Annotated in this window: 216 protein-coding genes, 2 tRNA genes, 6 pseudogenes and 1 riboswitch (2 of these 225 running past the window's edge); of the genes and pseudogenes, 112 read left to right on the top strand and 112 right to left on the bottom strand. The window is 61.2% G+C overall.

The window, feature by feature from the left end; translation table 11 throughout:
- The 3 genes from U5G49_RS10625 to sufA all read left to right on the top strand — a co-directional run.
- Positions 1 to 724 carry the 3' portion of a cysteine desulfurase gene (locus tag U5G49_RS10625; RefSeq protein ID WP_018445227.1) on the top strand. 518 nt of this gene lie to the left of the window's left edge, so 724 of the gene's 1242 nt are visible here — the last part of the coding sequence; the start codon falls outside the window, past its left edge; it ends in the stop codon at positions 722 to 724.
- Positions 725 to 736: 12 nt separating this feature from the next.
- Positions 737 to 1117 carry an SUF system Fe-S cluster assembly protein gene (locus tag U5G49_RS10620; RefSeq protein WP_003559708.1) on the top strand — a complete coding sequence of 127 codons (381 nt, stop codon included), beginning with the start codon at positions 737 to 739 and terminating at the stop codon, positions 1115 to 1117.
- A 93-nt stretch (positions 1118 to 1210) separates the two neighbouring features.
- Positions 1211 to 1603, top strand: coding sequence for a Fe-S cluster assembly scaffold SufA (sufA, locus tag U5G49_RS10615; RefSeq protein WP_011652130.1), 393 nt, complete (start codon positions 1211 to 1213; stop codon positions 1601 to 1603).
- A gap of 66 nt (positions 1604 to 1669) precedes the next feature.
- On the opposite strand, the gene U5G49_RS10610 is transcribed toward sufA, so the two are convergent.
- Positions 1670 to 1975 (bottom strand): flagellar basal body rod protein FlgC, encoded by a 306-nt coding sequence (locus U5G49_RS10610; protein WP_193442345.1) that lies wholly within the window; start codon positions 1973 to 1975, stop codon positions 1670 to 1672.
- Positions 1976 to 2167: 192 nt separating this feature from the next.
- On the opposite strand from U5G49_RS10610, the gene U5G49_RS10605 reads away from it, so the two are divergent.
- A complete protein-coding gene (locus U5G49_RS10605) occupies positions 2168 to 2404 on the top strand; it encodes a hypothetical protein (RefSeq protein WP_193442343.1) in 237 nt (78 codons plus the stop codon).
- Positions 2405 to 2668: 264 nt separating this feature from the next.
- On the top strand, positions 2669 to 4954 hold the full coding sequence (locus tag U5G49_RS10600; protein ID WP_193442341.1) for an FdhF/YdeP family oxidoreductase: 2286 nt from the start codon (positions 2669 to 2671) through the stop codon (positions 4952 to 4954).
- A gap of 33 nt (positions 4955 to 4987) precedes the next feature.
- Here U5G49_RS10600 and U5G49_RS10595 read toward each other — a convergent pair whose 3' ends face one another.
- Both U5G49_RS10595 and U5G49_RS10590 read right to left on the bottom strand, forming a co-directional pair.
- Positions 4988 to 6034, bottom strand: coding sequence for a glycoside hydrolase family 25 protein (locus tag U5G49_RS10595; protein ID WP_130652466.1), 1047 nt, complete (start codon positions 6032 to 6034; stop codon positions 4988 to 4990).
- A 398-nt stretch (positions 6035 to 6432) separates the two neighbouring features.
- Positions 6433 to 7056 carry a TetR/AcrR family transcriptional regulator gene (locus U5G49_RS10590; protein WP_018242160.1) on the bottom strand — a complete coding sequence of 208 codons (624 nt, stop codon included), beginning with the start codon at positions 7054 to 7056 and terminating at the stop codon, positions 6433 to 6435.
- 95 nt (positions 7057 to 7151) lie between these two features.
- Between U5G49_RS10590 and U5G49_RS10585 the strand changes: the two genes are divergently transcribed.
- A complete protein-coding gene (locus U5G49_RS10585) occupies positions 7152 to 8120 on the top strand; it encodes an SDR family NAD(P)-dependent oxidoreductase (RefSeq protein WP_193442339.1) in 969 nt (322 codons plus the stop codon).
- A gap of 290 nt (positions 8121 to 8410) precedes the next feature.
- Here U5G49_RS10585 and gcvP read toward each other — a convergent pair whose 3' ends face one another.
- Genes gcvP through gcvT form a run of 3 tightly spaced genes read right to left on the bottom strand, consistent with a single transcriptional unit; the run spans position 8411 to position 12797 of the window.
- On the bottom strand, positions 8411 to 11275 hold the full coding sequence (gcvP, locus tag U5G49_RS10580) for an aminomethyl-transferring glycine dehydrogenase (RefSeq protein ID WP_193442337.1): 2865 nt from the start codon (positions 11273 to 11275) through the stop codon (positions 8411 to 8413).
- The gene (gene gcvH / locus U5G49_RS10575) at positions 11275 to 11637 is read right to left on the bottom strand and encodes a glycine cleavage system protein GcvH (RefSeq protein WP_017994172.1); all 363 of its coding nucleotides are present in this window, start codon (positions 11635 to 11637) and stop codon (positions 11275 to 11277) included. Before gcvH ends, gcvP begins: the two co-directional genes overlap by 1 nt.
- 23 nt (positions 11638 to 11660) lie before the next feature.
- Positions 11661 to 12797 carry a glycine cleavage system aminomethyltransferase GcvT gene (gene gcvT, locus U5G49_RS10570; protein WP_018445233.1) on the bottom strand — a complete coding sequence of 379 codons (1137 nt, stop codon included), beginning with the start codon at positions 12795 to 12797 and terminating at the stop codon, positions 11661 to 11663.
- Positions 12798 to 12953: 156 nt separating this feature from the next.
- Positions 12954 to 13046: riboswitch (glycine riboswitch) on the bottom strand.
- Between the two features lie 157 nt (positions 13047 to 13203).
- On the opposite strand from gcvT, the gene U5G49_RS10565 reads away from it, so the two are divergent.
- Complete coding sequence (locus U5G49_RS10565; RefSeq protein WP_018445234.1) at positions 13204 to 13584, top strand: hypothetical protein; 381 nt, start codon at positions 13204 to 13206, stop codon at positions 13582 to 13584.
- 73 nt (positions 13585 to 13657) lie between these two features.
- Positions 13658 to 14659, top strand: a complete 1002-nt coding sequence (locus U5G49_RS10560) for a DUF1775 domain-containing protein (protein WP_047621237.1) — start codon at positions 13658 to 13660, stop codon at positions 14657 to 14659.
- Positions 14660 to 14780: 121 nt separating this feature from the next.
- Here U5G49_RS10560 and U5G49_RS10555 read toward each other — a convergent pair whose 3' ends face one another.
- The gene (locus U5G49_RS10555) at positions 14781 to 15047 is read right to left on the bottom strand and encodes a hypothetical protein (protein ID WP_018242153.1); all 267 of its coding nucleotides are present in this window, start codon (positions 15045 to 15047) and stop codon (positions 14781 to 14783) included.
- A 122-nt stretch (positions 15048 to 15169) separates the two neighbouring features.
- Between U5G49_RS10555 and crcB the strand changes: the two genes are divergently transcribed.
- The 7 genes from crcB (at position 15170) to U5G49_RS10520 (ending at position 20777) form a co-directional block, all read left to right on the top strand.
- Complete coding sequence (crcB, locus tag U5G49_RS10550) at positions 15170 to 15547, top strand: fluoride efflux transporter CrcB (RefSeq protein ID WP_018242152.1); 378 nt, start codon at positions 15170 to 15172, stop codon at positions 15545 to 15547.
- A gap of 94 nt (positions 15548 to 15641) precedes the next feature.
- Positions 15642 to 16634, top strand: a complete 993-nt coding sequence (locus U5G49_RS10545) for an RluA family pseudouridine synthase (RefSeq protein WP_018242151.1) — start codon at positions 15642 to 15644, stop codon at positions 16632 to 16634.
- The gene (locus U5G49_RS10540; RefSeq protein WP_028733764.1) at positions 16631 to 17284 is read left to right on the top strand and encodes an HAD-IA family hydrolase; all 654 of its coding nucleotides are present in this window, start codon (positions 16631 to 16633) and stop codon (positions 17282 to 17284) included. Before U5G49_RS10545 ends, U5G49_RS10540 begins: the two co-directional genes overlap by 4 nt.
- A gap of 9 nt (positions 17285 to 17293) precedes the next feature.
- Entirely contained in the window at positions 17294 to 18079 is a 786-nt protein-coding gene (locus U5G49_RS10535; protein ID WP_028733763.1) for an ATP12 family chaperone protein, read from the top strand.
- 67 nt (positions 18080 to 18146) lie between these two features.
- Positions 18147 to 18605, top strand: a complete 459-nt coding sequence (locus U5G49_RS10530) for a calponin homology domain-containing protein (protein ID WP_028733762.1) — start codon at positions 18147 to 18149, stop codon at positions 18603 to 18605.
- 107 nt (positions 18606 to 18712) lie between these two features.
- Positions 18713 to 20245, top strand: coding sequence for an acyl-CoA carboxylase subunit beta (locus U5G49_RS10525; protein ID WP_018445240.1), 1533 nt, complete (start codon positions 18713 to 18715; stop codon positions 20243 to 20245).
- Between the two features lie 139 nt (positions 20246 to 20384).
- On the top strand, positions 20385 to 20777 hold the full coding sequence (locus U5G49_RS10520; RefSeq protein ID WP_018242146.1) for a DoxX family protein: 393 nt from the start codon (positions 20385 to 20387) through the stop codon (positions 20775 to 20777).
- Between the two features lie 42 nt (positions 20778 to 20819).
- Here the strand turns inward: U5G49_RS10520 and sugE are convergent, their stop codons facing one another.
- From sugE to U5G49_RS10480, 8 genes are all read right to left on the bottom strand, one after another.
- A complete protein-coding gene (sugE, locus tag U5G49_RS10515) occupies positions 20820 to 21134 on the bottom strand; it encodes a quaternary ammonium compound efflux SMR transporter SugE (protein WP_018072208.1) in 315 nt (104 codons plus the stop codon).
- A gap of 166 nt (positions 21135 to 21300) precedes the next feature.
- Entirely contained in the window at positions 21301 to 21768 is a 468-nt protein-coding gene (locus U5G49_RS10510; protein WP_028733761.1) for a YaiI/YqxD family protein, read from the bottom strand.
- Between the two features lie 43 nt (positions 21769 to 21811).
- Positions 21812 to 22210: a hypothetical protein gene (locus U5G49_RS10505; protein ID WP_018242144.1), complete on the bottom strand. Its 399-nt coding sequence runs from the start codon at positions 22208 to 22210 to the stop codon at positions 21812 to 21814.
- Between the two features lie 151 nt (positions 22211 to 22361).
- Positions 22362 to 23489 (bottom strand): S-(hydroxymethyl)glutathione dehydrogenase/class III alcohol dehydrogenase, encoded by a 1128-nt coding sequence (locus tag U5G49_RS10500; protein WP_193442335.1) that lies wholly within the window; start codon positions 23487 to 23489, stop codon positions 22362 to 22364.
- A gap of 100 nt (positions 23490 to 23589) precedes the next feature.
- A complete protein-coding gene (locus U5G49_RS10495) occupies positions 23590 to 25611 on the bottom strand; it encodes an acetyl-CoA carboxylase biotin carboxylase subunit (protein ID WP_193442333.1) in 2022 nt (673 codons plus the stop codon).
- A gap of 75 nt (positions 25612 to 25686) precedes the next feature.
- Positions 25687 to 26391 (bottom strand): hypothetical protein, encoded by a 705-nt coding sequence (locus U5G49_RS10490; RefSeq protein WP_028733758.1) that lies wholly within the window; start codon positions 26389 to 26391, stop codon positions 25687 to 25689.
- A 97-nt stretch (positions 26392 to 26488) separates the two neighbouring features.
- On the bottom strand, positions 26489 to 27439 hold the full coding sequence (locus U5G49_RS10485) for a DMT family transporter (protein WP_193442474.1): 951 nt from the start codon (positions 27437 to 27439) through the stop codon (positions 26489 to 26491).
- A gap of 97 nt (positions 27440 to 27536) precedes the next feature.
- Positions 27537 to 27621, bottom strand: a tRNA-Leu gene (locus U5G49_RS10480).
- A gap of 182 nt (positions 27622 to 27803) precedes the next feature.
- On the opposite strand from U5G49_RS10480, the gene lipB reads away from it, so the two are divergent.
- Together lipB and U5G49_RS10470 are read left to right on the top strand one after the other, a co-directional pair.
- Positions 27804 to 28523 carry a lipoyl(octanoyl) transferase LipB gene (lipB, locus tag U5G49_RS10475; RefSeq protein ID WP_028733757.1) on the top strand — a complete coding sequence of 240 codons (720 nt, stop codon included), beginning with the start codon at positions 27804 to 27806 and terminating at the stop codon, positions 28521 to 28523.
- Between the two features lie 301 nt (positions 28524 to 28824).
- Complete coding sequence (locus U5G49_RS10470; RefSeq protein WP_028733756.1) at positions 28825 to 29469, top strand: methyltransferase family protein; 645 nt, start codon at positions 28825 to 28827, stop codon at positions 29467 to 29469.
- A 60-nt stretch (positions 29470 to 29529) separates the two neighbouring features.
- Here the strand turns inward: U5G49_RS10470 and U5G49_RS10465 are convergent, their stop codons facing one another.
- From U5G49_RS10465 to U5G49_RS10455, 3 genes are all read right to left on the bottom strand, one after another.
- Positions 29530 to 29895, bottom strand: a complete 366-nt coding sequence (locus tag U5G49_RS10465; protein WP_018242137.1) for a hypothetical protein — start codon at positions 29893 to 29895, stop codon at positions 29530 to 29532.
- 321 nt (positions 29896 to 30216) lie between these two features.
- Complete coding sequence (locus U5G49_RS10460) at positions 30217 to 30720, bottom strand: BON domain-containing protein (RefSeq protein ID WP_193442331.1); 504 nt, start codon at positions 30718 to 30720, stop codon at positions 30217 to 30219.
- Positions 30721 to 30803: 83 nt separating this feature from the next.
- Positions 30804 to 31298: a peptide deformylase gene (locus U5G49_RS10455; RefSeq protein WP_193442329.1), complete on the bottom strand. Its 495-nt coding sequence runs from the start codon at positions 31296 to 31298 to the stop codon at positions 30804 to 30806.
- A gap of 242 nt (positions 31299 to 31540) precedes the next feature.
- Here U5G49_RS10455 and mgtE point away from each other — a divergent pair, with 242 nt between their 5' ends.
- Together mgtE and U5G49_RS10445 are read left to right on the top strand one after the other, a co-directional pair.
- Positions 31541 to 32956 carry a magnesium transporter gene (gene mgtE / locus U5G49_RS10450; protein ID WP_018242134.1) on the top strand — a complete coding sequence of 472 codons (1416 nt, stop codon included), beginning with the start codon at positions 31541 to 31543 and terminating at the stop codon, positions 32954 to 32956.
- Positions 32957 to 33019: 63 nt separating this feature from the next.
- Positions 33020 to 33412 carry a MerR family transcriptional regulator gene (locus U5G49_RS10445; RefSeq protein WP_018242133.1) on the top strand — a complete coding sequence of 131 codons (393 nt, stop codon included), beginning with the start codon at positions 33020 to 33022 and terminating at the stop codon, positions 33410 to 33412.
- Between the two features lie 24 nt (positions 33413 to 33436).
- Here the strand turns inward: U5G49_RS10445 and U5G49_RS10440 are convergent, their stop codons facing one another.
- The 3 genes from U5G49_RS10440 to rpiB form a co-directional block, all read right to left on the bottom strand.
- The gene (locus tag U5G49_RS10440) at positions 33437 to 34426 is read right to left on the bottom strand and encodes a heparan-alpha-glucosaminide N-acetyltransferase (RefSeq protein WP_193442327.1); all 990 of its coding nucleotides are present in this window, start codon (positions 34424 to 34426) and stop codon (positions 33437 to 33439) included.
- Complete coding sequence (locus tag U5G49_RS10435) at positions 34426 to 35190, bottom strand: DUF599 domain-containing protein (RefSeq protein ID WP_094230967.1); 765 nt, start codon at positions 35188 to 35190, stop codon at positions 34426 to 34428. Before U5G49_RS10435 ends, U5G49_RS10440 begins: the two co-directional genes overlap by 1 nt.
- 252 nt (positions 35191 to 35442) lie before the next feature.
- On the bottom strand, positions 35443 to 35892 hold the full coding sequence (gene rpiB, locus U5G49_RS10430) for a ribose 5-phosphate isomerase B (RefSeq protein WP_193442325.1): 450 nt from the start codon (positions 35890 to 35892) through the stop codon (positions 35443 to 35445).
- A 312-nt stretch (positions 35893 to 36204) separates the two neighbouring features.
- Between rpiB and U5G49_RS10425 the strand changes: the two genes are divergently transcribed.
- Positions 36205 to 37401 (top strand): acyltransferase family protein, encoded by a 1197-nt coding sequence (locus U5G49_RS10425; RefSeq protein WP_028733751.1) that lies wholly within the window; start codon positions 36205 to 36207, stop codon positions 37399 to 37401.
- 3 nt (positions 37402 to 37404) lie between these two features.
- Here the strand turns inward: U5G49_RS10425 and U5G49_RS10420 are convergent, their stop codons facing one another.
- Positions 37405 to 37842 carry a VOC family protein gene (locus U5G49_RS10420; protein ID WP_028733750.1) on the bottom strand — a complete coding sequence of 146 codons (438 nt, stop codon included), beginning with the start codon at positions 37840 to 37842 and terminating at the stop codon, positions 37405 to 37407.
- Between the two features lie 448 nt (positions 37843 to 38290).
- On the opposite strand from U5G49_RS10420, the gene U5G49_RS10415 reads away from it, so the two are divergent.
- Positions 38291 to 39694 carry an L-serine ammonia-lyase gene (locus tag U5G49_RS10415; protein ID WP_193442323.1) on the top strand — a complete coding sequence of 468 codons (1404 nt, stop codon included), beginning with the start codon at positions 38291 to 38293 and terminating at the stop codon, positions 39692 to 39694.
- A gap of 61 nt (positions 39695 to 39755) precedes the next feature.
- Positions 39756 to 40193 carry a DUF1489 family protein gene (locus tag U5G49_RS10410; protein WP_047622890.1) on the top strand — a complete coding sequence of 146 codons (438 nt, stop codon included), beginning with the start codon at positions 39756 to 39758 and terminating at the stop codon, positions 40191 to 40193.
- Positions 40194 to 40283: 90 nt separating this feature from the next.
- On the opposite strand, the gene U5G49_RS10405 is transcribed toward U5G49_RS10410, so the two are convergent.
- From U5G49_RS10405 to U5G49_RS10375, 7 genes are all read right to left on the bottom strand, one after another.
- On the bottom strand, positions 40284 to 40559 hold the full coding sequence (locus tag U5G49_RS10405; protein WP_003559631.1) for a hypothetical protein: 276 nt from the start codon (positions 40557 to 40559) through the stop codon (positions 40284 to 40286).
- 113 nt (positions 40560 to 40672) lie between these two features.
- Complete coding sequence (locus U5G49_RS10400) at positions 40673 to 42271, bottom strand: D-alanyl-D-alanine carboxypeptidase (RefSeq protein ID WP_168278084.1); 1599 nt, start codon at positions 42269 to 42271, stop codon at positions 40673 to 40675.
- 134 nt (positions 42272 to 42405) lie between these two features.
- Entirely contained in the window at positions 42406 to 43191 is a 786-nt protein-coding gene (locus U5G49_RS10395) for a hypothetical protein (protein WP_193442321.1), read from the bottom strand.
- Positions 43192 to 43395: 204 nt separating this feature from the next.
- The gene (locus U5G49_RS10390; protein ID WP_018242123.1) at positions 43396 to 44001 is read right to left on the bottom strand and encodes a transglutaminase-like cysteine peptidase; all 606 of its coding nucleotides are present in this window, start codon (positions 43999 to 44001) and stop codon (positions 43396 to 43398) included.
- Between the two features lie 383 nt (positions 44002 to 44384).
- Complete coding sequence (gene pip / locus U5G49_RS10385) at positions 44385 to 45350, bottom strand: prolyl aminopeptidase (protein WP_193442318.1); 966 nt, start codon at positions 45348 to 45350, stop codon at positions 44385 to 44387.
- Between the two features lie 370 nt (positions 45351 to 45720).
- Positions 45721 to 46332: a PilZ domain-containing protein gene (locus U5G49_RS10380; RefSeq protein ID WP_018072182.1), complete on the bottom strand. Its 612-nt coding sequence runs from the start codon at positions 46330 to 46332 to the stop codon at positions 45721 to 45723.
- A gap of 124 nt (positions 46333 to 46456) precedes the next feature.
- Positions 46457 to 47101, bottom strand: a complete 645-nt coding sequence (locus tag U5G49_RS10375; RefSeq protein ID WP_080764149.1) for a PAS domain-containing protein — start codon at positions 47099 to 47101, stop codon at positions 46457 to 46459.
- A 260-nt stretch (positions 47102 to 47361) separates the two neighbouring features.
- Between U5G49_RS10375 and U5G49_RS10370 the strand changes: the two genes are divergently transcribed.
- Both U5G49_RS10370 and U5G49_RS10365 read left to right on the top strand, forming a co-directional pair.
- Positions 47362 to 48153 (top strand): rhomboid family intramembrane serine protease, encoded by a 792-nt coding sequence (locus U5G49_RS10370; RefSeq protein WP_193442316.1) that lies wholly within the window; start codon positions 47362 to 47364, stop codon positions 48151 to 48153.
- Positions 48154 to 48244: 91 nt separating this feature from the next.
- Complete coding sequence (locus tag U5G49_RS10365; RefSeq protein ID WP_018242119.1) at positions 48245 to 48679, top strand: CBS domain-containing protein; 435 nt, start codon at positions 48245 to 48247, stop codon at positions 48677 to 48679.
- A gap of 69 nt (positions 48680 to 48748) precedes the next feature.
- Here the strand turns inward: U5G49_RS10365 and U5G49_RS10360 are convergent, their stop codons facing one another.
- The 3 genes from U5G49_RS10360 to folE all read right to left on the bottom strand — a co-directional run bounded on the left by U5G49_RS10360 (position 48749) and on the right by folE (position 50920).
- Positions 48749 to 49711 carry a patatin-like phospholipase family protein gene (locus tag U5G49_RS10360; RefSeq protein WP_018242118.1) on the bottom strand — a complete coding sequence of 321 codons (963 nt, stop codon included), beginning with the start codon at positions 49709 to 49711 and terminating at the stop codon, positions 48749 to 48751.
- Positions 49712 to 49827: 116 nt separating this feature from the next.
- The gene (gene hisI / locus U5G49_RS10355; protein WP_028733744.1) at positions 49828 to 50280 is read right to left on the bottom strand and encodes a phosphoribosyl-AMP cyclohydrolase; all 453 of its coding nucleotides are present in this window, start codon (positions 50278 to 50280) and stop codon (positions 49828 to 49830) included.
- A 25-nt stretch (positions 50281 to 50305) separates the two neighbouring features.
- Positions 50306 to 50920, bottom strand: a complete 615-nt coding sequence (gene folE / locus U5G49_RS10350; RefSeq protein ID WP_017960561.1) for a GTP cyclohydrolase I FolE — start codon at positions 50918 to 50920, stop codon at positions 50306 to 50308.
- A 307-nt stretch (positions 50921 to 51227) separates the two neighbouring features.
- Here folE and U5G49_RS10345 point away from each other — a divergent pair, with 307 nt between their 5' ends.
- The 4 genes from U5G49_RS10345 (at position 51228) to thrS (ending at position 54726) form a co-directional block, all read left to right on the top strand.
- A complete protein-coding gene (locus U5G49_RS10345; RefSeq protein WP_193442314.1) occupies positions 51228 to 51674 on the top strand; it encodes an iron-sulfur cluster assembly scaffold protein in 447 nt (148 codons plus the stop codon).
- A 5-nt stretch (positions 51675 to 51679) separates the two neighbouring features.
- The gene (gene yidD, locus U5G49_RS10340; RefSeq protein ID WP_018445266.1) at positions 51680 to 52093 is read left to right on the top strand and encodes a membrane protein insertion efficiency factor YidD; all 414 of its coding nucleotides are present in this window, start codon (positions 51680 to 51682) and stop codon (positions 52091 to 52093) included.
- Positions 52090 to 52617 (top strand): DUF1697 domain-containing protein, encoded by a 528-nt coding sequence (locus tag U5G49_RS10335; RefSeq protein ID WP_193442312.1) that lies wholly within the window; start codon positions 52090 to 52092, stop codon positions 52615 to 52617. Before yidD ends, U5G49_RS10335 begins: the two co-directional genes overlap by 4 nt.
- 123 nt (positions 52618 to 52740) lie before the next feature.
- The gene (gene thrS, locus U5G49_RS10330; protein ID WP_193442310.1) at positions 52741 to 54726 is read left to right on the top strand and encodes a threonine--tRNA ligase; all 1986 of its coding nucleotides are present in this window, start codon (positions 52741 to 52743) and stop codon (positions 54724 to 54726) included.
- 225 nt (positions 54727 to 54951) lie between these two features.
- On the opposite strand, the gene U5G49_RS10325 is transcribed toward thrS, so the two are convergent.
- Entirely contained in the window at positions 54952 to 56049 is a 1098-nt protein-coding gene (locus U5G49_RS10325; RefSeq protein ID WP_193442308.1) for a hypothetical protein, read from the bottom strand.
- A gap of 114 nt (positions 56050 to 56163) precedes the next feature.
- Here U5G49_RS10325 and U5G49_RS10320 point away from each other — a divergent pair, with 114 nt between their 5' ends.
- The 3 genes from U5G49_RS10320 (at position 56164) to U5G49_RS10310 (ending at position 58610) form a co-directional block, all read left to right on the top strand.
- Positions 56164 to 56748 carry a nitroreductase family protein gene (locus U5G49_RS10320; protein WP_018242111.1) on the top strand — a complete coding sequence of 195 codons (585 nt, stop codon included), beginning with the start codon at positions 56164 to 56166 and terminating at the stop codon, positions 56746 to 56748.
- Entirely contained in the window at positions 56748 to 57359 is a 612-nt protein-coding gene (locus U5G49_RS10315) for a flavin reductase family protein (protein ID WP_193442306.1), read from the top strand. Before U5G49_RS10320 ends, U5G49_RS10315 begins: the two co-directional genes overlap by 1 nt.
- A gap of 108 nt (positions 57360 to 57467) precedes the next feature.
- Positions 57468 to 58610, top strand: coding sequence for a DUF2336 domain-containing protein (locus U5G49_RS10310; RefSeq protein ID WP_026230507.1), 1143 nt, complete (start codon positions 57468 to 57470; stop codon positions 58608 to 58610).
- Here the strand turns inward: U5G49_RS10310 and U5G49_RS10305 are convergent.
- Positions 58607 to 59029, bottom strand: a complete 423-nt coding sequence (locus U5G49_RS10305; RefSeq protein WP_028733738.1) for a hypothetical protein — start codon at positions 59027 to 59029, stop codon at positions 58607 to 58609. The two genes, U5G49_RS10310 and U5G49_RS10305, sit on opposite strands and share 4 nt — an antisense overlap.
- A 129-nt stretch (positions 59030 to 59158) precedes the next feature.
- Between U5G49_RS10305 and U5G49_RS10300 the strand changes: the two genes are divergently transcribed.
- On the top strand, positions 59159 to 59617 hold the full coding sequence (locus U5G49_RS10300) for a GNAT family N-acetyltransferase (protein ID WP_193442304.1): 459 nt from the start codon (positions 59159 to 59161) through the stop codon (positions 59615 to 59617).
- Between the two features lie 20 nt (positions 59618 to 59637).
- Here the strand turns inward: U5G49_RS10300 and U5G49_RS10295 are convergent, their stop codons facing one another.
- From U5G49_RS10295 to U5G49_RS10280, 4 genes are all read right to left on the bottom strand, one after another.
- Positions 59638 to 60834 carry an AI-2E family transporter gene (locus U5G49_RS10295; protein WP_018242106.1) on the bottom strand — a complete coding sequence of 399 codons (1197 nt, stop codon included), beginning with the start codon at positions 60832 to 60834 and terminating at the stop codon, positions 59638 to 59640.
- Positions 60835 to 60950: 116 nt separating this feature from the next.
- Positions 60951 to 62084, bottom strand: coding sequence for an esterase-like activity of phytase family protein (locus tag U5G49_RS10290; RefSeq protein WP_193442302.1), 1134 nt, complete (start codon positions 62082 to 62084; stop codon positions 60951 to 60953).
- A 162-nt stretch (positions 62085 to 62246) separates the two neighbouring features.
- On the bottom strand, positions 62247 to 64346 hold the full coding sequence (gene parE / locus U5G49_RS10285) for a DNA topoisomerase IV subunit B (protein WP_193442300.1): 2100 nt from the start codon (positions 64344 to 64346) through the stop codon (positions 62247 to 62249).
- A gap of 8 nt (positions 64347 to 64354) precedes the next feature.
- On the bottom strand, positions 64355 to 64561 hold the full coding sequence (locus tag U5G49_RS10280) for a hypothetical protein (protein ID WP_193442298.1): 207 nt from the start codon (positions 64559 to 64561) through the stop codon (positions 64355 to 64357).
- A gap of 4 nt (positions 64562 to 64565) precedes the next feature.
- Between U5G49_RS10280 and U5G49_RS10275 the strand changes: the two genes are divergently transcribed.
- The 5 genes from U5G49_RS10275 (at position 64566) to U5G49_RS10255 (ending at position 69546) form a co-directional block, all read left to right on the top strand.
- The gene (locus U5G49_RS10275; RefSeq protein WP_193442296.1) at positions 64566 to 65465 is read left to right on the top strand and encodes an alpha/beta hydrolase; all 900 of its coding nucleotides are present in this window, start codon (positions 64566 to 64568) and stop codon (positions 65463 to 65465) included.
- A 226-nt stretch (positions 65466 to 65691) separates the two neighbouring features.
- Positions 65692 to 66462: a triose-phosphate isomerase gene (tpiA, locus tag U5G49_RS10270; protein WP_026230509.1), complete on the top strand. Its 771-nt coding sequence runs from the start codon at positions 65692 to 65694 to the stop codon at positions 66460 to 66462.
- Positions 66463 to 66601: 139 nt separating this feature from the next.
- Positions 66602 to 67132 carry a preprotein translocase subunit SecG gene (gene secG, locus U5G49_RS10265; protein ID WP_065277540.1) on the top strand — a complete coding sequence of 177 codons (531 nt, stop codon included), beginning with the start codon at positions 66602 to 66604 and terminating at the stop codon, positions 67130 to 67132.
- A gap of 143 nt (positions 67133 to 67275) precedes the next feature.
- Positions 67276 to 68904, top strand: coding sequence for a CTP synthase (locus U5G49_RS10260; RefSeq protein ID WP_065277541.1), 1629 nt, complete (start codon positions 67276 to 67278; stop codon positions 68902 to 68904).
- A gap of 171 nt (positions 68905 to 69075) precedes the next feature.
- Positions 69076 to 69546 carry an SRPBCC family protein gene (locus U5G49_RS10255; protein WP_193442472.1) on the top strand — a complete coding sequence of 157 codons (471 nt, stop codon included), beginning with the start codon at positions 69076 to 69078 and terminating at the stop codon, positions 69544 to 69546.
- A gap of 42 nt (positions 69547 to 69588) precedes the next feature.
- Here U5G49_RS10255 and U5G49_RS10250 read toward each other — a convergent pair whose 3' ends face one another.
- A complete protein-coding gene (locus U5G49_RS10250) occupies positions 69589 to 70677 on the bottom strand; it encodes a citrate synthase/methylcitrate synthase (RefSeq protein WP_168299437.1) in 1089 nt (362 codons plus the stop codon).
- Positions 70678 to 70761: 84 nt separating this feature from the next.
- Between U5G49_RS10250 and U5G49_RS10245 the strand changes: the two genes are divergently transcribed.
- From U5G49_RS10245 to U5G49_RS10220, 6 genes are all read left to right on the top strand, one after another.
- Positions 70762 to 71907 (top strand): citrate synthase, encoded by a 1146-nt coding sequence (locus tag U5G49_RS10245; protein ID WP_193442294.1) that lies wholly within the window; start codon positions 70762 to 70764, stop codon positions 71905 to 71907.
- Positions 71908 to 72046: 139 nt separating this feature from the next.
- Positions 72047 to 72565, top strand: coding sequence for a FecR domain-containing protein (locus U5G49_RS10240; RefSeq protein ID WP_193442292.1), 519 nt, complete (start codon positions 72047 to 72049; stop codon positions 72563 to 72565).
- Between the two features lie 5 nt (positions 72566 to 72570).
- The gene (locus U5G49_RS10235; protein WP_193442290.1) at positions 72571 to 74427 is read left to right on the top strand and encodes a CHASE2 domain-containing protein; all 1857 of its coding nucleotides are present in this window, start codon (positions 72571 to 72573) and stop codon (positions 74425 to 74427) included.
- A 99-nt stretch (positions 74428 to 74526) separates the two neighbouring features.
- Positions 74527 to 76482, top strand: coding sequence for a DEAD/DEAH box helicase (locus tag U5G49_RS10230; RefSeq protein WP_168299435.1), 1956 nt, complete (start codon positions 74527 to 74529; stop codon positions 76480 to 76482).
- A gap of 145 nt (positions 76483 to 76627) precedes the next feature.
- Positions 76628 to 77062, top strand: coding sequence for a GNAT family N-acetyltransferase (locus tag U5G49_RS10225; protein ID WP_112906570.1), 435 nt, complete (start codon positions 76628 to 76630; stop codon positions 77060 to 77062).
- A gap of 28 nt (positions 77063 to 77090) precedes the next feature.
- Positions 77091 to 77753: a class I SAM-dependent methyltransferase gene (locus U5G49_RS10220; RefSeq protein ID WP_168299434.1), complete on the top strand. Its 663-nt coding sequence runs from the start codon at positions 77091 to 77093 to the stop codon at positions 77751 to 77753.
- Positions 77754 to 77763: 10 nt separating this feature from the next.
- Here U5G49_RS10220 and U5G49_RS10215 read toward each other — a convergent pair whose 3' ends face one another.
- The 5 genes from U5G49_RS10215 to U5G49_RS10195 are packed head-to-tail and all read right to left on the bottom strand — an operon-like array spanning position 77764 to position 83222.
- Entirely contained in the window at positions 77764 to 78987 is a 1224-nt protein-coding gene (locus U5G49_RS10215) for a molybdopterin molybdotransferase MoeA (protein ID WP_193442288.1), read from the bottom strand.
- Positions 78984 to 79481: a cyclic pyranopterin monophosphate synthase MoaC gene (moaC, locus tag U5G49_RS10210; RefSeq protein ID WP_193442286.1), complete on the bottom strand. Its 498-nt coding sequence runs from the start codon at positions 79479 to 79481 to the stop codon at positions 78984 to 78986. The genes U5G49_RS10215 and moaC overlap by 4 nt, the downstream gene beginning before the upstream one ends.
- Before the next feature lies 1 nt (position 79482).
- On the bottom strand, positions 79483 to 80295 hold the full coding sequence (trpC, locus tag U5G49_RS10205; protein ID WP_193442284.1) for an indole-3-glycerol phosphate synthase TrpC: 813 nt from the start codon (positions 80293 to 80295) through the stop codon (positions 79483 to 79485).
- Positions 80296 to 80304: 9 nt separating this feature from the next.
- Positions 80305 to 81321, bottom strand: a complete 1017-nt coding sequence (gene trpD, locus U5G49_RS10200) for an anthranilate phosphoribosyltransferase (RefSeq protein ID WP_193442282.1) — start codon at positions 81319 to 81321, stop codon at positions 80305 to 80307.
- A gap of 8 nt (positions 81322 to 81329) precedes the next feature.
- Complete coding sequence (locus tag U5G49_RS10195) at positions 81330 to 83222, bottom strand: peptidylprolyl isomerase (RefSeq protein WP_130759110.1); 1893 nt, start codon at positions 83220 to 83222, stop codon at positions 81330 to 81332.
- A 219-nt stretch (positions 83223 to 83441) separates the two neighbouring features.
- Between U5G49_RS10195 and U5G49_RS10190 the strand changes: the two genes are divergently transcribed.
- Positions 83442 to 83723, top strand: a complete 282-nt coding sequence (locus U5G49_RS10190; protein ID WP_026188395.1) for a hypothetical protein — start codon at positions 83442 to 83444, stop codon at positions 83721 to 83723.
- A gap of 74 nt (positions 83724 to 83797) precedes the next feature.
- Here U5G49_RS10190 and U5G49_RS10185 read toward each other — a convergent pair whose 3' ends face one another.
- Entirely contained in the window at positions 83798 to 84052 is a 255-nt protein-coding gene (locus U5G49_RS10185; RefSeq protein ID WP_193442280.1) for a GlsB/YeaQ/YmgE family stress response membrane protein, read from the bottom strand.
- 900 nt (positions 84053 to 84952) lie between these two features.
- Here U5G49_RS10185 and U5G49_RS10180 point away from each other — a divergent pair.
- The 3 genes from U5G49_RS10180 to U5G49_RS10170 all read left to right on the top strand — a co-directional run bounded on the left by U5G49_RS10180 (position 84953) and on the right by U5G49_RS10170 (position 87432).
- Positions 84953 to 85108 carry a hypothetical protein gene (locus tag U5G49_RS10180; protein ID WP_018445292.1) on the top strand — a complete coding sequence of 52 codons (156 nt, stop codon included), beginning with the start codon at positions 84953 to 84955 and terminating at the stop codon, positions 85106 to 85108.
- Between the two features lie 517 nt (positions 85109 to 85625).
- The gene (locus U5G49_RS10175) at positions 85626 to 86507 is read left to right on the top strand and encodes a transglutaminase family protein (protein WP_028733729.1); all 882 of its coding nucleotides are present in this window, start codon (positions 85626 to 85628) and stop codon (positions 86505 to 86507) included.
- A gap of 97 nt (positions 86508 to 86604) precedes the next feature.
- Positions 86605 to 87432: a transglutaminase-like domain-containing protein gene (locus U5G49_RS10170; RefSeq protein ID WP_018242079.1), complete on the top strand. Its 828-nt coding sequence runs from the start codon at positions 86605 to 86607 to the stop codon at positions 87430 to 87432.
- 18 nt (positions 87433 to 87450) lie between these two features.
- Here the strand turns inward: U5G49_RS10170 and U5G49_RS10165 are convergent, their stop codons facing one another.
- Positions 87451 to 87672, bottom strand: coding sequence for an alkylphosphonate utilization protein (locus U5G49_RS10165; RefSeq protein ID WP_018242078.1), 222 nt, complete (start codon positions 87670 to 87672; stop codon positions 87451 to 87453).
- 575 nt (positions 87673 to 88247) lie between these two features.
- On the bottom strand, positions 88248 to 88973 hold the full coding sequence (locus U5G49_RS10160) for a 3-keto-5-aminohexanoate cleavage protein (protein WP_193442278.1): 726 nt from the start codon (positions 88971 to 88973) through the stop codon (positions 88248 to 88250).
- Between the two features lie 882 nt (positions 88974 to 89855).
- Between U5G49_RS10160 and U5G49_RS10155 the strand changes: the two genes are divergently transcribed.
- A complete protein-coding gene (locus U5G49_RS10155; protein ID WP_176707489.1) occupies positions 89856 to 90188 on the top strand; it encodes a hypothetical protein in 333 nt (110 codons plus the stop codon).
- A gap of 535 nt (positions 90189 to 90723) precedes the next feature.
- Here U5G49_RS10155 and U5G49_RS10150 read toward each other — a convergent pair.
- Positions 90724 to 90813 (bottom strand) — tRNA-Ser (locus U5G49_RS10150).
- A gap of 77 nt (positions 90814 to 90890) precedes the next feature.
- A complete protein-coding gene (locus U5G49_RS10145) occupies positions 90891 to 91037 on the bottom strand; it encodes a hypothetical protein (RefSeq protein WP_193442483.1) in 147 nt (48 codons plus the stop codon).
- Positions 91038 to 91103: 66 nt separating this feature from the next.
- Here U5G49_RS10145 and U5G49_RS10140 point away from each other — a divergent pair, with 66 nt between their 5' ends.
- Complete coding sequence (locus U5G49_RS10140) at positions 91104 to 91430, top strand: GYD domain-containing protein (protein ID WP_018242072.1); 327 nt, start codon at positions 91104 to 91106, stop codon at positions 91428 to 91430.
- A 93-nt stretch (positions 91431 to 91523) separates the two neighbouring features.
- On the opposite strand, the gene U5G49_RS10135 is transcribed toward U5G49_RS10140, so the two are convergent.
- Entirely contained in the window at positions 91524 to 91727 is a 204-nt protein-coding gene (locus U5G49_RS10135) for a hypothetical protein (RefSeq protein WP_018445297.1), read from the bottom strand.
- Between the two features lie 115 nt (positions 91728 to 91842).
- Entirely contained in the window at positions 91843 to 92352 is a 510-nt protein-coding gene (locus U5G49_RS10130) for a hypothetical protein (RefSeq protein ID WP_193442276.1), read from the bottom strand.
- Positions 92353 to 92747: 395 nt separating this feature from the next.
- Here U5G49_RS10130 and U5G49_RS10125 point away from each other — a divergent pair, with 395 nt between their 5' ends.
- From U5G49_RS10125 to U5G49_RS10110, 4 genes are all read left to right on the top strand, one after another.
- Positions 92748 to 93842, top strand: a complete 1095-nt coding sequence (locus U5G49_RS10125) for a septal ring lytic transglycosylase RlpA family protein (RefSeq protein WP_193442274.1) — start codon at positions 92748 to 92750, stop codon at positions 93840 to 93842.
- A 71-nt stretch (positions 93843 to 93913) separates the two neighbouring features.
- A complete protein-coding gene (locus U5G49_RS10120) occupies positions 93914 to 95107 on the top strand; it encodes a D-alanyl-D-alanine carboxypeptidase family protein (RefSeq protein ID WP_018242068.1) in 1194 nt (397 codons plus the stop codon).
- A gap of 133 nt (positions 95108 to 95240) precedes the next feature.
- Positions 95241 to 95921 (top strand): dTMP kinase, encoded by a 681-nt coding sequence (gene tmk, locus U5G49_RS10115; RefSeq protein ID WP_018242067.1) that lies wholly within the window; start codon positions 95241 to 95243, stop codon positions 95919 to 95921.
- 8 nt (positions 95922 to 95929) lie between these two features.
- Positions 95930 to 96955, top strand: coding sequence for a DNA polymerase III subunit delta' (locus U5G49_RS10110; RefSeq protein WP_193442272.1), 1026 nt, complete (start codon positions 95930 to 95932; stop codon positions 96953 to 96955).
- A 39-nt stretch (positions 96956 to 96994) separates the two neighbouring features.
- On the opposite strand, the gene U5G49_RS10105 is transcribed toward U5G49_RS10110, so the two are convergent.
- Positions 96995 to 97783: a sulfite exporter TauE/SafE family protein gene (locus U5G49_RS10105; RefSeq protein ID WP_018242065.1), complete on the bottom strand. Its 789-nt coding sequence runs from the start codon at positions 97781 to 97783 to the stop codon at positions 96995 to 96997.
- Between the two features lie 234 nt (positions 97784 to 98017).
- Here U5G49_RS10105 and metG point away from each other — a divergent pair, with 234 nt between their 5' ends.
- Genes metG through U5G49_RS10090 form a run of 3 tightly spaced genes read left to right on the top strand, consistent with a single transcriptional unit; the run spans position 98018 to position 101184 of the window.
- Positions 98018 to 99568: a methionine--tRNA ligase gene (gene metG, locus U5G49_RS10100; RefSeq protein WP_193442270.1), complete on the top strand. Its 1551-nt coding sequence runs from the start codon at positions 98018 to 98020 to the stop codon at positions 99566 to 99568.
- 4 nt (positions 99569 to 99572) lie between these two features.
- Positions 99573 to 100355 carry a TatD family hydrolase gene (locus U5G49_RS10095; protein ID WP_168319091.1) on the top strand — a complete coding sequence of 261 codons (783 nt, stop codon included), beginning with the start codon at positions 99573 to 99575 and terminating at the stop codon, positions 100353 to 100355.
- Positions 100356 to 100359: 4 nt separating this feature from the next.
- On the top strand, positions 100360 to 101184 hold the full coding sequence (locus U5G49_RS10090; protein WP_018242062.1) for an MBL fold metallo-hydrolase: 825 nt from the start codon (positions 100360 to 100362) through the stop codon (positions 101182 to 101184).
- A 39-nt stretch (positions 101185 to 101223) separates the two neighbouring features.
- On the opposite strand, the gene U5G49_RS10085 is transcribed toward U5G49_RS10090, so the two are convergent.
- The gene (locus tag U5G49_RS10085; protein WP_018242061.1) at positions 101224 to 101829 is read right to left on the bottom strand and encodes a TerC family protein; all 606 of its coding nucleotides are present in this window, start codon (positions 101827 to 101829) and stop codon (positions 101224 to 101226) included.
- 264 nt (positions 101830 to 102093) lie between these two features.
- Here U5G49_RS10085 and U5G49_RS10080 point away from each other — a divergent pair, with 264 nt between their 5' ends.
- Together U5G49_RS10080 and U5G49_RS10075 are read left to right on the top strand one after the other, a co-directional pair.
- Entirely contained in the window at positions 102094 to 102759 is a 666-nt protein-coding gene (locus U5G49_RS10080; protein ID WP_193442268.1) for a hypothetical protein, read from the top strand.
- 66 nt (positions 102760 to 102825) lie between these two features.
- Positions 102826 to 103203 (top strand): hypothetical protein, encoded by a 378-nt coding sequence (locus U5G49_RS10075; protein ID WP_112903127.1) that lies wholly within the window; start codon positions 102826 to 102828, stop codon positions 103201 to 103203.
- 79 nt (positions 103204 to 103282) lie between these two features.
- Here the strand turns inward: U5G49_RS10075 and U5G49_RS10070 are convergent, their stop codons facing one another.
- Positions 103283 to 104545, bottom strand: a complete 1263-nt coding sequence (locus U5G49_RS10070) for an MgtC/SapB family protein (protein WP_168319089.1) — start codon at positions 104543 to 104545, stop codon at positions 103283 to 103285.
- A gap of 287 nt (positions 104546 to 104832) precedes the next feature.
- Here U5G49_RS10070 and U5G49_RS10065 point away from each other — a divergent pair, with 287 nt between their 5' ends.
- Positions 104833 to 105654: a universal stress protein gene (locus U5G49_RS10065; protein ID WP_018445309.1), complete on the top strand. Its 822-nt coding sequence runs from the start codon at positions 104833 to 104835 to the stop codon at positions 105652 to 105654.
- Between the two features lie 147 nt (positions 105655 to 105801).
- Here the strand turns inward: U5G49_RS10065 and U5G49_RS10060 are convergent, their stop codons facing one another.
- Positions 105802 to 106326: a PAS domain-containing protein gene (locus U5G49_RS10060; protein ID WP_018242055.1), complete on the bottom strand. Its 525-nt coding sequence runs from the start codon at positions 106324 to 106326 to the stop codon at positions 105802 to 105804.
- A 367-nt stretch (positions 106327 to 106693) separates the two neighbouring features.
- On the opposite strand from U5G49_RS10060, the gene U5G49_RS10055 reads away from it, so the two are divergent.
- The 5 genes from U5G49_RS10055 (at position 106694) to U5G49_RS10035 (ending at position 111079) form a co-directional block, all read left to right on the top strand.
- On the top strand, positions 106694 to 107473 hold the full coding sequence (locus tag U5G49_RS10055; RefSeq protein ID WP_193442266.1) for a LamB/YcsF family protein: 780 nt from the start codon (positions 106694 to 106696) through the stop codon (positions 107471 to 107473).
- 105 nt (positions 107474 to 107578) lie between these two features.
- Positions 107579 to 108286, top strand: a complete 708-nt coding sequence (locus tag U5G49_RS10050) for a 5-oxoprolinase subunit B family protein (protein ID WP_193442263.1) — start codon at positions 107579 to 107581, stop codon at positions 108284 to 108286.
- On the top strand, positions 108274 to 109245 hold the full coding sequence (locus tag U5G49_RS10045; RefSeq protein WP_193442261.1) for a 5-oxoprolinase subunit C family protein: 972 nt from the start codon (positions 108274 to 108276) through the stop codon (positions 109243 to 109245). Before U5G49_RS10050 ends, U5G49_RS10045 begins: the two co-directional genes overlap by 13 nt.
- A 96-nt stretch (positions 109246 to 109341) precedes the next feature.
- On the top strand, positions 109342 to 110031 hold the full coding sequence (locus U5G49_RS10040) for a DUF599 domain-containing protein (RefSeq protein ID WP_047622886.1): 690 nt from the start codon (positions 109342 to 109344) through the stop codon (positions 110029 to 110031).
- A 166-nt stretch (positions 110032 to 110197) separates the two neighbouring features.
- Positions 110198 to 111079, top strand: a complete 882-nt coding sequence (locus tag U5G49_RS10035) for a LysR family transcriptional regulator (protein ID WP_018242049.1) — start codon at positions 110198 to 110200, stop codon at positions 111077 to 111079.
- A gap of 19 nt (positions 111080 to 111098) precedes the next feature.
- Here the strand turns inward: U5G49_RS10035 and U5G49_RS10030 are convergent, their stop codons facing one another.
- Complete coding sequence (locus tag U5G49_RS10030; RefSeq protein ID WP_018242048.1) at positions 111099 to 112052, bottom strand: alpha/beta fold hydrolase; 954 nt, start codon at positions 112050 to 112052, stop codon at positions 111099 to 111101.
- A 302-nt stretch (positions 112053 to 112354) separates the two neighbouring features.
- Here U5G49_RS10030 and U5G49_RS10025 point away from each other — a divergent pair, with 302 nt between their 5' ends.
- The 5 genes and pseudogenes from U5G49_RS10025 to U5G49_RS10005 all read left to right on the top strand — a co-directional run.
- Positions 112355 to 112798 carry a VOC family protein gene (locus U5G49_RS10025; protein WP_130759124.1) on the top strand — a complete coding sequence of 148 codons (444 nt, stop codon included), beginning with the start codon at positions 112355 to 112357 and terminating at the stop codon, positions 112796 to 112798.
- 84 nt (positions 112799 to 112882) lie between these two features.
- A complete protein-coding gene (locus U5G49_RS10020; RefSeq protein WP_130652408.1) occupies positions 112883 to 114193 on the top strand; it encodes an epoxide hydrolase family protein in 1311 nt (436 codons plus the stop codon).
- A gap of 139 nt (positions 114194 to 114332) precedes the next feature.
- Positions 114333 to 116483: a mechanosensitive ion channel domain-containing protein gene (locus U5G49_RS10015; protein WP_193442259.1), complete on the top strand. Its 2151-nt coding sequence runs from the start codon at positions 114333 to 114335 to the stop codon at positions 116481 to 116483.
- Positions 116484 to 116923: 440 nt separating this feature from the next.
- Complete coding sequence (locus tag U5G49_RS10010; RefSeq protein WP_193442257.1) at positions 116924 to 118351, top strand: ISNCY family transposase; 1428 nt, start codon at positions 116924 to 116926, stop codon at positions 118349 to 118351.
- Positions 118352 to 118608: 257 nt separating this feature from the next.
- Positions 118609 to 118848, top strand: a pseudogene (locus tag U5G49_RS10005) (helix-turn-helix domain-containing protein); the annotation flags it as partial.
- 71 nt (positions 118849 to 118919) lie between these two features.
- Here U5G49_RS10005 and U5G49_RS10000 read toward each other — a convergent pair.
- The 3 genes from U5G49_RS10000 to U5G49_RS09990 all read right to left on the bottom strand — a co-directional run bounded on the left by U5G49_RS10000 (position 118920) and on the right by U5G49_RS09990 (position 122574).
- A complete protein-coding gene (locus U5G49_RS10000) occupies positions 118920 to 119945 on the bottom strand; it encodes an ABC transporter permease (RefSeq protein WP_112903105.1) in 1026 nt (341 codons plus the stop codon).
- Between the two features lie 42 nt (positions 119946 to 119987).
- A complete protein-coding gene (locus tag U5G49_RS09995) occupies positions 119988 to 121529 on the bottom strand; it encodes a sugar ABC transporter ATP-binding protein (RefSeq protein WP_028731902.1) in 1542 nt (513 codons plus the stop codon).
- A gap of 82 nt (positions 121530 to 121611) precedes the next feature.
- Positions 121612 to 122574 (bottom strand): sugar-binding protein, encoded by a 963-nt coding sequence (locus U5G49_RS09990; protein ID WP_018242042.1) that lies wholly within the window; start codon positions 122572 to 122574, stop codon positions 121612 to 121614.
- 348 nt (positions 122575 to 122922) lie between these two features.
- Between U5G49_RS09990 and U5G49_RS09985 the strand changes: the two genes are divergently transcribed.
- On the top strand, positions 122923 to 124011 hold the full coding sequence (locus U5G49_RS09985; protein WP_028731903.1) for a LacI family DNA-binding transcriptional regulator: 1089 nt from the start codon (positions 122923 to 122925) through the stop codon (positions 124009 to 124011).
- Between the two features lie 22 nt (positions 124012 to 124033).
- On the opposite strand, the gene U5G49_RS09980 is transcribed toward U5G49_RS09985, so the two are convergent.
- The 3 genes from U5G49_RS09980 to U5G49_RS09970 all read right to left on the bottom strand — a co-directional run bounded on the left by U5G49_RS09980 (position 124034) and on the right by U5G49_RS09970 (position 130005).
- Positions 124034 to 127681, bottom strand: a complete 3648-nt coding sequence (locus U5G49_RS09980) for a hydantoinase B/oxoprolinase family protein (RefSeq protein ID WP_193442254.1) — start codon at positions 127679 to 127681, stop codon at positions 124034 to 124036.
- Positions 127682 to 127771: 90 nt separating this feature from the next.
- Positions 127772 to 129046, bottom strand: a complete 1275-nt coding sequence (locus tag U5G49_RS09975; RefSeq protein ID WP_193442252.1) for an MFS transporter — start codon at positions 129044 to 129046, stop codon at positions 127772 to 127774.
- A gap of 149 nt (positions 129047 to 129195) precedes the next feature.
- Positions 129196 to 130005 carry a putative hydro-lyase gene (locus tag U5G49_RS09970; protein ID WP_018445326.1) on the bottom strand — a complete coding sequence of 270 codons (810 nt, stop codon included), beginning with the start codon at positions 130003 to 130005 and terminating at the stop codon, positions 129196 to 129198.
- Positions 130006 to 130112: 107 nt separating this feature from the next.
- On the opposite strand from U5G49_RS09970, the gene U5G49_RS09965 reads away from it, so the two are divergent.
- The 6 genes and pseudogenes from U5G49_RS09965 (at position 130113) to U5G49_RS09940 (ending at position 138396) form a co-directional block, all read left to right on the top strand.
- Positions 130113 to 131015: a LysR family transcriptional regulator gene (locus U5G49_RS09965; RefSeq protein WP_193442250.1), complete on the top strand. Its 903-nt coding sequence runs from the start codon at positions 130113 to 130115 to the stop codon at positions 131013 to 131015.
- Positions 131016 to 131306: 291 nt separating this feature from the next.
- Positions 131307 to 133012 (top strand): annotated as a pseudogene (ilvB, locus tag U5G49_RS09960) (biosynthetic-type acetolactate synthase large subunit).
- A gap of 245 nt (positions 133013 to 133257) precedes the next feature.
- Entirely contained in the window at positions 133258 to 136500 is a 3243-nt protein-coding gene (locus U5G49_RS09955) for an adenylate/guanylate cyclase domain-containing protein (RefSeq protein ID WP_130716411.1), read from the top strand.
- Positions 136501 to 136574: 74 nt separating this feature from the next.
- Positions 136575 to 137255, top strand: a complete 681-nt coding sequence (locus U5G49_RS09950; protein WP_193442248.1) for a peroxiredoxin-like family protein — start codon at positions 136575 to 136577, stop codon at positions 137253 to 137255.
- 111 nt (positions 137256 to 137366) lie between these two features.
- Positions 137367 to 137708 carry a hypothetical protein gene (locus U5G49_RS09945; protein WP_193442246.1) on the top strand — a complete coding sequence of 114 codons (342 nt, stop codon included), beginning with the start codon at positions 137367 to 137369 and terminating at the stop codon, positions 137706 to 137708.
- 160 nt (positions 137709 to 137868) lie between these two features.
- Positions 137869 to 138396 (top strand): YidB family protein, encoded by a 528-nt coding sequence (locus U5G49_RS09940; protein ID WP_018445331.1) that lies wholly within the window; start codon positions 137869 to 137871, stop codon positions 138394 to 138396.
- Between the two features lie 28 nt (positions 138397 to 138424).
- On the opposite strand, the pseudogene U5G49_RS09935 reads toward U5G49_RS09940, so the two are convergent.
- Positions 138425 to 139932 (bottom strand): annotated as a pseudogene (locus U5G49_RS09935) (winged helix-turn-helix domain-containing tetratricopeptide repeat protein).
- A gap of 148 nt (positions 139933 to 140080) precedes the next feature.
- Between U5G49_RS09935 and U5G49_RS09930 the strand changes: the two are divergent.
- The 3 genes from U5G49_RS09930 to U5G49_RS09920 all read left to right on the top strand — a co-directional run bounded on the left by U5G49_RS09930 (position 140081) and on the right by U5G49_RS09920 (position 142531).
- A complete protein-coding gene (locus U5G49_RS09930) occupies positions 140081 to 141247 on the top strand; it encodes an MFS transporter (RefSeq protein WP_193442244.1) in 1167 nt (388 codons plus the stop codon).
- A 115-nt stretch (positions 141248 to 141362) separates the two neighbouring features.
- On the top strand, positions 141363 to 141851 hold the full coding sequence (locus U5G49_RS09925) for a MarR family winged helix-turn-helix transcriptional regulator (protein WP_193442241.1): 489 nt from the start codon (positions 141363 to 141365) through the stop codon (positions 141849 to 141851).
- Complete coding sequence (locus U5G49_RS09920; RefSeq protein ID WP_193442468.1) at positions 141851 to 142531, top strand: GNAT family N-acetyltransferase; 681 nt, start codon at positions 141851 to 141853, stop codon at positions 142529 to 142531. Before U5G49_RS09925 ends, U5G49_RS09920 begins: the two co-directional genes overlap by 1 nt.
- A 14-nt stretch (positions 142532 to 142545) precedes the next feature.
- Here the strand turns inward: U5G49_RS09920 and U5G49_RS09915 are convergent, their stop codons facing one another.
- A complete protein-coding gene (locus U5G49_RS09915; protein ID WP_193442470.1) occupies positions 142546 to 145392 on the bottom strand; it encodes a M16 family metallopeptidase in 2847 nt (948 codons plus the stop codon).
- 302 nt (positions 145393 to 145694) lie between these two features.
- On the opposite strand from U5G49_RS09915, the pseudogene U5G49_RS09910 reads away from it, so the two are divergent.
- Positions 145695 to 146584 (top strand): annotated as a pseudogene (locus U5G49_RS09910) (substrate-binding domain-containing protein).
- Between the two features lie 72 nt (positions 146585 to 146656).
- Here U5G49_RS09910 and U5G49_RS09905 read toward each other — a convergent pair.
- The 6 genes from U5G49_RS09905 to U5G49_RS09880 form a co-directional block, all read right to left on the bottom strand.
- The gene (locus U5G49_RS09905; protein ID WP_193442239.1) at positions 146657 to 147922 is read right to left on the bottom strand and encodes an ABC transporter substrate-binding protein; all 1266 of its coding nucleotides are present in this window, start codon (positions 147920 to 147922) and stop codon (positions 146657 to 146659) included.
- 26 nt (positions 147923 to 147948) lie between these two features.
- A complete protein-coding gene (locus tag U5G49_RS09900; RefSeq protein ID WP_193442237.1) occupies positions 147949 to 148785 on the bottom strand; it encodes a carbohydrate ABC transporter permease in 837 nt (278 codons plus the stop codon).
- Positions 148782 to 149705 (bottom strand): carbohydrate ABC transporter permease, encoded by a 924-nt coding sequence (locus U5G49_RS09895; RefSeq protein ID WP_193442235.1) that lies wholly within the window; start codon positions 149703 to 149705, stop codon positions 148782 to 148784. The genes U5G49_RS09900 and U5G49_RS09895 overlap by 4 nt, the downstream gene beginning before the upstream one ends.
- Positions 149698 to 150924, bottom strand: a complete 1227-nt coding sequence (locus U5G49_RS09890; RefSeq protein WP_193442233.1) for an ABC transporter ATP-binding protein — start codon at positions 150922 to 150924, stop codon at positions 149698 to 149700. The genes U5G49_RS09895 and U5G49_RS09890 overlap by 8 nt, the downstream gene beginning before the upstream one ends.
- Positions 150921 to 151751 carry a metallophosphoesterase family protein gene (locus tag U5G49_RS09885; RefSeq protein WP_113544170.1) on the bottom strand — a complete coding sequence of 277 codons (831 nt, stop codon included), beginning with the start codon at positions 151749 to 151751 and terminating at the stop codon, positions 150921 to 150923. Before U5G49_RS09885 ends, U5G49_RS09890 begins: the two co-directional genes overlap by 4 nt.
- 199 nt (positions 151752 to 151950) lie before the next feature.
- Positions 151951 to 152346, bottom strand: a complete 396-nt coding sequence (locus U5G49_RS09880) for a hypothetical protein (protein WP_193442231.1) — start codon at positions 152344 to 152346, stop codon at positions 151951 to 151953.
- Positions 152347 to 152439: 93 nt separating this feature from the next.
- Between U5G49_RS09880 and U5G49_RS09875 the strand changes: the two genes are divergently transcribed.
- On the top strand, positions 152440 to 152805 hold the full coding sequence (locus U5G49_RS09875) for a hypothetical protein (protein ID WP_130652394.1): 366 nt from the start codon (positions 152440 to 152442) through the stop codon (positions 152803 to 152805).
- 144 nt (positions 152806 to 152949) lie between these two features.
- Positions 152950 to 153138: a hypothetical protein gene (locus tag U5G49_RS09870; RefSeq protein WP_018445339.1), complete on the top strand. Its 189-nt coding sequence runs from the start codon at positions 152950 to 152952 to the stop codon at positions 153136 to 153138.
- A 19-nt stretch (positions 153139 to 153157) separates the two neighbouring features.
- Here U5G49_RS09870 and U5G49_RS09865 read toward each other — a convergent pair whose 3' ends face one another.
- Complete coding sequence (locus tag U5G49_RS09865; RefSeq protein WP_130716406.1) at positions 153158 to 155530, bottom strand: alpha-amylase family glycosyl hydrolase; 2373 nt, start codon at positions 155528 to 155530, stop codon at positions 153158 to 153160.
- Between the two features lie 261 nt (positions 155531 to 155791).
- Here U5G49_RS09865 and U5G49_RS09860 point away from each other — a divergent pair, with 261 nt between their 5' ends.
- The 7 genes and pseudogenes from U5G49_RS09860 to U5G49_RS09830 all read left to right on the top strand — a co-directional run bounded on the left by U5G49_RS09860 (position 155792) and on the right by U5G49_RS09830 (position 163048).
- Complete coding sequence (locus U5G49_RS09860) at positions 155792 to 157915, top strand: calcium-binding protein (RefSeq protein ID WP_018445341.1); 2124 nt, start codon at positions 155792 to 155794, stop codon at positions 157913 to 157915.
- A 131-nt stretch (positions 157916 to 158046) separates the two neighbouring features.
- Positions 158047 to 158349 (top strand): hypothetical protein, encoded by a 303-nt coding sequence (locus U5G49_RS09855; RefSeq protein WP_193442229.1) that lies wholly within the window; start codon positions 158047 to 158049, stop codon positions 158347 to 158349.
- A 41-nt stretch (positions 158350 to 158390) separates the two neighbouring features.
- Entirely contained in the window at positions 158391 to 158897 is a 507-nt protein-coding gene (locus U5G49_RS09850) for a winged helix-turn-helix transcriptional regulator (RefSeq protein ID WP_193442226.1), read from the top strand.
- A gap of 118 nt (positions 158898 to 159015) precedes the next feature.
- Positions 159016 to 160281, top strand: coding sequence for a beta-ketoacyl-ACP synthase II (fabF, locus tag U5G49_RS09845; RefSeq protein ID WP_193442224.1), 1266 nt, complete (start codon positions 159016 to 159018; stop codon positions 160279 to 160281).
- 82 nt (positions 160282 to 160363) lie between these two features.
- On the top strand, positions 160364 to 160792 hold the full coding sequence (locus U5G49_RS09840; protein ID WP_130652388.1) for a DUF4864 domain-containing protein: 429 nt from the start codon (positions 160364 to 160366) through the stop codon (positions 160790 to 160792).
- An 80-nt stretch (positions 160793 to 160872) separates the two neighbouring features.
- Positions 160873 to 161958 carry an acyltransferase family protein gene (locus U5G49_RS09835; protein ID WP_131703152.1) on the top strand — a complete coding sequence of 362 codons (1086 nt, stop codon included), beginning with the start codon at positions 160873 to 160875 and terminating at the stop codon, positions 161956 to 161958.
- 205 nt (positions 161959 to 162163) lie between these two features.
- A pseudogene (locus tag U5G49_RS09830) lies at positions 162164 to 163048 on the top strand (LysR family transcriptional regulator).
- Between the two features lie 49 nt (positions 163049 to 163097).
- Here U5G49_RS09830 and tgt read toward each other — a convergent pair.
- The 5 genes from tgt to coaD form a co-directional block, all read right to left on the bottom strand.
- Positions 163098 to 164228, bottom strand: a complete 1131-nt coding sequence (tgt, locus tag U5G49_RS09825; RefSeq protein WP_130716402.1) for a tRNA guanosine(34) transglycosylase Tgt — start codon at positions 164226 to 164228, stop codon at positions 163098 to 163100.
- Entirely contained in the window at positions 164229 to 165311 is a 1083-nt protein-coding gene (gene queA, locus U5G49_RS09820) for a tRNA preQ1(34) S-adenosylmethionine ribosyltransferase-isomerase QueA (RefSeq protein ID WP_130652386.1), read from the bottom strand.
- 76 nt (positions 165312 to 165387) lie between these two features.
- Positions 165388 to 165897, bottom strand: coding sequence for a peptidylprolyl isomerase (locus U5G49_RS09815; protein ID WP_003559389.1), 510 nt, complete (start codon positions 165895 to 165897; stop codon positions 165388 to 165390).
- Between the two features lie 29 nt (positions 165898 to 165926).
- Positions 165927 to 166499 (bottom strand): peptidylprolyl isomerase, encoded by a 573-nt coding sequence (locus U5G49_RS09810; protein WP_193442222.1) that lies wholly within the window; start codon positions 166497 to 166499, stop codon positions 165927 to 165929.
- Positions 166500 to 166557: 58 nt separating this feature from the next.
- Positions 166558 to 167052: a pantetheine-phosphate adenylyltransferase gene (gene coaD, locus U5G49_RS09805; protein ID WP_130652384.1), complete on the bottom strand. Its 495-nt coding sequence runs from the start codon at positions 167050 to 167052 to the stop codon at positions 166558 to 166560.
- A gap of 136 nt (positions 167053 to 167188) precedes the next feature.
- On the opposite strand from coaD, the gene U5G49_RS09800 reads away from it, so the two are divergent.
- From U5G49_RS09800 to U5G49_RS09790, 3 genes are all read left to right on the top strand, one after another.
- Positions 167189 to 167464 carry a hypothetical protein gene (locus U5G49_RS09800; protein ID WP_193442220.1) on the top strand — a complete coding sequence of 92 codons (276 nt, stop codon included), beginning with the start codon at positions 167189 to 167191 and terminating at the stop codon, positions 167462 to 167464.
- Positions 167465 to 167606: 142 nt separating this feature from the next.
- Positions 167607 to 167762 (top strand): hypothetical protein, encoded by a 156-nt coding sequence (locus U5G49_RS09795; RefSeq protein WP_003539654.1) that lies wholly within the window; start codon positions 167607 to 167609, stop codon positions 167760 to 167762.
- 36 nt (positions 167763 to 167798) lie between these two features.
- Entirely contained in the window at positions 167799 to 167933 is a 135-nt protein-coding gene (locus U5G49_RS09790) for a hypothetical protein (RefSeq protein WP_018445350.1), read from the top strand.
- A gap of 178 nt (positions 167934 to 168111) precedes the next feature.
- Here U5G49_RS09790 and gyrA read toward each other — a convergent pair whose 3' ends face one another.
- Positions 168112 to 170952, bottom strand: coding sequence for a DNA gyrase subunit A (gyrA, locus tag U5G49_RS09785; protein WP_130652383.1), 2841 nt, complete (start codon positions 170950 to 170952; stop codon positions 168112 to 168114).
- A gap of 236 nt (positions 170953 to 171188) precedes the next feature.
- Between gyrA and U5G49_RS09780 the strand changes: the two genes are divergently transcribed.
- A complete protein-coding gene (locus U5G49_RS09780; protein WP_018242015.1) occupies positions 171189 to 171836 on the top strand; it encodes a MarC family protein in 648 nt (215 codons plus the stop codon).
- A gap of 100 nt (positions 171837 to 171936) precedes the next feature.
- On the opposite strand, the gene U5G49_RS09775 is transcribed toward U5G49_RS09780, so the two are convergent.
- Complete coding sequence (locus U5G49_RS09775) at positions 171937 to 172446, bottom strand: single-stranded DNA-binding protein (protein WP_047621829.1); 510 nt, start codon at positions 172444 to 172446, stop codon at positions 171937 to 171939.
- Between the two features lie 283 nt (positions 172447 to 172729).
- On the opposite strand from U5G49_RS09775, the gene uvrA reads away from it, so the two are divergent.
- Genes uvrA through U5G49_RS09760 form a run of 3 tightly spaced genes read left to right on the top strand, consistent with a single transcriptional unit; the run spans position 172730 to position 176940 of the window.
- Positions 172730 to 175651, top strand: a complete 2922-nt coding sequence (uvrA, locus tag U5G49_RS09770) for an excinuclease ABC subunit UvrA (RefSeq protein ID WP_018242012.1) — start codon at positions 172730 to 172732, stop codon at positions 175649 to 175651.
- The gene (locus U5G49_RS09765; RefSeq protein ID WP_018242011.1) at positions 175648 to 176109 is read left to right on the top strand and encodes a GNAT family N-acetyltransferase; all 462 of its coding nucleotides are present in this window, start codon (positions 175648 to 175650) and stop codon (positions 176107 to 176109) included. The genes uvrA and U5G49_RS09765 overlap by 4 nt, the downstream gene beginning before the upstream one ends.
- Before the next feature lie 24 nt (positions 176110 to 176133).
- Positions 176134 to 176940 carry a DUF72 domain-containing protein gene (locus tag U5G49_RS09760; RefSeq protein ID WP_193442218.1) on the top strand — a complete coding sequence of 269 codons (807 nt, stop codon included), beginning with the start codon at positions 176134 to 176136 and terminating at the stop codon, positions 176938 to 176940.
- A gap of 109 nt (positions 176941 to 177049) precedes the next feature.
- Here the strand turns inward: U5G49_RS09760 and U5G49_RS09755 are convergent, their stop codons facing one another.
- Together U5G49_RS09755 and U5G49_RS09750 are read right to left on the bottom strand one after the other, a co-directional pair.
- Positions 177050 to 178069 carry a DUF808 domain-containing protein gene (locus tag U5G49_RS09755; RefSeq protein WP_018242009.1) on the bottom strand — a complete coding sequence of 340 codons (1020 nt, stop codon included), beginning with the start codon at positions 178067 to 178069 and terminating at the stop codon, positions 177050 to 177052.
- 478 nt (positions 178070 to 178547) lie between these two features.
- Positions 178548 to 180020, bottom strand: a complete 1473-nt coding sequence (locus U5G49_RS09750; protein ID WP_193442216.1) for an NAD(P)H-hydrate dehydratase — start codon at positions 180018 to 180020, stop codon at positions 178548 to 178550.
- A 343-nt stretch (positions 180021 to 180363) separates the two neighbouring features.
- Here U5G49_RS09750 and U5G49_RS09745 point away from each other — a divergent pair, with 343 nt between their 5' ends.
- The 3 genes from U5G49_RS09745 to hspQ all read left to right on the top strand — a co-directional run bounded on the left by U5G49_RS09745 (position 180364) and on the right by hspQ (position 182679).
- A complete protein-coding gene (locus tag U5G49_RS09745) occupies positions 180364 to 180702 on the top strand; it encodes a P-II family nitrogen regulator (protein ID WP_003579240.1) in 339 nt (112 codons plus the stop codon).
- 78 nt (positions 180703 to 180780) lie between these two features.
- The gene (gene glnA, locus U5G49_RS09740; RefSeq protein WP_011651961.1) at positions 180781 to 182190 is read left to right on the top strand and encodes a type I glutamate--ammonia ligase; all 1410 of its coding nucleotides are present in this window, start codon (positions 180781 to 180783) and stop codon (positions 182188 to 182190) included.
- 159 nt (positions 182191 to 182349) lie between these two features.
- Positions 182350 to 182679: a heat shock protein HspQ gene (gene hspQ, locus U5G49_RS09735; protein WP_018242006.1), complete on the top strand. Its 330-nt coding sequence runs from the start codon at positions 182350 to 182352 to the stop codon at positions 182677 to 182679.
- A gap of 113 nt (positions 182680 to 182792) precedes the next feature.
- Here the strand turns inward: hspQ and U5G49_RS09730 are convergent, their stop codons facing one another.
- Complete coding sequence (locus U5G49_RS09730; protein ID WP_017994059.1) at positions 182793 to 183455, bottom strand: invasion associated locus B family protein; 663 nt, start codon at positions 183453 to 183455, stop codon at positions 182793 to 182795.
- A 284-nt stretch (positions 183456 to 183739) separates the two neighbouring features.
- On the opposite strand from U5G49_RS09730, the gene U5G49_RS09725 reads away from it, so the two are divergent.
- Positions 183740 to 185542, top strand: coding sequence for an extracellular solute-binding protein (locus U5G49_RS09725; protein ID WP_193442214.1), 1803 nt, complete (start codon positions 183740 to 183742; stop codon positions 185540 to 185542).
- A 67-nt stretch (positions 185543 to 185609) separates the two neighbouring features.
- On the top strand, positions 185610 to 186281 hold the full coding sequence (locus tag U5G49_RS09720) for a DsbA family oxidoreductase (RefSeq protein WP_193442212.1): 672 nt from the start codon (positions 185610 to 185612) through the stop codon (positions 186279 to 186281).
- A 17-nt stretch (positions 186282 to 186298) separates the two neighbouring features.
- Here U5G49_RS09720 and U5G49_RS09715 read toward each other — a convergent pair whose 3' ends face one another.
- The 3 genes from U5G49_RS09715 to U5G49_RS09705 all read right to left on the bottom strand — a co-directional run bounded on the left by U5G49_RS09715 (position 186299) and on the right by U5G49_RS09705 (position 190660).
- The gene (locus U5G49_RS09715) at positions 186299 to 186766 is read right to left on the bottom strand and encodes an OsmC family protein (RefSeq protein ID WP_193442209.1); all 468 of its coding nucleotides are present in this window, start codon (positions 186764 to 186766) and stop codon (positions 186299 to 186301) included.
- A gap of 88 nt (positions 186767 to 186854) precedes the next feature.
- Positions 186855 to 190358 carry a transcription-repair coupling factor gene (gene mfd / locus U5G49_RS09710; protein ID WP_018242002.1) on the bottom strand — a complete coding sequence of 1168 codons (3504 nt, stop codon included), beginning with the start codon at positions 190356 to 190358 and terminating at the stop codon, positions 186855 to 186857.
- Positions 190355 to 190660, bottom strand: coding sequence for an FAD assembly factor SdhE (locus U5G49_RS09705; protein WP_018242001.1), 306 nt, complete (start codon positions 190658 to 190660; stop codon positions 190355 to 190357). The genes mfd and U5G49_RS09705 overlap by 4 nt, the downstream gene beginning before the upstream one ends.
- Before the next feature lie 92 nt (positions 190661 to 190752).
- Here U5G49_RS09705 and recG point away from each other — a divergent pair, with 92 nt between their 5' ends.
- Positions 190753 to 192858: an ATP-dependent DNA helicase RecG gene (gene recG / locus U5G49_RS09700; protein WP_193442207.1), complete on the top strand. Its 2106-nt coding sequence runs from the start codon at positions 190753 to 190755 to the stop codon at positions 192856 to 192858.
- Between the two features lie 81 nt (positions 192859 to 192939).
- Here recG and U5G49_RS09695 read toward each other — a convergent pair whose 3' ends face one another.
- From U5G49_RS09695 to pcsA, 14 genes are all read right to left on the bottom strand, one after another.
- Positions 192940 to 193647, bottom strand: coding sequence for a DUF502 domain-containing protein (locus U5G49_RS09695; RefSeq protein ID WP_018241999.1), 708 nt, complete (start codon positions 193645 to 193647; stop codon positions 192940 to 192942).
- Positions 193648 to 193782: 135 nt separating this feature from the next.
- The gene (gene glmS / locus U5G49_RS09690; RefSeq protein WP_018241998.1) at positions 193783 to 195609 is read right to left on the bottom strand and encodes a glutamine--fructose-6-phosphate transaminase (isomerizing); all 1827 of its coding nucleotides are present in this window, start codon (positions 195607 to 195609) and stop codon (positions 193783 to 193785) included.
- Between the two features lie 109 nt (positions 195610 to 195718).
- Complete coding sequence (gene glmU, locus U5G49_RS09685; RefSeq protein ID WP_193442204.1) at positions 195719 to 197080, bottom strand: bifunctional UDP-N-acetylglucosamine diphosphorylase/glucosamine-1-phosphate N-acetyltransferase GlmU; 1362 nt, start codon at positions 197078 to 197080, stop codon at positions 195719 to 195721.
- Positions 197081 to 197244: 164 nt separating this feature from the next.
- On the bottom strand, positions 197245 to 198030 hold the full coding sequence (locus tag U5G49_RS09680; protein ID WP_018241996.1) for a FadR/GntR family transcriptional regulator: 786 nt from the start codon (positions 198028 to 198030) through the stop codon (positions 197245 to 197247).
- A gap of 16 nt (positions 198031 to 198046) precedes the next feature.
- The gene (yjfF, locus tag U5G49_RS09675; RefSeq protein WP_018241995.1) at positions 198047 to 199015 is read right to left on the bottom strand and encodes a galactofuranose ABC transporter, permease protein YjfF; all 969 of its coding nucleotides are present in this window, start codon (positions 199013 to 199015) and stop codon (positions 198047 to 198049) included.
- Positions 199012 to 200025, bottom strand: a complete 1014-nt coding sequence (locus tag U5G49_RS09670; RefSeq protein ID WP_018241994.1) for an ABC transporter permease — start codon at positions 200023 to 200025, stop codon at positions 199012 to 199014. Before U5G49_RS09670 ends, yjfF begins: the two co-directional genes overlap by 4 nt.
- On the bottom strand, positions 200022 to 201545 hold the full coding sequence (gene ytfR / locus U5G49_RS09665; RefSeq protein WP_193442202.1) for a galactofuranose ABC transporter, ATP-binding protein YtfR: 1524 nt from the start codon (positions 201543 to 201545) through the stop codon (positions 200022 to 200024). Before ytfR ends, U5G49_RS09670 begins: the two co-directional genes overlap by 4 nt.
- A 230-nt stretch (positions 201546 to 201775) precedes the next feature.
- Positions 201776 to 202738, bottom strand: coding sequence for a galactofuranose ABC transporter, galactofuranose-binding protein YtfQ (gene ytfQ / locus U5G49_RS09660; protein ID WP_193442199.1), 963 nt, complete (start codon positions 202736 to 202738; stop codon positions 201776 to 201778).
- A gap of 146 nt (positions 202739 to 202884) precedes the next feature.
- Positions 202885 to 203961, bottom strand: a complete 1077-nt coding sequence (locus tag U5G49_RS09655) for a BMP family ABC transporter substrate-binding protein (protein ID WP_018241992.1) — start codon at positions 203959 to 203961, stop codon at positions 202885 to 202887.
- Positions 203962 to 204010: 49 nt separating this feature from the next.
- The gene (locus tag U5G49_RS09650) at positions 204011 to 204931 is read right to left on the bottom strand and encodes an ABC transporter permease (protein WP_018241991.1); all 921 of its coding nucleotides are present in this window, start codon (positions 204929 to 204931) and stop codon (positions 204011 to 204013) included.
- The gene (locus U5G49_RS09645) at positions 204928 to 206013 is read right to left on the bottom strand and encodes an ABC transporter permease (protein WP_027684739.1); all 1086 of its coding nucleotides are present in this window, start codon (positions 206011 to 206013) and stop codon (positions 204928 to 204930) included. Before U5G49_RS09645 ends, U5G49_RS09650 begins: the two co-directional genes overlap by 4 nt.
- Positions 206003 to 207571 carry an ABC transporter ATP-binding protein gene (locus U5G49_RS09640; protein ID WP_193442197.1) on the bottom strand — a complete coding sequence of 523 codons (1569 nt, stop codon included), beginning with the start codon at positions 207569 to 207571 and terminating at the stop codon, positions 206003 to 206005. The genes U5G49_RS09645 and U5G49_RS09640 overlap by 11 nt, the downstream gene beginning before the upstream one ends.
- Positions 207572 to 207610: 39 nt before the next feature.
- On the bottom strand, positions 207611 to 208591 hold the full coding sequence (locus U5G49_RS09635; protein ID WP_130716382.1) for a quinone oxidoreductase family protein: 981 nt from the start codon (positions 208589 to 208591) through the stop codon (positions 207611 to 207613).
- A 9-nt stretch (positions 208592 to 208600) separates the two neighbouring features.
- Positions 208601 to 209329 carry a phosphatidylcholine synthase gene (pcsA, locus tag U5G49_RS09630; protein WP_018069600.1) on the bottom strand — a complete coding sequence of 243 codons (729 nt, stop codon included), beginning with the start codon at positions 209327 to 209329 and terminating at the stop codon, positions 208601 to 208603.
- A 346-nt stretch (positions 209330 to 209675) separates the two neighbouring features.
- Between pcsA and U5G49_RS09625 the strand changes: the two genes are divergently transcribed.
- The gene (locus U5G49_RS09625; RefSeq protein WP_018241987.1) at positions 209676 to 210488 is read left to right on the top strand and encodes a ferredoxin--NADP reductase; all 813 of its coding nucleotides are present in this window, start codon (positions 209676 to 209678) and stop codon (positions 210486 to 210488) included.
- A gap of 49 nt (positions 210489 to 210537) precedes the next feature.
- Here the strand turns inward: U5G49_RS09625 and U5G49_RS09620 are convergent, their stop codons facing one another.
- From U5G49_RS09620 to U5G49_RS09590, 7 genes are all read right to left on the bottom strand, one after another.
- Entirely contained in the window at positions 210538 to 211152 is a 615-nt protein-coding gene (locus U5G49_RS09620; RefSeq protein WP_018241986.1) for a GntR family transcriptional regulator, read from the bottom strand.
- A 210-nt stretch (positions 211153 to 211362) separates the two neighbouring features.
- Positions 211363 to 211722 (bottom strand): VOC family protein, encoded by a 360-nt coding sequence (locus tag U5G49_RS09615; RefSeq protein ID WP_193442194.1) that lies wholly within the window; start codon positions 211720 to 211722, stop codon positions 211363 to 211365.
- Between the two features lie 74 nt (positions 211723 to 211796).
- The gene (locus U5G49_RS09610; protein WP_018241984.1) at positions 211797 to 212999 is read right to left on the bottom strand and encodes an ABC transporter permease; all 1203 of its coding nucleotides are present in this window, start codon (positions 212997 to 212999) and stop codon (positions 211797 to 211799) included.
- The gene (locus U5G49_RS09605; RefSeq protein ID WP_003539566.1) at positions 212989 to 213705 is read right to left on the bottom strand and encodes an ABC transporter ATP-binding protein; all 717 of its coding nucleotides are present in this window, start codon (positions 213703 to 213705) and stop codon (positions 212989 to 212991) included. Before U5G49_RS09605 ends, U5G49_RS09610 begins: the two co-directional genes overlap by 11 nt.
- 12 nt (positions 213706 to 213717) lie before the next feature.
- A complete protein-coding gene (locus U5G49_RS09600) occupies positions 213718 to 215010 on the bottom strand; it encodes an efflux RND transporter periplasmic adaptor subunit (RefSeq protein ID WP_115157545.1) in 1293 nt (430 codons plus the stop codon).
- 257 nt (positions 215011 to 215267) lie between these two features.
- Positions 215268 to 215642, bottom strand: coding sequence for a GFA family protein (locus tag U5G49_RS09595; protein WP_131703134.1), 375 nt, complete (start codon positions 215640 to 215642; stop codon positions 215268 to 215270).
- Between the two features lie 8 nt (positions 215643 to 215650).
- Positions 215651 to 215860, bottom strand: a complete 210-nt coding sequence (locus U5G49_RS09590; RefSeq protein WP_018241980.1) for a hypothetical protein — start codon at positions 215858 to 215860, stop codon at positions 215651 to 215653.
- Positions 215861 to 216239: 379 nt separating this feature from the next.
- Here U5G49_RS09590 and U5G49_RS09585 point away from each other — a divergent pair, with 379 nt between their 5' ends.
- Positions 216240 to 216419: a hypothetical protein gene (locus tag U5G49_RS09585; RefSeq protein ID WP_027684747.1), complete on the top strand. Its 180-nt coding sequence runs from the start codon at positions 216240 to 216242 to the stop codon at positions 216417 to 216419.
- Between the two features lie 153 nt (positions 216420 to 216572).
- Here the strand turns inward: U5G49_RS09585 and U5G49_RS09580 are convergent, their stop codons facing one another.
- On the bottom strand, positions 216573 to 217127 hold the full coding sequence (locus tag U5G49_RS09580; protein ID WP_131703133.1) for a cytochrome c: 555 nt from the start codon (positions 217125 to 217127) through the stop codon (positions 216573 to 216575).
- 235 nt (positions 217128 to 217362) lie between these two features.
- On the opposite strand from U5G49_RS09580, the gene U5G49_RS09575 reads away from it, so the two are divergent.
- From U5G49_RS09575 to U5G49_RS09540, 8 genes are all read left to right on the top strand, one after another.
- A complete protein-coding gene (locus tag U5G49_RS09575) occupies positions 217363 to 217866 on the top strand; it encodes a cytochrome b (RefSeq protein ID WP_183620416.1) in 504 nt (167 codons plus the stop codon).
- Positions 217867 to 218019: 153 nt separating this feature from the next.
- Positions 218020 to 218433, top strand: a complete 414-nt coding sequence (locus tag U5G49_RS09570; RefSeq protein WP_018445387.1) for a hypothetical protein — start codon at positions 218020 to 218022, stop codon at positions 218431 to 218433.
- Positions 218434 to 218526: 93 nt separating this feature from the next.
- Positions 218527 to 218754: a hypothetical protein gene (locus tag U5G49_RS09565; RefSeq protein ID WP_193442191.1), complete on the top strand. Its 228-nt coding sequence runs from the start codon at positions 218527 to 218529 to the stop codon at positions 218752 to 218754.
- Positions 218751 to 220217: a TolC family protein gene (locus tag U5G49_RS09560; RefSeq protein WP_193442189.1), complete on the top strand. Its 1467-nt coding sequence runs from the start codon at positions 218751 to 218753 to the stop codon at positions 220215 to 220217. The genes U5G49_RS09565 and U5G49_RS09560 overlap by 4 nt, the downstream gene beginning before the upstream one ends.
- Positions 220218 to 220230: 13 nt before the next feature.
- Positions 220231 to 221577 carry a multicopper oxidase family protein gene (locus U5G49_RS09555; RefSeq protein WP_130716373.1) on the top strand — a complete coding sequence of 449 codons (1347 nt, stop codon included), beginning with the start codon at positions 220231 to 220233 and terminating at the stop codon, positions 221575 to 221577.
- Positions 221578 to 221609: 32 nt separating this feature from the next.
- Complete coding sequence (locus tag U5G49_RS09550) at positions 221610 to 222089, top strand: cupredoxin domain-containing protein (RefSeq protein ID WP_130716372.1); 480 nt, start codon at positions 221610 to 221612, stop codon at positions 222087 to 222089.
- 22 nt (positions 222090 to 222111) lie between these two features.
- Entirely contained in the window at positions 222112 to 222399 is a 288-nt protein-coding gene (locus tag U5G49_RS09545) for a copper-binding protein (RefSeq protein ID WP_130716371.1), read from the top strand.
- An 82-nt stretch (positions 222400 to 222481) separates the two neighbouring features.
- Entirely contained in the window at positions 222482 to 222919 is a 438-nt protein-coding gene (locus tag U5G49_RS09540; protein WP_376766644.1) for a DUF411 domain-containing protein, read from the top strand.
- Between the two features lie 33 nt (positions 222920 to 222952).
- Here the strand turns inward: U5G49_RS09540 and U5G49_RS09535 are convergent, their stop codons facing one another.
- The 6 genes and pseudogenes from U5G49_RS09535 to U5G49_RS09510 all read right to left on the bottom strand — a co-directional run.
- Positions 222953 to 223321 (bottom strand): hypothetical protein, encoded by a 369-nt coding sequence (locus U5G49_RS09535; protein WP_130716369.1) that lies wholly within the window; start codon positions 223319 to 223321, stop codon positions 222953 to 222955.
- A 92-nt stretch (positions 223322 to 223413) separates the two neighbouring features.
- Positions 223414 to 223791 (bottom strand): annotated as a pseudogene (locus tag U5G49_RS09530) (EF-hand domain-containing protein); the annotation flags it as partial.
- 69 nt (positions 223792 to 223860) lie between these two features.
- The gene (locus U5G49_RS09525; protein WP_246288694.1) at positions 223861 to 224490 is read right to left on the bottom strand and encodes a methyltransferase family protein; all 630 of its coding nucleotides are present in this window, start codon (positions 224488 to 224490) and stop codon (positions 223861 to 223863) included.
- Between the two features lie 87 nt (positions 224491 to 224577).
- Complete coding sequence (locus tag U5G49_RS09520; protein WP_193442187.1) at positions 224578 to 225285, bottom strand: helix-turn-helix transcriptional regulator; 708 nt, start codon at positions 225283 to 225285, stop codon at positions 224578 to 224580.
- On the bottom strand, positions 225282 to 226214 hold the full coding sequence (locus U5G49_RS09515) for an NAD(P)-dependent alcohol dehydrogenase (protein WP_115157677.1): 933 nt from the start codon (positions 226212 to 226214) through the stop codon (positions 225282 to 225284). The genes U5G49_RS09520 and U5G49_RS09515 overlap by 4 nt, the downstream gene beginning before the upstream one ends.
- 342 nt (positions 226215 to 226556) lie before the next feature.
- Positions 226557 to 227240, bottom strand: partial view of an SDR family oxidoreductase gene (locus U5G49_RS09510; protein WP_193442185.1) — the 3' portion only. The gene runs 57 nt beyond the window's last position; only the last 684 of its 741 coding nucleotides appear in the window; the start codon falls outside the window, past its right edge; it ends in the stop codon at positions 226557 to 226559.

The following is a 227240-nucleotide window of genomic DNA, read 5'->3' as shown; positions in this document are numbered from 1 at the left end:
GCTCGTCGCCATCACCCATATGTCGAATGCGCTCGGCACCATCGTTCCCGTCAAGGAAGTCTGCCGGATCGCGCATGAGCGCGGCATCCCGGTGCTGATCGACGGCAGCCAGGGCGCCGTGCATCTGCCGGTCGATGTGCAGGATATCGATTGCGACTGGTACGTCATGACCGGTCACAAGCTCTACGGCCCGTCCGGCATCGGCGTGCTCTACGGCAAGAAGGAGCGGCTTTTCGAGATGCGGCCGTTCCAGGGCGGCGGCGAGATGATCTTCGAAGTTGCCGAGGATATGGTGACCTATAACGACCCGCCGCATCGTTTTGAGGCCGGCACGCCGCCGATCGTGCAGGCGATCGGGCTCGGTTATGCACTCGACTATATGGAGAAGGTTGGACGCGAGGCGATTTCGCGCCACGAGGCCGATCTTTCTGCCTATGCGGTCGAGCGGCTGAAATCGGTCAATTCGCTGCGGGTCTTCGGGACGGCGCCCGACAAGGGGAGTATCTTCTCCTTCGAGCTTGCCGGCATTCATGCCCATGACGTCTCGATGGTGATCGACCGGCAGGGTGTTGCGGTCAGGGCCGGCACGCATTGCGCCATGCCGCTCTTGAAACGCTTCGGCGTCACATCCACATGCCGTGCATCCTTCGGCATGTACAATACCCGCGCCGAGGTCGATGCCCTGGCCGATGCGCTTGAATATGCGCGCAAGTTCTTTGCTTGAGGAGTGTCCGTAATGAGCCTGGACGAAAGCGAACAGAAGATCGACGTGCGCGAAGGCATCGTGCATTCCAGCATTCCTGCCGATGAGTTGGCGCGGCTGAGCGACGACGTCATCAGCGCACTGAAGACCGTCTACGATCCGGAAATTCCAGCCGACATCTTCGAACTTGGTCTGATCTACAAGATCGACATCGAAGACGACCGGATGGTGAAGATCATGATGACGCTGACCGCCCCGGGCTGCCCGGTTGCCGGCGAGATGCCCGGCTGGGTCGAAAACGCCGTCGGCGCCGTAGAAGGCGTATCAGGCGTCGAGGTGGCCATGACCTTCGATCCGCCGTGGACGCCGGATCGCATGTCCGAAGAGGCGCAAGTCGCCGTCGGCTGGTACTGAGATCCCGCGGTATTGATCCGTTTACCTCAGGGTACTACATTTGAGTCACGATGCGCCGGATCTTGACCCCGGTTGCGGAAGGAGAATGAGCCGATGGGCTTTGCAATCATGAGCATGACGGACGGGGCTGCGGCCCGCGTCAAAGCGATCGTCGAGAATTCTGGGCCTGATGCCAAGGGCGTGCGCGTCGGCATCAAGAAGGGCGGCTGCGCCGGGATGGAATATACCATCGACCTGGTGACCGAGCCCAATGCCAAGGACGACCTGATCGAGCGCGATGGTGCCAAAGTCTGGGTCGAGCCGTCGGCAGCCCTCTATCTGCTCGGCACCGAAATGGGCTTTGAGACGACGACGCTGCGCTCCGGCTTCACCTTCACCAATCCCAACCAGACGTCGGCCTGCGGCTGCGGCGAATCCGTCGAGCTGAAGCCTGCCGATCTCGCTGCCCTTGCTGCCCAGCGCCAGGGCGAGCCGGTGCATTCCTGATAGCCGCGACTTTCAGGCTGGCGGGAAATTCTCAGCCAGCCAATTCTCGATGAAATTAGGGCGTGCTCAATCGCGCTTGATGCTCATCAGCATTTCCCACATATCGGCGCCGGTCTCGAAGACCACGGCGTTCGCCTTGTAGCTCTGCTCGGCTTCGATCAGATCGGTCAGTTCGGTGGCCGGATCGACATCGGATGCCGTCGGGCCGACGAGGGCCTGGACGCCGCCTGATACAACGGAGGTGAGGCTGGTATTCAGCCTGGCATAGCCCGGCGTGCTGCTGTTTGCGATGTTGTTGGCAATGGCGCCGACACGTGTGGTCTGCGCCCGCATTCCCGAAAGAGCAATGCTCGTAATACCCGATATGCTCATCGGCCGTTCCCCCAGAACTGGATGGTAACCTTCTAGCTGTGAGGGTTTAGGAAATGCTGAAGGCTTTGCGTTAGCAAAAGCCTTAGGTCAGGGCCTTGTGCCGTCGCCTCTGTTCAAGATCGGCACGGGACTATATCCAGGATAGGCGGCAGTGGAGCGCCTTTGCGACGATTTTCAAGTTCGATATGGTCCATGGCTATACTCCTTGGCTGGAATGAACGGATTTCGGAATGGGGCGATCTGGTTGCGCGGCTGGCAATTTTGCGTTCCTGTTCGCTGGCCTTGAAAGAACAGTCGAGCAGATTTGAAATGCAGGACATTCAATGCTGGTGTAGCTGGGCCTATACTTCTGTCCAGGTTTCAGCGGGGCCGACGAGATTGGGATGGGATGACCGGATCAACAAGATCATCCCCAATACCTATGTATAGTTTCGTTACCTGCTATCGGGACGGTAAGGTCTGGGTGTCTCTCGGAAAGACTTCCATGTGGAGACCGGCACCGCGAATGTGCCAATAGACCTCGGCATGTCCCCTCCCGCGCCGAAGTCTCGTGGATCCGATGATCCGCCAGGACCGCTCCGCCCCCTCGGAGCGGTCCGATCTTTTTTAAGAGGATGTCCGCGCCATCTATCGCATGGCATCCCTTTGCGTTGATAATAGGCGCTGACCCTCGGCGGATTTGTGGAGCAGGTGATGACCAAGAAGCGGCCGAAAGGCATCGAGAAATACACGGCCCCCGCCGGCGGCTGGGGTGCACTCAAAGCCGTTGCCGAAACCCTTGCGCGCCAGCAGGTCATTGCGCAGGGGGCTGCGACGCTGCTGAAAGCCAATCAGCCCGAGGGCTTCGATTGTCCGGGCTGCGCTTGGCCCGATCCCAAACATACGAGTTCGTTCGAGTTCTGTGAAAATGGCGCTAAAGCGATCACCTGGGAATCCACGGCGAAACGTGCCGGGCCTGACTTTTTCGCGGCGCATACGGTCGCCGAACTGTGGCAATGGAACGACCATCAGTTGGAAGACCAGGGCCGCCTGACGCACCCGCTGGTCTATGATCACGCCAGCGACCGTTACCTGCCGATCGGTTGGGAGGAAGCCTTCGCGCTGATCGGCGCGGAACTGCGCAAACTGCCCGATCCTGACATGGCTGAATTCTACACATCGGGACGCGCCTCGAACGAGGCTGCATTCCTGTTCCAGCTTTTCGTCAGGGCCTACGGCACCAACAATTTTCCCGACTGCTCGAACATGTGCCATGAGGCAACCAGCGTCGGCCTGCCACACTCGATCGGGGTCGGGAAGGGCACGGTGACCCTCGAAGATTTCGATCATGCCGATGCGATCTTCAGCTTCGGCCACAATCCTGGCACCAACCACCCGCGGATGATGACCACTCTGCATGATGCCGCGAGGCGCGGCGTCCCGATCGTGGTCTTCAATCCCCTGAAAGAACGCGCGCTCGAGAAATTTGCGGCACCGCAGAACCCGGTGGAAATGGCGACGATGTCTTCGACGCCGATCGCATCGGCTTATCATCAGCTGCGCACCGGCGGGGATCTCGCTGCCCTCAAGGGCCTGATGAAGCGGATATTCGAGCGCGACGATGCCGATATCGCGGCAGGCGGCAAAGGCTTTCTCGACCGGGAATTCATCGAAGCCCACACGATCGGACTGGAGGCTCTCAAGGCCGATATTGCAAAGACGGAGTGGACGTCGATCCTGAAGAGATCAGGACTGACGCTCGAAGCGCTCGACAGCGCCGTTGATGTCTATCTCAACGCCCGCAATGTCATCCTCTGCTATGGCATGGGCATCACCCAGCACAGCCACGGCACCGCCAATGTCCAGCAGCTTGCCAACTTCCTGATGTTGCGGGGAAATATCGGCCGCCGGGGTGCTGGTATCTGCCCGCTGCGGGGGCATTCGAACGTTCAAGGTGACCGGACCGTCGGGATCACCGAGATCCCCAACAAGGCGCTTCTCGATGGTATGGAGAAGGCCTTCAGTTTCCGCCCGCCCGAGGAGAAAGGCCATAATGCCATCGAGGCCATCGAGGCGATCATCGAAGGCCGGTCGAAGGCGCTTGTCTGTCTCGGCGGCAATCTCGCCGTCGCCATATCCGACCCGGAAGCGACGTTCGAAGGTATGCGCAAGCTCGACCTTGCGGTCCATCTCGCGACAAAACCCAATCGCTCGCATCTGCTGATCGCCCGAAACTCCATCATCCTTCCTGTCCTCGGTCGTACCGATCAAGACATTCAGAAGACGGGACCACAATCGGTGACCGTCGAGGATTCCATGTCGATGGTGCACGCCTCACGCGGCTTTCTGAAGCCGCCCGGCGACGAACTAAGGTCCGAACCGGCCATTATCGCCGGCATCGCCAAGGCAACGCTCGGCGCCAAATACGATATCGATTGGGACGGGATGGTCGCTGACTACAACCGCATTCGGGAAAAGATCGAGGTGGTCTTTCCCGATTTCCATGATTTCAACACAAGGGTCAGGAAACCCGGCGGTTTCCGGCTCACGGTGGCCGCCTCCGATCGGCAATGGCGCACGCCCTCAGGAAAAGCGCAGTTCCTCATCGCGCCTGGACTGGAGGAAGATCCGCGCCTTGCAGACGCAGACACACTGGTTCTGACAACGCTGCGCAGTCACGACCAGTACAACACGACAATCTACAGCCTTGACGACCGCTATCGAGGTGTCTTCGGCCGCCGTGATGTGATCTTCATGAACAGCGGGGATCTCTCCGCACGCGGCCTCGCCGACGGCGACAAGGTCGATATCGAGTCGGTCGCTGAAACCGGCAGCAGGGCGGTCAAAGGCTTCACCGCAGTGGCCTACGACATCCCTGTTGGCTCCATCGCCGGATATTATCCCGAGATGAACAGGGTCATCGCGCTTGGTGATTACGACCGGAGATCGGGAACGCCTGCCTACAAGGGCGTGCCGGTCAAGGTGCAGAAGTCCGCGTGAGGTCAGGCAAGCGGACTGGCCTGGCGGGCTCGGCTACCGCGACGCCACCCAGTCGTGCCAGTCGCTTTCGTTGCCGTTGAACACGTTGAGATCGATCTTGCCGTCGACGCCATCGGAAAGGCCGGAGCCGGAATACTGCCAGAAGAGCCACTTGCGGCCCGGATAAACCTTGGAGGGATGAGCGGCGACCGAGCGCAGCCAGAAGGGATAGTCGAGCAGTTGCCCCTTCAAATTGTCGCGGTAGAAGTCCGGCGCCGTGTAGATGATCGGGCGTTGGCCGTAATAGCGCTCCAGCTTGTCCATGAAGACCTGCATCTTTTCCCGGACACGTGCAGGCGAGATGCGCCTCTTGCAGCTCGATTCGCCGTTCCATTCAACGTCGATGACGGGTGGAAGAGCGTTGGCTTCCCTCGGCACGTTGCGGATGAACCAGTCGGCCTGTTCGCCGGCTGTCCGGCACCAGTAGAAGAAGTGATAGGCGCCGTGTTTCAGGCCGGCTTCCTTGGCCCGGCGCCAGTTTTTCTTGAACATCGGATCGAGGTGATCGCCGCCGTCGGTGGCCTTGATGTAGACGAAGTTCGCGCCTTGCCGCCGCAAGGTCTCCCAGTCGATCTCGCCCTGCCAGCGCGACACGTCGACTCCGTGGACGGCTAGCTTTCTCGGCGAGGTGGAGCCGAAGTTGATCGGCTTGGCATCGCGGAACCGGTGGCCGTAAATTTGTCCGCGGGTCGGCGACCTCGTGCCGACATCGGGCATTGTATTGCCGGTGGGATTGGTCGGCATCAGCAGGGCGACCGGCTTTTCCGTCGGCATCGGCATGCCGACCGGCCTGTCTGCGGGCACGAGCGCCTGCGGCTCTGGAACCTCTCCTGTCCAGCTCAACGCTTGCTGCGGCGGGCTTGTCTGGGGCGCAGGATCGCCCACGGCGGCAGCCGGTATCGGGCCGCTCGGCTGGGTGATGGCGTTGGTCGTTTCCCGCGACGGTACAGGGGTGAGCACATCTTCGGCGCCAGAACTTGCGGCGCATCCCGACAGGATCAAGGCGGCGAGGAGGATTGCTGGCACAGCCGATGGACGCATAAGAACCTGCACGCAAAACAAGGGACCGACGATGATCCATGTTGATGGAAGCCGCCTTTATGAATTGCTAACAGAGACTTGCTAAGAAAGGTTAAATTTGATCCTTGAGCGCCAAAAGCATAAAGCCCCTCCCAACCCGTGGGAGGAGCTTTGGCTAACGCTGCTATTCGGCCGCCTCGACGTAGATTTCCACCAGCGGGCAGCTGCAGATCAGGTTGCGGTCGTCGTAGACGTTGTCGACGCGGAAGCCGCCGGGCGAGAAGCAGGCCTGTTCGCGGCTATGGGGGCGATCCCAATCGCCGACGAGGTTCTTCCAGCTTCGCGGAGATCCTCCATGTCGATGTTGCCATTCTTGCGCAACTCCATCTGAGACGGCCGTGCCGGATGGTACGACAGCCTCAGCGACTGGCTTTCATGCCCGCTATCAGAATATCGATGAGTTGCCTTGCCGCATCCCGCCAGGCGGGGCCACAGCTGATGCTCGCGCCGCCCGCCAGGGCGCGCAGGATATCGAGTGGGTCCATCGCCAGACGGATTTCACCGGTGGCGACTGCGCGATCCACCAGCAGATTGACGGCACCTATGATCAAATCGGCGGAATCGGCATAGAGCTCGGAGGTGCCGCCGACCAAAGAATCCAGCACCTCGGACATGCCGTGTTTCGTCACGACATAATCCACGAACTGCACCAGCCACAGGCGAAGCGCTTCGACAGGCGGATGTGTATCGGCAAGACTTTTGGCGGCAGCGGCAAGCTGCGTCGTCTCGTTGCGGTAGATGGCGGAAACCAGTGCATCGCGCGTCGGGAAATGGCGATAGAGTGTGCCGATGCCGACGCCCGCGATGCGGGCGATTTCCTCCAGGCTGGCGCTGGAACCCTTGTCGGCAAAGACGGTCTTTGCCGTTTCCATCAGCAGAAGACGATTGCGTTCGGCATCCGCACGCGGCTTTCGGACGGTGGGTCCGTCACTTTTTTCAGCCATTTCCGAGAAGTCCCCTTGATAACCGGAGGCACCCTCCATATTTATCTGGAGGCATCCTCCTTTTATTTCATTTGAGGCCGGCGGGCAATGGTCCACCAGCCCGGAGCGGTGCGTCCATAATCAAGGAGATAATCATGAGTGGACTTTTTGGCGCGACATCAACCACCGATGAGGTGCTCGCCGGCGTCGATCTCAAGGGCAAGCGGGTTCTGGTGACGGGTGTTTCGGCCGGCCTCGGCGTGGAAACCGCGCGCGTGCTGGCAGCCCATGGAGCGCAGGTGGTGGGTACGGCACGTGATCTTGCAAAGGCGAGGGCGGCAACGGAAGTCGTGCGCGCCGGTGCGGCCAATGGCGGCAGCCTGGATATCGTCGAGCTTGATCTTGCCTCTCTGGCAAGCGTGCGCGCCTGCGCCGATGCGCTCATTGGGGATGGCCGGCCCTTCGATGTCGTCATTGCCAATGCCGGCGTGATGGCGGCTCCTTTCGGCCGCACCGCCGATGGCTTCGAAACGCAGTTCGGCACCAACCATCTCGGTCATTTCGTGCTGGTCAACCGCATCGCGCCGCTGATCAAATCGGGCGGCCGAGTGGTGATCGTCGCATCCTCGGCCCATCGCATGGCGCCCTTTAGCCTCGACGACCTCAATTTCGAGAGCAAGACCTATGAGCCCTGGGCGGCCTATGCCCAGTCGAAAACCGCAAATATCCTGTTCGCAGTGGAACTCGACCGGCGCCTCAAGGAGCGCGGCATCCGTGCAACGGCACTGCACCCCGGCGGCATCCAGACCGAACTCGACCGTCATCTCGACCCTAATATGATTGAAGGCATGATAACGCAGATCAACGCAGCACTCGCCGCCGAGGGCAAGCCGTCCTTCCAGTGGAAGACGATTCCTCAGGGTGCGGCTACCTCCGTCTGGGCAGGTTTCGTCGCCCCGGTAGACGCGGTCGGCGGCAAATATTGCGAGAATTGCCACATCTCCGAAGTGACGGATGCGGAGATCAGCCCGATTTCCGAAGGCGTGCGCACCTACGCGCTCGATCCCGAGACGGCCAGGGCATTGTGGGCCAAAAGCGAGGATATGGTCGGCGAGCGCTTCTAGGCCGTAAACCGGCACGCTTCGAGCTGATAGAGAGCAGGGGAACTGGGAAACTGGTGCCCTTGCCGAGGAGTTGAACCTGGATCAGCGGCTAACCAGACAGCTGCTCTGACGTTGAGCTACGCAGGGCGTAGCATGTTATGCCAGAGATGACGTTCGCAGGCGAACGGAGCTTCGAGAGACGGTTAGAGGCTAAGGTTAACCGCGCATCTCTATCAGAATTAGAAAAGCCCCTCCCATGATGGAAGGGGCTCGGATTGTTCGGCCCTTCGCTACAGCATCGGCCTCGACCGCTATTCCGCTGCCTCTGCGTAACTTTCCACCGGCGGGCAGGTGCAGATCAAGTTGCGGTCGCCATAGACGTTGTCGACGCGGTTGACCGGTGACCAGTATTTGTCGACGCGGAAGGCGCCGGGCGGGAAGCAGGCCTGTTCTCGGCTGTAAGGACGATCCCATTCGCCGACGAGGTCTTCCACCGTGTGCGGGGCGTTCTTCAGCGGGTTGTTCACCTTGTCCATGCGGCCATCCTCGATGGCGCGGGCTTCCTCGCGGATCGCCAGCATCGCCTCGCAGAAGCGGTCGAGTTCGGCCTTGGTCTCGCTTTCCGTCGGCTCGATCATCAGCGTGCCGGCGACCGGCCAGCTCATGGTCGGCGCGTGGAAGCCGCAGTCGATCAGGCGCTTGGCGACGTCGTCGACCGTAACGCCCGAGCTGTCGACCAGCGGACGGGTGTCGATGATGCATTCATGCGCGACGCGGCCGGCAGCCGACTTGTAGAGCACGTCATAGGCGCCCTTCAGCCGGGTGGCGATATAGTTGGCGTTGAGGATCGCCACCTTGGTCGCCTGCGTCAGGCCTTCGCCGCCCATCATCAGGCAATAGCTCCAGGAGATCGGCAGGATCGAGGCGGAGCCGAAGGCGGCGGCCGAGACCGCACCCGAACGGCCGTCGGTTTCGGGATGGCCAGGCAGGTAGGGAGCCAGATGCGCCTTGACACCGATCGGGCCCATGCCGGGTCCGCCGCCGCCATGCGGGATGCAGAAGGTCTTGTGCAGATTGAGATGCGAAACGTCGGACCCGATGTCACCGGGGCGAGACAGACCGACCATGGCATTCATGTTGGCGCCGTCGAGATAGACCTGGCCGCCATGCTCGTGCACCAGATCGCAGATCTCCTTGACGGTCTCCTCGAAGACGCCGTGCGTCGAGGGATAGGTGATCATGCAGCACGAAAGGTTTGCCGCATGCTCCTCCGCCTTGGCGCGGAAATCGTCGAGATCGATATCGCCATTTTCGCGCACCTTGACGACCACGACCTTCATGCCGACCATCTGGGCCGAGGCCGGGTTGGTGCCATGCGCAGAGGTCGGGATCAGGCAGACGTCCCGATGGCCGTCGCCATTGGCGATATGATAGTTGCGGATCGTCAGCAGGCCGGCATATTCGCCCTGCGCGCCGGAATTCGGCTGCATGGAGAAGGCGTCGTAGCCGGTGACGGCGCAGAGCTTTTCGATCAGGTCGTCGATCATCTCGCGGTAGCCGAGCGCCTGGTCGGCCGGCACGAAGGGATGGATGTCGGAAAACTCCGGCCAGGTGATCGGCAGCATTTCCGCCGTCGCATTGAGCTTCATCGTGCAGGAGCCGAGCGGGATCATCGAGCGGTCGAGCGCCAGATCCCGATCGGAGAGCCGGCGGATGTAACGCGTCATCTCGCTTTCGGCACGGTTCATGTGGAAGATCGGATGGGTGAGGTAATCGCTGGTCCTGAGCAGGCCCTTCGGCAGGCGGTAGGAGGGCTCGAAATCGGCGATCGTGAAATTGCCGCCGAAGGCCCGCCAAACGGCTTCGAGCGTCGCCGGCCGGGTGCGTTCGTCAAGGCTCATGCCGATCCCGGTTTCGCCGACCTTGCGCAGATTGACGCCTTCGGCGACGGAGGCACGCAGGATGAGACCCTGCATGTGGCCGACATCGACGGTAATTGTGTCGAAGAAGGTGTCGGGTTCGACCTTATAACCGAGCTTTTCCAGGCCCTTGGCCATCAGCACGGCCTTCTGGTGCACCTGCTGGGCGATCGCCTTGATGCCCTTCGGGCCGTGGAACACGGCGTACATGGAAGCCATGACGGCAAGCAGCACCTGAGCTGTGCAGATGTTCGACGTCGCCTTCTCACGGCGGATATGCTGTTCGCGGGTCTGCAGCGACAGGCGATAGGCGCGGTTGCCGCGGGCATCGACGGAAACGCCGACGAGGCGGCCGGGCATGGAACGCTTGATGGCATCCTTGACCGACATGTAGGCTGCATGCGGGCCGCCGTAGCCGATCGGGACACCGAAGCGCTGCGAGGAGCCGACGGCGATATCGGCACCCATTTCACCAGGCGACTTCAGCAGCGTCAGCGCCAGGATATCGGCGGCGACGATTGATATGGCGCCCGCCTGGTGCAGGCGCGCGATCAGGCCGGTAAAATCATGCACGTGACCGTGCGTGCCGGGATACTGGAAGATCGCGCCGAAGACATCGACAGGATCGAGATCGGTGAAGGGATTGCCGACGATGACGCTCCAGCCGAGCGGCTCGGCGCGGGTGCGGATGAGGGCGATGGTCTGCGGATGGCAGTCGGCATCGACGAAGAAGGCTTTTGCCTTCGACTTGGCCACACGCTCGGCGATCGCCATGCCTTCGGCGGCGGCGGTTGCCTCGTCGAGCAGCGAGGCGTTGGCGACGTCGAGGCCGGTGAGGTCGCAGATCATCGTCTGGTAGTTCAGGAGCGCTTCCAGGCGGCCCTGGCTGATCTCCGGCTGGTAAGGCGTATAGGCGGTGTACCAGGCCGGGTTTTCCAGGATGTTGCGCTGGATGACCGGCGGTGTGATCGTGCCGTAATAACCCTGGCCGATCAGCGAGACCAGCACCTTGTTCTTGTTGGCGGTCTCGCGCAGCTTGTCGAGCGCCTCGCGCTCGGTCATCGGCGCGCCCCAGACGAGCGGCGCCTTCTGGCGGATCGAGGGCGGCAGCGTCGCGTCGATCAGGCCGTCGAGGCTGTTGTAGCCGATCACCTTCAGCATGTCGGTCATCTCGGCCGGCGAGGGGCCGATATGACGGCGATTGGCGAAATCGTAGGGCTGATAGTCGGTGAACTGGAATTCTGTCGGCGTCGTCATTACGCAGTGAGCTCCTTGTAGGCCGCTTCGTCGAGCAGACCATCGGCGTCGGCAGCATTTGCAAGCTTCAGCTTGAAGAACCAGCCAGCGCCCTGAGGATCGGAATTGACCAGCGACGGATCTGCAACGATGGCCGGATTGACCTCGGTAATCTCGCCGTCAAGCGGACAATAGACGTCGGAAGCAGCCTTGACCGATTCAACGGTCGCGGCATTGCCGTTCTTGGAGAAGGTTGCGCCGACTTCCGGGAGTTCGACGAAAACCAGGTCGCCGAGCTGATCGACGGCATAAGTGGTGATGCCGACCGTCGCAACGCCGCCTTCGATCTTCAGCCATTCGTGTTCTTCGGTAAATTTCAGCATTGTTCGTCCTCTCTGGAAAAGGTTTAGCGTTTGTAGGTCGGTGTGACGAAGGGCAGGGCGCTGACGGTGGTCGGCAGATATTTGCCGCGCACCTCGGCATAGACCAGTGTGCCGGCCGCAGCATGGGAGACCGGCACGTAGCCCATGGCGACGGGGCCTTCGACGCTGGGGCCGAAGCCGCCGGAGGTGACCTCGCCGATTTCGACCTTGCCTTCGGCATCGGCATAGAGCTTGGCATGGCCGCGCACCGGCGCCTTGCCTTCCGGCTTCAGGCCGACGCGGCGGCGCGCGGCGCCGTTTTCGAGTTCGGACAGGATGCGGCCAGAGCCCGGGAAGCCGCCGGCGCGCGCGCCGTTGCCGCGCCTTGCCTTCTGCATGGCCCACTCCAGCGCCGCCTCGACCGGTGAGGTGGTCGTGTCGATATCGTTGCCGTAGAGGCAGAGGCCGGCTTCGAGGCGCAGCGAATCGCGGGCGCCAAGGCCGATCGCCTGAACGTCCGGATGTTCGAGCAACCGCATGGTGACATCCTCGGCCTTGTCGACGGGGATCGAAATCTCGAAGCCGTCCTCGCCGCTATAGCCGGAGCGTGAGACCAGACAGGAAACATCGTGCAGGCGGCAATGGCGCACGTCCATGAATTTCATCGCCGCGACGTCGGCCCAGAGCTCGGCGAGAACTTCGACCGCGCGCGGTCCCTGTAGCGCGATCAAAGCGCGATTGAGGAGCGTGATGTCGCACTGGTCGCCGATATGGGCCTGCAGATGAGCGAGATCGGCCTCCTTGCAGGAAGCGTTGACGACGATGAAAAGGTGATCGTCGAGATGAGTGATCATCAGATCATCGAGGATGCAGCCGGTATCGTCGGTGAAGAAGCCATAACGCTGGCGGCCTTCGGCAAGGCCGAGGATATCGACCGGCACCAGGCTTTCGAGCGCCAGCGCCGCATCCTCGTAGCTGCCAGATTTCGCCTTCACGATGACCTGGCCCATGTGGGAGACATCGAAGAGGCCGGCTTCGGCGCGGGTATGAAGATGCTCCTTCATGACGCCTGCGGGGTATTGCACCGGCATGTCGTAACCCGCGAACGGCACCATGCGGGCGCCGAGCGAAAGATGCAGGGCATGCAGCGGGGTTTTCTTCAGGGCAGCAGTATCGTCCAAAAGACGCCTCCGGGGTTTGCGCCTTCTCGCGAAGGCGCGGGCTCAAATCTGAAGGCGCGGCTGCGCACTTCTCTCCTGAGCCCCCTCTGTCCCTTTGCCTGAGATTGTTATCCCTTCGGCGAGCGTTTCGAGAACGCTTCTCTCCAGAGTTCCGTCTGCCCCTTGCTGGTCCTTTTGCCTGAGAGTTTCCGGGGCGGTTGCTCCTTCGGCACCGGTGGCGAAAGCACCGGCTTCTCCCAACAAGGTTGGCGCAATTATCCGGCGGGTGTAGCGCTTGGCAAGGCCAAATGTCGTGACCGGACAATTTTTTGTCGCCATATCCATGCCAAGCCCTGATCTGCGGCAAATCTGCTTTTGCATTCCGTGGGGAAACCGGCTATCGCGACATGCTGTTGAAGGGGATCTCATGCGGCAGACCGGACTGAAAGCGACGCTCTTCCTGCGCATGCTTTGCGCATTGAGCCTGCTTTTGCTTGGCCTCGCCCATCAGGCACCTCAGGCTGTCGCCTCCGAAGGCTACGATGCAGCGGCCTATGTGCTGCCTGACGGTACCTTCGCCTCGCTCTGCGTCACCGTGAAGGACACCGACGGCAAGACCGTCGCCTTCAAGCCGAATTGCGAAGCCTGTCGGCTGTCGGCCTCCGTCATTCTGCCGGCGCCGGATGCGGGCTCCTGGCTCGAGCGCAAGCTCGCCGCGCTGATCAACGCGCCGATCGAAACCTCAGCCGTTGCCAGCGTAAGCGCCGTCAGCCGGCCGAATTCCCGCGCACCTCCCGTCCTCGCCTGATCTGCTTCCGCAACCCATGATGCAGCATGCCGGTCCGCCCGAGAGAGGTCCGTGGCCGGCGAGGAGATATCCGATGAAAACTATCAAGACATTTGGCAGGACATTCGGGCTTGCCGCCGTTCTTTCCGCGACCGCCTTTGCCAGCGCCGAGGCGCATGTGACCTTCCTCGACAGAGAGGCGAAGCAAGACAGCACCATTCTTGCCACGCTGCAGGTGCCGCATGGCTGCGACGGCAAGGCGACCACGGAAGTGCGGGTCAAGCTGCCGGAAGGCTTCGTCTTCGCCAAGCCGCAGCCGAAGGCAGGCTGGGAGCTCGAGGTGATCAAAGGCGACTACCAGAAGACCTACGACAATCACGGCGACAAGGTGAAGACCGGCGCGATCGAAGTGCGCTGGAAGAACGGCAATCTCTCCGACGATTTCTACGATACCTTCGTCATCCAGGGTAAAGTGTCAGGCGTCGAGGCCGGCACCGCGCTCGCCTTTCCGGTGACGCAGATGTGCGGCGATACGGTCACGGCCTGGGATCAGGTGGCTGGGGAAGGTGGCGACGCGCATGGACTGAAAAGCCCGGCGCCGCTGTTGAAGGTCGTCGCCGGCGAAGACCATGGTCACGACCATGACGATATGGCAGGCATGGACATGTCCGGCATGGCTGGCATGGCCGCTGCCACACCGGCTGGCGAAACGGTCAAGGCCGGCGATCTCGAGATTTCCGGCGGCTTCGCCAAGGCAATGCTGCCCGGCCAGCCGGTCGGCGGCGGCTTTTTCATGGTGAAAAACAACGGCAAGACGGACGATCGCTTGCTGTCCGTGACGTCGCCTGTATCAGGCGAAGTTCAGATCCACGAGATGGAGACCAAGGACAACGTCATGCGGATGCGCCAGCTGAAGGACGGCATCGCCATCGCCGCTGGCGAGACGGTCAAGCTTGAGCCCGGCAACCTGCATCTGATGTTCCAGAAGGTGAAGACGCCGTTCAAGCAGGGAGACACCGTGCCGGTGACGCTGACCTTCGAAAGGGCCGGCAAGGTCGATCTGGTCCTGCAGGTGCTCTCCGCTCAAGGTAAGTGAGAGCAGCGATTCAAAGTGCTACAGCGTCCTTTGCGCGTCTGGAAAGACGCGCGGCGCTGTAGTTAAAAAAAGCCCGCGATAGCAATCGCAGTCGCGGGCTTTCGTTTGGAAGGCGATCGCCTCAGAAGTCTTCGTAGGATCGCAGCGCCTGTTTCAGGCCGGACTGCGGCTGGCGGTTGCCCTTCGCCATCAAGTCGAGCGCAACTTCGGTTGACTGGATGATGCTGGAGGGCTCGTCTATTTCCTCAGTGCCTTCGGCCTTCAACTGCCGGTCGGCAACGCGCCGTGCGTCGCGCGCCGCAGTGCTCGTCGCGACACGCTGCGGGATTCGGAGCGACTCGAAAGCAACAGCGGCGGTGTTGGCCGATATGGACAGGAGCTGGGTCATGCCAGTCACCGTATCGGCATGATCTTGGCGCCATCATAAGAAAATCATTGGCATTTTACAAAATGGTAAGAATTCATATGAGCTCGATTGGAATCACTTTCGCAACGCGGTAAATCCGGCTCATGATCCAGGCTCTCCTTGTCGCCTTCGGCGGCGCTATCGGTTCCGTTCTCAGATATTACGTCGGTCAGTGGACGCTACGTCTCATGGGGCCGGCCTTTCCCTGGGGAACGCTTGCCGTCAATGTTGTCGGCTGCTTCGTCATTGGCGTCTTCGCCGAGCTGATCGCGCGGAAGTTTAACGCCTCGACGGAACTGCGCCTTTTGCTGATCACCGGCTTCCTCGGTGGCTTCACCACTTTTTCGGCCTTCTCGCTGGATGCCATCTCGCTATTCGAACGCGGCGAGGCTGTTGCCGGCGGCATTTATATCGCTGCGAGCGTCGGACTATCGATGGCGGCCGTCATCGCAGGCCTTGCTGTCATGCGCGCTTTGGCCTGATCTCTTTTCCGGTTTCCGTTTTGCGTGAAAATGCTCTAAAGGCTGCGGCAAGAACGCCGGCTTGGCCTGCGCTGCAATTTCCGAAAGATTTTTTATGGCTGGCATTGAACATATCAAGGTTGAACCCGACGAAGCCGGCATGCGGCTCGATCGCTGGTTCAAGGTACACTTTCCGGGGCTCGGTTTCGGCCCGCTGCAGAAGCTGCTGCGCTCCGGCCAGGTGCGCGTCGACGGCGGGCGTGTCAAATCGGATGCGCGCGTGCAGCCCGGCCAGACGGTGCGCGTGCCGCCGCTGGATGTCGATGCCAAGCTGAAGTCAGGACCGATCGCCGGCAAGGATCTCAAGCATTCGACGGATTTCGAACTGCTGTCGCGCATGGTGCTGCATGAGGACGAAAAGGTGATCGTGCTCAACAAGCCACCCGGTCTTGCCGTGCAGGGTGGCTCCGGCGTCGCCAGGCATATCGACCAGATGCTCGAAGCCTGGACCAGCCCGAAGGGCGAGAAGCCGCGGCTCGTCCACCGTCTCGACCGCGATACGTCTGGTGTTCTCGTCATCGCCCGCACCCGCGGTGCCGCGCAGAAGCTGACGGCGGCCTTCCGCGAGCGCGATACCAAGAAGACCTACTGGGCGCTGGTCAAGGGCGTGCCACGCAAACACGAGGACAAGATCTCGACCTGGCTCGTCAAGGAGCCGACGGCTGACGGCGACCGCATGCGTATCGCCAAGCACGGCGAGGATGGAGCAGATCACGCCGTTTCCTTCTATCGTGTGCTCGAAACCGCCGCCCAGAACCTCGCCTGGCTGGAGATGGAACCCTATACTGGACGGACCCATCAGCTGCGTGTGCACGCGCTGCATATCGGCCATCCGATCATCGGCGATCCGAAATATTTCGACGACGATCCGAATTGGGATTTTCCAGGCGGCGTCCAGAAGAAGCTGCATCTGCACGCGCGTCACATCGACATCCCGCACCCCTCCGGCGGGCGCCTGCGCATCAGTGCGCCGCTGCCGTCGCATATGGTGCAGACCTGGAATCTTCTCGGCCTCGATCTCGCCAGTGCCGAAAGGGACGCCGAATGAAACTGGCGCTTTTCGATTGCGACGGCACACTGGTCGATAGCGCCGGCCTGATCCACGAAACCATGCGCAGGACCTTCGATAAGTTCGGCAGGCCGGAACCGCGCTTTGAAGACACCAAGGCCATTATCGGCCTGTCCCTCGATATTGCGATTGCCCGCATGCAGGGCAGGCAGCATGTGGAGCAGGAAGACATCGACATGACGGCGCACTACAAATCGCTGTTCTCGATCGTGCGTCAGGATCTCGATTACAAGGAGCCGCTGTTTCCCGGCATCCGCGAGATGATCGACGCGATCAGCGGGCGCGATGACCTGCTGATCGGCGCGGTGACGGGTAAATCCCGCCGCGGGCTCAAGCTCGTGATGGAGACACATGGTTTCGACGCGCATTTCATCGTCGCACGCACCGCCGACGATTGCCCCTCCAAGCCGCATCCAGCCATGGTGAGCGAATGCTGCGATGAAACCGGCATGAATGCTGCCGACACCATTGTCATCGGCGATGCGGTTTACGATATGCAGATGGCAAAGGCTGCCGGCGCCAAGGCGATCGGCGTTGCCTGGGGCTATGCCAGCGTGGATGAGCTGATCGCCAACGGCGCTGATGCGATCGCCTACCATCCGAACGAGATATTGCGTCATTTTTCTTGAGGTGAGCCCATGCGCGATCTGCTGAACGACCTTTCCGAAGGCCTGAGCCATCCCGATCCCATCCGCCGCGCGCAGATTCAGATGAAGAAGCCGCTGCCGAAGCGCTTCTATACCGGCGTCTCCGTTGCCGAACACGAGGGCGGTTTTGCGATCACGCTCGACGGCAAGATGGTGCGCACGCCGGCACGGCAGGTTCTCGCCGTGCCGACAGAGGCGCTCGCGCAGCTTGTCGCTGCCGAATGGCAGGCGCAGGGCGAGGAGATCAATCCCGTGAGCATGCCGGTAACGCGGCTCGTCAACACCGCACTCGACGGCGTTGCCGCCAACGCGCAGGCGATCTTCGAGGATATCCTGCGCTTTTCCTCCAGCGACCTCATCTGCTACCGCGCCGGGGAGCCGGAACTTCTGGTCGAACGCCAGGCCGAGCACTGGGATCCCGTGATCGACTGGGCGGCGAATGATCTCGGCGCCCGGTTCATCCTCGTCGAAGGGGTGATGCCTCAGGAGCAGCCGCGCGAGGCGACTGCCGCCTTCGCTGTCACGCTCGCGCGATATGATAGCCCGATGGCACTTGCAGCGCTCCACACGGTCACCACGCTGACCGGCTCGGCGATCCTGGCGCTCGCCTTCGCCGAGGGCCGGGTAACGACTGAGGAGGCCTGGTCGCTTGCCCATCTCGACGAGGATTGGACGATAGAGCATTGGGGCAGAGACGAGGAAGCCGAGGAGCGGCGGGCCAAGCGCTTTGCCGAGTTCAAAGCCGCAGCGGATGTTTTTTTCGCCCTAAGCGCCTGAAACATATTGCCTTCCAATGCATTATGACGAAGTCTGCGACTCCAACGGGGTGGTGCGGGATTTTGCAATGAATTGGCTGAGGTCGTGTTTTTGCCGGGCCGCACTTGTCTGTATCGCGCTTACGGCCTGCGTCGGCCTCTCGGCCACCAAGCCGGAGGCACCGGTCTATGATGTGCGCAGCGCCGTCGTTCTCTCCGGTCCGAACATGCCGGCCGAGCTGCTTTCCGGCGTCAACGACCGCGTCAACGCAGCGATCAACGCCACCGTGCGCGACACTGTGCTGCCGCGGGTGGTGCTGACAATCCGCGTGGTTTCCATCCAAAAAGGCCTCGGCTTCCAGAAGGACCGCAACGTCGCCAAGATCAGCATCGACGCGGCCTCGGTCGAGGACGGCTCGGTCATCGCCGTCAGCGCCTTCGACGTGACCAGCATTGCTGCCGATCCCAAGCTTGCCGACGAGATCCTGGCCGAGGACGTCGCGGCAAGGATACGCTCGGTTTTCTCACTCAGCGGGCGCGGGCGCTAAATAGTTAGAACATGATGTTGTCCGAAAACCGCGCTCACTTTTCGGCATCATGCTCTAGCGCATAATCCAACCGCCGGATTGCCGCCCGCAGCGGCGAGGGAGATCGCATGAAGGAAATTCTCGAGGAACTGGAACGGCGCCGCGGCATTGCCCGCCTTGGCGGCGGCGAAGCACGCATCGACGCCCAACACAAACGCGGCAAGCTGACGGCGCGCGAGCGTATCGACCTCTTCCTCGATGAGGGCTCCTTCGAGGAATTCGACATGTTTGTCGAACATCGCTCCACCGATTTCGGCATGGATAAGAGCCGGATTGCCGGCGACGGCGTCGTCACCGGCTGGGGCACGGTCAATGGCCGCACGGTGTTCGTCTTCGCCAAGGACTTCACCGTCTTCGGCGGCTCGCTATCGGAAGCGCATGCCGAGAAGATCATGAAGGTGCAGGACATGGCGCTGAAGAACCGCGCGCCGATTGTCGGTATCTATGATGCGGGCGGCGCCCGTATCCAGGAGGGCGTGGCGGCTCTCGGCGGTTATGCCGAGGTATTCCAGCGCAATGTGCTCGCCTCCGGCGTCATTCCGCAGATCTCGGTGATCATGGGTCCCTGCGCCGGCGGCGACGTTTATTCGCCTGCGATGACAGATTTCATTTTCATGGTGCGTGATACCTCCTACATGTTCGTCACCGGTCCCGATGTGGTGAAAACCGTGACCAACGAGACGGTGACGGCCGAGGAACTCGGCGGCGCCGTGGTGCATACGGTGCGCTCGTCGATTGCCGATGGCGCCTATGACAATGATGTCGAAACGCTCTTGCAGGTACGGCGGCTGATCGATTTCCTGCCGCTTTCAAATACCGCGCCACTGCCCGAGATCGAATGTTACCAGTCGGTGACAGAGATCGACACCTCGCTTGACACGCTGGTGCCGGCGAGTTCCAACAAGCCTTACGACATCAAGGAACTGATCCGGAAGGTGGCGGACGAGGGGGATTTCTTCGAGATCCAGGCGAGTTTTGCCGGAAATATCGTCTGCGGCTTCGGCCGCGTCGAAGGCTCCACCGTCGGTTTCGTCGCCAACCAGCCGATGGTGCTGGCCGGCGTGCTCGACAGTGACGCATCGCGCAAGGCGGCCCGTTTCGTGCGCTTCTGCGACTGCTTCAACATTCCGATCGTCACCTTCGTCGACGTGCCGGGTTTCCTGCCGGGTACGGCGCAGGAATATGGCGGCCTCATCAAACACGGCGCCAAGCTGCTCTTTGCCTATGCCGAGGCGACGGTGCCGAAGCTCACCGTCATCACCCGCAAGGCTTTCGGCGGCGCCTATGACGTGATGGCGTCGAAGCATCTGCGCGGTGATCTCAACTATGCCTGGCCGACGGCGCAGATCGCCGTGATGGGCGCCAAGGGCGCCGTCGAGATCATCTTCCGCAAGGATATCGCCGATCCCGAAAAGATCGCCGCTCATACGAAAATGTATGAGGACCGGTTCCTCTCGCCCTTCGTTGCCGCCGAGCGTGGTTATGTCGACGAGGTGATCATGCCGCATTCCACCCGGCGGCGGCTGGCGCGCGGGCTGAAGATGCTGCGCAACAAGGATCTCGCCAATCCCTGGAAGAAACACGACAACATCCCGCTTTAACGTTTTCCGCCGAATAAAGCTGCGCGATCGGGTGTTTACCCGCTGTCGAAAAAGTGAACGGCCGTCAGCGATCCGTGTGTTCAATCCTTGCGAGGGACAGGTTAACGCTCGGCTCTTATTGTTTTAATGGAGAGGTTTAATGTCAACTTTCGAGCGTCTTTCTGCCTATCGCCCCTATGGGCTGGCCGCTCTCAGAATCATCACTGCGCTGCTGTTCATCGAACACGGCACGATGAAGCTTTTCGCTTTCCCGGCTGCGCAGATGGCCGGCCCGCTGCCGCCGCTGATGCTTTTCGCCGCCCTTCTTGAGCTTATCGGCGGTATCCTTATTCTCGTCGGCCTGCTGACGCGCCCTGTCGCCTTCCTCCTCGCCGGTGAAATGGCCGTCGCCTATTTCATGGCGCATGCTCCGAACAGCTTCTTCCCGGCCGTCAACCAGGGCGACGCCGCGATCCTGTTCTGCTTCGTCTTCCTCTACCTGTTCTTCTCTGGTCCCGGCGCTTTTGCCGTCGATAACCGCAAGACAGCCTGAACGATAGACTGAGGGGCGTCGCGACGCCCCTCAACCTTCACATCAGGCAGTAAGCTTGAGACCGGCGATGCCGGCGACGATCAAAGTGATGCAGGCAAGACGGGAGACACTTGCCTCATCGCCAAGCAGCCAGATGCCGAGAAATACGGTGCCGACCGTGCCGATGCCGGTCCAGACCGCATAGGCGGTGCCGATCGGCAGGTGCTTCACCGCCAGGCCGAGCAGCACGATGCTCACCACCATGGATATGACGGTCAGCGCCGTCGGCAGCGGCCGCGTGAAACCATCGGTATATTTAAGGCCGATTGCCCAGCCACATTCAAAAAGACCGGCGAGAAAAAGCAGAAACCAGGCCATGCGACTCTCCTTGTTCAAGAGCGAGGCCGTCCCCGCGACAGTTGCATCCTGGAGGATGCCGCAGTCGTCTGCGATAACGTCTATATGCGTGAGGCGGCGGCGGTGTTCAAGGTCGGAATCGGCACGGCTGCCATGCCACCGTTTTCTTGCGGGCTTGGGAGCCGGATCAGGATTGCCCGCCAGCCTCGGCGGAAAGGCTCTTGGCGCGGCGGCAGAGGCGATCGAAGGTTTCGAGGAAGCGTGAACGGTCTTTCGGGCTGAAGGCGGCGTTGTAGCCCTTGCTCTCGCCGGTTTCACGCAAGTGCGCGCCAAGATCGCGCATGGCGCTCGCCATGCCGATATTGGTCTCGTTGAAGACGCGCCCTGTGGGTCCGCTGACGAAGGCGCTAGCGGCGACACAGCGTACGGCAAGCGGCACATCGGCGGTGACAACAACATCGCCCGCACCGGCGCGTTCGGCGATCCAGTTGTCGGCGGCGTCGAAGGCGTTGGAGACGATGACGTTGTGGATCATCGGATCGCGCGAGGGGCGCAGGCCGGAATTGGCAACGAAGGTGACTTCGAGGCCGTGACGTTCGGCCACCTTCAGGATTTCCGGCTTCACCGGGCAGGCATCGGCGTCGACATAGATCAAAGGCTGTTTACCTCATTCAATGCCGACGCCTGATACGCGCGGATTACTCGCGAGTCCAGATTTCGCTCGCAACCTTTTCCGAGCCGCCATAGGTCCAGACACCCTGCCAGCTGCCGTCCGGCTGCTCGAAATACATGGCGATGCCGAAATTCTCCTTGGAGACGTAGCCGACGGAGATCGCCGTATCCTCGTCGCTTGCCGGCCCCATTTCGAAACGATCGCCGCTGAATTTTGCGCCGAGACCGGTGCCGATCGACTCGTTCTTGCCGATCATCCAGTCGACGATATAGGTCTCGCCGTTGCGAAGCACCTTGACGGTGCCCTGATATTTGCTGCCGTCCTCGCTGGTGCCAGCGACCTTGTAGGAACCTGTGGGGTCCGCAAATGCAATGGCGGGCAGTAACACAAATGCACAGGCCGAAATAATAGTCCGAAAAATCATAAGGCCCCCCTTTTGGCGAAGCATGATTGCCAAGCACCGAAGCGGTAACATGAAAGGGCTTCACACTTGGTGAAGCCCTCTGCAGATCAGGCCCGTTATTTTTGGGGTATCGAGCGGTTTTACTTCAAGCCCGCAGTCTTTGTGTCATGCATTAGTAGACCACCACGCCGCGGATGCTCTTGCCCGAATGCATCAGTTCGAAGCCCTTGTTGATGTCCTCGAGCGGCATGGTGTGGGTGATCATCGGATCGATCTGGATTTTGCCCTGCATGTACCATTCGACGATCTTCGGCACGTCGGTGCGGCCGCGCGCGCCGCCGAAAGCGGTGCCCATCCAGTTGCGGCCGGTGACCAGCTGGAACGGACGGGTGGAGATTTCCTGGCCGGCACCGGCAACGCCGATGATAACCGACTTGCCCCAGCCGCGGTGGCTGGCTTCCAGGGCCTGGCGCATCACCTTGGTGTTGCCGGTGCAGTCGAAGGTGTAGTCGGCGCCGCCGATCAAGTCGCCGTTGCGTTTGGTCAGGTTGACGAGGTAGGGCACGATGTCGGCGCCGACCTCCTTCGGATTGACGAAATGCGTCATGCCGAATTTCTCGCCCCATGCCTTGCGGTCAGGGTTGATATCGACGCCGATGATCATGTCGGCACCGGCAAGTTTCAGGCCCTGGAGCACGTTGAGACCGATGCCGCCGAGACCGAAGACGATCGCCGTGGCGCCGATCTCCACCTTGGCGGTATTGATGACCGCGCCGATGCCGGTGGTGACGCCGCAGCCGATGTAGCAGATCTTGTCGAACGGCGCGTCGGGATTGACCTTGGCAAGAGCGATCTCCGGCAGCACGGTGAAGTTCGAAAAAGTCGAGCACCCCATATAATGGTGGATCTTGTCCTTGCCGATCGAAAAGCGGCTCGTTCCGTCCGGCATCAGCCCCTGGCCCTGGGTAGCGCGGATCGAGGTGCAGAGATTGGTCTTGCGGGAAAGGCAGGAATAGCACTCGCGGCATTCCGGGGTGTAGAGCGGAATGACATGGTCGCCCTTCTTGACCGAGGTGACGCCGGGACCGATATCGACGACGATGCCGGCACCCTCATGGCCGAGAATGGCCGGAAACAGGCCTTCAGGATCGGCGCCCGACAAAGTGAAATCATCGGTGTGGCAAATGCCCGTCGCCTTGACCTCGACCAGCACTTCGCCGGTCTTCGGTCCCTCCAGCTGCACGGTCATCACTTCCAGCGGTTTTCCGGCCTGAACGGCAACGGCGGCGCGAACGTCCATCTTGATATCCTTCCTGTCGATTTTTGTTGGTTCCCAGCTGATTTATCGGGCTGAGCTTGGCATGGTCGGCGAACTCGGCTCAAGCGACGGTCTTTTCCTCTCAGGCGAATTCCATGATGACGGCATCGACGGCCAGGCTTTCGCCGGCCGCGGCATTGATCTTCGAGATGACGAGATCGCGGTCGGCGCGCAGCACGTTTTCCATCTTCATCGCTTCGACGATCGCAAGCGTCTCACCGGCCTTGACCTCCTGGCCCTCGGCAACCGCGATGGCGACGACGAGGCCAGGCATCGGGCAGAGCAGGAGCTTGGAGGTATCGGGCGGCAGTTTCACCGGCATCAGCCTGTCGAGCTCGGCATGACGCGGCGAAAAGACCTTGGTAATCACTGAAAGCCCCTGCCAGTCGATACGCAACCCGTTCAGAACGGGGCGAATCTGCGCGGAGATGTCGCGACCGCCGACCTTGCCGCTCCAGACAGGACCCCCCGGTCTCCAATCGGTGACAACACTCTTGCTCTGGCCCTCTATCGCCCCCTCGATCGCGATGTCCATATCGAAGGGGATAGTGACGAGGCCGTCGAGCAATCTTGCAGCGACGTGGTTGTCGCCGATCTTGACCACCCATTCCTCGCGCAGTGCGCCCGATGCGGCGCGCAGACGATCGGCGAAACGTTCGCGGCGGTTTGTCTCGATCAGCGAGGCGGAGAGGGCGATGCCGGCAAGCACGGCTTCTTCCGCCGGGTCCGGTTTCATCGGCGCAAAACCATCGGGATATTCCTCGGCGATGAAGCCTGTGGACAGCCGGCCCTCGCGCCAGCGCGGATGTTTCATCAGCGCCGACAGGAAAGGCACATTGTGCTCGATGCCATCGACGACGAAGCCGTCGAGCGCCCGGGCCATGGCGTCGATCGCCTCGAGCCGCGTCGGCGCCCAGGTGCAGAGCTTAGCGATCATCGGATCGTAGTACATCGAGATCTCGGCACCCTCGAAGACGCCGGTATCGTTGCGGATAACGACATTGCCGGTCCTGCCTTCCGCCGGCGGGCGGTAACGCGTCAGGCGGCCGATCGAGGGCAGGAAGTTGCGGTAGGGATCTTCGGCATAGAGCCGGCTCTCGATCGCCCAGCCGTCGAGCCTGATGTCCTCCTGAGCAAAGGGAAGGGGCTCTCCGGCTGCCACCCGGATCATCTGCTCGACGAGATCGATACCGGTGACGAGTTCGGTCACCGGATGCTCGACCTGCAGGCGGGTGTTCATTTCAAGGAAATAGAAATTGCGGTCGCGGTCGACGATGAACTCGACGGTGCCGGCGCTCTGGTAATCGACGGCCTTCGCCAACGCCACCGACTGTTCACCCATGGCCTTGCGGGTGGCTTCATCGAGGAAGGGCGAGGGCGCCTCTTCCGCGACCTTCTGGTTCCGCCGCTGGATCGAGCATTCGCGCTCGCCGAGATAGACGACGTTACCATGCGCGTCGGCCAGCACCTGGATCTCGATATGGCGCGGCTCGACGACGAACTTCTCGATGAAGACGCGGTCGTCGCCGAAGGAGCTTTTTGCCTCCGAGCGGGCGCGCTCGAAGCCGTCACGCACATCAGCCTTGTTCCAGGCGATGCGCATGCCCTTGCCGCCGCCACCGGCCGACGCCTTGATCATGACAGGATAGCCGATCTCGCCAGCGATCACTTCCGCATGGGCGGCATCTTCGATGATGCCGAGATGGCCCGGCACGGTGGAGACACCGGCGGCATTGGCGAATTTCTTCGATTCGATCTTGTCGCCCATCGCCATGATGGCCTTCGGCTTCGGGCCGATGAAGACGATGCCCTGTTTTTCCAGGTCAGCGCAGAAGGAGGCGCGTTCGGAGAGGAAGCCGTAACCGGGGTGGACCGCCTCGGCACCGGTAGCCTTGCAGGCGGCGATGATCTTTTCGGCGACGAGATAACTCTCCGACGCCGCGGCCGGGCCGATATGCACAGCCTCGTCGGCCATTTCGACATGCAGCGCGTCCCGATCCGCATCCGAATAGACCGCGACGGTCAGAATCCCCATGCGGCGCGCAGTCTTGATCACGCGGCAGGCAATTTCGCCGCGATTCGCGATCAGGATTTTCTTGAACATGGAGACTCCACCCAGAAATGCATCCCGGAGTTTTACGCACAAAACACCGGAACGCACAATCAGGCTTGCGGAGCGTCAGGCGACGGCAGCTTCGGAGACAGGTTCCTCGTCGACGATGCGCAGCCAGCGGCTGCGACGCGGCTCGGCATAATCGCGCAGCTCGACGGCAGCCATGATCCCCGCCCAGTGCGGATGATTGGCGCCGGACAGCGTTGCCTGCTCGATCTGCTGGAGAACGCCGTATTCGACCGACGAGACGGGGATGATGCCGCCTTCGGCGACGCTTCTGAAGATGCGCATTGCGTAGTCGACGTCCTGGCGGGTGATGCCCCGGCGATCAATGGCGCGCGACAGCTTGTAGCCACCGATATTGTCGGTGATCGCCAGACGAAGCTGATCGAGGGCAAGCGCTCTCAACTCAACTGGGACATCGGTCGAAATCTCCATAACGTGGAGAATGAGCTCGAGCTCGAGCGCCGAGTTGACGACACCATTGGTCGTGAACATGCGCATGATCCAGGCGACGTTGATTTCATCCAGCGAGCCCTGCGGATAGGTGTAATGGACGATGAAACCGGCGAGCTGCTCCACGAAGAAAGCGTTCCAGTCGGCACATTTTTCAGGGCAGGAGTTGTTGAGCGCCAACATCGCCACGACGTCGTCGGATGTCCGGATACCCTCCGGAAAACTATGTTTGCGCAGCAGTACTATATCTTCGGCCGTCAGCCGATGCTTGCCGGCCACGACACAGGCCGGAAAAGCGAGACGAAATTCGCTCATGTTTTAACTCCAGGCTTCATCATGAAACCGGAGACAGTTTTAGCGCCTGCGAATTGACGATCCCTCAAGAAGAGGAGTTAATCTGATATTCCCGAGGTCAGGAAGATTTTAACATTTGCGCCTGCAGCCGCTCGCGCCAGATGATGAAAAGGCCTGATGCAAAGATGATGAAGATGCCGATCCATTTGGAAAAGCTCGGGAAATCGTTGAACAACGCATAGCCGAGAACGGTCGCCGAGATAATCTCGAAGTACTGGAACGGCGCAAGCAGCGACAGCGGAGCGAGGCGGAAAGCCCGGACCACGAGCATATGCGCATATCCCGAGATCGAGCCGAGGGCGAGAAGCAGGATAAGGCCGAGACCGGAGGAGGGCAGAGAGACGGCAAAATCGGCATTGCCGAAACTGTTTCCGACGAAAAGCGCAGCCGCCATGAAGATCGTTCCGCCGATGCCGGCCATCGTCTGCATGGTCAGCGGCGAATCGGCCTCGCCAATGGCGCGGTTGAGGAAGAGATAGAGCGAGAACAGAAAGGCGCAGGCGACCGGGAGCAGCGCCTTCAGCCCAAAAATCTCGTAGCTTGGCTGAATGACGATCATTGCGCCGCCGAAGCCGACGATGATCGCCATCCAGCGCCGCCAGCCGACCTTGTCGCCGAGAAACAGTGCCGACATCGCGGTCAGCATGAAGGGCTCGACGAAATAGATGGCGAAGACATCGGCGAGCGGCATGTATTTGACGGCGACGAAGAAAAGCAGGCTCGCAGCGCCATGCAGCACGCCGCGCAGCAGATTCATCCATGGCCGTTTGGCCGAAAGCGCCTTAAGCCCGAAGAGGGCGAAAAGAATCGGCAGGGTACAGGCGATCTGAAAGAAGAATCGGTAGAAGGTCACCTGGCCCGGCGACATCGCCTCGAAGGTCGCCATGTATTTGGCGATCGCATCCATGGTCGGCAGGATGAGCATGGCGCCGGACATGATGGCCATGCCCTGCAGGGAATTTTGATGGGGCTCTGACATGGCTGCTGATTCTTGCGAGGATGACGCCATCAATCACGGGAAAGCCAGGCAATCAAGCCAAGCAACCGCAAATAGCTTCGAGGTGAAATCGAAATCATCGCTTAGAGAGCGTTTCCCTGAAGGGAAATGGTGCGGTCGAGAAGACTCGAACTTCCACGGGTTGCCCCACAGCGACCTCAACGCTGCGCGTCTACCAATTCCGCCACGACCGCATCGTGGTAGGTGCCGATTTGCGTCGGCGGGGCAGCATGTAGCAAAAGCATCTGGGGTGCACAAGGGCGATATGACAGTTTTTTTGAAAACCGCTCACAGCATTTGAATTGGCCCCGAAACAGGTCCATATAGCTGTCCTGCCGCCCCTTTTTCGCAGGCATTTCGGGGAGAGCGGCAAGGAATGACCATGCTTCGCACCGATCTCGAATTCTCTATGCTTCCCCGACTCGGAACCCGGCCGGTACGCTGGCGCATCGCCGATGGCCTCGTTCCCTATGAGGAGGCGGTGGAGACGATGGAGCGCGAGGTGGCGGTGATATCAGATGGCGGCGATGAACTCGTCTGGCTCGTCGAACATCCGCCGCTCTATACTGCCGGCACCAGCGCCAATGCGAGGGACCTCGTCCAGCCGAACCGGTTTCCGGTCTTTGCGACAGGGCGTGGCGGTGAATATACCTATCATGGACCCGGCCAGCGCGTCGCCTATGTCATGCTTGATCTGAAAAGGCGGCGCCAGGACGTGCGCGCCTTCGTTGCCGCCCTTGAAGATGTCGTCATCCGCACGCTCGACATGATGAATGTCCGCGGTGAGCGACGTGAAGATCGCGTCGGCGTCTGGGTGCGCCGGCCGGAAAAGCCGTTGCTGGCCGATGGGACGATGGCCGAGGACAAGATCGCCGCTCTCGGCATAAGGCTGCGGAAATGGGTGACCTTCCACGGACTGTCGCTCAACGTCGATCCGGATCTCGATCATTTCGAAGGCATCGTGCCCTGCGGGATATCCGCCTATGGCGTGACCAGCCTCGTCGATCTTGGCTTGCCTGTGATGATGGCTGATGTCGATATCCGGCTGCGCGCCGCCTTTGAGGCGGTTTTCGGCGAAACGACCGGCGAAACCTGACTGACCACGGCGACCGGGGCAATTTGTATCAGAAAGAAAGGCTGGTTTCGGTCTTTTCTTAAGTGAAACAATGCTTCGTGGCAGATTTGGCGGTCGCGCAGCGTTGAGGTCGCTGTGGAAGAATCCGCGGAAGTTCGAGTCTTCTCGACCCACCATTTTCCTTCGGCGAAACGCTCGCCGGGCGCATTCTGCCGTCAGACTCGGCAACCGCTTCACTGTCAGAGCCAACGTTTTAACCCATAATTAGCGATTGAAAATATATACGACACTACAGCTGTGTGAATATGGAAGTCCGAGGACAATGAGAAAAAAAGCAGCGGCAAGCTGGTCATTCCTCGATGTGTATTTCGCTCTCGATATTATCGAGAAGGTTCTCATCGGCTATTTCTTCGTTGGGATAGTCATGCGTGTCCTGCCGCAGATGCAGGACAATCGGGCAATCATCGATTGCCTGCTGATCGTTTCGGAGGGAGCTGCCGCCTTCCTCATCCTGACCCGCCGGACGACGAGAAATGCGTCGCTGCGCCTCTTTGATTGGACGGTCACCGCCATCGGGACGATCTTCCCGCTGCTTGCCACGCCCTCCGCGACACAGCCGCTAGCGCCGCTCGCCTTCTGCGGGACGGCGATGGCACTCGGTTTTGTCCTGCAGATATCGGCAAAGCTGACATTGCTGCGAAGCTTCGGCCTGGTGCCGGCCAATCGCGGCGTCAAGATCGGCGGGCCTTACAAATTTGTGCGCCATCCGATGTATGCGGGTTATCTGATGACACACATCGGCTTCTTCCTGGTCCATCCGAGCCTTTGGAATTTTGCCATCTATGCGACGGCCCTGACCGCCCAATGTTTCCGCTTGTTGGCGGAGGAGCGTCTGCTCAAGCAGGATCCTGCCTACGAGGCCTTCATGGCCACGACCCGTTACCGGCTCGTTCCATTCGTATTCTAAGACGACATAAAGATGGATTGAAAAGAGAAGGGCCGGTTTCCGGCCCTTTCTTTTATCGGATCAATGCGTTGCGCGGCATGCTTCAGTGCGGGAAGCGCCGCTGTCGGCACCCTTGGTATGGGAGCCCTTCGGGCCGATCATGCTATGGCATGGGGGCAGCGGCGTGATGCTGGCCGTTGCGGTCTTGTCGACGGCAGGGGCTGCCATGGCGCTCGGTGCGAAGCCGTCGCTGTCATTGGTGTAGTCGCTGGAATAGGACGGAGCCTTGCGGCTGCTGTAGTGCACTGGGGCCGGCTTCGAGGTGGGGCTCGGCGCGAAGCCGTCGCTGTCGTTGGTGTAGTCGTCGGAATAGGTCGGCTGGGCGAAGGCAGCGCCTGCAAGGCTGACGGCGAACAGGGACGCGGCAAGGGCAAATTTGATGCGCATGGGTCTATCTCCTCAATCTGCTGTTGAATTCCACAACATAAACTAACCCTCGGCACACACGAGTTCGCGCCCCAATTCAGGCAATTTTGTGATAATATGGCGACGCAGCCGCGACCTTTTGTCCAAATGAAATCACAGTGTTGTCAACGAAATTGACCTTCGCGTGACAGAAGCCGCCTAACAAAAATAGGCGATTGGTGTCACGAATAAGACAGCTGGTGCTACAATCTTAAATTGTTAACTTTTGGTAATATTGGGAAAGATCACCGACGGCGGGCGGCAGCCCGCCTTCGGTTGGTGATCTGCGCCTTGGGCGTGAAGTCAGTCCTCGTTCGGGATATGCGCATCGACACCGGTCAGCTGCAGTTTGTTGCGGACATGACGGACGCCATCGACCGAAAGCGCGCCGAGTTCGACCTTGCGAGCGATGCCGATCGTCTCCACCGACCCTTCCAGGGTGACGACGTGACCATCTGCATGAACCTCGATGCTGTCGATGTCGACCTCAGGAATGTTTTCGAGATTGTCGTTCACCCGCGCTTCGAGATCGTCGCTTTCATCGCGGTCGATCGTATCGGCGCGCAGGGAATCCTTCAGGCGATTCTCGTTGCCGTCCTCATCCGTGCCATCGACCCGGAAGCCCTTGTTGGGATCGCTGTCGAAATTGGCTGCGGTCTCGCCATAAGGGCGGTTGGCGGGGTCGGCGCCGCTGCCGTCGGCATAGGGCCAGCCGTCGTCGAGATTGCGCTCTTCGAGGTCGCGATAATCTTCCTCCCGGGAAAGCTCAGGCTTTTCCCGGGAGGGCTTGTCACCGATTCTTGCCATTGCAGTCGCTCCTTGTTTCTTTGCTGGAAACGCCGGCAACGGCGAATGGTTCGGCATGGACGGCGATTTGTCGGCCGTGATTGTCAGCCCTGGGCCTTCTCCCATTTTTTCACGAGACGGTCGCGTTTCAGCCGTGAGAGGCGCTGTAGCCAGAAAATGCCGTCGAGCTGGTCGACCTCGTGCTGAATGCAGATGGCAAGGAAATCTTCGGCACCGTCCTCGTGCATGGCGCCCTCGGCATCCTGATAGCGGAAGCGGATCGCCCGCGGGCGCGTGACCTCGTCGGTCGCACCGGGCATGGAGACGCTGCCTTCGGTATGGCTCATCGTCTCCTTCGAAAACCAGGTGATATGAGGATTGACGTAGAGGCGCACGCCGTCGGCCTTGTCGAGTTCCAGCACGGTGACACGGTTGAAGACACCGATATGGGCGGCGGTGATACCGACGCCGGGGGCAGCGCGCATCGTCACCAGCAGGTCGTCGGCAAGCGCGGCGAGCGAGGAATCAAAGGCCGTCAACGGTGCGCAGACAGTCTTCAGGCCCGGATGTGGATAGCGCAAAATTGGACGGATGGGCATGGGGCAGGCTTCCTCTGCTTGGACGGGTGAGGAAACTATCGCCGGCCACGAGCATTGTCATCACGAAGCGCAGTTTGCCGCTTTACGACACGGGTGCTTTGGGCTAGCAGGGGCCAAGAATTCCGGCTGCGGGAGCCTCGCGCAGGATTCGCTTATCCGCTTGTTGATAATGTGTTTTCAGCCGACATTTGCGAATGCGGCGCGGCAGTCGTTGAAATTCGAACCAGATGCGAGGGCGGCAGATGACGACGACCGATGAGGAAGACCGCATCCGCAGGCGTCCCGATGACGAGGACGCTGATATCTACGACGAGGACGGCAATGTCCGCAGCGATTTCCTGGCGCTCGTCGGTGCTGCGATCGCCGATCGCGACACGCTGTTCCTGCGTCAGAACGTTGCTCGCCTGCATGAATCGGAAATAGGCGACCTGTTGGAATCGATCCAGCCGGATCAGCGCCTGGCGCTGGTGCGCCTGCTCGGCGACGATTTCGACATGACGGCGCTGACCGAGGTCGACGAGGCGATCCGCCGCGAGATCGTCGACCAGATGCCGAACGCGCAGATCGCCGCCGCGATCGGCGAGCTCGATTCGGACGACGCCGTCTACATTCTCGAGGACCTCGACAAGGAGGACCGGGAGGAAATCCTTGCCCAGCTGCCGTTTACCGAACGGGTGCGGCTGCGCCGGGCTCTCGACTATCCCGAAAGCTCGGCCGGGCGCCGCATGCAGACGGAATTCGTCGCCGTGCCGCCGTTCTGGACAGTCGGCCAGACGATCGACTACATGCGCGACGAGGAGGATCTGCCCTATTCCTTCTCGCAGATCTTCGTCATCGATCCGACCTTCAAGCTGCTCGGCGCCGTCGATCTCGACCAGATCCTGCGCACCAAGCGGCAGACGAAGATCGAGCAGATCATGCGTGAGACCAACCATCCGGTCCCAGCCGAGATGGACCAGGAGGAGGCCGCCCAGCTCTTCGAACAGTACGACCTTCTCTCGGCTGCCGTCGTCGACGAAAACGGCCGGCTGGTCGGTGTGCTGACCATCGACGATGTCGTCGACGTCATCCACGAGGAGGCAGACGAAGACATCAAGCGCCTCGGCGGCGTCGGCGACGAAGAGCTGTCGGACAATGTGCTGTCGACGGTGCGTTCGCGCTTCCTGTGGCTTTTGATCAATCTCGGCACGGCGATGCTGTCGGCAAGCGTCATCGGCCTGTTCGACGCCTCGATCGAGAAGATGATCGCGCTTGCGGTGCTGATGCCGATCGTCGCCTCGATGGGCGGCAATGCCGGCACGCAGACGATGACGGTGACGGTACGCGCGCTCGCCACCCGCGATCTCGACATCTACAATGCCGGCCGCATCATCCGCAGGGAGGCGGGCGTCGGCATCTTGAACGGCATCGTCTTTGCGACGATCATGGGCGCGATCGCCGGTACCTGGTTCCACGACTACCAGCTCGGCGGGGTGATTGCGGCGGCGATGATTATCAATCTGATAGCGGCAGCCCTTGCCGGCATCCTGCTGCCGCTGCTACTCGACAAGATGGGGGCCGACCCGGCGATCGCCTCTTCCGTCTTCGTCACAACGGTGACGGACTGTACCGGCTTCTTCGCCTTTCTCGGCATCGCCACATGGTGGTTCGGCATCTGAACCGCCAAAAATTGACTATTACGTAAAAGTCAATATTATCGTCTGTCCGACGACGGGGAACACATGCCGGTGAACAAGTTTTATAGCATAACGGAGCTGACGCGCGAATTCGGGGTCTCGACGCGCACGCTCCGCTTCTACGAGGACGAGGGACTGATCCATCCGGAGCGGCGCGGGCGCACCCGTCTGTTCCGGCAAGCCGACCGGCGGCTCATCGCCGAAATCCTCCGCGGCCGGCGCATCGGTTTCACCATCGCCGAAATCCGTGAGATCATCCAGGTCTACAAGGAGCCGCCGGGCGAACTCGGCCAGCTGAAGCTCCTGATGAAGCGCGTCGACGAGAAGCGCGACGACCTGCGCCAGAAGCGCAAGGATATCGACGACACGCTGGCGGAACTCGATGCTATCGAAGAGACCTGCCTCGGCCGCCTCGCCGAAATCGGCGTCACCACCTGATCACGCGCCGCATTGTCGGCGAATTCATTCAGCCTCGGCGCTGCATTCGGCGGCAATGGTCTGGACCCGCTCGTCGTTCTGTATATCGATCGCACCCGCCTGAAGCGGCGTGAACAGGGCTTGCGCCTGCAATTTCTCCAGCGTGCACTGGCAGAAGCTGCGGCAGAGCGCTTCGCCTTGCTGCATGACGCAAGAGGCGTTGCATTGCCTTAGGTAAGTCGCAACCGGATCCGGCGCCTGCGGTGGGACGACGAGGGACAGCCCGTAGGCGATAGCGATCAACACCGGCTGGTGGATGAGGTAAAAGGCAAGGCTGTGGCGGCCAAGCCTCGCCGGCCACCCGGAGCCGGTGCCGATGGCCGCAAGCCGGTGCAGCAGCCGGGTTCTGATGGCGATCGAGGCGATGCTCAATCCAGCGAAGAAGGGCGTTGCCCAGGGAAATAGCGGCACGTAGTCGTTGGACCGTTCCGGCATCACCGCAAGGCCGATCCAGGCGAGATATCGAGGATCGAAGAAGGATGAGCGCAGCAGGCCGGGCGGGCCGAAATTGTCGGTGATCCAGGCGGCAAAGAGCGCGAGCGTGGCGATGAGGGTGAAGGCGAGAGGCAGTCTCAAAAAAACGATGCCGATGAGCGAGAGCACCGCGATACAATGCAGGATGCCGAAATAGATCCACTCGTCCGGCATCGCGATGCGCGTGGCGATCGAGATCACCGCGGCTGCCGCGGCAATCATGCCGAAGCGCTTCCAGAAGGAGGGCCAGCGGATCTCGGGCTTACTCGACAGCACCAGGCTGATGCCGACGATGAAGAGAAAGGTCGTGGCGATCGCCCGGGCATAGATCTTCAGCCAGCCGGTCTCGGCCGTGCCCGGCGCGAGATAGCCCATGAACTCCATATCCCAGCTGAAATGGTAGCTCGCCATGGCGATCAGCGCGACGCCGCGCGCCGTATCCAATAGACCGATGCGCGGTGGCCTTGTCGCCGCATCGGTTTCCGTTGCCGGCAATGTCATCAGAGTCCCTCGGGCAAATCACGTCCGTCGCTCGACGGCATATCGCGGCGAATAGCAGAAAGGTGGAGATTTGATGGCGCGCCGGCATCCATGATCGCCAGCCGCGCCTCCGAGAAGAATTGCCGCCGCGCCAGCACGAAGATGACGATCGCCGTCGTCATCATGAAGACATAAGGGTTGATGAACCAGCCGAGATAACCAATCGACAGGAAGATCGCCCTGAGGCCCTCGTTGAAATTGCTGCCGGCAATGACATTCATGCGGATGACGCGTTCGGCGGCCCGCTCGGCGGCGATGATGTCGCGCTCGCTGTCGCGCATCATCGGGATCGAGCCGAAGAGAATAGTGCAATAGTTGAACAGCCGGTAGGACCAGCCGAACTTGAAGAAGGCATAGCCGAAAAGCGCTGCCAGCCCGCCGACCTTCATCTCGAAAACGGCATGGCCGCCATGGAAGACGAAGGGCAGGTCGGCGAAGACGGCGTCGACTTTCTCCGTCGCGCCGAGCAAAGCAAAGCAGCTGCCGATCGCGAAGATCGAGGTCGAAGCGAAGAAGGCGGTGCCGTTCTGCAGGCCGGCCATGATCTGCGTGTCGATCATCTTCAGGTCGCGGCGCAGCGAATTATAGATCCACTCCCGCCGCCGCTCGGTCATCGCATGGGTGAGGCTGGTGCGCCCGAAGAAGGTACGGCCACGCAGCAGCCAGGAATAGCCCATCCAGACCCAGGCAAAGAAGGCCAGAGCGATATAGTCCGCCGTCGTCATCAGTGATCCAGTCTCCGCATGAATGCGGCTAGTATGCCGCAAGTTGAATTTTGCCGCATGGCCGAGTTGGGCGGCTTGACGCGGGCTTTTGGCCATGCGGCAGTTCGGCATAATCGAGTCGTCGGGAAACGACGAGGCTTGGTGGATAGCCGACCGGCATCTTCTGGACCTAAATGTAGCAATGCGGTGATCCGTCAGCTTGGAGATTCGGGGCGGGACCCAAAGAAGAAGAAGAAGAAGAAAAGGACGGCGCTACCCCTCCAGCGCCTCAATCATCTCCACCCGCGTTGCATGCCGGCCGCCTTCGAACTGGGCGGTCAGGAACGCATCCACGATATCGAGCGCCAGCCCTTCGCCCACCACGCGGACGCCAATCGATAGCATGTTGGCATCGTTGTGTTGGCGGATCATGCGGGCCGAGAATGTGTCGACGCAGACGCCGCAATGGATGCCCTTTACCTTGTTCGCCGCCATCATGATGCCCTGGCCGGTGCCGCATAGAATGATGCCAAACCGGCAATCGCCGGAGGCGACGAGCCGCGCCGCCGCTTCACCGTGCTTAGGATAGTGTGTGCTCTCCGGCGTCGTCGGTCCGATATCGACCGCTATCCAGCCTTGCGCCGCGATATGACCGGCAATGGCCTGCCGGAGCTGAATGGCGGCGTGGTCGCTGGAGAGGGCGATGCGGTTGGTGGCTGTCATGGAGAAGCGGTTCCGTTTTCCAAAGCAATTTGCCGTCTTGGAGATGCACCCTAGCGCATCGGCCCGAAAATCGGAATCGATTATCGGAAAGCACGATGCGAGAGTTAGAGCGTCGCGATCTTTCAGATCCGCTTCTCGTGCTTGAGGCCTTTGTTTTACGCATGTAGCTGTCGGAAAACCGCTGCACAGTTTTGCGCGATATGCTTTAGCGTAACGCCAGTCTAGAGGTGCACGGGCAGGGCACCGCGTTAACCGCTTGTAAAGTCGTAATAGCCAATGTTCAGGACTGAAAACCTGATTCAAAAGTGACCCATGAGCCGGCCGGATTACATTCCCAGTCTCGATGGCCTGCGCGGTGTCGCTGCGCTCCTGGTCGTTGAAGCCCATATTGGCTTTATCTTTCCAATCACAGCGCCGCATCTCGTGACGCTGGGCGACGAAGCTGTCGGTTTGTTTTTTGCTCTCAGTGGCTTCCTGATGGCTCATCTCTATGGTTCACGGCCGGTGACGAGAGAAAACGTCTTGGATTTTCTTGTGAGCCGCTTTGCTCGCATCTATCCGGTTTACCTGGCGGCCGTCGTTTTCGTGGCGATGCTGTCGATCATGCAAAATCTGGATTTTGTTCAGCCTATCGTTGGCGTCACAGATTTTGTGCGTCATGTCTTTCTTCTCGGCTCGAGCGGTGTTTTCTGGTCGATACCACCCGAGATCCAATTCTATCTGCTCTTTCCTGTCCTGTGGCTTTGCCTGGCCCGACCGCACCGCTATAGCGGCGTGATTGTGGGCCTCACGGTGGTCGTCATCGTGGATGGCCTGGTTGAATTGCCAGGCCCGGGAATAATGCTCGTCTCCAAGCTTCCTTACTTTCTTTTCGGCGCAATTGCCGGGATGATGCATTCCCATTGGAATAAATGGAATCCATCTGCCCTCACAGGAATTTTAACGCTTTTCCTTCTGGCGGTGTTCTTCACTTACAGGCATGTCTCGTCGGGCTTTTCCCCTGAATTTTGGAGCCTGCAAAGTGCGGTGGCCGCGGCCGTCATTGTCGGGCTCGTCGCTCGACAGCCGCCCATCGCTGCACATGTCCTGGCAGCTGCACCAGTACGGTTTCTAGGGAAGATCAGCTTTTCACTTTACCTTTTTCATGTGCCCATAATGTTCCTGACGCGTCTGACTTTTGATGCCTTGATGCCAGAACCGGCGCTCATCGTGGTGACGCTTTTCGTTGCGGCAATCGGGGCATGGTTCATCCACGAGACGATCGAGGTTCCCGGTCGGCGGCGGCTGGTCCAGCTATGGCAGGATAATCGCCTGCGGATGGTTCCGCGCGAAACTCCGGCTGATCAAATGGACCGCGCGATCCTCAACCTGCAAGAGATCGAAAAGCGCCTGCTGCGCGGCGAAACTTCAACCATGGCCGATCAACGGCAAATCTCGACGACGCCCGAACCCGATGGTGCCGACGGCACGGTCATTCAGGATAATCGCAACGGGAAGCTTCGCGCATAGCGCTCAGCTGAGTTCTTGGGCGAGCCCGATGAGAAGCCTTTCGGGCCCGCGGATGTAGCAGAGCCGATATGTGTCTTGATAATCCACTACGTCGCCTACGAGCTGCGCGCCGCGCTTGCGGAGCCTTTCAAGCGTCTCATTGATGTCGTCTACGGTGAACATGACGCGGAGGTAGCCTAGAGCGTTCACCGGGGCATTGCGGTGATCCTCGACGACAGGCGGCGTGAGAAAGCGGGAGAGCTCGAGCCGGCTGTGGCCATCCGGCGTGCGCATCATGGCAATCTCGACATGCTGATCGCCCAGTCCGGTGACACGTCCGGCCCATTCTCCTTCGATCGTGGCCCGCCCTTCGAGCTCGAGGCCGAGTTCGCGAAAGAAATCAATCGTCACTCCGAGGTCTTCGACGACGATTCCGATGTTGTCCATCCGTTTGAGCGCCATATGTCCAATCTCCCAATCTGCAAGGTGTCGTCTCGTCTAAGAACGGACAGGTTGCTCAACCTTGCCCGGCCCCCCATCCGGGGAGCCCCCATCAACGAAGGAGTTCAACTTGCCGGGCGCTGTCCAGGCCGGCCTCCGTCAGTCCTGTTGCATCGACGTCTGTAGGACATTGGGAGCCGGTGCAGACTGTCAAGATAAGGCAACCAGTTCTTCCGCCGCATAGTCTTCATCACCCCAGCGCTTACGGCCAGATCGCGATTCCGAAAATCGGATTCGATTTTCGGAAAGGATTATGCGCAAGCTCAAAGTGCTAGCGCGTCCTATTGGAGTCGCGGCGCTCTAGTCTGCAGTCCGAATGTCGCACCGGCTCCATGCGATGTCGGTGCGCCGCACGGATTCGAAACCGGCCTCGCTTAAGCTTGCATCCTCATATTCGGAAGGCGCACCCATGTTTCTCTCGGTATTCGATGTCTTCAAGATCGGTGTCGGGCCGTCGAGCTCGCACACGATGGGTCCGATGTCGGCGGCCAACCGGTTTCTCGAGCTGATCCTGTCGAACGAATGGCCGCGCCCGTCATCGGGTGCACAGGTCACAGCGATGAAGGTCAGCCTGCACGGCTCGCTCGCCCATACCGGTATCGGCCACGGCACGGGCAGGGCTGTCATTCTCGGGCTGATGGGCGAGGCGCCCGACAGCGTCGATCCCGACAAAATGGACGGCATCGTCGACACGGTGGAGCGCACCGGCCGCATCACGCCGGAGGGCCATCCCGGCTATCAGTTCCAGCCGAAAACCGACCTGATCTTCGACAAGAAACAGCCGCTGCCGGGGCATGCCAATGGCATGGTCTTTTCCGCCTATGACAGGGACGGCCGGCTGCTCGTCAAGCGCATCTATTATTCGGTCGGCGGCGGCTTCGTCGTTACTGACACCGAGCTCGAGCAGATGCGGGCAAAGAAGAACGCGGCGGGCGGCACGCGCGTACCCTATCCCTTCTCCACCGCCAAACAGATGCTCGAGATGGCGGCGCGCTCCGGGCTGTCGATCGCGCAGATGAAGCGGGCGAATGAGGAGAGCCAGCGCAGCCAAGAGGAGCTCGATCAGGGGCTCGACCGCATCTGGGAGGCGATGCGTTCCTGCATCGAGCGCGGCCTCAAGGTCGAGGGCATCATGCCCGGCGGTCTCAACGTCAAGCGCCGCGCCCGCAGGATTCACGACAAGCTGGAAGAGGAGTGGCGCAGCAACCGCATCAACCCGCTGCTCGCCAACGACTGGCTGAGCGTCTATGCGATGGCCGTCAACGAAGAGAATGCGGCCGGCGGGCGCGTCGTCACGGCGCCGACCAACGGGGCGGCCGGCGTCATTCCGGCAACGATCCGCTATTACGAGCATTTCCACGAGGACTGGGACCAGAATGGCATCCGCGACTATCTGCTGACGGCTGCCGCCATCGGCGGCATCATCAAGCACAATGCCTCGATCTCGGGCGCCGAGGTCGGCTGTCAGGGCGAGGTGGGCTCGGCGGCGGCAATGGCTGCCGCGGGCCTTGCCGCGGTCATGGGCGGAACGCCGGAGCAGATCGAGAACGCCGCCGAAATCGCGCTCGAACATCATCTCGGCATGACCTGCGATCCGATCGCGGGCCTGGTGCAGGTACCCTGCATCGAGCGCAACGCGCTCGGCGCCGTCAAGGCCGTCACGGCAGCCTCGCTCGCGATCAAGGGCGACGGCCAGCATTTCGTGCCGCTCGACGCCTGCATCGAAACAATGCGCCAGACCGGCCATGACATGAGCGAGAAATACAAGGAAACCTCGACCGGGGGGCTCGCCGTCAACGTCGTCGAATGCTGAGTTTGTGGATGCTTGATGCTTGATGCTTGACGCTCGCTGCCAAAAGGATTTCAACGGCAGCATGGCATTGCATCTCATCAAACTCTGTGTCGGCGCCGACTCGATCGACGATCTGCGTGAATGGGTGGCGGAACGCTCACTGCGCGCCATCGCCGCCGGGCTCGAGCCGCATTCGGTGCATACGACGCGCATGGCGCCGAAACGGATGGAGGAGCTGCTGGACGGCGGCTCGCTCTACTGGGTGATCAAGGGGCAGGTGCAGGCGAGGCAGAAGCTGCTCGACATCGAGACCTTCACCGACGGCGAGGGGATTTCGCGCTGCCGCCTGATGCTCGGCCCGGAGGTCATCGAGACGGCCGTGCAGCCGAAGCGTCCGTTCCAGGGCTGGCGTTATTACACTGAGGATGACGTGCCGCGCGACCTGACAAGCCTTGGCGTCGGCATTGCCGAAATGCCCGCTGATCTTCGCCGTGAGCTTACGGACCTTGGTCTGCTCTAATTCCCGAAAATCGGAGCCGATTTCCGGAAAGGTTTATGCCCGGATTGAACATCCTCCGCGCGTCCTTTCGGACGCGCGGCGTTCTGCAGTTCAGCGCAGGCGCAACTGCACCGGCGCGCTGCCGTCCGGCGAGGTCACATGCAGATGGATGCGGGCTTCGGGCTGGGAGTAACGCCAGGCGCGGGCGCCATGGCAGAGCAACAGATTGATGAGATCCCGGGTCTTCGGAGACTTCGCCTTCGGCCGCTGCAGGCCGATCTCGGCAAGGCGCAAGGCCGCCTCGTGCAGCGGATGGAGGGATGAGCGCCCTTTAGCCGCCATGCGGCGGTCGGCTGGCACTCCTGGAAAATTCTCATTGATCGCCATTGTTTTCCCCGTACGCAATACTGATCGAGTTCAAGAAAGGTGGCCGGAAACGCAAACACCGATTCCGGCCGTCACCGATGCCGCCGGCCATCTTGCAGGCAGCATCGAATAGCTCATTGGGCGGCCGCCCAGCACTTGATGCCGGCCTTCTTCAAGGCCTTGCAGGCATTGACGGCGTCGCGCTGGTCATCGAAGCCGCCGAAGCGGGCGCGATAAAGCTGGTCACCGCCAGCAGCATAGGCGACCGCGAAGGGCTTTGCCGAGGCCAGCGCCTTGCCGCCTTTGCTCTTGGCGCTTTCCAGAAGATCCATGGCCATCTGCCGGCTCGGCGAGACGCCGACCTGCACCACCCAGCCGGCCGGACCGTTGCTGGTTGAAGCAGCACGAGTCGGGGAGGGAGTGGTCGAGGCGGTGGTGACCTCATCGACCGAAGTATCGCCCTGTTCCGGCGGCATATAGGCGGGTGCCGGCGTCGGCACGGCGACCGATGCCTGTTGCTTGAAGGTCATGGTCTTGACTTTGGTCGGCGCCGGCATCGGCGCCACCAGTGGATTGTCGGATTTCGGCTGAGCGCTCTCGGCATAGGCGACTTCGGTCTCGGCAACCTGGTAGCGCGCATCCGGCAGCGGGCCTTTGTGCGGCAGGCTGAGATCGGCAGCCGCTGCTGAAATCGGCGGCTGCGCTGCGGTGATCGTCTTTGCGACCTGCTGTTGGGCCATTTGCGGCTGAGCTTTCTGCTGGGCCTTCTGCGGCTGGACCGGGGCGGGCGTCTCGATCATCGCCGGGGCAGGGGCTGCCTGGGCGATCAGCGCCGACGATCCGCCGCGGCTCGATGCCTTCGGCAGGTAACTGGCGATCAGATTGCGCATCTGGGCATCGCGGGCAGGCGTCGAGGCGCCGCCGAGAACGACGCCGACGATCGACTTGCCGTCGACCTGCACCGAGCTCACCAGATTGAAACCGGCAGCGCGCGTGTAACCGGTCTTGATGCCGTCGACGCCGCGCACCGAACCGACCAGGCGGTTGTGACTGCGGATCGTGCGGCTGCCGAACTTGAAGGCGCGGGTGGAGAAATAGCCGTAATATTGCGGGAAATGCTGGCGAAGGGCGATGCCGAGGCGGGCCTGGTCGCGCGCCGTCGTCATCTGCGCCGTATTGGGCAGGCCGTTGGCGTTGCGATAGGTGGTGCGCGTCATGCCGAGCGCATGCGCCTTGGCGGTCATCAGCTGGGCGAAGCGATCCTCGCTGCCACCGCCCAGCATTTCGCCGAGCGCAGTTGCGGCATCATTGGCCGACAGGGTGACGAGACCGAGAATGCCCTGCTCGACGGTGATCGTGCCACCGGCGCGCACGCCGAGTTTGGTCGGCGCCTGGGCTGCCGCATGGGCGGAGAAGGGGACCGGCGTATCGAGGCGGATGCGACCCTGCTCCAACGCCTCGAAGGTCATGTATAGGGTCATCATCTTGGTCAGGGAGGCGGGGTATTGCAGCCGGTCGGCATTCTCACTGTAGAGAACGTTACCGGTCTTGGCGTCGACGACGATGCCTGCATATTTCGGATTTGCCGCTTCCGCGTCGGCATTCACCGAATCGACCAGGACGATCGTGACAGCCACCGAAAGGATCGCCAGCAGCTTTGCGAAAAAACTGCCGGATCGGGACGATGATACGGAGGAGACTGACCTTGACACTATTCCACTCTTCGCTTGCATTTCAGATATTTGGCACTTCAGATTTTGGCAGGAACCGCACACCTCCCGCCGTACAGCTCGTCTTCTAAAATTACCGGTTGGGCGTTACCAATCCGTTTATGATGAATCGTTTATTTCGCTGTCCGGAGAGCATTTTAGGGACTTGTCGCAGAACGGTTCACAAGACGCGCGTCCACAAAGGTGCGGATAGCGGCATCAATATGTTCCCAGTCGTCGAGATGGCTGCTTGAGAAACGGTAGAGAACGCTGAGATCCCTGCCGACCTTGATATCGCGCTGACAATCTCCGCCCGCAGCCTTATCTGGGGCTGAAGGCAATATGCAGCGCACGACGTAATCCTGCCCACCCTTGATGGGCGCCGTCAGCAGCACTTCATCGCCGTAACCTGCATCGGCGCGAAGACGGTGCAGCGTCAGCCCGTCCCGGAAGGACTCGGCCGGGCCTTCAAGCAGATGCGAATAGATCGGTTCCAGCCGCCCGGACATGTCGCGCGACATGGTGCTCTGGGTGATCTGCAGGAAGATCAGCCCGGAGGATTGGGCGATATCGTCGAATCGAAGGTGGTTTTCCTTGCCGTAACCCTGCATCTCAGGCCAGACGAGGTAGAGATCGACGCGCTCGGCGGCGCCTTCGTGTCTTTGACTCGGGAAGCGGATGGCATTCTCGGGGAATTTCACGGTGTCGCGGCCGATGGCCAGCTTGATTTCAACCGTGCTGTCGGTGTTGCCGGCAAGCGAGATATGCCGGCCGAACCAACGGCCGCCAATGCTGATGGCAACAGTCAGGACCGCCAGAACGGCGATCACCGCCATCGTGCGGAGGAGAAACCCCATGGAAAGAAGCGGCTGCTCGTCGGGTGCGCTGTGCGCGGCATGGCTCATGGCGGTTCTTCGGGTTTCGGTCCGCCGCAGGAAGAACATGAGCCGCCGGTGCCGATGATGAATCTCATCGTCATGATCGGACCAGCAGGGTTAATAATTCGCTAATGCGCTGATGACGTAAGGCTCAAAAGGGGGCGAGCCGTTCCCGGGACAGCGGGAACGGCTCTTGGGCACCGGTCGGGGACGGGATGCGGGGACTGACCGGGCCGCAGGCAGCAGCCGGCATTGGCCGGCAGGCTGTTCTTACTTGACGCTACCGACCGCGACAGCGCGGCCGTCCTGAAGCTTCGACCAGCGGGCCGGATCGTCGGCGGACTGGCGCTTCAGATAGGTGTATTCGGTATCCGACCACAGCAGCACCTTGTTGCGCATGTTGTCGAGGATGAAGTCGCCGTGATCGGTGCGGACCGTCAGCACGGCATGGCCTTCGCCATTCGGCTGCAGCACGACGGTGATCAGCGTGTCGGACGGCGAGAAACCGTCGTCGATCAGCATCTTGCGCTTCAGCAGGGCGTAATCCTCGCAGTCGCCGACGGTGCGCGGATAGGCCCAGCGCTCTTCGACCCCGTAGATCTGCTCATCCGTCATCGGCTGGATCGTCGAATTGACGGTGTAGTTGACCTTGAGAATTTCCTTCCAGCGATCCTCGTTGAGGATGGCCGGTCCGGCATCGCCGCCAACTTCGACACATTCCGTCGGATTCGCCTTGCAGAATTCGTAGTGTCCGATCGGCGGGCTGGCATTGCCTGCCAGTACCATGCTGGCGGGCATTGCCTGTCCCGAACCCGCCATTGCCATCATGATGGCACCGGCCAGAAGGCCGCCTTTCAGGATATTCGCAGTTGTCATTGCCGTCTCCCCGTAAGTTGAGGTGACAATGGCACAGACGTTTTTATCTCACGCAAAATTACGCAATAGAATTAAAGGCTTAGTTGATTCAAATGCCGATAAAACTTGGCTAAAAACAGATTCGAATGCGCATAAAATTTGACGCGGATTTGTCGCGAAATCGATTAAAATTGTAATCAACGCAACAAGGCTTTCGCCCGCGAAAAGGTTGCGTTGCCGCCCGCATGTTAAGGATTTTCGTTGAGCCGGGTAAATCTCAGCTGCCGGCTGGCGATCTGCGGCAACGCGCATCCGGCAGGCTATGCCGCTGGAATGGGCCGATTCGGCCGGTTCAAAAGCAGAATGTCGCTCAGATCCTCGATTCCGGCAGGAAATTATTTTTGCTAGATATCGCGAAATCGATCGGTGGCACCGACGATCGCCGCGCTGATATCGGGATTTGCGGTGGAATGGGCCGCATGCGCAAGGATGCTGAGCTCGCTTTTCGGCCAGGCGCGGGCCAGTTCCCAGGCCGTGACGAGCGGCGCCTCGATGTCGAACCGTCCCTGCAGCAGGATACCGGGGATGCCGGTGAGCCGCGCGGCGTTCTTCAAAAGCTGGGCGTCCGCCAGCCAGGCGCCATTGCTGAAGTAGTGGGTGATGATGCGGGCCCGTGTTAGCAAATAGGCCGGATCGGCCCAGCGGCGCGGCAGGCCTTGGGGATCGGCGAGCAGAATCGAGGCCGCCTCCCAATCATGCCAGTCGCGCGCCGCCTTGAGGCGCGTCTCCGGGTCCGGATCGTTGAGGAGACGATGATAGGCGGCAACCATGTCCTCATCTCGTCCCTGGCTGCCTGGGGAAACCGCCTGGCGGAAACGGTGCCATTCTTCCGGAAAGAGCGGCGCCATGCCGCGATAAAGCCAGTCGATTTCCGAGCGCCGGGTGGTCGTCACGCCTGACAGGACGACCGCGGAGACACGCTCCGGATGGGTTTCGGCATAGGCCAGCGCCAGCGTCGAACCCCAGGAATTGCCGAAAAGCAGCCAGGCCTCGATGCCGAGACAGGCCCGCAGCCGCTCGATATCGGCAACGAGATGCCAGGTGGTGTTGAGGGAGAGATCGGTTTCGGGATCGGCAGCGCTCGGCAGGCTGCGGCCACAATTGCGCTGATCGAACAGAATGATTCGGTAGGCATCGGGATCGAAATAGCGGCGCGCCGTGGTCGAACAGCCGGAGCCAGGGCCGCCATGCAACACCAGTGCCGGGCGGCCCGCCGGATTGCCGCAGGCCTCCCAGTAGATCAGGTTGCCATCGCCGGTATCGAGCAGGCCATGATCATAGGGTTCGATTTCCGGATAGAGAGCTGACATCGGTGCGCCTGGGTCGAAGCGGACCTTATCCATCATCTCGCTGACAAAGGGAAGGCGGGTGAGGACGGAGCGCTCCGGGACGCAAAATCACCGCACAATTTTGGGCGACCTCGTTGGGTGCCGATCGGTGTCGCAGCTTGTTCCACACATAATGTAGTCTACCGACTGGGTGGAACGACTTGCGACAGGAATTCACGCTGCGTTCCAAAGCCAGATTTGTAGCCGCTTGCAAAGTTGTCGCCGTGAAGTGCAGGCTTTTCAACACGACCTGACCGGGTGCGCACCGGACCTGGCAATCGCGTTCGATGGAAGTCTGTCGAGAATTGGCACCCGCCACGGAATCCGCGGCATCGCCCATTTTCAGCAGCTCTTAAAGGAATTCCCGCAGCGTCTCGCGGGACTGGATCGAGAGGAATTCGATCGCCACGCCTTCGACGAAGTGGCGCACGACGCGACCGCGCATGTTGCCGAGGCGCACGGCCGTTCCGATCGAAGGGCGCATCTCGACGTCGACGGCAGCGCCCGACAGCGAAAGGTCCATGATACGGCAGGAATAACGCGTGCCGTCCTCGAGCGTCAGTTCGGTCTTCGTGTCGCGTGGCGTCAGACGGTCGTGGCGGCGATCCTCGGGCAGGCCGAGTTCGTGCTTGTTGGCAAGCCAGGTGAGCTGGGCCGCGAGTTTCTCGCGTTTCCGGTCGGTGGCGTTGATCGACATGGTGAAGCCACGGCCATCGATCGTCTGGACATAACCTTCGACGCGGCCGAGATGGTCGATATAGGCGACGACGCGTTCGTTGGCGCGCGGCCGGCCGGGGCAGGTGACGTACATGTCGCCAGGCGACATGTCGATCACCATGCATTCGAATTCCTCGTAATTCGCAAGCATCAGCCGGCCCTGCATATTGATGGGCACGCGCTGGAAAACGCCCTGTTCAGGGCGCGGCGCAGGTCGTTGCGTCTGAGCTGGCTGGAACGAGTGCATCAAAGGGCTTCTTCATCAAAATCGCAGAGACCGATCTTTACCCACAATCCATTAACAGAAGGTTGTTTCGCCCAGTCCCGACGTAGCGGAAAACGAGTATATCCGATGTCCTAAAATGGGACCGTCAGCGAGCCTCCACGCTCAGCAGCTGCGACACCATGCGGCGCATGACCTGCCCGAAATGGATGCTTTTGCCAGCGACGATCCTGTTGATGGGGCGCAGGTCGGCCGGTGCTGGCTTGTCGAATTTTCCGGGCAGCAGGCGGCTGCGGTCGAGCGCCAGGAATTCGAGCGGTACGATCTCCAGCCAGCTCGCGGCCGCGGCCGGCGCGATCGCACCGAGCAGCCGGTCGCAGGCGCCGTCCGGCGAACGCAGCGGCATCATGATAATCTCGAAGGAGGCCTGATGACCGACGGTGCTGTAGCCGGTGGCGTTGAACAGGGCCGGCATCGCATGGTCCATGACACCCATCGCCGTGCGTTCGATGTCCGCGAGCTGACTATTTGCCCAGAGAGACGAAAAACGTTCGCCGCGCAGGTCACGCCCAAAGAGATCACAGATGCGGGTGCCGGCGAGCCGGAAACCGATATCTCCACCCTCGCGCCTCTCAAGAATAAACAAACTCTGGAGCAGGTGGGGGACGGCGGAGGGTTCGACCTGTGATTTCAGCGGCGCATCGGCAGCGCCGCGGATACGGTTCCAGTAGTCAAAAATTTCGATGGTCGTTTGCACACGCATTTCACACCAACCTGTCCCATTCCGGATCATTTTCGGGCAGTCATTGCCCGTACAGGCTCTACTATGCGGATTTCATGCCAGATCGCGGCGGTTAAGGTTAAGAAAGGGTTTCGGTTGAGATGCGGTGCCCGTCGTGACACTGTTCCGCATCGCTTCGACTTTCGAAGTTCAGCACAACCTACGGGCCGAGGTCTTTCCTGGAGCTCCCGGTACGCCGTCCGGCACTTCGGACGGCTTTTTTTTTGACAGTCGCTCCTGTATGGCTGTGGCCTCAACGAGGCGAAACACAGATGAATGAGCAGACGGCCGAGCCGCATAGGGCGCCCGAACCTCCCGAGGTCCAGCCGCCGGCACGGCCACCGCGCGAACCGGTCTTCAACCTTCCTCCGGCGCTGTTCTTCAGCCTTTGCCTGCTTGGGGTCATCTATGCGGTGCAGGAACTCCTGCTCTCCGACGATGCGCTGAACTGGCTGTTCTTCACCTTCGGCTTCGTTCCCGCCCGTTATGTGATTCCGCTGTCGCAGCAAGGGCCGGAGCTGTTCTGGACGCCCGTCACCTATTCGCTGCTGCACGGCAGCGCCCAGCATATCCTCTTTAACGCCTTCTGGCTGATGGCCTTCGGCGCGCCGGTCGTGCGCCGCATCGGGACGCTGCGTTTCGTTCTCTTCTGGGTTTTTTCCGCCGTCGCCTCCGCCGCCCTGCACGCGGTGCTGAACTGGGGGGATGTGTCACTGCTGATCGGCGCGTCGGGCGTCATCTCCGGGCTGATGGGCGCCGCCTGCCGATTCGCCTTTCCGGCCGAACGGCGGCCGATGGCGCCGGCGCATCTCAATCCCCGGCTTTCCATCGTCGGGGCGCTGAAGAGCCGCACCGTCATCATCTTCATGCTGCTCTGGCTGGTCGGCAACGCGCTGATCGCCGTCGGCATCCCGCTCGTCGGCGACAGCGACCAGGCGATTGCCTGGGATGCGCATATCGGCGGATTCGTCTTCGGCTTCTTGCTGTTTTCGCTGTTTGATCGGGCGCCGCGCCCGCCGGTGATGGAACCTGACGGAACCGAGAAGGATATGTTGCAATCCTGAGCCGGGCAGTGCACCATCAACCTATCTGCGATGGGGGGAGAAACCGCCGCGGATGCCTGTGACAAGTGTTTCACGGACATAGGAGGTTCGAATGACCAGTTCAGTCAAAGCAATCCTCGACCTGAAGGGCAGAGACGTCATCACTGCCGGGCCGAGCACTACCGTCGCCGAGGCGGCCGCCATCCTCAGCAAGAAAAAGATCGGCGCCATCGTCGTCGTCGGCATGGAGAACAGGATTTCGGGAATGTTCACCGAGCGCGATCTCGTGCATGCGATCGCCAAACACGGCAAGGAAGGCCTCGACCAGTCGCTGGCCCAGGTCATGACCGCGAAGGTCTACCGCTGCCATGAGGAGACGACCGTCAACGAGCTTATGGAGCTGATGACCAGCCGCCGTTTCCGTCACGTGCCGGTGGAAAGCAATGGCAAGCTTGCAGGCATCATTTCGATCGGCGACGTGGTGAAATCGCGCATCGCCGAAGTCGAGCGTGAGGCCGAGGAAATCAAGGCCTATATCGCCGGCTGAGGTTTTAGCCGGCCGTGCTTGACCGATGTCGTTATCGCAAAACCGCTGCAGGCTTTTAGACGGCCTGCATCAGGGGTGGCTGGCGTAGACTTCCTGCATGCGCTTGATCTCGGGGAGCCGGGCCCTGGCTTCCTCGTAGCCGCGTTCGATCGCTTCGCCAGCCCGGTGGAATTCGGAAAGGCCGATATAGCTGAGACGCGGCTGCAGCGAAATATCCGGCGGGTCGCCGGCAAGGCGGGCGCGGGCGATCCTATCCTGGATAATGTTGAAGGCCTGCACCATGACGCCGGTCATACCGAGGCGCGCATAGGGCGCCTCTTCCTGCTTCTGCACTTCCTGCGGAGAGAGGCTGGCATTGTGCCGGACGACGGCCGAGCGGCCGTAGAGATCGTAATTGAGATTGACGGCGACGACGAGCGGCTGCTCGTAGGCGCGGCAGACGGAGACGGGGACGGGATTGACCAGCGCCCCGTCGACCAGCGTGCGATGATTGCTGCGCACCGGCTCGAAAATGCCGGGCAGGGCATAGGAGGCGCGCAGCGCCGTAATCAGCGAACCATTGGCAATCCAGACCTCATGGCCGGTATTGACCTCGGCCGCGACCGCGACGAACGGCCGGTCGAGATCCTCGACGTTCAGGCCCTCGAGATGTTCCTGCATGCGCTTGGTCAGCCGCATGCCGCCGAACAGACCGCTGCCGCCGATGGTGAGGTCGAGGAGACTTGCGATACGGCGCATCGTCAGCGAGCGCGCGAAGCTTTCGAGTTCATCGAGTTTGCCGGCGAGATAGCAGCCGCCGACCAGCGCGCCGATAGAGGTGCCGGCAATCATGCCGATCTCGACTTTAGCCTCGTCGAGTGCGCGCAGCACACCGATATGGGCCCAGCCGCGGGCAGCTCCGCCGCCGAGCGCGAGCGCAATCTTGATTTTCTTTTGAGGCGCCGGAGGCGGGAGCATATCGAGCGTGGTCGACATGCCGGAACCAGAACCCTCGCCTTCAGAGCTTTGACGATGCAGACTCCAGCTCAACATGGCGCTCTCCCCTCCCAGCAGAACACGTGATTTCCGATAGTGTGCCCGATCAGTTTCCAAATGGTATATAGAAGCGGTTTCTGGCGCAATAAGGAGCAAGTACCGGGAAATTCGGGCTATTTTCCGTAGACATCCTGCGGATCGAATTGAAGCTCGTCGTCAACGATATCAAGCATCGGCTTTCCGTCCCGAAGCGTGATCGTCCGGTAGAAACAGGAGCGGCGGCCGGTGTGACAGGTGGCGTCGTGGCCGGCGACCTCGACCTTCAGCCAGATGGCGTCCTGATCGCAGTCGGTGCGGATTTCCTTCACCGTCTGGAGATTGCCGGAGGTCTCGCCCTTCTTCCAGAGCTTGCCGCGCGAACGGCTGAAATAATGCGCCGTGCCGGTCTGGATGGTCAGCGCCAATGCCTGGGCATTCATATGCGCCACCATCAGCAACTCGCCATCGCCAGCATCGGTGACGATCGCGGTGATCAGGCCGCGGTCGTCGAAACGGGGCGTGAAATCGCCGGCGTCTTCCAACGCCGACTTGTCCTCGGATGGTTGATTGAAGATCAGTTGACTCATCGCGGCCCTCCTGAGGGAGCCGGTATCAGCGGCTCCGCACCATAGTCATGAAACGGGCCTGATCGGCCGGCTCGGTCTTGAACGTTCCCGTAAACGTCGTCGTCAACGTGGTCGAGCCCTGCTTCTGAACGCCGCGCATCGCCATGCACATATGTTCGGCCTCGATCAATACGGCGACACCGCGCGGATTAAGCGTATCGTCGATTGCCCGGGCGATCTGCGCGGTCATCGTTTCTTGCGTCTGCAGGCGGCGGCCATAGATCTCAACGACACGGGCAATCTTCGACAGGCCGAGCACACGCCCGTCCGGCATGTAGGCGACGTGAGCCTTGCCGATGATCGGCACCATGTGGTGTTCGCAATGCGAGTAAAACGGAATGTCCTTGACGAGGACCATATCGTCGTAACCGGCGACCTCCTCGAAGGTGCGGCCGAGCACGTCTTCCGCCGCCATGTCGTAACCGGAAAAGAGTTCGCGGTACGATTTGACGACGCGGGCCGGCGTTTCGAGCAGGCCTTCACGCGTCGGGTCATCACCGGCCCAGCGCAGCAGAACGCGAACGGCTTCCTCCGCCTCTTGCTGGGAGGGGCGATCCGAGTCGCGGTTCGTCTGCGGAAAATTCTTTACGATGGCGTCCATGAACAATGGTCTCCTGGTCCGCACCGCGGACCCATCTGTCGGAATCGCCACTGGTCAATCCCATGCGGGAATTCATGCACCTTTGGCAGGCTCCGGGGCTTTCAGGGCAAGTTCAGCCCGTCCGGCACGGTTTCCCAATCAAACTTACACGAGGCCATTGCATTTTCATGGCCTTCGAACGACATACATATAGGAAGACGGCCATCGTATGTAAGTATCCTCAGACGACACGGTGTGTTTTTTGTTTTGATGACAATAACGCCCCCATAAAGGCCGATCCGCAGTGATTTTGGAGCGGAAATCCAGCATGGACGATATCTACAACAGCAAAATCCTCGAATTCGCCGGCAATATTCCGTTGACCGGCACGCTTGATGATGCGGATGCGACCGCCCAGGCCTATTCCAAGCTCTGCGGCTCGAAGGTGCGGATCTGGCTGAAGATGGACGGCGATACCGTGACCGGTTTTGCCCATGAGGTGAAGGCCTGCGCGCTCGGCCAGGCCTCGTCCTCGATCATGGCCCGCCATGTGGTCGGCGCCACATCGGGGGAATTGCTCCAGGCACGCCAGGACATGCTCGCCATGTTGAAGGCGGATGGAGCGGGGCCCCATGGACGCTTCGAGGACATGCGTTATCTCCAGCCGGTGCGGGACTACAAGGCGCGCCATGCTTCGACGATGCTGACCTTCGATGCGGTCGTTGACGCGATCGGGCAGATCGAGGCGAAACGGGCGGAAGTTGTCGAGGCGTAACTAACATGTGCGAGTTCTGCGCCCAGCAGGCTGACGATGAGGACGACGGTGGCGCCGCCGGATCGGACAAGCCGCGTGAAAAGGCCGCACGCACTTCCCGCAATTACACCGGTCCTTTCCGCAAAACTCCCGACCGCCTGCTCGGCATGGGTCTCATCCGCCTCTACCAGCTGACGCTGTCCGGCTTTGTCGGCAATTCCTGCCGCCATATCCCGACCTGCTCCGAATATGGCTACGAGTCGATCGCCCGCCACGGCCTCTGGGCCGGCGGCTGGATGACGCTGTTTCGCGTCGGCCGCTGCGGCCCGGGCGGCACCAGTGGCCTCGACCAGGTGCCGGAGATACTCGGCGACGGCTTCCGCTGGTGGACCCCGTGGCGCTATTTCACCCTCGGACGCAAGAGAGGGCGCGTGCCATGAGCACCTTCATCGCCCTTCTGCACAGCATTGTCCTGACGCCCGATCGCCGCGTCATCATGCAGGATTTGCGCGCCCTTGCCGAGGAGCTCGGCTATCGCGAGCCGCGCACGCTGGTTTCCACAGGCAATCTCGTCTTCGAGGCCGACGATATGCGGCCGCACGAACTCGAAGTAACCCTGGAAGAGGGCTTTGAAGAAAAGTTCGGCAAACATGTCGATATCATCGTGCGCAGCGACTGCACCTGGATGGCGCTTTGCAGCACCAATCCCTTCAAGGACGGCAACGGCGACCAGGTGATCGTCCGGGTGATGCGCCTGCCGGTCGACCCGAAGAAGGTGGAGGCGCTGAAGCCGCTGATGAGGGAGGGACAGCGCATCGCCGTCGTCGGCGGCGATCTCTGGATCGATTTCGCCGGCAAGCCGAGCCAATCCAAGCTGCTTTCGGCGCTGACGACCAAGCAGCTTGGCGTCGGTACGATGCGCAACTGGAACACCGTGCGCGGCCTCACCGAAATGATCATGTAGGCCGGCTTCGTCTTTACTCACGCAGCAAATCTGGCTATCAGGCGGCGGCGCATTCAGCTCCGCGGAGGCGCTTTCGTTTCAACCACCCGCATTCGTTGGCGGGACTGGACAAGGAGAATTTCGATGTCCCAAGCTATTTCCCTGACATTTCCCGATGGTTCCGTGCGCAGCTACGATGCTGGCGCAACCGGCCGGGATGTCGCCGAATCCATTTCCAAGTCGCTCGCCAAGAAGGCAGTCGCCGTTGCAATCGACGGCACCGTGCGCGACCTTTCCGATCCCGTGGCGACGGGCAGGATCGAGATCATCACCCGCAATGACGAGCGCGCGCTGGAACTCATCCGCCACGACGCGGCGCATGTCATGGCCGAAGCGGTGCAGGAACTCTGGCCTGGCACCCAGGTGACGATCGGTCCGGTCATTGAAAACGGCTTCTATTACGACTTCGCAAAGAACGAGCCCTTCACACTCGACGATCTGCCGAAGATCGAAAAGAAGATGAAGGAAATCATCGCCCGCAACGCCGCCTTCACCAAGCAGGTCTGGTCGCGCGAGAAGGCTAAACAGGTCTTCGCCGACAAGGGCGAGCAGTACAAGGTCGAACTCGTCGACGCGATCCCGGAAGGGCAGGATCTCAAGATCTATTATCAGGGCGACTGGTTCGACCTTTGCCGCGGCCCGCACATGGCCTCGACCGGCCAGATCGGCTCAGCCTTCAAGCTCTTGAAGGTGGCCGGTGCCTATTGGCGCGGCGACAGCAACAATCCGATGCTGAGCCGCATCTACGGCACGGCCTTCGCCGAGCAGTCGGAACTCGACAACTACCTGCATATGCTTGCCGAAGCTGAAAAGCGCGATCACCGCCGCCTCGGCCGCGAGATGGATCTCTTCCATTTCCAGGAAGAGGGTCCTGGCGTCGTCTTCTGGCACGGCAAGGGCTGGCGCGTCTTCCAGACGCTGGTCGCTTATATGCGCCGCCGGCTTGCTGGCGACTATCAGGAAGTCAATGCGCCGCAGGTGCTCGACAAATCGCTGTGGGAAACCTCCGGTCACTGGGGCTGGTACCGCGATAACATGTTCAAGGTGACGGTTGCCGGCGACGACACCGACGACGACCGCGTCTTTGCGCTGAAGCCGATGAACTGCCCCGGCCATATCCAGATCTTCAAGCACGGGCTGAAATCCTACCGCGAGCTGCCGATCCGGCTTGCCGAATTCGGCAATGTCCATCGCTACGAACCGTCGGGCGCGCTGCACGGGCTGATGCGCGTGCGCGGTTTCACGCAGGACGATGCGCATATCTTCTGCACCGACGAGCAGATGGCCGCCGAATGCCTGAAGATCAACGACCTGATCCTTTCGGTCTATAAGGATTTCGGCTTCGACGAAGTCACCATCAAACTTTCGACCCGGCCGGACAAGCGCGTCGGTTCGGACGAACTCTGGGACCGCGCCGAAAACGTGATGATGGGCGTGCTGGAGACGATCCAGCAGCAGTCGAACAACATCAAGACCGGCATTCTGCCGGGCGAGGGCGCCTTCTACGGGCCGAAGTTCGAATATACGCTGAAGGATGCGATCGGCCGCGAATGGCAGTGCGGCACGACGCAGGTCGACTTCAACCTGCCGGAACGCTTCGGCGCCTTCTATATCGACAGCAACTCCGAAAAGACGCAGCCGGTGATGATCCACCGCGCCATCTGCGGCTCGATGGAGCGCTTCCTCGGCATCCTGATCGAGAACTTCGCCGGCCACATGCCGCTTTGGGTATCGCCGCTTCAGGTGGTGGTCGCAACGATCACCTCGGAAGCCGACGCCTACGGGCTTGAAGTGGCCGAGGCGCTGCGCGAGGCCGGTCTCAACGTCGAAACCGACTTCCGCAACGAGAAGATCAACTACAAGGTCCGCGAACATTCGGTCACCAAGGTTCCTGTCATCATCGTCTGCGGCAGGAAGGAGGCCGAGGAGCGCACGGTCAATATCCGCCGCCTCGGCAGCCAGGAACAGGTTTCGATGGGGCTAGACGCCGCCGTCGAGAGCCTTGCCCTCGAAGCGACACCGCCCGACATTCGTCGCAAGGCCGAAGCAAAAAAAGCCAAGGCGGCCTGAATAGCAGGGATCCGACAGCGCCAGGCTCGGCGCTGTCGGAAATCCGGTCTGCGCTTCGCCCGAGGCCGAGCGGCGCTTCAACGAATCTCCCCATACCAATGATGAAACCTGCTGATTGTACGGCCGGGGGATTCTAAGTCGCGATAACGAGGCCGTCCTCACGATGGCGCCGCCGAAGCGCGCCTTCCAAACGTCTCGGCTGAGCCGAAACCGCGCGCGGTAAAATCAATCGAGGCTGGTGTCGTCGCCGCCCTGCGGCACGAGCTGTTCGTAGGACGGCAGCGGCGCCACCGGAGCCGGCTGGACACCCGGCGGTGTCGGTGTGCCCACAGGCACCTGCTGCACCGTGCGGGCAGCATCCGCCGGAGGCTGCGGCTGCTGGTCCTTCATCAGGACCTCGACATCGGTGTTCCTGCCGGCGACGACGGTGAAATCGCGCTGATAGATCTTGTCCTTGTTGCGGGCGACGGCGGAATATCCGCCTTCGGCGAGAACCATGGTGGGGAAGGCGCTGACGCTTTCGCCGACGCTGTCGCCGGCCGCCGTCAGGATCGACCATGCGGTATCGGCGATCGCCTCGCCACCGGCGTCGGAGACCAGCTTGAAGGTGATCTGCGCGGCGCGATGCTGGATCGTCGCTTCGGTCAGCTTGCCGGCCTCGACCTGGATGTCGGCGCGGATCACGGCGTTGACGCTGCCATATTCGGAAACGATGTGGTAGGTGCCGGCATTGAGGCGGACAACGGTATTCGGCGAGACATCGGCCATGACGAGGCCGCGCTCGCCATCGTCGCGCACTTCCGAGGAATAGATCGAGAAGCTCAACTGGTCGGGGCGGATGCGGGCATCGGTGCCGGAGACGGCATTGAGCAGCAGGCCGCCGGCATCGAGCACCATCACCTGCTTGTCGACCTCGCCTTCAGCGGGCACGGTCAGTTTTTTGGTGACGCCGGCGCGGCCGAAGGAGACGTTGACGAAATAATCGCCCGGAGCGAGCTGGAAGGCGGCGGGCCCGCCCTTGGCGCTGGCGATCAGCGGCAGCTTGCCGTCGGATCCGGCGATCGGGCTGAAGACGTACCAGGAGAGGCCTTCCTCAACCGGCGTGCCGTCCGCCGTCAGCTTGGCCTCCATCGGGACGTCGCGCAGCTTGACCCCTTCGGGCGCCGCACCGGGCGCGATGAAGGCATCGAGCTTCGGCATCTTCGGCGTCGATTCAAGCTGTTTGAATCCCTTGAAGGCATCCTGAGCGCTGGCGCCGAAGGGCGTCAGTATGATCAGGGCAATGGCAAGGCCGATGCGTGCAAAAGGCAAAATGCCAAACATCTGTTTCGTGAACCGATTGACTTCTGAAATCGCAAAGGCCACTTCAAGACCAACGCGATGGCAAATTCAAGACCCACCCTTTGCAGCAGCATAAATAATGAGAGCCTCTCCCGCATGAAATCCGATATCAAGCTGATCGACTACCTCGCCGTGCGCCGCTCCATCCCCGCTTTCCAGATGTGCGAACCGGGCCCCGAGAAGGCCGAGATCGAGGAGATCCTGCGTCTCGCCTCGCGTGTTCCCGATCACGGCAAGATCGCCCCCTGGCGGTTCATCGTCTATCGCGGAGAGCAGCGCGTGCGTCTCGGCGAGGAGCTTCTGACGCTGGCACTTCAGACAAAGCCCGAACTTTCCGAAGAGATGATCCAGGTCGAGCGCAGCCGTTTCACCCGCGCGCCCGTGGTCGTCGCCGTCGTCAGCAAGGCAGGACCGCATATCAAGATCCCGGAATGGGAGCAGCTGATGTCGGCCGGCGCGCTTTGCTTCAACGTCATTCTCGCCGCCAACGCCAATGGTTATGTCGCCAACTGGCTGACGGAGTGGTTCGCCTATGACGAGCGCGCCTATCCGCTGCTCGGCGTCGGTCCGGATGAAAAGGTGGCGGGCTTCATCCATATCGGCTCGACCACATTTCCGGCAATTGAGCGGCCGCGGCCGGAACTTGCCGATACTGTGACCTGGGTCGGCGGAGACGACTGATGTTCTACACCACCGAGAGCAATCGGCACGGGCTCGCGCATGATCCGTTCAAGGCGATCGTGTCGCCGCGCCCGATCGGCTGGATCGGCAGCAAGGGCAGGGATGGCTCGATCAATCTCGCGCCCTATTCGTTCTTCAATGCCGTTGCCGACCGGCCGAAGCTGGTGATGTTTTCTTCGGCCGGACGCAAGCACAGCCAGCGCAACGCGGCCGAGACCGGCGTCTTCACCTGCAATTTCGTCAGCCGCGATCTCGCCGAGAAGATGAATCTCTCCTCGGCGGCGCTGCCCTACGGCGACAGCGAATTCGATTTCGCCGGCTTGACGGCGAAGCCGGCCGAACTGATCGACGCGCCCTATGTCGGCGAGGCTTTCGCGGTGCTCGAATGCAAGGTCACGGAGATCATCGAGCCGAAGACGCTGTCGGGGGAACCGTCCGAAAACGTCCTGGTCTTCGGCGAAGTGGTCGGCATCCGTATCGATGAAGCGATCGTCAGGGATGGCCGCCTCGACATGTCGATCGCCCGACCTTTGGCCCGCATGGGCTACATGGATTACAGCGAAGGCAGCGAAGTTTTCGAGATGGTCCGGCCGAAGACGCAGCAAGGCTGAGCCGAACCGGCAAGGTGTCCAAAGCCTTAAGAAGCATGGTGAACCAATCTTAAACCTTTTGCCGCTACGGTCGCAGCATTGAATGGAGCGCGAGGGAATCGCGTTCAAGTGCTGGGGCGTCGCGTGATCGTAGAAGCTTTCCTTCGTTGGATCGAAACGGCCAAGACCGGTGACCGGGCCCGGGCCGCAAACGCACTCGGGCGCGCCTATCTGCAGTCCGAAATGTCTGCGGACGAGCGGGCGGCGGCCGAAATGGCGATGACCTTTCTTCTCGACGATCCGTCGCCACGTGTGCGGCTTGCGCTTGCCGAGGCGATCGCCTGGTCGCCCGATGCGCCGCGCAGCCTGATCCTTTCGCTTGCCGAAGACCAGCCCGAGGTTGCCTGCCATGCGGTGACCTGTTCGCCACTTTTGAGCGACGCTGATCTGGTCGACCTTGCCGCGCGCGGCAATGGCGCGACCCGCATGCTGATCGCGGCGAGGGCGCATGTGACGCGCCCGGTCTCCGCCGCGCTTGCGGAGGTCGGCGACGAGGAAGAACTCCTCTGCCTGCTCGAGAATGACGGCGCGGTGATCTCCAGCCTGTCGTTGAAGCGCATCGCCGAACGGCTCGGGGACTGCTGCGATATCCGCAACCTGCTTCTCGACCGAAGCGACCTTCCGGCCGATGCCCGCCAGTTGCTCACCCAGCATGTCAGCAATGCGCTGATCGGGCTGCCGCTGGTGCAGGCGGCGATCGGCCTGCAGCGGCTCCAGCGCATCAGCCGCGAGGCGACCGAGGCTGCCATTGTCTCGATCGCCGGCGATATTGCCCCGCGCGAAATCCCCGACCTCGTCCAGCATCTGCGCCTCAACGGCCGGCTGACGCCATCCTTCCTGATGCATGCGCTCTGCGCCGGCAAGGTGGACTTCTTCGCCGGCGCGATCGTCGATCTGACCGCGTGCAGCGAGCGCCGGGTGCGTTCGATCCTGGCAACCGGGCGTATGCATGCCGTGCGTGCGCTCTACGAGTCCGCCGGCCTGCCGAGGAATATCAGCGTGATCTTTGTCGAGGCGACGATGCTGTGGCGCGACGCCGCCAGAAAAGCGCCGGGCAGCGTGCTCGGCAATGTCTGCGGCCGTCTTCTCGAAAAATTCCGCCATCATGATGCGCATGGCGCGATCGGCGAACTGCTCGACCTGGTGGAAAAGCTGCATGTTAACGAGCAGCGACAATCGGCCCGCGTCTACGCGGCGCTTGCGGCCGCCTAATCAGCGAGCCGCGTCACCACCCAGGAATAGCTGGCGGATACGAAGTGCACGGGTTTGGTGAGTGTGTCCCTGACGCTTTTGCCTGAGGGCAGATGGGCGCGGACCTGCCCGGCGATGCCTTCAGCAAAACCGGCGATCCTTCCTGCCGGTTCCTCGGGCGCTGCGACAGCGACCTCGGGCGCAGCGGCAGGCACGGGCGCCGGCTTCGGCGGCTCGGCGGCGGCGATGGCTTTCGGCGCCTCGCACACCGCGATCACCGAGGGATAGTTGACATTGACATAGGTCTTCAGGCGTCGTTCGGCTTCCGCATCGCAGGCGGCAACTGTTTCCCAGCGTTTATCGACCGTCGCGACATAATTGCACTGGCTGATCGAATCGTCGCAGCCGAGAATGGTCATCGCGATCAGCACCGCTTGCATATTCTGCTTCCTTGATTATTGAGCACCTCATCGTCTTAGAGGGTGCAATTCCAACCGAATGAAGGCAACGGCATTAACTCTTCGTCATGTCGGGAAAAATTGTGCCCCGCGCCAGCAGAGGAAGTCAGCATGTCCGTGACCATCGCCCTGGAGCAACCGCGCCAGGAGGGCGTCATTCGCCTTCTCGATCTTTCCGATGCCTATGCGCAATCGCTCTATCCCGCGGAAAGCAACCACCTGGTCGACCTGTCCGTGCTGGAGAAACCTTCGGTGAGCTTCCTCGTCGCGCGCCGCGACGATGCGATCGTCGGCTGCTGCGCGCTGGTCGAGGCCGGCGACGGCACGGCGGAGATCAAGCGCATGTTCGTCGATCCCGAGGCAAGGGGGCTGAGGATCGCCAGCAGCCTGATGAATGCGCTCGAAGCAATCGCAGAAAAAAAGGGGCTGACGGCGATCCGGCTCGAAACCGGCATCTACCAACCCGAGGCGATCGCGCTCTATCGCAAATACGGATATCGGGAAATAGAGCCTTTCGGCGCCTACCTGCCGGACCCGCTCAGCCTGTTCATGGAAAAGCGGCTGGGGTAGCCCCGTCTGCGAAGGTATGTTCAGCCTTCGGCGACTCGCGGTACCGGCGGTGGGGCCGGTTCGTCGATGATGATCTGCGGCCCCGTTTCGCTCTTGTCGGCGCTGCGGGCCTCGTGGATCCATTCACGCCAGATGGCGACGATCAGCGCCATCAGCACCGGGCCGATGAAGAGCCCGAGGAAACCCATCGTTTTGACACCGCCGACGAGGCCGAAGAAGGTCGGCAGGAAGGGCAGCTTGATCGGACCGCCGACGAGTTTCGGCCGCAGCGTCTTGTCGACGATGAAGAGCTCGACCGTCCCCCAGACGAAGAGACCGATGCCGGCGACATGCGAGCCGCTCGCCAGCAGATAGATGGAGACCAGCGTGAAGGAGAGCGGCGCACCGCCCGGTATCAGCGCCATCACGCCCGTCAAAACGCCGAGCGTCACCGGCGAGGGCACGCCGGCAATCCAGTAGGCAAGGCCGAGCACAATGCCTTCGCCGATCGCGATCAACGTCATGCCCATGACGGTGGAGCTGATCGTCGCCGGCACGACGCGGGAAATGCGCTCCCAGCGGTTCGGCAGGATACGCTCGCCCAGCATGTCGATTTGCTTGGAGAAGGAGAAACCGTCGCGATAGACGAAGAATAGCGCGATCAGCATGAAGAGCAGCGTCAGCAGCAGGTGGAAGGCGCCGCCGCCGGCCGCAAGCACGGCACGATAGATGTTGCCGATATTGGCGCCGCTGACTGCCTGGATGACTTCGCCCAAGGCGCCGGGACTGCCGATATATTTTGTCCAGACTTCATCGAGGTAGGCGCCTGCCCAAGGCAGCGCGACGATCCAGTCGGGTGTCGGGGCGCCGGCGCGGTTGGCGTGGATTGCCCAGGTGACCCAGGTGCGTACTTCGCCGGTCGTATAGGTCACAGCAAGCCCGATCGGGATGACCAGGAAAGTGATGATCATGATGATGGCGATGGTCGCGGCGATCGTCGTATTGCCGCCGACGCGGGCAAGAAGCTTGCGGTAGAGCGGCCAGCTGGCAAAGCCGATGACGAGGGCTGCGAGCACCGGCACGAGGAAGCCGTAGAAGAAATAGACGCCGGCAGCGACGACCAGGACCAGCAGCCAGCGCGCCGCCGAAATGGAGGGAATCAGCGGCGTGCGCGTCTGCGCCGATGATCCGAGCCATCGCGGCTCATGATTGCTTTTCTGACGGTCGAACACACCCACGCGCGCCTCTTCTTTTTCTTGTACTCTGGTTATGGGCCATCAACCCGGCGGTTTCAAGGTCCGCACCATGAAAGCGTATACAAAGCGTCGCTATTCGACGCTCAGACCCGGGCGTCTTACTGCTGCGGGCGGCGCAGAATCTTGAAGGCGTAGAATTGCGTCTTCTGGCTGGTCGAGAAATTGTTGTCGGAGCCGAGAATGAGGACGTCGGTGCCGTCCTTGGCCTTCCCCAGCGACATGGCCTCGATATTGTCGGGAACAAGGCCGATCGCCCTCAAATCAAGGACCTGGCTCTTCCGGGCGGGAACGACACGCTGGTCGTTTTTGGCGAGGGACGCGATGGCGGATACATCGGTGGCATCAGTCAGATCCATCATCATGATCTTGATGCTGTTGCCGAAGCCCTGGGCATAACTCCGCTCGACGGCGAGCAGGCGGTGATCGTCGAGGGCAAGCATCTCCGACATGCCGTTGTCGTTGCCGCCGTCGGCCTTGGTGGCGGCCTGCGGGATCGGCGAGACCGGATAGACGTACTCGGCCTTCGGCTCGCCGGTGGCGCCGTCGTAGCGGACGATGCGCGACAGGCTGCCTGACGTCAGCGAAGGGTTCGGGCCGTCCTGATAGAGGGCGGCTTCGACACCGACGAAAACATCGCCGGAGGGCGCGACGGCGAGATCTTCGAAGGCGAGGTTGTCGCGGATACCGGTCGACTTGTCCGCGGTCGGCGCAAAGCCCTCCGGCAGCTTAAATTCGCGGACGAAGGAGCCGTCCGGCGAAGCGACACGGACGAAGGGCGCAAGCAGCGCCTTGCCGTCGCCTTCACTGCCCCAATAGATGCCGTCCTTGCCGAGGCGGATCGATTCCGGATCGACGGTCCTGGCGGCGAAGGGTGCGCCGTTCTTGTCCTTCAGCGTCACCTGCTTGACGACCGAAACGCCCTTGAGACCGGACGCGTCGACATCGACGTTGAGTTCGTAGAAGCGGGCCGGGCCTCTTTCCGAGCGGTCGTCGCTGATGGCGAGATAGTGGCCGGTGGCGGAATCGAAATCGAGGCCGGAAATGCCGCCGAATTCGACGCCGTTTTCCATGTGACCGGTGGGGATGACGAATTCACCGAGATAGGAGAGCGAAATGCCGGCGGCGCAATCACCGAAGGGGCAGGCGGTCTCGAAGGTGGCGCCGATATCGGTGGCGCTGACGGTGCTGGACAGGAGAACAAAAGCGGCAGCCGCGAGAAAACGCTTGGTCATGACAAATATCCGGCAAGGGGTTTGAAAACGGTTCGAATCGGCGCCGCCGTTCCCTCAAGGGAAAGGCGCGCCGACCGCTTCATGCGCCGGTTGTTTGACGGAGTTGTTACGGTTCTTCGTCAGTTCCGTGAAATCGTCGATGCTAAAATGCGTGGCGACGCATTAAATATCGAGGTTCTCGGCGAAGGCCGCGCGATCCTGGATGAAGCGGAAGCGGGCTTCCGGTTTGGTGCCCATCAGATCGTCGACAGCGCTGCGGGTGCCTTCGAAATCCACCTCGTCGATCAGCACCTTGAGCAGGGTGCGCTTGGACGGATCCATGGTGGTTTCCTTGAGCTGGGCGGGCATCATCTCGCCGAGACCTTTGAAACGGCTGATCTCGACCTTGGCCTTGCCCTTGAACTCCGTCTGCATCAGCTCGGCGCGATGATTGTCGTCGCGGGCATAGGCAGATTTCGACCCTTGGGTGATCTTGTAAAGCGGCGGCACGGCGAGGAAGAGATGGCCGCCACGCACCAGCTCCGGCATCTCCTGATAGAAGAAGGTGATGAGCAGCGAGGCGATATGGGCGCCGTCGACGTCGGCATCGGTCATGACGATGATGCGTTCGTAGCGCAGGTCTTCGTCGCGGTATTTCGAGCGCGTGCCGCAGCCGAGCGCCTGGATGAGATCGGCGAGCTGCTGGTTGGCGCCGAGTTTTTCGCGGCCGGCGCTGGCAACGTTGAGGATCTTTCCGCGCAGCGGCAGAATGGCCTGGTTGGCGCGGTTGCGCGCCTGCTTGGCCGAACCACCTGCCGAATCGCCCTCGACGATGAAGAGTTCGGCGCCTTCGGCGGTGTTCTGCGAGCAATCGGCGAGCTTGCCGGGCAGGCGCAGCTTGCGCACCGCCGTCTTACGGTTGACTTCCTTTTCCTTGCGGCGGCGCAGGCGCTCTTCGGCGCGCTCGATCACCCAGTCGAGCAGCTTGGCCGACTCGTTCGGATTGTCCGCAAGGTAATGGTCGAAGGGATCGCGCAGCGCGTTCTCGACGATGCGCTGGGCCTCGACAGTTGCGAGCTTGTCCTTGGTCTGGCCGACGAATTCCGGCTCACGGATGAAGACCGACAGCATGCCGACGGCCGAGATCATCACATCGTCGGTGGTGATCTGAGCGGCACGCTTGTTCTGCGTCAGTTCGGCATAGGCTTTCAGGCCCTTGGTCAGCGCGATGCGCAGCCCCGCCTCATGTGTGCCACCTTCGGGGGTCGGGATGGTGTTGCAATAGGAATGTACCTGCGGATCGCCGCCATACCAGGTGATCGCCCATTCCATCGAGCCATGGCCGCTGGTCTTCTCAGTCTTGCCGGCAAAGATCTCGCGGGTGACGGTGAACTCCTTGCCCATCGTCGCCTGGAGATAGTCCTTCAGGCCGCCGGGGAAGTGGAAGACGGCCTTGTCAGGGACCTCGGAGCCTTCGGGCAGCACGCCCGCCTCGCAGCTCCAGCGGATTTCGACGCCGCCGAAGAGATAGGCTTTCGAGCGCGCCATGCGGAAGACGCGGGCGGCATCGAACTTCATGTGATCCCCAAAGATCTGGGGGTCTGGATGGAAGCGCACCCGGGTGCCGCGGCGATTGTGGACGTCGCCCAACTCTTCGAGCCCGCCCTGCGGCAGGCCGCGGGAGAAGCGCTGGCGGTAGAGCTTGCGGTTTCGCGCTACCTCGACCTCGAGGTCGTCGGAGAGCGCGTTGACGACCGAAACGCCGACGCCGTGCAGGCCGCCCGAGGTCTCGTAGGCCTTGCCGTCGAATTTGCCGCCGGCATGCAGCTTGGTCATGATGACTTCGAGCGTCGACTTGCCCGGCACCTGCGGATGGTTCTCGACCGGGATGCCGCGGCCGTTGTCGGAGACGGTGAGATAACCCTCGAGGTCGAGATAAACCTCGATGAAATTGGCGTGTCCGGCGACCGCCTCATCCATCGCATTGTCGATGACTTCGGCAAACAGATGGTGCAGCGCCTTTTCATCGGTGCCGCCGATATACATGCCCGGGCGCATGCGCACCGGCTCGAGGCCTTCGAGGACGCGGATCGACGAGGCGCCGTAGTCATCGGAGTTCGACGCGGCGGGCGCCGGGCGCGCGGAGGCTCCGGCAGGAGGTGCTGCGGCGGCGGCGGGCGCAGCCGTCACCGGCGGCCGCTCGGTCGGAGCGGCAGGCTTCTGCGCCTCCTCGCGTTTTTCAGAGAGGGGCATTCCGGAAAAGAGGTCGTTGCTATCGTCCATGGAGCCGTTCAGATCTTCATCCTGTCTTGGGTCTGGCTGGGGCGGGCATCCGCCGCCGACCCAAAATCACCGCATTTCATGCCACGTTTGCGAATCAGGCAGATTTTGCCAGAAAGCACCTCTATACGCGACACCGCCAGTTTTGGCGGGCTTTTCCCAAATGATTTGCGTTGCCGGGCGCGGAATGGCAAGCGGCGGCAGGCTTCAGGAACCATCCGAATGCGAATGTCCACAAGTCATTGCACCATCATCACCGCAATTGCGGCGTTTTTCTTGTCTGCGGCCATGCTCTCCGCTGTTGGCCCGGCACAGGCAGCCGATGTGTTAGCGCCCTTCAAGGACGATCTGTTTTCGAAGCAGACCGTGCTGCAGACAGGCGATGACGGCGCCTTCGAGGTCATCGACTATGACGAGATGCGCGATATCAACGGCCGCGACCAGATCCCGCAAAAGCGGGTGCAGCAGAAATATGTGGCGCTCGGCATCCGCAAGGCCCAGGCGGACGAGACGCTGTCTCTCGACGGCATCAAGCTTGATGTCACCAGGGTGGGACCGGCTCAGAGTGCCGCTTTCACGGTGATTTTCATCCATGGGCGCGACGGTGACCGGCGGCTCGGCGCCAACGATTACAGCTTCGGCGGCAATTTCAACCGGCTGAAGAACCTCGTCGCCGGCAATGGCGGCGTTTATTATTCGCCGACCGTCAAAAGCTTCGACAGCAGCGGCGTTGCGGCGATCGCCGGCCTGATCCGCTATGCCAACGCGCGATCGCCCGGCCGGCCGATCGTCCTTTCCTGTGCCTCGATGGGCAGCCAGGTCTGCTGGGGCATTGCGCGCGATGGTGACAGCGTCAAACGGCTGAAGGGCATGCTGATCATGAGCGGGGTCACCGATCCGGATTTCATCAAGAGCGCCTTCTATAGGGCGAAGCTGCCGCTCTGGTTCGCCCATGGTAGCCGCGACCCGGTCTATGCCGCCTCCGACCAGCAGGCACTGTTCGAAAGCCTGCACAAAGCAAAATATCCGACGCGTTTCACGCTGTTTGAGACCGGCAATCACGGGACGCCGATCCGGATGATCGACTGGCGCAGAGTGGTGAACTGGATGCTTGCCGGCTAGCGCTTCTGACGGAAAATCGGAGACCATTTTTCGGAATAGCACGATGCATGAATGCAGAAATACTACCTTTGCGTGTCTTGAAAGACGCGCGGCGCTTGAGCGGACGATATTCGGCAGAAATATGCGCGGGATCGCAGAGATTCCCTTTACGTCAAGGGCGTGATGCTTTTCTTTGCTGCAAGCTTTTGATATTGCCCAAGGCATAAGCAGATTGTGGAAGGCCAGCATGACACCTGATGTGCGCCCGCTTGTGGCGGGAAACTGGAAAATGAATGGCATGCGTGCCTCCCTGGATCAGATCAAGGCGATCGCCGAGGGTGTTCGCCCGCCGCTGGCCGACAAGGTCCAAGCGCTGATCTGCCCGCCGGCGACGCTGCTCTACGTGGCGACGGCGCTGTGCACCGACAGCCCGTTGGCGATCGGCGCTCAGGACTGCCATCAGAATCCGTCCGGTGCACATACCGGCGACATCTCGGCCGAGATGATTGCCGATTGTTTCGGCACCTATGTCATCGTCGGTCACTCCGAGCGGCGCACCGACCATGCCGAAACCGATCATCTGGTGCGCGCCAAGGCGGAAGCGGCCTTCGCCGCAGAGCTGACGGCGATCATCTGCATCGGCGAGACGGCGGATGAACGTCGGACAGGCCAGGCGCTCGACGTCATCAAACGCCAGCTTTCCGCCTCCGTTCCCGATGGCGCGACGGCCGAAAATACCGTCATCGCCTACGAGCCGATCTGGGCGATCGGCACCGGTGTGACGCCGACATCAGGTGATGTCGAAAAGGCGCATGCCTTTATGCGGGCAGAGCTTGTGGCCCGCTTCGGCGATGAAGGCCGCAAGATGCGTCTTCTATACGGCGGCTCGGTCAAGCCGGCCAATGCCCATGAGCTGATGGGCATCGCCAATGTCGACGGCGCGCTGATCGGCGGGGCGAGCTTGAAAGCGGCCGACTTCCTCGCCATCTACCGGGCCTATGAGGCGCTGCTCGCCTGAGGCATTGTTTATTCCTGGGTTTATTCGTTTATCCCAGGGCATATTCCGGGCCGAAGGGCTTGGAATAGATGAAAGCCTCATGTAAAGAGCCGCCAGAATTCTTATTTATGTCCGTCTTCAGGCGGGCAGGACTGGACCCATGCAGACAGTATTGATTGTCATCCATCTTATGATCGTGCTCGCCCTTGTTGGCGTCGTGCTCATCCAGCGCTCTGAAGGCGGCGGCCTCGGTATCGGCGGCGGTTCGGGCTTCATGTCGGCCCGCGGCACGGCCAATGCGCTGACGCGCACCACCGCGATCCTTGCGACCCTGTTCTTCCTGACCTCGCTCGGCCTCGGCATACTGACGCGTTACGAGGGCCGTCCGAGCGATATTCTCGACCGCATTCCGGCAACAGGCGGCCAGGGCAACGGCATTCTCGATTCGCTCGGCGGCGCGCAGGCTCCGGCAAATCAGCCGGCCGGCAACGGCGTTCCGAGCAGCGGGGCAGCGACGCCCGCACCGCAGGCTCCCGCCGCTCAAGCTCCGGCAACTGCGGCTCCGGCAACTCAGGCCCCCGCGGCCACCGCACCTGCTACGACTGCCCCGGCGACGACGGCTCCGGCAACGCCCGCAACTCCGGCCGCGCCGGCACCGGCTCAGCCTTCCGGCGTCCCGACGGGACAGTAAGCCGGTCTTCGACATAAACCGCCGGCAGGCCCTAGGGTCTGCCGGTTTTCTTTTGTTCAGATTCCCACGCCACGCTCCGAAAGTTCCGGAAAAGAATTTTTGGGCTGGTGGAATCGTTTTTGAAAAGGTATCCGGTGAATCCCATGGCGCGATACGTATTCATCACTGGCGGCGTGGTTTCCTCTCTCGGAAAAGGAATTGCGGCCGCGGCTCTCGGAGCGTTGCTGCAGGCCCGTGGATATCGGGTTCGGCTTCGCAAGCTCGACCCCTATCTGAACGTGGACCCGGGCACGATGAGCCCGACCCAGCACGGCGAGGTCTTCGTCACCGACGACGGCGCGGAAACCGATCTCGATCTCGGTCACTATGAACGCTTCACGGGGCGTTCGGCGACCAAGACCGACAACATCACCACTGGCCGCATCTACAAGAACATCATCGACAAGGAACGGCGCGGCGACTATCTCGGCGCGACGGTGCAGGTCATTCCGCACGTCACCAACGAGATCAAGGATTTTGTTGTCGAGGGCAATGACGACTACGATTTCGTCATCTGCGAGATCGGCGGCACGGTCGGCGACATCGAGGCGATGCCGTTCATGGAGGCGATCCGCCAGCTCGGCAACGACCTGCCGCGCGGCACCGCCGTCTACGTCCACCTGACGCTGATGCCCTATATTCCGGCGGCCGGTGAGCTCAAGACCAAGCCGACGCAGCATTCGGTCAAGGAACTGCAGGCACTCGGCATTCATCCCGATATCCTGCTAGTGCGCGCCGACCGCGAAATTCCGGAAGCCGAACGCCGGAAGCTCTCGCTGTTCTGCAACGTTCGCCCGTCCGCCGTTATCCAGGCGCTCGACGTCGCCAACATCTATGATGTGCCGATAGCCTACCACAAGGAAGGTCTGGACGACGAAGTCCTTGCCGCCTTCGGCATCGAGCCGGCGCCGAAGCCACGGCTCGACCAGTGGGAAGAGGTCTGCAATCGCATCCGCACGCCGGAGGGCGAGGTGACGATCGCGATCGTCGGCAAATATACCGGCCTCAAGGACGCCTATAAGTCGCTGATCGAGGCTCTGCATCACGGCGGCATCGCCAATCGCGTCAAGGTCAACCTCGAATGGATCGAATCCGAGGTCTTCGAAAAGGAAGACCCGGCGCCCTATCTCGAAAAAGTGCATGGAATCCTTGTGCCCGGCGGCTTCGGTGAACGCGGTTCCGAAGGCAAGATCCACGCTGCCCGCTTTGCTCGCGAGCGCAAGGTGCCGTATTTCGGCATCTGCTTCGGCATGCAGATGGCGGTCATCGAGGCGGCGCGCAATCTCGCCGACGTGGCTGGTGCCTCCTCGACAGAATTCGGCGCGACGAAAGAACCCGTGGTCGGCCTGATGACCGAATGGGTCAAGGGCAACGAATTGCAGAAGCGCACGGCAGCCGGGGATCTCGGCGGCACGATGCGCCTCGGAGCCTACAAGGCGTCGCTGAAGAAGGGCACGAAGATCTCGGATATCTACGGTTCCACCGATATTTCCGAGCGTCACCGCCACCGCTACGAGGTCAATGTCGACTACAAGGATCGGCTCGAAAACTGCGGTCTCGTCTTCTCCGGCATGTCGCCGGACGGCGTGCTGCCGGAGACGATCGAATATCCCGACCATCCCTGGTTCATCGGCGTGCAGTACCACCCGGAACTGAAGAGCCGGCCTCTCGATCCGCATCCGCTGTTTGCGAGCTTCATCGAAGCGGCGACGGAACAAAGCCGTCTCGTCTGACGAATACCAACACCAGATCGCGCGGTTAGAGCATTTCCGTTTTCTTCGAGTAACGGAAATGCTCTATCTCTTTGTTTTCACGCAATTCCGGACGCAAAACCGCTGCGCACTTTTGCTGGAATTGCTCTGGCACGATCTGGATAACATCCGTGCTTGCGCTATCTCGCCGGCATGAACACCGGACGCAGCACCACCGTCTCACGCTTCATCGCAGCACCACGCCAGCGCATCTACCGCGCCTTCCTCGATGCAGATGCCGTCGCCACCTGGCTTCCGCCCGGTTCGATGAAGGGCATCGTCCATGCCTTCGAGGGCAGGGAAGGCGGCGCCTTCAGCATGTCGCTCGTCTATCCCGATGGCGAGACATCGCAGCCGGGCAAGAGCTCCGACAAGACCGACAGGTTCGAAGGCCACTTTGCCAAGCTCGTGCCGGACGAACGAATCGTTTGGGCCACGGCCTTCGATTCCGAGGACGAGGGCTTTTCCGGCGAGATGACCGTGACCACGATATTGTCGCCTGCAGATGGAGGCACCGATGTGACGATGGTCTGCGACAACATCCCCTCTGGAATTCGCCTCGAAGACAATGAGGAAGGTTGCCGCTCGACGCTCGACAACCTCGCGGCCTTCGTGGGCGGTTGACGGTCGCCGGCAAGGACATGGCCCTGCCGGCGAATTCATCCTCTAAGCTGCGGCCGGTAGTGGCCCGATATAGACCGAACGTGGGCGGATCAGCCGGCCGTTGAGCGCCTGTTCACGCGCGTGCGCCAGCCATCCGACAGTGCGGCCGATCGCGAAGACGCCGGTGAAGGCCTCACGGGGAAAGCCGAGCGTTTCGAGCAGCAGCGCCGTATAAAATTCGACATTGACGTCAAGCGGCCGGTTCGGTTTGCGCGCCCTCAGGATCGCCAATGCAGCGGCCTCCACGGCTTCCGCCAGCGCGCCGCGGGCGCTGTTTACCTGTCCGGTTGATATCAGCGGCTTCAGCGCGCCCTTCAGCGCATCGGCGCGCGGATCGCGGACGCGATAGATGCGGTGGCCGAAGCCCATCAGCCTTTCGCCGCGATCAAGCGCTTCGCCGAGCCACGGGTAAGCATTCTCCGCCGTTCCGATCGCATCCAGCATGTCGAGCACGGGACCGGGCGCACCGCCATGCAGCGGCCCCTTCAGGGCGCTCAGCGCCGCCAGCACGGAAGAGGTGAGGCCAGCCTGAGTCGAGGCGATGACGCGCGACGCGAAGGTCGAGGCATTGAGGCCATGGTCAGATATCGTCACGAGATAGGCATCGAGTGCCGCCGTCTGCTCCCTGGTCGGCAATTTTCCGGTCAGCATGCGCAGGATATCGGCGGCCTGCGGCAGCGAGGCGTCTGGTGCGATCGGCTGTTCACCGCGTTGCAGGCGCAAAACCGCCGGCAGAAAGACGGCAGGCGCCGCCAGAAGGTTGAGCGCGGTATCGAAATCTTCGCCGTCAGGCAGCCGGGCGATCAGCGCCCGCATCGCATCGACCGGAGGCAGGGCGAGCAAAGAGGCATCGGCGGCCTTGATGTGGTCGAACACCCCAGTTCGCGCCTGCGCCAGCCAGTCGCGCAATTCCACTTCATTGAAGCTTCGCTCCATCAACCCGTCCAGCAACAGGGCTGCGACGCCTTCATAGGTGCCGTCTGCGACCAGATGATCCAGCGCTACGCCGCGGATGATCAGTCGTCCCGCTTCGCCATCGACATCCGAGAGCTGCGTTTCGGCGGCAATGACGTCTTCCAAGCCATTTTTCATGTTGTTTTCTCCTTTACGATCGGGATGATCCAACCTAGTCTCATTGACGTCAATCTTGACGTAATTGATCAATGTGAGGCTCCAATGTCGTGGCTGACTGCCGAGGAGGCGTTGCGGGCGCTGAAGACCAAGCCGCAGACGCTCTACGCCAATGTCAGTCGCGGGCGCATCCGTGCCAAGCCCGATCCCACCGACCCGCGCCGCAGCCTCTACCAGGCTTCCGACGTACAGCGGCTTGCCGAACGCCATGCCGGCCGCCGCAAGACCGAAACGGTCGCCGCCGAGGCGATCCGCTGGGGCGATCCGGTTCTCTCCTCGGCAATTTCCACCATCATCGGCGGACGGCTTTTCTATCGCGGAAAGGATGCGGCCGATTTCGCCGAAGTCGCGACGCTGGAGCAGACGGCGGCACTGCTCTGGAACGGCGCGGAAACACTTTCCTCCGGCAGCGGGACCGGACATGCCTCTCCGTCGCTTCAGGTTGCCTTCCTGGCGCTGGCAGGGCGGGTGACCTCGGATCTGCCATCGCTCGGCCGCTCGCAGGCAGCACTCCGCCGCGAAGCAAGTGGCGTTCTCCGCACCGTCGCCGATGCGCTGGCGCCAGGTCCTTCCGACCAGCCGCTGCATTTGCGGCTTGCGGCAAGCTGGCAGCGGCCGGACGCTGCCCATTGCCTGCGTCGCGCGCTGGTGCTGCTTGCCGATCACGAACTCAACGCCTCGACCTTTGCGGCGCGGGTCACGGCATCGGCGGGTGCAGCCCTTTCGGCCGTCGTGCTGTCCGGTCTGGCGACGCTGACAGGGCCGTTGCATGGCGCGGCCTGGCAGGGCGTCGACGCCTTGATCGAGACCGCTTCCGCCCTTGGGGCGGAAAAGGCGATCCGCCGCACGCTCGCCCAGGGTAATCGCCTGTTGGCCTTCGGTCATCCGCTTTATCCCGACGGCGATGTCAGGGCTCTGGCGCTGCTTTCGCACTTTGCCTTGCCGCCGCAGTTTGCCGAGGTCCGGGAAACCGGCGAGGAGATGGTCGGCGAGAAGGTCAACGTCGATTTCGCGCTTGCCGCAATGGCCGCCGCCTTCGACCTCCCGAGGGAGGCGCCGATCATCATCTTCTCGCTTGCCCGTTCCGCCGGTTGGCTTGCACATGCGATGGAGCAGATCGACAGCGGCGAATTGATCCGGCCGCGGGCGCGTTATGCCGGACCCGTGCTTGAAACGGATAGTAGAACGTAAGAATTCCGCCGGCGATTGCGCCGGTTTACTTTTTTTGCCTAGGGAAATATTTGAATTCGTCTATCATCCCTCACATGGAAGAAGACGGTTGGCGGGCGCTTTCGAAAAGAGCTGTTCCGCATGGTCAAGGGGACTTTCCATGAATATGACGCTTCGCAGCCTGCTTGCCGCCGCACTCGCTCTCGGCCTCATTCCGCATGGGGCGGCCTTTGCGCAGTCTGCCGGGTGCACGGTATCGCGTGATGCCGGTGCCCGCCAGGTGCTCAGTTGTCCAGGCGGCGTCACGGTGACGGCGGAGGCCGGCGCCGCCTACAGCCTCGTCGACCGCAACCGCGACGGCAGCCCTGATTCGGCGTCGCTGCGGCGCAAGGCCATTCTCGTCGATGTCGACAGCAGCCAGCACGCCGGTGGTTTTCAGGTCGTGACGCCGCAGGCGATCGCTGCAGTGCGCGGTACGCAATGGGCTGTCGATGTCGCAGGCGGCAAGACCTCGGTGCTGGTCGTCAGAGGCAGTGTCGCGGTCCGCCGGCCGGCCGGCGAGGCAGTGGTGTTGTCGCCGGGCGAGGGCGTCGACGTTACCGGCGGAACAGAACCCCTCGTCGTGCGCCGCTGGCCGGCGCCACGCGCCGCCGCCCTTCTTGCCCGCCTCGGCCAATAAATCCCATGAACCATCGTCTGCTGACCGTGATCGCGCTGCTGCTCGCCGGTCTTTGGGCGGCTGCGCTCGGCTATACCCATCTCAATGCCGGAAACGGCCTTCTCGACCGGATAGAGGCCTCGCTTGCCGATATCCGCAGCGCCATCGTCGGCGCGAAAACACCGCCGCCCGTCGTCTCGATCGTTGCGATCGATGACCGCACCGCTAGGGCGCACGGTTATCCGCTCGATCGGGCGACACTTGCACGCCTTGCCGAGGCGATCATCGTGTTGAAGCCGAAGGCTTTGGCGATCGACATTCTGCTCGTCGATCCGGGGCCGGAGGCGGGTGATGCTGCGCTGACTGCTGCCCTTCGCCAGGGGCCGAGCGTAATTGCGGCCGCTGCCACTTTCGCGCAAAGCAGCCAGCGGGTCACGGATGCGGCCGGCGATCCGCTTGCCGCCATCCCTGAGGCAAACCAGCTGCTCTTGCCGCTTCCGCGCTTTGCCGAGGCAGCCGCGGTCGGTATCGTCAATGTCGCAACCGACCAGACCGGCACGCCGCGCTTCATTCCGCTGATCTCGCGTTCCGCAGACCGGCTGGATCCGGCTTTTCCGCTGCGTGTCGCGTCGGTGGCGCTCGGCGTCGACCCCACCATCGAACCCGATGCCATCATGCTCGGAAAGCTGCGTATTCCCACCGATATCGGCCAGCGCCTGCCGGTGACTTTTTATGGCGGGCATGGCAGCATCGCCACCTTCAGCGCCGCAGATGCGCTGGATGGCAAGCTTTCGGCGGATGCGATCACTGGTCGCATCGTCGTCATCGGTTCGACGGTGACTGGCGGTGGCGACGTTTTTCCGACGCCGTTCGATCCCGTCATGCCGGGCGTCGAGGTGATGTCGACCGCGATCACCCATCTCGTCACCGGCGACGGCATGGTGCGCGACCGTAGGATAAGGCTGATCGATGCCGGCATTGCCGTCGGTCTGACGCTCGTGCTCGTTTCGTTGATTGCCTGGCGCCGCAGTGCGGCAGGCTACATCATCATCGTGCTGACGCTGATCGTCTGGGCGATGATCAATCTGTCGGCTTTTGCGCATGGCTACTGGTTGAGTGCGGCACTGCCGATCGCCGCAGCGCTGCCGCCGGCGCTGATCTACGGGGCGGCCGAGCTCTGGCTCGACCGCGGCCGCGCCCGCCATTTCGCCGAGCAGAGCGCGCTCCTGCAGCGCATCGAGGCGCCCGGCCTCGGCGAGTGGCTGGCGCGCGATCCGAATTTCCTTGCTGCGCCGGTGCGCCAGAGCGCCGCCGTCATCTTCATCGATCTCTCGGGTTTCACCGGCCTCAGCGAAAATGTCGGGCCAGTGGCGGTCAGCGAGATGCTGAGCGGCTTCTTCGAACTGGTCGACGAGGAGGCGCGCGCCCATGGCGGCGCCATCACCAGCTTCATGGGCGACGGGGCGATGATCCTGTTCGGCCTACCGGAGCCGGCCGATGATGATGCCGCCCGCGCCGCTGCCTGCGCGGTCAGCCTCTGCGAGCGCACACGGGCCTGGCTTCAAGCGCATGCGGGCTTTGCCCCGAAGAAGATCGGCTTCAAGGTCGGCGCCCATTGCGGCCCGATCGTCGCCTCGCGATTAGGCACCGGCGACCGGCAACAGATCACGGCGGCGGGAGACACCATCAATGTCGGCAGCCGGCTGATGGAGGTGGCCGCCCGCCATGGTGTCGAACTGGCGCTGAGCGCCGAAATCGTCCGCGCTGCCGGCTCCGATAGTGTGCTCACGCAGTCCGGCCGCATGGAGGGACCGTTGGAAACGGCGCTGCGCGGCCGGGCAAGCCGCATCGACGTCTGGCTGTGGCGTAGCCGTACGCTTTGACAATCGCCGCGGGAGCGGCTAGGAACGGCGCAAATACCCCGCCGGCTGGCTCCGGCCATGGCGCAGCAACGCGCCTGACAGCTCCGAAAGATCGAATCCATGACAGAATTTAACGGCGTCGTCCCGGCGATCGCCAAGGCGTTGCAGAAGCGCGGTTACGCCGAACTCACCCCGGTGCAGAAGGCGATGCTCGATCCGGCGCTTGCCGCTTCCGACGCGCTGGTCTCGGCCCAGACAGGTTCCGGCAAGACCGTCGCCTTCGGCTTGGCGCTGGCGCCAACGCTGCTCGAAGGCAGGGAGCGCTTCGGCAATGCCGGCGCGCCGCTCGCCATCGTCATCGCCCCGACGCGCGAACTTGCCCTGCAGGTGAAGCGTGAGCTCGAATGGCTCTTTGAGATGACTGGCGCGGTGATCGTGAGCTGCGTCGGCGGCATGGACATCCGCAGCGAGCGCCGCTCGCTCGAACGCGGCGCCCACATCGTCGTCGGCACGCCCGGCCGGCTCTGCGACCATATCCGCCGCAGGGCGCTCGACATGTCGGAACTGAAGGCTGCCGTGCTCGACGAGGCCGACGAGATGCTCGATCTCGGCTTCCGCGAGGATCTCGAATTCATCCTGGATGCGGCACCGGACGAACGCCGGACCCTGATGTTTTCAGCAACGGTGCCGGCGGCGATCGCCAAGCTTGCCAAGAGCTACCAGCGCGATGCCGTGCGCATCAGCACCGCGGCCGAGGAAAAGCAGCATATCGACATTGAATATCGCGCGCTCATGGTGGCCCCGAGCGATCGCGAGAATGCGATCATCAACGTGCTGCGTTATTACGAGGCGACCAACGCCATCGTCTTTTGCTCGACGCGCGCTGCCGTCAATCATCTGACCGCGCGGTTCAACAACCGCAATTTCGCCGTGGTGGCGCTGTCCGGCGAGCTGACGCAGAACGAACGCAGCCATGCGCTGCAGGCGATGCGCGACGGGCGCGCCCGGGTCTGCATCGCGACCGACGTCGCCGCCCGCGGCATCGACCTGCCGGGCCTCGATCTCGTCATCCACGCCGACCTGCCGACCAATCCGGAAACGCTGCTGCACCGCAGCGGCCGTACCGGCCGGGCCGGACGCAAGGGCATCAGCGCCATGATCGTGCCGCTGAACGCACGGCGCAAGGCAGAGCGCCTGCTGGAGAATGCCGGTATTTCGGCTGCCTGGGCGCGACCGCCCTCGGCCGAGGAGGTGAGCGAACGCGACGACGAGCGGCTGCTCGCCGACCCGATCTTCAACGAAACGCCGCAGGAGGAAGAGCAGGGGCTGGTACAGCAGCTTCTTGCCAGCCACGGCGGCGAAAAGCTTGCCGCCGCCTTCCTGCGTCTTTACCGCACCAATCATTCGGCGCCGGAAGATCTCATCGAAGTTACCGTGCAGGACGAACGCAGCCGCAAGCGCCGCGACAATGCCGAGCCCTACGAGCCGGCGCAGAAGGGACCGCGCGAGGATTTCGGCGCTAGCGTCTGGTTCTCCGTCTCGGTCGGGCGCAAGCAGAATGCCGAGCCGCGCTGGCTGATCCCGATGCTCTGCCGCAACGGCAATGTAACGAAGCGCGAGATCGGCGCGATCAAGATGCAGCCTGAGGAGACCTTCGTGGAGATCGCTGCGGCGAGCGCCGAAAGCTTCCAGGCGGCGATCGGACCGAACAAGGCGCTCGAACGCGGCATCCGCGTGACCAGGCTTCCCGGCACGCCGGATTTTAGCCGGGCGCCGTCGCCGAAGCCTTATGCCGGCAAGTCATCCCGTGACGAGCGGCCGGACGATACGTTCCGCGGCGAGCGGCCGAAGAACAAGTTCGGCAAGGGTCCAGGCGGCGGATACGCCGCAGCCGACAATGCCGGCCAGGAGAGACAGGATAGCAAGCCCTGGAGCAAGAAACCGGGCAAGCCTGGCTTCGATGCCCCGAGATCCGACAAACCGAAATACGACAAGCCGAAATTCGAAGGCGCCAAATATGACGGAAAAGGCGGCGCCGGGCCGAAGGCCAAGTTTTCGAAGAAGAAGCCCGGCTGATTTTGTCGCTACAGCACCGCGCTGTAATGCTTTGAATTAATGCATAATTTTGTCCTTAAAATCGTTTCCTATTTAAGGAATTATGCAGCAACCCTTCGCCGATCCTGGCGGAGGGCTTTGGGTCGTATCCCTCAGCGAGGCAAGGATGATGGTGGAAACGGCAATCCTCAGCGTTCCGGTTTTCAGTACGCTCTGCAATGAGGCCTTCCGGCTGCGACGCGCAGTTTTCGTATATGAGCAGAAGGTTCCCGAAGCCGAGGAATTCGATGCCGACGATCTCAGCGCCCATCATCTCGTCGCTGTCACGGCGGGTGAGGTTTCCGGCACGCTGAGAGCCATTTACGCCGAGGAACATGTGAAGATCGGCCGGGTTGCGGTTGCTGGCCGATGGCGCGGCCAGGGCATTGCGGCTGATATGATCGGGCGTGCAATGGAACTGCATCGCGGCGCACGCGACAACCGCTTCTATCTCACAGCGCAGGCGGACAAGCTGCCGCTCTACGAGCGTTTTGGCTTCGTTGCCTATGGCACTGAATTCCTCGACGGTGGCATGCCGCATCTTGCCATGAAGAACTATTGAGCTTCGGTGGCGGCAGGAGCAGACGACGATGAAACGCCCGGGCATGCAGCAACCCGATCCGGTCGCCTTTATCAAAGCTAATCTGCCGATCTCACCCGTTCCGTCCATTCCCGAGATCCGGCTTCATACGGCAGGCCCCGCAAGCGGGCTCTGGCGGCTTGCAGGCCGCAGAGAAGCCGATCCGGCACCTTATTGGGCCTATCCCTGGGCCGGCGGCGCCGTGCTTGCCCGCTATCTGCTCGACCGGCCGGAAATAGTCGTGGGTCGCCGTGTCCTCGATCTCGGCGCCGGCTCGGGGCTCGTCGCTATCGCGGCGGCGAAGGCCGGCGCAGCGGCGGTGACGGCGGTCGACATCGATGCCAATGCCATTGCCGCGATCGGCCTCAACGCGGCGATCAACGGCGTGGATATCGTAGCCCGGGCCGCCGATATCATCGAGGATCCGCTACCGGAGATAGACCTCCTCGTGGTCGGCGACCTGTTCTACGATCCCACGCTCGCCTTGCGGGTGATGGCCTTCCTGCGGCGTTGCCAGGCGAGCGGCATCGAGGTGCTGATCGGCGATCCCGAACGGGCCCACCTGCCGCAGGGCGAACTCAGCCGAATCGCCACCCATATAGTTGCGGATTTCGGTGGGGGCACCGGCGGTGCCGCGCCAGCGGGCGTTTTTGCGCTCTTCGGCAACGGCTGAAAGGCTGAGATTATGCCAAGAGATCCGGCCGCAACAGCATGACCGGGCAGGGGGCTCCGGCCGGCAGTTCCGGCGCATGCGGCGGGCGGATGACAAGGCAATCGGCTGCGGCGAAGACCTTCATCATCGAGGAATCCTGCTTGCCGAAGGGCTCGGCAAGCCAGTCGCCGGCAGAGGATTTCGAAAGCTTCGCCCTGATATAGTCCTGCCGCTGGTCATTGGCGCGCAGTGTGACGGCCGCCTCCACCGTTGCCTCGCGCCGCACTGGCGGCAGGGAGGCGAGCTTGCGGATCAGCGGCTCAAGGAAAAGCAGCGAACAGACGAGGCTAGAGACCGGATTGCCGGGCAGGCCGAGCACATGCGTCTCACCGAAGCTGCCGACCATCAGCGGTTTGCCGGGGCGCATGGCGATGCGCCAGAAATCGAGCTGCATGCCGGCCTCGATCAGCGTGGCCTGCACCAGATCATGGTCGCCGACCGAAGCGCCGCCGAGCGTGACGATCACATCGACCTTGGCGTCCCGCGCCGTGCCGATCGCTGTGGTGATCTTGGCCTTGTCGTCAGGCACGATACCGAGATCGAGCACATCGGCGCCGGCTTTGCGGGCAAGGGCTGCAATACCAAACGTATTGGATGCGATGATCTGCGAAGGGCCGGGCGTGCTTCCGGGCGGCAGCAGTTCGTCGCCGGTTGCGAGGATGGCGATCAGCGGGCGCCGCAGCACCTCGACATCAGGTCGGTTCATGCCTGCAGCGACCGTCAGCCGCGAGAAATCGAGCACGGTGCCGGCCGACAACACGGCTTCGCCTTCGGCGAAATCCTGGCCGCGGGGACGCACGTGCTGGCCCTGCCGCACAGGGAAATTGGTTCTGATGCCGCCCTCGATCTTCTCCGCATCCTCCTGCAGCAGGACGCTATCAGCGCCTGGCGGAACAGGCGCGCCGGTGAAGATACGGACGGCCTCTCCCTGGCCGACACTTCCCTCGAAGCCGTGGCCGGCGGAAGATATCCCGATGACCTTCAGCACGGCGCCCGGCTCCGGCGTGTCTTCGCGGCGTAGCGCATAGCCATCCATGGCAGAGGCGTTGAAGGGCGGTTGGGTCAGGCCGGCCGTCAGCTCGACGGCCAGGACGCGGCCCTCAGCCTCGGCAAGCGGCAGCGTCTCGGACGCCGCAACGGGCTTTGCGCGAGAGAGCAAGCGGTTCAGAGCCTCGGCGACCGGAAGAAGGTTCATCTTCCCTCCGGATGACGGAAATCGCCGGATTTTCCACCGGACTTTTCTAGAAGTCTGATGCCGCCGATCTCCATTGCCTTATCGGCCGCCTTGGCCATGTCGTAGATCGTCAGACAAGCGACAGAGACGGCGGTCAGCGCCTCCATCTCGACACCGGTCTTGCCGGTCAGCTTGGCGGTGGCCGTAACGCGCAGACCGGGCAGGGCGGCATCTTCCTCGATCTCGACCGTGACCTTCGTCAGCATCAGCGGATGGCAGAGCGGGATGAGATCGGCGGTGCGTTTTGCCGCCATGATGCCGGCAAGGCGCGCCGTGCCGACCACATCGCCCTTCTTGGCATTGCCTTGCCGGATGAGAGCGAGTGTTTCCGGCGCCATCGTCACATGGCCCTCGGCAGTGGCGATGCGCACCGTCTCGGCCTTATCGGAGACATCGACCATATGCGCCTCGCCGGAGGCATCGATATGAGTGAGCCCTGGCTTTTGGCCGCTCATATCATTCGGCCGCGATGGCGGCTTCGCCAAAAAGCAACGCGCGGGTGGCGGCGGCTACGTCGTCCTTGCGCATCAGGCTCTCGCCGACGAGGAAGGTATTGATGTCGACGGCCTGCAGGCGCTTGCAATCCGCATGGGTAAAGATGCCGCTTTCGCCGACCAGCAGCCGGTCGTCCGGCACCATGGGGGCAAGCGTCTCGCTGACGCTCAGGCTGACTTCGAAGGTCCGCAGATTGCGGTTGTTGATGCCAATGAGCAGCGAGGAAAGCTTCAGGGCCCGCTCCATCTCCTCGGCGTCGTGGACCTCGACCAGCACGTCCATACCGAGGCCAAAGGCTTCGTCCTGCAGGCGTTCGGCCTCGTCGTCAGAAAGCGAAGCCATGATCAGCAGGATGCAATCGGCACCCCAGGCGCGGGCTTCATGCACCTGATAGGTCTCGAACATGAAATCCTTGCGCAGCGCCGGCAGCGTGCAGGCAGCGCGAGCGGCCGTCAGAAATTCCGGCGCGCCCTGGAAACTCGGCCTGTCGGTCAGCACCGAAAGGCAGGCGGCACCGCCGGCCTCATAGGCGCTCGCCAGCGACGGCGGATCGAAATCCGGGCGAATGAGACCCTTCGACGGGCTCGCCTTCTTGATTTCGGCGATCAGGCCGAAGCGGCCGGCATCACGCTTGGCAACGAGCGCCTTGTGGAAGCCGCGCGGGGCGGACTGATCAGCCTGCATCGCCTTCAAGTCGGCAAGCGACACCGTCGCCTTGGCGGCGGCGATCTCCTCGCGCTTGTAGAGTTCGATCTTCTTCAGGATATCGGTCATCGGCCAATCCTAGTCGATATCGTTGGAAACGGCGATGAGTTTGTCGAGAGCGAGCGCGGTAGAGCCGCTATCCAGCGATTGCGTGGCCAGCGTCATGCCGTCGCGGATCGTTGCGACCTTGCCCGCGATCACGAGCGAGGCGGCCGCATTGGCGAGCGAGATATCGCGATAGGCATTCTTGGCGCCGCCGAGCACCTCGCGAAGGGCTGCGGCATTGGCGACACCGTCGCCACCCTTGATGTCGGCGAGCACGCAAGGGCTGACGCCGAAATCGGCGGGCGAGAGCTCGAAGGTGCGGATCTTGCCGTCTTCGAGTGCCGCGACTTGTGTGATGCCGGTGGTGGTGATCTCGTCGAGGCCGTCGCCATGGACCACCCAGACGCATTCGGAGCCGAGATCGCGCATGACTTCGGCAAGCGGCACCAGCCATTGCGGCGAGAAGACGCCGAGCAGCTGGCGACGGACGCCGGCCGGGCTGGAAAGCGGCCCGAGCAGGTTGAAGATCGTGCGCGTGCCAAGCTCGACCCGGGAGGGGCCGACATGACGCATGGCAGAATGATGCAGCTGGGCGAACATGAAGCCGACGCCGGCTTCCGCGATGCAGCGGGAAATGATCTCGGGACCGACGTCGAGCTTGACGCCGAGTGCCGCCAGATTGTCGGCCGCGCCCGATTTCGAACTCAGCGCCCGGTTGCCGTGTTTGGCGACAGGAACACCGGCGCCGGCGACGATCAGCGCCGCCAGCGTCGAGATATTGTAGGTGCCGCTGGCATCACCGCCGGTGCCGACGATGTCGATCGCATCGGCCGGGGCCTCGACGGTCAGCATTTTCGAGCGCATCGCGGTGACGGCGCCGACGATCTCATCGACGGTCTCGCCGCGCACGCGCAGCGCCATCAGGAAGCCGCCGATCTGCGAGGGCGTCGCTTGGCCCGACATCAGGATGTCGAAGGCGGCTCGGGCCTCCTCACGCGTCAGCGGCTCGCGGCTTGCGGCCTTAGCCAGGAACGGCTTCAGATCGGTCATAAAGCCTCCTAGCGGACCGTCGCCTGTTCGGCGAGGGTCTGGTTGATCTGCGCGCCGTATTGCGTCTGCAACAGGTTGACCATCTGATCGAGAATATCATCGCCGGCGGCATTGGCCATGGCGGTGATCTGGGCATCGCGGTTGTTCAGCACATCGCCGGTCGGCTGCGTGTTGACCTCGGTGACCTTCAGCAGGATCTGCGTCGAGGGATCGGCGCCGACAGCACTTGCGACCGTGTCGACGGGGCCGGAGAAGGCGGCGGTGATGCCTGCCCGGCCGAGGACCGCATCATCGGTGGAGCGGGTGACGCCGCTCTTGCTCTCGACGGCGATGCCGAGCGGCGTCGCGATATCGGCAAGTGCCGTGCCCTTGGCCGCTTCGGCCTTCAATTCACCGGCCTTCTTGGCGAGCTCGGCCTTCTGCTGCTCCGCCGTCCAGTCTTCGACGGCCTTTTCGCGCACCTCGGTCACCGGGCGCTCGCGGTCCGGCGTGATTTCGCGGACGTTGAACCAGACATAGCCGTCATTACCGATCGGCAGCGGCGGCGCATCGACGCCGACCTCGGTCTTGAAGGCTTCGCCGAGCAGCTGCTGCTTGGCGGGGAGATCCTTGACCTCCTTGCCGTCCTTGTCGGCGCCGGTCATATCGACGGCGTCGACGGCCACGGCGGTGAGCTTCAGCTGGCCGGCAATATCCTCGAGCGTGGAACCGCCCGCGCGCAGGTCCTCGATGCGATCGTGAACGTTGATCACTTCCTGAGAGGCATTGGAGAGTGCCAGCTGCTTGCGGATATCCTCCTTCACCTCGTCGAAATTCTTCGTCGTTTCAGGCTTGATGTTGGTGACGCGCAGGATGACGGGGCCGAAGGAGCCATCGACGACAGGCGTCGTGCCGCCATCGCGCGAAACCGCAAAGGCCGCATCGGCAACGGCCTGGTCGGGAACCTTGTCCTTGGTGAACTCGCCGAGCAGCACGTCGCTTGCCGTCTTGCCCTGGTCGGAAACCAGTTGGTCGAAGCCGGTGCCGCTCTTCAGCGCCGTTTCGGCGGCGGCGGCGAGATCCTTGCTGGTGAAGGTCAGTTGTTCGATGGTGCGGCTTTCAGGCGTGCGATAGGTATCCTTGCTCTTGTCAAACGCTTCGTGGATCTGGTCGTCGGTGACGGTCGCCGCATCGGCGATATCGGCGGGCTGCAGCTTGAGATAAATGAGCTTGCGGTATTCCGGCGCCCGGTAGCGCTGCTTGACGCCATCGAACCATGTCGCCAGCACGTCGTCGGCAGGCGCCTTGATCGGCTCGATATTGGCGTTGGTCAGCAGCAGGTAGTCGATACTGCGGCTTTCATCGCCATAGAGTTTCAGGGCATCGACCAGCGTCTTCGGGGCCGTGAACCCGTTGGAGATGGCATCGACCACCTGGCTACGGACAGCGACCTTGCTGCGCTCCTTGATGTAATCGTCCTGGCGGATGCCGGCATTGCGAAGACGCGAGACGAAGAGCTCGCGGTCGAACTGGCCGTTGACCGCCTTGAACGCCGGATCGTCGGCAATCAGCTGGGCGAGGCGATCCTGCGACAGGCCGAGGTTCATGTCTTCGGCGAGCTGGTCAAGCGAGGCGCCTGCGACGAGCTGGGCGAGCACCTGCTGCTCGATGCCGAAGGCGCGGGCCTGCTCGGGGGTGAGGCGCGTGCCGAACTGCTGGCTGACGCTTGCCACCTGGCGCTGATAGGCGAGGTGGAATTCGTTGACGTCCACATGCTGATCGCCGACGGTCACGACCGTGGTGCTGTTGCTGCCCGTTATCAGCGACCGGGAGACGCCCCAGATGCCGAAGGACGCGACCAGCAGAAGCATCAGCAGCTTGGCGACCCAGGTCTGAGCGGCCCTTCTCAGGATATGGAACATAGAAACGCAAACCTCGCAGTATCATTGACCCGCGCGCGGGCAGACATTCGACGTTCCTTAAAACAAACCCGACAGGAAATGAAGGGTTTGTCACGCGAAAAGCTGCGCGGACCGACGGCAGCGCGGCAGCAGCTTTGCAGCGAACAAAAGATCGGCTCCGGCGGAACCTTTTTGGCCGCCATTTCGTTGAAGCGGCATCCCATGAAACAGGAGCAGACCATGGCAGAATTGAAAACCGCTTCCGCCGAATCCACCGCTGCGCGCGTCAAGGCTGACATAGCAGCAGACGATCTGTCGGCGCAGGTCGCAGCCCTTCGGAACGATCTTTCCCGGCTCACGGAAAGCGTGGTGGCGCTGGGGCAGGGGGCGAAGTCGGCGGTTACCGACGAGGCTTCGCTGATGACGGAGCAACTGCGCGACAAGGTGCGCGAAGAACCGCTCATGGCACTCGCTGTGACGGCAGGCATTGCCTATGTGTTCGGCCTGCTCAGCCGCCGTTGAACGGGAATATAGGTGAAGAAAAGCCGGACGTCATGAACGCCCGGCTTTCAATACTTCCGATGCAAAAGCTACCGTCAGCGGCGGATGACGCGCCCGACCGCGATCAAGATGCAGGCACCGACGAAACCGGTGATCAGATAACCCAGCCAACCGGCGAGCGGCTGGATGTGCAACAAACCGAGGATCCAGTTGGCGACAATCGCGCCGATGATGCCGAGCAATATGTTCATGAGCAGGCTCATGCTGCTGCGCATGGCCTTTTCCGCCAGCCATCCGGCGACACCGCCGATAATGATGGCTGCAATCCAACCCACGCCTGCGTCTTCCATGGTTATCTCCCTCCTGGCAAAACGAGTCACAGAATGCACGAAACGAAAGGAAGTTCCACTCCCAGTTACTGAGATTGCTTGCAGGTTCAGCAACTTATGTGACTCACGGCTGTAGCAAGGTGACCGGAGAGTTCAGCGCGTGGGCGGCAATCTGGAAGAGCAGGCCGGCAATGGCGAGCATTGCGAATCCGAAAGGCATGATCAGGCTTTTGCTAAACATCTTTCCTCTCCCCTTTTGCGTAAAGCATAAGCGGAAGCGGAAGGAGCGCAACTATATTGTTAACAGATAGTTAAGCCTCACAATTGATTAAACTTTAACACATTTTTGATTGTCGTAATACTTTCGGATGTCGAAACACTTCTTCTTCACGCTTCCCGTGTTTGCTGACGGATCTTCGGCGATCTATGCTCGCCAGACCTTCCGGTCTACGCCGCCTGATCAACGCCGACTGCAGACGCAATAGCACTTGGTGCTGCCATCTCTCCGGATCGCAAACTGGGTCGGCGATGGTCAAGTGATCGAGCGCCTCAAGCCCAATCCGCCGCCGGCTGGCAATCAGGTCCGGTGGACGATCAACATGAAGAAGAGGAAGGATGCTGTTGCGACCGTCGCAGCGAAGGCAATCTGGTAATCCATGTCGTTAACCCCGGTTGGATAGCTCCCGTTAACGCCGATCCGCGTCATGGAGTTCCATACCGCCAGTTCGCGCTTATCTCCTGCGGATTGATTTTGGCGAGGAGTGCATCATTTTCTCTAGAATAGGATGATTTTAGGCCTAGTCGGCCTAAAATCTGAATCCTGTTCTAAATTAAGAGTTAGAGCATGATGTCGTCCGAAAACCGCTCTCACTTTTCGGCATCATGCTCTGAATCGCCATTCAATCCGGGGGAAAACACTTGATGCCAAAAGCTGCAATCGCCATCGCCTGCATCTGCCTGCTGACACTTTCCGGTTGCGGCAATACCGCATACGGGCTGAAGAAGGATGGACAGGAAGCGAGCCACGCCATGGACAACGCGACCCATCGGGTGCTTTCCGCCGGCGCAAAGAAGTGACGCAGGCGACTGAATAAAAAAGCCCGCCTGGGGTGAGGCGGGCTTAGAATAACAGGGAGAATGGACGGATAGACTCCGCCTCAGCTAATAAAGCACTTTCTTAAACGTGTGGCTTTACGTCATTCGACGTAACCGCGACCGGCAACGATCCGATGCGCACCATGATTCAAAATTGAATCAGAGATATCCGGATCGAATCAATGATATTGGGATCAGGTCAGAAGTTGCCCCAGTTTTGAGCGCGGGCACGGGCGCGAATAATACGGTATTCGCGACCGCCATAGAGCGAGCCGATTGTCAGCAGAAGCGTCAGAACGTCCCAGATGATATGCATGTTATCCTCTTAGGTTGGACGGCCCTGCCGTCGATCGGTTGAAGATACAATAGCAATCTTTCGAATGTGCTTATATGACAAGAAATCGGGATGAGCGGGAAAGCGGGCTGGGCGCTTCCGCAGAGGAGGGGCGGCATCGCCGTCTTGGAGCAGCAAAGTGAACAGATTACCGGACGGCGGCTCATGACGATTTTCTCCGTCCGCCACATCACGTCCTATCGCTACGTCAGGGAGGTCGAATTCGGCGAGCACCGCTTGATGTTCCGACCGCGCGACAGTTTCGACCAGCGGCTGATCGAAGCGTCGTTGACGATCTATCCTGAGGAAAGTCATGTGCGCTGGATCCACGATGTTTTCGGCAATTGCGTGGCGCTCATCAATATTTCGAGGCCGGCGTCCGAGCTTCGTTTCGAAACCTGGATCACGCTCGATCATACGCCGCAGGTCGCCCTGGATCTCAAGGTCGACGACGAGGCCCTGACCTATCCATTCTCCTACGACAAGGATGAGATTGCCGATCTGACGCCGGCGATGCAGCGCCATTATCCCGATCCGAACGACGAGGTCGGACGCTGGGCGCGCCAGTTCGTGCGCGTTGGACGTCCGACGGAGACCGGGCACCTGCTGATGACGCTCTGTTATGCCATTCGGGAAAGCTTCGTCTATGCGCGGCGCCAGGAACATGGGACTCAGACGCCGGTGCAGACCTTGCAGCTTCGTTCCGGCACCTGCCGGGATTTTGCGCTGCTGATGATGGAGGCGGCACGCGTCCTCGGCCTCGCGGCGCGGTTCGTCACGGGTTATGTCTATGTTCCCGACCGGGACGGCTCCACCGTGCTCGGCGGCGGTTCGACGCATGCATGGTGCCAGATCTATCTTCCCGGCGCCGGCTGGACGGAGTTCGATCCGACCAACGGCATCGTCGGCAACCGCGATCTCATTCGTGTCGCCGTTGCCCGCGATCCGCGCCAGGCAGTCCCGTTGAGCGGCAGTTATGACGGGGATGGGAAGGATTTCGACAGCATGACGGTGCAGGTGAACGTCACCACAAGGCAATCTGGCTAGCCAGGCGGTGACAGTCCCGGTCTTGCGGGAACCGGGTAGCGCGATCAGCGTTCCCTACTCACCTCTGCCAATGCGGAGACGCGACAAGGAAGCCACCATGAAGATACGCGCCGGGTTTCATCTGGGCTACGAATGCATGCAGCCAACGCCAATGCTGCTCGTCCTCAATATCCACCCATCCCGTCGTGCCGATCTTCTCAGCGATCAGATCCTGACATTCGACCAGCCGATCGAGGCCTGGAGCTATACTGATGTGTTCGGCAATGCCTGCAGCCGGATCGTCGCCCCGCCGGGCCTGACGACAATCTCGACGGAATTCGAGATCTACGACAGCGGTCAGCCCGACATCGTTCCCGACGATGCCGTCCAGCACGCGATCAATGACCTGCCAGATGATGTGCTGGTCTTCCTGCTTGGCAGCCGCTATTGCGACACCGACAGGCTTGCCGATTTTGCCTGGGCCACATTCTCATCGACGCCGCTCGGCTGGGCGCGTGTCCAGGCGATCTGCGATTTCGTCCATGACCACATCACCTTCGATTACCTGAAGGCGGACGTTCTCCGGACCGCGCATGGCGGCTTCACCGACAAGGCGGGCGTCTGCCGCGACTTTGCCCATCTCGCCATCGCGCTTTGCCGATGCATGAATATCCCGGCCAGATATTGCACGGGCTATCTCGGCGATATCGGCGTTCCGATCGATCCCAATCCAATGGATTTCAGCGCCTGGTTTGAGGTGTTTCTCGGGGGGCACTGGCATACGGTCGATGCCCGCCACAACACGCCGCGCATCGGCCGTATCCTGATGGCGACCGGGCGTGACGCTACCGACGTCGCCATGTCGACGGCCTTCGGCCCGGCAACGCTTTCCCGCTTCGAGGTGATCACCGAGGAACTGCCGCAGGAGGCACTCAAGGACGATTGATGATGGGCGAGGGAGATCCTATGCCTTCTTCAAAAACTCGGTTTTCAGTACGAGGCCTTTGACCTGCTTGGTGTTACACTCGATCTCACCAGGATTGTCGGTCAGGCGAATGCCCTTGACCAGGGTTCCGCGCTTCAGCGTCTCCGAAGTTCCCTTAACCTTGAGGTCCTTGATCAGCGTCACGGAATCGCCGTCTTGAAGCTGAGTCCCGTTGCTGTCCTTTACAATGATGTCGGCCATGATGTCCCCGCAGTAATTCAAAGTGCTGCAGCGTCCTTTGCGCGTCTGAAAAGACGCACAGCGCTGTCGTGATCCGGACGGGAAATCATGTTGGCATGGGATAGTCAATGCGAAGGGGCCGGCCAGGCTAATCTTCAGTCCTACGCGACCCTTCTTCAATCAACTGATGCGCAGGCCTCCCGAACGCAGCCAGCGCCCTTACCGGCGGCGCTCAGCGCCCGGGGACAAATGAGCCCGGCGCTCATCCGCCGCAGCAAGCTCAGACCAAGGTCCGACCTGTCTCGGACTTCATGCCCATACTAACGCTTCGGCCGCTGCCATAGTTTTTGCGCCGGGGCGGAGTTTGCGGAGTTTTTGCTGTGACTAAGATTATTGTCGCCGGGATGATACTGGCACCGCTTATCTTCTGGGGTTCTATTGGCGTCCTCATATACTCGTATTTTTCGTGAATATTTATCAGGCGCCCCGAATTCCGAAAACCGGAAAGCTTCTATTCAGTTGTCATGGTTCTCGTTCGCGAGCAACGATCGGCCGGGATCAAGGGGACCGACGACGGCGAAAATTCGACAGTGGGATCAGTTCGATTGGCCGCGGAAGATTGCAACGGCCGCCGCGACCAATGCAGCATTGTCACTCGCAATCGTTCCATCCGGGAGGTGCTTACCATCTTCCAGGCCGATGCGGGTGGAATAGCGGCGTTCGCGCGCCGATCGGACGAAGGGCCAGACAGTCCCGTCGAAGCCGTGCAGGAGGATCGGCCGATTGACGCGGCTGCGCTCAAGCACCTCGATGATGCCATCCCTGATATCGCATGCGCGCTGCAGATCCTGTTCGTCGTCAAGCTCGATCAACAGTCGAAAGACCCGCTCATGATCTTCGAGGCTGGTGTAGCGCTCCGCATCGGCGACCGATGCCAGCCCGACTTCAATCCCGACGCCCTTCTGCCGGAGCAGCTGGATGACACCAGGCGCATCGTCTTCCGACAGGTTCACCGACGCATAATCCGGCAGAACGCGCCAGCAGCGGATGCCTTCCCGCGTTTTCTCCCGATCGCCTTCGATCCAGGCGCCTGTGGACACACCGATCAGCGTTCCCGGACAGGCGCGGCGGATCGCGCCAAGCGTGTCGTCTACGGCGGCAAGGCTCTCCTTGCCGTCGGCTCCGCGCGGATGAATGTGGAGCTCCGCGGCACCCGCCGCGACCGAAGCGGCGGCATCGCGCACCATGGCATCGATCGTCAGCGGAATGAGCGGATGGAAATCCCTCGGCCGTGCGCCGTTGATGCAAGCTTGAACGATCATAAGGGAGCCTCGCGCTTGTTGGGCCGCTTAAGACACTGGGTATACCAAAATCTGGAAAATTCGAAGAACCTTGGCGCCGCCGCTACCACGGCTGTTTCCCCTGGTATTGTTGCAGCCCCAGTGATATCAAATCAGCCGAGATAGGCGGCTGCTGGTTCTGGCCCAGGATCAAGCTGCGCGAACGCCGAGAACCTAAAGCGGCGCAAGGTTGCCGTGTCATGTCAGGACGTCTTTGCGACGCCGGCTCAGAGGACGGCCACGTGATCTCGTGGCAGCGACGTGACGTCAATCTGCCGCCCGACCCCATTCTTGAGTTAATGGCGGTCGCGTCCTGCCGCAGCCTGTACATCATCTCATCATCGACGCAAAGGTCGCCGGTCGGCCTTGGTCTTCTCTCGTTGCTGCAGCCGCAATGCGGACGTTAGTTCCCAGCCTCGCCGTTCGCGGAGAACTCGATCTCACGACTCACCAATGACAATGGTGTGGCGTTTGTGGCGGTGCTGGCGATAGCCGGCGTCTGGTTGGCGGCTCGACCTGCATGGAGACAGGTCGAGCTCCTGAAGATCCAAACGTCGAGCTAACGAGGGAGCGCCTGGCGGAGCGCTACAGGATGATTAGAGACGCAATCAAAGCATTGGAATGGGACCAGTGGGTACAGGAGCATCGATTGCATCCCGGCACGCCGGTAGACAAAGATGCTTTCGTGGAGGAGATGCTGGATACTTTTCGTAATCGAAAGAAAAGGCTTCACTTTGGTTTGTGAAAGAGGTGGCTAGACGCGGCGTTACAAGCCGCCGCGATGGCTAGATCAAGGCAGCGCCCATCCGTTCATCCTAGGTTAATGCTTATTAACCCAGGCTAGACGCCTGAAAGGATGCGCCGATGATGAAGAAACTTTTTCCCGCACTTGCAGCCGTAGTCCTGGCTGCATCTTTCGCCCTGCCGCTAAACGCCACACCGATCGTCGTGCCGAAAGCAGTGCCAATGCACGCCGCCGACATCGAGCAGGTCAAACACCGCAGCCATGGCAAAAAGCATGCGAATGGCCACTGGAAGCACCAGCGATACGCTTACCGAGACTGTCGGTATTACGGCTCATGCTACCGTCCGCGGAACTATGGCTATCCCCGAAATTATGAATACCCCCACTACGGCTATCGCGACTATTACCCCTACCAACGTAGATCAGGTGTGAGCCTATACTTTAATTTCTAGCCGTCCGCGCAGGACGACGAGAAGTACGACACGGGCATCAGGGGTCGTTATTTCGGTGCCGATCCGTCCAGTCGATCATCGGGGCGACAGCAAAACGGAAGCCCTCCCTTAGCGCTGTCAGCCTCACCCTCGGGCGGGGCTTTTTTTGCTGTCGGCGCCAGCAAAGAAAAAGGTCGGGGCGAATGCTCGCGCCGACCCTTCTTTGATTGCATCAGCACGGTGCCAGTACATCCGTGGTCACCAGCAAAAGCTATCTGATGGACTGAATCTATTCGCCTTGTAAATTTTTGCAAGGATTAGGGGGTGCCGATTTAGGGCTAGGTGAGGGAGGCTCAATACCCACGGTACGACGAGAAGTACGACTTAACACGAAGTCACCTTGTTTCTGGGCCGATCCGTCCAGTCGATCATCGGGGCGACAGCAAACGGAAGCCCGACCACTGCGCGCCGGTTCCGCTTAGATGGCATCCTATCGTTATGATAAGCGTACAATTTTTGGGCAGAGCGGAAATTATGCAGCAAATTCAATGTTGCATGGCGGAAGAGGTGGGATTCGAACCCACGGTACGGTTTCCCGCACGCCGGTTTTCAAGACCGGTTCCTTAAACCACTCGGACACTCTTCCATCTGATTGAAAAGGTGGTGAAATCAACATTTTGTTGATTTCTGCGAACCGGCTATTGCCGCCGATTTGCTACCCAATCACTCGATGGCTGGCTTTTTAGCAGCTTTGATAGCAGCGTCAACTTGCTCTGCAGCATTTGCCAGCATCTTCGCCGATCGCAGTTCCGGCGCATAAGTCTCTGCCTCTTTGCGAAACGAAACAGGCAGAGCGGCTGTTCCGTACATTGGAAATGACTCGCGTTCGCTCCGGCTTGAGCGTTTACTGTGTTGTTCTGGCGGAGGAAACAAACCATGGCCATGTATCTCACGCGCTTTAGCTACACGCCCGAGACGTGGGCGCGAATGATCGAAAACCCCGAGGATCGCCGAGAGGCGGCACGCAGTTACATCGAGTCTGTGGGCGGAAAGCTCCATGGATTCTGGTACGCCTTCGGCGAGCGTGATGGTTGGAATCTGTGGGAGGCGCCTGACAACGTATCGATGGCGGCAGTCGCGCTTGCTATCGGTGCAGGAGGCGCGCTCAGCTCCATGGAGACCACTGTCCTCCTCAGCGTCGAGGATACGATCGAAGCCTTGGAAAAGGCGAAGTCTATTCGGTATCGTCCACCGGCAGCGTAGGTGGCGGTCCACCGATGTGGAAGAAGTGTTTCGCGCGTATCACGCGTTCCCCGGCGCAAGCTCTCCGTGAATTGCGCCGGAGACATGAGAGAGCTAGCCCCCGTCGGATCCGAGGCCCTTCGGACCGTTGAGCTGGTTCATATCCTCGCAGAGAGAGCGAACCGCATCCATCGTCACGGCGAGTGCCGACATCAGGATTGCGATGTCGTTGTCTTTATCTGGTTGGGAAAGCGCGAGAGATCGGGCATGCAATTGTTGGCTGACCGTGTCGAGCTGCGTCAGGGTTTCATCGTTCATGGGATCCTCCAAAGGTCTAAACCTTCAAAGCCTGCGGCGGCCATTTCGTTCCCATACAGCCACGAAGAGTCAAATACGCGATCCGCGTTGCATCATAACCAGTCGGCGGGGTGACCTACCCATTCGGCTTGCGCAGGGGTGGAAGCCGCAGGTAGGGATTTTGGGGATCGTAGGGTCCCTTCGGTTCACCCTTGCCGGCCGTTACCAGATTGGGCACCAGCTTTCCCTTCGGCCCGAAAATATAGTCGATGCCGGCGCAGAGATGGGCGAGGGAGCGGTAGTTGAAATATTTGAACCAGTCGTCGGCAAGGAAGGCGGCTTCGTCCCACGTCTTTCCGCGGATGCGGTCATAGCCGGCCCGCTGCAGATAGGCTTCGCCTGTTCTCCTATCGACGGCGGCACCGAGGCATAGGTTGCCGGCGATCAGCGACAGCCTGAGCACCTTGAGGGTTTCGGCATCCTTGCTCGGCAAGGGTTTCAAGGTCTCCGCAAGATAAAAATTCGTCGAGGGATCATTGGTCATCGTCTTGCGCCAATAGGCGGGGAAACTCTCCGTGGCGGCGCCGACCGCCGATGGGGCTGACATCACCACCAGCAAGATCAAGCTTTTGAAAGTTCGGCCCATTCTTATGCCCCCAACCCGCGATGAGCGTGCATAGCGTCATATCGCCGGGATAGGCAAGGAGTGCCGCGCTGCCGCTCGCGAAATACGCGCAGACCGTGTTTCAATATGGAGCTTTTGGGGCATCCGGAAGCGCCCAGATGTTCACCATATGCCCCGCATCGGCACGATGATTTCGGGCCTCATTGCGGCGGCGGAAGGGTAGGCGGAAAGGGCTCGCGTTAGTGATTTATAAACCATAATCATTAGAATTGTCGCTATCGCTGCGAAATCGTTCGTAAATTTGCCATGAACTTAACAAGATTAAAGCCTCGTTAGGCGGGTGGGGATAAGGCGTTATTGGCCCAGGATGGGGCAAGGTTCCTTAACCATAACGATCTTTGAGCGGCGTGGGACATATGAAACTGGAATACGGGGCGGCGTCTTTCGCAACGACAGCACGGTGGCTGGCGATCTCGGCGATGTGTGCAACGGTTGCGGCGTGTGGCACGACGCAGGCAGTGCCGAAGAAAAAATCCCACGGCAAAGAATATTTCTCCGAATCCGAATATGGCGTGAAGGCGAGCCCGCGGGTCGCCACCGGCAACAATATCCCCAAGGGCGGCGGCCGCTACATCGTCGGCAACCCCTACGAGGTGAAGGGCAGGTGGTACTACCCGAAGGAAGACTTCGCCTATAACAAGGTCGGCGTCGCCTCCTGGTATGGTTCGGCCTTTCACGGGCGTCTAACGGCGAACGGCGAAGTCTACGACCAGATGCATCTTTCCGCCGCGCATCCGACCTTCCCGCTGCCGAGCTATGCGCGCGTCACCAATCTCGAAAGTGGCTCCTCCGTCATCGTGCGCGTCAACGATCGCGGCCCCTATCACGAAGGCCGTATCATCGACCTTTCCAACAAGACGGCCGATATGCTCGATCTGCAGCACAGCGGCACCGGCAAGGTGCGCGTGCAATATGTTGGCCGCGCCCGTATGGACGGCCACGACATGCCCTATCTGATGGCTTCCTACGTGCCGAAGGGCAGCCGTATTCCCGGCGTCAATCCGGAAGGCCAGATCGCAACCGGCGTGATGGTCGCCTCCAACAGCCGCAAGATCACCCGCGACCAGCTGCAGAGTTCGGAAGATTACGAGACGCCGGCCAACGTGCCGGTGCCGATGTCGGCAACCTCCTATGCCGGCTCGACGCCGAGCGCACGCTACAACGCAGCACCCGCTCTGGCACCGGCTGCCCATGTTCTGGTCGCGCCATCGCCGCCGTCCTTCAACAATGGCGCGCAGGCCATCGAGCAGATGGTCGTACTGCCCGAGATCGGTCCGATGCCTTATGAGCGGCCTCAGAATTCGCTGGCGCTCGGCTACCAGAACGAAGAGGTGAAGACGGTGACCGTCGATCTCGCCTTCGATGCGGTGATGGTGCGCAATGACGGGCTGACGCAGGATTCGATCCTTGCCGCAGCCAAGCGTCATCAGGCCAAATCCGCCGCGCGCTGAGCATGGCATTGCATCGGATTCTCCCTGGCTCTAACCTCTCGACATACGCCGCTCCATAAATGGAAATTGCGATGCTGAAGCCTGCGCTTCGCCTGCTTGCATGCCTGATGCCGTTTGCCACCGGCGCGTTTGCAGCCGATGGCGGTGCCGCCGGTTTCGCTACCAAGGCGGCGCAGGCCTATATGATCGAGGCTGCCACCGGCACGGTGCTTCTCGCCAAGAACGAGGACCAGGGCTTTTCGCCGGCTTCGCTCGCCAAGCTGATGACGATGGATCTCGTCTTCGAGGCGGTGACGAAGGGCCAGATCACGCTCGATACCGAATATCCCGTTTCCGAATATGCCTGGCGGACGGGCGGCGCGCCGTCGCGGACGGCAACGATGTTTGCCAGCCTCAAATCGCACGTGCGCGTCGAGGACCTGATCAAGGGCGTCGCCATCCAGGGCGCCAATGACAGCTGCATCATCCTCGCCGAAGGCATGGCCGGTAGCGAGCAGCAATTTGCCGTGTCGATGACGCGCCGGGCCCACGAGCTCGGCATGGAGAAAGCTGAGTTCGGCAATTCCACCGGCCTTCCCGACGGCAAGAGCAAGGTGACGGCGCGCGAAATGGTCACGCTTGCCGCGACCCTGCAGCAGACCTATCCGAACCTCTATCCCTATTTCGCCCAGCCGGATTTCGAGTGGAACAAGATTTTCCAGCGCAACCGCAACCCGCTGCTCGGGCTCGATCTCGGCGCCGATGGGCTGGCGACCGGCTTTACCGAAGGCGAGGGGTATTCGATCGTCGCGTCGGTTGAGCGCGACGGCCGGCGGCTGTTTCTGGCGCTTGCCGGCATCGATTCCGACAAGGAGCGGACGGAGGAGGCCAAGCGGGTGCTCGAATGGGGGCTGACGGCCTTCGAAAACCGGCAGATCTTCGCCGAGAAGGAAGTGATCGGTGCCGCCAGCGTCTATGGCGGCACGGCACGCACCGTCGATCTCGTCGCCAAGGCGCCGGTCAGCGTCTATATTCCGATCAGCAATCCCGACCGGCTGTCGGCGCGCATCATCTATCGCTGGCCGCTGACGGCGCCGGTCAAGCCGGATACCCAGGCAGGCACGCTGAGGATTTTTGCCGGCAGCCGGCTGCTCAGGGAAGTGCCGCTCTATACCGTGCAGGCGGTCGGCGAAGGCTCGCTCAGCAGCCGGGCGGTCGACGCCGTGTTGGAACTCGGCGAATCGCTGTTCTTCTCCTGGCTCTGGGATAAGTCCGCGCCCGGCTAAAAGCCCGGTCCTTTCATGCAATTTGCCGGGAAAGGTGAATATGTCGCCGCGGCAAAAGGTTTTCCTACCTGATATCTTCGGATAGATAGAAGGAGCAGGGCGCGTGCGGCGCCTGGAATGCGGGAAGTTGTCATTGTCATCCGGTACGGGATTGTTCGTTACGTTTGAAGGCGGGGAAGGCGCTGGGAAATCCACGCAGATCCGCCGCCTCGCCGAGGCGCTGAAGGGCGAAGGTCACGACGTGCTGGTGACGCGCGAACCAGGCGGATCGCCGGGCGCCGAAGCGGTGCGCCATGTGCTGTTGTCGGGGGCTGCCGAAGCCTTCGGCACGCGAATGGAGGCGATCCTCTTTGCCGCGGCCCGCAACGACCATGTCGAAGAGGTGATCCGGCCGGCCCTTGCATCAGGCAAGGTCGTGCTCTGCGACCGCTTCATGGATTCCTCCCGGGTCTACCAGGGCGTCACCGGCAATCTCGAGCCCGATTTCATCGAGACCCTGCAGCGGATCGCCATCAACGGTGTCATGCCGGATTGCACCGTGATTCTCGACATCCCCGCCAAGGTCGGGCTGGAGCGGGCGCAAAAGCGTGCTGCGGCCGATGCTCCCGATCGCTTCGAGAAGGAGCGGCTGGAAACGCACGAGAAACGGCGCGAGGCCTTTCTCGATATCGCCGCCCGCGAGCCGGAGCGCTGCCACGTGGTCAACGCCATGCAGGCGGAAGAGACGATCGGCGCCGAGATCCTGGCGATCGTCAAACAGCTACTATCGCCCGCAGGCCGTGCCCGAATGCCGGAAGCCGCACATCATGAGTGAGGCCCAGTATGAGTGAGGAAAGGCCCGGACTGCTCGACGGCGCCATCTGGCCGGGAGAAAATACCAGGCTGTTCGGCCATAAGGATGCGGAAGCCTTCCTTGCGCAGTCCTACCGGTCCGGCAAGGGCCATCACGCCATCCTGATCGAGGGGCCGGAAGGCATCGGCAAGGCGACGCTCGCCTTCCGCTTTGCCAATCACGTGCTCTCGCATCCCGATCCCGAGACAGCGCCGGAGACGATCGGCGATCCGGATCCTGCCTCTCCCGTCAGCCGGCAGATCGGCTCCGGCGCCTCGCACAATCTCCTGCACCTTGCCCGGCCGGTGGACGAAAAGACTGGCAAGGTGAAATCGGCGATAACAGTCGACGAGGTGCGCCGCGCCGGCAAATTCTTCTCGCAGACCTCCGGTACCGGCAACTGGCGGATCGTCATTATCGATCCGGCCGACGACATGAACCGCAATGCGGCCAACGCCATCCTGAAGATCCTGGAAGAACCGCCGAAGCGGGCGCTTTTCCTGGTGCTCTCGCATGCGCCGGGACGGCTGCTACCGACGATCCGCTCGCGCTGCCTGCCGCTGAAGCTGGCGCCGCTTACCGACGATGAACTCGTCGCGGCCCTTGCCCATCTCGGCATATCAGGCGAAGGCGGGGCGGTGCTTTCGGCCGCCAAGGGCAGCGTCGGTGAGGCGCTGAAACTCCTGAACTATGGCGGCGGCGAGATCATCGCCGCCTATGACGAGATGCTTTCCGCCGAGGGACCGACAGCACGCAAGGCAATGCATCGGCTGGCCGACGCGCTTTCGGGCAGGGAAAGCGACACGATTTTCGATTTCTTCGTCAGCCACGTCGGCGACGAGATCATGAACCGGGCTCGCGTGGCAGCGGGCGAAGGGCAGATCACTGCTGCGGAGCGGCTGGCGCGGCTCTATTCCGAGATCACCGAACGGCTCACCGTTTCCGATGCCTACAACCTCGACCGCAAGCAGACGATCATCAGCATTCTCGCCGATATCAAGCAGCCAGGCCTCTAAAGCGCGTCACCGCTGATACTTTTCGGCACCATGCTCTGATCAGCCGGTCAACAGCTTCAATGCGACGACAGCAAGCGTGGCGGCAAGGACGATGCGGATGGTGCGTTCGTGCAGCTTCGGCGCCAGAAGGCTTCCAATGATGATGCCGGGGATAGAGCCGATCAGCAGGGCAAGCAGCATCGGCCAGTCGATCTCGCCGATCAGCCAATAGCCCGTGCCGCCGATCAAGGTCAGCGGTACCGCATGGACGATATCGGAACCGACGATCTCGCGCACATCGAGCCGGGGATAGAGGACCAGCAGGATCGTCACACCCAGCGCGCCGGCCCCGACCGAGGTCAAGGTGACGAGTACGCCGAGAACGAACCCGAGAATGACAGTGAGGGCGAGGATGGTCGTCGGCTTTGGCGGCGTTCGATCACCGATGGCGCGGCGCGCCAATTCGAGGATCGGGCCACGGAAGACCAGCATGATCGCGGTCATGACGAGAAGCCAGCCGAGCGCGGTGGTGATGGTATTGGTCACGCCGATGCTTTTGCGATCGACGCCTGCCAGCAGCCACAGCATCAGCAGGGCGGCCGGCAGGCTGCCGGCTGCGAGGCTGCCGACGATCTTCCAGTTGACCCGCCCATGCATGCCGTGAACGGCTGTGCCCGCCGTCTTGGTGATCGCCGCATAGAGAAGATCGGTGCCGACGGCAGTGGCCGGATGAACGCCGAAGAGCAACACCAGCAGGGGCGTCATCAGCGAACCGCCGCCAACGCCTGTGATACCGACGAGGGCGCCGACACACAGACCGGAAAGCGAATAGAGCGGCTCGAATGTCAAACAAGCGCCCCTGGCTGCGCGGGGCCGCGACAAATCCGGTAGATGAAAACTGGCACTTCGTTCTTGTCCCGCCCTCTTTCCCAAGACGGGTAGATTGGGCGAGAAGCCGAGTCAAGTTCACCACGCCAGCGTCTGGGAAATCATCGACAGCTGGAAAGTTGAGGTTTCGCTCGGCGGTGACATGCGCTAAGAGCGGCTGACCATTTTTATAGAGTTAGCCGGACATTGGCCGCCATGACAGACAAGACACCCTTCTACATCACCACCGCGATTTCCTACCCTAACGGTAAGCCGCATATCGGCCATGCTTATGAGCTGATCGCGACCGATGCGATGGCGCGTTATCAGCGCCTGGATGGCAAGGATGTCTTCTTCCTGACCGGCACCGACGAACACGGCCAGAAGATGCAACAGACGGCGCGCGCCGAAGGGATCACCGCGCAGGCGCTCGCCGACCGCAACTCCGGCGAATTCCAGGCGATGGCGACGCTGCTCAACGCCTCGAATGATGATTTCATCCGCACCACGCAGGAGCGTCATCACGAAACGTCGCGGAACATCTGGAAGCTGATTGCCGACAATGGCGACATCTACAAGGACAGCTATGCCGGCTGGTATTCGGTGCGCGACGAGGCCTATTACCAGGAAAACGAGACGGAGCTGCGCGCTCACGGCGTGCGCTACGGGCCGCAGGGCACGCCTGTCGAGTGGGTGGAAGAGGCAAGCTATTTCTTCAAGCTCTCCGAATACCAGGAAAAGCTGCTTGCGCATTATGAGGCGAACCCCGACTTCATCGGTCCGGCCGAGCGCCGCAACGAGGTGATCTCCTTCGTCAAGTCGGGCCTCAAGGATCTCTCGGTCTCGCGCACGACCTTCGACTGGGGCATCAAGGTGCCGAACGATCCGGCCCACGTCATGTATGTCTGGGTCGACGCACTGACCAACTACATCACCGCAACAGGCTATATCGAGGACAGGAACGGCCCGCGGGCGAAATACTGGCCGGCCGACGTGCACATCATCGGCAAGGACATCATTCGCTTCCATGCCGTCTACTGGCCAGCCTTCCTGATGTCGGCGAAGCTGCCGCTGCCGAAGCGGGTCTTTGCCCACGGCTTTCTGCTCAACAAGGGCGAGAAGATGTCGAAGTCGCTCGGCAACGTCGTCGATCCGGTCAATCTGGTGAACCATTTCGGCCTCGACCAGGTGCGCTACTTCTTCCTGCGCGAAGTGTCATTCGGCCAGGACGGCAGCTATAGCGAAGAGGCAATCGGAACCCGCATCAACTCCGACCTCGCCAACGGCATCGGCAATCTCGCCAGCCGCTCGCTGTCGATGATCGTCAAGAATTGCGACGGCAAGATCCCGGAATGCGGGGTCCTCAGCGACGAAGACAAGGCGATGCTGGCACAGGTCGATGCGCTGCATGCCTCGACCCGCGAAGATATGGGCAAGCAGCAGATCCATCGGGCGCTCGCCTCGATCATTTCGGTCGTCTCCGAGACCGACCGCTATTTCGCCGGCCAGGCGCCGTGGGCACTGAAGAAGACCGATCCGGAGCGGATGGGCACGGTGCTCTACGTGACCGCCGAAGTCGTGCGCCAGATTGCCATCCTGCTGCAGCCCTTCATGCCGGAATCATCCGGCAAGCTGCTCGATCTTGTTGCAGCACCTGCAGACAAGCGCGATTTTGCTGCCCTCGGCGAAGCCGGCCGTCTGGTTGCCGGAACGGCGCTCGAAGCGCCGACGCCGGTCTTCCCGCGCTACGTGGCTCCGGAGGCTTGAGGCCGTGTTGATCGACACGCATTGCCATCTTGATTTCGCCGACTTCGAGGCGGAGCGGGACGAGATCGTCGCGCGCGCCCATTCGGCCGGTGTTGCGCAGATGGTGACGATCTCGACGCGGGTGCGCAAGCTCGAGACGCTGCTTGCCATCACCGAGAAATATCCCTCGGTGTTCTGCTCGGTCGGCACGCATCCGAACAATGCCGACGAAGAGCTGGATATCCAGACGGAAGAGCTGGTGCGTCTCGCCAATGCCCATGAGAAGGTGGTGGCGATCGGCGAGGCCGGTCTCGATTATTTCTACGACACGCAGAAGCCTGAGGATCAGCAGACCGGCTTTCGTCGGCATATTGCGGCGGCGCGCGAGACCCGGCTGCCGCTCGTCATCCACAGCCGCAGCGCCGACGAGGACATGGCTGACATACTGACAGAGGAAAGCGGGAAGGGGGCCTTCCCCTTTATTCTCCACTGCTTCTCCGCCGGCCCGGAGCTTGCCAAGACCGGTGTCGCACTCGGCGGCTATATTTCCTTCTCGGGCATCCTGACCTTCCCGAAGTCGGAAGAGCTGCGCGAGATCGCCAGGACGATCCCGCATGAGCGGCTGCTTGTGGAAACAGACGCGCCCTATCTCGCGCCGAAGCGCTGGCGCGGCAAGCGCAACGAGCCGTCCTACGTCGTCAACACGGCAGAGGTGCTCGCCGATACGATCGGCCTGTCCACCGAAGAGGTCGCGCGGATCACGACGGAGAACGCTTTCCGGCTGTTCTCGAAGATGCCGAGGATCTAGCGGCGTGCTCTACCGGCGGCGTTTCACCATTCTCGGCTGTTCGTCGTCACCGGGCGTGCCGCGCATCACTGGCGACTGGGGCGCCTGCAATCCCGACAATCCGAAGAACCGGCGCACGCGCGCAGCCTTCATGGTGCAGCAATTCGCACCCGATGGTGGGGTGACCACCGTCGTCATCGACACCGGGCCGGATTTCCGCGAGCAGATGATCAGGGCAGGGGCCGACCATGTCGACGCCGTACTCTACAGCCATCCGCATGCCGATCATATTCACGGCATCGACGATCTGCGCGGCTATTTTCACAATACCCGCCGCCGGGTCCCGATCTTTGCCGACCAATTTACGATGGACAGGTTGCGGGAAGCCTTCGGCTATTGCCTGGAAACGCCGCCGGGCAGCAATTATCCGCCGATCGTGCTGCCGATTGTCATCGAAAACCTCGACGAACCTCTGGAAATCCGCGGCCCCGGAGGCACGATCGCCTTCCATCCGCATATCCAGCAGCACGGCGACATCCACTCGCTCGGCTTCCGCATCGGCGATGTCGCTTATTGCAGCGATATCAGCGACTTCCCGCCGCAGACAGTCGAGAAGCTTCAAAATCTCGACATGCTGATCATCGACGCGCTGCAATATACCTACCATCCGAGCCATCTGTCGCTGGAACAATCGCTCGACTGGATAGGTCGGCTGAAGCCGAAACAGGCGATCCTCACGCATATGCACACGCCGCTCGACTACGACGTGGTGATGGCTGAGACGCCGGACCATGTGGTGCCGGCGTATGACCAGATGAGCTTCGAGACCGAGGTCAGGATCGAGACCTGAGCCGCGTTACTGCATGCCCGGTCCCAGCATGCAGGGTCACTACATGTAGGGCAGAACCTCGACGGCGCCGCGGTGGATCATGTCGAGCGAGACATAGAGGATGATCAGCAGACCGACATAGGCGATCCAGCGATGGTTGGTGAGCAACCGGGCGATCAGGTTTGCGGCAATACCCATCAGCGCGATCGACAGGCCGAGACCGATGACCAGCACGCTCGGATGTTCGCGCGCCGCACCGGCAACAGCCAGAACGTTGTCGAGCGACATCGAAACGTCGGCGATGACGATCTGGGTCGCCGCCTGGAAGAAGGTCTTTTTCGGCGCGCCTACGGCACCTGCGGCTTCGTGGTTCTCGCCATGGCCGGCGCGAAGCTCACGCCACATCTTCCAGCAGACCCAGAGCAGCAGCAAGCCGCCGGCCAGCAGCAGGCCGACGATTGCCAGCAGATAGACTGCGACGCTGGCAAAGAGAATACGCAGAACGGTCGCGGCCAGAATGCCGACGATGATCGCCTTGCGGCGTTGCGTGGCCTCGAGGCCGGCTGCGGCAAGACCGATAACTACGGCGTTGTCGCCGGCGAGAACGAGGTCGATAGCGATGACCTGCAGCAAAGCCGTCAGACCGGCTGCCGTAAACATGTCCATATGAATTATCCCCAATGCGTCAAAGCCGTGCTAGCGTCTCGACGGTTTGACGTCAACCGCTGAGGGATTTCGCGAGCGGCGCAATTTGCGACTTTGCGTATCTGATGGCAGGCGGCAACGTTATGGAACGCGCGCGACATGCGGAGTCATTCCCATGCCATTCCCTTGGAACATTCAACTCAGCCGCCGGTTCTTCAAGTCAGGACACCAGACTTCGCCAAACTTCGGATTGGCGGCTGGGCCAGACATCGAGAGGAGCGTCCCATGGGCAGCATTTACAACGATACCAACCCGGCTTTTTCAGGACCGACAGGCGGCAGCAGCCTTACGGCATTCTTCGACAGCCGGTCGGCGGCCGAATCCGCCGTCTCCCGTCTTGAAGATGCGGGCGTGCCGGTTGCGAGAATAAGGCTGATGCCTGGATATGAGGCGGACGGAAAAAATGCCGGCGCGATGAGCGACGACCGCAGCGGCTTCTTCGACGCGCTGGCAGACTTCTTTTTCCCCGACGAGGATCGTGCGGTCTACGCAGAAGGGCTGCGGCGCGGCGGCTTCCTCGTCCAGGTCAATGATATCGATGACGCGCATTATGAGACCGTCCACGATATTCTGGACGACGAGGGCAGCATCGACATGGATGAGCGGGCAGATCTCTGGTCGTTGGAGGACAGACAGCAAGGCGCATCCAATACCGGCTTTGCCGGCCAACCCTCTGGCGGCAAATCGTCGGAAGATCTCGCTGTGTCCGAGAGCGCGTTCGACGATGCGCGCCCGGTTGCAATGCGCGACACCACGCATGGAAGCGCCAAGGTGCGTGCCTATACCTTGCCCGACCCCGACACCGCGTCATCGGACGAAACCAATCGCCAATCGCAGACCCAATCGCAAGGCGGATCTCACCAGAGCCAGGGTTTCCGGCGCGACCACTGATATTATGAGGCCCGGCCGCAATGCCGGGCCTTATTGCCTCTCGCTCACCTATTCGAGGATACGTCCATGCAATCATCCATCAACCGCCACGGCCTTCCGCCAGATCCCGACGAACTGATCGCGGAAGGTGATCCGCCCTTTGCCGATGCCGCTGAGCAAACCGCGCGTGAAAAGGCCGACGAGAGCCTGAACGCTCTGCAGCATGAGATCAGGCTGTTGAATGCCCGCATAGGCATGCTGCGCGAGGATGCGGAAGCGGCGCTGAAAGCCAAGGCCACATCGGTCGATGCAAGCGCCCATGTCCAGCTCGGCGACTATCCTTGGCTGAAACTTGCCGCGGCGATCGGCGCAACCTTCATTGCGGCCAGACTGGTTCGACGTCTTCCGCTTGGCGTGCTGCTTGCGGGATTTGCCGGTCATCTCTCTGAGGCGAGACCGCGGTGACGATCGTTGATGGTGTCCCCAGGCACCGATTGGTTGGACGAACGTCATTGGAGCCGGTGATCGACATGCGAACAGGCGCTCATGTCAAAACCAAGCCGGCAATTCCGGCCAAGGTCGCGACACCACCTGCGATCGCAAAACGAACCGCATAGGCGATGGTCCCCATACTTGCTGCAAGAACGGCTTTCGCCAGAAGATTGGCGAAAGCGGCGACCGCGATGGCTCGAGCGGCCGCATCTGCAGGCACCTGGATGGATGACAGCTTCGCAACGGCAAGCGTTATCGCATCGAGATCGCCCAGTCCTGTGATGAATGAAAGGGCGATCAGCGACTGAGTTCCAAAGACGATCAAGGTCATTCGCGTCAGGACTGTCACGACGGCGAGAACGAGTGCGAAGCGCAGCACGACCATCACCTCGAGCGGGTTTCGGGGTGAAAAATCGGTGCTGTCATCCGGGCGTTGCAGCAATGCGGCGAAGCCGCCTGCTATGGCGAGGGTGGCAGCAGCCGGAGCGAGTAATGGAGCAAGCTCCCTGAAAACAGCTGGTGCAATGACGCCGCAAATCAAAAGCACGCGGGCGAGAGAAACGGCTCCCGCCAGCATTGCTCCCGCAGAGAGGAGTGGCGAGAGGGCAGGCATCTCTTTCGACTGACGGGCGAAGGAAAGCGTCAAGGCCGTCGAGGAAACGATGCCACCGCTGGTCCCGGTCAGCAGTATTCCGGCGCGGGCGCCGCTCAGCCTGATGAGGATATAACCGGCAAAGGAAACGGCTCCCACCAGGATTGTCATCATCCAAAGCTCGAAAGGATTGATTGTCTGCCAAGGATCAATCGGTTCGTTGGGAAGGATAGGGAGGATGACGATGGTCATCGTCAGCAGGATCAGAGCGGCCCTGAGTTCAAGCCAGGTCAATCGGCGAAGAAATCCATGCAACGGCTCCCGCGCTGCAAGAAGGGCCGTTATTGCCACAGCGCTTGCGGCCGTTACCGTCATATCCGCCACGACCGCACCAAAGCCGAGCGCAAAGACCGCCAGGGCGGCGATGGTGCCGGTGGCGCTGTAATCCTCTTCTTGTGCCGCCTGCATGCGGCTGAAGAGGAGTACCGTGATGCAAAAGAATATAAAGATAGATGTCGGCAGAATCGGGCCTGTCACCGGCTGCAGGAAACCGCAGAAGCCGCCAAGGAAACTTGACAGGCCATAGGTGCGGATACCGGCAACTCTTTTGCCTGGCGCAGCCTCACGATCCTGCCAGCCGCGCTCAATGCCGACAAGAATGCCGATTGCAAGCGCCAGACTGAGGCGCTGGAATGCTTCTGTCGTCACCAATGATGTCATCATCCGATGGGTCCAGGTGCGCCGGCCGATTCATCGAAGGCAGCTGCGCCGTATATGCCATTGCTGTTCATCCACAAGCTGCTCTGCGAAGTGCTGATATTCAATCGCGCATCGCACTTCATCGCTTAGCATAGATCTTTGCCGCTTCGCCCAACGAATTCCGCTTCCTTCCGGTTGAGGACGTTCATTATCACGCTCGCGCTTTCGTGGTTTCGCGACCTTGATCTTCGTCAAAGCGCGAGAGAGCCCCATATGTAATGATACCTGCAAGCATTCGGAGGACTTCAGCCATGAAAGCGCAATTCCATTTACCGCTGGCCACCTATCCAGACGCAAGCTCCTTCTCGCTCCTTCAGAATGCTGTCGATTTTTCCCTTCACCAAAAGGCCGGTTTGACGGCAAGTATACCGCTGGTCAGGATCGAACCCGTTCAGCCGCGATTTCCATCACTCCTTGACGTCGCCAACATGCGTGCGGAGGCGGAGCGCTTGAGTAAAGACAATGGAACCGTTCTCGGGCAGACGCTCCGTGATTATGCGAAAAAAGCCGAGGTCGAGGTCGAGATCCAGCCATTCGATGTGAGGCAGCCGTTTGTCGCACAAACGCTTGCCGAGCTGTCGCGCGCATATGATCTTTCCATTTTGGAAGCATCTGAGCTGATGAAGCCGCTGATCGAGAGCGTGCTGTTTGAAAGCGGTAGACCGCTCCTGCTTTTTCCCCCGGATAATTTCTCCGGCCGGATCGATGCTGTTGCCGTCGCCTGGGATGGAGGAGCCACTGTCGCGCGGACACTGGCCGGTGCCAGGTTCTTGTTGGAACGGGTTTCGCGTATCGTCCTGATTTCCATCACCGATGATAAGCAGATTGACGAGGGCAGCCGAGATCACCTTGCGACGGCGCTCCGCAAGGCTGGTCTTGCCGTCGATGTCGCCGCCGTGCAAGCGAAGGGAGACTCGCCAGCTAACGTCATTCAAGGCGCAGCCCTGGAACGCAAGGCAGATTTGCTCGTCGCCGGCGCATACGGCCATTCGAGGCTACGCGAATTCATCTTGGGAGGGGTTACACGGTCCCTGTTGACCCGCCTCGAAATGCCCACTGTCCTTTGCCACTGACTGCGGTGCGCGCGGCGCGTTGCTGATGACCGAAACATCGATCACTGCCCGGAGAAGAGCGTCCTCTGCGGGTGTCAAGTATCAAAGGCTCGCACAGACCATCGCAATCGCCAAGAATCGATGCGACAACTAGCACTTGGGAAGGAATCAATGAACCTGCGCGACGTCTGAAGGCATCGGCTTGGCAAGCTCTTTGAGAATCGCTTCAAGCGCATCGGCCGTCGCCTGCAGGCCGGATGACCGCGCGATTTTCAGTGCCGCACTGCAGTGAGCAGACAATTCGTCCTGCTGGACGTGATCATTCGTCGGAAATACGATGCCCGCATATTGCGACGGGTTTCCGTCTTCATCCCTGAAGCAGCGACCTAAGGCAGCCACGGCTACTATTTGCCCGCTTCGATCAAACACCCGATAGTCACAGCGATACGGATTTCCTGTGATCACCGATTCGGAAATCGCCTTGGCCACAGATGGCTTGTCGTCAGGGTGAATTCGGTCGAGGTATCGTATGACCGGCAGCCCTGTGAGGGTCTGTTCCGGATCAAGCCCAAAGAGGTTTGCCAGCGCCGAATCCGCATAAACCTTGTCGGTCGCCAACTCCCAGGTGAAAATCCCAGGCTCTTCGGCATCCGAAAATTCGGACGCTCCGAAAGCTCTGTCGACAAGGTTCATTCCGCATCCCCAGTCTGCGCGCCAATGCTGCCGGTCGATCACGTCACCCCGGCTCTTCAGAGAATACGACGTGCTCGACCATTTCGCCGCCGATCTTACTGCATAATTCCTCAAATCGGAATCGATTTAAGGAGTCCTCGCTTGGCAGGAACCTACGCTTGATGGGTTCGATCTGTGCCGAATGAGTGGTAAGCTTGCCACCGAAGCTCCGCGCGAAAGTCGGCCCGTGACCGCCACACAAGCTCGCCACGCGCAGCCAGCAGCGTCGTTTTCTTGACGCGTACGGCGAAGTTGTGCTCCACCTCGGCTTCGACGTTCCAGAATGCGACGAAGCTGACAAGACCGGCGCGAAGGGTTGAGGGAAATCATGACGAAAATCGATCTCAATTCTGATCTCGGGGAGGCCTTTGGACCTTGGCGCATGGGCGACGACAAGGCGATCCTTGACGTCGTCACCAGTGCGAACATCGCATGTGGCGGCCATGCCGGAGATCCGGCGACCATGGTGGAGACGCTGGCGCTCGCAAGCCAACGGGGCGTCGTCGCCGGGGCCCACCCGGGCTTTGCAGATCGCGAGGGCTTCGGACGACGCCTGATCCCCTTGAGCGTCCGGGAAGTGGAGCAGCTTGTGGCGACGCAGACAGGGGCGCTGATGGGCGCTGCGGCTCTGGCGGGCGCCCGCATCCGTTACATCAAACCGCACGGCGCACTCGCCAATTGGGCGGCCGACGAACGGCCGGTCGCTGACGCGATCATCCGTGCAACCCGAGCGGTTTCGCCGGAACTTGCCGCACTGGCGATCTCCGGGACGGAGCTGGAACATGCGGCCCGCGATGCTGGCATGACCGTCTTCAGCGAGATTTTTGCCGACCGCGGCTACCTCTCCACGGGTCGGCTCGTTCCGCGCAACTTGCCAGGAGCGATGATCGATGATCCAGCACAGGCGGCATCGAGATTGATCGGGTACCTCTCCAGCGGCCTCATGCCGACGGTCGACGGCGTTCCGATCCCTCTCGATGCGCACTCGATCTGCGTTCACGGGGACAGCCCAGGAGCGCTCGCCATGGCCGTCCACGTGCGAAGGGAATTGCAAAAGGCAGGCATCGAGGTGGCTCCATTCCTCCAACCGACACAGGAAAACAGGTGATGGCCAAAGGCTATCTTATTGCCCGGGTTACCGAGCCGGATGCCTACGGGACCTGCGCGCGAGCCGCGGATGCGGATTTCATTCTGATCGAAGGCGCCGACTGACGTGTCACAGACCCCGTTTGCAGCGTCCGGCACCGGTCCGAACTACCGTCCGGTGGGCGGCCACGCGGTGCTCGTCGAATTCGGCGCGACCATCGATAAACGGATCCACGATCGGGTCGTCAAGTTGGATGCCGCCTTGAAGGCGGCACCCTTTCAAGGATTCGTCGAAGCTGTACCGGCCTATGCCAGCATTCTCGTATGCTTCGATCCGCTCGTGGCCGATCACCGCACGACGGAGGCGGCCATTGCCGAGCGTCTGGGAGCTGAGGTTCCAGCGACGATTGGAGCGATGCGCGAAGTCGAAGTCTGCTACGATCCTGATCTTGCGCCCGACCTTGCCGCCGTCGCCGAGGCAAGCGGATTATCGCCGGAAGACGTTATATCCGCCCACCTCTCGGGCGACTACAGCGTCTTCTTGTACGGCTTCGCTCCGGGATACGCTTATCTTGCAGGCGTGCCCGAAGCCATTCAACAGCCGAGGAAGCCGGCGCCCATTCGCGGCATAGCTGCCGGAAGCGTGCTGATCGCGGGGCCGCAGTGCCTGGTGAGCACGCTCACCATGCCGACCGGCTGGTGGATCATCGGCCGCTCGCCGACGAAGATCTTCGACGCCGCGTCCGACGACCGTCCGTTCCTTTTCGACGTCGGCGACGCGGTGCGTTTCCGCCGCATATCGAGAGCCGAATTCGACGCGAGGTGCCCCGCATGAGCGAAGCCGTCCTTGCAATCGACTTCGCGGGTCCTCACGTCGCGGTCCAGGACGGAGGACGTCACGGATTGATGCGGTATGGCGTTCCGGCCTCCGGTCCGATGGACAGGACCTCGTTTGCAGCCGCCAACGCCGCCATCGGCAATCCGGCTGGTCAGCCGGCAATCGAAGTCTCCTTGGGCGGCCTGGTTCTCGACTGCCTGTCGGGGGAAGTTACATTCGCCGTCGCGGGAGGAGGCTTCATCGTAGAGCATGCCGGCGACAAGCGCGGCGCGTGGATGGTCGCCACCTTGAAGGCCGGGGAACGGCTGGCAATCCGTCCGGGACACTGGGGAAGCTGGACCTATCTGGCCTTCGCCGGTCATATCGAGGCGAAGACCTGGCTGGGCAGCATGTCGACTCACAGTCTCTCCGGCCTCGGCGGCGGGCGCCTTGCGGCCGGTCAAACGCTCACTCTCGCCGATCCGGAAGTGCGAGATGATCGAAATGGTCCGATCACATGTCCGGTCATCGCAAGACCGCGATCCGAGCTGCGTGTGGTGGTTGGTCCACAGGATCGGTTCTTCTCGAAAGAAACCTTATCGAATTTCCTATCGTCGCCCTTCCGCCTGAGCGACGCCTATGATCGCATGGGCGTACGCCTCCAAGGTCCGTCGCTTGCGCCAAGCGTCGCGTTGGACATGCCATCGGAAGCGATTGTGCGGGGCTCGGTGCAGGTGGCCGGAGACGGCGTCGCCACCATTCTGCTGGCCGACCACCAGACGACCGGAGGCTATCCCAAGATCGCAACGGTTGTGGATTCGGATCTGGACGCTTTCGTCCAACTGCGCCCACGCGACCATGTCGGTTTCCTGGCCGTGACACCCCAACAGGCGGTCGAGCACATTCGGCTTCGGGCTGCGACGATGTCCCGTTACCTCGCGGCAGTCCGCGACGGACCATGCAACGCCATTATATAGGCATGTCGATCTGAAGGGCAGGGCGGCGATAGACGCTTGGAGCTGCCGTTAGCTCGAAGTAGTGTTCAGAAAATCCAGATTCAGTTCGGGGGCACCATGGATTTTCTGAACGTCGCGGCGATCGTTTTCTTCATTCTCGTCTGGGTGGCGGTCGAGCCTTTGATGGCAGCAGGGTGGCCGAGGAGGAACGATAGCCTTTCCGTTGATATGGTGCGCGTTCGCGCGGCCTGGATGCGGGAGGTCCTGACGCGAGACAACAACTTCATCGGCGACGCCGCGATCCTGGGACACACGATCAATTCAGCATCCTTCTTCGGATCCGCCAATCTCATCGTCATCGTCGGGCTGAGCGGCGCGCTGTTCATGGAGCCGAACTATGGATCGGGTGGCCTGATTGCGATGTTTGCGGCTCAGGACCCGGCATGGTTTTTCCAGTGCAAGGTCTTGTTGGTCATGGCCACACTGCTGCGGGGACTATCCGATTTCATCTGGGCGGTCCGGCAGATCAACTACTGCCTGGCGGCGATCGGGGCGAGCCCATCCCGCGATGAAGACCGGGACATCGCCAGCTGGACGAACGCCCTGACCCTGGTTTTGAACCCTGCTCTTCGATCCTTCAGCGTTGGTGTCCGGTCCTACTACTTCACCGTCGCAGCCGCCTTCTGGTTTATCGGGCCAATCCCTTTCGTTGTGGCGACCATCCTCAGCGTCGGCGTGTTGATTTGGCGTCAATCCTGGTCGGATGCTGCAAAAGGGATCATGGCCATACGGAAGCTGCTTGACTAGAGCATGATGCCGAAAAGTGTGAGCGGTTTTCGGACGACATCATGCTCTAACTATATAATGTAGAACAGGATTCAGATTTTAGGCCGACCCGGCCTAAAATCATCTTGTTCTAAAGCCAACCCTTAAGCTGGGCTGAACAGAAGCGATATCTTACTGGCGGTGTCCGATGGATCGTCTAGAAGCGATGCGCATATTGCTGGCCGTCGTCGATGCCGGAAGCATCTCTGCCGGCAGCAGGAAGCTGAACGCGCCCTTACCCAGCGTCAGTCGCAAGGTGGCGGACCTTGAACGACATCTTGGGGCGAACCTGATCGTCCGCACCAGCCGCAATCTTCAGCTCACCGATGCCGGGCGTGACTATGTCGACGCCGCCCGAAAGATCATGGCGGATCTGGAGGAGGCCGAACGAAGGGCGTCCGGGGAATACCAGACGCCCAGAGGCGTGCTGACGATCACGATGCCGATCGAATACGGGAGCCGCTACGTGCTGCCCGTTGCTCTGAGCTTCATGGACAAATATCCCGAGGTATCGCTGAACCTGCTGTCGCTCGACCGCACGGTCGATCTCGTGTCCGAGCAGGTGGATATCGCGATCCGTCTCGGCAACCTCGCCGACAGTTCGCTCCATGCCGCCAAGGTCGGGGAATTCCGCTTGATGACCTGTGCGAGTCCTGCCTATCTCGAGCGGCATGGCATGCCGGAGCGTCCCGGCGATCTCATCGATCGCGACGGGATCATCTTCAACAAGCGGACATTCTTCTGGACCTTCGACGTCGACGGCACGCCGCTTGAGGCGGTGCCCCGCAACCGGCTGGAGGTGAATACGGCGGCGAACTGTGTTGCGGCGGCCGTCGGCGGGGCGGGGATCGCGCGGCTGTTCGATTATCAGGTTCCCGACGAGCTGGCGTCTGGCGCGCTCGTTCCCATCCTCCGCAATTTCGACGGCGCGCCGCAGCCTATTCATATCGTCTACGCCCGCCAGGGGCTTCTCGCCTTGAAGGTACGGGCTTTCGTCGACTGGGCATTGCCTCACTTGCGCGCTATCTAAAAACGAAAATAATCAAACATTATCTGAATGATGTGTTGATCTCTTCAACCGTTTGTTTCGAGTTCTGAAGATGCGGAAAGTGGCCGATACCTGAGAGGATATCGACTTTTGCACCGATTTTGCCGGCGAACTCGATGCCCATCTCCCTTGCGATGTAGATGTCCTTCTCGCCCCAGATCACCTTCACGGGCGTCTTCAGCCGGGTGAGGTTGGCCTCGAGATAATGCTGATCGCCGGTGAAATTCGCGTAGTAGTGGGCGAAGGCATCCGCTGAAGTCATCCCGTCAAGGCTCCACGAACGGGTCATGTCCCGCTGGACGTCAGCCGGCAGATCGAATTGTTCAGCGGGAGATAGGCCGCGCCTGTGCACGTTCTGGAGGATCTCGTCGCTCGTCTTGTTCATGTAGGCACGGGTCGGCGAGGCGGTCGGCTCGGCTTTAAGGTTCTGCAGGTTCTCCCACATGTAGTGCGGCCGGTCGAACGGCGCGAAGTCTCCGACGATGATCTGCCTGGCGATCGTCGGCTCGTCGAGAGCAAGCAGCAGGACGGGGAGGGCACCGATGTCAGTGGCGTAGATCACGAGCTTCGACCGATCGATGCCTGCCCGTTCGATATAGGCCTTCAACACCTGGGCGTACGCCATCGGCGCATAGGAAAACCGTTCCGAAGCCGGGCGCGACGACTGCCCGTAGCCCGGCCAATCGAAGGCATGGACGTCGTAGTCGTGAGCAAGGGTTGTCGCGATGTCGTTCCACACCGTCAGCGTTTCCGGAAACCCATGCAGCAAAAGCACCGTGCCTTTTGGCGCGGGGGCGCGGACAATCATCCTCCTCAGCGTGAGGACCTCATCGATCTCGATGAAGTCGACGGCGTCTTGCGCGGCCTCTCTGGACGCGGAAGTGAAGGCTCCAGCCGCCTGGGAAGAGAGAGTTGCTGCGGCCGATGCAGCATTTACGGTTTTGTCCTTAGACATAGGATGTCCTTTCTGAACGGCGGTCAGCCAAAGCCCAAAAGCCGGCTGTCGCCACAAATAATTGAGCACGGCGTCAGCCCGCGGTAGCCGGAGAAAGTGAGAGGAACCCTCTCGACGGCGGCACGCTGAAACCCGGCAGCCCAAGGCTGACATCTGAACGAGAGGGTGCCTCTCACTTTGGCGAGGTGCCGGCCGGCCATCGACCCGCCCAAATATCCACCAGCCGCCGATTTGAGACAGCTCGTTGGCGTTTGCGTGCGGAAGGCAGAGCGTCGGCCGCGACAATATAAGGAAGAACTGATATGAACGACATTTCCCAAAGCAGACAAGTTGCGGCCGCCCCCGACAAGGTCCGCAGCCTCCCGGGCCACGCCACTGTCGGCACGAATGATCTGGATGCCGCGTCGGTATTCTACGACAAGCTTCTGGCCGTGTTCGGGATCGGACGAGTCCTCGTCCAGCCCAACCGAGCCATCTACTACGGTCATCGCACGCTCGAATTCGGCATCATCAAGCCGTTCGATGGCCGCCCTGCCACCGTCGGCAACGGTGGAATGATTGCTTTCGAAGCTCCGTCCCGTTCAAAGGTCGACGAAGCCCATGCAACGGCATTGGCGGCGGGTGGCTCGGACGAAGGAGCGCCTGGCCCACGTGGCGAGAATGGCACGGGTCCTTACTGCGCATATTTTCGCGATCCGGAAGGCAACAAGTTTCTGATCTTTCGTTCCGGAGCTGACGAGACCTGACGTTTTCGGCATTGAAGCGGGGCAGGGCCATCGTTTCCCCTCCCGCCCCAGGAAGACCCTCGATGTCATGAAAGGACACGTGCCATGGCACTGCCGAACTCTTTGAAACACAGGGATATATCGCGACGCTCGCTGTTGTTGGGGGTTGCCGCGGCCGGCATATCCGCCGCTCTCCTCCCACGCACGTCCGCCGCTGCAGATGTCGTCGTCGCCGCATCCGGAGAGATCCGACCGTTCAAGGTTGAGGTCTCCGAGGCGGCGCTTACAGACCTCAGGCGGCGTCTCACCGAGACCCGCTGGCCCGACGGCGAAACCGTGATGGATCGTTCGCAGGGCGTCCAGCCGGACAGGCTGAAGGAACTGGTGCGTTACTGGCAGTCGTCCTATGACTGGCGGAAGGCAGAGAGCAGGCTGAACAGTTTTCCACAGTTTCTCACCAATATCGATGGACTGGACATTCATTTCATCCATGTCCGCTCCCGCCATGAAAACGCGCTGCCGCTGATCATGACCCACGGCTGGCCGGGTTCGGTCTTCGAACTGCTTGACGTCATCGGGCCGCTGACGGATCCGACGGCGCATGGCGGCAGGGCTGATGATGCCTTCCACCTGGTGATCCCGTCGATTCCAGGATTCGGTTTCTCCGGGAAACCACCAGCAACAGGTTGGAACCCCCAGCGGATAGCGGCTGCCTGGGACGTGCTGATGAAGCGGCTTGGCTATGACCGCTATGTCTCGCAAGGCGGCGACTGGGGCGCGATCATCAGCGACGCCCTGGGTCGCCAGGCGCCCGATGGGCTACTCGCGATCCACGTCAACAGGGTCGAGCGTGCGACGACTTTCCCAGCGGACGCAGCGCAGGCTCTTAAAAATGGAGGGCCGGCTCCCGATAGCCTGTCTCAGGATGAGAAGGTCGTCTTCGACGAGGCCCGGGACTTCCTCAACAACGGCTTCGGCTACGCAGCGATCATGAGCACACGGCCGGAGACGGTCGGCTACGGGATTGCGGATTCTCCAGTCGGCCTCGCCGCCTGGCTTTACGACAAGATCGCCGACTGGGTGTATACACGCGGCGATCCCGAACAGGTTCTTGGCAAGGATGCAATCCTTGACAACATCACACTGTATTGGCTGACGAACACCGGCCCTTCAAGTGGTCGGATCTATTGGGAAAACGTCATGTCGGGCGCCAAGCTCACGGCCGTCAAAGTACCGGTCGCCGTCACGGTGTTCCCCGGCGAGGTCTACAAGCCGCCAAGGCATTGGCTGTCGAAGGCTTATCCGAAGCTCATCTACTACAATCGCGCCTCCAAGGGCGGTCACTTTGCTGCCTGGGAGGAGCCGGAACTCTTCAGTCAGGAGATCAGGGAGGCCTTCAGAAGCTTGCGGTCTTAACGCCGCCTGGCCTTTGGTTCGCAGTCAGCGTCCCCGAGACCGGTTCGTCGATTGACGTTGGTCGTGCAACGCTTCACAAAGTCCGAAGTTTCGACCAATCCGGCAAAAGCGACGACACCATCGCGGGGACCACGGCCACATGCGCATCATCAACGACCGTCATCCCCTCCGCAGAGTGCGTGCATTCGTGGCGGTGGTATTTTCAACGCTTCTGCTGGCGAGCGCAAACCCCGCCTCGGCGGCTGAGCCGACCAATTCCTCGGCGCCGATCCGGGTTATTATCGAATTGCCGAATGATGATTCCGGACGAGCGCTGGTCGGCCGGATCGTTCCGGGCAATCAGGAACCGGCGCAGCCGGTGGCAGTCTCGCAAGAGGCGGCACCGACTTCGATTGCCACGTCACTACAGGATTTGCGCCAGAGGTTGCTGACACTCGTCGATGCCGTTCCGACCCTTCCCGGGCAGATCCAGTCGGCGATCCGGGTCTTCCAAACGGATGATCGTATCGAACCTGTCGGCCTGATCTTGGCGGTCATACTCTTCGTCGCAGGCGGGTTCGTTGCGCAGCGCCTTGCCTGGTGGTCAGGGCGAGGGCTGCTCCATTTTGTGCTGAACGCGCCTGCCGACACCGTTCGGCAACGGATCAAGCTCCACGCCGCCCGGCTTTCAATGGGTCTTCTCGCGTTGGTCGGTTACCTGATCGGAAGTCTCGGCGCGTTTATCCTCTTTCCATGGCCTGCCGTGTTTCGCGATATTGCGCTCATCCTGCTATCAGCCGCGCTCATGGTGCGCCTTGGCGTGCTTGTGGGCCGTATTGTCATCGCGCCAGGCGCCCGTCTGCCGCATATGCGGCTTCTGACGCTTGTCACCTCGCTTGCCTGGTTCTGGTACTACTGGCTCCTCGGAATCGTCGCAGTGCTGGCGGCTGGCTGGGCCACCATTGAAGTGATGGGGACGATCGGGGCTTCACCTATCTTGGCCGACCTCTTTACCGCAGCATGGCTTGGTGTCGTTTCAATCGCTTTTATCGTTATGATCTGGCTGCGGCACTTTCGTTCTGATGGGCCGCCTGTGAGCCGGCTGGTCTGTGTCGCCTTCAGCGCGAGCATCCTGCTATCGTGGCTGTTATGGGTATCCGGGCTCCGCGCTGCATTCTGGACGGTGATCATCATTACGCTTCTGCCGCTTACCGTTTCGGTGGCTCATGATATGATTCGTCGCATTATTCAATCCGGGGAGGGGCAGGCGGTCGAGGATCCGGCCATCGTCGGATGGTCCGTTGTCATCATGCAAACGCTGCGGAACGGTCTCATTGTGGTCGCCGCTCTCCTCATTGCCCGCGCGTGGAATGTCAATCTCAGTGACCTTGCCGCAGCCGAAACCGTGACCACGCGTTTGATCCGCGCCGGAATCCGCATCGTTATCGTGTTGCTGGTGACCGACGTTATCTGGAAGCTCGCAAGCACGTTGATCGACAGTCAGATGGCGGTGGCGTCGCGAAGCGTGCAGGAAGGGCATCAGGAAGGACCCGATGCACGCCGGCGTCAACGGTTGAATACCCTCCTGCCCATTCTTCGCAATGTACTGTTCCTGGCGATCGGAGCCGTCGGCTTCCTGATGATCCTGGATGCCGTCGGCATTCAGATCGGACCGCTGCTGGCAGGTGCTGGCGTCGTCGGCATAGCCGTCGGCTTCGGCGCCCAAACACTCGTCAAGGACATCATCTCCGGCGTCTTTTATCTGTTCGACGATGCCTTTCGCATCGGCGAATACATTCAGGCGGCGAAATATAAAGGGACGGTCGAAGGTTTCTCGCTGCGATCGATCCGCTTGCGCCACCATCGCGGTCCGGTCACCATCGTTCCCTTCGGCGAACTGGGCGCGGTGCAAAACCTCAGTCGCGACTGGGTCATCGACATCATTACGCTCACCCTGAACTATGACAGCGATCTTGAGGAGGTCCGCAAGACCATCAAGCGCATCGGCGTTGAGCTTCTGGAGGACGCTGAACTCGGGCCCAACATCATCGAGCCTTTGAAAATGCAGGGGATCGAGCAGATGGCGGACTACGGCGTGCAGATTCGGCTGAAGTTCATGACAAAACCCGGCGAACAGTTCGGCGTTCGCCGAAAGGCTCTCGCCATGCTCAAGAAGACATTCGCGGAAAAAGGCATCCAGTTTGCAACGCCGACTGTTCATGTTTCCGGCGGTCCCGCCGATGCCGCGGCTTCTGCTGCCGCAACGGAGCTGCAAAGACCATCGAAAGTCATCTCGACACTTGAGGAATAGCAACGGCGGGCGGACAGGCGCGCTTTTCGTCGAATCCCGTCAAAGCAACTCTCTGACCCGGACGTTGCGGCCAAGCGCGTCGTCCGAGACACGGGTTTCGAAAGAGTTTGTTGGCTGGGATCAGTTGTTCCATGAGGGTACTTTCGCCGGTGAACTCGTCGATGTGCTGGATCGTCAAGACGCAAATTCGAGCAGGCCGATTTTAAAAGAGTGGACCTGTGAGATGGATGACGAAGGTATGCCATTGTAATCAAATGGCATCTTTCTGTTCCATAATCTATCTTATGCGATACATGTGTGTAAGGGCTATTTAGTAATGCGACAGTTGGGCCAGTTAGAGATGCGACAGTCTCGCCTCTCGACGTTCTGGTCAATGCCAACGTTGGGAGCAAGGATGACGACCTTCAGCCTGGTCGAGACCATGAGCGGTCGGAGTCGTCATGTCCTTTATGATCACCATGTCGCAGAAAGAATTGCATCGCCTCGAAGTTATTCAGAAGATCCGTGATCAGCGCCTGAGCGTCGTCCAGGCCGCCGAGCTGCTTGGGCTCAGCCGAAGTCAGATGCACAGGCTGCTGCAGGCCTATGACCATTCCGGTGCGGCCGGCCTGGTTTCGAAGAAGCGATCGAGACCAAGCAATCGGCGCCACAGCGAGGAGTTTCGCAATGCGGCGCTGGATCTGATCCGCGAACGGTATCTGGATTTCGGTCCGACGCTGGCGCGCGAGAAGCTGATCGAACTGCATCATATTTCGGTCGCCAAGGAGACGCTGCGTCAATGGATGACCGAGGCCGGCATCTGGGTCTCGCGACGCGAGCGTAAGAAGCGGGTTTTCCAGCCGCGCGGCCGGCGCGACTGTTTCGGGGAACTCGTGCAGATCGATGGTTCGCATCACTGGTGGTTCGAGAGTCGCGGCCCCAAATGCGCTCTGCTTGTCTATATCGATGACGCCACCGGCAAGTTGCTGCATCTGCGGTTCGCTGGGTCAGAGAACACGTTCGACTATCTGCATGCGACAAAGGCTTATCTGCAGCAATGGGGCAAACCTCTGGCCTTCTACAGCGACAAGCATGGTGTCTTTCGTTCGACCCATGCGTCGGAGAAAGACCGCACGAGCGGCCTGACGCAGTTTGGCCGTGCGCTTTATGAGCTGAACATCGACATCATCTGCGCCAATACCCCGCAAGCAAAAGGCCGCGTAGAACGCGCCAACCAGACGCTGCAGGACCGGCTGGTCAAGGAATTGCGGCTTCGTGGCATCGATACGATCGAGGCGGCCAACGCTTATGCATCAGAATTCATTGCGGATTTCAATTCCCGTTTTGGCAAATCGCCACGCAATCCGAAGGATATGCATCGGCCACTGGCCGATCATGAGAACCTTGACGGCGCCATGTGCCGGAAGGAAGTCCGCACGCTGTCACAGGCCCTGACGCTGCGCTACGACAAGGTCTTGTTCATTCTCGATCCGACGGAGCGGGCCAAAGGGCTGGCGGGAAAGAAGGTCGTTGTCTGCGACTACCCGGACGGCCGCCTCGAGATCATGCACGAGAGCTTCACCCTCCCCTACAGAACCTTCGATACATTACGGTCGGTGCATCGGGCAGAGGTTGTCGAGAACAAGCGTCTCAACGACATGCTTTCCGTCGTCGCTGAGCTGCAGGCTGGGCGGGAACAGCAGCGCAGCAAGAGCGGTCCTCGCCGCACCGGCCAGACGGATCATATGTTCGGTATTCCCGATGGCAGCCAGGGCAATGGTTATCAGAAGCGCGGTCGCAAACCCGGCCGGCGGACGGATTTCATGAACGACCCGGAAGTCATTGCCAAAAGGCAAAAGGCGCTGGCGCGCATGGAGGCAGCGGAATGAATGGTGCGGACATAGTCTCAAAGCTAAAGCCGAAGGGGTCTCCCTCACCCGCCCCCGCTCCTCCCTCTCAACCCGGCCCAGCCGGTCGGATCGGCGGCTGACCGTCAGAGCCAGGACGACCTAAGTGTCGCATCTCTAACTGGCTGGCGCAGGCGCATCTCTAATCAGCTTTGACAATGTGTGTAGCCGGGTGGGTTCAAGTTTGAAGCGCGACTTGCGAAAGATGCCAATGGGTTATCGCTCGCAAGGAAAGCGCAATGAGACACACCTACTCCCATATCGACCTGGATGAACGCCGCAAGATCGCTCGCTGGCGGATGGCCGGCATCAGCTTCGAGATCATCGCTGAAAAACTTGGACGGCATCGCTCAACGATCTTTCGTGAGCTCAAGCGCAACATGTTCGTCGACAAGTTGATACCGGATCTCAACGGCTATTACTGCGTGACGGCCCATGACATGGCTTGTGAGCGTCGTGCCAAGTTGCGAAAGCTGGCTGAATGCTGCCCTCCTGAAACGGATTAATTCAACGGGGCAAGGTCACGATACTCATTGCCCCATCCACTGACCTAGTCCTGATTGGCAACCACCGGCAAACTGCTTTCGTTCGAAAGACGGCTATCGGTCTGCCGGGCGGCAGAGACAAGGCGGCGCTTTGCGCGGATCGCGTGCCATTGTTGGTCGATCAGAACGCCGATGAGGATCACGCCACCCATGACAGCGAAATTCAACGACGAAGGGATACCAAGTAGATTCACGAGATTCTGCAACTCTTGGAGCAGGACCGTCCCCAGCACGACGCCGACGATCGATCCCTCGCCGCCGCGGAGCGAAAAGCCGCCGAGTACGGCAGCGGCAATCGCGTAGAGTTCGTAGAACTGACCATGGCTCGCGGGCGAGATCGAGCGTGTGTACATGGCGAAATAAATTGCCGAAAGCGCCGTTAGCAGCCCGCAGATGACATAGGCCGACATGACCATGCGGCCGGTACGGATACCAGAATAGCGGGCCGCCTCCTCGTTCTTCCCGATTGCGTAAAGATAACGCCCGAAGACAGAGCGATGCAGCATGACCCACATGACCACGGCAATGATGACGAGTGCGATGAAAGTGTTGGGAACGCCGTAAAACCGCCCAGCGGTGAGGAATTCGAGGTCCGGGAAATTCTGGCCGAAAGCAAAGCCTGCCGTTCCGTCGGCCGTATAGAAGCGCGCTGCCCCACGATAAATCAGGAGGCCGCAGAGGGTGACGACGAAGGGCTGCAGGTTGAGCCGGGTGATCAGCCAGCCGTGGACGGCGCCTATGACCGCGCCAAGCACGAGAATGAGCGGCAGCGCCAGCATCCAGGACATATCCTGGACCGCGATGAAATCGACGAACAGCACGCCGAGAAGCGCGACGAGCGAGCCCACGGAAAGCTCGATACCGCCGGTAATGATGACAAAGGCTTGGCCAATCGACAGGATGCCGAACAGGCCGATCAGGTTGGCGGTGTTGGCCAGGTTGATCGGTAGCAGGAAGCGCGGATTGATGATGGCGACGACGATGCCGACGACGACGATCAAAAGCAGCAGTCCGAGATCTTTTTTGATCATTCGAGATCCATCCCCGATACTTATTTATATTGGCCGCAGCCGCTATTTTACCCGTTTGCCGACAGCAAGCAAAAGGACGCTTTCCTGGCTGATTTCGTCCTCTTCCAATATGCCGGCGATCTGGCCCTCGTGCATGACGGCGATGCGGTCAGAAACGCCGATCACCTCTTCCATGTCGCTGGAGATCATCAGGATCGCCACTCCGGCATCGGCAAGCGCTCGCATCAGGCCGTAGATCTCGTTCTTCGCGCCGATATCGATGCCGCGCGTCGGCTCGTCGAAGATCATCACCCTCGGGCTCATCGACAACCATTTGGCAAGCACTACCTTCTGCTGGTTGCCACCGGATAGAGTGCCGGTTCGCGTCGAAACGGAGGGCGCCTTGATACCCAGGCGAACGCGCTGCTTTTCGGCAGCCGCCCTCTCCTGCTCAGCAGAAAGCATGAAACGGCTGGAGAGCTTGGGGAGATCGGCAAGGGTTATGTTCTGGGCGATCGGGAAATCAAGAAGAATGCCGTTGCGCTTGCGATCCTCGGGCACCAGGAAAATGCCCCGAGCGACGGCGTCCCGGGCAGACCCGATCGCAATTTGCCGCCCGTCCTGAAGAATGGCTCCGCCGTAGCTCCGGTCGATGCCGAAGAGTACTTTTGCAAGCTCGGTGCGGCCCGACCCAACGAGCCCTGCAAGCCCCATGATTTCTCCATACCGGATTTCCAGATCAACGGGACGCCCGGGATAGGCCTCGGTGCGCACGCCGCTTGCCTTCAGCGCAACTGAGCCGGGCGAGCGCTGCGGTTTTGCGGTCCGGGCCGCAAGCACCCGGCCGATCATCAGCTTGACCATCTGGTCGTGGCCGATGTCTTTCTTGGCGAGCGTGCCGACGAGCGTGCCGTCGCGCAGGACTACGACGCGGTCTGCGACGCGCTCAACCTCGTGGAGGCGATGCGAGATGAAAATGACACTGATGCCATCGGCTTTCAGCGATTTGATAATGCTCAGGAGCCGCTCGGTTTCGGCCAGCGGCAGGCTGGACGTGGGTTCATCGAAGATGACGAGCCTGGCGTTGATCGACAGCGCCTTGGCGATTTCCACCATCTGCTGCTCGGCAAGGGAAAGCGCTGCCACGGGTGTGTCGGCGGAAAAATGAGCCCCTACCCGCTTCAAGAGCGGCTTCACCATGTCTCGCAGCCGATCGCGATCGACGAGCTTGAAAGGTCCCGCTCTCAGCGGTTCGCGGCCCAGGAAGATATTGGCGGCAACGTCGAGATTCTCAAAGAGATTGAGTTCCTGGTGCACGAAGGCGATGCCGGATCCGATGCTCGATTCCACAGTGAGGAAACGAAGCTCCGTGCCGTCGAGCAGGATCGTGCCTCGGTCGGGTGCGATCACGCCGCCGAGAATCTTCATCAGCGTCGATTTTCCAGCCCCGTTCTCGCCGACGAGGCCGATGACCTCTCCCGGCATGATGTCGATCGACAGGCCCTCAAGCGCAACGACGCCCGGATAGGTCTTGCCAACGCCGGAAAGCGACAGGAATGGCGTTGCAAGCGCGTCCGGTGACGGGATGTCGGAGCTGTGGTTCATCGCCTGTCCATGGCTGCCAATGGCTGTGTCGGCATGAGACGTCTTTCGCGGCAGCGGCAAGTGCCACCGCCGCGAAGGAGGATTATTTTCCAGACATAGCCTTCAGGCTGGCGGCATACTTGTCGACGTCATCCTTGCCGATGATCACCGTCGGGATGATGATCAAGCCGTTGCTGGGAACGCCTGATTTGTCGCCCTTGAGGTAGGCCGCCATCAGCTTCATGCCCTGATAGGCCCATTCGAACGGCTGCTGCACGACGGTCGCTGCGATCGTGCCTTCCTTGACGCCGCCGAGCGTGATCGGATCGTCATCGAAGCCGACGACGGTGATCTGGCCGAGTTTGCCGGCGTCGCGCAGCGCCTCATAGATGCGCGGCGTATTGTAGGAGTAGAAGCCGACCATGCAGGTGACGTCGGGGCTGGCCACCAGCGCGTCCTCGACGTTCTTCTTTGCGCGCGTCTGGTCGATATCGTCGCCGCGTACATCTGTCAGCTCGATCTTCGTGCCCTTCAAGCCGTCCTTCATGCCCTGGATGCGTTCTTTGGCATTGTCGGCGCCGAGCAGGCCGACGAAGCCGATGCACTTGCCGCCGTCCGGCATCGCCTTCTTGGCGATTTCGGCCGCTTGCAAGCCGGCGTCGATATTGGACGAGCCGATATAGGCAACGCGGTTGGTCTGCGGCGCGTCACTATCGGTCGTGAAGAGAGCAGTCTGCGAGCCGATCTTGTTCAAGCCATCCGTCTGGGTCTTGGGATCGACCGCGGAGACCATGACCCCCTTCACGCCGGCACTGACCAAGTCTTCCATAAGTCGTTGCTGAACGGCGACAGATGCCTGCTCAGGGTACTTCAGCTCCATCTGGTAGTCAGGCATCTCGCCCTGCGCCTTCTTCACGCCCGCTTCTGCGGCTTTCCAGAAGTCGGATGCGCCGTTGACGACGAATGCAAGTGTCGGTTTGTCGGCAGCATGCGATACGGCAATCGGCGCCGCGCTCAGCATCAACCCGGCGAAGAACAAGGCTGCATTGCGTTTCAGCTGTTTCATAATACACCTCCCGAGGGGCCGCGGTTGCACGGGCCCGTTTCCGATTTACGGCCGGCCGGATGCGCGCCCCCTCCTAGGGCCGTCGCAAAGCGACGAGTGGCATAGGTTCCGATCGCCCCCTGACGGTATACAAGAAATTTAATTAGTAAATAGTATTATCAATGCAGATCAAAACATTTCATCGCGCAGGGGCTAGATGGCAATTTTGTACTGGCAATGGCCAATAACTGTTAGTGTTGCTGCAATTCATGCAATTGCCAGCGCTTTCAGATAGATGCTAATATTAATTAGCCGAAACGACGATCAATCCACCCTACCCTATTATCCCGAGAGAGACAGTTTCCACGAATGCGAAAACCCAAGACCCAAAATAAGCCTGCGCGCGTGACGATGATGGACATCGCCGCGGCGGCTGGCTGCTCGCAGGCGGCCGTCTCCTTCGTCCTCAACGACACGCCCGGCACCCGTATCTCCCAGCAGACGCGCGATCGCGTATGGGAGGCGGCGCGCGCACTCGGCTACATGGAGAAGACCTATGCAACGAAGGCCTCTTATTCGGGACTAGACAACGTCATCGGCTTCGCCGTCGATCAGCTCGCCACCAGCCCGGAAGCGATCGTGGCGATCGAAGGCGCGCGACAAGCCTCCTGGAACGCCGGCAATGTCCTTTTGGTAACCCAGACGCTCAGTGATCCCGTCATGGAGCCGAAGGCAATCGAGGCGTTGACGAGCGGAGGCATATCGGCGCTCATTTATATGACGATCTATACCCGCCAGGTGGAGCTTCCTTCCTATGTCTGCAAGCTTAACATCCCGACGGTCCTGCTGAACTGTTATACGGCCGACCATGCCTTTCCCGCCGTGGTGCCGAGCGAGATCGCGGGAGGGCAGAGCTCCACCCGGCATCTGATCATGCACGGACACCATCGTATCGCGACGATCACCGGCGAAATCTGGATGCAGGCGGCACAAGACCGGCTGACGGGATATCGCCGCGCGCTGGCGACCGCCGATATACCCTTCGATCCGGAGTTGGTTATCGAGGGCGACTGGTCGGCCGGTGCTGGCTATGCCGCCACGATGAAACTGCTTGCTCTGAAAGAGCCGCCCACCGCGATCTTCTGCCAGAACGACCGCACTGCCATCGGGTGCTACGAAGCGCTCAAGGATGCAGGGCTTCGCATTCCCCAGGACATGTCGGTGGTGGGTTATGACGACGAAGAAATTTCACGACATCTCGTCCCTCCGCTGACGACCTCGGTCCTTCCACATCTTGCCATGGGGCAATGGGCGATCGAACATCTCAACCCGGAAAGTGTGCCCGGCAAGCGTTATCCCATTGCGAAGCTCGAATGCTCGCTCGTTAAGCGTCATTCGGTCGCCGCGCCGCGGGCCGAGGCACGGCAGATCCTCGATGGCGCCCATACCTCGCCATAGAACTTGGGTTCGCGCCGGCCACTCATCCGGTGGCAGGAGCCCCATAGCCGCCGCCGGTCGGGGTGACGATGGTAATCGCCTCGCCTTCATCAAGCCGCGTCTGCGCACAGCCTGGCAGCACCTCGATTTTCTGGTCGAGCCGGCGCACGAGGTTTCTGCCGGTTTCGCCCGCTTCGCCGCCGGCGAGGCCGAACGGCCTGACGGTGCGGTGCCCGGAGAGGATCGCGCAATCCATCGAGCGCCGGAAACGGATCGTGCGGCTGGTGCCGTCGCCGCCGTTCCAGTGTCCTTTGCCCCCTGAACCTTCGCGTATGTGAAAATCCTCGAGCACGACGGGAAAGCGCAGTTCGAGGATTTCCGGATCCGTCAGGCGCGAATTCGTCATATGGGACTGAACGCCGGCAACGCCTGAAAACCCCTCGCCTGCCGGAGCGCCCGAACATAGCGTTTCGTAATATTGGTGCGTCTCATTTCCGAAGGTCAGATTGTTCATCGTCCCTTGCGACGACGACAGCTTGCCGAGCGCCCCAAAGAGACAATTGGTGACGGCCTGGCTCACCTCGACGTTTCCGGCCACGACCGCTGCCGGACGGCGGGGTGCAAGCATCGACCCTTCCGGGACGATGATTTTGATCGGCCGCAGGCAGCCGGCATTCATCGGGATATGGTCTTCCACCAGGACACGGAAGACATAGAGGACCGCCGCGCGGGTGATCGGTTCCGGGGCATTGAAATTGTCCGGCTGCTGTTGCGATGTGCCGGTAAAGTCGACCGTCGCTTCGCATTTCGTGCGGTCGATGCTGATGCGGACTTTAATCTCGCATCCCTGATCCATCGGATAGGTGAATTCGGCATCGCCAAGGCGAGCGATCAAGCGGCGGACACTTTCTGCCGCATTGTCCTGCACATGGGCCATATAGGCTTCGACGACGTCGAGGCCGAACTGATCGACCATCTTTCCGAGTTCGTCGGCGCCCTTCCGGTTGGCGGCGATCTGCGCCTTGATATCCCCGATGTTCTGGCCGAGATTGCGCACCGGGTGGAGTGCTCCCGTCAGCAGTTCGGCAAGTTCAGCCTCCCGAAAACGGCCCCGGTCCAGGAGCTTGAAATTGTCGATATAGACGCCCTCTTCATCGATGGTGCGGGCGTTCGGCGTCATCGATCCCGGCGCGATGCCGCCAATGTCGGCATGATGGCCGCGGGATGCCACCCAAAACAAGATTTCATTGCCCTCGGCGTCGAAAATCGGGGTGCAGACCGTTATGTCAGGCAAATGTGTGCCACCGTTATAGGGTGCGTTGATGGCGAAGACATCGCCGGCATGGATGACCGGATTGCCGGTGATGATCGCCTCCACCGAGCGATCCATCGATCCCAGATGCACCGGGACATGCGGGGCATTGGCGACGAGCGCGCCATGACGATCGAAGATCGCGCAGGAGAAATCGAGCCGCTCCTTGATGTTGACGGACGATGCCGTGTTTTGCAGCGTGAAGCCCATCTGCTCGGCGATCGACATGAAGAGGTTGTTGAATATTTCGAGCATGACCGGATCAGCCGCCGTGCCGAGCGCCAGTGACCGCGATCTGGCGATTTTCCGTTCGAGGACAATATGATCCTTGGCTGTCAGCGTGCCTGTCCAGCCGTCTTCGATCACGATGGTCTGGTTAGGCTCGATCAGCAGGGCAGGACCTTCGACGACATTTCCGGAGGAAAGTTGCTCGCGGCGATAGACCGGCGCCGCGTGCCACCGCCCCTCAGAAAAGAAGCGCGTGCGGGTGGCGGGATCGAGACGGACATTGCTGGTGACTGCGTTTGCCTCCGGTGCCACGCTCCGGCCTCCCCCGACCGCCTCGATGGCGAGCGTCTCGACGATCATCGGTTTGTCATGATCGACAAAACCGAAGCGGGACTTGTGCGCGACTTCGAAGCTCTGTTTCAGCGCATCGACGTCAAAATGGCTTGGCGCGACGCCGGCTTCTGTCGCGGTGATCCGGGCAGCGGTGGTTTCCAATGCGGTGTCGGCACCGGCATAACGGATATGCAGCCGCAGATGAACAGTGATCTCGGAGGCATCGATGCCCTGTTCGCGGACCTCGCGGAACGCCTCTTCTGACAAGGGCTGCGCTGCCGTGACGATTGCCGGGATGCTCTCGGTATGAAGAGGCAGATCGAGCGAGGCCTGGCGCATGGCGTGGATGTCAGCAAGCCCCATGCCATAAGCGGACAGCAGGCCTGAGAATGGATGGACGAGGACTTTCGTCATCCCGAGTGCATCCGCCACCAGGCACGCATGCTGGCCGCTCGCCCCGCCGAAGGCGTTCAAGGCATAGGTGCTGACATCGTATCCCCGTGCGATCGAGATCTTCTTCACGGCTTCCGCCATATTGGCGACGGCAATCTTCAGGAAGCCGTCGGCCACCTCCTCGCCGCTGCGCCCATCGCCGATCTCCTCGGCGAGTGCGTCGAAGGCGGTCTTGACCGCAGCATAGTCGAGAGGCTGATCCTGGCTTTCACCGAAGATCGCCGGAAACATGTCGGGTATCAGCTTGCCGACCATGATATTAGCATCGGTGACGGCAAGTGGCCCATCCCTGCGGTAACCCTTGGGGCCTGGATGGGCGCCGGCAGATTCCGGGCCGACGCGGAAACGCGCGCCGTCATAGCGCAGGAGCGATCCGCCGCCGGCTGCGACCGTGTGGATCTGCATCATCGGTGCGCGCATGCGAACGCCGGCGACCTGGGTTTCGAATGTCCGTTCATATTCTCCGTCGAAATGGGCAACATCCGTGGAGGTGCCGCCCATGTCGAAGCCGATCACTTTTGCAAAACCGGCTTCCGCGCCGGTCTGCGCAAGGGCGACCACACCGCCCGCAGGTCCGGATAAAATGGCGTCCTTGCCCTGGAACAGGCTGGCGGCAGTCAATCCGCCCGACGAGGTCATGAAGGTCAACCGGGCCCCGGTCCGTTCGATATCGAGTTCTTCCGTTACCTGCGCCACATAGCGGCGCAGGATCGGCGAAAGATAGGCATCGACGACCGTCGTGTCGCCGCGACCGACGAACTTCACCAGCGGCGAAACTTCGTGGCTGACGGAAACCTGCGGAAAGCCCATCTGGCGGGCGATGGCAGCGATCGCCTGCTCATGGCTTGGATAGCGGTAAGCATGCATCAGCACGATGGCAATGGATTTGAAGCCACGTGCGGCGATCTTTTCGACGGCCTTGCGGACCTCCGCTTCGTTCAATTCCTTCTCGACTTCGCCATCGGCCAGAACGCGCTCGTCGATCTCGGCGACGATACCGTAGAGCAGTTCCGGTTTGACGACGTGCTTGGCGAAAATATCGGGCCGGGCCTGGCAGCCGATCTCCAACGCGTCGCGGAAGCCGCGCGTTGTGATGAGGGCAGTTGGCTCGCCCTTGCGCTCCAGGAGGGCATTGGTCGCAACGGTGGTTCCCATGCGCACCTCGCCGATGGCGCCGGCCGGTATCGGTTCACTCGCATCAAGGCCCATCAACGCCCTTATGCCGGCGACGGCCGCATCCCGGTAGGCGCTTGGATTTTCGGACAGCATTTTGCGGGCATGCAGGAGGCCTTCGGTGTCGCGTCCGATGACATCGGTGAACGTGCCGCCGCGATCGATCCAGAAATCCCAGTGTGATTCACTCATGACTTGACCATCCGCGCGGAAAGCACGGTCCTTGTTTCATCGATTTGGGAAAGAGGCGGATTGCAGCGCCTGCCGCAATCCGGCAAGGCGTCAGTCGGCTGCCAGTTCCTTGCCCTTGGTCTCGGGCAGGATGAAAGCGGCGACGATGACCAGCAGGTAGGCGACGACGGCGAATATGGCGATTGCCTTGCCGAGCGGCATGGTAGCCGTCGCGATGCCCACCAGCGTCGGGTTGAGGGCGGCGACGCCGCGGCCGAAATTATAGGTGAAGCCCTGCCCTGCCGCACGCGTGCGGGTCGGGAAATTCTCGGTCAGAAAGGCGCCCATTCCCGCGAAGATGCCGGAAGCGAAGAAGCCCAGGGGGAAGCCGAGAAATAGCATCAGCGTGTTGTTGATCGGCAGGTAGGTATAGATCACGACAGTGACGATCGCACCGATCGCAAACAGCATGAACTTCTTGCGGCGGCCGATGATGTCGGACAAATAGGCGCCGGTGACATAGCCGAAGAACGAGCCGATGATGATGACGGCGAGGTAGCCGCCGCTACCGATGATGCTCAAGTGCCTTTCCGTTTTGAGGAAGCTCGGCAGCCAGGTGGCGATTGCATAATAGCCGCCTTGCGCACCGGTGGTCATTAACGACAGCAGCATGGTCCGGCCGAGCATCGAGGGTGCGAAGATTTCGGTGATGCGCACGACCTCGCCGGAGGCTTTCAGCTTCTTCTGCGAGGCGGTGTAGACCTCGGGCTCCTGAATGAACCGCCGCACGATAATGGCGAGAATGGCCGGTGCCAGCCCAGCCCAGAAGAGCCCGCGCCAGGCCTCTTCCTGCGGCATCAGGCTGAACAGGACGGTGGACAGCAAAACGGCCGCACCCCAGCCGACAGACCAGGCACTCTGCACCATGCCGACCGCTTTCCCACGGTGCTTGGCTGTGATCACCTCGGCCATCAGTACCGCGCCGGCCGACCATTCGCCACCAAAACCAAGCCCCATCAGCGCACGGCATACGAGAAGCTGTTCGAAATTTTGGGCAAAGCCGCTGAGGAAGGTGAATACGGCGAACCAGATCACCGTGATCTGCAAGGTGCGTACCCGTCCGAAGCGGTCGGCGAGAATGCCGGCAAACCAGCCGCCGAGTGCGGAAGCAAGAAGCGTCACCGTGGCGATGATCCCGACATCGGTGTTGGAAATTGCAAGCGTGGCAATGATCGCCGGTATTGCGAGGCTGTAGATCTGGACATCGAACGCATCCAGCGCGTATCCGGAAAAGCACGCCCAGAATGTGCGTTTCCCCGGCTGCGTCAGTTCACCATACCAGCTTCGCGGCTCGGCACGCGTTGAGACGGCGTAATTGTCTGTCATGTCATTCCCCTTTTCGTTGTTGAGTTTGCCATGGCCCCGCGATTTTCCCAGTTCTTATTGGCGGGGCGTGATTGTCCAATCCTGTTCTAAATTAGATAGTTGGAGCATGGTGTTATCCGAAAACCGCTCATGTTTTTCGGCATCGCGCCCTAGAAAGCGATGAGGGCCGCGTTCGGCTTGTCCGTGACCAACATGCAGCCGGGCGCATGCGTGATTGCGAATTTCGGGCGGGCGGCCTCAATGACGGCTTGCGGCGTCACCCCACATGCCCAGAAGACCGGCATTTCGTCGGGCATGATGCGGGTCGGATCGCCGTAGTCCGGTTGGTCGAGGTTCTCGATGCCGATGGACGCGGGCAAGCCGATGTGAATGGGTGCGCCATGCACTGCGGGCATTCTCGAGGTGATCTGAACCGCCCGGATGGCGTCGGCTGGGGCGAGCGGCCGCATGGAGACGACCATCGGGCCGGAAAACGGTCCCGCCGGGACACATTCGATATTCGTCCGGTACATGGCGACATTGTGCCCTTCGGCGACGTGGCGAAGCCCTATGCCATTTGCGATCAGCGCCTCTTCGAACGAGAACGAACAGCCGATAGCGAAAACCACGAGGTCGTCGCTCCAGAGATCGCTGATGTCGGTCGGCTCGGCGGCCAGTTCGCCACCTTCCCAGACGCGGTATCTCGGCACATCCGTCCGGATGTCGAGATCGACGCCCAGGTCCGGAATGCGCGGCGAGCCTTTTTCGGATATGCCGACAAGCGGACATGCCTTCGGGTTGCGCACGCAAAAGCGCAGGAAATCATCCGCCAGCGCGCTCGGCAGTATGGCGAGATTGGCTTGGACGTAGCCGGGGGCGGTGCCGCTTGTTTCCTTCGTCCAGCTGCCATTCCTGGAGGCGGCCCGCATGGCGAGTGGATTGGAGAAAGCCTGCTCCTGACGGGTCGATACTATGTTCATGGAGACACCTCGTTTTCTTCGGATACAAGCATCGGCAAAAACGTGATAATTTCAAATTGTCATTTTTCATGAATATCGATAAATTCCATTTATCGGAGGAGTTGTGCATGGTGGATTTCAAGGCGCTGGAAACGGTGTTGTGGATTGCGCAGCTTGAGAGCTTCCGAGCCGCCGCCGAAAAGCTGAACACGACCCAGCCGGCCATTTCCGTTCGTGTAGCGCAGTTGGAGGAGGAACTCGGGACCCAGCTATTCGATCGGTCTAGCCGGACTTTGTCGGTCACGCCCGCCGGACGACAGGTGCTGACCTATGCCGACCGGCTGCTTCGGCTCCGGGCCGAAATGCTCCACGCAGTCGCCGACCGAACTCATCTCAGCGGTACATTCAAGCTGGGTGTGGCAGAGACGATCGTCCACACGTGGCTTCCGAACTTCCTCGAACAGGTGAGCAACACCTACCCCAAGCTTGCGCTGGAGATCGAGGTCGATATTTCGACCAATCTGCGCGAGCGGTTGATCCAGCAGAAAATCGATCTGGCGTTTCTGGTTGGGCCATTGAGCGCTCCTGCCGTCATTCAACGCCAATTGTGCCGGTTTCCGGTGAGTTTTGTCGCCAGTCCGAAGGTCAAGGCCGATCTCAAGGACGGTTCGCTAGAGGAAATCGCGCGTTGGCCCATCCTCACCTTCGCGCGCAACACCCAGCCCTTTGTGCAGGTAACCGAACTGTTTTCTGATCCCGCCCTGCCGATGCCCAGAATCTACGCGAGTTCGTCGGTCGCCACGCTGATCCGCATGGCATTGGACAGTTTGGGCATTGCTGTTATTCCGCCCGCCATCGTCGCGCTCGAACTCGCGGCCGGAAGACTGGTGGCCCTCGATATCTCCCCCAAACTGCCTGATCTTCAATTCGTCGCCGGCTGGCTCGGAACGCCTGACCGGCGCACGTTGGAGGAAGTGGTCGAAATCGCTTCGCGGGCGATAGAACGAGCAGAGTTTGCCTTTGGTCGATAGATTGCGAGCGGTTCGCCCCCTGCCCTTGCGTCGCCACTGACCGAACCACTGATCTCAAAAATTCTCAACCACAGATAAAATCTGCGCAGAGACGTCGTTGACGACGTGTAGACTTGGAGCTAGCTCTATCGGCCATGAAAATCGCAATGGTTCTCGTAGTGGTGATATCGCGCATGGGCAGGACGGTCTGATCGTCCGGCAATAGCCACCCATGCGCCGAAAACAGGTCCCTGACGGGGCCTTTTTTATGCCCCGTCGCACCTATCACTTCACTCACGACGGAACCCAGATATGACCGGCGAGAAAGCCAACTTTTCCCCCAATACCCCTTCAGATCGTCTCCTGAACGGCGGCGAGATCGTTCTGCAGGCGCTGCGCGACAACGGTGTCGAACACATTTTCGGTTACCCCGGCGCCGCGGTGCTGCCGATCTATGACGAAATCTTCCAACAGGAGGACATCAAACATTTCCTGGTGCGCCATGAGCAAGGCGCCGGACACGCAGCCGAAGGCTATGCCCGCTCGACGGGAAAGGTCGGCGTCATGCTGGTGACATCGGGACCAGGGGTCACAAATTCGGTTACGGCGCTGCAGGATGCGCTTATGGATTCCATTCCGATCGTCTGCCTCTCCGGTCAGGTGCCGACAAGCCTGATCGGCACGGACGCCTTTCAGGAATGCGATACGGTCGGCATCACCCGTCCCTGCACAAAGCACAATTTCCTGGTCCAACACATCGACGATCTGGCCAAAACGATCCATCTGGCGTTCCGGATTGCGGCGGCCGGTCGACCCGGCCCTGTTCTCGTCGACATGCCGAAGGACGTGCTCTTCGCCAGCGGGACCTACGTCTCACCTGACAAGGTATCTCCCCTGCCCAGCTACCAGCCCGCAATGCAAGGCGATCAGAACGCGATCCGGGCGGCTGTCGCATTGATGGCCGAAGCGCGACGACCTATCATCTATGCCGGCGGCGGCGTCATCAACTCGGGGCCGGAGGCGTCACGATTGTTGCGTGAGCTCGTCGACCTCACCGGCTTTCCCATAACGTCCACCATCTTGGGGCTTGGAGCCTATCCCGCCACCGGGCCGAACTGGCTGCGCGTCGCCGGACAGGGCGGCTCGCATGAAGCCAATATGGCAATCGCGATTGCGACCTGATGATCGCCATCGGCGCGCGCTTTGACGACCTTGCGACCTCGCGCATCCATGAGTTTTCGCCTCACTCGAAGAAAATCCACATCGATATCGATGCCTCGTCGATCAACAAACGCGTTCCCGTCGATATCGGCATTCAAGGCGACGCCGCGCACGTGCTGGCGGATATGCTCCATGCCTGGCGGTCACTTTCCTCTGTCCCCGACCAGAAGCGGCTGCGGGCGTGGTGGACACAGATCGACCATTGGCGAGCCCGCCATTCGTTTTCCTACGAGCGGCTGGACCATACAATCATGCAGCAACACGCCCTGGAGCGTCTGCATGCGCTGACAAAGCCACACGACCCCATCATCGCCACGGAGATCGGTCAGCAGATGTGGGTGGCGCAGTTCTTCGGGTTCGACAAACCCAATCGCTGGATTACCTCAGGGGGATTGGGGACCATGGGCTTCGGTCTTCCTGCCGCCCTGGGGGCGCAGCTCGCAAATCCCGGCCGCCTTGTCATCGACATTGCGGGCGACGCGTCGGTGCAAACGACGATGAAAGAGCTGTCGACGGCGATACAGCATCAAGCGCCGATCAAGATCTTCATCTTGAGCGACGAGCATCCGGGCATGGCGCGAGAATGGGGTCAAGTGCCGGATGGCAATGGTCGATCGCGCGCTTATTCGGCCTCGCTGCCCGATTTCACCAAGCTCGCCGAAGCCTATGGCGCCATCGGCCTTCGTTGCGAGAGCCCTCGCGAACTCGATGCCAGGATCGAGGAGATGATCAACGTGGACCGGCCGGTGCTCTTTGACTGCCGGGTTGCAAGGCTCGCCGACGCCCATCCGCAGTGACGGCGGATGATCGACACCCCAAAAGCAAGCCGTGCGATCCAGCAGCCGCCGCACGGTAAGTCCATTCGTTCGTGAACGCTCATGACGCCAAGATCGCCGTTCTCGAGCTGCCGAAGCTGTCCCCAGATCCGCCGCTTGTTTAGTGCTTGCGGGCCTGGGGCAGCAGGTTCATGCTTGTCCCCTGTCTGAGGCCTGCTGGTTGCGGCTGAAATAGCCGTACATCGGGGTTTCGTGAGATGCGTCCGATGGAGTGCAGCGGCTGCGGGTTCGATATTCAGAGCGGTTTTGCTTTCTGTCCGCGATGCGGCGCAAAGCAACCACTCTCCTGTGCTGCCTGCGGCCATCCTTGTCAGCCCGATTTTGCCTTCTGCCCCCGATGTGGTGCGTCGATACCAGGCACAGCGCAGCCCGCATCGAAGCCGAAGATCGAGGCGGTCCTGTCGAAATCGGAGGGTGACGCCGACCGGCGGCCGGTGACCGTGCTCTTTGCCGATCTCTGCGGCTTCACGACGCTGAGCGAGCAGATCGACCCTGAAGTCATGCGGGTGCTGCAGAACGAATTGTTCGAAGAGATGACCCAGGCAGTCGAAGCCTATGGCGGCTTCGTCGACAAATTCGTCGGCGATGCGCTGCTGGCGCTGTTCGGCGCGCCGGTCGCTCATGAGGATGATCCCGTCCGGGCGCTCGGTGCCGCACTTGATATGATCGGTCGGGCGACGCAGGTCGGCGAGCGCTGGCATGCACGCGCCGGTGTGCCGCTGCGTCTGCATATCGGCATCAATAGCGGCCCTGTCGTCACCGGTGGCTTCGGTGCGGTCAGTACAAAATCCTATTCCGTGACCGGCGACACGGTGAACACCGCCCAACGCCTGCAGTCCATGGCCGGCGAAAACGATATCCTCGTCGGGCCGCTGACCTATCGCCTCACCCGCCACGCCTTTGCCTTCGAGAGTCTCGGCGCGCAGGCGTTGCGCGGCAAAAGCGGAAACGTCCTTGTCCATCGGCTGACCGGGCTGTCGGAAGCGCCGCATACGGCGCGCGGGCTCGAGAGTCTCGGCCTTCAGGCACCGATGATCGGACGGGATACGGAAATGTCGCGGTTGCTGACATGCCTCGACCTTGCCTGCGGCGGCGCGGCGCAGCTTGTCCGGCTGATCGGCGAAGCGGGCATCGGCAAGTCGCGGCTGGTCAACGAATTCGTCGCAGTTGCCGGCAGTGCTGCCCGTTTCCAGGGCCTCGCCATCCGCAAAGCGACCTGCTCTCCGCTCGGCGAACAATCCTATGGCACGCTCGGCGCGGTCGTGCGCAGCGCCTACGGCATCGGCGAGCGGGATGATCTCGACAGGGCGCGGCAATTGCTGGCAACGGGGTTCCGCGCGCTCGATCTAACCCAGGATGAGGTCGAGGGACTTTTGCCGCTATTTCTACATGTCCTCGGCCTCGGCGATCCCGATGGCGCGTTGCGGTACATCGAGCCGGAGCAGTTGCGGCGGCAGATCTTCTATGCCGTCCGCACCGTCTTCGAGCGGCGGCTGGCGCAAGGTCCCCTGCTGCTTGTCATCGAGGATCTGCACTGGGCGGACGCCACCTCCCTGGAAGTGCTTCGCTTCATGATGGACCGGCTGGAGCGCAGCCGGTTAATGCTACTTGCGGTCTACCGGCCGACATCGCAGACCGACCCACTGGACTCCAATCGTGTCAGCGTCACCGTGCAGCGTCTTGCCCCACTCTTTGCGGCCGACGGGCAGAAGCTGCTTGCCGCTTTTTTTGGCGTGGATCATGGCAAGTTGCCGGTCACGATGCGCAAGCGCATCCTCGACCGCGCCGGCGGCAATCCGCTTTTCATCGAAGAAATCCTTCGGGCGTTGATCGACATGGGCACGTTGCACAATGACGGCCAGCGCTGGCATGTCGCAGCGGAAGACACGGATGTCGATATCCCGGTGAACCTGCAAGCCCTGTTGCTTGCCCGCGTCGATCGTCTGCCACAGGAGATCAGACGGCTGGCGCAAGAGGCGGCAGTGGTCGGCCCGAAGTTCGATACCGCCCTGCTCCGCACCGTCGCCACAGAGCCAGCCGCCATCGATGCTGCATTGGATCATCTCTGCGATGCCAATATCATCGAAGAATTGCGCGGGCCCGATGCCGGGCAATCGCCCGGCTATCGCTTCAGCCAGACGCTGATGCACGACGTCATCTATCACAATCTCCTGCTGCAACGGCGCATGGAGCTTCATCGACGGATCGGCCAGGTTCTGGAACGTCAATATGGCGCAGCACCCGACCGGCCCGAGCACCTGGCGCAGCTCGGCCATCACTTCAGCCTGACCACAGAAAGGGCCAAGGGGGCCACCTATCTGATGGCGGCGGGCGATCTGGCGCGCAAAACCTACGCCAATGACGATGCGATGCGCCTCTATCGTCAGGCCCTTGCCGCGCTGGCAAACGAGGCGGAGGTTACACCAGAGCAACTCGCGCTGCTGGAGCGTCTTGCCGATCTCTGCGGTCCCGCCGGTCTCCGCGACGCTGCCTTGAACCACTATCAGCGAGCGCTTGCGATCCACCGCAACAACAACCCTATCGCCGCAGCGCGGATATTGCGCAAGGTCGGCCGTTTGCATCTCGATGCAGGACGCCGCGATCAAGCGGAGACACATTTGGCCGAAGCCGAAGCGATAATCGCAACAATCGATGCGCCGGTCGAACGTGCACATGTCCTGCAGGAGCGCGGCCATCTGGCCTTCCGCATGGGGGATCAGGCCGCTGCCGCCGAGTGGGCGACGCTGGCACTGCAATCCCTGCAAACGCTGCCGATCGACGGGACGACCGAGGCCGGACGGGAGACGGCGCGAGCGATGGCGGAGGCGCTGAACACCAAGGGTGCGGCCTTTGCGCGGCTCGGACGTCGCCGCGAGGCCGTGCAGGAAGTGGAGCGCAGCCTCTCGGTCGCCGAAAAGGCCGATCTGCAAAGTGCTGCCTGTCGTGCCTATTCCAATCTCGGCGTTCTCTACACGATTGTTGATCCGGCCAACGCCATCAAGATCTGCCGGCGCGGACTGGAGCTTGCGACCCGTATCGGCGATCTCGGCTTCCAGGCGCGGCTTCTCGCCAACCTCGCAGTTGCCTGTTGCACCTTCACCGATCGCTGCGCTGCCGAGGGTGTACCGGCTGCGGAAAAGGCCGTCGAAATCGACCGGGCACTCGATCAGCGCGACCATCTCTCCGTACCGCTGATCGTGCTGGGCCAAATTCATCAGTGCCACGGGCAGCCGAAGCTAGCTCGTAAGTATTACGAGGAAGCCCTTGAGGTTGCGAAGGAAATTGATGAACCGCAACTGCTCTTTCCGTGCTATGATGGCTTGGCGACACTCAGCCTTGAGCATGACGACATGGACGAGGCGGAACGGTATTTCACCCTGGCACAGGATGTGTGCATCCGCCACAACCTCGATCCTGGCACGCTCGTCGTCCTGCCGTTTCTCGACTGACTTGCCCTCGTTTCAGTGATCGCCGGAGATCGATTAGGCAAATCGATTCAACAATATAAAGGGAGGAACGAAACATGCAGGAGAACCACGCCGGAAGACCGCTAAAGCCGGGAGATCGCGCGCCGAACGTGGTGCTGGACGCAATCACCCGCCAGGGCAAGGTCGCCATCGACGATTTTCGCGGCCAGAAACCGGTGCTCGTCGGCTTGTTCCGCGGACTGCATTGCCCGTTCTGTCGCCGGCAGATTGCCGCCATGGCCGAACTCACCGATGCCTTGCAGGAGAAAGGCATCGACAGCCTGACCGTTGTCAACACGCCGATCGACCGCGCTCGCCTCTATTTCCGCTACCATCCGCTTCCCAATCTGCTGGCGGCCTCGGATCCGGAACGGGTATCGCACAAGGCCTTCGGCCTGCCGAACCTTCAGTTCACCGAAGACGAGAATGACTGGCCGCACAAAATCAGCATGAGTGCGGTGACGTCGATGCGCATCGACATGCCGGACGAGCTTCCAGCGCCCATGGACCTGATGGCGGCGGTGGACTACCTCGACAAGGCGGACGGCTATGAATTCACCGAGGACGACAAGCAGATGATCGCCACCGGCCACGGCCAACTTGTCGGCGAATTCCTGCTCGATCGGGATGGAATCGTGCGCTGGTGTTTCACGGAAGTGGAGGAGGATGGTCGCCATATGTTCGGCGGTCCCGCCCCTCGGGAAGTGATGTCGGCAGCGTCGAATATGGCTGTTTGAAGCGAATGATCTGGGACGGCGCGGCGTGCCCGCGCCCATTCCACTTATCTTGAGGAACAAAACTCGCATGTCGATGTTGTCCTTGCGATGGCATGGCCATGGGAGGTACTCATGCGGAAATCACTTCAGTTCATACTCATCGGCTCGGCGGCCTTAATCGGGTTGACGATCTCGCCGACTATCGCGGCGGCGCAAGATTTGGAGTTGCGTGTCGGCCCCGGTGGCCTCGGCGTTTACGAACGTGATCGCGACCCTGATCGATATGACCGATATGACCGGCGCAGACCACGGGGCTGCGATCCTGACGACGCTCTCGACATCGCACGCAGCGAAGGGTTTCGCAGGGCACAGATCGTACGCATGTCTTCCCGCACTATCGTTGTGCAAGGGATGACGCGCCGTGGACCGGAACGAATGACCTTTGCAAACAGGCGAGGTTGCCCGGAAATCTGAACGCTGCGTGAGCAATGAGGTGGACGGCCGGGCCTTCGAGGCCGCAAACGAATGCGGACGGCGCGGCCTTGTTTCCAAACCGGCGCGGAACCTTTGAGCACTCAGGACATTGCGTCCTTGCGGCGCGCCGCGCTGCAGGAGCACCATAGGAGGATTCATCATGATGAGCGGTCAATTGAAGGCGCTTCTCGCCGTCCTTGCCGTTGCCGGCTACCAAAACAGAGACAAGATCGGGGAGCTCCTGCGGGGCATCCAGAACCCTCAGCAGGCGGGCGCAGGAAACCAGCAGCCCGGCGGACTTGGGGGCCTTCTTGGCGGACTGGGCGGCTCGGGTGGTCTCGGCGGCCTTCTCGGTGGGCTGACATCAGGCGGTATCGTCAGCGGTGGTCTCGGCGACCTGCTGAAGACGTTTCAGCAGAATGGTCAGGGTGACAAGGTGGAGTCGTGGATACAGCCCGGTCCGAATGCCGACATCGATGACGGCCAGCTCGCGGAAGCACTAGGTCCGGACGTTCTCAACGAGATCGCTGCCAATACCGGCCTTTCGCATCAAGAGATTCTTGGGCGACTGAAGCGCGATCTTCCCAAAGCTGTCGACGACCTGACCCCGAACGGAAAACTGCCCACCGCCGAAGAGGACTTTTTGTCTTCCGCGAGCCAATCAACTGCGCGGCCCGGCACCGTCTAGATCGAGCCGTCTTCGAGGCACGCCGGCGTCACCCCGGAAGCCCCGCCTTGCGGTAGCCGTCAACGAAATGCTCAAGCGTCCGAGCGTCGCGGAAGGGTTCCGTCGCCGCCCAGTGGCGGGTTGAAAAATGCGGGTTGGCGACGAGGAACAGTTCGGCCTCGGCGCGAGCCTCGTCGAGCCGGCCCAGTTGGGCAAGACTTGCCGCCAGGAAACGGCGTGAGCTTGTCCGATAGGTCTCGTCCCTGCGCAGCGTCTCGACGGCGGCTTCGTACTGGCCGGCGGCATATTGCGCCTGGCCGAGCGCCAGATAATACCAGCTTGCCGGAAATGGGTTCAGCCGGAAGGCCTTGGCGATATGCTCAAGGCCCTCTCCGACCCGCCCGACCAAGACCGCAATGTCGGATAGTGCCGCAAAGGTGTCGGCCTCGTTCGGGTCGAGTTCGATCGCCTTGGCGAATTCCGCATCCGCCTCGGCAAAGCTGCGCTCATAGGCAAGCAGGTATGCCAGGATCCAGCGGCAGCCGGCATCATTGGGATCGATCATTACCGCTTTGCGCGCCAGCTCCAATGCAAGGCTACGGGTGGGTTGCGTTGGTCCGCCGGAATGCACCTCTCCCATCCAGTGGTTCATGGCAAGCCAGCGATAGGCCTCGGCATAGTTGGGATCGAGGGAAATCGCGCGCGTCAGCATCAGATGCGCTTCTCGCGCCGTCTGCGGCGTATCATCCATCAGCCTGCGCGCCCGCACGCAGAGATCGTAAGCCTCGAGATTTTTGGGCCGATTGCGCGACGGCGGTGCCCGCAGCCTCCCGAGCAGCGCTTCGACGATCTTGCCAGTCACCTCGTCCTGAACGGCAAAGATATCTTCGAGGCTGCGATCGAAGCGTTCCGCCCATAGATGATCGCCACTTGCCGCATCGACCAGCTTAGCATTGACGCGCACGTGCCCTGCTACGCGTCTTGCGCTTCCCTCCAGCAGGTAGCGCACGCCGAGCTCCTCGGCGACCCCGCCTACGTCCCTCGCCTTTCCCTTATAGGCGAAGGCCGAGTTGCGGGCGATGACGAACAGGCCCGGCATCCTGGACAGGTCGGTGATCAGGTCTTCGGTCAGCCCATCCGTGAAGGATTCCTGTTCGGGATCGTTGCTGATATTCACGAAGGGCAGCACCGCGATCGATGGTTTGTCAGGCAGCGGCAAAGGTTTTCGCTTCACGCCGCCAAGTTGATTGATGGCGCCTATGAAGCGGTAGCCGAGCGCGGCACCGTGGAGATCCATTCGCCGCCGTCACCGGTCGGACCGAGCAACTTGCGCAGCTGCGCGATCTGAACGGTGAGGTTGCCTTCCTCGACCGCCCTGCCCGGCCACGCCGCATCCATCAACTCAGCCTTGCCAAGGATTTCGCCGGGCCGCCCGACGAGTGCGGCAAGCAGCATTACCCCGCGGTGGCCAACGGCAACGGGATCATCGTTCCGAAGAAGCGTTCCCGCGGCCGGATCAAGCACGAATGGTCCAAAGGCAAAACGCGATCCCTGCATGGGGCACATCTATAGTCCCTTTGGACGTTTTTGAGAACTTTTTGGGAAAGCTTAAGTACGGCACTCCCGGCCTCCTGCAGAATTCATCCTCTTTGACGTTGAGGCTTTCTCGGCCCTTCAAACCATACGGTCTGACGAGGACATCTGCATGACTGCTGAAAGCATCACATCAGCGCGCACGGATCGGATCCCATGGGCCGCCATGGCGGGCATCATCGCGACCGTCACGGTATTCGCCGTGGCACAGGGGCTGACCTATCCGCTGCTCAGCTTCATCCTGGAGCGGCAGGGAACGACATCGGGCCTGATCGGCCTGTCGGCGGCAATGACGCCGTTGGGCTTTATCCTATCCGCGCCCTTCATTCCGGCGCTGTCGCAGTGCCTGGGCGGGGCGCGGCTGGCGATCCTGTGTTCGATCCTGGCTGCCCTCACCCTGATTACGATTGCCTGGATGCAGGACATCTGGGCCTGGATGCCGCTGCGCTTCCTGCTCGGCTTCTTCGCCAATTCGCTTTACGTGATCAGCGAGACCTGGCTGATCTCGATCACGCCGGCGCCGCGCCGGGGCAGGATCATGGGCCTCTATTCATCGATCGTTTCGGGTGGCTTCGCCATCGGCCCACTGTCGCTCGGCCTCACTGGCACCGAGGGATGGCCGCCCTTCATGATCGGCATTACGGCCTTTCTTCTCTGCGGCCTGATCGTGCTTGCCGTCGCCGCGCGCCTGCCCGAGATGCCTAACGAAGGCGAAGCAACCTCGGTCGGAGGCTTCTTCGCACTGGCGCCGCTGCTGCTGTTTGCGGTTTTCACGGCCGCCGCCTTCGAGCAGATTCTGCTTTCCCTGTTCGCGGTCTATGGCGCAGCACTCGGCAGCGCCGAGGGACGCATCGCGTCGCTCATCACCTGTTTCATCGCAGGCAATGCCGCGCTGCAGATTTTGCTCGGGCGGGTCGCCGAACGGTTCGGCTCGACGCGGATGATGTTATTCTGCGTCCTGGCTTGCCTGGCCGGCTGCCTGCTGCTGCCGTCGGTCTTCACCACGTGGCTTATCTGGCCGCTGGTTTTCGTCTGGGGCGGGGTCTCGTTCGGGATCTACACCCTGTCGCTGATCCAGCTTGGCGAGCGTTTCACCGGTCAAGCCCTGATCGCCGGTAACGCGGCCTTCGCCTTGGTATGGGGCATCGGCGGCATCGTCGGCTCGCCCGCGACAGGACTGGCGATGCAACTGATCGGACATCAGGGTCTGCCATTGTCCCTTGGCTTGCCCAGCTGCGTGCTGGCGGTGTTTCTGATGGCCAGGACATGGCGGGGCTGATAGAGGCACTTGCTCGTGCTACCCTTCCCCTGGTCTCATCTGCCGACCACCTTCGAAGAATTGCAATTTAATTCATAACATGTTATATAACATCCAATGCAAATGGAGAGTCGGCATGGTCGAGGATGTAGTCCGGACGCTGGGGTTTCTCTGCATGGGCAGCCGGCTGCGGCGCATCGGAGAAAGGCTGCAGGCCGATACGCAGCAGGTCATCGACGAGGCCGGTCTCAGCATCCAGGCGGGCCAGTATCCGTTCCTTGCAGCGATCGACCGCGCCGGACCGCTGACGATCGGAGAGCTTGCGCAGGCGGTGGGCATCACCCAGCCCGGCGCAACGCGGACGACCGGCCAGCTTCTCGAACTCGGTTACGTCGACATGCAGCCGGCGCCGGACGATCAGCGTCGCAGGCTGGTCTCGCTGACCGACAAGGGACAGGAGCTCGTCGATCATTCGAAGAAGGTGATCTGGCCGCGCATCGCCGCCGCCGTTGCCGATCTCTGCGGCGATCTCGACGGGCCGATCCTCGAACAGCTCGCCGCCATCGAGGACGGGCTTGCGGCGGCGCCGCTTGCGCGCCGCAGCCCTGTCAAGGAGGAAGGATGATGAAACATATTCTCGACCGGCCGATCTGGAGCGCACTGGAGACCGCGCATGCCGACCTTGCCGAAGGCAATGAGAAGGCACGGCGATACCCGCCGTCAATCGTCCCCTTCGCGGCCTCCGCCGACGATGCGCCGGAAAGCCTCGACGCCCTGGAGGAACTGCCGGCGCCGGAGGAGAGCATGATCCTCGTCGAAGCCGGGCCGATCGCCATTCCACCGAGCCTGGCTATCGTCACAGAGGCATCGGTAGTCCAGATGGTGGCCGAGCGGCCCCATGAGAGGATTTCAGATCCCCGCATCGAGCCCCTGACGGAAACCGATGCCGCCGACATGCTGGCGCTGGCGACACTGACCAAACCCGGGCCGTTCACCCTGAGAGCCCAGAGCCTCGGCAGCTTCTGGGGGATCAGAAGCGAGGGCCGCCTGGTGGCGATGGTCGGCCAGCGGATGCGGCAGACTGGCTTTACCGAGCTTAGCGGGCTTTGCACCCATCCCGATTTCCAGGGGCGCGGCCTCGGCACCCTGCTCTTCCGTTTCATCGCCGGCGAAATCGCATCCACCGGCGACACGGCCTATCTGCATGCCTATGCGGCGAATACATCCGCCATTTCCCTCTACGAAACCCAGGGCTTCGCTCTTCGCTCGGAAATGAACATGCGCGTGGTCAAACGCCGTTCGTGAGCGGTGCTCACTACCTATCGTACCGCCGCCGGCAGCACCTCGAATTTCCAGAATTTTTCAGGGCTGAAATAGGCCGTGGCAAACGCGCGGATATCCCCGGCAGTGACCTTGCCGTAGCCACTGAGACTATCGCGTATCCGGTCTAAACGACGCGAATCCTCTTGGGCGTGGTGCAGGTATGCGATCCAATATTCGTTGCTCTGCTGCTGATGCTTCAATGTCTCGATGATGGGTTCCCGGGCGCGCGCGAGCTCGTCTTCGGAGACGTCATGCGACCGCAGATCATTGGCGGTCTCGTCGACAAGTGCATAGAAGCGCGCAACCTTTGCCGGGTCGGTCTCGACGTAGAAATATGCGTAGCCGTAGCCCGGGATTTCCCTTGACAGGTCAACGTCGCCCTGCACGGCATAGCTTGAGCCTTCTGCAATGCGAAACTGGTCGATCAGCCTGTTTTGGATAATCTGGGTGGCAATATTGGCGGTGAAGGACCGCGGCAGATCGGAGAGCAAATCGCCGATGGAAGCTCCTACCGCGGCGGCGGCGTTATCCGCCCTGCCGTTATGGGTCTGCAAGACGGGCTTCTCGGTCGTCGCCGGAAAGCGCACGTCGTCCCGATCGTTGCTCAAGGCCGCCTCCGGGCGCGGCGGTAAAGCGCCAAAGGTTTCAGCCGTCAGCCGGATTGCGTCGTCCACGGTTACGTCGCCGACGATGGTGATGTCGATCGGGCCATTGGAAACCATAGGCCGGAACAGCGTCGCGAATTCGTCTGGCTTGGCGGCGGACAACTGCGCGCGGTCGGGGAAGGTCCAGCGCGGGTCGCCGGAATGCACGAGACCTGCGAAATCGCGGCTGAAAACGCCGCCGGGCGACGCGTCATACTGATCGAGGCCGCTCAAATAGGCCTGCTGCACACGCTTGAACACCTCGGGGCGATAGGCGGGATCGGAGGTGTATGCGCTCATCAGCTGCAGCTGCGTCGCAAGATCTTCAGTCCGTGTACGACCGTCGAACCTGAAGGAACTGTCGCCGACCGAGAAGTCGACGCCGACAATGTTGGCCGTCAGCGCTTTCTGTATATCCTGGTAATCCATAGCCTTTACGCCAGACAGCACGACGGCCGGAGATGCCCAGATCGCGGCGGAACGGTCGTGCGGCAGGTCCAACCGACCGCGGCCGATATCTTCGCGCACCAGCACTTCATTGGCACGCAGCTTGGTTGGCTTGACGGTAAGCCGTACGCCGTTGGAAAAGCGCAACATGGTCAAGCCGAGATCTTCAACCGCACGACGCTCGACCACAGCGCCCGGTTCGCCGAAATGGGTGTAGGGCCAGGCCACGTCAGTTGCACCGGATGGTGCCGAGACGGCAATGGCCTTTGAAGCCTCATAGACCTGCCGAACCGTGTCGGCTCCGCCCTCAGGTGATTGGTCCGCCTGCAGCACGACCTGCGGACCGTTGCCGGAGAAAGCACGCTCCAGGGCCTGATTGACCTCATCCGCCGTGACGCCGTTCGTCATCGTCTCGAACATCGAGAGGTCTTCGGCGGGTGAGGTGAAGACTTGATCGTCATCGACGCTGCGAGCCAGCATGGAAGCAATGTCGGTGGTCATCCGCGTCGCGGCTCCGGCCGCAGCAGCTTGCAGGGCCGAGCGATATTCGCGGATTTCGCGATCGATCTCCGCCTGCGCAACGCCGAACTCCTGGATCCGGCGCTGTTCCTGGTCAATGGCAGTGAGCGCCGCCTGCCATTTGTCCGGCTCCGAATTCGCCGCGATCAGGACGACATGGGCGGAATCGAGGAGATCCTGGGAGCCGACGTCCGCACTGATGAAAGGGGCATCCGCCTTGCTGGCGATGGCGCTCACCCGACGTTTGAGCACCAGGAAACCGAGATCCTCAATAAGCCCAGCGCGGCGCTTGGCGAAGGTGTCAGGCGCGGCGTCATAGGGACGCGTCCAGGCGATCTGTATACTGGTCATGCCGCCGGGAACGACGATGACCTCGGCGCTTTCGCGTTTCGTCACAAGCGCGCCAAGATCCGCTTTTGTCGGCGCCGGACCCACGGCCTTCCAGTCGCCGAAGCGCTGCCGGATCTCGACTTCCATGGCGGCGGAGTCGATATCGCCCACCACTATCAGCGTTGCCCGATCGGGTCGGTAATTGGCCCGGTAAAAATCACGGACGAGCTCCACGGGCGCATTGCTGATGATGTCGGCTTTACCGATCGGTGCGCGCATGGTCGCGCGCTGGCCGGCGAGCAGCGAATTCATGATTCCGAGTGATGCGCGATACTGCGGCGTGTCGCGCAACCGCTCCTCCGACAGGATGACGCCGCGTTCGCGATCAAAGGCGCTGGCATTAAGGGTCAGCTCGCTCGCCGTGTCGCGCATAAGCATCAGGCCCGTCGAAATTGTGTCTGCGTCGACCTCGGGCAGATCGAGCGCATAGACGGTCTCGTCATAAGAGGTGTGGGCGTTGGTGTCCGGTCCAAAGGCCAAGCCCTTGCGCTGCAAGATACGGACCATCTCCCCTTCGGCGACATGTGTCGAACCCTTGAAGGCCATGTGCTCGAGAACATGCGCCAGGCCTTGCTGGTCGTCGTTTTCGTCGAGTGAACCCGAGCCAATGCGAAAGCGGATAGCTGCCTGTCCGGGCGGCGTGACATTGCGCATGATCGCAAACCGCATACCGTTGGCGAGCGTGCCAAAATGCACGTCGGACTCGGCTTGGATGTCGCTTTGCGTTTGCGGCCAGGGCACGGACGGGGTGTCCGCATAGGCTGGCAACGCGAAGTTTGCGACAAACGAGGCCGTCGCTAAAATCCGCCACGCCGTGGAGCATTCCATTTTTTTGTGAGACATTCTTGTCCAGGTGATGAGAATGAAGTGGGTAGATGGCGTCAACCTGACTATTCCACAGGTTGCATTCCCCAGCAACTTCCATGTGTGTGAATAAATAAGAAGTCGATAATTCTGCCTAGAACAGGATGATTTTAGGCCCGGTCGGCCTAAAATCTGAATCCTGTTCTACATTATATAGTTAGAGCATGATGTCGTCCGAAAACCGCTCACACTTTTCGGCATCATGCTCTGGGTGTCAGATCATTGTCATCGAACCCGCCTAAAGGATTGCGCCTCGATGCTGTCACCAGGAGGCGCTTTCGATGGCGACATTGGAGCAGGTCGCATTCCGGGCAGGCTGCTCGCTGGCGACCGCAAGCCGTGTCCTCAACCGCAACGGACCCGCCAGCGATTTGATGGGCTGATCCCGAGCATCACCAATCCGGTCTTTGCCTCGTCGCTGTCAAGCATCCAGAACCGCATGCTGGTGGCCGGCCACGGCGTCTTGATCGCCCAGTCGAATTACGATCCGGCGCGCGAGGCCGATGCCGTCGCCGCACTCTTGAACGACCGACCGACCGGGCTGATCCTCACTGTCTGCGATCCATCGACCAGCAAGGCACTGCTTGCGAAGCTGCCGCCCACCGTGCTGCTCAACAACCTGCCGACGGCGCAGTTTCCGGCGGCCGTTACCGCCGACAATCGCGGCGCGGGCCGCGAGATTGCGACATTCCTGATCAGCATGGGCCACAGCCGCATTCTGTTTGTCTCCGGCAATTTCGCCGCCTCCGACCGCGCCCATCTTCGCTACCGTGGTTATCTCGACGCGATGGCCGAGAACGGGCTGACACCCCTCGATGCGGTTCAGATCCCCTTTGTCAGCGGCTATGACCAGCTCGACCTTGGCGTCGCGATGAGCGCCCTTGCGCCGACGGCGATCATCGCCTCCAATGATCTCCTGGCGCTCGGCGTCATCGGTGCGCTGAAGCGCGAGGGGCTGTCGGTGCCTGGGGATGTTTCAGTCGCCGGCTTCGACGGCATCGCCATCGGCCGGCTGATCGATCCGCCGCTGACGACCATCGAAATGCCGGATGCCAGCATGGGCGCGACGGCTGCCTCGCTGCTGCTCGACATGGCGGAGAATGCCGCGCCCGCCCGCCATCTCGACGTCGCCTATACGCTTCGCCGCGGCGGCACGGTGCGCGCCATCTGACGCTTGCAAAACAGGAAGGCCGCCACAAGCTCGGCGTGGCGGCCCTGCCCTATTCCCAGTAAGTAAAGGCGATCAGCTGCGCGGCAGCATGTCCTCGACGTCAGCGGCTGCGTCGTCAAGCGCTTCCTTCGGTTCGGCCGACTGGTCGACGATGCGCGAGAGGTTGTCGACGATCGTCTGCGTGACCTTGACGCCGTTCGAGCCGGGGAAGGCATACCACGGGGTCATCACTGGCATCTGGCTGAGGCCTGCCTGGAACAGCGGGTTCTGCTTGTAGAAGTCGCCGAGATAGTCGACAGATTTCGCGGCGAGTTCGTTGTTCGGGACATAGCCGGTGCCGGGGACGACGACGGAGGCGCCGTAGGGGCCGGCAGCGAATTTGGCAAACTTCCAGGCAGCATCCTGCTTGGCGGCGTCATGCGTCAGGATGACGACGGCGTTGCCGCCGGTCGGCAGATGTCCATTCACCGGATCGATCAGCGGGATCTTTGCCGTGCGCAGATCGAACTTGTTGCCGACATTCTTGATCGTGTTGCGCAGCGCGCCGGTTGTCTGGAACTCGAAACCGACCTTGCCGGCTGCAAAAGCCTGTTCGCCGGCGGCCTTGGTGAACACAGGCATGCCGCCTTCGGTAACCAGGCGATGCAGGACCTCGACGGCCTTCTGGCCTTCCGGACCGTTGAAGGCGACCTTGCTTTCATCCTCGCTCAGCATCTTGCCGCCGGCGCCGAAGAGCAGCGCCGAAAACATCCAGTCATCGCCCTGCCAGCGGAAATCGATGCCATCGACACCATTGCCGAGCGCCTTGATCTTGCCGCCGAGCGCGATGACCTCATCCCAGGTTTTCGGCGGGTTTTCAGGGTCGCCACCGGCCGCCTTCACGAGATCGGCGTTGTAATACATGATCGGGTTCGAGGTCGCGAAAGCCAGGCCCACCTGCTTGCCCTTGACCTGGGCGAGCTTGAGGATCGTGTCGGAGAAGCCTTGCTCGGCCATGTTGCCGTCCTTCTGGACGAGCGGGCCAAGGTCGACGGCGACGTCGCGTTCGTCGAGCATGCGCAGGCGGTTGAGGCCGATGAAGGTGATATCGGGCATTTCGCTGGTGCCGACCTGGCGAAGGACCGTCTGGATGCCTTCTTCATAGGTGGCCGACGGGCTGGCGAACTGGATCTTGATATCGGGATTTTCTTCCATGAACTTCTTCGAGATCGTGTCCATCACGTCCTTGAAGAAGCCCGGCATCGGGTAATGAACCGTCAGCGTCGTCTCGGCATGCGCGGGAAGCGCGATTGCCATCGAGACGGCTGCTGCGGCGAGAAGCTGGGTGATATGTTTCATCGCTCGTTCTCCTGGGTTGAAACCGGTCAGCCTTTGAGACCGGTCATGGTGATGCCCTCGACGAAGCGCTTCTGCGCAAGCAGGAAGGCGATGACGAGGGGAAGGGTAATGATGAGGGTCGCCGCCATCAGCGCGCCGTAGTCGTCGCCGGCCTCGGCGGCGCGGAAATACATCAGGCCCAGCGGCGGGGTGGCGTAGTCCTGCTTGCTGATGACGATCAGCGGCCAGTAGAGATCGTTCCAATGGGCGACGACCGAAAAGATGGCGAAGGCGGTGACCGCCGGCCAGGCATTCGGCACGATGACGCGGGCGACAATGCCGAGTTCCGACATGCCATCGAGACGCGCGGCATGGATGAGGTCATCAGGCATGGCGCGGAAGAACTGCAGGAACATGAAGATCGCGAAGACCGAAATGGTGAAGGGCGCGACAAGGGCGGCATAGCTGTTGAGCAGCGCGGCGCGGTCGAAGGCGACATAAAGTGGCAGCGCGGTCGCATGAATCGGCACCAGCAGACCGAGCATGACAAGCACCATCATGGCGCGGGCAGCGCCGAAGCGCAGCTTCGCCATGGCGTAGGCGCAAGGGATCGCCACCAGCACCTGGAAGAAGAAGATCAGCCCGCAGACGACGACACCGTTCCACAAGAGCTGCGCCATCGGCACCCGGCTCAAGGCCTTGGTGAAATTCTCGACATAGGTCAGGTGCGCCGGGATCAGCGACAGCGACGAGGTGAAGATGTCGCTTTGGGCCTTGCCTGCCGTCGAGATCATGAAGACGTAGGGCGACAGGAAGATCATTGCGCCGAGGGAAAGCAGTGTCAGCCGGATGATTCTGCCGAGGGAAACAGCGCTCGTTATCATGTGTAATGCACCCGGCGATCGAGAACGCGGTACTGCAGGAACATCAGCACCACCAGGATCAACAGAAACACCACCGTCATCGCCGAGGCATAACCGACGCGCAGATAGACGAAGCCTTCCTGGTAGATCGTGAAGAGCAGCACTGCCGACGCCTTGTTCGGGCCGCCGTCGGTCAGCGTCTTCACCGTTTCGAAGACCTTGACTGAATTGGTGATACTGATGGTGATGACGAAAAGCGTCGTCGGCCCGAGCATCGGCCAGGTCACCAGCAAGAAGCGGTCGAGGGAGGATCTGGCCCCATCCACTTCGGCGGCCGCGTATAGCTCGCGCGGGATCGCCGTCAGTCCGGCAAGGAACAGCACCATGTTGAAGCCGGCCGATTGCCAGACGCCGATGATCGAGAGGCTGTAAAGCACCGTGCCGGAACTGCCCAGCCAGTTCGGGCCGGGAAGCCCGACAAGGGCCAGCAGTGCGTTGACCGGGCCGATTGTGGGGTGGAACATATATTGCCAGACGGTCGCCATGGCGACGATCAAGGAGGCGACCGGCAGGAAATAAGCGGTGCGGAAGAAGCTGCGCGCCTTGGTCTCGCTCTCGATCAGCATGGCAATGCCGAGACCGAGAAGGATCGAGATAGGTGCGACGATCGCGGTATAGACCGTCGTATTCCAGAGCGACTTGCGAAACGTCCGGTCAGTGATCAGGTGTGCGTAATTCTCGAAGCCGACGAAACGTAACTTGCCGTAGCCGAGTTCGAAATCAGTGAAGCCGAGCACGACGACGGCTGCGACCGGCAAAAGCACGAAGAGGAACAGCAGGGCCATCGCCGGCAGCACCAGCATCCAGGCGATGCGGGCCTCACTGCGCCGATGCGCAACGGCCGCATCGTGTGGCACGGCCATGGAGACGATGCTAGCCATGCGCCCTCTCCCGTGGGGCATCGCTTGAAGCAAGCCCGGCATCGCTGTTGGCGAGCCCGGCATCGGCGGCGCCGAGCCAGGCATCACCAGCAGCAACGCCGCCGGGCAGCCGGCTGCCGTCCTCGGCAAAGATCAGCGTACGGGCGGGCGAAAGCCGCAGCCCGACCGAATCGCCGACAACAAGGCCGGAGGCTTCCGACGGTTGAACCTTGGCGACGATAGTCTCGCCGATCGCTTCGAGCCGGCAATGGAGGATGACTTCGGAGCCCAGGAATTCGACGCGTTCGATCCGGGCGGCGAGGCCGTCATGCCGGTTTTTGGAAAGAAAGACGAATTCGGGGCGAATGGCGATCGTGACCGGCATCTTTCTGTCGGGTGCATTTTCAAGAGTCAGGCGCAGGCCGCCGCAGAGAATGACGCCGCCTTCGGCAAAGGCCGGCAGCAGGTTGATGCGCGGTTGGCCGATGAAGCGGGCGACCTCGATATGGGCGGGATCGTCATAGATGACCTCAGGGCTTGATATCTGCAGCAACTTTCCGCCCATCATCACGGCGACGCGGTCTGCCATCGACAGCGCTTCCGCCTGGTCGTGGGTGACATAGAGCGTCGGCACGCCGGCGCGGCGATGCAGGTCGACGATCTCGCCGCGGGCGTGGACACGCAGATTGGCGTCGAGGTTGGAGAGCGGCTCGTCCATCAGGAAGATGCTCGGCTGGCGCACCATGGCGCGGGCAAGCGCCACGCGCTGGCGCTGGCCGCCTGACATCTGGCCGGGCTTGCGGTCGAGCAGGTGATCGATCTTCAGTGATGTCGCCATATCCCTGACGTCGCGGGCAATCGCCGCACGGGTGGCGCGCTGGCCCGGCATCAACGACCCAATGAAGGGCAGCCGCTGCATTCTCGACAGCCGGCGCATCGCTAAGGGCACTGCAATGTTTTGTAACGCCGTCAGATGCGGATAGAGCGCGTAGGACTGAAAGACCATGGCAATGTTGCGGTCGGCGGCCGGAACGCCGGACATGTCCTGCCCGCCGATGAGGATCTCGCCGCGGTCGGCATGATCGAGGCCGGCAAGGACGCGCAGCAGCGTGCTCTTGCCGCAGCCGGAAGGGCCGACCAGCGCGATGAATTCACCGGCTCCGACATCCAGGCTGACGCCATCGAGGATCTGGTTGCCGCCGAAAGCCTTGGTGATGCCGCGAAGCGAGAGCGCGCTCATTCGACGGGTTCCCGCTGCTTCACCGCCTGGGGATAGACCTCGTGCACGACATCGTCGAGCACATATGCGGTCATGCCGGGAACGGCAACGACCGTGCTTTCAACTCTCGTATCGAATTTGTGGACGACTGCGCCGATCAGGCGTTCGCCCGGCATCTCGCGCTCCATCTTGTCGATGATGAAGGCGGCCGACGGACCCCATGTCAGCTGGGTATTGTCAAAGCGCCCCTGCCAGGCCCAGTGGAGATGGCCGCTCGCAAATAGCGCCACGTCATGAGCCGCGATCAGATCATAGAGCCGCCGGCGCTGAGCCGGGCGAACGCTCCAATATCCGGTATCGCCTTCGTCGGGGGCATCGACGAAGAGCGGCTTATGCGCGAACAGCGCCACGCGCTGGCCTCCCCTGTCTGAAAGCGCCCGGTGGAGCCATTCGAACTGAGCCTCCTCCTCGTCATCCTCATGACCGAGAAGCAATGAGTTCAATCCGATGAAGCGCCAGCCGGCCGCATCCTCCAGCCAGCGGTCGTCGCCGGCAAGGCTGCGCCAGCGGGACAGCCGCTCGGCATTGACAGGCTGGTCCGATCCCTTGAGGTGGCCGACATCGTGATTGCCGGGGACGATCAGCATCGGGATCGACACCTGGCGCATCAGATCCATCGAAAAGGTGATGTCTGCGTCTTTGTCGGCGCCGTCGACGGTGAGATCGCCGGTATGGACGATCAGGTCAGCGCCGGTCTCTTCGATCCAGGTCAGAAGCGGCGCCCAGTTGCCATTGAAATGCGGCTTGTCGGGGCTGAAATGGGTGTCGGTGATCTGAATGATTTTCATGGGCGCGTCTCCGAGACGTCGGCAGCGCGTCACCCGCGCCCCCTTCTCGTGCCCTCTCTAGAAGGCTCCCATGTCAATCACACACCTGATGTTTTCAGCTGTTTCTCAGTTTCGACATCAATCTGTCATGTAAGAAGAAGGCTGCCCGCGGAAACCGGGGCAGCCTTCGCCTGCATTTGGAATTGAGATCGCGGCGAAATCAATGCCGTGGCGCGTTGGTGGGAATGGACGACACCGTTGCCGAGACCGGGTCGCTTGCAGGAAAGCTGTCCTCGAGGCCCTCATCGAGTTCCTCTTCCAGCGTTTGCTTGTCGCCGGCCGAGCGCGCGCTCGGCTGACCGATCAAGCCCTTACTGCCTTCGTCGAAATTGCCGTTGCTCAAGGCATCGTAGCGATTGATGCTGCCGTCTGCTTCCGCGCCGGCAAATGCGGTCATCTGAACCATCATGACCTTGGCGCGGTCGACCGCCGTCGTATTGTCGAGCTCGCCGTGGGAGTTGTCGATTTTGACGGAAATCGATTCTCCTCCCTCGCCCAGGAATTCGACGGTGAAGATGTCGCCGGCCTGTGTCACTCGCGTATCGATCAGCTGCATGGAAACCTCCTGTGTTCATGCACTCAACGGCCATCCAGGTCCGGAGTTCCACGGCAACGCCATTTCCGCGCAAGGCGATGGGTCACCGAGCAAATGGGCCAGCTCGGAACAAAAAACGCTTATGCGAGTTCACAGGCAGTTCAACAGGTCGCATCCATGCCGAAATCGCCGCTATCGCCTTCGGAGAAACGCTCGTTCTCCAATATTCCAGCAGACCAGAAACTCGCTTTGATATCGAGCTATTCGGAGGCACTACGTAAGCTCGCGAGATCGACTGAGGCGGTCGGACGCGCCGATATGCTACCGAAACTGATCCAGGTGGCGGACGGACTGGACGGAATGGCAACCGCGATTGCCGAGACGGAGGCCGGAACCGAGGTGATGGCGCGTACAGCGCGGCTGATCCGGGCGACCGAGGGGATGCTGGCATCGATGTCCTCGTCATCAATCGTCCACTAATGTCAGCCCTTGCGAGGATGACGGGATCGATAAGGCGATACCCTTGCCCTTAAGCTTTATGGTTAATTTATTAATAATTCGGGGTTTATAAACGGAACCAGACGGCCTTTTCGAGTGTTGATGGTGCGCCGTGGAGGAACCCTGATGATCCTGAAAATTCTTGCCCCCAAGCTCGATGCCGATTGCCATGACACCGGCACCTGGCCCGACGGGATCTTCGCCGAAAACCGGATCGATCTGTCCGCTCGCGGCGACGGCCGTCGTCGTTCGCCGCATGAGCGCGACTACGGCAATGACAGGAAAGTCGAAAATCTGCCGCTCGGCTTCGTCTGACCGTTCCGGGCGTTGCGCGTCACAGCCTGCGAAAGACCAGAACGCCTGATGCCGGCAGCACGGCATCGAGCACTCCTGCTGTGGCTCGAATTCTTCCGCCGCCGTTGCCGACGTTCCAGCCGCCATATTTGTGAGCATCGGTATTGAAGATCTCCTCCCAGAGATCATCCCCCAGACGTTCGCTGTGCAGCCGGTAGCCGTGTTCGAAGGGAGCGTCGTTCAGCGACCCCACGACAAGGAAATCCTCGCCATCGTCCCATCGATGAAATGCGATCACGCGATTTTCGTCGTGAACCAGGGGAATGGCGATATTGCGCGAGCGAATGGCGTCCTGGTGGATGCTGAGCGCGATCAGATCGCGATAACAGCTGATCATCCCTGCCCCGTCACCATCCGCTTCGCCGAGAATATTCTCCCGGTTCTCGAGGAAATCATTGTAGCGATAGGGCTTCTGGGCGCCGATTTCCTCGCCCATGAAAAACATCGGCGTCCCAGGTGACAGCAGCGTCATCGCCGCTGCGAACCTCGATCTCGCCTCCGCCCATGCCCGGGTCTCGCCGACAACAGGCGCGAAATTGACCGCAATAACCGCGGTTCGTGCCGATCCTTCACGATTACCGCAATCGTCATGCGACTGGTTGTAGACCACCTTGGATCGCGCGCTCGTCTGCAATGCGCCGGCAAAAGACGACATGGTCAAAGCCCGCTTGTCTCCGAAACCGGCATTCTTCAATAGCTGCGCCTGTGCGCCGCCGTGATATTCGACGAGGTTGTGATGAAAATCGCCGTACCAGGTCGCATCGAAGCCGAGTCCGTCGCCGGTCAGGCTTGGTTCCGTCATCGCCGACCAATCCGAATAGTCTTCAGCCGTCAGGAAAAGCTGTGGCTTGATCAGCCGCATCGTGCGGGTCCACTGCTTGAGAAACTTGGCCCCGAAGGCGGCAGCCCGATCGGCGCGCCGGCCGTCGGCATGGAGGACCGGATATTGATGGATCGAACTCGTCTGATCCAGCCGGAAACCATCGATGTGACAGACGGAGACGAGGAATGCAGCGCTCGAGATGAAAAGCTGGCGGACGGCTTCCTCATCAAAGCGAGGCGCCCACCCCGTGGAGATATTGTCGATGTAGCCGCCTCTGGGATCGGCGTAGTCGCCGGGATTTCCCTCATACCAATAGTAGATATTGCGGGTGTGATCGTTGGAATCATAGGCCCATTGCGCCCGCTCGCCATCCGGATCGAAATGGTTGTAACAGACATCAAGGATGACAACGATGCCGCGCTGGTGGCAAACCTTGACGAACATCTTCAGGCGGTCGGTGCCGCCAGCACCCTGGTCGGCGGCAAAGAAATGCGACGTGCCGTAGCCCCAGTTGGCCCGGGTCTCGAATTCCGCGATCGGCAGCAATTCCACGGCGTTGACGCCGAGCGCTGAGAGATGCTCGACGAAGGCGATGGCATCATCAAGCGTGCCTGGCGCGGCCTTGCCGAAACCGAGGGCGCCGACGTGCAGTTCATAGATCACCAGATCCTCGAGCCGATCGGGAAGCTTTCGACCTCCGGCGAATTCGTCAGCCCAGAACGCCTCGGCGGCAAGCTCCTGCCCGGACGGAAGCACCACCCGCTTCGGGTCGCAGACGACCGAACAGCTTTGCGGTCCGTCCAATGCCGCCGGTGATCCGTGATAGGTTGCTCCATCGGGATCGAAGTCTCCGGCGCCAATCTGCATGAGGGACCAGATATCGGTGCGGTAGGCGAGCGATCCATCATCCTTGGTAACGCGGTACATGTACGGCGTGCCGACCATGCTGTCGAAATCTAAAAGGCCATCATCGTCGCCGGTTTCGGCGATCCAGAATCCGTCGACGGTTCTTCCCATTTTGATGGTTGCGACCGCTCCGGTGCCGTCATCGGCGATATAGCCGATGGCCGGATCGGCCAGGACCAGCAAGACATCCCGGGCGTTCGGCGCCCAGACCGAAAAGCGGATGCCATCGGCAGCGTCGCGCTTTTCAACCCGGTTCGCTCCCAGGCGGCCGATCCATGTCAGATAATAGGTCTGCGGCCCGATCCCCTGCTGGAGATCGAACGAGCGTTCGCGACACGACGAGGCCTCGTCGTCCAATTCGCCGGCGATCGCCCACAGGCTTGAAGCGCCGGGTCGACCCAGTTCGATCCCCCATCGAAAATGCGTGCCGATCTCGTCATCGGGAAAGGGTACCCTGATGACAAAGACATCATAGCCATCCTCGTCACGAGAGCGCTGCATAGGAACAGACGTCCAATCATTCGAGGGGTGACCTTGCTCGTCCCAACTTCCGCGGAGACGGACATTGTCGAACGCCAATAATGGCAAGCCGCTGCGAAACCGGAATTGAACATTGACGGTCATCGGATCCTCCAAAACCATGTCGGATTTCGCCAGACTCTGCCTATGGGCCGTCCCACTCGCGCATGATCAGCCGGCCGAACGAAAAAATGCAAGCGCAGATTACATAATAAATACAATCCGAATTGAGCCACATTCGCAACAATATATCATGGATAACGAGTCATCGCCGCACGACCCTCCTCGTGTATTAAATCGAATTGGCGCCAACAAATGGGGATTCACTCCCATTGCCACTTCCCTCGTAAACCGGGAGAAAAGCTTATGGCTCAAGCCGTTAGAATAAACGATATTGTTCGTTCCTTTGGAATTGATACGCATATCGACTACACCGACGGAAAATATTCCAATGTCGGAGAAGTTGTTAAGGCTCTCGATTATCTTGGCCTTGATACGGTTCGCGATCACGCCCCCAACTCCGCTTCCGATCCCAACGGCCAAACGCATCTCGGCGATGCGGCAGAGGCCGGCGTGCAATTCGTCTTCAGCGCCCAGCGGGAAGTCGACCCCGCCACCGTGGCCCAGCGGCTGCATGATTTCGTGCAGGCCCATCCCGGGTCGGTCGTCGGCATCGAAGGCCCGAACGAAGTCAACAACTGGCCGGTCAGCTATCACGGCCTGAGCGGGCAGGCAGCAGCGGTCGCCTATCAGAAGGACCTCTCAGCCGCCGTCAACGCCGATCCCTTGTTGAAAAATATCCCGGTCCTCGGCTTTACCGGATATACCGTCGCTTCCGCATCGGACTACACGACGATCCATACCTATGCGAAGGATGGCGACCAGCCGTACTCGTGGCTTTCCCGAGAAGCCGGCGTTCAGCGCGCTGCCGATCCGGGCAAGCCCCTGGCAATCACCGAGACCGGTTACCACACCTCGCTGACTGCCGACACCAATGGCGGCTGGGAGGGCGTCAGTGAAGCGACGCAGGCAAAGCTCCTGCTCAACACGCTGATGGACGGCGCGGCACTCGGATCGAAAAATACATTCATCTACGAGCTGCTGGACGCCTATTCCGATCCTCAGGGCACCAATCAGGAAAAGCATTTCGGCCTTTTTCATCTCGACTATTCGGCCAAGCCGGCTGCGACGGCGATCCATAATCTAACGGAAATCCTTGCGGACGACGGCGCTCAGAAGGCAAGTTTTAGCGCGGGGACCCTCAATTATTCGATCGACGGCATGCCGTCCTCGGCCCGCAGCCTGCTTACCGAGAAATCGGACGGAAGCTACCAGATCATCATCTGGAACGAGCCCGATATCTGGAACCAGTCCACCGACACGGCCATCCAGGCCGCGACGACAGGCGTCAAGGTCAATCTCGGCGCATCCTTCGGCTCCGTGAAGGTCTTCGACCCTCTGACCGGAACGACGGCGATCAAAAGCCTCAGCAACGTCTCGTCCCTGACGCTTGACGTCGTCGACCATCCCCTCATCATCGACATCGGAGGCGGCAGTGCCAGCACGCCGCCGGCAACCAACCATATCTATGGCGGCACCGGCAACGACATATTCACCGTGAGCAACCCCGCGCAAATCGTCGACGAAAGCCGGGGTGGCGGGACGGATACCGTCATGTCGTCGATCAGCTTCAGCCTCAAGGATACGACGCACACGATCGGAAACGTCGAGAACCTGACGCTGACCGGCACGGCCAATCTGAACGGCACGGGAAATGGCCTAGCAAACACTCTCGTCGGTAATTCCGGCAACAATATTCTCGACGGAAGTACTGGCGCGGACCATATGTCGGGGCGCGCCGGCAACGATACCTATGTGGTCGACAATGCCGGCGATTTTGCCGATGAAACAGGCGGGGCCGGCAAGGACACCGTCAAGGCTTCGACCTCGTTCAACCTGGCCGACCAGAAACACACCGCCGGAACGATCGAAAATCTCGCCTTGACCGGCACGGCCAATCTCAGCGCGACAGGCAACAACACGGCCAACGTGCTCACCGGCAACGACGGAAGCAACACGATCAATGGCGGCAAAGGCGCCGACCAGCTGACCGGCGGTCTCGGCAATGACAAGCTCTTCGGGAAAGCCGGTGCAGACACGCTCACCGGTGGCGGAGGAGGCGATACCTTCGTCTTCGATGTGAAGCCCGACAATGTCAGCGTCGACAAGATCCGGGATTTTTCCTCCGCGGCGGGCGACAAGCTGATGCTCGATCATTCGATTTTCGCCGCGCTCAGCCTATCCGGATTTTCGGATGAGAATTTCGTGCTGGGAACGAAGGCGCTGGAGGCTGATGACAAGCTGATCTACGATCAGGCGAGCGGCATTCTATCCTTTGACGCAGATGGAAGCGCAGCAGGCACGGCCATCCACGTCGCGGATCTCGATAATTCCGCAGCACTTCACTTCAAAGACATCTTGCTTGTCTGACCCGGTCGGCCCATCGCCTTTCAGGCGGCGGGCCTACAGCGTCACGGGCAGTCGCGCCTCCTCCTCTTGCCGGAGCCGAAATCCCGGCCACATTCTCCGTTGACGCCACCCGTGCAGCTCAGGAGAAGCCTTTGCCCTGGATCGCCTATATCGCCCATCTCATCGCCGCAGCATTTCTGACCAACGGCGTCCCACATTTCGTCAACGGCGTCAGTGGCAGGCCGTTCCGCATCCCATTCGCGCAAGGGGCAAAGCTTGGCTCGCCGACGGCCAATGTAGTCTGGGGCTGGGCGAATTTCCTCGTCGCCTTCCTGCTCTTTGCCAATGTCGGGCCGCTCTATATCGGCACGCCGGGCGATACGATCTTCGTGGCGGTCGGCATGCTCGTCACCGGCATTCTGCTCGCCCGCATTTTCGGGGGCGACGCCAGATAGTAACTTGCATGATGATAGTCACTGCTATAATGACAGCAGCCATGCAGCGAACAAGCTTCAGCGATTTCAAATGCCCGGCGGCGCGCGCGCTCGACAGCGTCGGCGACTGGTGGAGCATGCTGATCCTGCGTGACGCCTTCCAGGGGCTTTCGCGCTTCGACGAATTCCAGAAAAGCCTCGGCGTGGCGCCGAACATCCTGACGCGGCGGCTCAAACATCTGACGGAAAAGGGGCTGTTCGAACGGCGGCCCTACCATCAGCGCCCTGCCCGCTACGAATATCTGCTGACGGACAAGGGCCGTGATTTCTTTCCTGTTCTGATGACGCTGTTTTCCTGGGGAAGCCGGCACATCCCCGCAGTGGACCTGGCCTTTCTCTTGGGCGATGCCGCTTCCGGCAGAGAGCGCGAGACGATGCTGGTCGATGCGCGGACCGGCGAACAAATGACACCCGAAAACACCAGCCTGCTTGCAGGCCCCGCCGCCGATGATGAAGTGCACGAGCGGATCGCCCGCATGCGCGCCTGGTATCTCGGCATCGACGCCTGATGCATCATTTCATCCTCAAAATCGGAAGCGATTTGCGGATGAAATGATGCATTAATTCAAAAAGTTACAGCGTCCTTTGCGCGTCTGAAAGACGCGTGGCGCTGTCGGAGGAAAATACATGGATCGCATCGTTGTCACCGGCATGGGACTTGTCTCGCCACTCGGGACCGGCGTCGAGCCCGCCTGGAAGCGCCTTCTCGACGGCGGTTCCGGGCTGAGGGTGCTGGCGGAGGATATCGTCGGCGACCTCTCGGCCAAGGTAGGTGGTATCGTTCCCGACATCGCTGAGGATGCAGAGGCTGGCTTCGATCCGGACCGTTACATCACGCCGAAGGACCAGAAGAAGATGGACCGCTTCATCCACTTCGCCATGGCGGCGACGGAAGAAGCGGTAAAGCAGGCCGGCTGGATGCCGACCGACGAAGGCGAGCGTGAACGCACGGCAACGATCATCGCGTCGGGCGTCGGCGGCTTTCCGGCGATCGCCGAAGCGGTGCGGATCGGCGAAACGCGCGGCGTGCGGCGGCTGTCGCCCTTTACGGTGCCGTCCTTCCTCGTCAACCTTGCCGCCGGCCAGGTCAGCATCCGCTACGGCTTCAAGGGGCCGCTCGGCGCTCCGGTGACGGCGTGTGCGGCCAGCGTCCAGGCGATCGGCGATGCGGCGCGGCTGATCCGCTCCGGCGAAGCGGATGTGGCGATCTGCGGCGGTGCCGAGGCCTGCATCGACAAGGTGAGCCTCGGTGGCTTTGCCGCTGCGCGTGCGCTTTCCACCGGTTTCAACGAGACGCCGGAGCTGGCATCACGCCCCTTCGATACGGCGCGCGACGGTTTCGTCATGGGCGAAGGCGCCGGCATCCTGGTCATCGAAACACTGGAGCATGCGCTTGCCCGCGGCGCGACGCCGCTCGCTGAACTCGTCGGCTACGGCACGGCGGCGGACGCCTACCACATGACCTCAGGCCCCGAAGACGGCAACGGCGCCCTCCGGGCGATGGAGGCAGCACTCAAGCAGGCGAAGATCCCGGCTTCGGAGGTCAGGCATCTGAACGCACATGCGACCTCGACACCGGTCGGTGACAGGGGCGAGATCGCTGCGATCGGCACGGTGTTCGGCCGCAATGGCGGCATTGCCGTCAGCGCGACGAAATCGGCGACCGGCCACCTGCTTGGCGCCGCCGGCGGGCTGGAAGCGATCTTCACCATCCTTGCGCTGCGCGACCAGATCGCGCCGCCGACCCGCAACCTGGAACATGCGGATCCGGCCGCCGACGGCATCGATATCGTCGGCAAGACAGCGCGGCCGCTGGCGATGGACTACGCGATAACCAACGGTTTCGGCTTCGGCGGGGTGAATGCCAGCGCCCTCTTCCGGCGCTGGTCGTAAAGTCCGCTTTTCTTGCGCCAGAAATCGCCTACACTTCTGCCCGTCGGGGGATCGTTTCCCTGACGGAGCCGGAGATCAATCCATGCGCGCCTTCTTCGCAGTTCTCATCCTGTGTGCCGCATCCGCCCTCTCCCCCGTATCGGCCCGCGCCGAAGATCCGATCGAAACGACGCGGACGATGATCGAGGAACAGATCAAGGCCTTCCTCAAGGACGATGCCGAGACCGCCTATTCCTTCGCCGCCCCCGGCATCAAGGCGATGTATCCCGACAAGAACCTGTTCTTCGCCATGGTGAAGAAGAGCTACGAGCCGGTCTATCATCCCGGCAACTACGCCTTCGGGCGCAGCCGCTCGATCGACGACGGCGCGCTGATCTATCACGAGGTGCTGATCTCAGGCCGCGACGGCAAGGACTGGACGGCGATCTACCAGATCATGCGCCAGCCGGACGGCAGCTACAGGATCAACGGCGTGCAGATCGTGCCGGATGCGGACAGCAAGGGTATCTGACGCGCCGCGGCGCGGACTCGTCGCGCTAATAATTTCGAAATCCTCCCAGAGTAAGAAACTGCTGATGGGGGATTGTTAGGTTGAACACTAGCAGGCAGTTTTTCACAGCTCTTGAGGCCTTGCGAGGAATTGCGGCTGTTATGGTCATCTTCCGGCATACGGAAGGTGCGCTTGGCCCGCTTCCCGCAAGTGTCAGTTACCTAGCCGTCGACCTGTTCTTTCTGCTGAGCGGCGTCGTCCTGGCAAATTCATATGAGAAGCGGCTGGCAACGGGACAGATTTCGCCTGCCGGATTTCTGCTGCAGCGTGTCATTCGGCTTTATCCGCTTTATCTTCTTACGCTTCCGATTGGCCTTTTCAGCTATGCGCTTCAAAACGGCTTGGACTGCTCCACGCTGGCAGAACTTCTGCTGAAGGCGATCCTGTTCATCCCAAGCACAAATCTGGAAAGTCTCTTTCCTTTCAACGGGCCCAGCTGGTCGCTCTTCTTCGAACTCTGGGCCGGGGCGCTGTTCTCCGTACTTCTGGTACGACTGTCACTCAGAAGCTTGCTCACCATCGCCCTGGGGGCTGCGGGCATAACCTTTTACGGGGCATTGGTCGAAGGCAACCTCGATATCGGTTACCAGCCGACCTACTTCATATTTGGCTTTTCAAGAGTGCTGTTCTCGTTCTCGTTCGGGATCTGCCTCTACAGGCAATATGACATCCAGAAACCGAATACGGCCAACAACGGGAATATTATCGGCCTTCTTCTGTGTGGATGCCTGATCTTCATCACGGGCATATCGGCCAGCACGTTCTTCGGTTTCCCCTATTTTGACTTCTTGATATGTTTGGTGGTCTTTCCGGCCATTGTCTGGCTTGCGATGCGCACGAGACAGACCGGAATGGTCGAGCTGGCATTCTGTTGGTTGGGAAGGCTTTCCTATCCGATTTATATCCTACATGCGCCCATCTTCAGTCTGCTGCATTCACTGCGGCAAAAGGGCTTTGACCTTCCGGCCTCTCCGGCAGTTGGTATGGTCGTCGTAATAGCGATTTTCATTGTGGCAGGCATCGTCGCCATTTACGTCGACGAGCCTGTGCGCAAAAAGCTCAAGATGATGGTTGCGCCAAATCCGGCGTCTGCGGTCTCGGCGGTCAGCAACGCGGGAGCGAATTAGCCTACAGCGGTTCGAGGTCGCCCCTCGCCCATTCCTCTGCCGTTTCCGCCAGGAAATCGGCGAAGCGGCCTTTCGGCGATCACTTTGCGGATGACCTGCATCAGTTCCTGACAGTACCGCTTGCGATTGGCAGCCTGCAGTTTTTTCGTGCGATCTGCTTCACGAGAATTCCAGAAAAACGATGTACGGGATGATTGCGGCGCGCGTGGACAGATGGCAGGCGATGAGAGTGTTCGTGAAAGTCGCGGAAACAGAGAGCTTCGCCGCGGCCGGGCGGCAAATGCATATGAGTCCTCCAGCCGTGACGCACATCGTTTCCTCATTGGAAGCGGTTATCGAACGCGCCTCCTGACCCGCACGACCCGATCGGTGAAGCTGACGGAAGCCGGGCTAGATATTTCGGGATTGTCAGCGGCTGCTTGCTGATCTCGCCGAAGCAGACGCGGCTGCTGCGGGGGCTTACGGCAAGCCGACCGGCACGCTCACCGTCACCGCTTCGGTGATGTTTGGCACGATGTTCGTTTTGCCCGTCATGACCGAATATCTCGATCTTTACCCCGAAGTCACCGCGCGGGGTCTCTTTGTTGACCGCGTAGTGAACATCGTCGACGAGGGTATCGATGTCGCTGTCCGTATCGGACATCTAAGCGAGTCCGGTTTCACCGCGACGCATGTCGGCCAAATAAAGCGAGTCATTTGCGGATCGCCTGCTTATTTTGAGAAGTACGGCGTGCCGGCAGCGCCCAATGATCCCGCGCGCCATCAGATCGTCGCGTCCAACAGTGCATGGACATCGCTGGAATGGCGCTTTGCAGGAGAAAGAAAGGCTACCGTGCGCGTTAACCCCCGTCTCTTTTGCAACACCAACGAGGCTGCGGTCGCGGCGGCAGTCCGAAGCTGGGGTTTGACGCGCGTTCTCTCCTACCAGATTGCGCCTCAGCTCGAATCGGGGGAGTTGCAGACTGTCTTGTCCGACTACGGCGAGGAGGCTCTACCCATTCCATCCCGATGGACGGAATGCCTCAACAAAGGTCAAAAGCTTTTTGATTTTGCTGTCGGAAAATTGCGAGCCAATCCGCATTTCAGCTAGCGCAGCTCCAGTCTGCGGCAGCTTCCACAGCTTGAACCTTTCGAGCAGCCTAAACCGGTTGGAGATCACCCCTCGCCCATTCCTCCTGTGTTTCCGCCATGAAATCGGCGAAGCGGCTTTCGGCGATCGCTTTACGGATGCCCTGCATCAGTTCCTGGTAATAAGCGAGATTGTGCCAGGAGAGCAGCATGCCGCCGAGCGCTTCGTTGGAGCGGACGAGATGGTGCAGATAGGCACGCGAATAGTCGCGTGAGGCCGGGCAGTTCGACTGTTCGTCGAGCGGGCGCATATCTTCGGCATGGCGGGCATTGCGGATATTGACCTTGCCGCGGCGGGTGAAGGCCAGGCCATGACGGCCGGAGCGGGTCGGCATGACGCAGTCGAACATGTCGATGCCACGCGCAACCGATTTCAGGATATCGTCAGGCGTACCGACGCCCATGAGGTAACGCGGCTTTTCGCTGGGGAGTACCGGCAGTGTCGTCTCCAGCATCTGCAGCATGACGTCCTGCGGCTCGCCGACGGCAAGGCCACCGATCGCATATCCCTTGAGATCGAGCTGGCTCAACGCCTCGGCCGAACGGATGCGCAGTGCCGGGATATCGCCGCCCTGGACGATGCCGAACATCGCCTTCCCTGGCTGGTCGCCGAAGGCGACCCTGCAGCGCTCGGCCCAGCGCAGCGACATTTCCATGGCGCGCTCGATCTCCTTCGGCTCGGCCGGCAGCGCCACGCATTCGTCGAGCTGCATCTGGATATCGGAGCCGAGTAGCCCCTGAATTTCGATGGAGCGCTCTGGCGACATGTGATGCAGGCTGCCGTCGACATGCGACTTGAAGGTGACGCCCTGTTCGTCGAGCTTGCGCAGGCCCGACAGCGACATGACCTGGAAACCGCCAGAGTCCGTCAGGATCGGATGTTCCCAGCGAATGAGCTTATGCAGGCCGCCAAGGCGGGCGACGCGCTCGGCCGTCGGGCGCAGCATCAGGTGATAGGTATTGCCGAGAATGATGTCGGCGCCGGTCTCGCGCACCTGGTCGAGATACATGGCCTTAACAGTGCCGACAGTGCCGACCGGCATGAAGGCCGGCGTGCGGATCTCGCCGCGCGGCATAGAAATCTGGCCGAGGCGGGCGCCGGCATCGGTTTTCTTCAGGGTGAATTGGAAGGTCTCGGTCATCTAGTCTTTCCGGAAGAGAAGGCTGGCATCGCCATAGGAATAGAAGCGGTAGCCCGTCTGGATGGCGTGGTCATAGGCGGCGCGCATGGTATCGAGGCCTGAAAAGGCCGAGACCAGCATGAAGAGCGTCGAGCGCGGCAGGTGGAAATTGGTCATCAGCATGTCGACGGCCTTGAAGCGGTAGCCCGGCGTGATGAAGATGCCGGTGGCGCCACTCCAGGCGCGGATTTCGCCGCTCTCTTCCGCTGCACTTTCGATCAGACGCAGCGAGGTCGTGCCGACGCAGACGATGCGCCCGCCGTTCGCCTTGACGGCGTTCAGCCGTGCAGCCGTCGCAGCGCTGACGGTACCGCTTTCCAGATGCATCCGGTGATCGGCGGTATCATCAGCCTTGACGGGCAGGAAGGTGCCGGCGCCGACATGCAGCGTGACGAAATGGCGTTCGATGCCGGCCCTATCAAGCGCCTCGAACAGGCCAGGCGTGAAGTGCAGGCCGGCGGTGGGTGCAGCAACGGCGCCCTCCTCGCGGGCATAGATCGTCTGATAGTCCGCGCGGTCACGCTCGTCCTCGGGGCGCTTGGCGGCGATATAAGGCGGCAGCGGGATATGGCCGACGGCGGCGATCGCCTCGTCGAGCGCCGGGCCGGAGAGATCGAACAGCAGCGTCACTTCGCCGGCCTCGCCCTTCTCCTCGACGGTGGCATCGAGCGAGCCGAGGAAGCAGCTTTCGCCGGAATGGCCGAAGGAGATGCGGTCGCCCTGTTTGATGCGCTTGCCCGGCTTGGCGAAGGCCTTCCAGCGGTTGGGGCCGATGCGCATGTGCAGCGTGGCAGACACCTGCTGGCCACCGGCGCCGTCGCGATGGCGGATACCCTCGAGCTGAGCGGGAATGACCTTGGTGTCGTTGAAAACGAGCGCGTCGCCAGCCTGCAGGAAGGACGTGAGATCGCCGACGCGATAATCAGACAGGTGGCTTTCCGCATTCGGATCGACGACGAGCAGGCGCGCGCTGTCGCGTGGCTCGGCGGGCCGTAACGCAATGCGTTCATCGGGCAGATCGAAATCGAAAAGGTCTACGCGCATCAGGGCACTTTCAGGCAAAGCGAAACCCGCCCCCGCGCGGTTGACACGCAAGGGCGGGTTTCAGCAGAAATCACAATCAGACGTCGGCGGCAACCCGCATGGAGACGATCGAATCCGGATCGGAAACCGGCTCGCCGCGCTTGATCTTGTCGACGTTATCCATGCCTTCGATGACCTGACCCCAGACAGAATACTGCTTGTTCAGCCACGGCGCGTCAGTGAAGCAGATGAAGAACTGCGAATTGGCCGAGTTCGGGTTCTGCGAACGGGCCATCGAGCAGGTGCCGCGCGTATGCGTGGTCGCGGAGAATTCGGCCTTCAGATCCGGCTTCGACGAGCCGCCCATGCCGGCGCGGCCGGGATTGAAGGTTTCCGAGCCCTTCTTGCCGAATTCGACGTCGCCCGTCTGGGCCATGAAATCCTGGATGACGCGGTGGAAGACGACGCCGTCATAGGCCTTCTCGCGGGCGAGTTCCTTGATGCGGGCGACATGCTCCGGGGCGACCTGCGGCAAAAGCTGAATGACAACCTTGCCCTTGGTGGTTTCCAGAATGACGGTGTTTTCGGGATCCTTGATCTCGGCCATTATCTTTTCCTCTAGCTTTCTCTCTTAACTTACTTCTTGCCCAGGGTGACCTTGATCATCCGGTCTGGGCTTTTGACTTCGCCGTTCTGGCCTTCGCCGCGCTTGATCTTGTCGACGTTCTCCATGCCGGAGACGACCTTGCCGATGACGGTGTACTGGCCGTTCAGGAAGGAGCCGTCGGCGAACATGATGAAGAACTGCGAATTGGCCGAATTCGGATCCTGCGAGCGAGCCATGCCGACTGTGCCGCGCACGAACGGGGTCTTGGAGAATTCAGCCGGAATATCCGGCAGGTCGGAAGAGCCGGTGCCGGCAAGGCTCGCATCGAAGCCCTTTTCCATGTTGCCGTATTTGACGTCGCCGGTCTGAGCCATGAAGCCGTCAATGACGCGGTGGAAGGCGACGTTGTCATATTCGCCCTTCTTTACCAGCGCCTCGATCTGGGCGACATGCTTCGGCGCCACCTCAGGCATGAGCTGGATGACGACAGGGCCGTTCTTCAGCTGGACGGTGAGATAATGATCGGACGACTGGGCGAAGGCATCCCCCGCGAAGGAAGCGAGGTACAACACGCCGGCAAATGCGAGATAGAAGAGTTTCATATGAGCTCCATTGCGGCGGGGTCCGCCTGGTCTTTGCGCTTGCTAGTCTTTGTTCTTACTAGTTTGGGCGCTTGGATGTGAGGGCTTGCAAGACGGCGGCTGGCACGAAAGCGCTGACATCGCCGCCCATGGCGGCGATCTGGCGGACCAATGTGGCGGTAATGGGCCGCGAGGCCGTACCCGCCGGCAAAAAGATCGTCTGGAGATCGGGCGCCATCGTCCGGTTCATGCCGGCCATCTGCATTTCGTAATCGAGATCGGTACCGTCGCGAAGACCGCGGATCAACAGCGTGGCGCCATGGGTGCGAGCGGCATCGACGACCAGATTGTCGAAGGCGACGACGGTGATATCGCCGGCCTTGCCGGGCAGCGCTTGCGCCAGAGAACGGCGGATCAACTCGGCTCTCTCTTCGAAGGAGAAGAGCGGCGCCTTGCCGGGATGGATGCCGATCGCGACGATCACCTTTTCGGCAACGTTCAGCGCCTGGACCAGAACATCCACATGCCCATTGGTGATCGGGTCGAAGGACCCCGGATAGAAAGCTGTCGTCATGTGGTCCGGCCGTTGGTTTGACGCCTTTTGTCACGGATGACGCCTTCTCGCAAGTGATTTACCCAGCTCCGGCTAGAGCGCCGCGCGTCTTTTCAGACACGTAAAGGACGTTATGCGTCGGGCGGTTAAACGGCGGATGAATGGCCCGTTCAAGACCGTTTCAGACAGGATCTGCTTAACTCGGATCATCAAAGCAGCCGATGCCATTCCGGCATCCGGCGCTCCCCGAAAGACCAGGTCCATGCTGATCGTGCTCATTGCAGTTGCCGTCGTTTTCTCCCTCGCCGCCGAGATGGCCTATGGTTATTTCGCCGATCGTTACGAGATGAGCTGGGTGCGGCCAGAGCTTGCCGAACATACGGCGATCGTACGCGCCCAAGGCCGGCTGCGCGAAAACGGACTTCGAATCTGAACGCCAGATGAACGAGACATTCAAGGAGGCTTCAGATCGCCATTGGTAAACACCCCTCAACATCCGGCGGAACCATTTTCAAACGGATGCGTTCATTCAACCGACCCCATAGATGCGATTAGCGCGGCAGGAAGGACTAAAGATGCCCGGTAAGATTACGATGATTAACGTGCTCTGGATGGTAATGGTCACGGGCATGCTGACCGCAACTGTCGCTCTCTATGATCAGAAGGTCGATACGTCCAAGGTTTATGGTCCCTATGCTTCGGCCCGGACGGCCGTGCTGGGCCAGTACTGAGGGGCGAGAACGCAACTCCCCAGGAAAGGAATGCCTATGTTCACGATCTTGACAGTGCTCACCGCCCTCATCAGCGTCATGTTCATCGTGTCTGTGGCCTCGACGATTTCAGCGCTCCGGCGCGAAGGCGAAGAGGTGAAAGCTCTGAACGAAAAACATAGAGCGTTCTGACGTTCCTTCCTCTCCTCTTCCCACCCTTGAGCGGCACCCTTCCGTCGCCAGGGCTATTCAAAGCCGGATGCACCCAGCGTTCGGCTTTTTCTTTGGGCGTGATCTCAATCCGCCTCGGACTTGAGAAAAAGGGCGTCTGAAAAGAAAAGGGCGGCTCGAAGCCGCCCCGTTCATCTGATCATTCCTCGGCTGGCCCGGCCGGATCGCCATCGGCAATCGGCGCCTCGTCGCCGCCACCTTCGTCGGCAGCACCTTCCTCGATAGCAGCAGCAGTACCTTCGGCGACCTCGACGTTCTCTTCCGTCTCATCCTCCTCCGGCTCGCTGATGCGTTCGACCGAGACGACCTTTTCGTCCTTGGCCGTCGAGAAGATGGTGACGCCCTTGGTGGCGCGGCTGGCGATGCGGATACCGCCGACCGGCACGCGGATCAGCTGGCCGCCATCGGAGACCAGCATGATCTGGTCGCCGTCATCGACCGGGAAAGCCGCCACCAGTTCGCCGATCTCGCCTGTTTTCGACGTATCGGTGGCGCGGATACCCTTGCCGCCGCGGCCGGAGATGCGGAAGTCGTAGGAGGACGAACGCTTGCCGAAGCCCTTTTCGGAGACGGTCAGGACGAACTGCTCCAGCTGCTTCAGCTCTTCGTAACGCTCGTCGCTCAGCTGTCCCTCCTCGGTGACTTCCTCGCCAACCAACGCGATCTCCTCGGCCTCGCCCGTTGTCAGGCGCCTGTCGTTGGCGGCGCGCTTCAGATAGGCAGCACGCTCCCAAGGTTCGGCATTGACATGGCGCACGATAGTCATCGAGATGATCCGGTCACCGCCGGCAAGCGTGATGCCGCGCACGCCGATCGAGTTGCGGCCGGCAAAAACCCGGACATCGTCGACGGAGAAGCGGATGCACTGACCGAGCGCCGTCGTGAGCAGCACGTCATCATCTTCGGTGCAGGTCTCGACGGAAAGGATTTCGTCGCCCTCCTCCTCGAGCTTCATGGCGATCTTGCCGTTGCGGTTGACCTGGACGAAGTCCGACAGCTTGTTACGGCGAACCGTGCCGCGCGTCGTCGAGAACATGACGTCGAGATTGTCCCAGCTCGTCTCGTCCTCGGGCAATGGCAGGATCGTGGTGATGCGCTCGCCGGGTGCGAGTGGCAGCATGTTGATCAGCGCCTTGCCGCGCGAGGTCGGCGTACCGATCGGCAGGCGCCAGACCTTCTCCTTGTAGACGATGCCACGCGAGGAGAAGAACAGAACCGGCGTATGGGTATTGACGACGAATAGCCGGCTAACGAAATCTTCGTCGCGGGTGGTCATGCCGGAGCGACCTTTGCCGCCACGGCGCTGGGCGCGATAAGTGGTGAGCGGCACGCGCTTGATGTAACCGAGATGCGAGACGGTGACGACCATGTCTTCGCGGGCGATCAGATCCTCGTCGTCCATTTCAAGGCCGCCATCGACGATCTCGGTGCGGCGCGGCGTGCCGAACTCGTCCCGGACGGCGAGAAGTTCGTCCTTGACGATGGTCTGGATGCGGACGCGTGAGGAGAGAATATCGAGGTAGTCCTTGATTTCCTCGCCGATCTTGTTGAGTTCATCGCCGATTTCGTCGCGACCAAGGGCCGTCAGGCGGGCCAGGCGCAGTTCGAGGATGGCGCGCGCCTGCTCTTCCGACAGATTGTAGGTCAGGTCGTCATTGATGCGATGGCGCGGATCGTCGATCAGACGGATCAGGCTTTCGACATCTGCCGCCGGCCAGCGGCGGGTCATCAGCTCTTCGCGGGCCGACTGCGGATCGGGCGCCTGGCGGATGACGCGGATGACCTCGTCGATATTGGCGACGGCAATGGCGAGACCGACCAACACGTGGGCGCGATCACGCGCCTTGCGCAGCAGGAATTTGGTTCTCCGGCTAACAACTTCTTCGCGGAACGAGACGAAAGCGCGCAGCATGTCGAGCAGGGTCAGCTGTTCGGGCTTGCCGCCGTTCAGCGCCACCATGTTGCAGCCGAAGGACGTCTGCAGCGGCGTATAACGATAAAGCTGGTTGAGGATGACTTCGGCATTGGCATCGCGCTTCAGCTCGACGACGACGCGATAACCCTGGCGGTCGGATTCATCGCGCAGGTCGGAGATGCCCTCGATGCGCTTGTCGCGCACCAGCTCGGCCATCTTCTCGATCATCGTCGCCTTGTTCACCTGGTAGGGAATCTCGGTGATGATGATCTGCTCACGGTCACCGCGCATCGGCTCGATGGCAGCGACGCCGCGCATGATGACGGAGCCGCGGCCGGTCTCATAAGCCGAGCGGATGCCGGCACGGCCGAGGATCTTCGCACCCGTCGGGAAATCGGGGCCGGGAATGATCTGGATCAGTTCCGGCAGCTCGATTGCCGGATCGTCGATCAGCGCGATGCAGCCGTCGATGACTTCGGAGAGATTGTGCGGCGGGATATTGGTCGCCATGCCGACGGCGATGCCGCCGGCGCCGTTGACGAGCAGGTTCGGGAACTTGGCGGGCACCACGACCGGCTCGGAGAGAGTGCCGTCGTAGTTGTCGCGGAAATCGACGGTTTCCTTGTCGAGATCGTCGAGCAGCGAGTGGGCAGCCTTTTCGAGGCGGCATTCGGTATAACGTTCGGCCGCCGGCGGATCACCATCGACCGAGCCGAAATTGCCCTGACCGTCGATCAACGGCAGCCGCAGCGACCAGGGCTGCGCCATGCGGGCGAGCGCATCATAGATCGCAGAATTGCCGTGCGGATGGAATTTACCCATCACGTCACCGGTGACGCGGGCGCATTTGACGTATTTCTTGTTCCAGTCGATGCCGAGCTCGGACATGCCGTAGAGGATGCGCCGGTGCACGGGCTTGAGGCCGTCGCGCACGTCGGGCAGCGCGCGGCTGACGATGACGCTCATGGCGTAATCGAGATACGACCGCTGCATTTCCTCCATGATGGAGATGGGCTCGATGCCTGGCGGGAGCTTCCCGCCGCCGGGGGGTGTTTGCTCAGTCAAAACAGATCACGATCTCTTCTAGAATCACTTGAAGATTTATAGCGGAAAGCCTGTTCCCGCGCCAATTTCACAGCGCGTTTTGAACAGGCTTTTGCGGCTTAAAGACGGTAAAACATGCAAGTTGCGCGGCCGGACCGGACAAATCCGCCGCGGGCCGCTGCGGGATATTTGCCAAATCGGAATCCCCGCTTCACAATCATAAAAACCACGCACTCATATGGGGTTCCGGAGAGCCGATGGCAAGCGCCGACCAATTGATCAACGCCTTCACGACGCTTCTCGTCACCATCGATCCGCCGGGGCTCGCACCGATCTTTCTGGGGCTGACGACAGGCATGAGCCGCAGTGAGCGCACGCAGGTGGCGCTGCGTGGCTCGACCATCGCCTTCATCATCCTCGCCGTCTTCGCTCTGTTCGGCGCCGGCGTGCTCAGCGTGCTCGGGATTTCGATCGGCGCCTTCCGCATCGCGGGTGGTCTGCTGCTGTTCTGGATCGCCTTCGAGATGGTGTTCGAAAAGCGCCAGGACCGCAAGGAGAAGGCGACCGAGGTGGCGATCACCAAGGATCACATCGAGAATATCGCCGTCTTTCCCCTCGCCTTGCCGCTGATCGCCGGCCCGGGCGCGATCTCGGCGACGATCCTGCTTGCCGGCACGCTGGCGACATCCGTCGGAAAGGCGCAGCTGATCGGCGTCCTTGCCGCCAATCTGTTGCTGACTTTCCTCATGCTGCTCGTCGCCGAACGGCTGGACCGTTTCCTCGGCGTCACCGGCCGGGCGATCCTGACACGGCTTCTCGGCGTCATCCTCGCTGCCCTTGCCGCACAATTCGTCGTCGACGGCGCGAAATCGGCGCTCAACCTCATCAGCGCGACACCGCACTGAAAATCGCGGCATCTGCCGCGAAATCAAAGAAAAAGAGCATGACGCCATCCAAGGCATCATGCTCTCTCACCTCTTTCACAAAGCCAGCAAAGGCTATCGATCAGAACGGGATATCGTCGTCGAGATCCCGCGAGAAGTTGCCACCGCCGCCACCGCCGCGGCTCGGCGATGAGGCGGGAGCCGGGGCGCCGTAATCGTCGCCGTAATCGTTGCCGCCAGCGGCACTGCCACGGCCGCCGCTCGCGCCGCCGCCTTCACCGCGGCCGTCGAGCATCGTCAGCGTCGAACCAAACCCCTGCAGCACCACTTCCGTGCTGTAACGATCCTGGCCCTGCTGGTCCTGCCACTTGCGGGTCTGCAACTGGCCTTCGATATAGAGCTTGGCGCCCTTCTTCACATATTGCTCGACGACCTTGCAGAGGCCCTCGTTGAAGACGACGACAGTGTGCCATTCGGTCTTCTCACGGCGCTCGCCGGAATTGCGATCGCGCCAGGTCTCCGACGTCGCGATACGAAGATTGGCGATCGGCCGGCCATCCTGAGTGCGGCGGATTTCGGGGTCTGCACCGACGTTTCCAACCAGAATTACCTTATTCACGCTACCAGCCATACTTCTCACCCTGCCTGCCGCCCTGACCGGCGGCGTTTAATCGATCGGCGCACCTTAAACCATCACGGACCGCCGATGCGCATGGGCGGCATTTAATCCACATGTTTATCCATCAGACAGCCGCATGCATTCATCAGGAATTTTGTTCTTTATTTGTTCTAGTTTATCCGTATGATCCTGTCAACAGAATCGAAAACCTTGAGCCCTTGCGGATATTCAGCCTCGACTCGCCCGTCGGCATCACTAAATAAGGGCTGTCATCCAGAAAACCAAAGCAGAGACGATGAGCGAACTGAAGACGATCTCCATCCGCGGTGCGCGCGAGCATAATCTCAAGAGCATCGATCTCGATCTGCCGCGTAACAAGCTGATCGTCATGACCGGGCTGTCGGGTTCCGGCAAATCCTCGCTCGCCTTCGACACGATCTATGCCGAGGGCCAGCGGCGCTATGTCGAGAGCCTGTCGGCCTATGCCCGCCAGTTCCTCGAAATGATGCAGAAGCCGGATGTCGACCAGATCGACGGGCTGTCGCCGGCGATCTCGATCGAGCAGAAGACCACCTCGCGCAACCCGCGCTCGACGGTTGGCACCGTCACTGAGATCTACGACTACATGCGCCTGCTCTTTGCCCGCGTCGGTGTTCCCTATTCGCCGGCGACCGGCCTGCCGATCGAGAGCCAGACCGTCAGCCAGATGGTCGACCGCATCCTCGATTTCGGCGAGGGCACCCGTCTTTATATTCTCGCGCCGCTCGTGCGCGGGCGCAAGGGCGAATACAAGAAGGAACTGGCAGAGCTGATGAAGAAGGGCTTCCAGCGCGTCAAGGTCGACGGCCAGTTCTACGAGATCGCCGAGGCGCCGGTGCTCGACAAGAAATACAAGCATGACATCGACGTGGTGGTCGACCGCATCGTCGTGCGCTCGGATGTCTCAGCGCGCCTGGCGGACAGTCTCGAAACGTGCCTGAAGCTCGCCGACGGGCTGGCGGTCGCCGAATTCGCCGACAAGCCGTTGCCGCCGGAAGAGACGTCAGCCGGCGGATCCGCCAACAAGTCGCTGAACGAGACGCATGAACGCGTGCTGTTTTCGGAGAAGTTCGCCTGCCCAGTCTCTGGCTTCACCATTCCCGAGATCGAACCCAGGCTGTTCTCCTTCAACAACCCGTTCGGCGCCTGCCCGACCTGCGACGGCCTCGGCGCCCAGCAGAAGATCGATCCGGATCTGATCGTGCCCGAGCCCGAGCGGACGCTGCGCGACGGGGCGATCGCACCCTGGGCCAAGTCGACCTCGCCCTATTACAATCAGACGCTGGAAGCACTCGGCAAACATTACGGCTTCAAGCTCGGCACTCGCTGGAACGATCTTTCCGATGAGGCCAAGGACGTCATCCTCAACGGCACCAACGACAAGATCGAATTCCACTACGCCGACGGCGCCCGCTCCTATACGACCCAGAAGAATTTCGAGGGCATCATCACCAATCTCGAGCGCCGCTGGAAAGAGACCGATTCCGCCTGGGCGCGCGAAGACATCGAGCGCTTCATGTCGGCGGCCCCCTGCCCGGCCTGCAACGGCTTCCGCCTGAAGCCGGAGGCCCTGGCGGTGAAGATCGACACGCTGCATATCGGCGAAGTGACGGGTATGTCGATCCGCGTCGCCCGCGACTGGTTCGAGACACTGCCGGCAAGCTTCAATGCCAAGCAGAACGAGATCGCCGTGCGCATCCTCAAGGAGATCCGCGACCGGCTGCGCTTCCTCAACGATGTCGGACTGGAATATCTCAGCCTTTCGCGCAATTCCGGCACGCTGTCGGGCGGCGAGAGCCAGCGTATCCGGCTCGCCTCGCAGATCGGCTCCGGGCTGACGGGCGTGCTTTACGTGCTCGACGAACCGTCGATCGGCCTGCATCAGCGCGACAATGCCCGGCTGCTCGACACGCTGAAGCACCTGCGCGACATCGGCAACACCGTCATTGTCGTCGAACATGACGAGGATGCGATCTTGTCGGCCGACGACGTCGTCGATATCGGCCCGGCGGCCGGCATTCACGGCGGTCAGGTCATCGCCCATGGTACGCCGCAGGATATCATGGACAGTCCGAATTCGCTGACCGGCAAATATCTCTCCGGCGAACTCGGCGTTCCCGTTCCCGACGAGCGCCGCAAGCCGAAGAAGGGCCGCGAGATCAAGGTGGTCGGGGCGCGAGGCAACAATCTGAAGAACGTTACGGCGTCGATCCCGCTCGGTGTCTTCACGGCGGTGACCGGCGTTTCCGGCGGCGGCAAATCCACCTTCCTGATCGAGACGCTCTATAAATCGGCGGCACGCCGCGTCATGGGCGCGCGTGAAAATCCGGCCGATCACGACCGCATCGACGGCTTCGAGCATATCGACAAGGTGATCGATATCGACCAGTCGCCGATCGGCCGCACGCCGCGCTCGAACCCGGCGACCTATACTGGCGCCTTCACGCCGATCCGAGACTGGTTCGCCGGTCTGCCGGAGGCCAAGGCACGCGGCTACCAGCCGGGCCGTTTCTCCTTCAACGTCAAGGGCGGACGCTGCGAGGCCTGCCAGGGCGACGGCGTCATCAAGATCGAGATGCACTTCCTGCCCGATGTCTACGTCACCTGCGACGTCTGCCATGGCAAGCGCTATAACAGAGAGACGCTCGATGTTACCTTCAAGCAGAAGTCGATCGCCGAGGTGCTCGACATGACGGTGGAGGAAGGCGTCGATTTCTTCGCGGCAGTGCCTGCGGTGCGCGACAAGCTGCAATCGCTGAAGGATGTCGGCCTCGGTTACATCAAGGTCGGCCAACAGGCGAATACGCTCTCCGGCGGGGAAGCGCAGCGTGTCAAGCTTGCCAAGGAGCTGTCAAAACGCTCGACGGGGCGCACGCTCTACATTCTCGATGAACCGACGACCGGCCTGCATTTCCACGACGTCGCCAAATTGCTCGAAATGCTGCACGAACTGGTCAACCAGGGTAACTCGGTGGTGGTGATCGAGCACAATCTCGAAGTCATCAAGACGGCCGACTGGGTGCTCGATTTCGGCCCCGAAGGCGGCGACGGCGGCGGTGAGATCGTCGCGACCGGAACGCCGGAGGCGATCGTCAAGGAGAAGCGGTCCTATACCGGGCACTTCCTGAAGGAATTGCTGGAGCGACGGCCGGTGAAGAAGGCGGTTGCGGCGGAATGACGATGAGGCCAGCGTCGCCCGATGATCTGGAAACGATCGCGATGCTGACAACCGCCGCCTATCGGCCCTATACCGAGTTGTTCGGCGCTCCGCCGATCCCGGTGAGGGAGGATTACGCGCCGCGGATCCAACGCGGCGAGGTCTGGCTGCGCGAGATCGGCGGGCAAACGGCCGGCCTGGTGGTCGTCGAGCGGCATGCCGATCACCTGATGCTGTTCAGCATCGCGGTCTCGCCGGCCTTTCAGGGTGCCGGGCATGGAGTGGCGATGCTGCGCTGGCTGGAGGGCAAGGCGCGGGAATGGGCCGTGCCGGAGATCCGGCTCTACACCAATGCGCGGATGGAGCGGAACATCGCTCTCTACAGCGCCTTCGGGTTTCAGGAAACGGGTCGCCGGCCGAGCCCATATCGGCCAGGATGGACGCTCGTCGATATGACCAAAGAGATCGATGCGGCCTGAGCGGCTGCGAATGGGGAGGACAACATGACGAAATCCGGCACTATCCGCACCGGCATCGGCGGCTGGACCTTCGAGCCCTGGCGCGGGCATTTCTTTCCCGATGACCTGAAACAGAAGGACGAGCTGAATTACGCCAGCCGCCAGCTGAAGGTCATCGAGGTCAACGGCACCTATTACAGCACGCAAAAGCCTGCGGTCTTTGCCAAATGGGCGGCGGACGTGCCCGACGGGTTCATCTTTTCGCTGAAGGCGACACGTTTCGTCACCAATCGGCGGGTGCTTGCCGAAGCCGGTGAATCGATGGAGCGATTTCTGTCATCGGGCATCAGCGAACTCGGCGATCATCTCGGGCCGCTGCTCTGGCAGTTCGCGCCGACGAAGAGGTTCGATGCAGACGATTTCGAAGCCTTCCTGAAGCTGCTGCCGGCAAAACAGGACGGGCTGACGCTCCGCCACGTGGTCGAGGTACGGCACGATTCCTTCAAGGTGTCGGAGTTCGTGGCGCTGCTTTCGAAATACGGCGTGGCGCCGGTTTGCGCCGAACATTTCGAATATCCGATGATCGCCGACGTGACCGCCGATTTCGTCTATGCGCGGCTGCAGAAGGGCTCGGACGATATTGCGACCTGCTATCCGGAAAAGGACCTGAAGGCCTGGGCAGACCGGCTCAAGACCTGGGCCGAGGGCAAGGTTCCTGATGACCTGCCGCTGATCGATGGCGATCGCAAAGTGAAGACCGAGCCGCGCGACGTCTTCGCCTTCATGATCCATGAGGGCAAGGTCAATGCGCCGCATGGGGCAATCGCCCTGCAGCAGGCGCTAGCGAAATAGGCGAGGCTGGATAGTCACAACAGGGATCGTGACATTGTGGGTATCACATCGTCGGTCACGCATTCCATGAGGCTGGATATGACGCCTTGCTCGTCGACGGACTCTGGCTTTATTTTTTCCCGTCCGCCAGCGCCTCTTTTCGCCGGCGCGGCAGGAGCGATTTGAGGTACCGCCATATCGGCGAGACGGCGTAGCCTGTGACCGGAATTGCGATCAAGCCGACGACGATACCGACGATGCCCGCGCCTGCGGCCTCGACGATCCAGCGCAGCACTGATGCCAGAACGGGAACTGCATGCGCCGTCGCCTCGCCGGCATCATGGATCAGATGCGCAAGTCCGCTGATGCCATAGGCTTCGAGGCCATGAACGATGATGCCGCCGCCGACCCAGATCATGGCCGCCGTTCCGACGATGCCGAGCACTTTCAGAAAATAAGGCATGCCCGTGACAAGCCCCTTCCCGATCGAACGCAAGAAGGCGCCCATTGGAGATGCCGTCTGCAGACGCGCCAGCATCAGACCCAGATCATCGGCCTTCACGATAAGCGCCACGCCGCCATAGACCATGATCGTGATCCCCAGTCCAACGACGGCAAGGATGAGGGCCTGCGTGAACATGCTGCCTGACGGCACCGCAGCGAGCGTAATCGCCATGATTTCGGCCGACAGGATGAAATCCGTCTTGATTGCGCCGGCAACCTTCTCGTCTTCTAGCGATTTGGCATCGAGGCTTGTCGTCTCGAGTGCCGATTCATGGGCATGGGCTGCATGCGGCATCACCAGTTCGTAGACTTTTTCCACACCCTCGTAGCAGAGATAAAGCCCGCCGATCATCAGCAGCGGCGTGATCGCCTGCGGTGCGACAAGGCTCAGGATCAGTGCTGCCGGAAGCAGGATCAGAAGCTTGTTCTTCAGCGAGCCGAGCGTGATCTTGCCGATGATCGGCAATTCGCGTGCTGCCGAAAATCCGGTGACGTAGCGGGGTGTGACTGCCGCATCATCAATGACGACACCAGCCGCTTTCGCGCCTGCCTTGGCAGCCTGGCCGGCAATATCGTCGAGCGACGCCGCAGCCACCTTGGCCAATGCCGCGATATCATCAAGAAGGGCGATCAGGCCAATACTCATTCGAGCCTCCATCGAGAAGACAGACTTACGCAGTAAAAAACGGAAAGCCCGTCAACGAGAGGTGGAATCCTCCGCCGGGAAGATGCCACGCAAGGAGCGCGACGACAATGGCCGTTATTCAGCCGACATAGGGCTCAACCCGCCCTCGTCCAACGAAGGACGGACCTGCCCATTCCCGTTTCTGCGAAATCCGCGACAGAACACCCTGGCCGCATTTGCAATTGTAAAACAACCCAGCCTGCGCCCGGCCACACAGGTCGGGTGACGATGCGGATTGCTTCCGCGTTCGAGGTGCCGGAAGCCCGCAGCGCGCAGATCCGCCAGATGGCCGGATCCGCGGCGTCCGCGCTCCTAATCCTGGCCCATGCGGAGGCGCACGCGCATCGGCCCGAAAATCGGAATCGATTGCCGGAAAGCACGATGCGAGGATTAAAAGAGTTAGAGCGTCCTTTGCGCGTCCGAAAGGACGCACGGTGCTCTAAAGCGGCAATACACGGGCTGCAAGCTCCTCCGCCGTCAGCCCCTTGCCGGCGCGTTGACCTGCCTCGCCATGCAGCCAGACGCCGGCAGCCGCTGCCTCGAAGGCCGGCAGGCCCTGGGCGAGCAATCCGCCGATGATGCCGGCAAGCACGTCGCCGGAACCGGCGGTGGCAAGCCAGACGGGAGCGTTGGTATTGATGAGCGCCCGTCCATCAGGCGCGGCGATGACGGTATCGGCGCCTTTGTAAATTATCGCAGCATTGGCGCGGCGGGCGGCGGCCAAGGCCTTGTCCACCTTGCCGAGCCCCTCGTCGCCGCCGATATCGGGAAAGAGCCGCGCGAATTCGCCTTCGTGCGGCGTCAGCACCAGACGCGGCTCACCCCGGAAAAGATCAAACAGCTGTTGCGGATCGTCCTTGAACGAGGAGATGCCGTCGGCATCGAGCACCAGATGGCGATCGGCAAGGGCCGAGACGAAGCCGCGCGCCCTGGCGCCGATGCCGAAACCGGGGCCGAGGACGAAGGTTTGCAGCCGCTTGTCGGAGAGCCAGTCGCCGAGGTCGGCCTCGTCGTCGATGGCATGCAGCATGACGGCGGTCAGATGTGCGGCATTGGCGGCCATGGCCGCGCGGGGGGCGGCGATCGTCACCAGGCCGGCGCCGGCCTTCAGGCCCGAGATTGCCGACATGCGCGCGGCACCCGTCTTGTCGGCCGCGCCTGAGAAGACGACCAGATGACCGCGCTTGTATTTGTGGGTTTCCAGCTGCTCGGCCGGCAGCGCACGCTTCCAGGCGTCCGGCGTGTTCTCGGCGATGACACCGCCCGCCTCAGCGCGGATGATGCGGGCGGGAATGCCGATATCGAAGACCTCCAATTCACCGCAAAGCTCCCTGCCCGGCATCAGGAGATGGCCGGGCTTGCGGGTCATGAAGGTGATGGTATTGCAGGCCCGGAAGGCAGCCCCCAGCACCTTGCCGGTGCGGCCGTCGAGGCCGGAGGGCAGATCGATGGCCAGCACGGGAATAGCGGTCTCGGTGACGCGGCCGATCAGCGCGCGCACATCGGCCGGCACCTCGCGGCCAAGCCCCGCCCCGAACAGGCCATCGATGACGACGTCGCCGGTTTCGGGCCGATAGAGGTCGAGGTTTTGCCCCTGGAGCACGCAACCGGCTTGGGCACGGGCGGCATCGCCCTTCAGCCTGGAGGGATCGCCGAGGTGGAAGAGCGCCACCCTCGCCCCGCTCTCATGCAGATGACGTGCTGCGACATAGGCGTCGCCGCCATTGTTGCCGGGTCCGCAGAGTACGACGAAGCGCAACGCTCCGGGATGAAGGCGCAGAGCAGCGGCCGCGACCGCGGCGCCTGCCCTCTCCATCAGGTCGAAGGAGTCGATGCCGGATGCGGCAGCGGCCGCATCGACGGCGGCCATTTCGGCAGGCGTGAGAAGAAGGTCGGACAGATGTTTGATCATCACCCTATTCAATCAAAAAACGCCTAAAAAACAACCGCCTGAAACACCAAAGAGAAGGACGCAATTTAAGCATTTGCCTATATTTTCATCTCCTCGAGATGTGTATTCGCAGTTGCGAAAATACCTGACTTTTTCCGTTTCGGATGTGATTTTGATCGGAGACAATGTTTTTCCACCTATTCCGGCACCAAAACGACATGGAATTCCCCGCAAACGCGCCGGTTTTGGCAGAATCGACGACTTTTTTCGATAAGATGGATTTCAAACTGGCACGATATCTGCATCATATCCGGCGAGCGGGAAAATTCCTGCCATAACAAGAGAAGCGGAGAGACATTTTCTCATGAAAAAGATCGAAGCGATCATTAAGCCTTTCAAGCTGGACGAAGTGAAGGAAGCCCTTCAGGAAGTTGGCCTGCAGGGTATCACGGTCACGGAAGCCAAGGGTTTCGGCCGTCAGAAGGGCCACACGGAACTCTACCGCGGAGCTGAATACGTCGTCGATTTCCTGCCGAAGGTCAAAGTCGAGGTCGTACTGGCCGACGAGAACGCGGAGGCCGTCATCGATGCGATCCGCAAGGCGGCGCAGACCGGCCGCATCGGCGACGGAAAGATCTTCGTCTCCAATATCGAAGAGGTTATCCGCATCCGCACCGGCGAGACCGGCATTGATGCCATCTGACCACTTTGCCAATCGCGCAAAGTCCGTTACCGTCATCGCCGACCTAGACCGTCATCGCAAATCGGAGGAAACTCATTAATGGCGACCGCAAGCGAAATTCTGAAGCAGATCAAGGAGAACGACGTAAAGTTCGTCGATCTGCGTTTCACCGACCCGAAGGGCAAGCTGCAGCATGTGACGATGGACGTTGTCTGCGTCGATGAAGACATGTTCGCTGACGGCGTGATGTTCGATGGCTCCTCGATCGGCGGCTGGAAAGCCATCAACGAGTCCGACATGGTGCTGATGCCCGACACCGAAACGGTGCATATGGACCCGTTCTTCGCCCAGTCGACCATGGTCATCGTCTGCGACATCCTCGATCCGGTCTCCGGCGAGGCCTATAACCGCGATCCGCGCGGCACCGCCAAGAAGGCCGAAGCCTATCTCAAGGCATCCGGCATCGGCGATACGGTCTTCGTCGGCCCGGAAGCCGAATTCTTCGTCTTCGACGACGTCAAGTATAAGGCCGATCCTTATAACACCGGCTTCAAGCTCGATTCGACCGAACTGCCGTCGAATGACGACACTGATTACGAGACCGGCAACCTCGGCCATCGCCCGCGCGTCAAGGGCGGCTATTTCCCGGTTCCCCCTGTCGACAGCGCCCAGGACATGCGTTCAGAAATGCTGACGGTGCTCTCCGAGATGGGCGTCGTCGTCGAAAAGCATCACCATGAAGTCGCTGCCGCCCAGCACGAACTCGGCATCAAGTTCGATACGCTGGTGCGCAACGCCGACAAGATGCAGATCTACAAATATGTCGTGCACCAGGTAGCCAACGCCTATGGCAAGACGGCGACCTTCATGCCGAAGCCGATCTTCGGCGACAACGGCTCGGGCATGCACGTGCACCAGTCGATCTGGAAGGGCGGCAAGCCGACCTTTGCCGGCGACGAATATGCTGGCCTCTCCGAGAGCTGCCTGTTCTATATCGGCGGCATCATCAAGCATGCCAAGGCGATCAACGCTTTCACCAATCCGTCGACGAACTCCTACAAGCGTCTCGTCCCGGGTTACGAAGCACCTGTGCTGCTTGCCTATTCGGCCCGCAACCGTTCGGCCTCCTGCCGCATTCCGTTCGGCTCCAACCCGAAGGCCAAGCGCGTCGAAGTCCGCTTCCCGGATCCGACCGCCAACCCCTATCTCGCCTTCGCCGCCATGCTGATGGCCGGCCTCGACGGCATCAAGAACAAGATCCATCCCGGCAAGGCCATGGACAAGGATCTCTACGACCTGCCGCCGAAGGAATTGAAGAAGATCCCGACCGTCTGCGGCTCGTTGCGCGAAGCGCTCGAAAGCCTCGACAAGGACCGCAAGTTCCTGACGGCCGGCGGCGTCTTCGACGACGATCAGATCGATGCCTTCATCGAGCTGAAGATGGCCGAGGTGATGCGTTTCGAAATGACGCCGCATCCGGTCGAATACGACATGTATTATTCGGCCTGATCGGGCTCTGAACACAGAAAGTCCCGGCTCGCCGGGGCTTTCGCCTCCCAGGTCATGGACGCCACTAGGAGGATATGACGTTCATGTGACGAACTCGCGCAAAAATCTTGATTTGCGCGACACCAATCACCAAATTTGGTGATGAAAGGAAGTCGTACCATGAAAGAAAGAATAGCAAAGTTCAGTATTGGCGAAGTGGTTCGGCACAAGGTATTTCCGTTTCGCGGCGTCATCTTTGACGTTGATCCGGAGTTCGCGAATACGGAGGAGTGGTGGAATTCCATTCCGGCCGAGGTGCGCCCGAGCAGGGACCAGCCCTTCTATCACCTGCTCGCTGAAAATGACGAAAGCGAATATGTCGCCTACGTCTCCGAGCAGAACCTGATGAACGACGAAAGCGGCATGCCGCTTCGCAACCCACAGATCTACCAGATTTTCGATCAAGCCCCGTCAGGGCAGTTCAAACCCAAGATGAGCTTCGCCCACTAACTCAGTCGTGCTGATCGTTCAATCAAGGCCTCGCTTCTCCCGGCGAGGCCTTTTCTTTGCGCAACAAAAAACCCGGCGCAAAGCCAGGTTTCTGTTTAGAGATGGCGGCAGGATTACTGCGCCTTGGCTGCCTTCTGGGCGTCTTCCAGCTTCTTGCGGGCTTCCTCGGCCTTCTTCTGCATGCTGTCCTGCAGGCTGCGCTGGCTTTCGGCAAGCTTGGATTCGGAAACTGGTTCGCCGTCATACGCGCCAGTGAAGCCTTCAAGCGAAATCTTGATAGGGTTCGGAGCGCGGCGGAAGTTGATCGAGGTGAAGATCACGTCGCTGCCCTTCTTGAGGCTGGCGATCATCGCGTCGGTCAGCGGAATTTCGGCGGTGCACTTGTCTGGCAGGCAGACAGCGTAGTCGAGCTTCTGGCCCTTGCCGCCGTCGATCTGCATGATGACGCCGGGAGGAACGAGGCGTGCCGTGGGAACCGAGACCTGCAGGAGCTTGCGGTTGATCTTGCCGGAAACCGAGATCAGGCCGACGGCCGTAACGAGCTGGCCGCCATTGGCGAGGATCAGGTTCTGGACAACACAGATGTCGTTGTCTTCCTGCTTGCTGCAGGTCTTGTACCAGCCGAGCTTCGGCGCTCCTGCGGCCTGTGCCGGGGCATCGGCCGGAGCCTGCGCCGCCGCATCCTGTGCGAAGGAGGAGACCGGAGCCGAAGCGCCGAACACCACCGCCAGAACGGACAGTGCTGCCCGCATTTTCTTTTCAGACTTGAACATCATAACGAATTCCGTCTCCTGATATCCGTTCGGGGCAGCGTCTTGCCGCCCCAACCATCGGGTCGTTCGGCACTCCACCTCTTAAAAAAATAAGGCAAATGCATGACCCCGAAACTTCGGGTTCACCTGTTACATCGCAGCGTTCAAGATATCCAGCATTTCTTTGGCAATTTGAGGTGCATTTCGTCGCCATGCCAAAGAAATCGCCGCTCCGTGTTGGAATCGGTCGACCCCATGATAATCTCCGCGGTGAATCATGCCCGTTTTCACGGATCAAGGATTGCCGAATGCTCCGGATCGTCGTCCCCCTCGTCCTCTCGCTGCTGTGCGGCACCGTCGCCGCCGAGCCGCTGCATGGCATCGCGATGCATGGCGAGCCGGCTTTGCCGGCCGATTACAAGCACTTCCCTTACGTCAATCCCGACGTCAAAAAGGGCGGCAAGATCACCTATGGCGTGGTCGGCACCTTCGACAGCCTCAATCCGTTCATCCTGAAGAGCATGCGCACGACGGCGCGCGGCATGTGGGATCCGGACTACGGCAATCTCGTCTACGAATCGTTGATGCAGCGCTCCAGGGACGAGCCCTTCACGCTCTACGGCCTGCTCGCCGAAACGGTCGAATGGGACGACGACCGGAGCTTCATTCAATTCAACCTCAATCCGAAGGCGAAATGGGCCGATGGCCAGCCGCTGACGCCCGAGGATGTGATGTTCACCTTCGAGCTGATGCGCGACAAGGGCCGCGTGCCCTTCGCCAACCGCCTCAACGTCGTCGCCAAGATGGAAAAGGTCGGCGAGCGCAGTGTGCGTTTCACCTTCAACGACAAGGCCGACCGGGAGACGCCATTGATCTTCGGTCTCTTCCCGGTGCTGCCGAAACATGCGATCGACCCCGAAACCTTCGACCGTTCGTCGCTGACGCCGCCGGTCGGCTCCGGTCCCTACAAGGTGAAGACGGTGAAGCCCGGCGAGAGCATCACCTATGAGCGCGATCCGAACTACTGGGGCAAGGACATTCCCGCCAAGGTCGGCACCGACAATTACGACCAGATCACCGTCCAGTATTTCCTGCAGGATACGACGCTGTTCGAGGCCTTCAAGAAGGGCGATGTCGACATCTATCCCGACGGCAATCCGGGTCATTGGGCCAATGCCTATAATTTCCCCGCCGTCACCTCGGGGGCTGTGGTCAAGGACGTGTTCACGCCGAAACTGCCGAGCGGCATGCTCGGCTTCGTGTTCAACACGCGCCGGCCGATCTTTGCCGATCCCAAGGTGCGTGAAGGCCTGTCGCTGGCGTTCGATTTCGAATGGGCCAACAAGAACCTCTATTCCGGCGCCTACAAACGCACCCAGAGCTTCTGGCAGAATTCCGAGCTGTCAAGTTTCGGGGTTCCCGCCAATGCGGCCGAGCTTGCCCTGCTCGGGCCGATCAAGGACAAAATTGCGCCGGAGATTCTCGACGGCACCTACAAGCTGCCGGTCACCGACGGCTCCGGCCGCGACCGCAATGTGCTGAAACAGGCCGTCGAGCAACTGAAACAGGGCGGCTACACGATCCAGGGCGGCAAGATGCTCGATGCCTCCGGCCGCCAGCTCGCCTTCGAGATCATGACGCAGAATGCTGACCAGGAGAAGCTCGCTGTCGCCTATCAGCGTTCGCTGCAGACGATCGGCATCGCCGCTTCGATTCGCACGGTCGACGATTCGCAGTATCAGAGCCGGACGAACAGCTTCGACTTCGATATGATCATGAAGTCCTACACGTCCTCGCTATCGCCTGGAAACGAACAGCTCGGCCGCTGGTCTTCGGCCGCGAAGACCCGCGAGGGCAGCGACAGCTTCGCCGGCGCTGCGGATCCCGATCTCGATGCGTTGATCGATCACCTGCTCCGGGCGCGCTCGGCCGAGGATTTCACCGCGGCGGTGCGCTCCTACGACCGGCTGCTGCTGTCCAGCCATTACGTGCTGCCGCTCTATCATATGGGGCAGCAATGGGTGGCGCGCAGCAAACGCATCGGCCATCCCGATACGGTGCCGCTCTACGGCTACCAGCTGCCGCTCTGGTGGGATACGAGCGCCCAATAAGAAGCAGCCGGACCGCTCCGGCTTGAATGTCTCCCTTGGGGAGACGCACAGAATAAGGAAAATCATCATGGAGCGTATCACCATCGACGTCGTCTCGGATGTCGTCTGCCCCTGGTGCTATCTCGGCAAGGCGCGGCTGGAGCTCGCCATCGCCGAGGTGCAAGACCAAATCGGCGTCGACATCAACTGGCGGCCGTACCGGCTCAATCCCGACTATCCCAAGGAAGGCGTCGACCAGAAGAAGGCGCTGGCTGAGAAGCTCGGCGGCGAGGAGCGCGTGGCGCAGGCGCACAAGATGCTCTCCGATTACGGCCGCGAAGTCGGCATTGCCTTCGATTTCGAGGCGATCAAGATCGGCCCGAACACGCTCGATGCGCATCGGCTGATCCACTGGGCGATGATCGAAGGCCGCGAGAAGCAGGACAAAGTCGTTGCCGCACTGTTCAAGGCGAATTTCGAGGAAGGCCGCAATGTCGGCGACCATGCGGTGCTGCTCGATATCGCCGATAAGGCCGGCCTCAACCGTTCGGTCATCGCCTCGCTGCTTGCTTCCGAGGCCGATCGCGATCTGATCGTCGCCGAGATCAAGGCAGCGCAGGAGATGGGCGTCAACGGCGTGCCATTCTTCATCTTCGACCAGCAATATGCCGTCAGCGGTGCACAGACGCCTGACGTCCTGGCGAACGCGTTGCGCGATATCGCCAAGGCGAAAGCCGAGGCACGATCAGGCCTCAACTGACGTCGACGGCCCCAGCTCTAGCCTAGAACCGGAACACAACGCACCTCGGTCTTCACCGAATTGGCGATGAAGCATTCGTCGTGGGCGCGATGGTGCAGGGCTTCGAGCTCGCTTAACGAGGGCTGCTTTTCGCCGCTGAAGACGACATGCGGACGGAGCGTCACGACGGTCATGGCGAGGCGGCCGTCGGCATTCTTTTCCATGAGGCCCTCGGCGGCATCGGTGTAGCTGTCGACGCAAAAGCGCTGTTTGGCGGCGATCGACAGGAACCAGAGCATGTGGCAGCTGGAGAGCGAGGCGACGAAAGCCTCTTCGGGATCGACGGCATCCTCGGCGGAATAGGGCAGCGGAACGACATGCGCGGATGAGGATGCCTTCACCTCGATGCCGCCGTCGAAGGTCCAGCGGTGGGCACGGCTGTAGCGGTTGTCGGTGAAGGTTTCGCCGTTGCGCTGCCAGGCGATCGTTGCGCCGTATGTTCCCATCTCGATCTCCTTTTTCCATGCAATTCCCCGGCAAAATCGCTTCGCGCTTTGCCCAGCAAAACCGCGGCACAGTTTTGCTGGAATTGCTCTATTTCGCCAGTTCCGCCAGTTGCGTCATGATAACAGCTGCGCCCTGCAGGCGTTTTTCCGGCGTCGGCAGGTCGCGGGTCAGGAACAGGCTGTGATCGGGGCGGATCTTCGCCATCGTGCCCTGCTTGCCGATATAACCGACGAGGTTTGCCGGGTTGGGAAATTCCTTGTTGCGGAACTGCACGACGACGCCCTTCGGGCCGGCATCGAGCTTTTCGACATTGGCGGTGCGGCAGAGCGACTTGATGTAGACGATCTTCAGCAGATGCTGGACTTCGATCGGCATCGGGCCGAATCGGTCGATCATCTCGGCGCCGAAGCCATCGATCTCCTTGAGCTCGGTGATTTCGCCGAGACGGCGATAGAGCGCCATGCGCAGGTGCAGATCGGGCACGTAGCCTTCCGGGATCATCACCGTCGTGCCGACCGAGATCTGCGGCGACCAGCCGGTGTCGTGGATCTCGTCGACACCCTTGACCTCGGCAACCGCCTCTTCCAGCATCTGCTGGTAGAGCTCGAAACCGACCTCCTTGATGTGGCCGGACTGCTCCTCGCCGAGCAGATTGCCGGCGCCGCGGATATCGAGATCGTGGCTCGCCAGCTGGAAACCGGCGCCGAGCGTATCCAGCGACTGCAGCACCTTGAGGCGGCGTTCGGCGGTGGCCGTCAGCACCTTGTTGACCGGCAGGGTGAAGAGCGCGAAGGCGCGCACCTTCGAGCGGCCGACACGGCCGCGCAGCTGATAGAGCTGAGCAAGGCCGAACATGTCGGCGCGGTGGACGATCAGCGTATTGGCCGTGGGCACATCGAGACCGGATTCGACGATGGTGGTGGACAACAGCACGTCGTAGCGGCCTTCATAAAAGGCGTTCATGATGTCTTCGAGTTCGCCGGCCGGCATCTGGCCATGGGCGATGGCGACCTTCAGCTCCGGCACATCCGATTGCAGGAAGGCATGCACGTCCTCGAGGTCGGCAAGCCTAGGGCAGACATAGAAGCTTTGGCCGCCTCGATAATGCTCGCGCATCAACGTCTCGCGGATGACCAGGCTGTCGAAGGGCGAGATGAAGGTGCGCACCGCCATGCGGTCGACCGGCGGCGTCGTGATCAGCGACAGTTCGCGCACGCCGGTCATGGCAAGCTGCAGCGTGCGCGGGATCGGCGTTGCCGACAGCGTCAACACATGCACGTCGCTCTTCAGCTCCTTCAGCCGCTCCTTGTGCTTGACGCCGAAATGCTGCTCCTCATCGATGACGAGCAGACCGAGATTGGCGAATTTGATGCCAGCGCCGAGCAGCGCATGGGTGCCGACGACGATATCGGTCTTCCCCTCAGCCACTTCCTTCTTGGTCAACGCCAGCTCCTTGGCGCCCACAAGGCGCGAGGCCTGCTGGATGCGCACCGGCAGACCGCGGAAACGCTCGGAAAAGGTCTTGAAATGCTGGCGGGAAAGCAGCGTCGTCGGCACGACGACGGCGACCTGGGCACCGTTCATCGCCGCGACGAAGGCGGCGCGCAGCGCCACTTCGGTCTTGCCGAAACCGACGTCACCGCAGACCAGACGGTCCATCGGCCGGCCGGCGCCGAGATCGGAGCGCACCGCCTCGATGGCGTTATCCTGGTCCTCGGTCTCGTCATAGGGGAAGCGGGCGGCGAATTCGTCGTAAAGGCCTTCAGGCGTCGTCAGCATCGGCGCATGGCGCGTCAGGCGCTCGGCGGCGATTCGGATCAGCGCATCGGCCATGTCGAGCAGGCGTTTCTTGAGCTTGGCCTTGCGCATCTGCCAGGCGCCGCCACCGAGCTTGTCGAGTTGGGCTTCGGTGCCCTCGCCGCCATAGCGCGAGAGAAGATCGATGTTTTCGACCGGCAGGAAAAGCTTGGCCTCGTCGGCATATTGCAGTTCGAGGCAGGCATGCGGAGCACCAGCGGCCTCGATGGTCCTCAGCCCTATAAAGCGGCCGATGCCATGTTCGGCGTGGACGACGATCGAGCCCTCGTCGAGGCCCGCGACTTCCGAGATGAAATCGGCTGCGCGCTTGCGGCGCTTGGAGCGGCGCACCATGCGGTCGCCGAGGATGTCCTGCTCGCCGATGACGACGAGGTCGCCGGCCTCGAAGCCGGCTTCGAGACTGAGCACGGCAGCGGCCGCCTCGCCTCTCGCCAGCGAACCGACATCCTTCAGCGCCTCGATCGGCTTGACCTTTTCCAGGCCGTGCTCGTTCAGCACCTGCAGCAACCTCTCCAGCGAGCCTTCGGTCCAGGCGGTGACCAGCACTTTCGCGCCGGCGGCACGGCGATCGGCAATATGCTTGACGACGACGTCGAAGATGTTGATGCGTTCGGCATCGCCGCCGCCTTCGGCGTTCGAACGCGCCCAGCGCTGGCCCTGGCGGGCGTCGACATTGACGACCCGCCGCGCCTCACCCTCATGTTCATTGAAGGGGCTGATACGGATCGCGCCGAGCGCGTCCAGGGTTTTGACGAAAAGCTTGCTGTCGAGATAGAGCTGGCCCGGCGTCACCGGCTTGTAAGGCGTGCCCTGCGTCATCTGGCCCTTGGTCGGCTGGCCGGAATTCAGGCGGGCGTCGTAATAATCGAAAACGAGCTTGGAGCGCTCTTCTGCTGCCTCACGCACCGTATGGTCGATGACGATCCGGAAGCCGCTGAGATAATCGAAGACGGTATCGAGCTTCTCGTAGAAAAGCGGCAGCCAATGCTCCATGCCGGGGTAACGGCGGCCTTCGGAGACGGCGAGATAGAGCGCGTCGTCGCGTGTGGTCGCACCGAAGGCGGAGAGGTAATTCTTGCGGAAGCGGCTGATCGTATCCGGCGTCAGCGTCACTTCGCTCATCGGGTTGAGATCGAGGGATCGCACCTGCCCGGTCGTACGCTGGCTGGCCGGATCGAAGCTGCGGATGCTTTCCAGCGTATCGCCAAAGAAATCGAGGCGGACCGGCTCTTCGGAACCCGGCACGAAGACGTCGAGAATGCCACCGCGCACGGCATATTCACCGACCTCGCGAACGGTCGCGACCCGCTCGAAGCCATTGCGCTCCAGGCGACCGGCGAGATCGTCCATGCGCAGCTGGTTGCCGGGACGAGCCGAAAAAGTCAGGCTTTCGATGACATCCTGCGGCGCCACCTTCTGCAGCATGGCATTGGCGGTGACGAGCACGATTGCCGCGTGCGGCTTCTTGCGATGGGCGATGAGGCCGCCGAGTGCGGCAAGCCGGCGGGCCGAGGTGTCGGCACTCGGCGAGACGCGGTCATAGGGCAGACAGTCCCAGGCCGGCAGGGTGAGAACCGGAATGTCGGGGGCGACAAAGCCCAGCATCTGTTCCAGATCGGCCATGCGGTGGCCGTCGGACATGACATAGGCGACCGGCTCTCCCGTTCGGGCGAGCTCGGCGAGCAGCAGCGTCTCCAGACCTGCCGGCACATTGCCGATCGTCAGCGGCTCGGCAATGGCCGCAAGCTTCTTCGCATCGAAACCAGGGATCATTCCGGCGTCCTGAGGGGCTTGTCGAAATCGGGCTTGTAGGCGGCGATGCGGGCAAACATCGGTGTCTGGAAACGCTCAGGCACCGGCCATGTTCCCATGATCCAGCGGACGAGATCATTGTCCTCTTCCGCCATGATCGTCTCGAACTCGTCGAGTTCGGCTTCCGACAGATTCGCGACCTCGGCTTCGGCGAACTGGCCGAAGACCAGATCCATCTCGCGAATGCCGCGATGCCAGCAGCGGAAAAGGATTCTGCGGCGGCGCGGGTCAAGACCGGCACTCGTGAGCGTGACACCTGTCATGGCATTACCTTCCTGTTGATGCGCCTCTATAGACCCTGGAAAGCGGCTTGTCAGCCTTGCCAAGGCCGCATTGTTCATCGCATTTTGGCCACATGCGCCCCGCCATTCTCGATCCTCTGTTTTCCCCCATTTCGGGCCTTCCGGGCGTCGGCCCGAAGATCGCCGACCTGCTGGTCAAGCTGCTCGGGCGCGAGACGCTGGAAGATTGCCGGGTCATCGACCTGCTCTTCCACGCGCCCTTTTCGCTGATCGACCGGCGCAACCAGCCTGGAATCGCGCGCGCGCCGCAGGGCGCGATCGTGACGATCACGGCGCGCGTCGACCGGCACCAGCTGCCGCCGCGCGGCAAAAGCAACATTCCCTATCGCGTCTTCCTGCATGACGAGACCGGCGAGCTGACGCTGGTCTTCTTCCGCGGACAGGCGGCGTGGCTGGAAAAACAGCTGCCTGTTGACGCGGAGGTGACGGTCAGCGGCAAGATCGACTGGTTCAACGGCCGCGCCTCGATGGTGCATCCCGATTATATCGTCAGGGCGGACGAGACGGAGAGCCTGCCGCTGGTCGAGCCGATCTATTCGCTGACGGCGGGGCTCTCGCCGAAGACGCTGCGCAAGATCATCGACGCCGGCCTGCCGCGTTTTCCCGAGCTGCCGGAATGGATCGACCTGGCCTTGACTGAGAAACAGGGCCTGCCGTCGATCCGCGACAGTTTCCACATGCTGCACGAGCCGCGCGACCCTACCGATATCGACCCGCAGGCCCCTGCCCGGCGGCGGCTTGCCTATGACGAGTTCCTCGCCGGACAGCTGTCACTGAGCCTGGTGCGGCAGAGGCTGCGCAAGGTGGCGGGCCAGCCGGTGCATGCGACCGGCGCCATCAGCAGCAAGATCCTGAAGGCGTTGCCCTTCTCGCTCACGTCAAGCCAGAACGAGGCGATCGCCGAGGTTTTGAAGGATATGGCCGGCAACGAGCGCATGCTGCGGCTGCTGCAGGGCGATGTCGGCTCCGGCAAGACGCTGGTGGCACTGATGGCTATGGCGGCGGTGATCGAGAGCGGCGGCCAGGCCGTGCTGATGGCGCCGACCGAAATCCTGGCGCGGCAGCACCACGCGACGGTCTCGAAATTCGCCGCCGCCGCCGGACTCAGCATCGAGGTGCTGACCGGGCGCACCAAGGGACGCGAGCGGGAGGAAATCCTGGAGCGCATCGCCTCGGGTGCTGCCCAGATCATCATCGGCACGCATGCGCTGTTCCAGGACAGTGTCGCCTATGCCAATCTGATGCTTGCCGTCGTCGACGAGCAGCACCGTTTCGGCGTGCATCAGCGCCTGCGGCTGACCGCCAAGGGCCTCTCGCCGCATATGCTTGTCATGACGGCGACGCCGATCCCGCGCACGCTGGTGCTCGCCGCCTTCGGCGATATGGACGTCTCCAAGCTCACCGAAAAACCGGCCGGCCGCAGGCCGATCCAAACGATCACCGTGCCGATGGAACGGACCGGCGAAATCGTCGGCCGACTGCAAAGCGCGATCGCCGAGGGCAAGAAGGCCTATTGGATCTGCCCGCTGGTCGAGGAGTCCGAGGAGCTCGATCTGATGTCGGCCGAGGAGCGGCACGCGACGCTGGTCTCGGCACTCGGCCCGGATGTCGGCCTCATCCACGGCCGCATGAGCGGGCCGGAGAAGGACGCGGCGATGATGGCGTTCAAGAACGGCGAGACCCGGCTGCTCGTCGCCACCACCGTCGTCGAGGTCGGTGTCGACGTGCCGGATGCGACGATCATGGTGATCGAACATGCCGAACGCTTCGGCCTGGCGCAATTGCATCAGCTGCGCGGCCGCGTCGGGCGCGGCGACGAGGCCTCGACCTGCATTCTTCTCTACAAGGGACCACTCGGCGAGACCGGCCATGCCAGGCTTTCGATCATGCGGGAGACGGAGGATGGTTTCCGCATCGCCGAGGAGGACCTGAAGCTGCGCGGTGAAGGCGAATTGCTCGGCACGAGGCAATCGGGCACGCCGGGTTTCCGCATCGCCAGTCTCGAGGCGCATGCCGACCTGTTAGAGATCGCCCGCAAGGACGCCGCCTACCTCATCGAGCGGGATCCGGAACTGACCACGGAGAGGGGAACGGCGATCCGCACCCTGCTCTATCTTTTCCGCCGCGACGAGGCGATTCGGTTTCTCAGGGCTGGATAAAGCGCGCCGCTGCGCGCTTTAAGTCTTTGTTCTATGCATGTCGTTAACTCAAAACCGCTGAACACTTTTGGGCGACATGCATCAATCCGCTTTGGAAACCGCCACCGGCTTCGGCCGCGGCAAATGCTTCTGCTTGGGATCGGCCGGCTTGTGTTCGGGCGCCACAAGCCCGCCTGAAATCAGGTACTTGGCGGCGTCTTCCGGCGACATATCGAGCATGACGATCTTCTCGCGCGGCACGAAGATGAGGAAGCCGGCTGTCGGCACCGGCGTCGGCGGCAGGAAGACGGCGACCATATCCTGGCCCATGGCATTGAACTTCGAAGCGATTTCGCCCTTGGCGTCGGTGGCGATGAAGATCAGTGCCCAGAGGCCGGGACCCGGATACTCGATGAGGCCGACCTTCTTGAAGGAGTTCGCCTGTTCCTTCAGCACGGTTTCGAAAATCTGCTTCACGCTTCTGTAGATCGTGCGCACCAGCGGCATGCGTTGAACGATCGATTCGCCGAACCGGACGATGCTCTGGCCGATGAGGTTCTTGCCGAGGAAGCCGACGACGGTGATCAGGATAACGGCGGTCAGCAGACCGAAACCGGGAATGGCGAAATTGAGATAGCTTTCCGGATTCCAGCGCGCCGGAATATAGGGCCGGACCCAGCTGTCCGACCAATGGATGAAGGTCCAGGTCAGCCAGATTGTGATCGCGATCGGCGCGCAGATGATCAGCCCTGCGAGAAAATTATTCCTCAGCCGGGTCGCGACCGGCATTCTGGGGGTGTTGTCGGTCATCGTTTCCTGATGATCTCCATCTCAGTCGTGGACAGGCCGGTACGCCGGCCCTTCCCCCTTGTCCGTAGACCAAAACTGCCAGAATTCGGCGCGCCGCACAATATGTTTCGGCGCGACGGTCCCGGCCCTACAGGCTTATTCCACGGTCACGGATTTCGCCAGGTTGCGCGGCTGGTCGACATCCGTGCCCATGAAGACGGCAGTGTGATAGGCGAGCAGCTGGATCGGCAGCGAGAAGATCATCGGCGCGATAATTTCGTCGACCACAGGCAGGGTGATCGTCGCCATGGTCGGCAGTTTCGAGGCGGCCGCGCCGGCCTCGTCGGTGATGAAGATGATGCGGCCGCCGCGGGCTGCGACCTCCTGCATGTTCGAGACGGTCTTTTCGAAGAAACGGTCGTAAGGGGCGATGACGATGACAGGCATGTTCTCGTCGATCAGCGCGATCGGTCCGTGCTTCAATTCGCCGGCAGCATAACCCTCGGCATGGATATAGGAGATTTCCTTGAGCTTCAGGGCGCCTTCCATGGCGAGCGGGAAGCTGGTGCCGCGGCCGAGATAGAGCACGTCCTTGCACTTCGACAGCTCGCGCGACAGGCTTTCCATCTGCGGCTGGATAAGGTTCAGCACCCGGCTCATGATGCGCGGCATTTCGGCGAGATGGCGCACCAGCGCCCTCTCCTCGTCAGCACTCACCGTGCCGCGCGCCTTGCCGGCGCCGATTGCCAGCGCTGCCAGCACGGCAAGCTGGCAGGTGAAGGCCTTGGTCGAGGCAACGCCGATTTCGGGGCCGGCCATGATCGGGAAGACGGCGTCGGATTCGCGCGCGATCGTCGATTCGCGGACATTGACGACCGCGCCGATCTTCAACCCGTTATCGCGGCAATAGCGCAGCGATGCCAGCGTATCGGCGGTCTCGCCGGACTGCGAGATGAAGAGTGCTGCCTGCGACGGCGACAGCGGCATTTCGCGGTAGCGAAACTCGGAGGCGACGTCGATCTCAACAGGCAGGCGGGCATAACGCTCGAACCAGTATTTGCCGACGAGGCCGGCGAGATAGGCCGTGCCGCAGGCCGAGATCGCAAGTCCGGTTGACGCGTTGAAGTCGATCGCGGCGGCATTGGCGCCGATCGTGTTCTCGGCGAAATCGACATAGTGGCTGAGCGCATGGGAGATGACCTCCGGCTGCTCGTAGATTTCCTTTTCCATGAAATGGCGGTGGTTGCCCTTGTCGACGACATAGGCGGTCGCTTGCGAGATCTGGCGGGCGCGCTTGACCGGCTTGCCGGCGAAATCGAGCACTGCGACACCGTCCCGGGTGAGAACGGCGAAATCGCCGTCGACGAGATAGGTGATCTCGTTGGTGAAGGGCGAGAGCGCGATCGCGTCCGAGCCGAGGAACATCTCGCCGCGGCCATAGCCGACGGCAAGCGGCGGTCCGGAACGGGCGGCCATGATCGTGCCGGGATGAGCCTTGAGCATAACAGCCAGCGCATAGGCGCCGGTCACCCGGTTCAGCATCTTCAGCATGGCGTCGCGCGGCTCGAGGCCTTCGCGCAAATATTTCGCCAGCAGATGGGCGACCACCTCGGTGTCGGTCTGGGTTTGGAAGACCGAACCCTCCTCGGTCAATTCGTCGCGAAGCTCGGAGAAGTTCTCGATGATGCCGTTATGGACGACGGCGACGCCTTCGACGAAATGCGGATGGGCATTGGTCTCGTTGGGAACACCGTGGGTCGCCCAGCGCGTGTGGGCGATGCCGACGATGCCGGGCAGCGGTTCGCTGTCGAGGCGCTTTTCCAGATTGAACAGCTTGCCCTCGGCGCGGCGGCGATCCATCACGCCGTCATGAATGGTGGCGACACCGGCGGAATCGTAACCACGATATTCGAGACGCTTCAGCGCATCGACCAGGCGCCCAGCAACAGGCGCAGTTCCGACGATCCCCACAATGCCGCACATATAGTATCCCCATGAAGGCTTCGATGACGAGGCCAGTCCTAACGATTCCTGCTTATTTCTCAATCACCTCGGCGGTCACTTTGAATTTCCGCCGGTTACGCAAGGCCGGTCAGGCTTTCGCCTTCTTCGCCGCCTTGATGGCGAGCGCGCGTTCGCGCAGCAGCGTCGCGCGGCCGGGCTTGATCTCCTGTCGGGCTCGGCCGAGGGCCAGCGCGTCGGCCGGCACATTGACGGTGATGACACTGCCGGAGCCGATATAGGCGCCGTCGCCGATCGTCACCGGCGCGACCAGCGAGGAGTTGGAACCGATGAAGGCGTTTTCGCCGATCACCGTCTCGCTCTTGTTGACGCCGTCATAGTTGCAGGTGATCGTGCCGGCGCCAATATTGCTGCCGGCGCCGATGACGGCATCGCCGATGTAAGTCAGGTGGTTGACCTTGGCGCCCTCGCCCAGCCGGCCGTTCTTGACCTCGCAGAAATTGCCGACCTTCGCGCCGTTGGCGAGATCGGCACCTGGCCGCAGCCGGGCGAAGGGGCCGACGGTCGCACCTTGGCTGACATGGGCGCCTTCGATATGCGAGAAAGCATGAATGACGGCGCCGCTGTCGATCACCGCGCCGGGACCGAAGACGACGTTCGGCTCGATCAGCGCATCCTGGCCGATGACGGTATCGTAGGACAGAAAAACCGTTTCCGGCGCGATCATGGTGACGCCGGCCAGCATCATCTCGTGGCGGCGGCGCTCCTGCCAGAAACGCTCGATGACGGCGAGTTCGGCACGGGTGTTGCAGCCGGTCATCTCGATCTCGGGAGCATCGACCGCGGTGACGCGTCCGCCGAGCGAACGAGCGATCTCGACGAGATCGGTCAGATAAAATTCACCCTTGGCATTGGCATTGCCGATACGCGCGAGAAGATCGAGCGCCTTTCTGCCGTTGATCGCCATCAGCCCGCTGTTGCACCAGGTGACGGTGCGCTCGGCATCGGTCGCGTCCTTCTCCTCGCGGATGGCGATGAGTTCGCCGTCCTTGACGAGCAGGCGGCCGTAGCCGGTCGGGCGGTCGGTGTGGAAGCCGATGACGACGACATCGCTGCCATCGGCAAGGCCCTGGCGGGCGGCTTTGAGCGGCCCGTCGGTCTGGAGCGGCACGTCGCCATAGGTGACGAGGATATCGTCGTAACCCTTGGCGATCGCTTCGCGCGCCGCCAGCACCGCGTGGCCGGTGCCGAGGCGTTCCTTCTGCAGATAGGATTCGATGCCGACGCCGTCGATGCTTGCCGCCTTCGCCACGTCCTCGGCGTCGCGGCCGACGACAAGGGCGACGGACGAGATGCCGGCGGAGGCGACCGCCTCGACCACATGGGCGATCATTGGCCGTCCGGCGACCGGATGCAGCACCTTCGATTTCGAGGATTTCATCCGCGTGCTGTCACCGGCGGCAAGGATGACGGCAAGACAAGTGCGTTCCATGATTTGCTCCGCGAATCCGCGCCATGAGGCGGCTTTATCGCCTCATACTGCAAAATTCCCTAAATCGGAATCGATTTAAGGATAAATTATGCAGCCATTCAAAGTGCTGCAGCGTCCTTTGCGGCTCTCGAAAAGACGCGCGGCGCTATCGATAAGCAAAGCCTTCACAAAGGTGAAATTGCGGCCGAAATCGGCCCTGTGACGGCGTCGGAACCGCGGGCCACGAAGGCCTCGTGCACATGAACGCGGCCATCCAGGATGACGTCCTCCATCGCGCGGCGCGCGGCGGCGTTATCGCCGGAAACGATCGCATCGACGATGCGCATATGGGTGTCGGCGATATTGGCGAAGCCGTTTTCGGTTGGCGGCGTGCTTATGCGGAACATGCCGACGAGAGCCGCTTCGATGAGGCTGCCGAGCGTCCGCATGAAGGGATTGTGCGAGGCTTCGGCGATCGCCAGGTGAAAACGAAGGTCGGCGAGTGCGAGGCTGTCGGCTGTATGACCGGCCGCGGCCATCTCGAGCGCCAGCCCGCGCAGCATCTCGATATCCTCGGCATTCGCCCGCTCGGCGACGAGACCGGCGGCGAAGGGTTCGAAGGCGAGGCGAATATCGTAGAGCTGCAGCAGAAACTCCTCCGTCACGCCGTTGTCGAAGTGCCAGGCGATGATCTCGCTGTCGAACATGTTCCAGAGGTTCTTCTCGGTCACACGCGTGCCGACCCGCGCCTTGGCGACGACCATGCCCTTGGCGGCAAGCGTCTTCATCGTCTCACGCAAGACGGTGCGGGACACTTTGAAACGCTGCGCCAGTTCCGTATCGCCAGGCAGGATCGAGCCAACGGGATAGGTGCCGGCGACGATCGCCTTGCCAAGTTCGTCGACGACCTGGGCGTGGCTCGTCCGGGTTCTGCGCCCCGTCTTGCGTGTCTCGTCCAATTTGTAGCGCAAGCGATCCGTCTCCCCCTCAGGCGTACCTCTTGTTCAGACTGGAAACGAACAGGATGGCTTTCTGCATCAGGATGAATGCAAATAGCAGAAGGCCAATCAGGATCTTGGTCCACCAGCTCGACAGCGTACCGTCGAAGGTGATGTAGGTCTGAATGAGCCCCTGGATCAGGATACCGATCAAGGTTCCCGCCACGAATCCCGCTCCTCCGGTCAGCAGCGTCCCTCCAATGACCACCGCCGCGATGGCATCGAGTTCGACGCCGACTGCTGCAAGAGAATATCCGGCAGAGGTGTACAGCGAAAAAACGATCCCGGATAGGCCTGCAAGAAAGCCCGACAGCGCATAGATCTGGATTGTCGTGCGTCCGACCGGCACGCCCATCAGCCGCGCCGTCTGCGTGCCGCCGCCGAGTGCATAGACGTTGGTGCCGAAGCGGGTGCGCTGGGCGATGAAGATGCCGACCGCAAAGACCAGAAGCATGATGCCGCCGATCAGCGTCAGCCGCCCGCCGCCGGGGAGACGGTAATAGAGGCTCGTCAGCGTCGAATAATATTCGTGATCGATCGGAATGCTGTCGATCGAGAGCACGAAGGCCATGCCGCGTGCCAGGAACATGCCGGCAAGCGTGACGATGAAGGCCGGCATTTCCAGATAGTGGATGATCGCGCCCATGATACCGCCAAAGGCAGTCGTGATGACGAGCACGATCGCAAAGGCGAGCAGCGGATGGATCGCGGTTTTCTGCAGGATCACCGCGAGCAACACGCCGGTAAAGGCAATGACCGAGCCGATCGACAGATCGATGCCGCCCGAAATGATGACGAAGGTCATGCCGACGGCGGCGATGCCGAGAAAGGCGTTGTCGGTCAAAAGATTGCCGATGACGCGCGTCGACAGAATGTTCGGATATTGCAGCGCGCATCCAGCATAGGCGAGCACGAAGATGACGATGGTCGCAAGCAGCGGCAGGTATTTGGAGTTCATTTCGGCTGCTCCCTTCCGCCCTGCCGGCGGCTGGCGAAGATGGCGAGCGATTGCACCGCAGGCGACTGGATGACGAGGATGACGATAATGATGACGGCCTTGATGATCAGGTTGAATTCAGGCGGGAAGCCGGCGGACAGGATGCCGGTATTCACCGCCTGGATGATCATCGCGCCGATCAGCGATCCGAGAATGCTGAAGCGACCGCCGAGCAGCGAATTGCCGCCGACGACGACGGCCAGGATCGCGTCGAGTTCCAGCCATAGGCCGGCATTGTTGGCATCCGCGCCCTTGATGTCGGCTGCGACGATGATGCCCGCAATCGAGGCACAGATCCCGCTCAGCATATAGACCGCCATCAGCAGCACCGGCGTTTGAATGCCGGAGAGCGTGCTGGCGCGGCGATTGATGCCAACGGCCTCGATCAGCATGCCGAGCGCCGTGCGGCGGACAAGCAGGATGACGAGCAGGCCGACGAGAAGCCAGATGACGACAGGCATCGGTAGAAGCAGCAGCGAACCGCTGCCGAAGAAGGTCAGCCCGTCATCGTTGAAGGTCAGGATGGCGCCTTCGGTGATCAGCTGGGCGATGCCGCGGCCGGCCACCATTAGCACCAGCGTGGCGATGATCGGCTGGATATTGAGGACTGCCACCAGGAACCCGTTCCAGACGCCGCAGGCAAGCCCAATCGCAAGTGTCAGGATAATGGTGTAGGCAACTGAATTTCCTGAAACAATCGACGATGCGGCGACGGCGCCGCAGATCGCGATGACCGCACCGACGGACAGGTCGATGCCCTTGGTGGCAATGACCAGCGTCATGCCGATCGCCAGCAGCGCCACCGGCGCGCCGCGGTTCAGCACATCGATCAGGCTGCCATAGAGCCGGCCATTCTGAACAACGACATTAAAAAACTGCGGTGACGTGATGAAATTCAACAAAAGAATGACAACGAGCGCAATCAATTGCGGCGCCAGGCGATATGCCAGCGCTTTCACGGAGGACCTCATGCATCCTCCATCTTGTGTTCGGCGGCGGCAATGGCTTCGACGATGCCGGCAGCGGTGATACGCTCGCCTGTCAGTTCAGCGATATGCTGTCTGTCGCGAAGTACGATGACACGTGCACTATAGGCGACAAGCTCTTCAAGTTCCGAGGAAATCACGATCAGCGACATGCCGCCGGCACAGAGCTCTTCGATGAGCCGGATGATCTCGGCATGGGCGCCGACATCGATGCCGCGGGTCGGCTCGTCGAGGATCAGAAACTTGGGATTGGTCGCCAGCCAGCGGGCGAGGATCGCCTTCTGCTGATTGCCGCCGGAGAGCAGCCGGATAGGCTTCTCGCGATCGGTGGTGCGGATATCGAGCGCCTTGATGTAGCGGTCGGCAAGCGTATTCTGTTCGGCGCGCGAGAGCGGCCGCGTCCAGCCGCGGCGAGCCTGCAGCGCAAGTGCGATGTTCTCCCTGATCGACAGGTCGCCGATGATGCCATCGGTTTTGCGGTCCTCGGGGCAGAAGCCGAAACCCTTTGCGATCGCGGCGCGCGGACTCGAAAGCGTGACCGGCTGGCCGTCGATCGTGGCGCTGCCGCTGTCGGCATGCTCGATGCCGAAAAGCAGTTCGGCGGTTTCGGTGCGGCCGGAGCCGAGCAAGCCGGCAACACCGACCACCTCTCCGGCGCGCACCTCAAGGTCGAATGGTTTGACCTTGCCGCGTTTGCCGTAGCCTGCGAAACGATATCGGACCTCGCCTGCCGCGAGGCTGTGTTGCTTGACCGTCTCCTCGACATGCGCCAGTTCGCGACCGAGCATCATGGCGATCAGGCCCTGGCGCGGCAGATCGGCGACCTCGCGGGTGCCGACGAGCTTGCCGTTGCGCAGCACGGTAATGCGGTCGCTGATCGCATAGACCTGCTCGAGAAAATGGGTGATGAAGACGATGCCCAGGCCGCGCTTCTTGAGGTCTTCGATGATGCGGAAGAGCAGCGCCACCTCCTGATTGTCGAGACTTGCAGTGGGCTCATCGAGGATCAGCACCTTGCCTGAAAGATCAACGGCACGGGCGATGGCAACCACCTGCTGGACGGCGACGGAGAAACGGCCAAGTTCGGCGGTGACGTCGATATCGACGCCATAGCCGGCGAGCAGATCGCGTGCCTTGCGGTTCATCGAACGCACGTCGGTCATGCCGAACCGCCTTGGCTGGCGTCCGAGAAAGAGGTTTTCAGCGACGCTCAGATTGGAAAGGAGATTGACCTCCTGATAGACCGTGCCGATACCGAGCTTCTGGGCGGCGAGCGTATTGGCCGGATTGATTTCCTGGCCGTCCAGCGTCAGGCTGCCCTCGTCGCGATGATAGGCGCCGGTGATGCACTTGATCAGCGTCGACTTGCCGGCACCGTTTTCGCCCAGCAATGCGTGCACCTCGCCTCTGCGGAGCGTGAAATCGACCTTATCCAGCGCCACTGCGCCGGGAAAGAATTTCGATATTCCGGAGGCCGCGAGAACGTTCTCGAAATCGTGAATCATAAGGGTCTGTTTTCCTGATATTGACGGCAAAAGCCGCGCCGCGGCCGGACATGACGTCCCAAGGCGGCAAAGGCAGTTCCGCACCGGTCCATGACGGGCCGGTGCGGTTCTACAGCGCCGCCTGTGTCTTTCGAGACGCATAAGGACGCCGTAGCGCTTTGAATTGCTGCATGATTTTATCCCGAAATCGAGTTCCGATTTAAGGAATTATGCAGCGGTGTCACATCAGATCAGTAGCCCTGACCCTTCTTCTCTTCGTAGACCTTCATCGGTTCGTCGGCAGGCGTGTAGAGCTTCGACTCAGTCTGGATCCACTTGGCCGGAGCCTTCTTGTCCTTCAGATAGGCTTCGAGCGCATCGAAGGCCGGACCTGCCATATTCGGTGTCAGCTCGACCGTGGCATTGGCCTCGCCTACGGACATCGCCTTGAAGATATCGGGCACGGCGTCGATGGAGACGACGAGGATATCCTTGCCGGGCTTCAGGCCGGCTTCCTTGATCGCCTGGATGGCGCCGACGGCCATGTCGTCGTTATGGGCGTAGAGAGCGCAGATATCCTTGCCGCCATTCTCGGCCTTCAGGAAGCTTTCCATGACTTCCTTGCCCTTGGTGCGGGTGAAGTCACCGGTCTGGCTGCGAACGATCTTGAGGTTGTCGTGGCCGGCAAGCGCCTCTTCGAAGCCCTTCTTGCGGGCGATGGCCGGCGACGAGCCGGTGGTGCCCTGAAGTTCGACGACATTGCACTTCTTGTCGCCGACGGTCTTGACCAAGAAGTCGCCTGCGACTTTGCCTTCATGGACCAGGTCTGACGTCACCGCCGTCAGGTAGAGATCGTCGGGAGCCTTGATGGTACGGTCGAGAAGGATGACCGGAATCTTGGCTTCCTTGGCTTCCTTGAGAACGTCGTCCCAGCCGGTTTCGACGACCGGAGCAATGAGAATGGCATCGACGCCCTGAGCAATGAAGGAGCGCAAAGCCTTGATCTGGTTTTCCTGCTTCTGCTGCGCATCGGCAAACTTCAGATCGATGCCGCGCTTCTTGGCCTGCTCCTTGGTCACAGTCGTTTCAGCCGCACGCCAGCCCGATTCCGAGCCGATCTGCGAGAAGCCGACAGTGAGGCCGGCGGCCGAAGCAGAACCGAACATGCAGGCAGCCAGAATCGTGGCACTCAAAAGTGCAGTCTTCAATTTCATGATTTCCTCCCAATGCCGCATCTCGCGGCGCAGGGTCAAAAAATCATATAGTATTACTTTTGTAAATCGGAATCTTGGGATGCATTGCAGCAAAAAAAAGAGCGCCCACAGGGGCGCTCTTCGCATCTGCGAGACAGCTTGCGGGATTATTTGCCCGGCAGCTTGTCGTCGACGCCTTCGATGTAGAAGTTCATGCCGAGCAAAGTGCCGTCATCGGCCTTCTCGCCGGCCTTCAGCCAGGGCGTGCCGTCCTGCTTGTTGATCGGGCCGGTAAAGGGATGCAGCTCGCCTGATTTGATCTTGGCTTCGGTTTCCGAGGCGAGTTTCTTCACATCGTCGGGCATGTTGGTATAAGGCGCCATCGTCAAGATGCCGTCCTTCAGGCCGTCCCAGCTCTGCTCGGACTTCCAGGTGCCGTCGAGAAGCGCCTTGACGCGCTTGGAGTAGTAATTGCCCCAGGTGTCGATGATCGCAGTCAACTGGACGTTCGGGCCGGCCTTGATCATGTCCGAAGCTTGGCCGAATGCCTTGACGCCGCGTTGTTCGGCGACCTGCATCGGAGCCGTGGTGTCGGTGTGCTGGGCGAGGATATCGACGCCCTGGTCGATCAGCGCCTTGGCGGCGTCAGCTTCCTTGCCCGGATCGAACCAGGTATTGACCCAGATGACCTTCATCTTGAAGTTCGGGTTGACCGACTTGGCACCGGCTTCGAAGGCATTGATGCCCATCACCACCTCAGGGATCGGGAAGGTGGCGATATAGCCTGCCGTACCGGTTTTCGAGAGCTTGCCGGCGATGATGCCGCTGATATAGCGACCTTCATAGAAGCGCGAATTGTAAGTCGCGACGTTGTCGGCGGCCTTGAAGCCGGTCGCATGCTCGAACTTCACCTTCGGGAACTTCTTGGCGACGGCAACGGTGGCGTCCATGTAGCCGAAAGACGTGGTGAAGATCAGCGAGCAGCCGGAGCGGGCCATGCGCTCAATGGCGCGTTCAGCATCCGGGCCTTCCGGGACGCTTTCGAGGTAGGGCGTCTCGATCTTGTCACCGAATTCCTTCTCGACCTGGAGGCGGCCGTTCTCATGGGCCTGCGTCCAGCCGCCGTCGGTGCGGGTGCCGACATAGACGAAGCAGACCTTGGTCTTGTCGGCGGCCTCGGCGGCCGAGCCGATGCTCAGGACGAGGGCAGCGGTTGCTGCGAGAGCAAGTGCTAGTTTTTTCATTTTGATCCCTGTTGGTTGGAAGTTTCGAAACCCGTCTTTTTGTTGTTGCTCACCGGTCGGGCACAAAGGCCTTGCCGAGCGATGCCGGCGTATTGATCAACGTCGTGCGTCGATTATGCGAGATGATGATGAGGACCACAACCGTCGCCGCGTAGGGCAGCATCGATAGGAACTGCGAGGGAATGCCGATACCGAAGGCTTGCGCATGCAACTGAAGGATCGTCACCGCGCCGAAGAGATAACCACCAGCCAGCAGACGCCACGGCCGCCAGGAGGCGAAGACCACAAGCGCGAGTGCGATCCAGCCGCGCCCGCCCGACATGTTCTCGGTCCATTGCGGCGTATAGATCAGCGATAGCTGCGCGCCGGCAAGGCCCGAGCAGGCGCCGCCGAACATCACGGCGAGGTAGCGCATGCGGATGACATTGATGCCGAGCGCATGTGCGGAGGCGTGATTATCGCCGATGGCGCGGATCTTCAGGCCGGTGCGGCTCCTGAACAGGAACCAGTTGACGGCGATGACGAGCAGGATCGACAGGTAGAAGATCAGATCCTGCTTGAAGAGGACCGTCCCGATATAGGGAATGGCTGAAAGTACCGGGATTTCGATCGGCAGCAGCCGGATGCCGGGGGCGCCGACGAAGGCTTCGCCGAGCATGCCGGAAGCGCCGAGACCGAGGATCGTCAGCGCAAGGCCTGTTGCCACCTGATTGGCGACGAGCGTCAACGTCAGGAAGGCGAAGAGCCAGGAAAACAGCGCACCGCTGACGATGCCCCCGACAATGCCGATATAGGCCGAACCGGTGAGCTGTGCCGCAGCAAAGGCGCCGACCGCACCCATGATCATCATGCCTTCGACACCGAGATTGAGAACGCCGGAGCGCTCGGTCACCAGTTCACCGAGTGCTGCGATGACGAGCGGTGTGGAGGCGGTGATGACTGTCAGCAGAATGGCTTCGAAGATGCTCATGCCGCCCTGCCCCTTAGCCGCGACCAGACAATACGGATTTTGTAATAGATCAGCGTATCACAGGAGAGCACGAAGAAGAGCAGCAGCCCCTGGAAGACGCGGGTGACCTTGTCGGAAACGCCGAGCGAAAGCTGTGCTGCCTCGCCGCCGAGATAGGTCAACGCCAGCACCAGGCCTGATGCGATGATGCCGAGCGGATTGAGGCGGCCGAGGAAGGCAACGATGATGGCGGTGAAGCCGTAGCCCGGCGAGATCGCCGGCTGCAAATGGCCGATCGAGCCCGAGACCTCGGCTATCCCGGCAAGCCCGGCAAGAGCGCCCGAAAAGAGAAAGCTGAACCAGATCATCTTCTTGGAGGAGAAACCGGCAAAGCGCCCTGCCCGCTCCGATTGGCCGAGCACGACGATTTCGAAGCCTTTCAGCGTATAGCGCAGCATGAACCAAACGCCGATTGCGGCGACAATGGCGAAGATGAAGGCCCAATGGGCCCGGCCCGACTCTTCCCAGATCGCCGGCAGCACCGCTTCCGGTGCGAAATCGCGCGAGACTGGAAAGTTGAAGCCCTTCGGATCGCGCCAAGCGCCGCGGATCAGCCAGTCAAGGAAGAGCTGGGCGATATAGACCAGCATCAGTGACGTCAGGATCTCGTTGGTATTGAAATGCGCCTTCAGCAGCGCCGGAATGGCGGCGAAAAGCGCACCGCCGAGCGCACCAAGGATCAGCATCAGCGGCAGCACGAGCGGCGAATGCCAGTCGTAAAAGACGATCGGCAGATAGGAGCCGGTGATGGCGCCGATGGTGAATTGGCCTTCGGCGCCGATATTCCAGTTGTTCGAGCGATAACAGACGGCCAGGCCGACGGCGATCAGGATCAGGGGCGCGGCTTTGATCGCCAGCTCGTGCAGCGACCAGACCTCGAGCAGCGGCTCGATGAAGAAGGCGTCGAGTGCCTCGACCGGGTCCTTGCCGAGCATGGCGAACATGATGGCGCCGAACACCAGCGTCAGGACAAGGGCAAGCAGCGGCGAGGCGAAGGCAAAGAGCTTCGAGACGTCGGCCCGTTTTTCAAGTTCAATGCGCATGGGGCGCCTCCGGGGCGGAGCTGCTCTCGTGCAGTCCGCCCATCAGCAGTCCGATCCTTTCCCGCGTCAGTTCGCCTGCCGGAAACGGGCGGGAAAGACGGCCTTCGCAGATGACGGCAATATCGGTCGCCACTTCGAAGATCTCATCGAGATCCTGGCTGATGACGACGACGGCCGAACCGCTTCTTGCGAGATCCACGAGCGCCTGGCGGATGCGGCTTGCAGCCCCGGCATCAACGCCCCAGGTCGGCTGGTTGACCACGAGTACTGCCGGCTGGCGGTCAAGCTCGCGGCCGACGATGAACTTCTGCAGGTTGCCGCCCGATAAGGAGCCGGCGGCCGGATCATCGCCGCTCTTGCGGACATCCATCGCCTCGGAAATGCGCCTTGCGGCAGATTTCACTGCCGCATGGCGGATGATGCCGAGCAGGCCCAGGAACGCCTTGCGGTCCGACTGGCTGCGGGCAAGGACGAGATTGTCGGACAATTTCATGGCGGAGACGGCGGCGTGGCCGTGGCGCTCCTCCGGCACGAAGCCCGCGCCGAGAAGACGGCGAGCGGTAATGCCCTGATTGCCCACGTGCTTTTTGCGGATGACGATCGCCTCGGCCGAAGCAACCGGATATTCGCCGGACAGAGTGTCGAAGAGTTCACTCTGCCCATTGCCCGCGACACCGGCGATGGCGAGGATCTCGCCCGAGCGCACCGCCATCGACACATCGCGCAGCGGCATAGCGAAGGGCGTGCGGGCTGCGACGGAAAGGTTGGCAACGGCAAGCTGCACCTCGCCCTTGTCGCTGCGCTCCGGATGCGTCACGGTCGCCACCTCGCTGCCGACCATCATGCGGGCGAGCGAGGCCGGCGTTTCATGCTTGGGATCGCAGGCGCCGGTCACACGGCCATGGCGCAGCACGGTGGCGCGATCGCAGATGCGCTGCACCTCCTCCAGGCGGTGGCTGATATAAAGAACCGAACGCCCCTCGGCGCGCAGCTTGAACAGCGTCTCGAACAGCTTGTCGGCCTCCTGCGGCGTCAGCACCGAGGTCGGCTCGTCGAGGATAATGAGTTTCGGGTTCTGCAGCAGTGCGCGGACGATCTCGATGCGCTGGCGTTCGCCGACCGAGAGATCGGCGACATGGGCATGCGGATCGAGCGGCAGGCCGTAGGCGACCGACAGCGCCCTCGCCTCCTCGGCGATTTTGTCGATCGGGATAGCGTCATCGAGCGACAGGGCGATGTTTTCGGCAACCGTCAGCGCCTCGAACAGCGAGAAATGCTGGAAGACCATGCCGATGCCGAGCTTGCGGGCCTCCCCCGGCGAGGCGATCGCAACCGGCTGGCCCTGCCAGAAGATATGCCCGCCCGTCGGCTCGAGAACGCCGAACAGCATCTTCACCAGGGTGGATTTGCCTGCACCGTTTTCGCCGAGAAGCGCATGAATTTCGCCCGGCGCTATATCGAGATCGATTTCATTGCAGGCTGCAAAGCTTCCGAAGAACTTCGTCAGCTTCTGAACCGATAATAACGCACCGGAATCCGGCACATTCAATGGCGACACGTTCCCCTCATTTCTTCTGCCAACCGGTCCGTTCGGATCTCATGGAATTAGCAGCGTCGTTCCTGTTGTTTTTCTTGTTTCCAGATCCGCGTGAGCCTGCCCAACCTCACGTAACGGATAGGTTTGATTGATATTGATACGCACTTTGTTGCTTTGCACAATATCAAATAGCGCTTTCGCACTGTCGATCAGTTCCTGGCGCGCGGCGATGTAGGTGAAGAGCGTCGGCCGCGTCGCAAAGAGCGAGCCCCTCTGCGCCAGTGCCGCAAGGGTGAAATTCTCGATCGGCCCGGAGGATTGACCGAAGGAGGCAAAAAGGCCGCGCGGCTTCAGGCAATCGAGCGACTGTGGAAAAGTATCGCGGCCGATCGAATCATAGACGACATCGACGCCCTTGCCGCCGGTGATTTCGCGGACACGGCCGACGAAATCTTCGCTCTTGTAGTTGATCACATGGTCGTAGCCATGGGCGAGCGCCAGCCCGATCTTGTCTTCGGATCCCGCCGTGCCGATGACGGTGGCGCCGAGCGCCTTTGCCCATTGGCCGGCGATCAGGCCGACGCCGCCGGCAGCGGCGTGGAACAACAGGACCGTCTGCGGGCCGACCTTGAAGGTGCGGTTCAAGAGATATTCGGCGGTCATGCCCTTCAGCATCATCGCCGCTGCCGTTTCGAGTTCTATGCCGTCAGGCACAAGCACCAGATGCCGCGTCTCGATATTGCGTTCGGCGCTATAGGCGCCGTCGGCGCCGGCATAGGCGACGCGGTCGCCGACCTTGAAATCCTCGACGCCGGGGCCAACCGATGTCACGGTGCCGGCGCCCTCCTTGCCGGTGACGAAGGGCAAATGCGGGGTCTTGTAGGTGCCGTTGCGGAAATAGACGTCGATGAAATTGAGCCCGACCGCCGCCTGCCTGATCTGCACTTCGCCCGCCGAGGGTGGCGGAAGATCGATCTCGACATAGTCGAAAACCTCCGGCCCGCCCGTCCTCGAAAATGAAACCGCCTGCGTTTTGGTCATCTGCCTATCCTAAGCTTCGCGTCCAAGAGCGGGGAAGAATTGCAACACCGCGCCGATGACGTAAAGATAGATTCCGGTCACGATAAAGAGAATGAGCGCCCATTCGGGCGTGTCGAAATGCATCAGCAGCGAAAAAATCCCCAGCGCCGACCACAGGAAAAAGACGCCGAGGTTGAGCGGGCGCAGCCTTTTGACCCGGACCGGGTGGAGGAAATTGATCGGCAGGAAGGTCAGCACCACCGAGACGATGACAACAGTGAGCGCCGTCGTGGCGCTCGCATCGATGACGAACAGCGTGAAGACGATCATGTTCCAGACGACAGGGAAGCCGGAGAAGAAATACTCGTCCGTCTTCATGCCCATATCGGCATAGTAGATGGCGCTGGAGACGACGATCATGCCGGCGGCGACGAAGGACCAGGGCTCGCCGATCATGCCACTCTGATAGAGCGCGAAGGCCGGCAGAAGCACATAGGTGACGTAATCGATGATATTGTCGAGCGTATCGCCCGACCAGTTCGGCAGCACTTCCTTGACGCGCACCTTGCGGGCGATCGGCCCGTCTATGCCGTCAACCAGAAGGGCGAGGCCCAGCCACCAGAACATGTCGATGAAGCGGTGTTCGGCGGCGGCAACGACGCCGAGAAAGGCAAGGAAGGAGCCGGATGCCGTCAGGATATGGACGGAAAAGGCGCGCATCTCCGCGTAAGGAACACGCTTGTAGTTGAAAATCTTCATATTCCCCCGACCGCCCTATCGCGCTCGCCCCGGCAAGCATCTTTTTTTCGCCACCATCGCCGAACCCTGTTGCTGAATCGGGTTCGACGCCGTAGGTCTTTGTTGTCGCACCATTTTTGCCGAAAACCGGCATCCGTTTCCGGCGTGCTGCTCTAATATGCATCCTTTGCCGGGCTTCGCCAGCGGGAAATACGACATTCCCCGCCAGCCATTGAATCCTGACGATGACATGCATATTTCCCTTTAGAAGCGTCGCGTGGAATGGAATGCCTTTAATTCCGGCCCGATTTGTAATATCTCGCTCGCATCCGACTGTTCATCCGACGAAACGGGATCCGCTACCGAAATGAACGCGCCTGCAAAGACCGAAGACTTCGCCTTGTCCATCCCCGCCGGCGTCTATGCCGAGACGGTGCTCGATGTCACGCACTATACGGACCGGCTCTTCCGCTTCACGATGACCCGGCCGCAGGGCTTCCGTTTCCGTTCCGGCGAATTCGCGATGATCGGCCTGATGGTCGAGGGCAAACCGGTCTTCCGCGCCTATTCGATCGCCAGCCCCGCCTGGGCCGAAGAGCTTGAATTCTTCTCGATCAAGGTGCCGGACGGTCCGCTCACCTCACATCTGCAGGCGATCAAGCCGGGCGACCAGGTGCTGATGCGCAAGAAGCCGACGGGCACGCTGGTGCTCGACGCGCTGACGCCCGGCCGTCGTCTCTACATGTTCTCGACGGGAACGGGCATTGCGCCTTTCGCCAGCCTGATCCGCGACCCCGAGACCTATGAGAAGTTCGAGGAAGTCATCCTCACCCATACGACACGTGATGTCGCCGAGCTGAAATATGGCTTCGACCTCGTGCACGAGATTCAGAATGACGAGCTGCTGAAGGAAGTCGTCGGCGACAAGCTGCGCCACTATCCCACAGTCACGCGCGAGGATTTCGAATATCGCGGCCGCATCACCGACCTGATCTCCTCCGGCAAGCTGTTCACCGATCTCGGCGTGCCGCCGCTCGATCCGGAAATCGACCGCGGCATGATCTGCGGTTCCTCGGCGATGCTGAAGGATACCAAGGAACTGCTCGAAAAGGCCGGCCTCGATGAAGGCGCCAACAGCAAGCCCGCCGAATTCGTCATCGAGCGCGCTTTCGTCGGCTAAAGCATTTGTGACAATCAGACCTGTGGCGGCTCCGGAAACGGAGCCGTTTCTATGTCTGGCTGAGGTAATCGATCAGCACCGCCATGGCGGCGCGCGCCTCATCCGGCCTGCCTTGATGGATGGCGCGGATGACGGCGACGTGCAGCGCGATGGCGCGATCCGTGCGCTCCGGGCTTGCCTTGGAGTACCAGAGGCGACGTGAATGCGTCTGCACCGGGCCGAGTGCTGCCGTGATGAAGCCGTTCGGGCAGGCATCCTCAAGGATTTCGTCGAAAGCCTTGTCGGCGGCGAAGAAGCCGGCGAGATCGCCGGTGACGGCGCATTCCTCCATCGCGCGGGCGCAGTCGTTGAGTCGCGCGCGCTGATCGTCGCTGGCATGTTCGGCGACCAGGCTTGCCGCGATCGGCTCCAACTCACGGCGCACTTGCATGACGTTGCCGTGATCGTCCGGTGCGATTTCGGCCACCTGCAGCCCGACGCGCGGCTTGACCAGGATCAACCCCTGCCAGGCGAGCTTCTGGATCGCCTCGCGCACCGGCGTACGCCCGTGGCCGGCCATATCGATCAACTGCTTTTCGGTGACGAGCGCGCCGGGCTTCAACGCCAGCGTCACGATCAGATGCTCCAGAGCGAGATAGGCAAGATGGCTTTGTGACGTCTGCATGCGGAGATCCGTCGCCTGAAACTGATATATCACATTGTCGCACGGTCAAAAACCGAAGACAAGGCGGCACTGAATATCAGAATAGAGACAGATAGATAAAAAAGGCGAGGCTGCTGAAAACCAGCGAGGCATTGACGTCTGCGCCGCGAAGGCTCACCCGCCCCGATCTACAGGGGCATTTCGCGTCGGCTGCTTCATCAGGCCGGCAGATCACCGCTTGCGGAACGCCCGGCTGGAATCCGAGATCGAATTTTGACACGGGTCTTTTGCATTGGCGAACAAATAACCGTCAGCTTTATGGATAGGACCGAACTCCAGCCCATTCTCCGCGCATCGCCTGCAAAAGGCCTCGACATCCTCTACGTCGAAGACCAGCTTGACGATGGATTGACCGCTCCGCTGCCCCTTGGCGGCCCGGTGCAACATAATGTTCGCACCGCCGTCCTGGGCGATGAGTTCAATGATCCTGTCGCCAGGCAGGCTGGTCGCCTTGAAACCAAAGTGCTTCTCATAAAAGCGCGCCGTTTCCTCGACATTCCCAGCGTAGATCACCAGTCTGTTGAGCGGCATGATGCCAGCCTCCGATAGCGCTTGCGTTCGATTAACAGGAGTAGAGGGACATCAAGCGTTTTGCCACGGCGCATTTATTCGTGTCGCAGCGCCTCGATGGGGTTCAACTGCGCTGCCCTTCTCGCCGGGAAATAGCCGAAGATCATGCCGATCGCCGCGGAGAACAGGAAGGCGACGGCGACCATCAGGGGGCTGAAGACGAAGGGCACTTTCAGGAGCGTTACAGCGCCGAAGCCGAGGCTCAAGCCTAGCACGATTCCGGTGATGCCGCCGAACAGCGACAGTGCCACCGCTTCGACCAGGAACTGGGTGAGCACCTGGCTTTCCAGCGCGCCGATCGCCAGGCGGATGCCGATCTCGCGGGTGCGCTCGGTGACGGAGACCAGCATTATGTTCATGATGCCGATGCCGCCGACGAGCAGGCTGATCGCAGCGACGGCGCCGAGCAGGCCGGTCAGCAGCGTCGTCGTGCCGGTCATCGCTTCGGCGATCTGGGTCATGTCGTTGACGTTGAAATCGTCCTGGCGGCCGGGCACGATCTTGCGGCGCTCGCGCAGGAGATTTTCGACATCGGACTGCACCTTGGCTGTGGAGACGCCGTCGCGCGCCGAGATGATGATCTGCGGCACGTTGCTGTTGCCGCTGATGCGCCGCTGAAACACCTTGACCGGCATGATGACGACATCGTCCTGGTCGTTGCCCATGCCGGACTGACCACGCTTGGCAAGCACGCCGATGACGGGGCATGAGACCTTGCCGACGCGGATCTGCTGGCCTGTGGGGTCGGCGCTGCCGAAGAGCTGCGAGCGCACCGTCTCGCCGATGATGCAGCGCGCCTGGCCGCGTTCCTCGGCCGGCAGGAAATTGCGGCCGAGCGCCAGATTCCAGTCCTGTGCGATGAAATAGTCATTCGTGGTGCCGGAGACACTGGTCGAATGGTTCTGGCCGCCGAAAATCACGGTCGCTGTGGACTGGTTGAGCGGTGCCACGGCCCTGAGGCCGCCGATCTGGTCGCGGATAGCCGCGACGTCCTTGACGCTGAAGCGCTTGGCCTCGGAGCTCGCCCGGCCGGGGCCGAACTGGCCGGGGCGGACGAACAGCATGTTGGTGCCGAGCCGCGACAGCTCGGTCGAGACCTGTGCAGTCGTGCCGTTGCCGATCGTCACCAGCGCGATCACAGCGGCAACGCCGATGACGACACCAAGCACGGTCAGGAACGAGCGCAGCATGTTGCGGCTGATGGCCCGCAGCGCCAGCTTCAGCGTCTCAAAGAACATGATCCGCCCTCCTCCGGTGCTCGACTTCAGTCTCCAGCTTGCCGTCGACGAAACGCAGCAGCCGCTGGGCATAGGCGGCGATATCGGGCTCATGGGTGACCATGACGATGGTGATGCCCTGCTCGCGGTTCAGCCGCGTCATCAGATCCATGATCTCGACGCTGGTCTTGGTGTCGAGATTGCCGGTGGGCTCATCGGCGAGGAGCAGCGCCGGCTCGGTAACGATGGCGCGGGCGATAGCGACGCGCTGCTGCTGGCCGCCTGACAGTTCCTGTGTTTTGTGATGTTCGCGCCCGGTGAGGCCGACCAGCGCCAGGGCTTCGCGGGCCCGCTCGCGCCGCTCGCGCACCGCCATGCCGCGATAGATCAGCGGCAGCTCGACATTTTCGACGGCCGAGGTGCGCGACAGGAGGTTGAAGCCCTGGAAGACGAAGCCGAGCATGTGGCGGCGCAGCAGCGTCAGCTGGCTGCGGTCGAAGCCGCTGGTCGGAATGCCTTCGAAAATGTAGTCGCCGGCGCTCGGCACGTCGAGGCAGCCGAGAATATTCATCGCCGTCGACTTGCCGGAGCCAGACGGCCCCATGATCGCGACGAATTCATGGGCGTTGATCGCAAGGTCGACGTGGTCGAGCGCGCGGATCGCCGCCTCGCCCTCGCCGTAGATTTTCGAGACCTGTCTGAATTCGATGAGCGGCGGGCTTGCCATCCGTCTCTCCGCCTAGTTCGCACGCGTCGTGGCGTCGGTCACCAGTGCGTCGTTTTCCTTGATGTCGCCGGAGACGACCTGGGTGAACTGGCCGTCGGATGAGCCGACCTGGATGACAACAGGCGCCGGGCGACCGTTGCGCAGCACCCAGACACGGCGCTCAGCGCCCTTCAGCGCCGGGCCGGCATTGTTGTTGCGCTGGCGTGGCGGGCCGAAGATGCCGAAAATGCCGCGGCCGCGCCTTTCGGCCTGCGCCGGGGCGTAACGCAGCGCGGCGTTCGGCACCATCAGCGTATCCTTGACGGCCTCGACGGTGACGTCGGCCGTCGCCGTCATGCCGGGGCGCAGCAGCAGATCGGCATTGTCGACGGATAGAACCGCCTTATAGGTCACGACATTGTTGACCACCTCGGAAGCGAAGCGGATCTGCTCGATCTCGGCGGGAAAGGACCGGTCGGGATAGGCATCGACTGTGAATTTCGCCTTCTGGCCGACGGCGATCTGGCCGACATCGGCCTCGTCGACATCGACCTGCAGCTCCATCTTCTTCAGGTCGCCGGCGATGGTGAAAAGGATCGGCGCCGAAAGCGAGGCTGCGACCGTGGCGCCCGGATTGACGGAACGGGTGAGGATGACGCCGTCGATCGGCGATATGATCTTCGCCTTGGCGAGATTGACTTCGGCGAGCTGCAGGTCGGCCTCCGAGGCGAGGACCTCGGCCTCATTGATCTGTTTGGCGGCGACGGCGGAATCATATTTGTAGCTGGCGTCGTCGAGGCTCTGCTGGGTCGAGACGTTACTCCTGACCAGGCTCTTCAACCGCTCGAGCGATGTGCCTGCCGATTGCATATCGGCATTGGCCTTGACGACGTTCGCCTTGGCCGAATTGAGCTTGGCGCGCGAACTCTTCACATCCGCCTCGAGCTTGTTGGTATCGAGGAGAGCGAGCACTTCGCCTGATTTGACCGTGCTGTTGTAATCGACATTGACGTCGCGAACCGTGCCGGAAAGCTCGCTCGATATATCCACCTGCTCGGTCGGCTGCACGGAGCCGGTGGCAGTGACCAGCACCGTCAGGTCGCCGCGTTTTGCTGGCTGGGTGTCATAGCTCAATTCGCTTTGCCCACGACCCATGTAGAAATAAGCGGCGACTGCGGCAGCAGCGATGAGGATCAGCAGGATGATCAGGCGTCCGCGCCAGCGGCTGCGCTTGCCCTGCCGTCCCGAAGCCGCAAGGACTGCGGCGAGATTGGACGCTGCGCCTGTCTTTGCTCCGGTTTCGCTGCCGCTTACGATTTTGTTCATGTCGTCCTCAATCAGTCAGTGGCCGCTTGCGGCCTCTGCGGCGAAATAATCACAACGCAGATGAACCGGCGATTAGCACTGCCGCCGAACTGGCACGGAATTGCAGATGGGTGAAATGAAATATTGGTAAGGAAAGTCAAGTTTCGGTGCGACTGAGCATGTCGCGCAAAACTGTGCAGCGGTTTTGCGATCACGACATGCGGAAAATCAAAGATCTAAAGCGCGGCAAGCTCGATCGCGACGCGCTTTAGCGCCGGTCAGTTCGCATCCTCGGCAAATTGGGCCGCGCCGTGCAAGGGATGCAGCCATGGTTCACGCCGCTTGATCCAGACCTCATAGCTAGGCGCAAGGTCGGTCGGTGGAGTGTCTAGGGACCCCAGGCGGAGTTCCGCCTCATCTTCCCGGAGGCAGAAAAGCCTGCCGCCGCAGACGGGGCAAAAGCTGCGGCCGGCGAATGTGGCGATCTCGCCGCTGTGGGAGAAAGCCTGACGCGGCCAGACCGCGAAGAAGACGAAGGCGGAGCCGCTCGATTTGCGGCAATCGGCGCAGTGGCAGAGGCCGGTGCGAAGCGGCTCGCCTTCCACCCTGTAGGCGACCGCCCCGCAAAGGCAGCTTCCGGTTCGGATCCCCATGGCGCCCGTCAGGCGTCGAGATTGGTCGGCAGGCCCGGTGGGCGCCGCTTTGCCGCCATCAACAGGTCGAGTTCGGTGGCGGACGGGCCGAACTTCTCGTAGAGGCGCTTTGCCTCCTTGTCGTCGAGCCGATATTTCCTGGCAAATTCGCCGATGCTATAGGGGCGGCCACGCAACACTCTCCGCGCCGGGGTCGCCGTATTCGGTGCGTCGGTCATGGTTTTCTCCTTTTCGTCAGGTACCCTTTAAGCTAGAGCGACCCGTCGATTTGGAAAGAGCCCGTAAGCCGCATAGCGGCTTCCGGCATGGATGGATGCGGTTGTTTTCCTGGAACCTTTTCGTCGACATGCGTATTTTTTGATCGAGGTTGCGGGCCGCGCCAAGCGGACGCGGCGATGCTGGAGAACATCGGGGGTTTTCCGCTTTCTCCCGGTGGCCAACGCAGTGGCAGGCGAGCTCCCTACCCGCCCGGTTCGCTTCCTCATCCTGTTGTTTTCGAGCGGAGATCACGAAATATTAAAATGCGGAACGCATGCGCCGGAGCGAGGTTTTCCCATTGAGGCGACGTGGCTTCGTTCAACAACCAAGGAGAACCGCATGGCAAACCAAGGTGGATCCCATGAACAGCACGTCAAGGCTGGGCAGCAGAGTCACAAGAACGACTCCGATGCCCGCGACGCCTCAGCCGGCCGCGACGCGCAGTCCAGCGGAACCCGCGGCGGCAGCCAAGAACAGCATGTAAAGGCTGGTCAACAAAGCCACAAGAACAGCCACTAAAGCTGCTCTGATATGAATTAGGCTCGCGCGTCGGCGCGGGCTTTTCTTTGTCGAGTCACTACGACTAGGGATCGACCGCTGCCGGGAAGCCGATCTGTCCTCAATCAGTATTCGGGCGTGTTGCACGTAGACGCGTCCCGCGAGTGGCCGCCGTCATTCCATCCTGAACCGGCTGTGGCAGGTCGCGCAGGTCTGCAGCATGAGGTGGAACGTGTGTTCCGCCGGCATCGCCGATAGCTCGTGCTCGTTGCGGACGTGAGTGCCGAAAGGACCACCACCCATAGCCTCTCCGGGCTTCATGCGCATGCTGGCAGTCATCGGCCCGGGGTTCTTTTGCGCGGCGGCATCCAGCGCGACGGCGTAGTCGCGCAGGTCGTTGGCGATGCGGTCGAACCGGTCGCGCTCATTAAGAATGTTCGGTCCGGCCTTCGACTGCCGACTATCGGTCGCGGACGCGAAATGTGCAGAGAGAACGCCTCCAGACTTGTCGCGGATGGTGTCGGCCGCCCATTGGAACTCGCTGGCCTTGTAGGTCGTCGAATCCTTGAACATGCCGGAGATCGTCTTTGCCGCTGCGGCCATGGCTTTCATGTCCGCCTGCCGAATCGCGACGATGTCCTCCTCGGCGGAAACCATGGCCGCCGTCATCAGGACCGCCGCCATGAAGGCAAACAGTCCGAATTTGCTGGTGTCAGCTGTTAATCTCATCGACGAAGCCGTCTGGATTTGGTGACCATGATGCTGCACGGATATCCGATGCCGTGACCGGATATCCGTCTTTATCTGGGCAGCAAGAGGGCGGATGCGCGCCCGTCAGGCGGCGGGCGCATTCCCAGCTTCCAATCGGCGGTTGATCTGCAGCACGTAGATCTTCTTGCAACCGAGCGATGAGAAAGCATTAACTGTCGCCGGTTAGTCTGCGCCTCTCGCTCGGAGAGGATCGATGAAGAGTGGCTACTCGCTCGCCCAGATAGGACTCCACTGGCTCGTCGCCTTCATGGTGCCGGTTCAGTATCTGACCGGCGGCAGCATCGAGAGAACCCACCACGCCGTCCACATGGGTCTCACACCGTCCTATTGGGACGTCGTCCAGCACCAGCTTCACAACTATGCAGGAATGGTGATCGGCCTGCTGATGGGCGTGCGGCTAGTTCTTCGTCTCCTTCAACCGCCCGAAACCAGCGGGCCGAATTTATGGGCCGGGCGAGCCGCGAAGGCGCTTCACTACGGCTTCTACGCCGCAATCATCGGACAGGCCTGCATGGGGTTCGTCGCGAGCTATCTCTCGTTCGCCATCGCGCCGTATCACGTGATCGGGTCGAAGATTATCTTGGCGATGGTCGCGCTGCACCTCGCCGCAGCGGCCTGGCACACGCTGGTCGCCCGTGACGAGACAGTCGACCGCATGGTGTTCTCGCGCCGGAAGCAGTCATCCGAGAATTTCTAGAGTGGCCAGCGTCAGCACGACATAGCGGCCGGTCTTGGCGGCGAACACAGGAATCGTGAACGGGATGATGTTCGTGCCACATAAAGGACTCGAACATTGACGACAGGTGAGTTGCAATTGAAATCGAGCTGCTTTGCATGTAGTTCGAGGGGCATGGGCAAGATGTACCGAATCGCAATGAGCAGGCTGCTCGTGATGATGCGGCTGGTGATTATCGTATCACTGGCGGGGTACTCGCTGTCGAACGCCAGCGCCGCCATGCATGGCTCCTCGTTCCCCGAAATGGCAGCGGCCGTGTCAGAAACCGATGCCATGCAGCATCACGATGGCCATGACATGACGAAGATGGCTGTACATGACCACTCCCAAGGCGAGGCCAGCGGTGACGCCGATGGCGTATCGAAGCCCGTCAAGCAAGAGTGCTGCAAGGATTTCTGTGGCGGGCTCGGCATTATTTGTGAAGGCCAGGACGTCGGCGGACCTGTCGTAACCTCGATCCGGCAGTTCATCGACGACCGGACGACCCTTGGCGAACTGCCGACCCTCAACCGTCCCCCGAATATCTGAATAGAGACGCACCCGCTTGATCGGGTCTAGTCGGACGCTTGCCTGTTTCTGGGCGAGCGCGCCGTAGGCTATCTCCTATTCGGATATTTCAAAATGAAACCCTCGCTTTTCGTGGTGGGGCTGCCGCTTGTTGCCGGTGGCTGCGCATCCACGCTTCCTCCCGACGTGCTGGCATTTCCCACCGCGGTCATTCAGCCGTCCGCGCTTCCGCCGGCATACAGGTCGCCGATCACAGGCTACGTCGCCCGCCAGCCGGTCGATCCCAAACCCTGGCGCAGACAGAACGATCTGCAGTCTCCTATGAATGGAGATGGCTCATGATCGGCACCACAAGACTGATCGCGGCGCTGGCATTCCCGCTCGCGTTGAGCGGCTGCGTTACAGGCGCCGACTATTCCCGCAATGAGGCGGGCTTCACCTCCGTTGCCAACAAAACCGCTACGGTCACGGCGAAAGAGACCGTCTGGATCCAAAACCAGAACCAGGCCCGATCGGCGGCCGCGCAGGTTAAAGGCCTGCTTGCTCGAACGAAGCCTCTCGACGTCGAGACGGCCGTCCAGATCGCGCTGCTCAACAACAAGGGCCTCCAGGCCGCCTATGCCGATCTGGGCGACAGCGCCGCCGACGCCTGGCAGTCGACAATGTTCATCAATCCGACCGTCTCCATCGGCACGACAGGCATGGGGACGCCGGAGCTGGGGGCGTTCAAAACGATCGAAGGGATGATCACGACGAACATCCTGGCGCTCGCGACGAGGAACCGGGAGGTGGCGATCGCCGACACCCGCTTCCGCCAGGCGCAATTGATCGCGGCGGTGAAGACGCTTCAGGTCGCCGCTGATACCAGGCGCGCCTGGATTAGCGCGGTCGCGTCATGGGAGAATGTCGGGCAGCTCCAGCACGCCCAGGCGGCTGCCGACGCAGCCTCGGAACTCGCCGAGAAACTCGGCGAGACAGGCGCGATGGCCAAGGGCGCCCAGGCCCGTGAACATGTCTTTGTCGCCGAACTCGCCGGAGAAACGGCGAAGGCCCGGCTGGCGGCCCGTCTTGCCAAGGAGGAGTTGACGCGGCTGATGGGTCTCTGGGGCTCCGATCTGGACTACCGGGTCCCGAACAACCTGCCGCCGCTCCCCAAATCCGTCGTCAGACGCGACACCATCGAGGCCGAAGCCCTTAGGAACCGCATCGACCTGCAGATCGCTAAGCTCGACCTTGAGGCCACGGCCAGATCCTACGGCCTCACCGAGGCGACGCGCTATGTCAGCGACCTCGAGATCCTGACCGGTTTCGAAACGGAACGCGAAATCGAGGACGACGAGACGAAAACGAGGACCACTGCGCAAGTCGAGCTTGAGTTCGCCATCCCGATCTTCGACACCGGCAAGGCCCGGATGCGCAAGTCCGAGCTGGCCTACATGCGGGCGGCGAACCTTTTGGCTGAAAAAGCCGTCAACGTCCGCTCGGAAGCACGCTCCGCCTACGAGGCTTACCGCTCGCACTACGATATCGCGCGGCACTACCGCAACAACGTCGTGCCGCTGCGCACCAGGGTCGAGGAGGAATCCCTGCTGACCTACAACGGCATGATCTCGAACACCTTCGAGCTGCTGACGGACACCCGCGACAAGATCAACTCCACCCTGCTTTCCGTCAACGCGAAGCGAGATTTCTGGCTGGCCGAAGCCGATCTGGCGCCTGCGATCTACGGCGGCGGCGCCACGAAGGCGGCGGCAGAGACCGAGGTCGCCGCTGCTTCCGAAAGCAGCGCTGGCGGCGGTCATTGAGAAAGGACACACCATGTTCAACAGACGACAACTTTTTGGCGCCAGCGCTGCTCTCCTCACCACAGCCGCCTGGACGAAGACATCGGCAATGGGTCTGCCCGAGGCCCCGACGATGGAATCGGCTGACATGCAGCCGCCGCTCCTCCCTACCTCCGGCCCTGAATACCAGCCGGTCGTCACCCTGAACGGCTGGACCCTGCCGCACAGGATGAACAATGGCGTCAAGGAATTCCACCTCGTCGCCGAACCGGTCGAACGCGAGATGGCAGACGGCATGACCGCCTATCTGTGGGGCTACAACGGACAGTCACCGGGACCGACGATCGAGGCTGTCGAGGGAGATCGCGTCCGCATCTTCGTCACCAACAAGCTGCCCGAGCACACGACGATCCACTGGCACGGCATGATCCTGCCGTCGGGCATGGACGGCGTCGGCGGCCTGACGCAGCCGCATATTCCAGTCGGCAAGACCTACGTCTACGAGTTCGACCTCGTGAAATCCGGCACCTTCATGTACCACCCGCATTCCGATGAGATGGTGCAGATGGCCATGGGCATGATGGGTTTCTTCGTGATCCATCCGAAAGATCCCAAGTTCATGCGCGTCGACCGGGACTTCGTCTTCCTGCTCAACGCCTACGACATCGACCCCGGCTCCTACGTGCCGCGGATCATGGAGATGACCGACTTCAACATGTGGTGCTGGAACAGCCGCGTGTTCCCGGACATCAGCCCTCTTGTCGTGTCCAGGAATGACCGGGTACGCGTCCGCGTCGGCAACCTGACGATGACCAACCATCCGGTCCACATGCATGGCTACGATTTCGAAGTGACCTGCACCGACGGCGGCTGGGTGCGGCCGGAAGCGCGGTGGCCGGAGGTGAGCATCGACATCCCCGTCGGCGCGATGCGTGCCTACGAGTTCGACGCAAAGTATCTCGGCGACTGGGCGATCCACTGCCACAAATCGCACCACACGATGAACGCCATGGGTCACGACATTCCAACCTTCATCGGCGCGGACAAATCGAAGGTCGCCGAGAAGATCAGGAAGCTGCAGCCGGAATACATGCCCATGGGCACCAAGGGCATGGCCGACATGGGCGAAATGGAAATGCCCATCCCCGAGAACACCGTTCCGATGATGACCGGCTGGGGACCGCATGGTCCGATCGAAATGGGGGGCATGTTCTCGGTCGTCAAGGTCCGCGAGGGGATCTCGGCAGACGATTACTCAGATCCCGGCTGGTACGAAAACCCGCCCGGAACGCAGGCCTGGGAGTGGACCGGAGAACTTCCGGACGCGACCAAGGCCAAAGACGCGGAAACGCAAATCACGCCGAAGCCGACAAACGGCTGAGGTCCAATCTCAACATCGAAAGGGAATTACGGATGAAGAATTATCTCATGGCACTGGCCCTCGCAGCACTCGCGTCGCCAGCACTTGCCTCAGGCAACCACGCCGGCGGCCATGGCGAGAAGATGGCCATCGGAGAACCCGGCGACAAGGCCAAGGCGACGCAGACGATCCGCGTCACGATGAAGGAAACCGACGACGGGAAAATGTTGTTCACCCCCGCCGTCTTCAACGTCCGAAAAGGGCAGACGGTCAAGATCGCGATCAAGAATGCCGGAACCGTCGACCACGAATTCGTGCTCGATCAGGAAGACAAGATCCTGGAGCACAAGAAGGTCATGGAGAAGTTCCCGGAAATGGAACATGCCGACGCCAACTCCATCCGTCTTCCGGCCGGCCAATCCGGCGAGATCATATGGAAGTTCACCACCGACGGCGAGTTCAAGTTCGCCTGCCTGATCCCCGGCCACTACGAGGCCGGTATGCACGGCGACGTCACCGTCGCTGGCAAGTAACCCGCAAAAAGGAGCCACAAGCATGAAAACCGCAATGATCAAAATCGGCGTAGCCGCCCTGCTTTCCGCCAGTGCGGCCTTCGGTGCGTTCGCTGAGGAATTCACCAAGGGTATCGTCAACAAGGTCGACACAAAGGCAAAGAAGGTCACCATCAAGCATGAGGACCTGAAGAACCTCGACATGCCGGCGATGACGATGGTCTTCCGGGTCGAAGACCCGGCTCTGCTCGAAAGACTGAAGGAAGGTTCGAACATCGAGTTCGTTGCCGAACGCGTGAATGGCAAGTTGACCGTCACCGAAGTAAAATAGCGGCCCCCTGCCGCCCGGGTCGATCCGGGCGGCAGGACATCGAGGAGCGCAGACGATGCACGGAAGAAGAAGTTTCATTGCAATGGCGAGCTCTGCCCTGGTGTTCCTGAGCGGAAATGCCCGTGCCACGGCTCCGGCAAAAATGACCGTCTATAAGGACCCGAATTGCGGTTGTTGCCACGAATGGGCGAAAGCAATGGCAGAGGCAGGTTATTCCGTCGATCTCCACAACACCGACGACCTTGCCGCAGTCAAGGCACGGCTTCGCGTGCCTGCCGAAATGGAAGGATGCCACAGCGCTGTCGTCGAGGAATACTACCTTGAGGGACATGTTCCGCTCGAGGCTGTGCACCGCCTGCTCCGAGAGCGGCCGCCGGTCCGAGGGCTGGCCGTGCCGGGGATGCCGCCCGGCTCGTTGGGAATGGGTGTCGATCCGGCCGCGGTCTATGACGTCTATGCGATCCCCTCGGGAACCGGCGCGCCATACGTGTTCATGGAGGTCCGCCCCCGGAAAAGCTGACGCTCGATCGATCAAGCCACGCTGAGCTGCCGCTCAGGAAACCGGAGCGGTGCAGAGCGCCGCCCAGAGATCGTGCTTCCAGTCCGTTCCCGGCCGCGTCGACAGGTCGATCACATAGTCGGCGGAATTGATCCGCACCATGGCGGGCGCAACGCAGCGCACGCTCGCCTGGTGTCTTCCCCCGTCCCGATAGAGCACCGTCCCGTCACCGTCGAATTCCGACAACGTGATGACTACATCGAAATCAAAGGCGCGATCGCGGGCGGGACCGCCCTCTGCCAGACTGAGGCTGACCGACCGGCTGCCGCCGAACGAAGCGGTGTGGAAAATGGCGAGCTCGGACGCCGCCGCCGTCGATGCGGATTGCGCGCAAAGGATCAGACACAGAAGGACTCGGCGCATTTACCCCTCCCGTGGTCAATGCATTGCGATCCTATCATATCCTCGGCGGCTCCGCGACTATTCGCAGAGCCGAGGCTGGATCCCAGGCCCCGCTACGGCCGCATGAACGCCTGCAATTCGTCGGTCGTGACCTTGCCGTCGTTGTTCGCGTCCACGCTGTTGAATATCCGCTTGTGGATCGCCGTCACCTCCTCGAAGGACAGCGCGCCGTCTCCGTCGGCGTCGGCGACCGCGAACATGATTTTCATCATGTGTCCGCGCATCGACATCATCGGCATGCCGCCCATCATGCCGGACGGCATCGTCAAGTTCGCCCCATCACTCTGTCGGGTATCATGCCGGATCCGCCGGGCATGGCTTCCTGGCCCTGCCCCATGGTTCCGTCGTCAGCGTCGGACGGCTGGCTTGCCTGCGCCGATGTCGCAGGATGATGGGGGGTCGGCGTCGTTTGTCTGCGCGAGCGCGAGACCAGCTCTCGCAGCCTATCAGGACAGGCGCCGCCCGTCCTCGCCGAAGAGGTGCTGTTCACACAGTCACTTTCAAGGAACAATAATAGCCATGGCTAGAAAGCCGCTTTCTCGAAGGTATTCGACCAGTTCGGAAAATGGGATCATGGCGATGGTGAAGAGAGAATCTCTTGATGTCACCAGCAGCGCCCGGTTGGAAATCACCGGAGCCTGCCCCCACTCAAAGTTGGAGAAATTGGGCCAGAACAACGGTGTGCGCCGGGCGTATTCCGCATATGGCTCAGCGAAGAGGTGAGACAAATATACAGCCTCCCGCTTCGCCGTATATCTGAACACAAGATAGGCGAGCAGCGTGAAAATTGCGGTGATAAGCAGACTTCCAAACACCAGGCAGACGCCGCTGATCGTGCAGAGCGAAAAGAGATAAAGAGGGTTGCGCGTGATCGAATAGGGTCCCTGGGTCACAAGCGCGGAATTCTTTCGACCTCCAATATAGATGGTCGCCCAGATTCGTCCGATTATGCCAAAAGCGATCAACAATGTTCCAAACTGAGCGAGCAGTGTGAGAAAAAGGCTTTCAGGTCCGAAGCCCGGATGCGCGATGAGCTGGAAGGTGACAAAGGCAACGGTCAGCACCCAAAAGGCCCAAATTCGCCGCTTCTGCTTGAAGGGGCGGTCGGAGGAAGTCGTATAAGCCATCATTATTTCCGATCTCTATAAAGTCTTCGAAACGCTCTGCAGGCATGCCTGCAGAGCGAGGTTAAATTCGGGGGCCGAGGCAACAATCAGCTATCCGCAATCCCTCTGTTTGCAGGGATGCTTTTCCTGAGCGCGCCACTCCTTGACGAGTTGGCGGCGGTTTCCCGGATAGTGATCGTCCAGGAAACTGACGGTCATGACGTGGTCAGCTTGGAAAATGCGAAAGTCGCCCAGCAATTCGCACCAACCCGCGATAAATCGCTGTGAATCAATGAATCCCAGCATGATTGGCCATATGTTCCTTTCGGACACAGCCCCGCTTTGATCTGCGTGCGTGATGCGGATCTTTCGCTGCTCGCGCATCGCTCGCCTGACCTGCGCCAGATCAAGCACCGATGAACCTTTTTCAGAACGACCAACAAAGAACGTGTTGTCGTCCAAGCCCCGTCGCAGGTCAGGGGGAAGCACACCGCCGATTTTTGCGAGCGCGTTTTGAACAGCGTGCGCCAAAGCATCGTCTGTGTGCCGACTAACCCACTGCGCGCCAGCGACAAGCGCCTGGATCTCTTCTTCCGTGAAAGACAGAGGCGGCAAAAGGAAACCCGGCTGCAGTATGTAGCCGACCCCGGGCTCTCCATCGATATCCGCGCCCATGGCCTGCAGCGTCACGATGTCACGACGGATGGTCCGCAGCGAAACGCCGAGCTCGCGCGCAAGCGTCAAGCCGGCCACCGTTCCGCGGTGACGACGAAGAACTTGCATCAGGTCAAATAATCGATGGCTTCGTGACACGCTCACTCCATCGTGACGAGGGCTTTTCCGGCGAGCTTCCGTCCGGACTCAAGAGCCGTGATGAGTGGAATGGCTTCGCTGAGAGGCACGATCTCGGCGATCGGAAGGCGAAGATTTTCGTCCTTGGCGGCACGAGCGATTCTATCGAGAATCTCGGACCTCGGTGTGCACACCACAACCTTCAGTCTTCGGTTGAACATCGACCGAATGAATTTCCCTGGCGTGGGATTGAGGTCGACGAACCGGCCATTCTGACGCAAGAGCCCAAGCCCCACGGCGTCCGTCATCGTCGCAGCCGTGTCGTAGACCACATCGAAACGCTCGCGAACCGTCGACAAATCAGTTGTCCGATAGTCGAACACGGTTTGAACGCCGAGGGCCCGCGCCCGTTCCGTCGCCACAGCGCTGCAACTGCCCGAGACCTTTGCGCCCAGAATCTGCGCGATCTGCACAGCCGCTTCGCCCACCGCACCGGTACAGCCATTGATGAAGACGTGCTCGCCGGCAGTCAGCTTCGCTTTGTCGACCAGCCCGTTCCAAGCAGTGGCTCCAGGCGTCCCGAGACAAGCCGCCTCCTCAAACGAAACGGTGTCGGGCTTCTTGGCCAAGAAGCTGTCCTTGGTGACGACAGCCTCTCCCAAGGCCCCGCTCTCCTTGAACCGGGCAAGACCGAACACGGCATCGCCGATCTTGAAGCGCGTCACCCCTTCACCGACCGAAATGACCGTCCCGGAAATATCCATCCCCATTGCACGAGGAAAAGCCCTTCCCGTAACGATCTTCATCCGTCCCGCCCGCAGCTTCCAATCGATGGGATTGATCGCTGCGAACTTGATCTTGACCGCAACTTGTCCTTTACCCGGCGAAGCCAGTTCGAACTCCTCTAGCCGCATCAGATCGGGGCCGCCGTACTGGTGATATTGAATGCGTTTCATGGTGGGCCATTCTTCCTGTTTTGCTGAAGGCACGATTGTGACAGTGGCAGCCGCCGCGAGCCTGGGCAGCGCCAGCGGCCCGATGACCAGGCGACCTCCCTGCCCGCGTTTGACGGGGATGCTTGGGGATCGCATGGACATCCGCGGAGGCAATTTCCGGCGTCGCCGCGAAGTCTGATGACCATGGCTTTCCTGAATTCCGTCACGTCGATGCAGGTTAGACCACCACGGTGCCAGATTCTGGCACCATCGTTGGTGTGACGTCGTCCGCTTGGAGATCTAGCGGCCGAGCAGCGATCTTCGGGAGGGATGGCCGCGACCGGTCACTGCAATCCACAGCCATCAGGAGCGGCTGTTCATGCGCTCGAACAGGGCTTCACCCATCCGGCGTGTGTCGGCGGAGATGCCGACGAGGATCTCATCCTTATCCGCTTCAAGCTGCGCCAGCGCATCGGCAGCGAACTCTTCCGAGGAGACCATCATGCGGCTTGCGGTGCCTTCGCTGCGCGTACCACCGCCGAGAGCGGTATCGACGATCGGTGGCGCGACCTCGATCACCCGAATTGCGGTCGATTTCAACTGATGGCGCAGGCTGAGCGTAAAGGAGTGGATCGCGGCCTTCGTGGCGCAATAGACCGGCACATCGGCCATCGGCGAAAAAGCGAGGCCCGAGCTGACGTTGATGATGAACGCATGTTCTTGCTGCCGCAAGGTAGCGAGCAGCTCAGCGATCAGATGGATCGGCGCCGTAAGATTGATCGCCACTTCCTGATCAAGAGTGTCGATCGCCGGATCGGTATTGAAATCGCGCCGATGCTGAACGCCGGCGTTGTTGACGACGACGTTGAGTGCCGGATTCTCCGCCTTCAGCCATTCGACCATAGAATGGCGGCTCTCGCCGTTGGCAACGTCGCAAATGCGGGTGATCAGCGCAGGCACGTCCTCCTGTGCCTTCCGGAGCGCGGCTTCACTTCTACCGCAAATGATGACGTGATTGCCCTTTTCGGAAAGGCGCCGCGCGAGCGC

The organism is Rhizobium indigoferae, from assembly GCF_034554815.1.
Classification (GTDB): Bacteria; Pseudomonadota; Alphaproteobacteria; order Rhizobiales; family Rhizobiaceae; genus Rhizobium; species Rhizobium leguminosarum.
Note: the sequence above shows the minus strand (reverse complement) of the source record. Positions and strands in the feature narration are given on the sequence as shown.

Bases quoted from the DNA above. Each gene is read 5' to 3' on its own strand.
- U5G49_RS09985 (WP_028731903.1), top strand. From the start codon at position 122,923: ATGCGAAAACCCAAGACCCAAAATAAGCCTGCGCGCGTGACGATGATG.
- U5G49_RS09610 (WP_018241984.1), bottom strand. From the start codon at position 212,999: ATGTTCTTTGAGACGCTGAAGCTGGCGCTGCGGGCCATCAGCCGCAAC.
- U5G49_RS10360 (WP_018242118.1), bottom strand. From the start codon at position 49,711: ATGTTGAGCTGGAGTCTGCATCGTCAAAGCTCTGAAGGCGAGGGTTCT.
- U5G49_RS10040 (WP_047622886.1), top strand. From the start codon at position 109,342: ATGGATTTTCTGAACGTCGCGGCGATCGTTTTCTTCATTCTCGTCTGG.
- U5G49_RS09605 (WP_003539566.1), bottom strand. From the start codon at position 213,705: ATGGCAAGCCCGCCGCTCATCGAATTCAGACAGGTCTCGAAAATCTAC.
- U5G49_RS10425 (WP_028733751.1), top strand. From the start codon at position 36,205: ATGAGCCGGCCGGATTACATTCCCAGTCTCGATGGCCTGCGCGGTGTC.
- U5G49_RS09645 (WP_027684739.1), bottom strand. From the start codon at position 206,013: ATGCGCATTGAACTTGAAAAACGGGCCGACGTCTCGAAGCTCTTTGCC.
- hspQ (WP_018242006.1), top strand. From the start codon at position 182,350: ATGAAAGAAAGAATAGCAAAGTTCAGTATTGGCGAAGTGGTTCGGCAC.
- U5G49_RS10075 (WP_112903127.1), top strand. From the start codon at position 102,826: ATGCAATCATCCATCAACCGCCACGGCCTTCCGCCAGATCCCGACGAA.
- U5G49_RS09725 (WP_193442214.1), top strand. From the start codon at position 183,740: ATGCTCCGGATCGTCGTCCCCCTCGTCCTCTCGCTGCTGTGCGGCACC.
- U5G49_RS10060 (WP_018242055.1), bottom strand. From the start codon at position 106,326: ATGAACCTTGTCGACAGAGCTTTCGGAGCGTCCGAATTTTCGGATGCC.
- U5G49_RS10445 (WP_018242133.1), top strand. From the start codon at position 33,020: ATGCCGGTGAACAAGTTTTATAGCATAACGGAGCTGACGCGCGAATTC.
- mfd (WP_018242002.1), bottom strand. From the start codon at position 190,358: ATGATCCCTGGTTTCGATGCGAAGAAGCTTGCGGCCATTGCCGAGCCG.
- U5G49_RS10555 (WP_018242153.1), bottom strand. From the start codon at position 15,047: ATGACCCAGCTCCTGTCCATATCGGCCAACACCGCCGCTGTTGCTTTC.
- U5G49_RS10610 (WP_193442345.1), bottom strand. From the start codon at position 1,975: ATGAGCATATCGGGTATTACGAGCATTGCTCTTTCGGGAATGCGGGCG.
- U5G49_RS10305 (WP_028733738.1), bottom strand. From the start codon at position 59,029: ATGCAAGCGGTGCTGATCGCGATGACCATTCTCGGCTGCGACGATTCG.
- U5G49_RS09635 (WP_130716382.1), bottom strand. From the start codon at position 208,591: ATGACCAAAACGCAGGCGGTTTCATTTTCGAGGACGGGCGGGCCGGAG.
- U5G49_RS10365 (WP_018242119.1), top strand. From the start codon at position 48,245: ATGACCAGTTCAGTCAAAGCAATCCTCGACCTGAAGGGCAGAGACGTC.
- U5G49_RS10440 (WP_193442327.1), bottom strand. From the start codon at position 34,426: ATGACATTGCCGGCAACGGAAACCGATGCGGCGACAAGGCCACCGCGC.
- glnA (WP_011651961.1), top strand. From the start codon at position 180,781: ATGGCGACCGCAAGCGAAATTCTGAAGCAGATCAAGGAGAACGACGTA.
- uvrA (WP_018242012.1), top strand. From the start codon at position 172,730: ATGAGCGAACTGAAGACGATCTCCATCCGCGGTGCGCGCGAGCATAAT.
- U5G49_RS10395 (WP_193442321.1), bottom strand. From the start codon at position 43,191: ATGTTCTTCCTGCGGCGGACCGAAACCCGAAGAACCGCCATGAGCCAT.
- U5G49_RS10140 (WP_018242072.1), top strand. From the start codon at position 91,104: ATGGCCATGTATCTCACGCGCTTTAGCTACACGCCCGAGACGTGGGCG.
- U5G49_RS10565 (WP_018445234.1), top strand. From the start codon at position 13,204: ATGCGGCAGACCGGACTGAAAGCGACGCTCTTCCTGCGCATGCTTTGC.
- U5G49_RS10500 (WP_193442335.1), bottom strand. From the start codon at position 23,489: ATGGACGTTCGCGCCGCCGTTGCCGTTCAGGCCGGAAAACCGCTGGAA.
- U5G49_RS09545 (WP_130716371.1), top strand. From the start codon at position 222,112: ATGAAAACCGCAATGATCAAAATCGGCGTAGCCGCCCTGCTTTCCGCC.
- U5G49_RS10380 (WP_018072182.1), bottom strand. From the start codon at position 46,332: ATGCACTCGTTCCAGCCAGCTCAGACGCAACGACCTGCGCCGCGCCCT.
- ytfR (WP_193442202.1), bottom strand. From the start codon at position 201,545: ATGATTCACGATTTCGAGAACGTTCTCGCGGCCTCCGGAATATCGAAA.
- U5G49_RS10235 (WP_193442290.1), top strand. From the start codon at position 72,571: ATGAACCATCGTCTGCTGACCGTGATCGCGCTGCTGCTCGCCGGTCTT.
- U5G49_RS09625 (WP_018241987.1), top strand. From the start codon at position 209,676: ATGAACGCGCCTGCAAAGACCGAAGACTTCGCCTTGTCCATCCCCGCC.
- U5G49_RS09860 (WP_018445341.1), top strand. From the start codon at position 155,792: ATGGCTCAAGCCGTTAGAATAAACGATATTGTTCGTTCCTTTGGAATT.
- U5G49_RS09760 (WP_193442218.1), top strand. From the start codon at position 176,134: ATGACGAAATCCGGCACTATCCGCACCGGCATCGGCGGCTGGACCTTC.
- U5G49_RS09850 (WP_193442226.1), top strand. From the start codon at position 158,391: ATGCAGCGAACAAGCTTCAGCGATTTCAAATGCCCGGCGGCGCGCGCG.
- U5G49_RS10120 (WP_018242068.1), top strand. From the start codon at position 93,914: ATGCTGAAGCCTGCGCTTCGCCTGCTTGCATGCCTGATGCCGTTTGCC.
- U5G49_RS09540 (WP_376766644.1), top strand. From the start codon at position 222,482: ATGGCGAGCTCTGCCCTGGTGTTCCTGAGCGGAAATGCCCGTGCCACG.
- U5G49_RS10505 (WP_018242144.1), bottom strand. From the start codon at position 22,210: ATGATTTTTCGGACTATTATTTCGGCCTGTGCATTTGTGTTACTGCCC.
- U5G49_RS10230 (WP_168299435.1), top strand. From the start codon at position 74,527: ATGACAGAATTTAACGGCGTCGTCCCGGCGATCGCCAAGGCGTTGCAG.
- moaC (WP_193442286.1), bottom strand. From the start codon at position 79,481: ATGAGCGGCCAAAAGCCAGGGCTCACTCATATCGATGCCTCCGGCGAG.
- U5G49_RS10000 (WP_112903105.1), bottom strand. From the start codon at position 119,945: ATGATCAAAAAAGATCTCGGACTGCTGCTTTTGATCGTCGTCGTCGGC.
- U5G49_RS10135 (WP_018445297.1), bottom strand. From the start codon at position 91,727: ATGAACGATGAAACCCTGACGCAGCTCGACACGGTCAGCCAACAATTG.
- U5G49_RS10335 (WP_193442312.1), top strand. From the start codon at position 52,090: ATGAGCACCTTCATCGCCCTTCTGCACAGCATTGTCCTGACGCCCGAT.
- U5G49_RS09550 (WP_130716372.1), top strand. From the start codon at position 221,610: ATGAAGAATTATCTCATGGCACTGGCCCTCGCAGCACTCGCGTCGCCA.
- U5G49_RS09995 (WP_028731902.1), bottom strand. From the start codon at position 121,529: ATGAACCACAGCTCCGACATCCCGTCACCGGACGCGCTTGCAACGCCA.
- glmU (WP_193442204.1), bottom strand. From the start codon at position 197,080: ATGGAACGCACTTGTCTTGCCGTCATCCTTGCCGCCGGTGACAGCACG.
- U5G49_RS10455 (WP_193442329.1), bottom strand. From the start codon at position 31,298: ATGCCCATCCGTCCAATTTTGCGCTATCCACATCCGGGCCTGAAGACT.
- U5G49_RS09525 (WP_246288694.1), bottom strand. From the start codon at position 224,490: ATGATGGCTTATACGACTTCCTCCGACCGCCCCTTCAAGCAGAAGCGG.
- gcvP (WP_193442337.1), bottom strand. From the start codon at position 11,275: ATGACGACGCCGACAGAATTCCAGTTCACCGACTATCAGCCCTACGAT.
- U5G49_RS09950 (WP_193442248.1), top strand. From the start codon at position 136,575: ATGCAGGAGAACCACGCCGGAAGACCGCTAAAGCCGGGAGATCGCGCG.
- folE (WP_017960561.1), bottom strand. From the start codon at position 50,920: ATGGACGCCATCGTAAAGAATTTTCCGCAGACGAACCGCGACTCGGAT.
- U5G49_RS10030 (WP_018242048.1), bottom strand. From the start codon at position 112,052: ATGTCTAAGGACAAAACCGTAAATGCTGCATCGGCCGCAGCAACTCTC.
- U5G49_RS10485 (WP_193442474.1), bottom strand. From the start codon at position 27,439: ATGGCGTCATCCTCGCAAGAATCAGCAGCCATGTCAGAGCCCCATCAA.
- U5G49_RS10620 (WP_003559708.1), top strand. From the start codon at position 737: ATGAGCCTGGACGAAAGCGAACAGAAGATCGACGTGCGCGAAGGCATC.
- U5G49_RS09880 (WP_193442231.1), bottom strand. From the start codon at position 152,346: ATGCAGCTGATCGATACGCGAGTGACACAGGCCGGCGACATCTTCACC.
- U5G49_RS09790 (WP_018445350.1), top strand. From the start codon at position 167,799: ATGTTCACGATCTTGACAGTGCTCACCGCCCTCATCAGCGTCATGTTC.
- U5G49_RS10300 (WP_193442304.1), top strand. From the start codon at position 59,159: ATGTCCGTGACCATCGCCCTGGAGCAACCGCGCCAGGAGGGCGTCATT.
- U5G49_RS09925 (WP_193442241.1), top strand. From the start codon at position 141,363: ATGGTCGAGGATGTAGTCCGGACGCTGGGGTTTCTCTGCATGGGCAGC.
- U5G49_RS09585 (WP_027684747.1), top strand. From the start codon at position 216,240: ATGGCAAACCAAGGTGGATCCCATGAACAGCACGTCAAGGCTGGGCAG.
- U5G49_RS10320 (WP_018242111.1), top strand. From the start codon at position 56,164: ATGAAATCCGATATCAAGCTGATCGACTACCTCGCCGTGCGCCGCTCC.
- tgt (WP_130716402.1), bottom strand. From the start codon at position 164,228: ATGACCGAGACCTTCCAATTCACCCTGAAGAAAACCGATGCCGGCGCC.
- U5G49_RS09955 (WP_130716411.1), top strand. From the start codon at position 133,258: ATGGAGTGCAGCGGCTGCGGGTTCGATATTCAGAGCGGTTTTGCTTTC.
- U5G49_RS10400 (WP_168278084.1), bottom strand. From the start codon at position 42,271: ATGCAAGCGAAGAGTGGAATAGTGTCAAGGTCAGTCTCCTCCGTATCA.
- U5G49_RS09970 (WP_018445326.1), bottom strand. From the start codon at position 130,005: ATGAACATAGTATCGACCCGTCAGGAGCAGGCTTTCTCCAATCCACTC.
- U5G49_RS10545 (WP_018242151.1), top strand. From the start codon at position 15,642: ATGGCTGGCATTGAACATATCAAGGTTGAACCCGACGAAGCCGGCATG.
- U5G49_RS09920 (WP_193442468.1), top strand. From the start codon at position 141,851: ATGAAACATATTCTCGACCGGCCGATCTGGAGCGCACTGGAGACCGCG.
- recG (WP_193442207.1), top strand. From the start codon at position 190,753: ATGCGCCCCGCCATTCTCGATCCTCTGTTTTCCCCCATTTCGGGCCTT.
- U5G49_RS10240 (WP_193442292.1), top strand. From the start codon at position 72,047: ATGAATATGACGCTTCGCAGCCTGCTTGCCGCCGCACTCGCTCTCGGC.
- U5G49_RS10345 (WP_193442314.1), top strand. From the start codon at position 51,228: ATGGACGATATCTACAACAGCAAAATCCTCGAATTCGCCGGCAATATT.
- U5G49_RS09810 (WP_193442222.1), bottom strand. From the start codon at position 166,499: ATGAAACTCTTCTATCTCGCATTTGCCGGCGTGTTGTACCTCGCTTCC.
- U5G49_RS10225 (WP_112906570.1), top strand. From the start codon at position 76,628: ATGATGGTGGAAACGGCAATCCTCAGCGTTCCGGTTTTCAGTACGCTC.
- U5G49_RS09650 (WP_018241991.1), bottom strand. From the start codon at position 204,931: ATGAGCATCTTCGAAGCCATTCTGCTGACAGTCATCACCGCCTCCACA.
- U5G49_RS09900 (WP_193442237.1), bottom strand. From the start codon at position 148,785: ATGATAACGAGCGCTGTTTCCCTCGGCAGAATCATCCGGCTGACACTG.
- U5G49_RS10220 (WP_168299434.1), top strand. From the start codon at position 77,091: ATGAAACGCCCGGGCATGCAGCAACCCGATCCGGTCGCCTTTATCAAA.
- U5G49_RS10255 (WP_193442472.1), top strand. From the start codon at position 69,076: ATGAACACCGGACGCAGCACCACCGTCTCACGCTTCATCGCAGCACCA.
- hisI (WP_028733744.1), bottom strand. From the start codon at position 50,280: ATGAGTCAACTGATCTTCAATCAACCATCCGAGGACAAGTCGGCGTTG.
- U5G49_RS10155 (WP_176707489.1), top strand. From the start codon at position 89,856: ATGATGAAGAAACTTTTTCCCGCACTTGCAGCCGTAGTCCTGGCTGCA.
- U5G49_RS10470 (WP_028733756.1), top strand. From the start codon at position 28,825: ATGAGAAAAAAAGCAGCGGCAAGCTGGTCATTCCTCGATGTGTATTTC.
- U5G49_RS09945 (WP_193442246.1), top strand. From the start codon at position 137,367: ATGCGGAAATCACTTCAGTTCATACTCATCGGCTCGGCGGCCTTAATC.
- U5G49_RS10560 (WP_047621237.1), top strand. From the start codon at position 13,658: ATGAAAACTATCAAGACATTTGGCAGGACATTCGGGCTTGCCGCCGTT.
- U5G49_RS10600 (WP_193442341.1), top strand. From the start codon at position 2,669: ATGACCAAGAAGCGGCCGAAAGGCATCGAGAAATACACGGCCCCCGCC.
- U5G49_RS09895 (WP_193442235.1), bottom strand. From the start codon at position 149,705: ATGGCTAGCATCGTCTCCATGGCCGTGCCACACGATGCGGCCGTTGCG.
- yidD (WP_018445266.1), top strand. From the start codon at position 51,680: ATGTGCGAGTTCTGCGCCCAGCAGGCTGACGATGAGGACGACGGTGGC.
- U5G49_RS10070 (WP_168319089.1), bottom strand. From the start codon at position 104,545: ATGATGACATCATTGGTGACGACAGAAGCATTCCAGCGCCTCAGTCTG.
- U5G49_RS09975 (WP_193442252.1), bottom strand. From the start codon at position 129,046: ATGACAGACAATTACGCCGTCTCAACGCGTGCCGAGCCGCGAAGCTGG.
- U5G49_RS09885 (WP_113544170.1), bottom strand. From the start codon at position 151,751: ATGAAAATCATTCAGATCACCGACACCCATTTCAGCCCCGACAAGCCG.
- U5G49_RS10590 (WP_018242160.1), bottom strand. From the start codon at position 7,056: ATGGAGGGTGCCTCCGGTTATCAAGGGGACTTCTCGGAAATGGCTGAA.
- U5G49_RS10195 (WP_130759110.1), bottom strand. From the start codon at position 83,222: ATGTTCCATATCCTGAGAAGGGCCGCTCAGACCTGGGTCGCCAAGCTG.
- trpD (WP_193442282.1), bottom strand. From the start codon at position 81,321: ATGACCGATCTGAAGCCGTTCCTGGCTAAGGCCGCAAGCCGCGAGCCG.
- U5G49_RS09865 (WP_130716406.1), bottom strand. From the start codon at position 155,530: ATGACCGTCAATGTTCAATTCCGGTTTCGCAGCGGCTTGCCATTATTG.
- U5G49_RS09655 (WP_018241992.1), bottom strand. From the start codon at position 203,961: ATGAAAAAACTAGCACTTGCTCTCGCAGCAACCGCTGCCCTCGTCCTG.
- U5G49_RS09515 (WP_115157677.1), bottom strand. From the start codon at position 226,214: ATGAAACGCATTCAATATCACCAGTACGGCGGCCCCGATCTGATGCGG.
- U5G49_RS09940 (WP_018445331.1), top strand. From the start codon at position 137,869: ATGATGAGCGGTCAATTGAAGGCGCTTCTCGCCGTCCTTGCCGTTGCC.
- U5G49_RS09750 (WP_193442216.1), bottom strand. From the start codon at position 180,020: ATGATCAAACATCTGTCCGACCTTCTTCTCACGCCTGCCGAAATGGCC.
- U5G49_RS10315 (WP_193442306.1), top strand. From the start codon at position 56,748: ATGTTCTACACCACCGAGAGCAATCGGCACGGGCTCGCGCATGATCCG.
- U5G49_RS09980 (WP_193442254.1), bottom strand. From the start codon at position 127,681: ATGAGTGAATCACACTGGGATTTCTGGATCGATCGCGGCGGCACGTTC.
- U5G49_RS09965 (WP_193442250.1), top strand. From the start codon at position 130,113: ATGGTGGATTTCAAGGCGCTGGAAACGGTGTTGTGGATTGCGCAGCTT.
- U5G49_RS10540 (WP_028733764.1), top strand. From the start codon at position 16,631: ATGAAACTGGCGCTTTTCGATTGCGACGGCACACTGGTCGATAGCGCC.
- pip (WP_193442318.1), bottom strand. From the start codon at position 45,350: ATGTCAGCTCTCTATCCGGAAATCGAACCCTATGATCATGGCCTGCTC.
- U5G49_RS10495 (WP_193442333.1), bottom strand. From the start codon at position 25,611: ATGTTCAAGAAAATCCTGATCGCGAATCGCGGCGAAATTGCCTGCCGC.
- U5G49_RS10535 (WP_028733763.1), top strand. From the start codon at position 17,294: ATGCGCGATCTGCTGAACGACCTTTCCGAAGGCCTGAGCCATCCCGAT.
- fabF (WP_193442224.1), top strand. From the start codon at position 159,016: ATGGATCGCATCGTTGTCACCGGCATGGGACTTGTCTCGCCACTCGGG.
- U5G49_RS09795 (WP_003539654.1), top strand. From the start codon at position 167,607: ATGCCCGGTAAGATTACGATGATTAACGTGCTCTGGATGGTAATGGTC.
- U5G49_RS10175 (WP_028733729.1), top strand. From the start codon at position 85,626: ATGACGATTTTCTCCGTCCGCCACATCACGTCCTATCGCTACGTCAGG.
- U5G49_RS10605 (WP_193442343.1), top strand. From the start codon at position 2,168: ATGGCTATACTCCTTGGCTGGAATGAACGGATTTCGGAATGGGGCGAT.
- queA (WP_130652386.1), bottom strand. From the start codon at position 165,311: ATGCGCGTAGACCTTTTCGATTTCGATCTGCCCGATGAACGCATTGCG.
- U5G49_RS09905 (WP_193442239.1), bottom strand. From the start codon at position 147,922: ATGAAACATATCACCCAGCTTCTCGCCGCAGCAGCCGTCTCGATGGCA.
- U5G49_RS09930 (WP_193442244.1), top strand. From the start codon at position 140,081: ATGACTGCTGAAAGCATCACATCAGCGCGCACGGATCGGATCCCATGG.
- U5G49_RS09535 (WP_130716369.1), bottom strand. From the start codon at position 223,321: ATGCGCCGAGTCCTTCTGTGTCTGATCCTTTGCGCGCAATCCGCATCG.
- U5G49_RS10125 (WP_193442274.1), top strand. From the start codon at position 92,748: ATGAAACTGGAATACGGGGCGGCGTCTTTCGCAACGACAGCACGGTGG.
- U5G49_RS09620 (WP_018241986.1), bottom strand. From the start codon at position 211,152: ATGCAGACGTCACAAAGCCATCTTGCCTATCTCGCTCTGGAGCATCTG.
- U5G49_RS09695 (WP_018241999.1), bottom strand. From the start codon at position 193,647: ATGACCGACAACACCCCCAGAATGCCGGTCGCGACCCGGCTGAGGAAT.
- U5G49_RS10465 (WP_018242137.1), bottom strand. From the start codon at position 29,895: ATGCGCATCAAATTTGCCCTTGCCGCGTCCCTGTTCGCCGTCAGCCTT.
- U5G49_RS10165 (WP_018242078.1), bottom strand. From the start codon at position 87,672: ATGGCCGACATCATTGTAAAGGACAGCAACGGGACTCAGCTTCAAGAC.
- U5G49_RS09570 (WP_018445387.1), top strand. From the start codon at position 218,020: ATGGGCAAGATGTACCGAATCGCAATGAGCAGGCTGCTCGTGATGATG.
- U5G49_RS10245 (WP_193442294.1), top strand. From the start codon at position 70,762: ATGTCGTGGCTGACTGCCGAGGAGGCGTTGCGGGCGCTGAAGACCAAG.
- U5G49_RS10025 (WP_130759124.1), top strand. From the start codon at position 112,355: ATGAACGACATTTCCCAAAGCAGACAAGTTGCGGCCGCCCCCGACAAG.
- U5G49_RS09765 (WP_018242011.1), top strand. From the start codon at position 175,648: ATGACGATGAGGCCAGCGTCGCCCGATGATCTGGAAACGATCGCGATG.
- U5G49_RS09720 (WP_193442212.1), top strand. From the start codon at position 185,610: ATGGAGCGTATCACCATCGACGTCGTCTCGGATGTCGTCTGCCCCTGG.
- U5G49_RS09580 (WP_131703133.1), bottom strand. From the start codon at position 217,127: ATGAGATTAACAGCTGACACCAGCAAATTCGGACTGTTTGCCTTCATG.
- U5G49_RS09600 (WP_115157545.1), bottom strand. From the start codon at position 215,010: ATGAACAAAATCGTAAGCGGCAGCGAAACCGGAGCAAAGACAGGCGCA.
- mgtE (WP_018242134.1), top strand. From the start codon at position 31,541: ATGACGACGACCGATGAGGAAGACCGCATCCGCAGGCGTCCCGATGAC.
- U5G49_RS10145 (WP_193442483.1), bottom strand. From the start codon at position 91,037: ATGTACGGAACAGCCGCTCTGCCTGTTTCGTTTCGCAAAGAGGCAGAG.
- U5G49_RS09915 (WP_193442470.1), bottom strand. From the start codon at position 145,392: ATGTCTCACAAAAAAATGGAATGCTCCACGGCGTGGCGGATTTTAGCG.
- U5G49_RS09730 (WP_017994059.1), bottom strand. From the start codon at position 183,455: ATGATGTTCAAGTCTGAAAAGAAAATGCGGGCAGCACTGTCCGTTCTG.
- U5G49_RS10390 (WP_018242123.1), bottom strand. From the start codon at position 44,001: ATGACAACTGCGAATATCCTGAAAGGCGGCCTTCTGGCCGGTGCCATC.
- U5G49_RS09815 (WP_003559389.1), bottom strand. From the start codon at position 165,897: ATGGCCGAGATCAAGGATCCCGAAAACACCGTCATTCTGGAAACCACC.
- U5G49_RS10170 (WP_018242079.1), top strand. From the start codon at position 86,605: ATGAAGATACGCGCCGGGTTTCATCTGGGCTACGAATGCATGCAGCCA.
- U5G49_RS10035 (WP_018242049.1), top strand. From the start codon at position 110,198: ATGGATCGTCTAGAAGCGATGCGCATATTGCTGGCCGTCGTCGATGCC.
- gcvH (WP_017994172.1), bottom strand. From the start codon at position 11,637: ATGCTGAAATTTACCGAAGAACACGAATGGCTGAAGATCGAAGGCGGC.
- U5G49_RS10290 (WP_193442302.1), bottom strand. From the start codon at position 62,084: ATGACCAAGCGTTTTCTCGCGGCTGCCGCTTTTGTTCTCCTGTCCAGC.
- U5G49_RS10410 (WP_047622890.1), top strand. From the start codon at position 39,756: ATGGCATTGCATCTCATCAAACTCTGTGTCGGCGCCGACTCGATCGAC.
- U5G49_RS10260 (WP_065277541.1), top strand. From the start codon at position 67,276: ATGGCGCGATACGTATTCATCACTGGCGGCGTGGTTTCCTCTCTCGGA.
- U5G49_RS10520 (WP_018242146.1), top strand. From the start codon at position 20,385: ATGTCAACTTTCGAGCGTCTTTCTGCCTATCGCCCCTATGGGCTGGCC.
- U5G49_RS10405 (WP_003559631.1), bottom strand. From the start codon at position 40,559: ATGGCGATCAATGAGAATTTTCCAGGAGTGCCAGCCGACCGCCGCATG.
- U5G49_RS10435 (WP_094230967.1), bottom strand. From the start codon at position 35,190: ATGACGACGGCGGACTATATCGCTCTGGCCTTCTTTGCCTGGGTCTGG.
- U5G49_RS10015 (WP_193442259.1), top strand. From the start codon at position 114,333: ATGCGCATCATCAACGACCGTCATCCCCTCCGCAGAGTGCGTGCATTC.
- U5G49_RS10065 (WP_018445309.1), top strand. From the start codon at position 104,833: ATGAAAGCGCAATTCCATTTACCGCTGGCCACCTATCCAGACGCAAGC.
- U5G49_RS10055 (WP_193442266.1), top strand. From the start codon at position 106,694: ATGACGAAAATCGATCTCAATTCTGATCTCGGGGAGGCCTTTGGACCT.
- pcsA (WP_018069600.1), bottom strand. From the start codon at position 209,329: ATGAAGATTTTCAACTACAAGCGTGTTCCTTACGCGGAGATGCGCGCC.
- U5G49_RS09705 (WP_018242001.1), bottom strand. From the start codon at position 190,660: ATGACAGGTGTCACGCTCACGAGTGCCGGTCTTGACCCGCGCCGCCGC.
- U5G49_RS09670 (WP_018241994.1), bottom strand. From the start codon at position 200,025: ATGAGGTCCTCCGTGAAAGCGCTGGCATATCGCCTGGCGCCGCAATTG.
- U5G49_RS09890 (WP_193442233.1), bottom strand. From the start codon at position 150,924: ATGAGCGCGCTCTCGCTTCGCGGCATCACCAAGGCTTTCGGCGGCAAC.
- U5G49_RS10530 (WP_028733762.1), top strand. From the start codon at position 18,147: ATGAATTGGCTGAGGTCGTGTTTTTGCCGGGCCGCACTTGTCTGTATC.
- U5G49_RS09840 (WP_130652388.1), top strand. From the start codon at position 160,364: ATGCGCGCCTTCTTCGCAGTTCTCATCCTGTGTGCCGCATCCGCCCTC.
- U5G49_RS10020 (WP_130652408.1), top strand. From the start codon at position 112,883: ATGGCACTGCCGAACTCTTTGAAACACAGGGATATATCGCGACGCTCG.
- U5G49_RS09715 (WP_193442209.1), bottom strand. From the start codon at position 186,766: ATGGGAACATACGGCGCAACGATCGCCTGGCAGCGCAACGGCGAAACC.
- U5G49_RS09595 (WP_131703134.1), bottom strand. From the start codon at position 215,642: ATGGGGATCCGAACCGGAAGCTGCCTTTGCGGGGCGGTCGCCTACAGG.
- U5G49_RS10275 (WP_193442296.1), top strand. From the start codon at position 64,566: ATGCGAATGTCCACAAGTCATTGCACCATCATCACCGCAATTGCGGCG.
- U5G49_RS10010 (WP_193442257.1), top strand. From the start codon at position 116,924: ATGTCCTTTATGATCACCATGTCGCAGAAAGAATTGCATCGCCTCGAA.
- metG (WP_193442270.1), top strand. From the start codon at position 98,018: ATGACAGACAAGACACCCTTCTACATCACCACCGCGATTTCCTACCCT.
- U5G49_RS10215 (WP_193442288.1), bottom strand. From the start codon at position 78,987: ATGAACCTTCTTCCGGTCGCCGAGGCTCTGAACCGCTTGCTCTCTCGC.
- U5G49_RS09775 (WP_047621829.1), bottom strand. From the start codon at position 172,446: ATGGCTGGTAGCGTGAATAAGGTAATTCTGGTTGGAAACGTCGGTGCA.
- U5G49_RS10110 (WP_193442272.1), top strand. From the start codon at position 95,930: ATGAGTGAGGAAAGGCCCGGACTGCTCGACGGCGCCATCTGGCCGGGA.
- U5G49_RS10325 (WP_193442308.1), bottom strand. From the start codon at position 56,049: ATGTTTGGCATTTTGCCTTTTGCACGCATCGGCCTTGCCATTGCCCTG.
- U5G49_RS10250 (WP_168299437.1), bottom strand. From the start codon at position 70,677: ATGAAAAATGGCTTGGAAGACGTCATTGCCGCCGAAACGCAGCTCTCG.
- U5G49_RS10585 (WP_193442339.1), top strand. From the start codon at position 7,152: ATGAGTGGACTTTTTGGCGCGACATCAACCACCGATGAGGTGCTCGCC.
- U5G49_RS09745 (WP_003579240.1), top strand. From the start codon at position 180,364: ATGAAAAAGATCGAAGCGATCATTAAGCCTTTCAAGCTGGACGAAGTG.
- U5G49_RS09560 (WP_193442189.1), top strand. From the start codon at position 218,751: ATGATCGGCACCACAAGACTGATCGCGGCGCTGGCATTCCCGCTCGCG.
- U5G49_RS10085 (WP_018242061.1), bottom strand. From the start codon at position 101,829: ATGGACATGTTTACGGCAGCCGGTCTGACGGCTTTGCTGCAGGTCATC.
- U5G49_RS10185 (WP_193442280.1), bottom strand. From the start codon at position 84,052: ATGGAAGACGCAGGCGTGGGTTGGATTGCAGCCATCATTATCGGCGGT.
- sugE (WP_018072208.1), bottom strand. From the start codon at position 21,134: ATGGCCTGGTTTCTGCTTTTTCTCGCCGGTCTTTTTGAATGTGGCTGG.
- U5G49_RS10370 (WP_193442316.1), top strand. From the start codon at position 47,362: ATGAATGAGCAGACGGCCGAGCCGCATAGGGCGCCCGAACCTCCCGAG.
- U5G49_RS09870 (WP_018445339.1), top strand. From the start codon at position 152,950: ATGATCCTGAAAATTCTTGCCCCCAAGCTCGATGCCGATTGCCATGAC.
- U5G49_RS10160 (WP_193442278.1), bottom strand. From the start codon at position 88,973: ATGATCGTTCAAGCTTGCATCAACGGCGCACGGCCGAGGGATTTCCAT.
- sufA (WP_011652130.1), top strand. From the start codon at position 1,211: ATGGGCTTTGCAATCATGAGCATGACGGACGGGGCTGCGGCCCGCGTC.
- U5G49_RS09615 (WP_193442194.1), bottom strand. From the start codon at position 211,722: ATGCCGCTCAACAGACTGGTGATCTACGCTGGGAATGTCGAGGAAACG.
- rpiB (WP_193442325.1), bottom strand. From the start codon at position 35,892: ATGACAGCCACCAACCGCATCGCCCTCTCCAGCGACCACGCCGCCATT.
- yjfF (WP_018241995.1), bottom strand. From the start codon at position 199,015: ATGAACTCCAAATACCTGCCGCTGCTTGCGACCATCGTCATCTTCGTG.
- U5G49_RS09555 (WP_130716373.1), top strand. From the start codon at position 220,231: ATGTTCAACAGACGACAACTTTTTGGCGCCAGCGCTGCTCTCCTCACC.
- thrS (WP_193442310.1), top strand. From the start codon at position 52,741: ATGTCCCAAGCTATTTCCCTGACATTTCCCGATGGTTCCGTGCGCAGC.
- U5G49_RS09990 (WP_018242042.1), bottom strand. From the start codon at position 122,574: ATGAAACAGCTGAAACGCAATGCAGCCTTGTTCTTCGCCGGGTTGATG.
- U5G49_RS10280 (WP_193442298.1), bottom strand. From the start codon at position 64,561: ATGGTTCCTGAAGCCTGCCGCCGCTTGCCATTCCGCGCCCGGCAACGC.
- U5G49_RS10130 (WP_193442276.1), bottom strand. From the start codon at position 92,352: ATGGGCCGAACTTTCAAAAGCTTGATCTTGCTGGTGGTGATGTCAGCC.
- U5G49_RS09780 (WP_018242015.1), top strand. From the start codon at position 171,189: ATGGCAAGCGCCGACCAATTGATCAACGCCTTCACGACGCTTCTCGTC.
- U5G49_RS09755 (WP_018242009.1), bottom strand. From the start codon at position 178,069: ATGAGTATTGGCCTGATCGCCCTTCTTGATGATATCGCGGCATTGGCC.
- coaD (WP_130652384.1), bottom strand. From the start codon at position 167,052: ATGACGACAGCTTTCTATCCGGGGTCCTTCGACCCGATCACCAATGGG.
- trpC (WP_193442284.1), bottom strand. From the start codon at position 80,295: ATGACCGATATCCTGAAGAAGATCGAACTCTACAAGCGCGAGGAGATC.
- U5G49_RS10190 (WP_026188395.1), top strand. From the start codon at position 83,442: ATGGCAGAATTGAAAACCGCTTCCGCCGAATCCACCGCTGCGCGCGTC.
- U5G49_RS09875 (WP_130652394.1), top strand. From the start codon at position 152,440: ATGGGCCAGCTCGGAACAAAAAACGCTTATGCGAGTTCACAGGCAGTT.
- tpiA (WP_026230509.1), top strand. From the start codon at position 65,692: ATGACACCTGATGTGCGCCCGCTTGTGGCGGGAAACTGGAAAATGAAT.
- crcB (WP_018242152.1), top strand. From the start codon at position 15,170: ATGATCCAGGCTCTCCTTGTCGCCTTCGGCGGCGCTATCGGTTCCGTT.
- parE (WP_193442300.1), bottom strand. From the start codon at position 64,346: ATGGACGATAGCAACGACCTCTTTTCCGGAATGCCCCTCTCTGAAAAA.
- U5G49_RS09590 (WP_018241980.1), bottom strand. From the start codon at position 215,860: ATGACCGACGCACCGAATACGGCGACCCCGGCGCGGAGAGTGTTGCGT.
- U5G49_RS10490 (WP_028733758.1), bottom strand. From the start codon at position 26,391: ATGAGCGAATTTCGTCTCGCTTTTCCGGCCTGTGTCGTGGCCGGCAAG.
- ytfQ (WP_193442199.1), bottom strand. From the start codon at position 202,738: ATGAAATTGAAGACTGCACTTTTGAGTGCCACGATTCTGGCTGCCTGC.
- U5G49_RS10180 (WP_018445292.1), top strand. From the start codon at position 84,953: ATGCCAAAAGCTGCAATCGCCATCGCCTGCATCTGCCTGCTGACACTT.
- lipB (WP_028733757.1), top strand. From the start codon at position 27,804: ATGACCATGCTTCGCACCGATCTCGAATTCTCTATGCTTCCCCGACTC.
- U5G49_RS10420 (WP_028733750.1), bottom strand. From the start codon at position 37,842: ATGGCGCTCAAACGGATGGACAACATCGGAATCGTCGTCGAAGACCTC.
- U5G49_RS09575 (WP_183620416.1), top strand. From the start codon at position 217,363: ATGAAGAGTGGCTACTCGCTCGCCCAGATAGGACTCCACTGGCTCGTC.
- U5G49_RS09800 (WP_193442220.1), top strand. From the start codon at position 167,189: ATGAATGGCCCGTTCAAGACCGTTTCAGACAGGATCTGCTTAACTCGG.
- U5G49_RS10080 (WP_193442268.1), top strand. From the start codon at position 102,094: ATGGGCAGCATTTACAACGATACCAACCCGGCTTTTTCAGGACCGACA.
- U5G49_RS10460 (WP_193442331.1), bottom strand. From the start codon at position 30,720: ATGGCAAGAATCGGTGACAAGCCCTCCCGGGAAAAGCCTGAGCTTTCC.
- glmS (WP_018241998.1), bottom strand. From the start codon at position 195,609: ATGTGCGGCATTGTGGGGATCGTCGGAACTGCGCCTGTTGCTGGGCGC.
- U5G49_RS09565 (WP_193442191.1), top strand. From the start codon at position 218,527: ATGAAACCCTCGCTTTTCGTGGTGGGGCTGCCGCTTGTTGCCGGTGGC.
- secG (WP_065277540.1), top strand. From the start codon at position 66,602: ATGCAGACAGTATTGATTGTCATCCATCTTATGATCGTGCTCGCCCTT.
- U5G49_RS10375 (WP_080764149.1), bottom strand. From the start codon at position 47,101: ATGATCCGGAATGGGACAGGTTGGTGTGAAATGCGTGTGCAAACGACC.
- U5G49_RS10525 (WP_018445240.1), top strand. From the start codon at position 18,713: ATGAAGGAAATTCTCGAGGAACTGGAACGGCGCCGCGGCATTGCCCGC.
- U5G49_RS10415 (WP_193442323.1), top strand. From the start codon at position 38,291: ATGTTTCTCTCGGTATTCGATGTCTTCAAGATCGGTGTCGGGCCGTCG.
- U5G49_RS10595 (WP_130652466.1), bottom strand. From the start codon at position 6,034: ATGCGTCCATCGGCTGTGCCAGCAATCCTCCTCGCCGCCTTGATCCTG.